The sequence below is a fragment of the Pseudomonas sp. Rh2 genome, assembly GCF_040762985.1.
In the GTDB taxonomy this organism is placed as follows: Bacteria; Pseudomonadota; Gammaproteobacteria; order Pseudomonadales; family Pseudomonadaceae; genus Aquipseudomonas; species Aquipseudomonas taiwanensis.
Genome location: NZ_CP142890.1, coordinates 858,974 through 1,089,659 on the forward strand (window position 1 = coordinate 858,974; position 230,686 = coordinate 1,089,659).

A 230,686-nucleotide genomic window follows, 5' to 3' on the forward strand; every position below is an offset into this window, starting at 1 on the left:
CCGTCACCCGCTCGTTCAGGCCCTTGCCGCCCAGCAGCGAGAACACCGCCGCGGCGTCTGTGGAGCCAACGATGGCGCCGATCAGCAGGCCCTGGATCAGGTTCAGGTCGAACAGCCAGGCAGCGACCATGCCCGTCAGGCCGGTGGTGATCAGCACGCCGACGGTGGCCAGCGACAGGGCCGGCCACAGGGCTACGCGGAAGCTCGCCACCCGTGTACGCAGGCCGCCATCGAGCAGGATCACGGCCAATGCCAGGTTACCCACCAGGTAGGCGGTCGGGTAGTTGTTGAAGATGATGCCGCCACCGTCCACGCCCGCGACCATGCCGACGGCGAGGATGATGACCAGGATGGGGATGCCCAGGCGCGAAGATAGCGAGCTGACCAGAATACTTGCGCCCACCAGCAATGCGCCGATCAGGAACAGGCTGTTGATGGTGCTTGCATCCAAAGGCAGGTACTCCGGGACATCGCGAGAGAAGGGACTTGCGAGAATGAACTAGCAGGTCGCGTGCCAACTGATTCTAACCTGATGAATTAGCAGGCTGTAAAGCGTTTCCGCAGATGAAAAAAAGGCACCGCGCAGGGTGCCTTTTCTGGTGTTGCAGGGGTGGGCTCTTTCGCGGGTTCACCCGCGAAGAGGCCGGGGCAGGTTCATGCCTGCTTCACCTCGCGCATCGGCTTGCCCTTCACCGGTGCACCATTGGCCACGTAGTACTTGGCGGTGCTGCGCGGCAGTGGCTTGCGGCCACGGATCTTGTCCGAGATCTTCTCGGCGATCATGATCGTGGTGGCGTTGAGGTTGCCGGTGATGATGATCGGCATGATCGACGCATCGACCACACGCAGGCCTTGCATGCCATGCACTCGGCCTTCGCCATCGACCACCGCCATGTCGTCGGTGCCCATCTTGCACGAGCAGGACGGGTGGAAGGCGGTTTCGGCGTGCTCGCGGATGAACTTGTCCAGTTCTTCGTCCGTCTGCACGTGCGCGCCCGGGCTGATCTCGCGGCCACGGTACGGGTCGAGTGCCGGCTGGGCCATGATCTCGCGGGTCAGGCGGATACCGTCACGGAATTCCTGCCAGTCCTGCTCGGTGGCCATGTAGTTGAACAGGATGCTTGGGTGCTGGCGTGGGTCTTTGGACTTGAGCTTGATGCGGCCACGGCTAGGCGAACGCATGGAGCCCATGTGTGCCTGGAAGCCGTGCTCCTTGACCCCGTTGGAACCGTTGTAGTTAATCGCGACCGGCAGGAAGTGGTACTGAATGTTCGGCCACTTGAACTCAGGGCGAGTACGGATGAAACCGCCCGCCTCGAACTGGTTGCTGGCGCCGATACCGGTGCCGTTGAACATCCATTCGGCGCCGATGGCCGGCTGGTTCCACCACAGCAGCGACGGGTACAGCGAGACTGGCTGGGTGCAGGCGTACTGCAGGTACAACTCGAGGTGGTCCTGCAGGTTCTCGCCAACGCCAGGCAGGTCGTGCACGACCGGGATGTCGAGGCTTTCCAGCAGGGCGCGCGGGCCCACGCCGGAGCGCTGCAGCAGCTGTGGCGAGGCGATGGCGCCGGAGCTGACGATGACTTCCTTGCGGGCGCGGGCTTCGACGCGCTCTTCGCTGTCGCCGACCAGGTAAGTCACGCCGATGGCGCGCTTGCCGTCGAACAGCACGCGGTCGGTCAGGGCATGGGTGACGATGGTCAGGTTCGGACGCTTCTTGGCCTGGTCCAGGTAGCCTCGGGCGGTGCTCGAACGGCGGCCTTTCTTGGTCACGGTACGGTCCATCGGACCGAAGCCTTCCTGCTGGTAGCCGTTGAGGTCTTCGGTGCGTGGGTAGCCAGCTTGCACACCGGCTTCGACCATGGCGTGGAACAGCGGGTTGTTGCCGGCCTTGGGCGTGGTGACGCTGACCGGGCCTTCGCCGCCGTGGTAGTCGTTCGGGCCGATGTCGCGAGTTTCTGCCTTGCGGAAGTACGGCAGGCAGTCCAGGTAGGTCCAGTCTTCCAGGCCTGGCAGTTCTGCCCAGCCGTCGAAGTCCATGGCGTTACCGCGGATGTAGCACATGCCGTTGATCAGCGAGGAGCCACCCAGGCCCTTGCCACGACCACATTCCATGCGGCGGCCATCCATGTGCGGCTCTGGATCGGTCTCGTAGGCCCAGTTGTAGCGGCGGCCCTGCAGTGGGAAGGCCAAGGCGGCTGGCATCTGGGTGCGGAAGTCGAAGCGGTAGTCGGGGCCACCGGCTTCCAGCAGCAGTACGGTGACGCCGGCGTCTTCGGTCAGGCGGGCGGCCAGGGTGTTACCGGCCGAGCCGGCACCGACGATGATGTAATCGAATTCTTGGGACATGGAAGTACCCTCGTGTTGGCGGTGATCAGGGAGCGGAAACGCCCGTGCTCATTGGCACGGGCGTGGCTAGACAGGGTTCAGAAAACCGAGTTGTAGCCGCCCAGCTCGACCTGGACCGACTTGATGCGAGTGTATTGAGCCAGCGAGCTGACGCCGTTCTCACGGCCGACGCCCGACTGCTTGTAGCCACCGACCGGCATTTCCGCCGGCGATTCACCCCAGGCGTTGATCCAGCAGATACCGGCTTCGAGCTTGTGGATGATGCGGTGGGCGCGGCTGATGTCGTTGGTGCACACGCCAGCGGCCAGGCCGTATTCGGTGTCGTTGGCGCGGCGGATGACTTCTTCTTCGGTCTCGTAGGTGAGGATGCTCATCACCGGGCCGAAGATTTCTTCCTTGACGATGGTCATGTCGTCGGTGCAGTCGGTGAAGACGGTCGGGGCCACGAAGGCGCCCTTGGCGAAGTCGCCTTGGGTCAGACGCTCACCGCCGCACAGAACGCGGGCACCTTCTTCCTTGCCCTTGGCGATGTAGCCCAGGACGCTCTCCATGTGCGGGAAGCTGACCAGCGGACCGAAGTTGGTGTTTTCGTCTTCTGGGTTGCCAGCACGGATACGGGCCACGCGCTCGACGATCTTGGCTTCGAAGGCTGCCTTGAGTTCGGCTGGGATGAACACGCGGGTGCCGTTGGTGCACACCTGGCCCGAGCTGTAGAAGTTGGCCATCATGGCGATGTCGGCGGCCTTGTCCAGGTCGGCGTCGGCGCAGATGATCAGCGGCGACTTGCCGCCCAGTTCCATGGTCACTTCCTTCAGCGAGGAGCTGGAGGCGCTGGCCATGACCTTCTTGCCGGTGGTGGTGCCGCCGGTGAAGGAGACTTTCTCGATGCGTGGGTGCTCGGTCAGCCAGGTGCCGACTTCACGGCCGCTACCGGTCAGGACGTTGAATACGCCATCCGGCAGGCCGGCTTCGGTGTAGATCTCGGCCAGTTTCAGCGTGGTCAGCGAAGTGACTTCCGAAGGCTTGAAGATCATCGCGTTGCCGGCAGCCAGGGCTGGCGCGGATTTCCACAGGGCGATCTGGATCGGGTAGTTCCAGGCGCCGATACCGACGGTTACGCCCAGTGGCTCGCGGCGGGTATAGACGAAGGAGGATTCACGCAGCGGAATCTGCTCGCCTTCGATGGCCGGTACCAGGCCAGCGTAGTACTCCAGGACGTCGGCGCCGGTGACGATATCGACGTAGCGGGTTTCGGAGTACGACTTGCCGGTGTCCAGGGTTTCCAGCATGGCCAGTTCGTCGTTGCGCTCGCGCAGGATGTCGACGGCGCGGCGCAGGATGCGCGAGCGCTGCATGGCGGTCATGGCAGCCCAGACTTTCTGGCCGCGCTCGGCGCTTTCCACGGCTTTTTCGACGTCAGCCTGGGTAGCGCGCTGTACGTAGGCGAGGACTTCGCCAGTGGCCGGGTTGATGGCTTCGAAAGTGGCATCGCTGCCGGCGTCGACATAACCACCATCAATGTAGAGTTTTTGCGTTCCGAAACGGGCCATAGTGTCCTCGCAAGTGCAGTGTGTGGTTGGCTTTCGCGTCACGCTCCTGCCGGGTTGGCAAGTGCCGTGCGCGGTTGTTCAGCGGCCTGGTCGTCAGTGCCCAGGGTGTGCTGTTTAGCCAGTTGTAGATCCATGTATTCGTAAGCAATCCGTATCGCCTGATCGGTGTCGAATGCGTCACCCGACAGTGCTCCACGCAGCCACAAGCCGTCGATCAGGGCCGCCAGGCCGCGGGCTGCCTTGCGCGCATGGTAGAGCGGCAGGGCGCGGCGGAACTGGCAGCACAGGTTGGAGTACAAGCGGTGGTCATTGATCCGCTGCAACCTGTGCAAATCGGGCTGGTGCATGCTGGAAGCCCAAAAGGCCAACCAGGTTTTCATCGCCGGGCCGTTCACCTGGCTGGCATCGAAGTTGCCCTCGATGATCACTTTCAGGTGGGCTCGCGGGCTGTCGTCGGTCAGTGACTGGCGACGCGCCCTCACGCCTTCGTTGAGCATGCTCATGATGTAACCCATCGTCGCTGCGATCAGGCCGTTCTTGTCCCGAAAGTAGTGACTGATGATGCCGTTCGACACCCCGGCCAAACGGGCAATCAGCGCAATGCTGGCGTCCCCCAGGCCGACCTGATCGACCGCCTGTAACGTGGCTTCGATCAACTGCTGGCGGCGGATGGGTTGCATACCGACCTTGGGCATCTTGCTATCTCCTCAGGCCTGCGAGCAGACGACGGGCGGCTGACTCGGCGAAGGCCAGTCTATTTTGTTTTGATTGAACGTTCAATCAATAAAGAATAAGCTCTGCGACAATTTGTGCCATTGACAGTATTTCACACGGTCGAGAAGGCACGAATCGACACCCCAGGAAATCGTGTAACCCCCGGAATACAAGGCGTTGACGGGCTAGAGCGAAGCGAAAGACAGATTCTGGCAGACGGTCGACGACCTGCGGCAGGCCCTTGGAGCGGGCGGTGTGCTCTGTGACCAATGCGCGCACTTTCAGGGTGAGTGCACAGTCGGACACGGACCACCTGTCTGGTTTTTTGCAACGTTTCGATTCGGGATCACGGTTTCCAGGGTGCTTTTATAACACCTGACGCAGTGGGGCTATTGCACCAATTGCGCGGGAAAAGACTGATTAGCCTCCACAGCCGCACTGCCCGGAGCATTCGTGCAATGAGTTCTGCCTCCCTTACCAAACCCCCCGCCGAGAGGGTGCGGGTCAATCGCGTGGTGTTCTACACCTCCGCGCTGTTGGTCCTTGTTCTGACTGCCTTGCTGATCGCTGTACCCGAAACCGCCGGCCAAGTACTGGGCGTAGCCCAGAAATGGCTCACCCGTACCTTCGGTTGGTACTACATGCTGGTGATCTGCGGTTACCTGCTGTTCGTCGTTTACCTGGCTTTCTCCGATTTCGGAAAACTCAAGCTCGGTGGCAAGGACGATCAGCCCGACTTCAGCTACGGCGCCTGGGCCGGCATGCTGTTCTCTTCGGGTATCGGCATTTCGCTGCTGTACTTCGGCGCTTCCGAGCCGCTGGACCACTACTTCAACCCGCCGGAAGGTACGCCAGCCAGTCTCGAAGCCGCGCGCCAGGGCTTGCAGCTGACCTTCCTGCACTGGGGCCTGCATGGCTGGGCGATCTATGCGCTGGTCGGCCTGGCCGTGGGTTACTTCGCCTACCGTCACAACCAGCCGCTGGCATTGCGCTCGGCACTGTTCCCGCTGGTCGGTGAGCGTTGGGTCAAGGGCGCTGCCGGCAATGCCGTGGACATCTTCGGGATGTTCGTCACCCTGCTGGGTCTGGTGACCAACCTGGGTATCGGCGCGATGCAGGTATCGTCGGGCCTGGAGTACCTGTTCGGCATGCAACACAGCCAGACCAACCTGCTGATGGTGATCCTGGTGATGGCCGGCGTTGCTACCGTCGCTGCGGTATCGGGTGTCGAGAACGGTATCCGCCGCCTGTCGAACCTGAACATCATGCTGTTCAGCGGCCTGCTGATCTTCGTTCTGCTGGGTGGCCAGACCCTGCACCTGCTCAATGGCTTCGTGCAAAACATTGGCGACTACCTCAATGGCATCGTGCTGAAGACGTTCGACCTGTACGTCTATGAAGGCGAAGCGGGCAAGTCCGAGCGCTGGTTGGGCCTGTGGACCGTGTTCTACTGGGCCTGGTGGATTTCCTGGGGTCCATTCGTCGGCATGTTCATCGCCCGTATTTCCAAGGGCCGTACCGTGCGTCAGCTGGTCAGCGGTGTACTGTTGATTCCACTGGGCTTCACCCTGGCCTGGCTGTCGATCTTCGGCAACACTGCGCTGGACCTGGTGATCAACCAGGGTGCCGTGGAATTGGGCAAGACCGCGCTGGAACAGCCGTCGATGTCGATCTACCAGCTGCTGGAATACTTCCCTGCGGCCAAGATCGTGATCGGTGTGGCGGTGTTCGTTGGCTTCGTGCTGTTCCTCACCCCAGCCGACTCCGGCGCGGTGATGATGGCCAACCTGTCGTGCAAAGGCGGCAAGGTCGATGAAGACGCCCCGCACTGGATGGTGGTGTTCTGGTCGGTGGTCATCACCCTGGTAACCATCGGTCTGCTGTTCGCGGGTAACTTCGAGGCCATGCAGACCATGGTGGTTCTGGCAGGCCTGCCATTCTCGGTGGTGCTGGTGCTGTTCATGTTCGGCCTGTACAAGGCCATGAAGCAGGACGTTGCGGTTGAAAACGAGCGCGCCGAGCTGGCAGCCCGCGGCCGTCGCGGTTTCAGCGAGCGCTTGACTCAGCTGGATCTGCAGCCGACCCAAGCGGTGGTTCAGCGCTTCATGGACAAGCAGGTCAGCCCGGCGCTGAAAGAGGCGGCCACACAGCTGCAGAGCCTTGGCTTCGACGTGGAAACCCGTGTAGGCCAGTCGCGCAACATGATGGGTCTGCGGGTGATGATGGAAGAGGGCAACCCGTTCGTCTATGAAGTGAGCCTGGATGGCTACCTGGCCGCGCCGAGCGAGGCCCCCGTGGAGGGCGAACCGCAAGTGCGCCAACGCTTCTACCGTGCCGAGGTCTACCTGCACGATGGCAGTCAGGAGTACGACCTGATGGGCTTCGCGCCTGATCAGATCGTGCGTGATGTGCTCGATCAGTTCGAGAGCCATCGGCAATTGCTGGGACGCGTCTACAGCTGATGCGTATGAAAAAGCCCTGCTGCAATAGCAGGGCTTTTTGTCGGTGCTTGCAATAAGTAGCACCGCAGGCGCGACCCTGCGCGCAAGGCTTCCGGTCCACTCACCAGGAGGCCAAGGGCATGCCCAGTTTCGACACCCCGACATTCGACTTTCAACGCGCCGCTGCCCGGCAGTTCGGCGATCGCCCGACGCTGCGCCAGGTCGCGAGCGAACAACTGCTCAAACTGCTGCTTGCCGAGCTGCCGTGGCTGGCATCCGTACAGCCTGCATTGTCGTCCGCCGACCCATTGACGTTGGACAGTCCAGACCCATCGACCCCGTACTGGAACACCCAACCGTTGGTCGAGCGCGTTCTGCAGGCCATGCTCCAGACCCAGTCCATCGACCTGCAACCGCTTGATGGGCGCCATCATAACCTCGGGCTGATCGCACCTTATCGCTTCGCCGGTTCCAGCAGCGCGTACGACACCCGCCAGTTGCCGGACCTAGGCCCGGCGCTCGACGAGCTGATCGAGCGATTGCCGCAACATTTCTGCCAGGCTCAGCTCGACTATTGGAACGGTGTCGGCAGTGGTGCAAGCAGCCGAGACAGCTGGATGCAGTTGCTGTTGAAGACCGCGCTATTGCGTGGGTTGCCATTGCAAGGCCTGGATGCCCAGGAGCAGGCGTGCATACGAGGGCTGATTCGCGGTGGTGGCGATCAGCCTGACGTGAGCTTCGTGCAGGTCGAGTTATCCACAGGCTCGCGTAGCGTGAACGAAACCTTGGGTCATCTGCTGGTCACCGGCGAGTGGGATGAGCGGGAGGTCATCCTATGGTGCGCGCCTTCTGGGCAGGTGAGCAGTTTCGCCTCGATGAAGGCGTTTGCCGTGGCCCTGCGCAATGAACTGGCGCAGCGCTACAGCTTCGATGCCATGAGCTGGCAGCGATACAGGGTGGAGGGCAATGTCGCGGCGCAACAAGTGGTGCAGTTGCTGGAGCAGATGTTCGAACGGGTCCAAAGGGTGCGCTACGGGCGCTTGGCCGATGTGCCGGCGCTGGAACAGCTGTTCGCCCAGCTGAGCGACCCGGCGCAGTGGTTCATCAGCTACCTGGACGACACGCCTGCGGTCAAACCGCCACCGGGGCTGCTGACAAGCGCAGCCAATGACACGTTCCAATACCGCAATGCGTTGCTGCAGCTCGCTGTGGACCACTTGGATGCCGAAGGCGTGGCTGCCCTGGATGGCGTCATGAGCTTGCACGACTACACCCACCAACGACTGAGCGAGCAAATGCTCAAGGAGCATGGCGATGCCATGTCGCCGGATGAACTGCTCCTTGAATTCTACATCGCGTCGGGTATCCCCGGAGGATCGGCCACAGGAGCCGGTGGGGGCGAGCCTCTTGCCTGGGCGGGCGAAAAGACCTTGACCGAATATGCCATCGGCAAGCTTGGCTCGCTCAAGGACGCCTCGGTAATACGTATCCGTCATGCACAGGGGGCCACAGTACCCGCGTGGCTGAACGCCGAAGCGGCCAGGCGACTGGTCGAGCGCGTCGACATCGGCGGCACCTATCCTCGCTATGTAGCGCAAGTGCTGGATGATCCGCTGCAGCGGGACCGGCGTGTCCAACGGTTTGGCCGGGAATGGCGCAATGCCCTGCGGTTCAGCGCCCTGCAAGGCAAGCTGGACGGTAAGATCACCGATACTGGCCTGCAGTGTGTCGTCAACTTCTGCAATGGTCATGACGATCCGGACGCACCACGAATTACCCTGATGCCACTGACCTTCAGGCGCCAGCCCCAGTCCCGCCACGATGACACGGTGCGTGGCATGTACGTGTTGTTCTGCGCCGAGCCCACGCGGGTGCTGCTGTATCGTCCGTTGTACAGGCAGGACACACTGCGTGAGTATGCAAGCTTCGAGAAGTTGCTGGAACACGTGCAAACGTCCGTGCGATTGCAAGCGAGCGTACTCGACTGGTTGCAGCCGCAGGTTCGCCATATCTACGACAACGGCGGTTTCATCGAGCCGCATGTCGCCAGCATCGGCCTGGACCCTTCCAGCTTGCCCGAGCGACCGGCTCCGCCAGTCCTTCAGCCGGTGTTCTGGAATACCAGTCTGGACAACAAGCTTTACGACGCGAACCGTGATTTGCTGGTAGAGCTGGCCGACCAGCAGTCCACCTCCAATGCCGAGCGCCGCTGGGAAACGCTTTCACAAGGCGCTTGGCTGCTGTTCGATGTGGTCACGCTGGTGTTGCGCGGGCCTGTGGCCAGCGTGACGTGGATGGTGCAACTGCTAACGTCCCTCGATCACGATTTGCTTGCCCTTGAACAGGAAGGTGACTTCGACCGGTCTGCCGCCGTGGTCGATTTGTTGCTGAATCTGGGAATGGTCCTGTTGCATGCACGCCAACCCGGCGCTTTGCCTGAAGGTTTTGGGCAAATCCCTGACGCATTGGCTCTTGAAGGGCTGGCCGCGCAGAGCGGTGCGTTTCGCGAGATTTCCCTGGTGCCCTCAGAAGGGCCGGTAGCGATGGTCGGTGCACTGGGGGCGCTGCCCGACCGCCAGCTGGACTTCACCTGGCGGGGCAACCATGGTTTCAACTGGCTGCCACCTACTCAGCGCCAGGCGTTGCGCGCCATGCGCTCGGGCGTGGCGTTCGATTCCTCCAGCCTGCAGGCCAGCGGAGGTGCCGCGGGCCTGCACCTTGTCGACGGGCAGTTCTATGCCGTCATGAGCGCAGACGCCTACCCTGTGGAGGTGACGGCGCAGGGCGTGCGGGTAATCGACGGCAAGGGCGGTTACGGGCCCTGGTTAGTCCATGTGGATGGCGGCTGGCGAGTGGATAGCACGCTGCGCCTTGCCGGAGGCATGAAGAACAGTCGCTTGGGCAAGAACCTTGCCGCTCAATTCGAAGCGCTCAGGCACTCGGTCGAAGCGCTCGATAGTCAAGGCAAGGTCGCGATCAGTGCCTTCAGCCAGATCAGTCTGGACATCACCGAACTGCTGGAGAAGATCGACAAGCTCAAGGCGCTTCGCCAAGGTGCGCAGGCCACGCTCGAGGCTGGAGGCTCAGCCGACCAACGCAAGTCGACCGAGGCTGTCATCGAGCACTACGACGCTCGGATCGCTCAATGGCAAGCGCAACTGCTCAGCAAGCGCCATGAATCGGTTCCTCACCTTGAGGTGGCCGTGCAAAAAGACAAGCAGATCAAGGTCAAGCTCGACGCCATGCTTGAACCGAAGTATTCCAACAGCCGCAGCCAGGCACTCGATAGTGCGATCCAGCAACACAGGGACAATGTCCTGAGCAGCCTCATCTATTACAGCGACTTCATCCTCAACGAACTGTGGAGCCTTGCTGACTACACCGAGTTGTTGGCGCTCAAAGCGGCAGTCGAAGGGCAGCCGCTGGTGCAGGTACAAGAACAGTACCTGGCCTATCTCGACAAGCTCAAGCGTGTCGCGGCAGTCCAGAATCGTATTCTGAGCGCCTATGAGGACCTCGACGTGTTGCTGGTCGAGGCTCCTGCCGATCTGGTCATAAGCATCGGCATGGAAGCCGTCACTCGAACCGCTGGTTCACTCATTCCCAAGCGAAAGTTCAGTACGGTGCAGTTTCGCTTTCACCATGTCCTGAATCTGGCCGACCTGGCGCTGAATCTGGGGTCTGTGAATGATCAGCACATCTTGCGTGGTTACCGGAAAGAATTGGCCGGGCATGAGTTGCGTAATGTGGCCGGTGCCCATGGTGAGCTTGATTTCGCCAATCTGCCGGTCGATGACCGCATAACCATTCTCCAGGATGCCTGGGATGGCTACTCCGAGGCGCTGCTCAACAGCGCGCGCATCGGCAGGGAAGGTGGTGCCTTGGTCAGGGGCGTGATGCTTGACCGCTACCGGACCGAACTGGAAAAACTCAAGGCAGATGCAGGACGACGGCTGGTGGACGCCGTCGAGGAGGCCGAGAAAGGCGTCGTGGCAAGCCAACGTAAAGCTTATCTGGCTACCACCAACTCTCAACGGGTGGTGCGTAACGGGAAGGGGCAGATACTCATCGGCACTGTGATCTCGGAGAACGGACAGGACGTCCTGGAGGTGCGGGAGCCATTCAGCGATACGCTGCTGGCCCGTTTCGACCGGGTGAATGACCGTTGGCAAGAGCGCGACTCAGAGCCAGTCTCTGCCGAGCCGGTGGTGCAAGAGACGGATTCGGCGATGCGCGTGCAGCGCTTGTTGGATGAAAATGCTCAGCTCTCGCGCAAGGCTGATGAATATGTCAAAAGCGACATCAAGGGAACGCGGCTGGCGCAACTGTTCGATGAACAAGTCGATAAGCTAGGCCGTGAGGTGGACTGGTTGACCAGGCAAGGTGCTAGCACCAGTTTGATCAAGGCATTGGAGGCTGCCTCCGACGAGCTGCGCGCGGAAAAGAACCTGAAGCTGATCAAACTCTACACCGAAACGCGTTATCCAACCGCCGAGGCGCTTCGCTTCCTGCATTCTCAGCAGCTGCTGAGAGTGCAGTACATGGGCCCGCGACAGGTCATGCGCAATGACAGTGCATTCGATGAGTACAAGATTATGCGCACCCAGGCGGGCGCTGCGTCTGGCAGGCCGTTGTGGGTGGCGCATTTTCACATGCGATCTGCGGACTCGCCGGCGCGGGATTTCACCCGAGGCCACCTCAAAACCTGGGCTCAGCGGCGCGTGAGTAGCCAGGAGGCCGCGCAGATGGGGCGTCGGGTCCATCGTGGCAGGCTGACCCTCGAGCAAGCCGAGGGCATCATCCCGTTCGATTGAAGCCTCAGCGGTTGCTGTAGCGGCCATGCTTGCCATGGGCAGGCATGGCCTGGTTGCTTCGTACGCTTATCATCTGGCGCAGTCCAATCAGGACAACACCTTCAGACTTCAGGCGAGGCAGCTCGCGCTCGAGCACTTGCAGGGTCTGTGGGTAAGGATGCCCGATCACCACGGCCGAGCCTTGGCGCTGCGCCAAGGCGACAGCCTGGTGCAGCTGTCCCTCGATCGCCTCCACGGTGCGTACGTCATCCAGGAACACATCCCGCGAGACATGCGCGACGTCCTGGGCCTGCGCCTCGGCTGCGGCCACGGTGGCGGCGCTGGTGCGGCTGTCGACGAAGAACAGATGGCGCCGTTGCAGCTCGCCCATCAGCCAGGTCATGGGCTCGCGTTGGGCGGTCATGCGGCTGCCCATGTGGTTGTTGAGACCGGCGGCATAGGGCACTTTGGCCAGGGCTGCATCCAGTCGACTGGCCAGTTCCGGCAACGGGGTGCCGGGGTGCCAGGCATAGGGGCCGGTGGCCGGATCCATGGGCATGTGCAGGATGACGGTCTTGCCTGCCTTATGGGCCTGGCGGGCGAAGTCGGTGGCATGGGGCGTATCGGGCATCACGGCCAGGGTGATCGGGCCGGGCAGGGCGAGGGTGCGGCTGTCGCGCTCGCTGCTCTGGCCTAGGTCGTCAATGATGATGCTGATGTAGGCCTTGCCGGCCGGTGCCGCTTGCGCGACCCCGGCCAACAGCCATAGCAGTGAGAACAACAGGTACCGCATGGGGGGCATCATTTACCCGAGGTGATGTTCAAACCTTTGAGCAGGCTCAGCGCCTGGCTCAGTTGGAAGTCATTGTCCTGCGGGCGCTCCTTGCGCTTGCCGCTACCGGTCGGACGGTCGGCGCCACCGTTACCGTTGCCCAGGTGGCCTTGCAGGTCGGCTTCCTTGAAGTTGTCATTGTCGACCTCTGCGGTGAGCTTGGCCGGGCGCACTTCGATGTCCGGCACGATACCCTGGGCTTGGATCGAGCGGCCATTGGGGGTGAAGTACAGTGCGGTGGTGAGCTTCAAGGCACGGTCGTTGGCCAGCGGCAATACGGTCTGCACCGAGCCCTTGCCGAAACTGTCGGTACCCATCAGCACGGCGCGTTTCTGGTCCTGAAGGGCACCGGCGACGATCTCCGAGGCCGAGGCGCTGCCGCCGTTGATCAGTACCACCAACGGCACGCCTTCGCTGGCGTCGGCCGGGTCGGCGGAGAAGCGCAGCTCGGAGTTGGCGATGCGGCCCTTGGTGTAGACGATCAGGCCCTTGGTCAGGAAGTGGTCGGCCACCTCCACGGCAGACTGCAGCACGCCGCCTGGGTTGTTGCGCAGGTCCAGCACCACGCCGCGCAGTTTCTTGCCGTTGTCCTTGCGCAGCTTGGCCAGGGCCTTGCCCACTTCGTCGCCGGTCTTGACCTGGAACTGGGTGATACGGATGTAGCCGTAATCGTTTTCCAGCAGCTGGCTCTTCACGCTCTTGACCTGGATCACCGCGCGGGTGAGGGTCACATCGAATGGGTTGCCGCCATCGCGAACCAGGGTCAGGGTGATCTTTTCGCCAACCTTACCGCGCATCTTGTCCACGGCTTCGGTCATGGTCTGGCCGCGAGTCGGTGCGCCGTTGATCTTCACGATCAAGTCGCCAGCCTGGACGCCTGCGCGCGAGGCCGGGGTGTCGTCGATGGGCGAGACCACCTTGATGAAACCGTCTTCCTGGCCGACTTCGATGCCCAGGCCGCCGAATTCGCCGCTGGTGCTTTCCTGCAGCTCCTGGAAGTCTTCCGGGCCCAGGTAGGCCGAGTGTGGGTCGAGGTTGCTTAGCATACCCTTGATGGCGTTCTCCAGCAGGGTCTTGTCGTCCACGGGTTCGACGTATGCGGCCTTGATACGGTCCATGACCTCGGCAAAGGTACGCAGCTCCTCCAGCGGCAACGGCGCCTTGGCCGTCACTTCGGTGGCCGGTACCGAGGCTGGCTTGGCCGGCTCGGCAGCGATGGCCAGGGGCGCGCCGACCACCAGGGCGATGGTCAGGGCCAGCTGGGTGAGACGTGGGGAGTGCAGCATGTCGAACGAACTCCTGATCCTGTAGGCGCTCCCTGCGGGAGCATCGGTGCGGTGCCGGGCACCGCGCCGTAAAAAAGTGAACTAGCCTCGGCACCACTGGGCTGGGTCGGTAGGACGACCCTGCTGACGGATGGCGAAGTACAAACCTGCGCTGTCCTGCCCACCGCTGTCACCCACGGTGGAAATGGCCTCGCCGGCCTTGACGATGTCGCCGGCGCTCTTGAGCAGGCTTTGATTGTGGCCGTACAAGCTCAGATAACCATTGCCATGGTCCAGAATGACCAGAAGTCCGGCGCCACGCAACCAGTCGGCGAACACCACGCGCCCGCCATGCACGGCGCGGACCTGGGTGCCGGGGCTGGCGCTGATCATCACGCCGTCCCACTTGGCCCGGGCATCGCTGCCTCGGGCATCGCCGAAGCGTGCAAGCAATCGACCATTGACCGGCCATGGAAGTTTTCCCCGTGCGGCGGAAAATGCACCGCCATAGCTTGCGCCATCGCTGGACACCATCGGGCCCAGGGTGGTGCGGGCCTTTTTCGCAGGCTCGGCATCGTCGCGCTCGCGGGCGGCGGCCAGGGCCTCCTGCTGACGGCGCTTTTCCGCTTCCTGCTGGGCCAGCAGGGCTTTCTTGCGCGCCTCCTCGGCCTCGCGGGCCTGGCGAGCCAAGGTTTCCTCGATGGTCTTGAGCACCTTGGCCAGGTCGGCCTGGTCCTGCTCGCGGGCCTGTAGTTTCTGGTCGCGGTCCTTCATGTCGCTGTTGAGCTTGGCCAGCACTTGCTGACGCTTGCTGCGCTCAGCCTCCAGGGCCTGGCGCTGGGTATCGAGGTCGGCGCGCTGGGTGAGCAATTGTTCCTGCTGGCGAGCGATGTCCTGTTCGACATTGGCCAGTTGGCGCAGGGTTTCGTTGAAGGCGCGCAGTTGCTCCATGCGTGCCTTGCTCAGGTAGTCGTAGTAGGTAAGGGTGCGCGCGAACTTCTCCGGGTTCTGCTGGTTGAGCAGCAGCTTGAGGTACTCCTCGCGACCGTTCTGGTAGGCCGAACGGGCCTGGATGGCAATCAGTCGCTGTTGTTCAGTGCGGGCGCTCTGGAGTTTTTTTTTCTCGGTATCAAGGCGCTCCAGCTCGCCCTCGGTCTTTTTTAGTTCTTGCTGCAGAGCCTCCACCTGCTTTTCGAGGTTGCCGATGTCGGTCTCGGTGCTCTTGAGGTCTTTTTGCACGCCTGATTTTTCTTCCTGGAGCTTGCCCAGCATCTTCTTGAGCTCGGCGATGTCCTGGCGGGTGGCGTCCAGTTGTTGCTGGGTCTGTGCGCGCTCGTCGGCGAAGGCCGGGCTGAGCAGGCAAGACAGGGCGAGGAGGATCAGGGCGCGAAGCATGAGGTTGGGCGTACCAAGGATGGAGACTGGCCTAGTATGCCCGCGCAAGCCTGCAAAAAAAACGCCTCACTGCCGGTGCAGAGAGGCGTTTGTCTGGAATTCATGTGCCAGGGGGCCGCAAAGCAGCCCCTGGGTGTCGATCAGGCATCGACCAGAATCGAGGTGCCGGTCATCTCCACCGGCTTTTCCAGCCCAAGCAGCTTCAGCATGGTCGGCGCCACGTCAGCCAGGACGCCGCCTTCGCGGACCTTGACGTTGCGCTTGCCGACATAGATGAACGGTACCGGCTCGGTGGTGTGGGCGGTGTGCGCCTGGCCTGTGCACTCGTCTTCCATTTGCTCGACGTTGCCGTGGTCGGCGGTGATCAGCGCCTCGCCGCCGACTTTATCCAGAGCCTCGACAATGCGCCCGACACAGCCGTCCAGTGCCTCGACCGCCTTGACCGCTGCTTCGAACACGCCGGTGTGACCGACCATGTCGCCGTTCGCGTAGTTGACCACGATCACGTCATAGCGCTGCTGCTCGATGGCTTCGACGATACGGTCGGTGACCTCGGGGGCGCTCATCTCCGGTTGCAGGTCGTAGGTGGCGACCTTCGGCGAAGGAATCAGGATGCGTTCTTCGCCTTCGAACGGCTCTTCGCGGCCGCCCGAGAAGAAGAAGGTCACATGGGCGTATTTCTCGGTCTCGGCGATGCGCAGCTGGGTCTTGCCCTGTTTCGCCAGATACTCGCCCAGTACGTTGTTCAGGCTGGCCGGGGCGAAGGCGGCGGGTGCCGGGATTTTGGCCGAGTACTGCGTCAGGCCGATGTAGGCGGCCAGTTTCGGCAGGCGGGCGCGAGGGAATTCGTTGAAGTCCGGCTCCACGAACACCCGGGACAGCTCGCGGGCGCGGTCGGCACGGAAGTTCATGAAGATCACGGCATCGCCATCTTCGACCTTGACCGCTTCGCCGATACGCGTGGCCTTGACGAACTCGTCGCTTTCGTCACGGGCGTAGGCGGCTTCCAGGCCAGCAACGGCGCTGTCTGCGGTGTACTCGGCAACGCTGTCGACGATCAGGTTGTAGGCGGCGCTGACGCGGTCCCAGCGGTTGTCACGGTCCATCGCGTAGTAGCGGCCGATCAGGCTGGCGATACGGCCCTTGCCGAGCTTGGCGAAAGTGGCGTCGAGCAGCTCGATGGAGGTCTGCGCGCTACGCGGCGGAGTGTCACGGCCGTCCAGGAAGGCATGCAGGTAGATTTTTTCAGCGCCACGTCGAGCGGCCAGTTCGGCCATGGCGATCAGGTGGTCCTGGTGGCTGTGCACGCCGCCGTCGGAGAGCAGGCCGAGGATGTGCACCGCCTTGCCGGCACCGGCAGCCTTGTCCACGGCGCCAGTGAGTACGGGGTTTTCGAAGAACTCGCCGTCGCGGATGGCTTTGGTGACGCGGGTGAAGTCCTGGTACACGACACGGCCAGCGCCGAGGTTCATGTGACCGACTTCGGAGTTGCCCATCTGCCCGTCCGGCAGGCCGACGTCCATCCCGGAACCGGAAATCAGACCATGCGGCTGACTGGCGCGCAGGCGGTCGTAGACCGGGGTGTTGGCGGCATAGATGGCATTGTATTCGGGGCTTTCGCTATGACCGAAGCCATCCAGGATGATCAGGACCAGGGGTTTGGGCGTGCTCGTCATCAATCAAACTCACGGTTGTTCAAAGATGATAAAGACACGCATTTTAGGGCAAATGCGCCATCAACGGCGAATAATCGTCCCGTTGCCCGACCGGCGCGGCGATGGTGCGGGATGAAAGTGCCTTCGCCGCCGGCCCGTCGGGCTTTGGTGGTCATAAGCGGCTGTGTATACTGGCCGGCATTTTCAATCGCGTGGAACACCCCAGATGGTTGCTAACCTGATTCAATTTGCGACAAACCACTACATCCTGGTGGCGATCTTCGTTGTCTTGCTGGTCGCCCTGTTGGTCAACGAAATCCGTCGTGGCGGGCAGAGCCTGAGCAACGGCCAGTTGACCGCACTGGTCAACGCCGAAAAAGGTCTGGTCATCGACATTCGTCCGGCCAAGGAATACTCCACCGGTCACATCGTCGGCGCGCTGAACATCCCCCAGGACAAACTGGTCAACCGCATGACCGAGCTGGAAAAGCACAAGGCCAAGACCCTGATCGTCGTCGATGCAATGGGCCAACAGTCCGGCACCATCTGCCGCGAGTTGCTCAAAGCTGGTTACACAGCCGCCAAGCTCAGCGGTGGCGTTTCCAGCTGGAAAGCCGATAACCTGCCCCTGGTGAAGTGATATGAAGCCCGTCATCGTCTATTCCAGCGACTACTGCCCCTACTGCATGCGCGCCAAGTACCTGCTCGAGAGCAAAGGCGTGGAGTTCGAGGAAATCAAGGTCGACGGCAAGCCGCAGGTACGCGCCGAGATGAGCCAGAAGGCCGGCCGTACTTCGGTGCCGCAGATCTGGATCGGCAGCACCCACGTCGGTGGATGCGATGACCTCTACGCCCTGGAGCGTGCCGGCAAGCTCGACGCGCTGCTGGCGGCCTGATTTGCATTGCATTCAAAAACATTAGGATAAGGATCTGCCATGACTGACCAACAGACCAACGGCGCAGCAGAAGACAACAGCCCTCAGTTCTCCATGCAGCGCATCTATGTGCGTGACCTGTCGTTCGAGGCCCCGAAAAGCCCGCAGATCTTCCGCCAGCAGTGGGAGCCGAGTGTTGCCCTGGACCTGAACACCAAGCAGAAGGCACTGGAAGGCGACTTCCACGAAGTGGTGCTGACCCTGTCGGTTACCGTGAAGAACGGCGAAGAAGTGGCCTTCATCGCTGAAGTCCAGCAGGCCGGCATCTTCCTGATCAAGAACCTGGATGCGGCGTCCATGAGCCACACCCTGGGCGCTTTCTGCCCGAACATCCTGTTCCCTTATGCCCGTGAGACCCTGGACAGCCTGGTCACCCGCGGTTCGTTCCCGGCGCTGATGCTGTCGCCGGTCAACTTCGACGCCCTGTACGCTCAAGAAATGCAGCGTATGCAGGAAGCCGGTGAAGTGACCGTGCAGTAATCGCTGCCCACGAAAAAGGCGACTTCGGTCGCCTTTTTTTATATTCGCGTGCCGTGCTGATCGCCGGCAAGCCGGCGCCTGCAGGGACTGCGATGGTTCTCCGAACGCCGTAGGTGGTCGATCAACTCCCGGCAAACCCGTTTTGTCGCCACGCCTCGTACACCGTCACCGCCACGGTATTGGACAGGTTCAGGCTGCGGCACCCAGGCCGCATCGGCAGGCGCAGGCGTTGTTCGGCTGGCAGGCTGTCCAGCACCTCGGCCGGTAGCCCACGGCTCTCGGGCCCGAACAGGAACGCATCGCCCGGCTGGTAGGCCACTTCGTGAAAGGGGTGCGAGCCTTTGGTGGTGAAGGCGAACAAGCGGGGATTGCCGAGGCTCTCCAGGCATCCGGCCAGGCTCTCGTGGCGTTTGAGCGTGGCATACTCGTGGTAATCCAGCCCCGCCCGGCGCAGGCGCTTGTCATCGAGCTCGAAGCTGATGGGTTCGATCAGGTGCAGGTCGCAACCGCTGTTGGCACAGAGGCGAATGATGTTGCCGGTATTCGGCGGAATTTCTGGTTGAAAAAGGATGACGTGAAACATGCACGGCTCCAAGCGTGAAGATGGCGAGCATTCTACCCCTGAACCGGACCTGCGTTCGAAAGGCTTCCCACGGGTGATGCTCTCGTTGGCGATCATCGGTCTGATGGTCGGCCTGATGATCGGTAAGTTGACCACCCCTGACCAGCGTGTGCTGGAGCAGGTGGAGGTGGTGCAGGACGGGCTGGACCTGTGGTTCAACGAAGAACCCAAGCTGCATGGCGAGAACGTGGAGGGAACGGTCGCGGTGCTTTTCGAGGCTGAGGGCAAAGCCCAGCGAGGCCAGTTGAGCCTTCAGGGCAAGCCAGTGGGCTGGCGTTTACAGAAGCGTGATGAAGGGCTGCTGCTGACCCTGGTAGCCGCGCGTCCCCTGCACGGCGAGTGGGGCGGTGCAGAGGACGCCGGACGTTGGCGTGTGCAGGTGAGGCTGCACGAATAAAAGAGGGGATTCCCGGCCTGCCTGTACCGAGGTCCCCGAAGGGTGATGCTACGGCATGTAAAAGAGGGGATGTCTCGGCCTGCCTGTACCAAGGTCCCCGAAGGGTGGAGCTACCGCGTGTAAAAGAGGGGATGTCTCGGCCTGCCTGTACCAAGGTCCCCGAAGGGTGGAGCTACCGCGTGTAAAAGAGGGGATGTCTCGGCCTGCCTGTACCAAGGTCCCCGAAGGGTGGAGCTACCGCGTGTAAAAGAGGGGATGTCTCGGCCTGCCTGTACCAAGGTCCCCGAAGGGTGGAGCTACTGCGTGTAAAAGAGGGGATGTCTCGGCCTGCCTGTACCAAGGTCCCCAAAACTGGAGCGACTGCGAATAAAAGAGGGGTTCACCCGGCCTGCCTGTACCGAGGCCCCCGAAACTGTAGGTACAGGTCTTATTGCAGATGGCGTGCCAGTTTTGAAATACCCGGAAACAGGCGGGTTTAGGGTGATTTGGCCGACTTTTGAGGGGGTTTGTGCCTTAGCAAGGTGCAGCGGGCACAGGATCGGTGCAGGAAGCATTACCGAGTTCAGTCAAGGGCGCTTGGGTTTTAGTGTCGATATCGGCATTTGCCATCCATCGAAACGGAGATGAATCATGAGCGAAGACAAGCAGCCCACCACCGTGGAGCAGGCGATGAAGATCCTGGATGATCTGTCCCAGCTGGGGAAAGTCGAAGAGATCGGGAAGGGCGGCCAGCAGTCGCTGGCGCTTCTGGTCGATAAGCTCCTGGGTGTCCGTGGGGCCTTCGACAAGTGGCGGGCCAAAGCCCAAGCAGAGTAATTGATCCAAATGCTGGTCGCCCTACACCACTGGCCTGCCAGATTGGCCGGTGGTGCAGGGCAGCGACGGGTTTGAGGATTGGGACTTAACCTTCCTCGTCTCCATCGTCATCCGAGGCATCGACATTCATGCCCAGTTCCTTGATCTTGCGGGTCAGCGTGTTGCGACCCCAGCCCAGCAACACCGCGGCATCCCGGCGACGGCCAGCAGTGTGCTTGAGCGCTGTCTCGATCATGATCCGCTCGAAACTGGGCACCGCGCTGTCGAGCAAGTTCGACTGCCCGCGTGCCAGTGCCTGGTCGGCCCACTGACGCAGGGCCTGCTCCCAGTTGGTCACCGGGGCGGCGTCCTGAGGCAGGTTGAGCAGTTCAGGGGGCAGGTCGCCAATCAGCACTTCGCGGCTGGATGCCATCACCGTGATCCAGCGGCAGGTATTTTCCAGCTGGCGCACGTTGCCCGGCCACGGCAGGTTACGGATGAACTCCTCGGTCTCAGGCTTCAGCAGCTTCGGCTCGACCGCCAGCTCCTGGGCCGCGCGGCCGAGGAAATGACGAGCCAGGGCCGGAATATCTTCACGACGGTCCGCCAGGCGCGGAATGTGGATACGGATCACATTCAGGCGGTGGAACAGGTCTTCACGGAACTTGCCAGCCTGTACCAGGGATTCGAGGTTCTGGTGCGTCGCGGCGATGATGCGCACATCGACCTTCACCGGAATATGGCCGCCGACCCGATAGAATTCGCCATCGGCCAGGACCCGCAGGAGACGGGTCTGGGTGTCGGCGGGCATGTCGCCGATCTCGTCGAGGAACAGCGTGCCACCGTCGGCTTGCTCGAAGCGGCCACGGCGCAGGTTGGCCGCACCGGTAAATGCGCCTTTCTCGTGGCCGAACAGTTCCGATTCCATCAGATCCTTGGGAATGGCCGCCATGTTCAAAGCGATGAACGGCGATGCCGCTCGCGGACTGTGGCGGTGCAGGGCGTGGGCCACCAACTCCTTGCCGGTACCGGATTCGCCGTTGATCAGTACGGTGATGTTGGAGTGGCTGAGGCGGCCGATGGCGCGGAATACCTCCTGCATGGCCGGCGCTTCGCCGATGATTTCCGGCGTGCGCGCCAGGCTTTGCGGAACATCCAGTCCCTGCTGCTCCTGTGCGTGCTGGTTGGCCCGCTTGACCAGCGAGACTGCCTCGTCCACGTCGAACGGCTTGGGCAGGTACTCGAAGGCGCCGCCCTGGTAGGACGCCACTGCGCTGTCCAGGTCCGAGTGGGCCGTCATGATGATGACCGGCAGGCGTGGGTGCTGTTCGCGGATCTGTGCCAGCAGGTCGAGGCCGCTGGCACCCGGCATGCGGATGTCAGAGATGATCACATCCGGTTGCTGGCGGGCCAGCCGGCTCATCACGCCATCGGCGCTGTCGAAGCTCTGGGTGGCCATGCCTTCCTGTTGTAGGGCTTTTTCCAGGACCCAGCGAATGGAACGATCATCGTCGACGATCCATACGGTTTCACTTCGGCTCATGAGGCAGTGGCTCCTTGTTCCAGGGGCAGGAAGATCGAGAAAGCGGTATGGCCGGCATGGCTTTCGCACTCGATCAGGCCCTGGTGCTGGCTGATGATGTTCTGGGTGATGGCCAGGCCCAGCCCGGTACCGTCCGGGCGTCCACTGACCATGGGATAGAAGAGGGTGTCCTGCAGTTCCGCCGGAATGCCTGGGCCGTTGTCGATGATCTCGACCCGGGCGACCAGGCGGTGGCGCACATGGCCGATGGTGAACTGACGCACCGCACGGCTGCGCAGGGTGATGCGGCCAAGGCGCAGTTCGTTCTGCGAGCTGATCGCCTGCATGGCGTTGCGCACGATGTTGAGCACCGCCTGGATCATCTGCTCGCGGTCGATCAGTACGTCTGGCAGGCTAGGGTCGTAGTCACGCACCAAAGTGATGCAACCCTGGCTTTCGGCCTCCACCAAGCTGCAGACCCGCTCCAGCACCTCATGGATGTTGGTCATGGCCAATGACGGCAGCTTGTTCGAGCCGAGCATCCGGTCGACCAGATTACGCAGGCGATCGGCCTCTTCGATGATTACGTTGGTGTAGTCGCGCAGTCCGTCATCGGGCAGTTCGCGCGATAGCAACTGCGCCGCGCCGCGAATGCCGCCAAGGGGGTTCTTGATTTCATGGGCCAGGCCGCGCACCAGCATCTTGGTGGTTTCCTGCTTGCTCAGCTGGGCTTCTTCCTTGGTGATGCGCAGCAGTCGGTCACGCGGGTGCACCTCCAGCAGCAGCAAGGTATTGCCCAGGTGCAGGATTGGCGTGACGGCATAATCGACGGTGATGGTCTGGCCGGTCAGCGACGTCAGTTGCGCCTCGCGCTTGGTGAACGGGTGTGCCTGTTCCACCGCCTGGCGCAGCGAATTGAGCGCTTCGGTCGATTCGGTGAACAGCTCGCTGATGAACTGCCCGTGGCTGCGCTGACCGCTGACTGCCAGAAGCATTTCGGCAGCCGGGTTCATGTACTCCAGACGCAGCTCCGAATTGAGCAGGAGCGTGGCCGTGGTCAGGTTGTCCAGAAGCAGACGGTGCTGTGCATCGCTGATGGTCATAAGGCGTCGGTGACCTCTTTTTGCGCTGGCGTATCCTTGGCCGTGCCAGGGATGGGGGCGCTATGGATCCGCTGATGCCAGGAAAATGCAAGAAACAAACCAAAGCTCCGAAAAGAAGCGGTATTCCGTGACAAAGTCCCGAAATTGCGCTTATTCGGATCAAAAAGCGGTGGTTTAACGTTTCAAGTGACCTTTTTTGGGCTGCAGCGTGGGGCGTCGATCATTGTTGCGCACCAATATAGAGCATAGCGATGGTCAGGACTTCACGCACAGCTGCGCCGTGGCTCGGACCAGCGCTATGTGCCGTAGCGGATCATTGGTGCGTTGTTGCAGTGCGCTAGCCAGCTTTTTCGGGCAGTCACGCATGTCGAGCAGGTCAAAACGGCGGAGCTCGTCCAGCAAAGTCGCTTGAAGCGTGTCCAGCCGTGGGCGAAGTTCGTGCACGAGGTCGCGGGATGTGCTGGTGGGCTGACTGCCCAGGGCATTCCAACGATCGATCAGCGTGTATTGAACGAGCTTGTTGGCTTCGATCTGGTCGCTGAAGAATGCCGCTGCGCGAGGTGGATCGAGGTCGTAGTCGGGCGCATCCTGGCGGACCTTGGCCAGGACTTGCTGCTCGCGTTCAGGGGCTTGGACCGGTAGCGTGAGTTTCCATTTGTGCGTCGCGACCGAAACAGCAAGGTCCAGGCGGTGTTCGATGGCGGTGAGCAACGGGTCGAATTCGGGCTGGGTGGGCGAGGTTGCGCGGCAGCCGTTAAGGGCCAAGGCCAAGCACATCATGGCGGGGATAAGGCGCATGTTGATCTCCTTTTCGTGGAGACCTGAGTGTGGCCAGTCTGCGGGCTTTCACTTGTAGGAAGCTGCTGATAGGTCTGTGCGTAAACAAAAACGGCCTTCGTATGAAGGCCGTTTCTGGTGATTCAATCAGCGCAGCGCGCCGATGTCATCAAACGCTGTAGTACAGGTCGTATTCCAGCGGGTGAACGAAGGTACGGACCTTGATCTCTTCTTCCGATTTCAGCTCGATGTAGGCATCGATGAAGTCGTCGGAGAACACGCCGCCCTTGGTCAGGAACGCACGGCCCTTGTCCAGCTCTTCCAGAGCTTCCTTCAGGCTGCCGCAAACCTGCGGGATTTCCTTGGCCTCTTCAGGCGGCAGGTCGTACAGGTTCTTGTCGGCTGCATCGCCGGGGTGGATCTTGTTCTGGATACCATCCAGACCAGCCATCAGCAGGGCGGCGAAGCACAGGTACGGGTTGGCAGCTGGGTCCGGGAAGCGCGCTTCGATACGGCGGGCTTTCGGGCTGGAAACGTAAGGGATACGGATCGAGGCCGAACGGTTACGGGCCGAGTAGGCCAGCATGACCGGCGCTTCGAAGCCAGGTACCAGACGCTTGTAGGAGTTGGTCGCCGGGTTGGTGAAGCCGTTCAGGGCCTTACCGTGCTTGATGATACCGCCGATGAAGTACAGGGCGGTGTCGGACAGGCCGGCATAGCCTTCGCCCGAGAAGGTGTTCTTGCCGTCTTTGGAGATCGACATGTGAACGTGCATGCCGGAGCCGTTGTCGCCGTACAGCGGCTTCGGCATGAAGGTAGCGGTCTTGCCGTAGGCATCGGCAACGTTGTGCACGCAGTACTTCAGGGTCTGAACTTCGTCAGCCTTGGTGACCAGGGTGTTGAAGCGCACACCGATTTCGTTCTGGCCGGCAGTGGCCACTTCGTGGTGGTGAACTTCGACGACCAGGCCCATTTCTTCCATGGCGTTGCACATGGCGGTACGGATTTCGTGGTCGTGGTCGCACGGCGGAACCGGGAAGTAGCCGCCTTTCACGGCAGGGCGGTGGCCCTTGTTGCCGCCTTCGACGTCCTGATCGGTCATCCAGGAGCCTTGCTCGGAGTAGATCTTGAACATCGAGCCCGAGATGTCGGACTTGAACTTCACCTGGTCGAAGATGAAGAACTCAGGCTCCGGGCCTACCAGTACGGTGTCACCGATACCGGTCGACTTCAGGAATTCTTCGGCACGCTTGGCGATGGCGCGTGGGTCGCGGTCGTAGCCTTGCATGGTGGACGGCTCGATCACGTCGCAGACCAGGATCAGGGTCGGCTCTTCGGTGAACGGGTCCAGGACGGCGGAGGAGTCGTCCGGCAGCAGGATCATGTCGGAAGCTTCGATGCCTTTCCAGCCTTCGATCGACGAGCCGTCGAACATCTTGCCAGCTTCGAAGAAGTCGTCATCCAGCGCGTCGCGAGCGGGCATGGTGACGTGGTGCTGCTTGCCTTTGGTGTCCGTGAAACGCAGATCAATCCACTTGACGTCATGATCTTTGATGAGTTGAACCGACTTCGACATGTTGTCCTCCGGATGGTCTAGGGCGCTTAGCCGCTGCCCTGGAAAAAGGGTGTCGCCGGGCGCGCATAGTCGGCCAAGCTTACCTGCCTCACAAGAGAGCAAATTGCATGCCAGTGCCCAAAAATGGCGAGGGCGGGATAAAAGGGGGCGTTTACGGGCATCTGGCCGGCGTCTGGCGTACAAAAGTGCATCTTTTGAGGGCGCTTTCTGGTGCTCGCGCACCAAATATGTGCGTGTCGTGGTTTTTGTGGTGCGCCTGAGGTCGCACCGCCCGCGCGGCGCATCGCGAGCAAGGCTCGCTCCTACATTTGTTTCTGGCCTATGAGGTCTGTGGGATCTACGCGCGAACGCCTTGGTGCCCGGCACGATATCGCGGCGTACACACAAGGCGGTCGCGCGCGCCTGTCATTGACGTTAGTGGCCAGGAACAAATGTAGGAGCGAGCCTTGCTCGCGATGCGTCGCGCGGGCGGCATTCGATCTCACAGGCAGCGGAAAACCCGCCCCCGGCATCCCCTCCCAAACGCGCTGACCAAAAGTTGGTCAAAACCTGAGCAATATCCGCTATAATTCGCGCCCCTCATTTTCGGCAGGCCCTGCGCGCGCTGTTAACCAATGAAACTTATCGTCAAAGTCTTCCCAGAGATCACCATCAAGAGCCGGCCGGTGCGCAAGCGTTTCATCCGTCAGCTCGGCAAGAATATCCGTGTCGTGCTCAAGGACCTGGACCCTGAGCTCGCGGTCGATGGTGTCTGGGACAATCTCGAAGTGGTCACCCGCATCGAGGACGAGAAAGTCCAGCGCGAAATGATCGAGCGCCTCACCTGCACGCCGGGTATCACCCATTTCCTGCAGGTCGAAGAATACCCGCTGGGCGACTTCGACGATATCGTCGCCAAGTGCAAGCAGCACTTCGGCCACCTGCTGGCCGGCAAGCGTTTCGCCGTGCGCTGCAAGCGCGGCGGCCATCACGATTTCACCTCGATGGACGTTGACCGCTACGTCGGCAGCCAGTTGCGTCAGCAGTGCGGCGCCGTCGGCATCGACCTGAAGAACCCGGAAGTGCTGGTGCGCATCGAAATCCGCGATCAGCGCCTGTACGTCATTCACAACCAGCACAACGGCATCGGCGGCTACCCGCTGGGTGCCCTTGAGCAGACCCTGGTGCTGATGTCCGGTGGCTTCGACTCCACCGTGGCGGCCTATCAGATGATGCGCCGCGGCCTGATGACCCACTTCTGCTTCTTCAACCTGGGCGGCCGTGCCCACGAGCTGGGCGTGATGGAAGTGGCCCATTACTTGTGGAAGAAGTTCGGCAGCAGCCAGCGCGTGCTGTTCATCAGTGTGCCGTTCGAGGAAGTGGTCGGCGAGATTCTGAACAAGGTCGACAACAGCTACATGGGCGTGACCCTCAAGCGCATGATGCTGCGCGGTGCCGCGCGCATGGCCGAGCGTCTGGAAATCGATGCGCTGGTCACCGGCGAGGCGATTTCCCAGGTTTCCAGCCAGACCCTGCCGAACCTGTCGATCATCGATTCGGCTACCGACAAGCTGGTACTGCGTCCGCTGCTGGCCAGCCACAAGCAGGACATCATCGACACGGCCTCCCAGATCGGCACCGCCGAGTTCGCCAAGCACATGCCCGAGTACTGTGGCGTGATCTCGGTGAACCCTACTACCCATGCCAAGCGTCACCGCATGGAGCATGAAGAGAAGCAGTTCGACATGGCCGTGCTTGAGCGCGCCCTGGAGCGCGCCAAGTTCATCTCCATCGACCATGTGATCGACGAGCTGGGCAAGGACGTCGAAATCGAGGAAGTGGCGCAGGCCTTGCCTGGTCAGATCGTCATCGACATCCGCCACCCCGATGCCCAGGAAGACGAACCTCTGGTCATCGACGGTATCGAAGTCCAGGCCATGCCGTTCTATGCGATCAACAGCAAGTTCAAGCACCTGGATGCCAACCGCCAGTACCTGCTGTATTGCGACAAGGGTGTGATGAGCCGTCTGCACGCACACCATCTGCTCAGTGAGGGACATGCCAATGTGCGTGTTTATCGTCCGACATAAGACGCCAGGGCTGTATGGCGGCAGCATCCGCCATCGCCCTCCCGACAGCCGGCCCCGCTGAGCCTTATGCCTTACATATTGGCCGCCTAGACTGGGCGGCAACCCGAATCCTCTGATCGAGATACAGTTGTGATCGAAAATCTGCGTAACATCGCCATCATCGCCCACGTTGACCATGGTAAAACCACCCTGGTCGACAAACTCCTGCGCCAGTCCGGCACCCTGGAGCGTAACGAGCTCAACGACGAGCGCGTCATGGACTCCAACGACCAGGAAAAAGAGCGCGGTATCACCATCCTGGCGAAAAACACCGCCATCCGTTGGAACGACTACCGCATCAACATCGTCGACACCCCCGGCCACGCCGACTTCGGTGGCGAGGTTGAGCGTGTCATGTCGATGGTCGACTCGGTGCTGCTGCTGGTCGATGCCCAGGACGGCCCGATGCCGCAAACCCGCTTCGTGACCAAGAAGGCCTTCGAAGCTGGCCTCAAGCCGATCGTCGTGATCAACAAGGTCGACCGTCCGGGCGCGCGTCCTGACTGGGTACTGGACCAGATCTTCGACCTGTTCGACAACCTCGGCGCCACCGACGACCAGCTGGACTTCCAGGTTGTCTACGCCTCGGCCCTGAACGGCATCGCCGGTCTGGACCACACCAACATGGCCGAAGACATGACCCCGCTGTACCAGGCCATCGTCGACCACGTTCCGGCTCCGACCGTTGACGTCGACGGCCCGTTCCAGATGCAGATCTCCGCGCTGGACTACAACAGCTTCCTGGGTGTTATCGGCGTAGGCCGTATCGCCCGTGGCCGCGTCAAGCCGAACACTCCGGTCGTCGCCATCGACACCGAAGGCAAGAAGCGCAACGGCCGTATTCTCAAGCTGATGGGCCACCACGGCCTGCACCGTGTCGACGTCGAAGAAGCTACCGCTGGCGACATCGTCTGCATCAGCGGTTTCGACGAGCTGTTCATCTCCGACACCCTGTGCGACATGAACCACGTCGAGGCGATGAAGCCGCTGACTGTCGACGAGCCGACCGTTTCGATGACCTTCCAGGTCAACGACTCGCCGTTCTGCGGCAAGGAAGGCAAGTTCGTCACCAGCCGTAACATCAAAGAACGTCTGGACAAAGAACTGCTGTACAACGTTGCCCTGCGCGTCGAAGAAGGCGACTCGGCTGACAAGTTCAAGGTTTCCGGCCGTGGTGAGCTGCACCTGTCGGTACTGATCGAAACCATGCGCCGTGAAGGCTTCGAGATGGCTGTAGGCCGTCCTGAAGTGATCATCCGTGAGGTGAACGGCGTCAAGCAGGAACCGTACGAGAACGTCACCATCGACATCCCTGAAGAATCCCAGGGCAAGGTCATGGAAGAAATGGGCCTGCGTAAGGGCGACCTGACCAACATGGCGCCGGATGGCAAAGGCCGTGTTCGTCTGGAGTACAACGTCCCAGCTCGCGGTCTGATCGGTTTCCGTAACCAGTTCCTGACCCTGACCAACGGTGCAGGCATCCTGACCTCGATCTTCGATCGCTATGACACCATGAAGCCTGGCCAGATGTCCGGCCGTCTGAACGGTGTTCTGGTTTCGATCGAGACCGGCAAGGCCCTGACCTACTCGCTGGAAACCCTGCAGGCTCGTGGCAAGCTGTTCATCGAGCACGGCCAGGATATCTACAACGGTCAGATCATCGGTCTGAACAGCCGTGACAACGACCTGGGCGTCAACCCGACCAAAGGCAAGAAGCTCGACAACATGCGTGCTTCGGGCAAGGACGAAGTCATCGCCTTGGTTCCGCCGGTTCGCCACACGCTGGAACAGGCCCTGGAATTCATCCAGGACGACGAGCTGTGCGAAGTCACGCCGAAGTCGATCCGTCTGCGCAAGAAGATCCTGGACGAAGGCGAGCGTACCCGCGCTGCCAAGAAAGCCAAGGCTTGATCGTCTAGCTTGAGTTGAAACGAAAACGCCCCCGGTCGAAAGGCCGGGGGCGTTTTTGTTTGCCTGCTGTTCCTGAGAGAACAGGGCAGGCAGGCGATCAGCGGGTTGTGGCCTTGGGCTTGTAGGCGCAGTACCCCGGGCGAGGCCCGACCTTCGGATGGTTCCGGCAGGTATCCGGTCGCTTGTCATAAATGGTGCACAGCCGGCTCTTGCGATCCAGATAGAGGCAATCGTCGTTGCTCATCCGCGTCAGGGTGAAAATGCCTGACTTCTGGTTGAAACGCTCGATGATGCCGTCTTTCTGCAGGCGTTTGGCGATGTTCTTCGGCGGCTCGTCCTTCTCGAACTCGTCTACCACGCCGATGCGGATCAAGTCTTTGATCTTCACTTCAACCGGCAGGGTGCAGCAGGTCGAATGGCAGCCCCCGCACATGTGGCTGGCATAGCGCTGCCAGGTTTCCAGGCGGTCTACTTCGGCCGCGGCAATCAGGGTCGTTTTCATCGTTTTTTAAGAGGTGAATCACGGTCTTGGGGCGCGCGATCATACCGGAGTTGTTCAAATTGTGAACAACCTTTTGCCGGAATCGTAAAGCGGGCATGAAAACTGCGAACAGGTGCTGTCACTCCTTGTCGAAGGGTCTAGTCTCAACACTCTCCCTCCGCTTTCGTCAACTTGCCCGAGGATGCCGCATGTCCCAGGAACCCAAAGCACGTGACGCCGAGGTGGCCGAGTTCCGTGCCGCTGTACTGGCCAAACTGACCTATGCGGTCGGCAAGGACCCAGAGCACGCTTTCGACCATGACTGGTTCGAAGCCATCGCCCTGGCTGCCCGCGACCACATGGTCGAACACTGGATGGATCACACCCGTCGCGCCTATAGACGCAGTCAGAAACGGGTCTATTACCTTTCCCTGGAGTTCCTCATCGGTCGGCTGCTGTATGACAGCCTGAGCAATCTGGGCCTGCTGGACATTGCCCGTGAAGCCTTGGAAGGGCTGGACGTGGACCTTGAGCGGATTCGCCTGCTGGAGCCGGATGCAGCGCTGGGCAACGGTGGCCTGGGCCGGTTGGCGGCGTGCTTCATGGAGAGCATGTCGACCCTGGGCATCGCGGCCCATGGCTATGGCATTCGCTACGAGCATGGCCTGTTCCGTCAGGCGGTGGTCGATGGCTGGCAGCAGGAACAGACCGAGAACTGGCTGGATTTCGGCAACCCCTGGGAGTTCGAGCGGGCAGAGGTCATCTACCCGATCAGCTTCGGTGGCAGCGTCGAGACGGTACACGATGCCAATGGCCAGCAGCGCCAGGTATGGTGGCCGGGCGAAACGGTGCGGGCGGTGGCCTACGATACGCCGGTAGTCGGCTGGCGTGGCGCCAGCGTCAATACCTTGCGGCTATGGCGTGCCCGGGCGCTGGAAGAGCTGCATTTGGAGCGCTTCAATGCGGGCGACCACCTGGGCGCGGTGGCCGAAGTGGCAAGGGCCGAGAGCATTTCGCGGGTACTGTACCCCGCGGACAGCACCGAGGCCGGCCAGGAACTGCGGCTGCGTCAGGAATACTTCTTCGTGTCCGCCTCGCTGCAGGATTTGCTGCGCCGCCACCTGAACATGCACAAGGACTTCCTCAACCTGCCTGATGCGGCCGCCATCCAGCTCAACGATACCCACCCCTCGATTGCCGTGGCCGAGTTGATGCGGCTGTTGGTCGACCAGCATGAAGTGCCTTGGGACAAGGCCTGGGAGCTGACCGTCGGCACGCTGGCCTACACCAATCACACGTTGTTGCCCGAGGCACTGGAAACCTGGCCTGTGGCCCTGATGGAGCGCATGCTGCCACGGCACATGCAGATCATCTATCTGATCAACGCCTACCATATCGACGCCTTGCGCGCCAAAGGCCTGCACGATTTCGACGTGCTGCGCGCGGTCTCGCTGATCGAGGAGGACAATGGCCGCCGTGTGCGCATGGGCAACCTGGCGTTCCTCGGTTCGCACAGCGTCAACGGTGTTTCGGCGCTGCACAGCAAGCTGATGAAAAGCACCGTGTTCGCTGAGCTGCACAAGCTCTACCCGCATCGAATCAACAACAAGACCAATGGCATCACCTTCCGCCGCTGGCTGTATCAGTCCAACCCGCCGCTGACCGCGATGCTGGTCGAGGCGCTGGGGCCAGAGCTGTTGGATGACCCGGAAGGGCGCCTGGCCAATCTGGTGCCTTTCGCGGACAAAGGCAGTTTCCGCAAGCAGTTCGCCGCCCAGCGCCTGCACAGCAAGCGTGCGCTGGCCAGCATCATCCAGGACCGCCTGGGGGTGACGGTCAATCCCGAGGCGCTGTTCGACGTGCAGGTGAAGCGTATCCACGAGTACAAGCGGCAATTGCTCAACCTGCTGCACACCGTGGCGTTGTACCAGGCGATGCGCGCCGAGCCCGGTACCGCGTGGGTGCCACGGGTGAAGATCTTCGCCGGCAAGGCGGCAGCCAGCTATCACCAGGCCAAGCTGATCATAAAGCTGGCCAATGACATCGCCCGTGTGGTCAACAACGACCCGACCGTGCGCGGGCTGCTCAAGGTGGTGTTCCTGCCCAACTACAACGTCAGCCTGGCCGAAAGCATTATCCCGGCGGCAGACCTTTCCGAGCAGATCTCCACAGCCGGGTACGAGGCGTCGGGCACCAGCAACATGAAGTTCGGCCTCAACGGCGCACTGACCATCGGGACCCTGGACGGCGCCAACGTGGAGATGTGCGAGCAGGTCGGTGCCGACAACATGTTCATCTTCGGCCTGACCGCCCAGCAGGTGGAGACGCGGCGCCGTGCCGGGGACTTCGGTGCCGGTGCCGCCATTGCCGCCTCCACGCGCCTGAGCGACGTATTGCAAGCAATCCGCAGCGGGGTGTTCTCGCCAGACGACCCCTCGCGCTATGCTGGGCTGATCGATGGCCTGGTGGCCCATGACCGGTTTCTGGTATGCGCCGACTTCGACGCCTATTGGGATGCCCAGCGACGGGTGGAGGAGTTGTGGCACAAGCCGGAGGAATGGTGGCGCATGGCGGTACTGAATACGGCGCGAATGGGCTGGTTCTCGTCTGACCGGACCATACGCGAGTACGCCACCGAAATCTGGAAGGCGCTGGATTGATGCAAAGGGGCCGCGACGCGGCCCATCGCCGGCTATTCGGCACCTGCCGTAAGCTCGCGCGGGAGACGGCTTGCCGGCGACCGGCCCCGACCATTGGCAGGGCGGTGGCTGAACTCAAGGCAGCAAGATGAGTCTCTTTGCTCGCTAGCATTGAACACTCCCTGTAAACTGCGGGGGTTTTCTCCCCCTATCCTTTCGGAGCCATACATGTCCCGCGTTACCCTGAGTCGCTATCTGATTGAGCAGACCCGCAGCAACAATACCCCTGCCGATCTGCGCTTCCTGATCGAAGTGGTGGCGCGTGCGTGCAAGGAAATCAGCCACAACGTGTCCAAGGGCGCCCTGGGTGGCGTGCTGGGTAGCATGGGCACTGAAAACGTGCAGGGCGAAGTACAGAAGAAACTGGACGTCATCTCCAACGAGATCCTGCTCGAAGCCAACGAGTGGGGCGGTCACCTGGCCGGCATGGCCTCCGAGGAAATGGACAACGCCTACCAGATCCCGGGCAAATACCCCAAGGGTGCTTACCTGCTGGTCTTCGACCCGCTGGATGGCTCGTCCAACATCGACGTCAACGTCTCGGTCGGCACCATCTTCTCGGTACTGCGCTGCCCGAACGAGTACCTGAGCCAGAACGAAACCCTGAACGAAAAAGCCTTCCTGCAGCCAGGTACCCAGCAGGTCGCCGCCGGTTATGCCATCTATGGCCCGCAGACCATGCTGATCCTGACCCTGGGCAATGGCGTCAAGGGCTTCACCCTGGACCGCGAGCTGGGCAGCTTCGTCCTGACCCACGAAAACATTCGCGTACCGGAAAGCACCGCCGAGTTCGCCATCAACATGTCCAACCAGCGTCACTGGGAAGCCCCGGTTCAGCGCTACGTGGGCGAACTGCTGGCTGGCGAGACCGGCCCGCTGAACAAGAACTACAACATGCGCTGGATCGCCTCGATGGTGGCCGACGTACACCGCATCCTGACCCGTGGTGGCCTGTTCATGTACCCGCGCGACGCGCGCGAGCCGAGCAAGCCGGGCAAGCTGCGCCTGATGTACGAAGCCAACCCGATGTCCTTCATCATCGAGCAGGCGGGTGGCGCTTCCACCAACGGTTACGATCGCATCCTCGATATCCAGCCAGAAAGCCTGCACCAGCGCGTGTCGGTCATCCTGGGCTCGAAGGAAGAGGTCGAGCGCGTTACCGCTTACCACAAGGAGTAAGACATGCTCGCACCTTGGCAGCCGTTGCTGGAGTGGTGGTTCGGTTGGGGCACCAGTCCCCAGGCCGTGGCTGACGAGAAGAGCACGTTGTGGTTCGGCAAACACCACGACGGCGAGGCTCAGGCGCTGTTCGGCGAGCTCGTCGAGCAGGCCTTGGCCGGCGGCCTCGATGAATGGCAGCAAAGCCCGCAAGGCTGGCTGGCCCTGCTGATCCTGCTGGACCAGCTGCCGCGCATGATCTACCGCGACACGCCGCGCGCCTTCGACGGCGACCGGCGTGCCCAGGTGGTTGCCATGCAGGGGCTGCAGAAGGACTGGGATTACCAGCTGCTGCCTATTCAGCGGGTGTTCGTGCTGCTGGTGCTGGAGCATGCCGAGGTGCTGGACTGGCAGAACCTGTGCGTCGAGCGTTACCAGATCCTGCTCGATGAACAGCCGGAGGCGAACCGCCGGTTGTTCGAAGGGTTCCTCGACTATGCCGAAAAGCACCAGCGGGTAATTGCCCGGTTCGGGCGTTTCCCGCATCGCAACCTGGTGCTGGGGCGGCCGAGCACCAGTGAAGAGATGGACTTTCTGCTGGAGCCTGGGTCCAGGTTCTAGCGCCGTGCGCCGGCTCCCACAAGACGCGTAGGAGCCGGTTTGCCGGCGATGCGGCCCGCCATCTCAGATCCGGAAACTCCCCACCAGCTGTTTCAACCGCTCCACCTGGTGTTCGAGGTCGGTGCAGGCACGCAAGGTGCTCTGCAGGTTTTGCACGCCTTCCTGATTCAATGCATTGATCTCGGTAATGTCGACGTTGATCGACTCCACCACGGCAGTCTGTTCTTCGGTAGCGGTCGCGACCGACTGGTTCATGCCATCGATTTCCCCAATGCGCTGGGTCACGCTGCTCAACCGTTCACCCGCCTGATTGGCGATGCCAACGCTGTGGTCGCTGTGCTGTCGGCTCTGGTTCATGGTGCTGACCGCCACCTGCGCGCCGGCCTGCAGCTCTTCGATCAGGCGCTGTACCTGCTGTGCCGATTCCTGGGTGCGATGGGCCAGGTTGCGTACCTCATCGGCCACCACGGCAAAACCACGTCCGGCCTCGCCCGCGCGAGCAGCTTCGATCGCGGCGTTGAGCGCCAGCAGGTTGGTCTGCTGGGAAATACCGCTGATCACATCGAGAATCTGGCCGATGTTCGCGGTGTGTGCGTTCAGCGTTTCGATGTTGCCGCAGGAGTCGCTGATGCGCGCCGACAGCTGGTTCATCACCTCTATCGTGCGACCAACCACCTGGTAGCCATCCTCGGCCAGGCCTCGTGCTTCGCTGGAATGCTGCGAGGCCAGCGCCGCGTTCTGGGCGATTTCCTGGGCCGCGGCACCCAGCTGGTTGATGGCCGCGGCCACGCTGCTGGTGCGGCTGGACTGCTGGTCGGCATTGTCGATCGAGGCATTGGAGGCCGACACCACCTGTGCCGCTACCGCATTGACCTGGCCAGTGGCCGAGGCGACTTCGCGGATGGACTCGTGGATTCGCTCGACGAAGCGGTTGAACGATTTGCCGAGGCTGCCGAATTCGTCCTGAGCATGAATGGTCAGGCGGCGGGTCAGGTCACCTTCACCTTCGGCGATGTCATGCATCGCGCGTCCCATCAAGTGCAGTGGCTCCATCAGCACGCGGATCAGCAGGCTCAGCAGGCCGATGATCACCACCACCGCAATCAGGGTCGCGACGATGGCCGAGGTGCGTAGCTCGCCCAGCATGGCGAAGGCCGCGTCTTGGTCGAGGACCAGTGCCACGTACCAATCAGCAGAGGGTACGCCGTCGACATGGGTGAAGCTGATGAACTGCTTGCGCCCGTCCAGCTCGACCTCCTGCAGGCCGCTGGTGGTGCGCGGCGGAGTGCCTGGATAGACGTCGGCCAAGGTCTTGAGCGCAAGTTCGGCCTTGGGGTGGATCAGGATCTTGCCTTCGCCGTTGACGATAAATGCATGCCCGCGGCCATCGAAGTCCAGGGTGTTGATCAGGTTGCTGATGGTCTGCAGGTCGGTGTCTACGCCGCTGACGCCAATCAGCTTGCCAGCCTGTTGCACCGGCGTGGCCAGGGTGATCACCAGCTTACCGGCGGATGCCGAGATGTAGGGTTCGGTGACGATGGTCCGGTTGGCGGCGCTGGCGGCCTTGTACCAGCCTCTTGCACGAGGGTCGTAGTCGGCGGCGCGGTTGCCGACCGGTACCGACTGCATGCTGCCATCCTGGCCGCCGAAGTAGGTGAGTTGGAAGTTGCTGCCATACACCGGCAGCGACAGGCTGCGGTCGAGGCTGGCCTTGCCAGGGCCGTCCAGCGCGACTTGCTGGGCCAGCGAGTCGAGCAGTTGGATGCGGCTGTCGAGCCAGTTGTGGATGTTGCCCGCCGTCAGATTGCCCAGGTCCCTCAGGGTAGCTTGCGTATCGCTGCGCAGCGACTGACGTTGTCGGTAGTCGTTGAACAGGACGAAACAGGTGAAGGCGACCGCTACCACGAGGGCGGCGGCCAGCAGAATCTTGTGGCTGAACTTCAGGTTCTTGGTCATGAATACGGTCTGCGCAAGGCAAGTCGGAGGGAGAGGGTGTGGCAATCCGCCACAGCGCCGCTCGCTGTGTCGACCTGGCGCAAGGAAACCTTAATCGTTTGCGCAGCGCCAGCCGACCGACGGTGCATGTGTAAAGGGTGGCATCCAGGGAACCAGGGAGGGTTTTTCCCGTCGAAGGACACTGCAGGCCACTCGCCTGCACCTACTTGTCCAGGAGTGTCCCTTCATGTCGTTGCGTTCCCTCGCCCTGTTGTCCTTGTGCGTCGTCCTGACTGCGTGCAGCAAGATCAATCAGGAAAACTATTCCAAGCTCAAGGCCGGTATGAACAAGGCCGAGGTCGAGCAACTGCTCGGCACGCCCACCGAGTGCTCTGGCGCACTGGGCATGAGCAGCTGCACCTGGGGGGACGAAAAGAGCTTCATCAGCGTGCAGTACGCAGCTAACAGGGTTCTGATGTACTCAGGGCAGGGTCTCAAATGAAGCGTCTGCACCTGCTGCTGGGTCTGTGCCTGGTGATGCTGCTGGGGGGGTGCGCCACGTCGGCCAACGACCCGCTGGCACCAAAGACCGCAGGCAACGTCGACCTCAAGCGTTACCAAGGCAAGTGGTACGAGCTGGCCCGACTGCCAATGCCTTACCAGAGCGAATGTGCCCAGTCAGAGGCCCATTACAACCTCAAGCAGGATGGCTCGTATGGCGTGCTCAACCGGTGCCGGACAATGGGCGACGAGTGGTTGCGCGCCGAGGGGCATGCCAACATTCAGGAGCCTGGCCATACCGACAAGTTATGGGTGGAATTCGATAACTGGTTCACCCGCCTGGTACCGGGTCTGACCAAGGGCGAGTACTGGATCCTGTACGTGGATGACCGTTACCGCACGGCAATCGTCGGCAGCCCGGACCGCAAGTACCTGTGGATTCTTTCGCGCACGCCGACCTTGCCGGCCTGGGAGCGCGAGAACCTGTTGTCCAAAGCCCGGCAGCAGGGTTATGACACCAGTCGCTTGATCTGGCGCACGGCCGACAAGCAGATCGTGCAGATGCATTGATGCCAGCCTCCTCGCCGGCATCCAGCTCCTCTTAGGAGCCGGCTTGCCGGCGAAAGGGCCATTTCTCGACACGTCATCCCAACAGCTGCCGCAACACCTGTGCGAACGCCCGCGCGCTTTCCTCTTCCTGGGCATGTCGCCCCTGACGCACTACCCACTGACCATTGACCATTACATCCCGTACCTGACGATCTCCACCGGCAAACAGCCAGCGGTTCAGAATGGCGTCGCCATCGGCAGTGGCGATGTACGGGTCCTGCCCGTCGAGCACGAGCCAGTCGGCCCGTTTGCCCCGTTCCAGGGTGCCGATGGTCTGGCCCAGCGCCTGGGCCCCGCCGCTTAGCGCTGCGTCATACAGCGTACGTCCCACCATCGGCTGGCGTTCACCATGCAGACGGTTGCGCCGCTGGTCCCGCAGGCGCTGTCCGTATTCCAGCCAGCGCAGTTCTTCCACTACGCTCAGCGAGACATGGCTGTCCGAGCCGATGCCCAGTCGTCCACCTTCAGCCAGGTAATCCACCGCCGGGAAGATGCCATCACCCAGGTTGGCTTCGGTGGTCAGGCACAGGCCTGCGACGGCACCGCTGCGGGCCATGGCCGCCACTTCATCGGCAATGGCGTGGGTGGCATGTACCAGGCACCAGCGCGGGTCGACGCTTACGTGCTCGTACAGCCACTGCAGTGGGCGCAGGCCGCTCCAGGCCAGGCAGTCATCCACTTCTTTCTGCTGTTCGGCGATGTGGATGTGAACCGGGCACTGCTGATTGGTCGCTGCCAGCACCTGGTCGATCTGCCCAGGGGTAACCGCACGCAAGGAGTGGAAGCACAGGCCGAGCTGCTGCGCGGGTTGGGCCGCCAGGACAGGGGCGAGCTGTGCCTGCAGGGCCAGGTACTGTTCCGTGGTGTTGATGAAGCGGCGCTGGCCTTCATTGGGGGCCTGGCCGCCGAAGCCTGAATGGCTGTAAAGCACGGGCAGCAAGGTCAGGCCGATACCGCTGCTGGTGGCGGCGGCGCTGATGCGCCGGGACAGCTCGGTGGGGTCGGCGTAGGCCTTTCCTGCCTGGTCATGATGGACATAGTGGAACTCGGCCACCGAGGTATAACCGGCCTTGAGCATCTCGATGTAAAGCTGGCGGGCGATGACGTGCAGTTGCTCCGGCGAGATCTTGCCGACCATCCGGTACATCAGCTCGCGCCAGGTCCAGAAGCTGTCGTTGGGATTGCCGGCCACCTCGGCCAGGCCTGCCATGGCGCGCTGGAATGCGTGGGAGTGCAAGTTCGGCATGCCCGGCAACAGCGGCCCGTGCAACCGTTCGGCGCCCTCAGCGCTGGCATTGGCTTGCACGTCTGTCAGGTGGCCATCGACAGCGACCTCCAGACGGACATCGTTAGCCCAACCGTTGGGCAGGAGGGCGCGTTCGGCGAAGTAGGCGGGCATGTGGCGATCCTGTTATTGTTCAGCTTGTATATACATATACAGCCGTTTGCCTGCCGGGTAAACTCCGGCAAGCTACCGCTCAATCAATTCGCACAAGGACCAAACGCCGTGCCGACACCTCCTGTCTCCACGCTGGTCGCCCAGATGGGCGAAGGGCCGGCGCCGCTGTATGCCCGGGTCAAGCAGATGATCGTCCAGCAGATCGAAAACGGCAGCTGGCCGCCACACCACCGGGTTCCCTCGGAAAGCGAGCTGGTCAGCGAACTGGGCTTCAGTCGCATGACCATCAACCGCGCCCTGCGCGAGCTGACCGCAGAGGGCTTGCTGGTCCGCATGCAGGGCGTAGGTACCTTCGTCGCCGAACCCAAGACCCGCTCGGCGCTGTTCGAAGTCCATAACATCGCCGACGAAATTGCCGCCCGGGGCCACCAGCATAGCTGTCAGGTGATCACCCTTGCCGAAGAGGCGGCCGGTTCCGAGCGGGCGCTGGCCCTGGACATGCGCGAAGGCCAGCGGGTGTTCCACTCGCTGATCGTGCACTACGAGAATGGCGTACCGGTGCAAATCGAGGACCGCTATGTCAACGCTGCCATCGCCCCGGACTACCTCAAGCAGGATTTTACCCGGCAGACCCCGTATGCCTACCTGTCCCAGGTTGCGCCACTGACAGAAGGCGAGCATGTGGTCGAGGCCATCCTCGCCGAACCCGATGAGTGCCAATTACTGCAGATCGAGCGTGGCGAGCCTTGCCTGCTGATCCGTCGGCGTACTTGGTCCGGTCGTCTGCCCGTGACCGCCGCTCGGTTGATTCACCCCGGTTCCCGTCATCGCCTGGAAGGACGTTTCAGCAAATGAGCCAGCTGCAGTTGTTACGCGCACGGGACTACCCGCGCATGCCTTGGAAGAACGGTGGCGGTTTCACCGAAGAAATCACGCGCGATGCGGGTGATGGCCTGGACGGTTTCGGCTGGCGCCTTTCCATTGCCGACATTGAAGCATCCGGCGGATTTTCCAGCTTCGCCGGCTACCAGCGGATCATCACCGTGCTGCAGGGTGACGGCATGCGCCTCAGTGTCGATGGCGTCGCGTCACGGCCATTGTTACCGCTCGATGCGTTCGCCTTCGATGGCCAGAGCCAGGTGAGTTGTCACCTGCTGGGTGGGCCGATCCGTGATTTCAACCTCATCTATGCCCCCGAGCGTTACCGTGCGCGCCTGCAATGGTTCAACGGCAGTACCCGGCTGTTCAGTGCTGCCGGCACTGTGTTGGTGTTCAGCGGGCAGGCGCAACTGCAAGTCAGTGTCGGTGGCCAGCCTGTGGATAACCTCGACCGCTATGACTGCCTGCACCTGAGCGGTAATGAGCGCCTGATGGAACTGGCGATCACTGGCTTGTGCTGTGTCATCGAACTGAGCGACGTTTCCCGGTAACGCACTGCGATCGCACAATTTGTTACCGAATGCCCCAGGGTGGCGCAATGCCGCCTTGGCCTGAATCCTCTACCGCAACGCCTCCCCAGATTTTTCTCACATCCCGTAACCCTTGAATGACGTGGCTTTCAAGCAGCCGCGGGGCCGCTGTCGCGCGCTGGGAAAAGTGACTTGGCAATTCAATTGCATATGCTTGTATGTACAAGTAAAGCCAAGTGCGCGAAAGTGGATAGGCCGTCCCTCTCGCGTTTGACCCAACGCACCACTGGCCCGCCGATCACGTCGGGTTTGGATAGATCGCTCAAGGAGCACTTTTCGTGACTGACAACAACTTGAACAAATTCCGTGACGTCGAGATCCGCGCCCCGCGTGGCAACAAGCTGACCGCCAAAAGCTGGCTGACCGAAGCGCCGCTGCGCATGCTGATGAACAACCTCGACCCACAAGTGGCGGAGAACCCCAAGGAGTTGGTGGTATACGGTGGTATTGGCCGCGCCGCGCGCAATTGGGCGTGCTACGACAAGATCGTCGAGAGCCTGACCAACCTGAATGACGACGAAACCCTGCTGGTGCAATCGGGCAAGCCGGTCGGTGTGTTCAAGACCCACGCCAACGCCCCGCGTGTGCTGATCGCTAACTCCAACCTGGTGCCGCACTGGGCCAACTGGGAACACTTCAACGAGCTGGATGCGAAGGGCCTGGCCATGTACGGCCAGATGACCGCTGGCAGCTGGATCTATATCGGCAGCCAGGGCATCGTTCAGGGCACCTATGAAACCTTCGTCGAAGCAGGCCGCCAGCACTACAACGGCAGCCTCAAGGGCAAGTGGGTACTGACCGCCGGCCTTGGCGGCATGGGCGGCGCCCAGCCGCTGGCCGCGACCTTGGCAGGTGCCTGCTCGCTGAACATCGAATGCCAGCAGAGCCGCATCGACTTCCGCCTGCAGACCCGCTACGTGGATGAGCAGGCCACCGATCTGGACGATGCCCTGGCGCGCATCGCCAAGTACACCGCCGAAGGCAAGGCCATCTCCATCGCCCTGCACGGCAACGCCGCCGAGATCCTGCCCGAGCTGGTCAAGCGTGGCGTACGTCCGGACATGGTCACCGACCAGACCAGCGCCCACGACCCGCTCAACGGCTACCTGCCAGCCGGTTGGACCTGGGAGCAGTACCGTGATCGCGCCCAGACCGAGCCCGCCGCTGTGGTCAAGGCCGCCAAGCAGTCCATGGCCGTGCACGTCCAGGCCATGCTCGACTTCCAGAAACAGGGCATCCCGACCTTCGACTATGGCAACAACATCCGCCAGATGGCCAAGGAAGAGGGTGTGAGCAACGCCTTCGACTTCCCAGGCTTCGTGCCGGCCTACATCCGTCCGCTGTTCTGCCGGGGCATCGGCCCGTTCCGCTGGGCGGCGCTGTCCGGCGACGCCGAGGACATCTACAAGACCGACGCCAAGGTCAAGGAACTGATCCCGGACGATGCCCACCTGCATCGCTGGCTGGACATGGCCCGCGAACGCATCAGTTTCCAGGGCCTGCCGGCGCGTATTTGCTGGGTTGGCCTGGGTCTGCGCGCGAAGTTGGGCCTGGCGTTCAACGAAATGGTACGCAGCGGCGAACTGTCGGCACCGATCGTGATTGGCCGTGACCATCTGGACTCGGGTTCTGTATCGAGCCCCAACCGCGAAACCGAAGCCATGCGCGACGGCTCGGATGCGGTGTCCGACTGGCCGCTGCTCAACGCCCTGCTGAACACCGCCAGTGGCGCCACCTGGGTGTCGCTGCACCATGGTGGCGGCGTGGGGATGGGCTTCTCGCAGCATTCGGGCATGGTAATTGTCTGCGATGGTACCGACGAAGCCGCCGAGCGTATCGCCCGCGTACTGACCAACGACCCGGCCACTGGCGTGATGCGCCATGCCGATGCGGGGTATCAGATTGCGATTGATTGCGCCAAAGAGCAGGGGCTGAACCTGCCGATGATCACTGGCTGACGGGCCCTGAGGCTGCTGTGCAGACCATGGCCGGTACGCCGGCTCCTACAGGGACGGTGTTGAGCCCTGAGGGAGCCGATTTGCCGGCAATGGTCCGTCACGTGGCCTCGTCCCCCTTTTTCGAGCCCTGCCGATTTCCACTTTCAAGTTTGGGAGCGTCACGCAATGAAAACCAACAAGACCCTGCTCGCCTCGCTGTTCGCCCTTGGTCTGCTCGGTGCTGCCGGTAGCAGCCAGGCCGCGGGCTGGTGTGAATCCGGCAAGCCGGTGAAGTTCGCCGGGCTGAACTGGGAAAGCGGCATGCTGCTGACCGACGTGATGCAGTTCGTGCTCAAGCACGGCTACGGCTGCGAGACCGACAGCCTGCCCGGCAACTCCATCACCATGGAGAACGCCCTGGGCACCAATGACATCCAGGTGTTCGCCGAGGAGTGGGTAGGCCGCAGCGAGGTCTGGAACAAGGCCGAAGCCGCCGGCAAGGTGGTAGGTGTCGGCGCCCCTGTGGTGGGCGCGCAAGAGGGCTGGTACGTGCCGCGCTACGTGATCGAGGGCGATGCCAAGCGCAAGCTCGAAGCCAAGGCGCCAGACCTGAAGAACGTCGCCGACCTGGCCAACTATTCCAGCGTGTTCAAGGACCAGGAGGAGCCGAGCAAAGGCCGCTTCTACAACTGCCCTGCCGGTTGGACCTGTGAGCTGGACAACACCAAGATGCTCAAGGAGTACGGCCTGGAAAGCAGCTACACCAACTTCCGTCCAGGCACTGGCCCGGCACTGGATGCTGCCGTGCTGTCGAGCTACAAGCGCGGCGAGCCGATTCTTTTCTACTACTGGACCCCAACCCCGCTGATGGGCCAGGTCGACCTGGTCAAGCTGCAAGAGAAGGAAGGCGTGGACAAGTCCGTGACCATCAAGGTCGGTCTGTCGAAAGCGTTCCACGAGCAAGCCCCCGAACTGGTCGCGGTGCTGGAGAAGGTCAATCTGCCGATCGACCTGCTGAACCAGAACCTGGCGCGCATGACCAAGGATCGGATCGAATCGCCAGAACTGGCCAAGACGTTCCTCAAGGAACATCCTGAAGTTTGGCAGTCCTGGGTCAGCACGGATGCCGCCAAGAAGATCAACGCGGCGCTCTGAGCGTCCTCAGCTGATGAGTGGAACCTATGTTTCCTGACAACCTGACATTCTCCATCGCCGACTGGGTCAACGGCTGGGTCGACGCCCTGGTGACCAACTACGGCGATGTGTTCCGGCACATTTCCGACACCCTGCTATGGGCCATCGTCAGTCTCGAAGGCCTGCTGCGTGCCACACCCTGGTGGCTGATGCTGGGGGTGGTGGCGGTCATCGCCTGGCACGCCACCCGGCGTGTACTGCCGACCTTGGTGATCACCGGCTTGTTGTTCCTGGTCGGCGCTGTCGGCCTCTGGGACAAGTTGATGCAGACGTTGGCACTGATGCTGGTCGCCACCGTGATCTCGGTGCTGGTGGGCATTCCGCTGGGCATCCTGTCGGCGCGCAGCAACCGCTTGCGCGCAGTGTTGATGCCATTGCTGGACATCATGCAGACCATGCCAAGCTTCGTGTACTTGATTCCGGTGCTGATGCTGTTCGGCCTGGGCAAGGTGCCGGCGATCTTCGCCACGGTGATCTACGCCGCGCCGCCCCTGATCCGCCTGACCGACCTGGGGATTCGTCAGGTCGACGGTGAAGTGATGGAGGCCATCAACGCCTTCGGCGCCAACCGCTGGCAACAGCTGTTCGGCGTGCAGTTGCCACTGGCATTGCCCAGCATCATGGCCGGCATCAACCAGACCACCATGATGGCGCTGTCGATGGTGGTGATTGCCTCGATGATCGGCGCCCGGGGGCTGGGCGAAGACGTGCTGGTCGGTATCCAGACCCTGAACGTCGGCCGCGGCCTCGAAGCGGGTCTGGCGATCGTCATTCTCGCGGTGGTGATCGACCGCATTACCCAGGCCTATGGCCGGCCACGCCACGAGGTGAGCAAATGAGCACGCAGGCGATCAGCAAGATCGAGGTGAAGAACGTCTTCAAGATCTTCGGCGACCGTGCCGAGGAAGCCTTGCAACTGATCCGCAACAAGCAGGGCAAGGAGCAGGTGCTGGCGCAGACGGGTTGCGTGGTCGGGGTCAACGACCTGTCGCTGTCCATCGGCAGCGGCGAGATCTTCGTAATCATGGGACTGTCCGGTTCCGGCAAGTCGACCCTGGTGCGCCACTTCAACCGGCTGATCGACCCCACCAGTGGGCAGATCCTGGTCGATGGCGAGGACATTCTGAAATACGACATGGAAGCCTTGCGCGAGTTTCGCCGGCGCAAGATCAGCATGGTGTTCCAGAGTTTTGGCCTGTTGCCGCACCGCAACGTGCTGGACAACGTCGCCTATGGCCTGAAGGTGCGGGGCGAGAGCAAGCAACTGTGCGCAGAGCGCGCTCAGCAGTGGATCGAGACCGTCGGTCTGAAGGGCTACGAGAAGAAGTATCCGCACCAGCTGTCGGGCGGCATGCGCCAGCGCGTCGGCCTGGCCCGGGCCTTGGCGGCGGACACCGACATCATCCTCATGGACGAGGCGTTCAGCGCCCTGGACCCGCTGATCCGCGCTGAAATGCAGGACCAATTGCTCGAACTGCAGAAAACGCTGCACAAGACCATCGTGTTCATCACCCATGACCTGGATGAAGCCGTGCGCATTGGCAACCGCATCGCCATTCTCAAGGATGGCCGCCTGATCCAGGTCGGTACGCCGCACCAGATCCTTCACAACCCGGCCGACGAATACGTCGACCGTTTTGTCCAGCGCCGCGCGGTTGCGGTATGAGGAGCGCCATGTCGCAAGCTGAAACCGTCGTCATCACTGGCGCCCCGGTGCGCTGGCAGGACATCGCCGCCGTCGCCCGCCATGGCGCGCGCCTTGAGCTGGCACCTTTGGTGTGGGCGCGTATCGACAACGCCCAGGCCATCGTGCGGCATATCGTCGACAGTGGTGAGCGTGCCTATGGGGTCAACACCGGCCTCGGCGCGCTGTGCAACGTATCGCTGCAAGGCGAGCAACTGAGCGCGCTGTCGCGCAACACCTTGCTCAGTCACGCCTGCGGCGTGGGGCCGGCGCTGCCCGATGAGCAGACCAGGGCGATCATCTGCGCCGCCATCGTCAACTACAGCCATGGCAAGTCCGGCCTGCAGCGTGGCGTGGTCGAAGCGCTGCTTGCACTGCTCAACCACGGCATCACCCCGCAGGTGCCGTCCCAGGGTTCGGTGGGCTACCTGACCCACATGGCCCATGTCGGTGTGTGCCTGCTGGGTATCGGCAGGGTCAGCTATCGCGGGCAGGTCGTGGAAGCCGCCCAGGCCCTGAGTGCCGAAGGGCTGGAGCCTGTCCAGCTGGGTGCCAAGGACGGCCTGTGCCTGGTCAATGGCACGCCGTGCATGACCGGCTTGGCCAGCTTGGCCGTGGACGATGCCAGCCGCTTGCTGCAATGGGCCGATGTGATCGGGGCCATGAGTTTCGAAGCGTTGCGTGGTCAGATCGCCGCCTTCGACCCCGAGATCATCGCCCTCAAACCTCATGCGGGCATGCAGGTGGTGGGTGCGAATCTGCGCGCCTTGCTCGAAGGCAGCGAAGTGATCGCCACCAGCAAGGGTATCCGCACCCAGGATGCGCTGAGCATTCGTTCGATCCCGCAGGTGCATGGCGCTGCCCGTGACCAATTGGCCCACGCGGTGCGGCAGATCGAGGCGGAACTCAACGGTGCCAACGACAACCCGTTGCTGCTGGGCACGCCGGACGATTTCCGCGTGGTCTCTCAGGCCAACCCCCACGGCCAGTCGGTGGCCATGGCGGCGGACCTTCTGGCAATCGCCATGGCCGAGATCGGCTCGATCGCCGAGCGCCGTCTGGACCGTCTGGTGAACCCGCATGTCAGCGGCCTGCCGGCATTCCTGGTCAGCGACCCTGGAGTCAACTCGGGCATGATGATCGCCCAGTACGTCGCGGCCTCGCTGTGCGCACAGAACCGTCAGCTGGCGCAACCGGCGGTGCTCGACAACTTCGTCACCTCGGGCTTGCAGGAAGACCACCTGAGCCTGGGCACCAACGCCGCCTTGAAGCTGCACCAAGTCCTGGAAAACTGCACGCAGATCCTCGCCATCGAGTACCTGCTGGCAGCTCAGGCCTTCGAGTTTCTCAAGGAGCAGCGCTTCGGCGTCGGTACCGACGCTGCCTGGCGCCTGCTGCGCAAACAGGTTCCGGCCTACCTGCAGGATCGTTGGCTGGCACCGGACATCGCCTGTGCCGCAGCCCTGCTCAAAGATCCCCGGTTGCCGCAGCCTGTGCTGTCGGCGCTGAACTGAACAATAACAAGGAGCCAGCACATGGAAGCTTTCAACCTCGTTCCCGGCAGCCTGACTTTGGCCCAATTGCGCCGGATCCACCATGCACCGGTTCGGCTGACGCTGGACCCAAGTGCTGACGCTGGGATCGACGCCAGCGTCGCCTGTGTCGAGCGCATCATCGCCGAAGACCGCACTGCCTACGGCATCAACACCGGTTTCGGTCTGCTCGCCTCGACCCGTATCGCCAGCCACGACCTGGAGAACTTGCAGCGCTCGCTGGTGCTGTCCCATGCAGCCGGCATCGGCGCGCCACTGGACGATGCCATGGTGCGGCTGATCATGGTGCTGAAGATCAACAGCCTGAGCCGCGGTTTCTCGGGCATCCGGCGCAAGGTGATCGATGCGCTGATTGCCTTGGTCAACGCCGAGGTCTACCCGCACATCCCGCTCAAAGGGTCGGTCGGTGCTTCCGGCGACCTCGCACCGCTGGCGCACATGTCGCTGGTCTTGCTGGGCGAAGGTAAGGCGCGCTACCAAGGTGAATGGCTCCCCGCCAACCAAGCCCTGGCTGTGGCGGGCCTCGAGCCGCTGACCCTGGCTGCCAAGGAAGGTCTGGCGCTGCTCAACGGCACCCAGGCCTCCACCGCCTACGCCTTGCGCGGGCTGTTCCAGGCCGAAGACCTGTTCGCCGCGGCCATCGCCTGTGGTGGGTTGACCGTGGAAGCCGCGCTGGGCTCGCGTGCACCGTTCGATGCCCGCATCCATGCGGCGCGCGGCCAGCCTGGACAGATCGACACCGCAGCCTGCTTCCGTGATTTGCTGAGCGACTCGACCGAAGTGTCGCGCTCGCACCAGAACTGCGGCAAGGTCCAGGACCCGTACTCCCTGCGGTGCCAGCCTCAAGTCATGGGGGCTTGCCTGACCCAGTTGCGTCAGGCAGCGCAGGTGCTGGCAGTGGAGTCCAATGCCGTGTCCGACAACCCATTGGTATTCGCCGAGCAGGGCGATGTGATTTCCGGTGGCAACTTCCACGCCGAACCGGTAGCCATGGCCGCGGACAACATCGCCCTGGCGATTGCCGAGATCGGTGCGCTGAGCGAGCGCCGCATCTCGCTGATGATGGACAAGCACATGTCCCAGCTACCGCCGTTCCTGGTGGAAAACGGCGGGGTGAACTCAGGGTTCATGATCGCCCAGGTCACCGCTGCCGCATTGGCCAGCGAAAACAAGGCCCTGTCCCATCCGCACAGTGTCGACAGCCTGCCGACCTCGGCCAACCAGGAAGACCATGTGTCCATGGCGCCGGCCGCTGGCAAGCGTCTGTGGGAAATGGCCGAGAACACCCGGGGCGTGCTGGCCATCGAATGGCTGGGCGCCTGTCAGGGCTTGGACCTGCGCGAGGGGCTGAAAACCTCGGTGAAACTGGAGCAGGCGCGCCAGGTGCTGCGCCGCGAGGTGCCGCACTATGACCGCGACCGCTTCTTCTCGCCGGACATCGAAGTGGCCAGCGCCTTGTTGGCTGAAGGCAAATTGACCGCGCTGTTGCCGGCCGGCGTGCTGCCAAGCCTCTGACAGGAGTACCCATATGAGAACGCTTTGGCAGCACTGCCACGCGGCAACCATGGCCCAAGGCAGCTACTCGATCATCGAGGACGCGGCCATTGTCAGTAGCGCAGGGCTGATCGAATGGATCGGCCCGCGTGGCGAACTGCCGACGCTAGAGATCGACCGCACGGTGGACCTGAACGGCGCCTGGGTCACTCCAGGCTTGATCGACTGCCACACCCACGCCGTGTTTGGCGGCAATCGCAGCGGTGAATTCGAGCAGCGCCTGCAAGGCGTGAGCTACGCCGAGATCGCCGCGCAAGGCGGCGGCATCGCCAGTACCGTGCGGGCCACACGTGCAGCCAGCGAGGACGCGTTGTTCGCCAGTGCCAGGCAGCGAGTCCAGGCGCTGATGCGCGATGGCGTGACGGCGATCGAGATCAAGTCCGGCTACGGCCTGGACCTGGCCAACGAACGCAAGATGCTGCGCGTCGTGCGGCGCTTGGCCGAAGAGCTGCCGGTGGCCGTGCGCGCCACCTGCCTGGCGGCCCACGCCCTGCCGCCGGAGTATGCCGGCAGGGCGGATGACTACATCGCCCACATCTGTGACGAGATGCTGCCTGCGCTGGCCGAGGAAGGGCTGGTGGACGCCGTGGATGCCTTCTGTGAACACCTGGCGTTCTCGCCCGACCAGGTGGAGCGGGTGTTCATAAAGGCGCGCGAACTGGGCCTGCCGGTCAAGCTGCATGCCGAACAGTTGTCGTCACTGCACGGTTCGAGCCTGGCGGCACGCTATCAGGCGTTGTCGGCAGACCATCTGGAGTTCATGACCGAAGACGATGCAATTGCCATGGCCAAGGCCGGCACGGTGGCCGTCTTGCTGCCAGGCGCCTTCTACTTCCTGCGTGAAACCCAACTGCCGCCGATGGATGCCCTGCGCCATCATGGCGTGAGAATCGCCCTGGCCAGCGACCTCAACCCCGGCACCTCGCCTGGGCTGTCGTTACGGCTGATGTTGAACATGGGCTGCACGCTGTTTCGCATGACGCCGGAGGAGGCGCTGGCAGGGGTGACCCTGCATGCCGCCATGGCGTTGGGCCTGGGTGCCAGTCACGGTTCGCTGGAGCCTGGCAAGGCGGCGGACTTCGTCGCCTGGCGGATCGAGCGCCCCGCCGACCTGGCCTACTGGCTCGGGGGGGACTTGCCCAAGCGTATCGTGCGCATGGGTCACGAGATTTCCAATTGAGCGAGACGAGATGGACAAGGTACTGAGTTTCCACCAAGGCACGCTGCCGTTGCTGATCAGCATGCCCCATGCCGGCCTGAAACTGTCTGCCACGGTGCGTGATGGGCTGGTCGATCAGGCCCGCAGCCTGCCGGATACCGACTGGCATATCCCCCGGTTGTACGATTTTGCCCGTGAGCTGGGTGCCAGCGTCGTAGCGGCGGAGTACTCGCGGTTTGTCATCGACCTGAATCGTCCCGACGATGACAAGCCCCTGTACGCTGGTGCTACCACTGGCCTTTATCCGGCCACGCTGTTCGACGGCGAGCCTCTGTTCAAGGACGGCCTGGCGCCCAGTGGCGAAGAGCGCAAGACCTACCTGGAGCGAATTTGGCGTCCCTACCACGACACTGTCCGTCACGAGCTGGCGCGCCTGCGTGAAATCCATGGCTACGCCCTGTTGTGGGATGCCCACTCGATCCGTTCGGTGATTCCGCACTTGTTCGACGGCACGTTGCCCGACTTCAACCTGGGGACCTTCAACGGCAACAGTTGCGACGCTCAGCTGGCCGAGCGGCTGGAGAAGGTTTGCGCCGAGGCCAAGGGTTACACCCACGTTCTGAATGGGCGTTTCAAGGGCGGGCATATCACCCGTCACTACGGTCAGCCGGCCTCGCATGTCCATGCGGTGCAGCTTGAGCTGGCGCAAAGTACCTACATGGAGGAGGTGGAACCCTTCGCCTACCGCGAAGACCTCGCAGCGCCAACCCAGAAGGTGCTGAGGCAATTGCTCACGGCGATGCTCGATTGGGGGCGTGAACGCTACCCTGGCTGATGGCCGGGTACGGCCTGCGCAGTGCCGTGGAGCAGTCTGCGCAGGCTGGCCTGGTGAGGTGGGTGGCGGCTACGCGCTTGTCGAGCGTGGTCGGCGATCAGGGTTTGCAAAAGCGGTGAGTTCACGGATCAGCCGTGATTCGCGAGCTTTCTTGCTGCGATCCAAGGCTTCGAGCGCTTCGGTAAGGGTGCTGAGCGGGCTGTCGGCATGTTGCTCCGACAGTTCGGTTACCTGGGCGCGATAGGTGTTCTCGATATCGGCGAACCGTTCGGCGTGGGTCAGGCGCAGGTGTTGCACCCAGCGCTCGTTCCCTTCGGCGAAGTGCAGGAAGTCCTCGCCCAGTTCGCCACGCTGTACCTGCAACTCCGCATCGGTCAGTTCCTCGATGCTGGCGTTGATCGCATAGCGCAGGCTGTCCACGGGTTGGCCGAGTTCCAGGGGGACGTTCAACTCGCGCAGGTAGGTCAGGCGCACCTCCGCTTCGTCCCTGTCGCCGGTCTCCCGCTTGGCCACTTCGTCCAGCGTGTGCAGGCGATACAGGCGTCGTACCTCCCGGTACAGGTTGGCCTCGGAATCGACCCCGTCGATCTGCAAGCGTTGGTTGGCCATGTAGAACTCGATGTTCTTGAAAGCCAGCAGTGCCCCGTCATGGCAGGTCTGGCTACCGTTCTCCTGGGGCAGGGCTTCCCTGGCCTGGAGGTTGAACAACACCAGGTCGTCCGGGTTGAGCAAGGCCTGGACCAGCACCTTGCGCACCCGCTCGCAGAACGCCAGGCGAGTGCTGCCGTTCTGGTAAGACGCGGTATTTTTCAGGCGACCCACCAGCATCAACAGGTCGTTTGCCGCGCCGGATGCTTCGAGTTGCTGCCAACAATCGCTCATGGCCTGATTTTCGACCTCCGATGCCAGCAGCCAGTCGTCCAGGCGTGGCTCATCACTGAGCGTGTCGAGCACGGGCGAATGGAAATGGCCGAACCAATCGCCGTCGTCCGAAGAGTCTGGAGCATCCATGGCGAAGGTAAAACTGCGCTGACTGTCCGAAGACAGCCGGGCACGGTAGACCGTTTCGTCGGTCAGTGGGTTGTTCAGCAACAGGATCGAGCTGATGGGAAGGTCGCTATCGAGGTTGGCCAGGACATTCGCCGGCAATTCGGTGAGGCGGTTGTCACTCAGGTCCAGCATCTCCAGGGGAAGCAGACTGTCGACCCAGCTGGGCCAATGCCTCAAGCCCATCTCGTTCAGGTCCAGTCGACGCAACGAGCGCAGGGCCGGCGGCGTGGTGGTGATCTGGCCCATCCGGTTACCGCTGAGGTCCAGTGTATCGAGGCTGTGCAGGCGCCCAAGCGTATCGAGTACGGCCTGGTCGATCTCCAGCCCCGAGTTGCGCAGTGCGAGTTCGGTCAGGTTGGGCAGACGCAGCAGTGCCGACGGCAGTGTCTGCTGTGCCTGGAGATAACTGTCGACGGTCAGGCGAGTGACCTGCGCGAAGCGGCCTAGCAGTTCGCTCAACTGGTTGCTGGTGCCTCTGACGCGCTCCAGTGTGAGGCTGCGTACCTGGTCTGTGAAGAACGCGGGCAAACGCCTGGGGAAATGTTCCAGTGAAATGCCCTCCAGGCGCAGTGGCGAGCGCGTCAGGCCGATCTCTTGGTTGTGCCAGAAATCGGACAGGGCCGTTGCGATGCGCATTCGACTGGCCATTACCGCCTGACTGAGGATAGCGGTCGAGCTGGAGGCATTGACGTAGTTATCGATAAGGTCGCGCAACTGCTGCCGCCGCTCCAGCAGCAGCGCGAGGTGGGCCCTGAAATCGGCGGTCTGGTCCATTTCGAAGCGGGCTGCGCGACCATCTTCGCTCAGCAGCACACGTTGCATCTCGTCCTCGAAGATCTGGTTGCCCTGCAAAGAGAGCTGGGCATGCTCGGCGACGCTGACGCGGTTGCTCAGGAGCAGGTTGGGCAACACCCTGATCTGATTGTTGCGCAGGGAAATGTGACGTATGTGGCTGACGGCGTTGTAGCCCAGGCCGCGTGGCCAATGGTCCAGGTTCATATTGTCCAGGCCGAGGTAATCCAGCGTCAGTTCGTCGAAGCTGGGGGGGTATTCCTCCGAGAGCCGATTACCGCTCAGGTCCAGGCGTCGCAGGCTCGTCAGTGTCATCAGGCTGTCGATGTCCGTTGCCGACAGCGACAGGTTCTGATGGGTAAGGCTGAGCGATTCGAGTGAATGAACGTGCTGGGCAATCAGTGGCAGGCTGAACTGGAACGGAGAGGGCGGCGCATCAGGTCGATAGGCGCGGCTGATGTCCAAGGTCCTCAGGTTCGAAAACTGTCGCAGCAGGTTGTTCAGTTGTGGCGCGTGCCGAGTCCAGCCTTCGAAGGCTTCGGGTGATGTGTCGACCAGTTGCAGGTCGGTAACGCCCTCGGTGAAGAACTCCGGCAAATTGAGCGGGAATTCGAGCAAGGACAGGCGTTCGAGCCGCAGCGGCTGACTGGCCGGAGCAAATGCACTGTCGTACCAGTACTGCGAAATGGTGCTTAGCAGTCGCTCCAAGTGATCAGCCGGCTGATGGGGCATGCGTTCGGCCAGTCGCCGCCATTGCCCGAGGCTGCTGTGCAACTGATTGCGCTGGCCCATCAGGTTTTGTAGCAGGTCGTTGATCGAGGTGCGTGTCATGCCTCGGCTTTCCAGGGCGGCCAAGGTCTGTTCGGCAGGCCTGGGGACTGGTGCGTGAAGCCCTATCTGGCGGATGGCGTTGAGCAACGTTTGCCGGGAAATGCTGGTGATGCGAGGGCGAGTGCCACCCAGCGGGTAGCCGATGCGGCCATCCGCCAGGCGCATGGGCGAGCGAAAACCTGGACGCACAGGCTGCATTCCCAGCACCTTGCGCAAGGCCGCACGCGTTAATGGAGTGCCTTGCTGAACCAATCGTTTGAGCGCCTGCCCATGCGTTACGCCCAGCGCCTGGCGCTGCGTGGGTGCAAGCACTTCGAATAGAGCCCCGTACAGTGAGCCGTGAGCGAAAATCGGTTGGTCGAGGCTGTCACTGTCCACCACGACGTAACCGGTGTGCGTGCAGATGATCGTTTTGCGTCCCGACGCATCATGCGGGCCAATGCTGTCGGCCTGGGTCGGTGAATGCAGGCGCTGCTCCAGGGTGATAGCGATATCGGGTGACCAGCCAGGCAGGCCTTCCAGGGTGTGCAGGACCAGCAGGTCGGTATCCCAGTTGCGCACATTCTCCAGGTACAGGCCTTCATAGGCGCGATTGAGCCTTACCTGCTGTTGCAGCAGGCGGGCCTCTTCGGCGAGGCGCCGAGGGATTCTTCCCGTGCGCAGCTCGGCCAGTTCGTCCGGCACGACGTTTTGCAGCAGCTCTTCGATGACCGGCTTCGGGAGGTTCGGGTAGCGCGAGCGGACAGTATCGGCGCCGGGGAAGACGCTGACGGGTTGCTCCAGGTACTGCGCCTGGAATGCGGCATGGATGTGGCCGGGCTCTGTCAGCGCGGGCTGCTGGGTGATCGACTGGTACAACTCGAAGCGGCTCATCGAGTCTTGCAGGGGCCCCGGCAGTCGGTGCTGCTCGATGACTGTCCGTCGCAGGACATCTTCATCGGTACCACTCACACGCAGCAGGCGCACCGCTGTCCGATCATCGAACCTTGTGCTCAGGTGGCTGGCGCGGCGGAACAATGCCAGTTCCTGCCATTGCTCGGGGCGGTCCAGGGGATGCAACCAGGCGCCCGCGCCATTATGACGCAGCGGTGGTTCATAGCTCAAAGGACGGACGGGGTGAACGAGGCGATATTCATTCTGGGGAGGTGACTGTTCGACCCTGTAGGTTTCGCCGTCGATGGGTAGCCAGGTCTTGCCGTCATGGTGGTACAGACCGGCCTCGTCAGGTTCGAGGCCGGCAGGCAGCACAATGTCATGAGCGAACGGCTTGAGGTCTGGCTGCCACAGGCGAGTATCGCCGTCGGGCAGGGTGACAGGTTCGAGCGCTTCGATGAACGAAGGCGTTTCCACCGAAATACGCTCGATGGCGGGCGTGCCATTGGCTCCGCCCGTTGCGCCCAGCACGCCTAGGAGAGCGACGTTTTCCACCACGTCCAGCAAATAGTCGAATGCTTGATCCCGGTCGCCGTCTGCCCAGCTCTCGACGCCTTCGTACACTTCGTAACTCAGTTGGATGGCCGAGAGGCCCAGCATCAGCGCGCCCAGGCCGGGTACGACGAACGCACCGATATTCAGTGCGGTGAATGCCAGTTGCTCGAAATAGGCACGCCGTTTCTGCGCACTTTTCTGGTCCTCGAACGCAGTCGGTACGGCATGGAACAGCGCGTCATCCTTGAACCGAAGCTGTTTCTGACGGGCCAGTTCATCGGCGAGCGGACGGGTGATCGGTTGCAAGGTGACCGGGACCCAGGCGTCGGGGTCGCGTACCCGCTGGGCCTGGCCACCCTGATGCCCCGGCTTCGGGGTGTACGTGGTCCAGTCGATCGGTTGCAGGCAATCGCGCAGCCTGGTGATGAACGTGGCGCTGTCGCGAGCCGCTACGGCCTGCTGCAGGTGGCGCACCTCCATGGCCCACAATTGCTCCCGCAGATGCGCCTGAGCCTGGTGCACGCCAGCATGGGCCTTCAAGGGTATAGGCGCGCCTGGCAGATAGGTGAGCAGAACGTCCTTGTAGGGCAGGGTGGTCGCGTCGTACCACAGGAGCTGCTCTGGGGACGGCACGACACCGATGACCAGCGCGCCAGTAAGCGGTATTTCAAAAAGGTTGAGGAACGCGCATCGCAGGTAGTCACCCTGGTAGTCGCCCTGGCCATGATCGACGAAGGCCAGAAGGGCTTCATGCAAGGTCTGGTCGATCAGCTCGCCGAGATAAGCCCTATGGATCTCGAGGCGGAACGCCGATTGCTCCGCCGCTGCGAGGGCTGTCGAAGCGTCCTGGATCAAGGCCTGGTATTGGCCGCCAATGTCCAGTTCGCGCACCCGCGCAGCGAACGCGTGTGGCGCAAGCCGCACAGGGTTGCCAGTCGGTTGAAGCCCCTGGAAAGCGTTGCTGTCCAGCACGCTGGACACCAGCGTTTCGCCATCGAGCCCCCCAGGCAGCGCTTCGGCTGCTTCAAAATTCTGCAGGGCACAGTGCAGCAAGGACTGCGTCGCAAGCCTGAAGGCCCGCTGGGCGCCAATGAGCGGATCGCCATTGACGGGCGCCTGGTAGGCTTGGGCCTTGCTTGCGTTGAACAGAAAGGTCTGGGTGACATCCAGGTCGAGGTCGAATCGCGTTTTCATTGCCGCCGTCAGCTGTTGCCTGGCGAACTGCTCCAGGTCGGGCAAGGACTCGAAGTGGGACCGTACCTGCGCCTGTGCGGTTCGGTAGACCTCATAGTCGCGGGCCAGGCGGCGTGCGACCGTCGGTTTGCTGGCGCATGCTTGCAGGAAACCGTGTGGCGCGTCTTTGATCGCCGCACGCATTTGCTCGAACGTGTGTGGCGCAGCGCTGAGCATCCAGGTGGGGAGCTTGGCGAGGATAAGGTCGTGGGGATGAAGGTGCTGGTGGTTATCCAGCGGCAAGTCGCTAAAGGTGGTCATTCGGGCGCCTCGTTCGGTAAAGCGCCGATGCTAGGGACCGCTGTTCTGCTCAAGCACATAACATGATCTATCCATAGACACATGCTCAAAGGCCAATTCAGGTTTATGATGCCCAACGGCAGATTAAATCCTCACACGGAGTGCGTAATGCAGACCCTGTACCCGCAGATCAAACCCTACGCCCGGCACGATCTGGCCGTGGAAGCGCCGCATGTGCTGTATGTCGACGAGAGCGGTTCGCCAGAAGGTCTGCCGGTGGTGTTCATCCACGGGGGGCCAGGCGCGGGCTGCGATGCCCAGAGCCGTTGCTACTTCGATCCCAACCTGTATCGCATCATCACCTTCGACCAGCGCGGCTGTGGCCGCTCCACGCCTCATGCGAGCCTGGAGAACAACACCACCTGGCATCTGGTCGAGGACCTGGAGCGCATTCGCAAGCACCTGGGTATCGACAAGTGGGTGCTGTTCGGTGGCTCGTGGGGTTCTACCCTGGCCCTGGCCTATGCCCAGACCCACCCCGAGCGGGTCCACGGCCTGATCCTGCGCGGCATTTTCCTGTGCAGGCCGCAGGAGATCGAATGGTTCTACCAGGAAGGTGCCAGCCGCCTGTTCCCTGACTACTGGCAGGACTACATCGCACCGATTCCGCCGGAGGAGCGAGGTGACTTGGTCAAGGCCTTCCACAAGCGCCTGACCGGCAACGACCAGATCGCCCAGATGCATGCCGCCAAGGCGTGGTCCACCTGGGAGGGTCGCACCGCTACGCTGCGCCCGAATCCGCTGGTGGTCGATCGATTCTCCGAGCCTCAGCGGGCGTTGTCGATCGCCCGCATCGAGTGCCATTACTTCATGAACAACGCCTTCCTCGAACCGGACCAGCTGATCCGTGACATGCCGAAGATCGCCCACTTGCCGGCGGTGATCGTGCATGGTCGCTACGACGTGATCTGCCCGCTGGACAACGCCTGGGCGCTGCATCAGGCCTGGCCGAACAGCGAGCTCAAGGTCATTCGCGATGCCGGTCATGCCGCTTCCGAGCCGGGTATCACCGATGCGCTGGTGCGTGCCGCCGACCAGATGGCCCGCCGTTTGCTTGATCTGCCACTGGAAGAAGCATGAAGGGGTTGTTGCAACGGGTACGCGGCGCAAGGGTAGAGGTAGCGGGCGAGATCGTCGGGGCCGTCGACCAGGGTTTGTTGGTGCTGGTGGCTGTCGAACCTGGGGATACCCGCGAACATGCCGACAAATTGCTGCACAAGCTGCTCAACTATCGGGTGTTCAGCGACGAGCAGGGCAAGATGAACTTGTCCCTCAAGGATGTAGCGGGTGGTTTGCTGCTGGTGTCCCAGTTCACTCTGGCCGCCGACACACGAAGTGGGATGCGTCCGAGCTTCTCGACAGCCGCTTCACCTGCCTTGGGCGCCGAGCTGTTCGACTATCTTTTGCAGCAAGCCAAGGGCCAGCACGCCGATGTGGCCAGCGGGCGCTTCGGTGCCGACATGCAGGTGCATCTGGTCAATGATGGCCCCGTAACATTTATGTTACAAATATGAGGTCGAAAAACCCCTTGTTTGTAGGAAAACAAGGGGTTTTGTACGATAAATAGTTGCTCCAGCCTGATGCGTTGTAACGCGACCTGCTGGATAATCGCGCGCTGCGTGGACCTGCGTTCGCAGGTTCGTTTTACTCTGACTTGAGCATTGTCTGGATCCGTTTGGGGAATCATTGCGCCCTTACGGGGTCCGAACAGTGCTCGCCAACCCGGCATTGGTCGCTGGCCGTTGGTTTCATGATCTGTTTTCGGCGAGGGTTGCTCGTGATTGTTAGTCCCCATAATGCATCAAGAATCCCCGGCAATCGGTTGCGCAAGGCTCTGATGGCCAGCGTGGCGCTGGTTGGCCTGATGAGCGCGGGCCAGCTGTGGGCATTCAATCTTGACGATGTTGCAGCCAAGGCAAAGGATCTGGCCGGCCAGAAGTACGAAGCACCGAAAAGCAACCTGCCTGCGGTTTTCCGCGACATGAAGTTCGCCGACTACCAGAAGATTCGCTTCCTGCAGGAGAAAGCGGAGTGGGCCACGGACAAGACCCCCTTCAAGCTGTCCTTCTATCACCAGGGCATGCACTTCGACACCCCGGTGAAGATCAACGAAGTCACCGCCACCAAGGTCGAGGAAATCAAGTACGACCCGAGCCGCTTCGAGTTCGGTGACGTCCCGCATGACCCGGAAACCACCAAGAACCTGGGCTACGCCGGTTTCCGCGTGCTGTACCCGATCAACAAGGCCGACAAGCAGGACGAGATCATGACCCTGCTTGGTGCCAGCTACTTCCGCGTTGTGGGCAAGGGCCACGTGTACGGCCTGTCGGCCCGTGGCCTTGCCATCGACACCGCGCTGCCGTCGGGCGAGGAGTTCCCGCGCTTCACCGAATTCTGGGTCGAGAAGCCGAAGCCTGCCGACAAGCACCTGGTGATCTACGCCCTGCTCGACTCGCCACGCTCCACTGGCGCCTACAAGCTGACCCTGCGTCCGGGCACCGACACCATCGTCGACGTCAAGTCGCGTGTGTTCCTGCGTGACCAGGTCAGCCGCCTGGGCATCGCGCCGCTGACCAGCATGTTCCTGTTCGGCCCGAACCAGCCGTCGAAGGTCCTGAACTACCGTCCGGCCCTGCACGACTCCGAAGGCCTGGCCATCCATGCCGGCAACGGCGAGTGGCTGTGGCGCCCGCTGAACAACCCGAAACACCTGGCTGTGAGCAACTTCAGCATCGAGAACCCGCGTGGTTTCGGTCTGATGCAGCGTCAGCGCGCGTTCAGCGACTATGAAGACCTCGACGACAACTACCAGAAGCGCCCAAGCGCCTGGATCGAGCCCAAGGGTGACTGGGGCAAGGGTACCGTCGATCTGGTCGAGATCCCGACCGCTGACGAGACCAACGACAATATCGTGGCGTTCTGGAGCCCGGAAAAGCTGCCCGAGCCAGGTAAGCCGTTCGAGTACGACTACCGCCTGCACTGGACCATCGACGATGCCAAGTTCCAGGCCCCTGAGTTGGGCTGGGTCAAGCAGACCCTGCGCTCCACGGGCGATGTCAAGCAGTCCAACCTGATCCGTCAGCCTGACGGCAGCGTGGCCTTCCTGGTCGACTTCGCCGGCCCGGCGCTGGCCAGCTTGCCGGAAGATACCCCGGTGCGTAGCCAGATCAGCGTTGGCGACAACGCCGAGGTGGTCGAAAACAACCTGCGTTACAACCCCGAGACCAAGGGCTGGCGCCTGACCCTGCGCTTGAAGGTCAAGGAAGCCAACAAATCCACCGAAATGCGCGCGGCATTGGTACGCGACGTTCCGGTCGAGCCGGCCAAGGATGCCAAGCAGGACAAGGCTGCCGCCAAGCATGCCAAGGCTGAGAAGGTCGCCAAGACCGAACAGCCAGCCAAGGCCGAACAACCTGCCGCCGATGCGGCGTCCACCAACGGGACACCGGCCACCACCGAAAAAGTGCTGACCGAGACCTGGAGCTATCAGTTGCCTGCCGATGAGTAACTCAAGCGCACGGCCAGAGTCGCTTCGCGAATACCTGGCCCATCTACCACTGAGCGACGAGCAGCGTGCGGAACTCGCCAGCTGCACATCGTTCAGTGAGCTGCACCAACGTCTGGCGGCCAAACCGGCCGCCGACCCAACCGAGGCCGTGCAGGCCTCGGTCGGCCCGCGCCTGACCGTGGGCAGCGCCGCCGAGCTGGAAGACGCCGAGATGCTCAGCGTCGACGGCAGCGGCCGCCTGTGCCTGAAGATCGCCCCGCCGATCAAACGCACCAAGGTAGTGCCCGAGCCGTGGCGTACCAACGTACTGATTCGCATGTGGCGGCGCATGACCGGCCGCACCAACGCGCCGCAGCCGCCCAAGCGCGAGCTGCCGCCTGCGCGCTGGCGCACCGTGGGCTCGATTCGCCGCTACATCCTGCTGGCCTTGATGATCGGCCAGACCATCGTAGCCGGCTGGTACATGAAGGGCATCCTGCCTTACCAGGGCTGGTCGTTCGTCGACTTCGACGAAGTCGTGCAGCAACCGCTCTGGGATACCGTGGTGCAGGTTTGGCCCTATGCGCTGCAGACGTCCATCCTGATCCTCTTCGGCATTCTGTTCTGCTGGGTATCGGCAGGCTTCTGGACCGCGTTGATGGGCTTCCTCGAGTTGCTCACCGGGCGTGACAAGTACAAGATTTCGGGCAGCAGCGCTGGCAACGAGCCGATTGCCCCCGAAGCGCGCACCGCTCTGGTGATGCCAATCTGCAACGAAGACGTGCCGCGGGTGTTCGCCGGTCTGCGCGCCACCTTCGAGTCGGTGGCCGCCAGCGGTAACCTCGACCGCTTCGACTTCTTCGTGCTCAGCGACACCAACGACACCGACATCGCCGTCGCCGAACAGCAGGCCTGGCTGGACGTATGCCGCGAAACCAAGGGTTTCGGCCGCATCTTCTACCGCCGTCGCCGTCGCCGCGTGAAGCGCAAGAGCGGCAACCTCGACGACTTCTGCCGTCGTTGGGGTGGCGACTACAAGTACATGGTCGTGCTCGACGCCGACAGCGTCATGAGCGGCGAGTGCCTGAGCAGCCTGGTGCGCCTGATGGAGGCCAACCCCGACGCCGGCATCATCCAGACCGGGCCGAAAGCCTCGGGCATGGACACCCTGTATGCACGTCTGCAGCAGTTCGCCACCCGTGTATACGGCCCGCTGTTCACCGCCGGCCTGCACTTCTGGCAGCTGGGCGAGTCGCACTATTGGGGCCATAACGCGATCATCCGCATGAAGCCGTTCATCGAGCACTGCGCCCTGGCGCCGTTGCCCGGCAAGGGCGCCTTCGCCGGTGCGATCCTGTCCCATGACTTCGTCGAAGCCGCGTTGATGCGCCGCGCCGGTTGGGGCGTATGGATCGCCTACGATCTGCCGGGTAGCTACGAAGAGCTGCCGCCGAACCTGCTCGACGAGCTCAAGCGTGACCGTCGCTGGTGCCACGGCAACCTGATGAACTTCCGCCTGTTCCTGGTCAAGGGTATGCACCCGGTCCACCGCGCGGTGTTCCTCACCGGCGTGATGTCGTACCTGTCGGCGCCGTTGTGGTTCCTGTTCCTGGTGCTGTCGACGGCATTGTTGGCGACCAACACGCTGATGGAACCGCAGTATTTCATCGAGCCGTACCAACTCTACCCGCTGTGGCCGCAGTGGCACCCGGAGAAGGCTGTTGCGCTGTTCTCCACCACCATCGTGCTGCTGTTCCTGCCCAAGCTGCTCAGCGTCATCCTGATCTGGGCCAAGGGCGCCACCGAGTACGGCGGTCGCATCAAGGTCACCCTGTCGATGCTGATGGAGATGCTGTTCTCGATGCTGCTTGCCCCGGTGCGGATGATCTTCCATACCCGCTTCGTGCTGGCCGCCTTCCTTGGCTGGGCCGCGACCTGGAACTCGCCGCAGCGTGACGACGACTCCACCCCATGGAGCGAGGCGGTGCGCCGCCATGGCCCGCAGACTTTGCTGGGTATCGCCTGGGCGGCGCTGGTTGCTTGGCTGAACCCCAGCTTCCTGTGGTGGCTGGCGCCGATCGTCGGCTCGCTGGTGCTGTCGATTCCGGTTTCGGTGATCTCCAGCCGTACGCGCCTGGGCCTGGCGGCCAAGGACGAGAAGCTGTTCCTCATCCCTGAGGAATACGCGACGCCACAGGAACTGCTGGCGACCGACCAGTACACCCATGAAAACCGCTGGCACGCCCTGCACGATGGCTTCGTGCGCGCGGTGGTCGACCCACGGCAGAACGCCCTGGCTTGCGCCATGGCCACGGCCCGTCACGGGCAGGCTGCGCCGATCGAGGCGTTGCGTGCCGAGCGTGTGGCCAAGGCGATGGAGGTCGGGCCCAAAGGACTGGATCTCACTACCCGCCTGGCCCTGCTGAGCGACCCGGTGGCGCTCACCCGCCTGCACGAGCAGGTGTGGGCCGAGCACAACGCAGCGTGGATCGACGTGTGGCGTGCTTCGATCAAGAACGACCCGCATTCGCCGCTGTTGCCGCTGCACCCGGAGAACGAAGGCCAGCCGGCGCTGGCCGGCGCCTGATCGGGCCTCTTCGCGGGTGAGCCGCTCCCACAGGGTATTCAACGTCCCTGCAGGAGCGGGTTACCCGCGAAGCGTTTCGGGCCCCACCGATTTTGGCCAACAAAGTCCCCCCCGGCTCTAGGTCCCAGAGCCGCCATGCGTTAGCATCCTTCTCCGATATTCCGCATAGGCCTGTAAGGCCGTGCCAACAATAAGATTCGATTATTTTCTTGCTAGGGGACCTGGTGATGATCAAGAAATACCTCTCGCGACTGCTGGTCGGTGTCACCGCCCTGGTCGCCGTGACGGCGGCCCAGGCTGGCGCCATCGATGACGCGGTCAAGCGTGGCACCCTGCGTGTGGGCATGGACCCCACCTACATGCCGTTCCAGATGACCAACAAGCGCGGCGAAATCATTGGTTTCGAAGTCGATATCCTCAAGGCCATGGCCAAGTCCATGGGCGTCAAGCTGGAGACGGTCTCCACCGCCTATGACGGGATCATCCCGGCCCTGCTGACCGACAAGTTCGACATGATCGGCAGCGGTATGACCCTGACCCAGGAACGTAACCTGCGCCTGAACTTCAGCGAACCCTTCATTGTCGTGGGCCAGACCCTGCTGATCCGCAAGGAGTTGGCGGGCGAGATCAAGTCGTACAAAGACCTGAACAACGAGAAGTACCGCATTACCTCCAAGCTTGGCACCACCGGTGAGATGGTCGCCAAGAAGTTGATCAGCAAAGCCAAGTACCACGGCTACGACAACGAGCAGGAAGCGGTGATGGACGTGGTCAACGGCAAGGCCGACGCCTTCGTCTATGACGCGCCTTACAACGTGGTTGCGGTGGAGAAGGCCGGCGCTGGCAAGCTGCTGTTCCTCGACGAGCCCTTCACCTACGAGCCACTGGCTTTCGGCCTGAAGAAAGGCGACTACGACAGCATCAATTTCATCAACAACTTCCTGCACCAGATCAAGCATGACGGGACCTACGATCGTATTCACGACAAGTGGTTCAAGAACAAGGACTGGCTGAAGGAAATGGAATAAGGCCAGGCCACAAGCCCAGGCTTTGACCCCGACGCGCAGGCAAACCCTGCGCGTTCGCATTTACGGAAGTACCCTCGTGATCAAACACAAGAAAGCCCAGTGGCCCTGGCATGCGCTGACCGCGCTGGTCCTGGTGGGCCTGGCGTTCAGCCTGTACCTGGCCACCTCGATGATTTCCTACGAGTGGCGCTGGAACCGCGTGCCGCAATACTTCGCCTACCAGGCCGAAGAAGCCCAGCGCGCCGCCAGCTACGGCACGGTCCAGGACATCGTCGTTTCCGGTGACACCGCGCGTGTCACGCTCAAGGACGAAAACGGCGACCAGCAGGTGCTCGACGTGGCCAAGGACAGCCTGCAACTGAGCCGCGGTGACGATGTCTCCGAAGGCGATCAGATCGGTGTGACCCGTCACTGGGCAGCCGGTCCTCTGGCGTGGGGCTTGTGGACCACGCTGTGGATTTCTGTGGTTTCCGGGGCACTTGGCCTGGTGATCGGCTTGTTTGCCGGATTGTGCCGGCTTTCCAGCAACCCGACCCTGCGCGACCTTTCGACGGTCTATGTCGAGTTGGTGCGCGGTACGCCGCTGTTGGTGCAGATCTTCATCTTCTACTTCTTCATCGGTACGGTGCTCAACCTGTCCCGCGAATTCGCCGGGGTGGCGGCCCTGGCGCTGTTCACCGGCGCCTACGTCGCCGAAATCGTCCGTGCCGGCGTACAGTCGATCGCCAAAGGCCAGAACGAAGCTGCGCGCTCGCTGGGCCTGAACGCCAGCCAGTCGATGCGTCACGTGATCCTGCCTCAGGCATTCAAGCGCGTGCTGCCGCCCTTGGCCGGGCAGTTCATCAGCCTGGTCAAGGACACCTCGCTGGTTTCGGTGATCGCCATCACCGAACTGACCAAGAGTGGCCGCGAGGCCATTACCACCTCGTTCTCGACCTTCGAGATCTGGTTCTGCGTGGCAGGCCTTTACCTGCTGATCAACCTGCCGCTGTCGCACCTGGCCAGCCGGCTCGAGCGGAGGCTTGCGCAAAGTGATTGAAGTTCGTGACCTGTTGAAAGTCTTCGACACGCGTGGCCAAGTGGTGCGCGCGGTGGACAAGGTGACCACGCACGTGGCCAAGGGCGAAGTGGTGGTGGTGCTGGGCCCTTCGGGGTCGGGCAAGTCGACCTTCCTGCGTTGCCTCAACGGCCTGGAGCACTTCGACGACGGCCACGTGGCCATCGACGGCCTGCAGCTGGACGACCCGAAGACCGACATCAACGCCTACCGCCGTGAAGTCGGCATGGTGTTCCAGCATTTCAACCTGTTCCCGCACATGACCGTGCTCGAGAACCTGTGCCTTGCCCAGAAAGTCGTGCGCAAGCGTGGCAAGGCCGAGCGCGAGGCCAAGGCCCGGGCATTGCTGGAGAAGGTCGGGATCGCGCAGAAAGCCAACGAGTATCCGTCCCGGCTCTCGGGCGGCCAGCAGCAGCGGGTGGCGATTGCCCGGGCGTTGGCCATGGAGCCCAAAGTGATGCTGTTCGACGAACCGACCTCGGCGCTTGACCCGGAAATGGTCGGTGAAGTGCTCGATGTCATGAAGACCCTGGCCCAGGAGGGCATGACGATGGTCTGCGTGACCCACGAGATGGGCTTTGCCCGGGAAGTGGCGGATCGGGTGCTGTTCTTCGATCACGGCAAGCTGCTGGAAGATTCGTCGCCAGCGGAGTTCTTCGCATCGCCTAAGGACCCACGGGCACAGGCGTTTCTGCGGCAGGTGCTGTAACTGCGGGGCGCGTGATGCAGGTCATGCGCTTGCCGGGGGTGCTTCAGCGTTTATCCGACCAAGCGCCGCCCTCGCGGCGCATGGCGAGCGAGGCTCCTACGTTCGTTTCTGGCCAATTGACAGAGGCGCGCGCAGATCGCGCAGGGAAAACTGGCCCGAAACAGCCGTAGGAGCGAGCCTCGCTCGCGATGCGCCGCGCGAGCGGCGCTCGATTCACGCAACACCTCAAGACCGGTGCCGCAACCTCTCAAAGGCTGAACCGCCCCACCATCCCCCTCAGCTGTCGTCCCAACTGCTCCAGCTCACCACTGGACGCTGCGGTCTGCTCGCTCGCCGTACTGGTCTGGTCCGACGCATCGCGGACGTTGATCACGCTGCGGTTGATCTGCTCGGCCACCACGCTCTGTTCTTCGCTGGCCGTGGCGATCTGCTGATTCATGCCCTGGATACTCGAGACGGTATCGGTGATTTGACTCAACGCACAACCTGCCTTGCGACTCAACTCGACACTTTGCTCGGTCAGGAGCTTGCTGCTGTCGAGCAGTGTGGTGACCTCATCGGTCCCGCTGTGCAGGTTCTCGATCAGTTGCTCGATTTCTTCGGTCGATTGCTGGGTGCGCTGGGCTAATCCGCGCACTTCGTCGGCGACCACGGCAAAACCGCGACCGGCCTCCCCAGCGCGGGCCGCCTCGATGGCCGCGTTCAGCGCCAGCAGGTTGGTCTGCTCGGAAACCGACTTGATCACATCGAGAATGCTGCCGATCCGCTCGCTTTCTCCGGCAAGGTGCTGCATGGCGGCCAGGCAGCGGTCCATTTGCCCCGCCAGTTGCTCGATGCGACCAATGGCTTGCGCCACCACCTGATCGCCCAGCTGTGCCTGGTGATCGGCGTTGGTGGCCGCCAGCGAGGCCTGTTCGGCATTCTGTGCCACCTCTTGCACGGTCGCGCTCATCTGGTTCATGGCCGTGGCCACCTGGTCGGTTTCCTCGCGTTGCTGATTGATCTGTTGCTTGGTGTCTTCGCTGCTGGCAGCCAGCTGTGTCGCGGCCTGGGACAGGTGGCTGACGCCCTGGTCGATACCGCCGATCAGCTCACGGAGGCTGATGGTCATCTCGCGCATGCTCGCTTGGAGTTGCCCCATTTCGTCGCGCCGTTGTACTGGCTCCAGTTGACTGAGGTCGCCACGGGCGATGCGTGCAGCCAAGGCCAGGGTCTGGCGCAGGGGTTGGGTGATCTGCAAGGTGATCAACCAGCCGGCCACCACGCCCACCACCAAAGCCAGCATGGCGACGCTAGTAAGCAGCGAACGGGCCGCCAGAGCCTCGCTGTCTCGCTGCTCGATCTTTCTCTGGCTCAGTTCCAGACTGGTGGCGCCCAGCTCATCGCCCATTGTTTCCATGCGCTCCTGCAGTTGCTCGACAGCCAGGGCAGCGTTGCGGTATTCGTTCAAGCTGGTCCGGTACTTGGCCAGTTCGACGCCGGGCTGCTCTCTCAATGCGCGGGATAGCCCCAGGGGAGCAAGGCCGACAAGCAACTGGGCGAGGCCTTTGTCGGCCGCATCCAGTGCTGAGTCCCCGACCTTGGCGAAGTCACTGAGCGGCGAGAAGGTGTAGGCCGGCATCTGGCTCTGCTGGTTGGCCCCATCTATGTGCCGGCCAAGCGTGTCCATCAGCCCCAGTACGCTTGCTTGCTGGCTGTCGGCAGGCATTTTCAGCAAGGCCTGGGTCTGTAGCTCGTCGATTACCTCGCTGAGTGTCTGCTCCTGCATCGCCATGGCCTGGCGTAGCGTCTGGCGGCTCTCGACCGTGCGTTGCAGGGTGGCGAAATCCTCGCGCAGACGCTGCAACTGCTGCAGCTTCTGCGTGAGCATCTGGCGTGAGGCATCCACGCCACTGCGCTGATGCAGGGTGGTCAGCATGCTTTCGAGTTGTTCGAGTATCTGCCCGATGCGGGCCTTGCTGGTGTCGTCGCTGAGGACACGGTAGGTAATGCGCTCGGCGCGCAGGTCCTTGACCAGGTCGTTGATCAGGCCGATTTCACTGAGCTGTTCCGAGCGCTCGATGGCGCCGTCCAGGGCGGTCCAGCCGGTGACGGTGGTGGTCAGGGTAAGCAGCAGGACCACGGCGAAGCCCATGGCGAGCTTCGCGGCGACGCTGATGTTGCCGAGCTTGCGATTGAGGTAGCCGAACATGTTGAGTCTCCGTGCGATTGAGAGGGGGATGAGGGCGCATTGCCAGCATCACACCTCTGCCAATCGGCAGCGGAGCTGTAGGACTTGACCTGAAAATCAGGTAGGAAATTTCACCGCAGCATGCAAGAAAATTCTGCCTGTACTGGCCTCCGCACGGGACTACCCCCGAAGAGGCCAGTACAGGCGCCCCCCGGGCAGCCTAGAGCCTGAACCGCCCCACCAACCCTTGCAGGTGCGTACCCAGGCGTGCCAGTTCCACGCTGGAGCTGGCTGTTTCCTCGCTCGCCGCCGAGGTCTGGTCGGAGATGTCCCGCACATTCATCACGCTGCGGTTGATCTCCTCGGCCACGGCGCTTTGCTGCTCGGCAGCCGTGGCGATTTGCTGGTTCATCGCCTGGATCGACGACACGGTGCGGGTGATGGTCTCGAGCGAGCTGCCGGCACGGCGGGTCAGTTCGACACTGCTGTCGGTGAGTCCGCGGCTGCTGTCCATGACGTTGGCCACGCGCTCGGTGCCACTTTGCAGGCCGGCGATCAGCTCTTCGATCTCTTCGGTCGACTGCTGAGTGCGCTGGGCAAGGCTGCGTACCTCGTCAGCGACCACGGCGAATCCGCGCCCGGCTTCGCCTGCGCGGGCCGCTTCGATGGCGGCGTTCAGGGCCAGCAAATTGGTCTGCTGTGCCACCGACTTGATCACGTCCAGCACGCTGCCGATCTTGTCGCTCTCGGCCTTCAACTGGTTCATGGCTTCGCTGGAATTGACCACCTCGTTGGCCAGACGCTCGATCTGGGCAATGGCTTCGCCGACCACCCGATCACCCTCACGGGCCTGCTGGTCGGCCATGACTGCCGCTTCCGACGCCTGCTCGGCGTTACGCGCCACTTCGTGAACAGTGGCCGACATTTCGTTCATGGCCGTCGCAACCTGGTCGGTCTCGACCTTCTGGTTGCTGACCCCGGCGCTGGTCTGTTCCGTGACAGCCGACAACTCCTCGGCGGCACTGGCGATCTGGGTGACGCCGTCGCCTATACCGCCGATCAGCTCTCGCAGGCTCTTGGTCATGCGCTGCATGGTCGCTTGCAGTTGGCCAAGCTCGTCGCGGCGATCGACCGGCAGATCGTGGCGCAGGTCGCCATCGGCCACGCGCTCGGCGGCGGTGAGCGTATTGCGCAGCGGAATGATGATTTGACGGGTGATGACCCAGGCGGCCAGCACGCCCAACAGCAGAGCCAGGCCCGTTGCGGCGGCCAGCATCATCTTGGCCTGGCGAGTGCCGGCATTACGCACGTCAGTCTGCGAAACCGTCATTGCCTGGCTGGCCTGCAGCAACACCGTGCCTTGCTCAGCCATGCGTTGCAGGGCCTGTTCGCTGGCCGCCTGGGCAGTACCGAACTGGCTGACCGCATCGCGGTAGCCCGCCAGCGCGGTGGCTGCGTCGTCGAGGCTGGAGGCGTGTTCGGCGCCCACTTTGGCAGGCAGTGCCTTGAGTTCGGCCATGGCCTGGTCGATAGCTTGCAGAGCGGTCTGCTGGAAGTCGGCATTGCCGCTGTAGGTGTAGCCCCGTACCTGGAAGCGCGCTTGCTGCAGCAGGGCGCTGACTTCAACGGCGTACTGATACTGGTTGATATCGCCGCCTTGCAGCAGGCGCTGCTGGACCTTGCCGATCAGGTCGGCAGCCTTGTCGGCACTGTCACCCAGCACGCTGCGGCTGGCTTCGCGGCGTTGGCTGGACTGCTTGAGCTGGTTGAAAGCCTGCTGGTACTGGCGAACGGCTTCCTGTTGTTGTTCCAGGCGCTGGCGATCGACTGGCTGTTCGATCTGGCCGAGCATCAGTTGCACCTGGCGCTCCAGGTTCGTCAGGGACTTTTCCAGCTCGCCGATGGAGGTCTCATCACGTTTGCGCTCATAGTGCTGGCGCGCGATGCGTAGTTCCTGGGTGTACTGGTAGATCACGGAAATATTGCCTAGCTTGTCGCCACGGTCGATGACGCTGTCCAGGCCTTTCCAACCGGTCAGCGTGATAGCCAGGGTCAGCAGCAGCACCAGCCCGAACCCCAGCCCCAATTTGCGATTGACGCTCATATTTCCCAGCGATTGGGCAAACCAACGGTACATGATCGACTCCCCGGTTAACTCGCAACACGGATTATTGTTGTGTTGTTAAACCATCGGCCTGCGCGGAGGAAACTTGATGGGCAGAAATATCTGACTTAACTGTCAGAATATTCGCGATAACAGTGCAGTGACGGCAGTTTCGACTCGCAGGATGCGGTCACCCAGTTGCACAGGTGTCAGCCCGGCCTTGCCCAAGAGCTCGATTTCATAGGGAATCCAGCCGCCTTCAGGGCCGATGGCCAGTGTCACGGGGCCTTCGACAGCGCGTGGGCACGCCGGGTAAGGGCCAGGATGACCGACCAGGCCAAGGGTGTTTTCGACGATGGCTGGCAGGCGGTCTTCGACGAACGGCTTGAAGCGCTTCTCGATGATGATCTCGGGCAGCACCGTGTCGCGGGCCTGCTCAAGGCCGAGGATGAGGTTTTCGCGGATGCTGTCGGGGTGCAGGAAAGGCGTTTGCCAGAAGCTTTTCTCGACCTTGTAGCTGTTGACCAGGACCAACCGGGGCACGCCAAGGGTGGCAACGGTCTGGAACAGCCGGCGCAGCATCTTCGGCCGTGGCACGGCCAGCACCAGGGTCAATGGCAGCTTGGCCGGTGGCGGCTGGTCGAAGCTGACGTCCAGCTCCGCCTGGTGTTTCTCCAGGCGGACCACTGTCGCTTTGCCCATCAGGCCACCGATACGTCCGACGCGCAGGGTATCCCCCACCGCGACCCGGTGGATCTCCTGCATGTGGGTGAAACGGCGGTCGGCCAGGACGACGCGGTCGGCCGAAACGAAGTCGGCCTCCTCCAGTAACAGCAGGTTCACGATTGCGTCGCTGGCGGTTGGTCGTTGTGGTCGTCTGCGGCTTCGTTCTCGTGGCCGCGTTTACGGATCAGGCTGCCACACAGCACGCCGATCTCGAACAGCAGCCACATGGGGACCGCCAGCAAGGTCTGGGAGAAGATATCCGGTGGCGTCAGGACCATGCCGACCACGAAGCAGCCGATGATCACGTAGGGGCGGATCTTCTTCAGGTACTTCACGTCGACCACGCCGATCCACACCAGCAGCACCACGGCCACTGGGATCTCGAAGGCGACGCCGAAGGCGAAGAACAGCGTCATGACGAAATCCAGGTAACTGGCAATGTCCGTCATCATCGACACGCCTTCCGGCGTGGCGCTGGCGAAGAAACCGAAGATCAGCGGGAACACCAGGAAATAGGCGAAGGCCATGCCGGCATAGAACAGCAGGATGCTCGACACCAGCAATGGGATAGCGATGCGCTTTTCATGGCGGTACAGCCCTGGCGCGATGAAGCCCCAGATCTGCTGGAGGATGAACGGGATCGCCAGGAACAGCGAGACGATCATGGTCAGTTTGAACGGCGTCAGGAACGGCGAAGCCACGTCGGTGGCGATCATCGTCGCATTGGCTGGCAGGTGTTCGCGCAGCGGGGCCGAGACCAGGGTGTAGATCTGCTGGGCGAACGAGAACAGCCCGGCAAAGATCAGGAAGATGACCGCCACGCAGCGCAGCAGGCGGGTACGCAGTTCAGTCAGGTGCGAAACCAGCGGCATCGGCTGGTCGTGTTCCGGATTTTCGCTCATGGGGCTCGCGGCGGTTGGGGCTGTTCGGACGTTTCCGGCGCACCGCCGGAGGTTACAGGCGTTGTCGCGGCTGCGGCGGGCGGTTGGCCAGGCGCGGCGGTCGGCGGCTGAGCGGGCGGCGTCTGTGGGTTGAGGATGCGCCGTGCTTCCTGCTCCATCTGCAGGATGTGCTCGTTGTGCAGCTGGCGGCGGATGTCGTCGGCGCCGATTTCACGCTCGACTTCCATCTTGATGCTGTTGAAGCTGCGCTTGAGGCGGCCGATCCACAGCCCAGCGGTACGGGCGGCGCCGGGCAAGCGCTCGGGTCCGAGCACCAGCAGGGCAACCAGGCCGACGAGCAGCAACTCGCTGAAGCTGATGCCGAACATGGGTCAGTCTTTCCGTTGCGGCTCTTGGACCGGCTGGGCCTGGCCCTCGATGGTCTGGCCCTGGGCTTGTTGCGGCGCGCTTTGCACCGGCGGCACGGGTTGGGCTGGGGGAGGCGTCTGTTCGGCTGGCTTGTTCTCTTCTTCGTTCATGGCCTTGCGAAAGCCCTTGATCGACTCGCCAAGGTCGCTGCCGAAGTTCTTCAGCTTCTTGGTGCCGAAGACCAGGACTACGACGACCAGCAGGACAATCCAGTGTTTCCAGTCAAAAATACCCATTTCGTACTCCTGAAATTTACAGGTACAGCGAAATTGTCTGGCAGCGCGGTCCCTGTGGGAGCGGTTTCACCCGCGAACACCGGCTAAGCCGGGCGATGCACCGCGTTGCACTCTTCGCGGGTAAACCCGCCCCCACGATAGGCGCGCCAAGCGCCCTCGAAAACGTATCAGGCAGAAGGCTGACGCGCGGCCTTCTCGTCATGCCCGGAAAGACCGAAACGACGCTCCAGCTCATCGAGCACGGCTTGCGGATGCTGGCCCAGCGCACTGAGCATCACCAGGCTATGAAACCACAAGTCGGCGGTTTCATAGATGACATCGCTGTAATCCTTGCTGACGGCAGCATCCTTTGCAGCGATGATGGTTTCGACGGACTCTTCGCCAAGTTTCTCAAGGATCTTGTTCAGGCCCTTGTGGTACAGGCTGGCCACGTAAGAGCTGTCGGGGGCCGCTTGCTTGCGTTGCTCAAGCACTTCGGCCAGGCGGTTCAGGGTGTCGCTCATGTCAGTGTCCTGCGCTGTAGATGGCGTGCGGGTCCTTCAGGACCGGGTCGACGGTTTTCCACTGGCCGTCTTCGTAGACGCGGTAGAAGCAGCTTTCGCGTCCGGTATGGCAGGCGATATGGCCCAGTTGCTCGACCATCAGGATGATCACATCGGCATCGCAGTCCAGGCGCATTTCGTGCAGCTTTTGCACATGGCCCGACTCCTCGCCCTTGCGCCACAGCTTGCCACGTGAGCGCGACCAGTAGATAGCGCGTTGTTCGGCGGCGGTCAGGGCCAGCGATTCGCGGTTCATCCAGGCCATCATCAGCACGCGTCCGGTCTTATGGTCCTGGGCGATTGCCGGTACCAGGCCATCGCTGTTCCACTTGATCTCGTCCAGCCAGTCTTTCATCGTCGACTCCAAAACCGGGCCCGCGCCTGTGCCGAGCCCTTTGCGCTAGTGTGCCAGCCAGCCACGCTGCTGGCTATTGGCGCACGATCAGGTAAAGCCCCGCGGCCAGCATCAACCAGGCCGGCCAGGCGACAGGGGCGGCCAGGCTGGCGGTCTCGGCAGCGCCCACCGCCAACACCGCGCCACCGCCGAGCAGTCCCGCACCGAGCAGGCGCAGCGCCCAGCGGTCGCCCTGGCGACGACGCTCCGGCAACTGCGGATCGTGCAGGTGCGGTTGTGACAGGCGTTCGAGCAAGTCGCGGGTCATGTCGGCCAGGTGCGGCAGTTGCTCGACCTGGCTGTGCAGGTTGCCCAGAACCGCCTTGGGGCTCATGCGCTCGCGCATCCAACGCTCCAGGTACGGCTTGGCGGTGCTCCACAGGTCCAGGTCCGGGTACAGCTGACGGCCCAAGCCCTCGATGTTGAGCAAGGTCTTCTGCAGCAGCACCAGTTGCGGTTGCACTTCCATGTTGAAGCGCCGTGCGGTCTGGAACAGGCGCATCAGTACCTGGCCGAAGGAAATGTCCTTGAGTGGCTTCTCGAAGATCGGTTCGCATACGGTGCGGATAGCTGCTTCGAACTCATTGACCTTGGTGTGCGCCGGTACCCACCCAGAGTCGATGTGCAATTGCGCGACACGGCGGTAGTCACGCTTGAAGAAGGCGATCAGGTTGCGCGCCAGGTAGTCCTGGTCCTCGGCGGTGAGGCTGCCGACGATGCCGCAGTCGATGGCAATGTACTGCGGGCTCCACGGCTTGACCGTGCTGACGAAGATGTTGCCTGGGTGCATGTCGGCATGGAAGAAACTGTCGCGGAACACCTGGGTGAAGAACACCTCGACACCCCGTTCGGCCAGCATCTTCATGTCGGTACGCTGGTCGGCCAAGGTCACCATGTCGGTCACCGGTACGCCATAGATGCGCTCCATCACCAGCACCTTCGGGCGGCACAGGTCCCAGTAGACCTGGGGCACGTACATCAGCTCCGAGCCCTCGAAATTACGCCGCAACTGGCTGGCATTGGCCGCCTCGCGGAGCAGGTCGAGCTCGTCGTAGATGGTTTTTTCGTAATCGCTGACCACTTCCACCGGGTGCAGGCGGCGCGCATCGGCCGACACCCGTTCGGCGCCCTTGGCGATCAGGAACAGCCACGCCAGGTCCTGGGCAATCACCGGCTTGAGGCCGGGGCGTACCACTTTGACCACCACCTCTTCGCCGGTTTTCAAGCGCGCGGCGTGCACCTGGGCCACCGATGCCGAGGCCAGGGGCTCGACATCGAAGCGACTGAACACATCGCTGACCCGGGCGCCCAGTTGCTCTTCGATCAGGGCCACGGCCTTTTTCGGGTCGAAGGGCGGGACACGGTCCTGCAGCAGCATCAGCTCGTCGGCGATGTCGGTGGGCAGCAGGTCGCGGCGGGTGGAGAGCAACTGGCCGAACTTGATGAAGATCGGCCCCAGGTCTTGCAAGGCCAGGCGCAGGCGCGCACCACGGCTGAGCTCGGAAGGCTTGCGCGGCAGCCAGCGCCAAGGCATCAGCAGGCGCAGGCTCATCAGCCACCAGGGCAGGGGCAGGTCGAACAGCAGGTCATCGAGGCGGTAGCGGATCACGACGCGCTGGATGCGCAACAGACGGCGGACGGCAAGCAGCTTCATGCTTTATCGCTGGTATCAAGGGATCGGGAAAGGCGCTGGAGGCGCGCCTCGAGGCGTTCGATGTCGACTTTAAGGGCGTCGAGCTCGCTGAAGGCGGCTTCGGCTTCGCGCTTGCCCACGAGGGTGCGCGACTCTTCGGCCAGGTACTCGGACAGGTTCTGGCTGAAGCGGGTCAGGCCTTGGCGGGTCCAGCGCGCGCGCAGACGAAGGTGGCCTGCGAGCAGCGAGGTGGCCACTGGTCCCAGCCAGCGCGACAGCTCGAACTCCCAGTCCAGTTCCAGGTCCTGCAGCACCCCGACCAGGTCGAGCAGCACGGCACTGTCACCATGCAATTCGACCTGTGGGCTGTGCAGCACGGCGTTCTTGTCTTTGGCCAGAGCCAGTTGGGCCAGGCTGCCCGCCGGGGCGCGAAGGCTGCAGTCGACCTCGCCCTCCCAGTGGGCTGCGAGCATCAGGCCTTCCTCGTCCGGCAGGATGAATACCTGCAGGGCGGGTTGGCGACAGTCGATTTCGATGACCTTGCCTTCCAGCGCAGCCAGCCGCGGCAGGGCGGTGCTGTCCATGCGCAGGACGCGGTTCAGGCCATGTTCGACGCTGGCGAGCAGCCCGGCCAGCAACATCAGGGCTTGATTCCCCGGTGCACGGCAACGATACCGCTGGTCATGTTGTGGTAGGTGACGCGGTCGAAACCGGCATCGACCATCATGGCCTTCAGGGTTTCCTGGTCGGGGTGCATGCGGATCGACTCGGCCAGGTAGCGATAGCTCTCCGAGTCGTTGGTGATCAGCTTGCCGGCCAGTGGCATGAAGGCGAACGAGTAGGCGTCGTAGGCCTTGGACATCAGCTTGTTGGTCGGCTTGGAGAACTCCAGTACCAACAGGCGACCACCGGGCTTGAGCACGCGCAGCATCGAACGCAGGGCTTCGTCCTTGTGGGTGACGTTACGCAGACCAAAGGCAATGGTCACGCAGTCGAAGTGGTTGTCGGGGAACGGCAGCTTCTCGGCATCGGCCTGGACGAACTCGATGTTGCCGGCAACACCACGGTCGAGCAGGCGGTCGCGGCCGACCTTGAGCATCGATTCGTTGATGTCGGCGAGCACCACCTGGCCGGTAGGGCCCACGAGACGGGAAAACTTGGCCGCCAGATCGCCGGTCCCGCCAGCGATGTCCAGCACGCGGTTGCCGCTGCGCACGCCCGACAGCTCGATGGTGAAGCGCTTCCACAGGCGGTGCATGCCGCCGGACAGCACATCGTTCATCAAGTCGTACTTGGCCGCCACCGAGTGGAACACCTCGGCGACCTTCTTCGCTTTTTGGCTTTCAGGCACGTCCTGGTAGCCGAAATGGGTGGTGGGTTCGGCGTGTTCGCCTTTGCGCTGGTCGTTCATATCGCTTCACCGGAAAAAATTACCGCCATTCTAGGGCGAACGGGCGGATTTGTCTTGGCGGGGTGTGCCTGGGGGAGGGGACGGGCATAATGGCGAGCATGTCTCATATCCAGGATCGTCCCCATGACCCAGATCAGCGTTGAACGCAAGCACTCCCTCGGCCGCGAAGCCGCCCGCGCCAAGGCCCAAGCGCTGGTGGAAAAGCTGTCCCGCGAATACGACCTCAAGGCCAACTGGAACGGTGACCGCGTCGATGTGACGCGCAGCGGCGCCAATGGCAGCGTCCATATCGGCGAGGACACCATTCGGGTCGAACTGAAGCTGGGCATGATGCTGTCGATCATGGGCAGCACCATCAAAAGCGAGATCGAGCGGGCGCTGGACAAGGCGTTGGCCTGATTCCACGGCCAGGGCGGTGCCCTCGCCAGTACCACCGCCCCACCTTAGGGTGAAGATTCTAATTTCACCCCCTACCTTATGCTCAAGCCCACCCCCCATGGGCTCATCCTCCCTCCACTCATGAGCATGAGGTACAGAGCATGGCCAAAGTGAACGTGAAGAAAAAGGACGAAGTCCTGGGTACCTTGGGCGAGGTACGCGGCTACGCACGCAAGATCTGGCTGGCGGGCATCGGCGCTTACGCCCGTGTCGGCCAGGAAGGCTCCGATTACTTCAAGGAGCTGGTAAAAGCCGGTGAAGGCGTCGAGAAACGTGGCAAGAAGCGCATCGACAAAGAGCTCGATGCCGCCAACAGCCACATCGACGAGGCCACCGAGGAAGTGAGTCGCGTACGTGGCAAAGTCGAAGTTCAACTCGACAAAATCGAAAAGGCCTTCGACGCACGCGTCGGTCGCGCCTTGAATCGCCTCGGCATTCCGTCTAAACATGACGTTGAGGCGCTGTCCATCAAGCTTGAACAGCTTCATGAGCTGCTCGAGCGCGTCGCGCACAAACCATAAGGAGAGCAGGATGGCTGGCAAGAAGAGTACCGACAAAGAAAGCAGCTCCTGGATCGGCGGGATCGAAAAGTACTCCCGCAAGATCTGGCTGGCAGGCCTGGGTATCTATTCGAAGATCGACCAGGATGGCCCCAAGCTGTTCGACTCGCTGGTGAAGGACGGCGAGAAGGCTGAGAAGCAGGCCAAGAAGACCGCTGAAGACGTGGCGGAAAGCGCCAAGTCCACCACCACCTCGCGTGTGTCCGGCGTCAAGGACCGTGCCTTGGGCAAGTGGAGCGAGCTCGAGGAAGCCTTCGACAAGCGCCTGAACAGTGCCATCTCGCGTCTGGGCGTGCCGAGCCGCAACGAGATCAAGGCCCTGCACCAGCAGGTGGACAGTCTGACCAAGCAGATCGAGAAACTGACTGGTGCGTCCGTCACCCCGATCTCCTCCCGTAGCGCGGCCAGCAAGGCTTCCGCAACCAAGACAGCGGCCAAACCGTTGGCCAAGGCTGCTGCCAAGCCTGCGGCGAAAACCGTAGCTGCCAAACCCGCCGCCAAGACCGCTGCAGCCAAACCAGCAGCTGCCAAGCCAGCAGCAGCCAAGCCAGCAGCGAAGCCGGCTACCAAGCCTGCGGCCACCAAGCCTGCTGCCGCGAAGAAACCGGCAGCGAAGAAGGCCCCGGCCAAACCGGCCGCCGCTAAGCCAGCAGCACCCGCTGCGAGCGCTGCTCCGGCCGCTACCGCCGCTCCGGCGCCTGCTGCCACTGCGGCCAGCAGCACGCCGTCGGCGCCGCTGAGCGTGGTCGGCCAGGCCTGATACCGCGCCGTGCCATCGCCGGCAAGCCAGCGCCTACACCTGAACCGTAGGAGCCGGCTTGCCAGCGATCGCGTCAACCCTTGTGCTCGCTTTCATCCTTCCAGATACCGCACCGCCAACTGTTCCGCCGCCACGCGCGCGGGTGGCTGCAGATGCGGCGCCACTAGCATCATCACCTGGTAGACCACGATCCCCACATCGCCTTCCCGGCCTAGTACCCGCTGGTAATCCAGCGAACACATCAAGGTCAGGGTGATCTGTTCCACCAGTTGCCCCAGCGCCTGCGTTTCGCTGACGACCTGCCCCTGGGCCTTGAGGCTGGCCAGCAAGGCAGCGAGCGTGCGCTTGAGGGCATTGATCAGGCTGCGGATGCCACGGGCCAGCTTCGGCAGGCGTCCGATCAGATTCGACAAGTCTTGGAACAGAAACCGGTACTGGGCCATGCGCTCGACGATCAGGTGCAGGAACAGCCAATAGTCCTCGGCGTCCAGACGTACATCCAGCGGAGGATCGAGCAGCGGCAGCAGTTCCTCTTCGAAGCGCTCGAACAACCCAATCACAAGTGGCTCCTTGCCATGGAAGTGGTAGTACAGGTTGCCGGGACTGATGCCCAGTTCGTTGGCGATCTCAAGGGTCGAGACATTGGGTTCGCCCTGCTGGTTGAACAACTGCAGGGCGCATTCGAGGATACGGTCGCGGGTCTTCATCCGGTCAAGGTGCTCAGCGTGCCAGTACGTAGCTGCCTGGCGCGGGGCCCAGCGGTGGATAGGTGCTGTTGCCTAGCTCCAGGCGCGGGGCCTTGAGCGGGCCGGAACGCGGTGTGATCCATTCCAGCCACAGCGGCCACCAGCTGCCATCGCTGCGCTTGGCGTCATGGAACCAGGCGCGAGGGTCGCTGGAGAGCTTTGGGTTGTCCAGGTAGTAGGACTTGGGGTTGCCAGGCGGGTTGATGATGCTCTGGATGTGCCCGCTGTTGGCCAGCACGAAGCGCCGCTCGCCCCCCAGCAGCAACGCCGATCGGTACACCGCGTCCCACGGGGTGATGTGGTCGTTGCTGCCAGCCACGGTAAAACTGTCGAGATCGACCTGCTTGAGGTCGATGGGCGTGCCACACACTTCCAGCCCCGCAGGGTGGGTCAGTGGATTGTGTTTGAAGAAGTCCAGCAGGTCGCCATGCAGCGCGGCGGGTAGGCGCGTGCTGTCGGCGTTCCAGTAGAGGATGTCGAAGGCCGGTGGGGCCTTGCCGAGCAGATAGTTGTTGACCCAGTAGTTCCAGATCAGGTCGTTGGGCCGCATCCAGGCGAAGATCCGCGCTACCTCGGCGCCATCGAGGACGCCACGTTGGTACGAGCGGCGTTTGGCTGCCTCGATGGTCTGCTCGTCTGCGAACAGGCTGGCCGGGCTGTCGAACTTGCTGTCGAGCAGGCTGACCAGGTAAGTCGCGCTGCGTACCCGGCGCAACTGATGCTTGGCTTGCAGGTGGCCCTGCAACGCCGCCATGGTCAGGCCACCCGCGCAGGCGCCCATCAGGTTGGGGTCACGGTTGCCGCTGATACTGCGGCAGGCATTGAGCGCTTCTTCGACGGCCTGGACGTAGGTGGACAGCCCCCATTCGCGGTGGCGTGGGTCGGGGTTGCGCCAGCTGATCATGAATACCTGCAGACCATTCTTGAGCATGTACTGGACGAAGCTGTTGGTCGGCCCCAGGTCGAAGATGTAGAACTTGTTGATCTGCGGCGGCACCACCAGTAGTGGCCGTGCATGCTGCTTCTCGCTCATTGGCTTGTACTGGATCAGCTCCAGCAGCTCATTGCGAAACACCACTGCGCCCGGGGTCGAAGCCAGGTTGCCGCCGACTTCGAAGGCGCGTTCGTCGACCTGGCGTGGCAGACCGTCGTTGTGGCGCAGGTCGTCGAGCAGGTGGGACACGCCCCTTAACAGGCTTTGGCCGCCAGTATTGAGCAGTTCTTTCACCGCCAGCGGGTTGAGCAGCGAGTTGCTTGGCGCCAGGGCATCGTTGATCAAGGTGAACAGAAACTGCGCGCGAGCCCGGTCGTCATCGGACAGTGAACTGTCTTCGATCCAGAGGCGGGTTTGCTTCTGCCAGGCCAGGTAGGCTTGCAGGCCACGACTGTAGAGCGGATTCTGGCTCCAGGTCGGATCGCTGAAGCGGTTATCGCGGGGGTTGGGCTGGTTGGGCGTATCGCCGAGCATCACCCGTCCCAGCTGGCCACCCAAGGCCAGCAGGTGGCGTGCGGTATGCAGCGGGTTGCGCAGGCCATGGCGCCCGACATGGCGCAGGGTGGAAATCAGGTCGCGACCACGCAGGCCGACGATGGCGCTCTGCACGTTCATGCTGCTCACGGGAGCGTGGATCGTCCCTCTTTCCGGTTTCTCTTTCATGTCAACACTCCCTCGTTGAACCGTTCTCACCTTCACGCCGTACAAACAAGAGCGCAGCGCGCTGCTCAGCCACCAGAGGCGGGCCGAGGGTGCATGACTGCCCGTTGGCGTTCTTCGTGGAGGAACTTCATGATGATCGGGGCCACGGCTTCTGCCCGTGTAATCAGGAACAGGTGGCCATCGTCGATTATGTGTAGCTCGGCGTTGGGAATTCGCCAGGCCAGCAAACGCATGTTGATCAGCGGGATCAGTGGGTCGTCGTCGCCTGCCAGTACCAGCGTGGGCTGGCTGATCTTGTGCAGCCAGTGAATGCTGGTCCAGCCAAGCCCCGCGAACAGTTGCCAGTAGTAGCCCATCTTGCCGCCGGAGCGAACCTTGGCGGCATGGTGCATGGCCAGTTCAGGGTCGCGGCGAAAACCGCCGCCGTAGATCAACGGTGCGATGCGGATTACATGGGAAGGCTGCACGTAGCGCCGGGGACTGGCCATCATCCACAACACCTTGGGCTTGCCTGGCACCATCACCGCGCCCGCGGCAGTCGCCGCCAGCACCAGTTTCTTGCAGCGCTCGGGGTAGTCATGAGCGAATTGCTGGGCAAGCGCTCCGCCCCAGGACACTCCGATGACGTTGACTTGGCCATAGTCGAGGTAGTCGAGCATGCGTGCGGTAAGCTTGGCCAAGCCGGGAAAGCGATAGGGGTGGCGTGGGGTCGACGAACCCCCGACGCCGGGCACATCGAAGGCGATGACTTCCAGGTCTGGGTCCAGGGCCTCGATGAACGGAAACACCAGTTCCAGGTTGGCACCGATGCCATTGAATATCAGCAACGGCGTCAAGTGCGGCTTGCCTGGTCGGACGGCGGTGCGGATGGACTGGTTGTCCAGCTCGACAGTCCTGAATATGTAAGGTTGCGGCATGCGCGTGACTCTGTGGTGAAAGTAGCGCCGTGGCTCACCGCTCGGTGGCCACGGCTGTGCAACTTAACGTTCGTGGACGTAGGTGCCTGGCGATGCCTCCCCGGCAGCGTAGGTGCGATTGCCAAGGCGCGTCGGTGCTTTCTTGAGCTCGCCTGCACGCTCGCCCAGCCAGCTTTGCCAGTGCAGCCACCAGGAGTCGGCGTGCTTGGTGGCGTTTTCCTGCCAGGCCAGTGGGTCGCCGGGGCGGTCGGCACCGGTCATGAAGCGCGCCTTGGGGTTGCCCGGCGGGTTGAGAATGCTCTGGATATGGCCGCTGCTGGAAAGCACGAACTCGATCTTGCCACCGAACAGATGCGCCGAGCGGTAGCATGACTGCCATGGCGTGATGTGGTCGGCAGTACCGGCAAGGCTATAGATATCGCATTTGACCTGTTTCAGGTCGATGGCTGTGCCGCACACTTCCAGCGCGTCGGGGCGGGTCAGCGGGTTGTTCTTGAACATCTCGATGAGGTCGCCGTGGAAGGCGGCCGGCAGGCGCGTGGTGTCGTTGTTCCAGAACAGGATGTCGAACACCGGTGGCTCGTTGCCCAGCAGGTAGTTGTTGACCCAGTAGTTCCAGATCAGGTCGTTGGGGCGCATCCAGGCGAAGACCTTGGCCATGTCGCTGCCTTCGAGCACGCCGGCCTGGTAGGAGTGGCGCTTGGCCGACTCGAGGGTCTGCTCGTCGACGAACAGCGCGACCTGGTTGTCCACCGTGGTGTCCAGCACACTGACCAGCAAGGTCAGGGCATTGACCTTCTTCTCACCCAGTGCGGCGTAGTGCCCGACCAGCGCGGTGCAGGTGATGCCGCCGGAGCAGGCGCCGAGCATGTTCAGGTCCTTGCTGCCGGTGATCGACAGCACGGCGTCCACCGCCTCCTTGAGCGCATCGATGTAGGTCGACAGGCCCCATTCGCGCTGGGCCTTGGTCGGGTTGCGCCAGCTGATGATGAATGTCTGCTGCTGGGAGCGCAGGCAGAAGCGTGCCAGGCTCTTTTCCGGGCTCAGGTCGAAGACATAGAACTTGTTGATCTGCGGCGGTACCACCAGCAGCGGGCGACTGTGCACCTGTTCGGTGATCGGGCTGTACTGGATCAGCTCCAGCACGTCGTTGCGGTACACCACCGCGCCCTCGCTGGTGCCGAGGTTCTTGCCCACTTCAAACGCCTTCATGTTCACCTGGCTGGGCATGCCGCCATTGTGCACGAGGTCCTTGGCCAGATTGGACAGGCCATCGAGCAGGCTCTTGCCGCCGGTTTCGAAGAAGCGTTTGACTGCTGCCGGGTTGGACAGGGTATTGGTCGGCGCCATCGCTTCGGTCATCAGGTTGATGACGAACTGGCCGCGACTGATGTCTTGCGGGGACAGGTCGCTTTCACCGATCCAGTCGTGCAGCTCCTTGCGCCAGGCCAGGTAGGTCTGCAGGTAACGACGGTACAGTGGGTTGTTGCTCCAGGCCGGATCGGTGAAGCGACGGTCGTCGTTCTCGGGTTTCAGGGCGGACTTGCCCAGCAACACGTTTTTCAATTCCAGGCCGAAATGCGCCACGTGCTTGGCACTGTGCAGGGGTTGGCGCACGGCCTGGCGCAGTACGGTACGAGCAGAGCTCAGCAGGTCCTTGCGGCGAATGCCGATGACCGGGTTCAACCCCAGGGTGTTTTCCGAGGCTTGCCGCTGCAACTCATCGTTGTTCTTGTTACTCATCTACGACGCTCCGTTGTCCTGAGACGCGTACCGGTTTTCCGTGACAGGTGCACGGACGACAGCCCGGTACTACTACTCGGTTGACCAGTGATAAGGAACAGCGGTACTGCGACCGGGTGCGTGTCGGTGATGAGCTGCGGGGATTCTGCGTGTGAAGACAGCCTGCTTTCGCTCGCGACCTCTACAACAACCAGCCTCTCCCCCGAACGCATGAATAGCGATGCAGGGAACTTGCCAGCTCCATTGGTTACCCGACTTTCATGTAATGCGCAAGACAACCCGTAGCGGGTCGTCACTAAGGCATTCAAGCAGATGAGATTAGAAAATGCGCTCTAATGCGTGCGGCCATTGAGCTAGAGCATCAGCTTGACGACGGATTCCGAGGGATCGCGGGATTTTCCGGCCTTGTGCAGTTCATCCAGGTACTCGGCCCAGAGTTGTTCCTGGCGCAGGCACAGTTGCTCGAGGTACTCCCAAGTGAACAAACCGCTGTCATGCCCGTCGTCGAAGGTCAATTTCAGTGCATATTGACCCGCCGGTTCCAAACCGACCAGACCGACGTTGATCTTGCCAAATTGCAAGATGGGATTGCCGTGGCCCTGGACCTCGGCGGAGGGGGAGTGCACCCGCAGGAATTCGGCAGGCAGGTGGTAGACCTCGTCGGGGCCGTAGGTGAGGCTGAGGGTTTTCGAAGCTTTGTGCAGGTTGATGGCGGTGGGCAGGCGGGCCATGGGGCGAATCTCTCGGACGCGGATATCGCTAGCTTCCAGCTTCCGCTGCAGGGATTCAAGGGCCCATTCGCGGCTAAACCCACCGCCACAGGCTCACGGGTGATCCTATGGCGGCGGGTTTAGCCTTGATGCAGTTGCCAGTCTTACAGGATGTAGCGCGACAGGTCTTCGTTCTGCGCCAGCTCACCCAGGTGGCCATTGACGTAAGCTGCGTCGATCTTGATCGGCGTCTCGTCATGAGCGCTGGCCAGATCGCCAGCACTGAACGACACCTCTTCGAGCAGGCGCTCGAGCAGGGTGTGCAGGCGACGGGCACCGATGTTCTCGGTCTTCTCGTTGACTTGGTAGGCGATCTCGGCCAGGCGCTTGATGCCGTCGGCGGCGAACTCGATGTTCAGGCCTTCGGTTTTCAGCAGCGCGGCGTACTGCTCGGTCAGCGATGCGTGCGGCTCTTGCAGGATGCGCTCGAAGTCTTCCGGGGTCAGCGCCTTGAGCTCCACGCGGATCGGCAGACGGCCTTGCAGCTCGGGCACCAGGTCGCTTGGCTTGCTCAGGTGGAACGCACCTGAGGCAATGAACAGGATGTGGTCGGTCTTGACCATGCCCAGCTTGGTATTGACGGTGCAGCCTTCGATCAGCGGCAGCAGGTCGCGCTGCACGCCTTCACGGGACACATCGGCACCGCCGACGTTGCCACGCTTGGCCACCTTGTCGATTTCGTCGATGAACACGATGCCGTGCTGTTCGACCGCTTCCAGGGCCTTGGCCTTGAGCTCTTCCTCGTTGACCAGGCGGCTCGCCTCTTCGTCGCGCACCATCTTAAGCGCTTCCTTGACCTTGAGCTTGCGCGACTTGCGCTTGCCCTTGCCCATGTTGGCGAACAGGCTTTGCAGCTGGTTGGTCATCTCTTCCATGCCCGGCGGCGCGGCGATTTCGACGCCCATGGAGTCAGCCACTTCGATCTCGATTTCCTTGTCGTCCAGCTGGCCTTCGCGCAGGCGCTTGCGGAACAGCTGGCGGGTGTTGGAGTCGGTGCTGGTCTGTGCGGCCTCTTCGGCGAAGCTGCTGACACGGGCTTGCGGCAGCAGTGCGTCGAGGATGCGATCTTCGGCAGCGTCTTCGGCGCGGTGGCGCACGCGGATGATCTCTTGCTCGCGCAGCATCTTCAGGGCGGCATCGGCCAAGTCGCGGATAATCGATTCGACATCGCGGCCCACATAGCCCACCTCGGTGAACTTGGTAGCTTCGACCTTGAGGAACGGCGCGTTGGCCAGCTTGGCCAGTCGGCGGGCGATTTCGGTCTTGCCGACGCCGGTAGGGCCGATCATCAGGATGTTCTTCGGGGTTACCTCGGCGCGCAGCTCGGCGGGCAGCTGCATGCGCCGCCAGCGGTTGCGCAGGGCGATCGCCACGGCGCGCTTGGCGTCGTCCTGGCCGATGATGTGGCGGTTGAGTTCGTGGACGATCTCGCGGGGGGTCATGGACATGGTCAAAACGGTCCTTGGGCGGAGTGGTTCAGTGTGGAAAAGCCCCATCACCGGGAGGGGGCGCCAGAACAACTGATTACTCGGCCAGGTCCTGCTCCTCGATGGTCAGGTTATGGTTGGTGAACACGCAGATGTCGGCGGCGATGTTCAGGGCGGATTCGGCGATCTCGCGCGCCGAAAGGTCGGTCTTGTCCAGCAGGGCGCGGGCTGCGGCCTGGGCGTAGGCGCCGCCGGAACCCATGGCGATCAGGCCATCTTCGGGTTCGACTACGTCGCCGTTGCCGGTGATGATCAGGGAGGCGTCCTTGTTGGCGACGGCCAGCATGGCTTCCAGGCGGCTCAGGGAGCGGTCGGTACGCCATTCCTTGGCCAGCTCGACGGCGGCGCGGATCAAATGGCCTTGGTGCTTTTCCAGCTGGCCTTCGAAGCGCTCGAACAGGGTGAAGGCGTCGGCAGTGGCGCCAGCGAAGCCCGCGATGACCTGTCCGTGGTACAGGCGGCGCACCTTCTTGGCATTGCCTTTCATCACGGTGTTGCCAAGGGATACCTGGCCGTCGCCGCCCATGACGACTTTGCCGTTACGGCGGACAGAAACGATGGTGGTCAAGGGGAGAGTCTCCACGCAGCGGGGCGAAAGTGCCTGATGCAGACTCATATGGGGGTGTGGGGAAGGATTTCAACCGCGGGGGATGAATGGTCAGGCTTGGCAGGTAGGCCTGTGTCGGATCATTCGCGGGTAAACCCGCTCCTACAGGTCTTGCGCTGCCCTTGAAAACAGCCGTGTCCCAGTAGAAGCGGGTTTGCCCGCGAATGTCTTGACTCAGGCCTCGTGGCAGAGGTGCCCATCGACCAAGGTATAACGCACCGCACCCGGCAGGCAGTGGCCGATGAACGGACAGTTCTCACCCCGGGAGAACCACTGTTCGCCAGCAACCGTCGACGCTTTGGGATCGAACAGCACCAGGTCGGCCGCGCCGCCTGCTTTGAGCTCACCGGCCGGCAGGCGCAGGGCTGCAGCCGGGCCACTGGTCAGGCGAGCCAGCAGGGTCGGCAGATCCAGCAGGCCGTCGTCAACCAGGGTCATGGCCAGTGGCAGCAAAAGCTCGACGCTGCTGATGCCTGGCTCGGTCGCGCCGAAGGGGGCCAGCTTGGCGTCACGTTCGTGGGGTTGGTGGTGGCTGGAGATCGCCTGGATCACCCCCGACTTGACCGCCTCGCGCAGGCCATCGCGGTCAGCGGCGGTGCGCAGCGGCGGTTGTACGTGGTACAGGCTGGAGAAATCTCGCAGCGATTCGTCGGTGAGAATCAACTGGTACAGTGCCACGTCAGCGGTCACCGGCAGCCCCAACTGCTGCGCCTGGGCGATCAGCCGGGCGCCGCGGGCGCTGGTGATCTGGGTGAAGTGCGCACGCACGCCGGTCTGCTCGACCAGCAGCAGGTTGCGCGCCAGGGCAACGGTCTCGGCGGTTTCCGGGATGCCCGGCAAGCCGAGGAAGCTGGCCATGGCGCCTTCGTGAGCCAGGCCGCCTTGGGCCAGGTCGCGGTCCTGGGAGTGGAACACCACTGTCAGGTCGAAGGTGGCGGCGTACTCCAAGGCACGAGCCAGGGTGCGGTTGTTGGGGATTTCCTTGAGGCCGTTGCCGAAGGCTACGCAACCGGTGTCGCGCAGGGCCACCAGCTCGGCCAGTTGCTCGCCTTCCAGGCCTTTGGTCAGGGCGCCGATGGGGTAGACCTTGCTGTTGCCTGCCTCGCGCGCGCGGTCGAGGATCAGTTCGGCCACCGCCGAAGTGTCCAGCACTGGGCGGGTTTGTGGCGGGCAGCACAGGCTGGTCACGCCGCCAGCCACGGCCGCACGGGTTTCACTGGCAATGTTGCCTTTGCGGCTGTAGCCCGGTTCGCGCAGCGAAACACCCAGGTCTACCAGGCCGGGCGCGGCGACCAGGCCGTCGGCCTGGATCGTGCGGCTGGCGCTGAAACCTGCCGGTGCCGCCCCGATGGCAGCGATGCGGCCACCGTCCAGGTGCAGGTCGGTGACCTGGTCCAGGCCAGTCTTGGGATCGATGACCCGGGCGCCGAGAATACTGATGGTCACTGGGCGTTCTCCTGGTCGAGTTGACGTTGCGCGTTCTGCCCGCTCATGGCCATGGACAGCACGGCCATGCGCACGGCGATGCCGTAGGTGACCTGATTGAGGATCACCGAGTGTTTGCCATCGGCCACTGCCGACTCGATTTCCACGCCGCGGTTGATCGGCCCCGGGTGCATGACGATGGCGTCGGGCTTGGCGGTGGCCAGACGAGCGGTGGTCAGGCCGAACAAACGGTAGAACTCGCCTTCGCTGGGCAGCAGGCCACCGGCCATGCGCTCGCGCTGAAGGCGCAGCATGATCACCACGTCGACATCCTTCAGGCCTTCGGCGAGGTCGGTGTAGACCTTCACGCCGTATTGCTCGATGCCGATCGGAATCAGGGTTTTCGGGCCGACCACGCGGATGTCCGGGCAGCCCAGGGCCTTGAGCGCCAGCATGTCGGAGCGGGCGACCCGCGAATGCAGGATATCGCCGACGATGGCCACCGAAAGGTTCTCGAAGCTGCCTTTGTGGCGGCGGATGGTGAGCATGTCGAGCATGCCCTGGGTGGGGTGTGCATGGCGGCCGTCACCGCCGTTGATCACCGCGACATCCGGGCAGACATGCTCGGCGATGAAGTGGGCGGCACCGGAGTCGGAGTGGCGTACGACGAACATGTCGGCGGCCATCGCTTCGAGGTTGCGCAGGGTGTCGAACAGGGTCTCGCCCTTGCTGGTCGAGGAGGTCGATACGTTGAGGCTGATCACGTCAGCCGACAGGCGTTGGGCAGCCAGTTCGAAGGTGGTGCGGGTTCGGGTGGAGTTCTCGAAGAACACGTTGCACACGGTCTTGCCGCGCAGCAAAGGAACTTTCTTGACGGCCCGGGCGCCGACTTCCAGGAAGGAGTCGGCAGTGTCGAGGATCTCGGTCAGCAGTTCGCGGGGCAAACCGTCGAGCGAGAGGAAGTGGCGCAGCTGGCCCTGATCATTGAGCTGCAGCGGGCGCTTGGCGTCGAGTGGCGTCATCGCGGGGGACTCTTAAAGGGCGGAAGCGGTGGCGAGGTCCTGGCGCTCGAGTGCGAGCGGTGCGGGTCCGGTCAATTTTACCCGCTCATTGGGGGCCAGCGACAGGGTGGCACCGAGCACGTTCGGACGGATCGGCAGTTCACCGGCGTCGAGATCGACCAGGCAGACCAGTGTCACGCTGGCCGGGCGGCCGTAGTCGAACAGTTCGTTGAGGGCGGCGCGGATGGTGCGGCCGCTCATCAGCACGTCATCGATCAGCACCAGATGCTGGCCTTCGACCTCGAACGGCAGCTCGGACGGCCGCACCTGCGGATGCAGGCCGTTCTGGCTGAAGTCGTCACGGTAGAACGAGACATCCAGGGTCCCCAATGGGCTGCTATCACCCATTTCCTGCTGCAGGGCCTGGGCTACCCAGACACCGCCCGTGCGGATGCCGATGAAGCGGGGTTCGGTAATGGCGCGGCGGGCCAGATGGGCGCGAAGATCGACAGCCATCTGCCGGATCAGCTCGGCGGGGTTGGGTAGGCTCATTGCGTGCTCCTTGGGAGGGCGCCGGGTTGGCCCGGCGGCAAAGCGGATTTAAGTGTTGGCCTCCAGCCAGCCTTGCAGCAGCAGGGCAGCGGCGATGGCATCGACCGGGTTGTCGCGGTAGCTGCCGTGCCGGCCGCCACGGGCCATCTGCTCGCCTTTGGCTTCAAAGGTAGTCAGGCGTTCATCGTGGGTGTGCACGGGCAGGTTGAAGCGGCCATTGAGGCGGCGGGCAAACTTTTCAGCACGCTCGCTCATGTCGCTGGGCGTGCCGTCCATGTTCAGCGGCAGGCCGACGACGATGGCGTCGGGTTTCCATTCCTTGATCAGCTTCTCCACCTGGTTCCAGTCCGGTACGCCGTTCTGCGCCTTGAGCACACATAGCTCGCGGGCTTGTCCGGTGATCACTTGGCCCACTGCCACGCCAATTTGTTTACTGCCGTAGTCGAAGCCCAGCAGCAGGCGAAGTTCGGCCATCAGGCGTGGCCCGCCTGGCTGGTCAGCAGATTGAGGTTGATCCCCAGGCTGGCGGCGGCGGCATCAAGCCGCAGGTCGCTGGCCAGGCCAAAGATGATCTCGGGGTCGAAGGGGCAGTTGAGCCAGGCGTTGTCGGCCAGTTCGGCCTCCAGCTGGCCAGCTTCCCAGCCCGCGTAGCCCAGGGTGATAAGGCTCTGTTTAGGGCCCACCCCGGCAGCGATGGCCAGCAGCACGTCCTGCGAAGTGGTCAGCGACAGGCCGTCGAGGGCGACGGTGGCCTGGAAGCTGCATTCGTTGGTGTGCAGGACGAACCCTCGGTCGGTCTGCACCGGGCCGCCTTGGTAGATCGGCACCTGCAAGGTGCTGGCCGGTGGCTCCTCGTCCGGGCGCAACTGCTCGAGAATGTCGGCCAGGTTCAGCTCTTGAGGTCGGTTGACCACCAGGCCCATGGCGCCATTGGCGTTATGCTCGACGATGTACGTGAGGGTCTGGGCAAAGTTCGGATCGGTCATGTGTGGCATGGCGATCAGGAACTGGTGCTTGAGGTAGCTCGGAGTGAGGGTTTTCATGGGAGATAGTGTGGCGCCAGGTGGCGAGACTGACAAGGTGCTCTGTATGTCGGGAGGTTTTTGGCGTTTGTGGGATTGAGCGCCGCTTGTGCGGCGCATCGCGAGCAAGGCTCGCTCCTACGAGGGGGGAGCGGTGTCGGGTGCAAGTTATGCTGGCGTGACTGGCCCGGAACAAGCTGGCGTTTGTGGGATTGAGCGCCGCTTGTGCGGCGCATCGCGAGCAAGGCTCGCTCCTACGAGGGGGAGCGGTGTCGGGTGCAAGTTATGCTGGCGTGACTGGCCCGGAACAAGCTGGCGTTTGTGGGATTGAGCGCCGCTTGTGCGGCGCATCGCGAGCAAGGCTCGCTCCTACGGGGAGGGGCGGGTGCTAATTACGCTGGCGTGACCGGCCCGAACAAAGCGTAGGAGCGAGCCTTGCTCGCGATGCGCAGCGCGAGCGACGCTCGATTCACGCCCCACCACAAGCCCCAGACCGTACCCTCTCGATCAATTACTGGACAGCCGGTCCCCACGGGCAAATCGCCAGGTCCGAATGATCTCCAGTCGATCGAACTCCGCCAGATCCCCGGTAAACGGCGCAAACGGCGCAGCCAGCCGCACGATTCGTTGCGCCGCCTGGTCCAATACTGGCTGTCCGGATGACTCCAGCACCAGCACCTCGTACAGCGAACCATCGCGGTTGATCGACACCATCATCCGCAAGTTGCCGTAGATCTGCTGCCGGCGCGCCTCTTCGGGGTAGTTGAGGTTGCCCACCCGTTCGACCTTCTTGCGCCACTCCTCTTTGTACCAGGCGCCCTTGTCGCGCATGGTCGAGGCCGCGTTGAGCCGGTGGATGCGCGGGCGTTTGGCATACAGCTGCTGCTCGTGGGACAACTCGGCCTCGAGGCTGGCGATCTGGCTGGACAATTGCGAGCTGTCGAAGTCCGGTGCGGGCACCGCAGGCTTGGGCTGCGGTTTGCTCTCCTTGGGCTTGGGCTCGACCTTCTGCGGTTTGGGCGCCTTGGTGGCCACTGCGGATTGTTGCGGCGCCGGTGGTGGCTCCACGTCAGGCTTCGCCGCTGGAGGAGGGGTGACCTTGTTGATCTTGCTGTCCTGGAACGGTGCAACCTCGGTGGTCTTCGGGACCGCCTTTTTGTCCAGGGTACCGCTGCCTTGCTGGTCGTTCTGTGCCTGGAAGTCGGCCTTCTCCGGCGGCTTCTCGCTCTTGAAGGTGGCCAGGGTGATGTCCATGGTGTGACGGATCTGCGCCGGTTCGACGGCGCTGAAGCCCACACCAAGGATCAGCGCCAGGTGAACCAGGGCAGCCAGGAACAGGGTGAAGCCAAGCCGGTCCACCGGGCGAACGCGGGGTGGCAGCAGGTCGGCGGGGATGTCGGCAGGCAGCGTCATCAGGTATCCAGCAACCGCGGGGCGGGGCAGCAGGTCAGTTGTAAAGGACCGGCATCATACCCCACTCCGCGTATTTGCCGCGTGTCGGCGGTCAGCGCGTCTTCAACTGGCGATCAATGGCGTCCATCAGCTTGCCGCCGATGTCCGTGTTGTAGGCCGCATCGATCTCGCGGATGCAGGTCGGGCTGGTGACGTTGATTTCGGTCAGGTAGTCGCCGATCACATCCAGGCCGACGAACAGTAGGCCCTTCTCTCGAAGGGTCGGGCCCACCTGGGCGGCGATCCAGCGGTCGCGCTCGGTCAGCGGGCGGGCTTCGCCACGGCCGCCGGCGGCCAGGTTGCCACGGGTTTCGCCACTGGCCGGAATGCGCGCCAGGCAATAGTCGACCGGCTCGCCGTCGATCATCAGGATGCGCTTGTCGCCGTCCTTGATCTGGGGCAGGTAGGCCTGGGCCATGATCTGCTGGCCGCCGTGCTGGGTCAGGGTCTCGAGGATCACCGAGAGATTGGGGTCGCCCGGGCGGTGGCGGAATACCGAAGTGCCGCCCATGCCATCCAGTGGCTTGAGGATCACGTCGCCATGGGTGGCCGCGAATTTGCGCAGGATGTCGGCGCGACGGCTGACCAGGGTCGGGGCCATGCACTGCGGGAATTGCGTGGCAAAGAGCTTTTCGTTGCAGTCGCGCAGGCTTTGCGGGCGGTTGACCACCAGCAGGCCGTCACGCTCGGCCTGCTCCAGCAGGTAGGTGCTGTAGACGAACTCCATGTCGAAGGGTGGGTCCTTGCGCATCAGCACCACGTCCAGATCGGTCAGCGCGCTGTCCTGCTCCTCACCCAGCTCGAACCAGCGGGCCGGGTCGGCGAATACCTTCAGTGGGCGCATCTGCGCACGGGCCTGGCCAGCACCCAGGTACAGGTCACGCTGTTCCATGTAGAACAGGCTCCAGCCACGGGCCTGGGCGGCCAGCAGCATGGCCAGCGAACTGTCCTTCTTGTAGGAGATGGACGCGATGGGGTCCATGACAATGCCGAGGCGAACGCTCATGGGGTGGTTCCTCTTGGCGGCCCGAGGCCGCGATGGATCGAAAGAAAAGTGGCTCAGGGTGGCGCCGGGAACGCGGCTGGTCAAGGGGCGCGGCAGATGGAATGGCCTTGCGGAGTATGCTAAAAGTGCAGCTGCAAGCACTTTGTGGCGTCTGTGTCGCAGCGGGCGCACAGCCCATCGCCGGCAAGCCTGCGCTCACCGTGTAGGCGCCGGCTTGCCGGCGATGGCCGCACCACTTGCAGCTAACTTCCACTGGTAGGCATTTATGGAACAACCCCTGAAGGTGATGGTGATCGACGATTCACGCACGATCCGCCGCACCGCGCAGATGTTGCTCGGCGAAGCGGGCTGCGAGGTGATCACCGCCAGCGACGGCTTCGATGCCCTGGTCAAGATCGTCGACCACCAACCGCAGATCATCTTCGTCGATGTGTTGATGCCGCGTCTGGACGGGTATCAGACCTGCGCCGTGATCAAGCACAACAGCGCCTACAGGGACATCCCGGTCATTCTGCTGTCGTCCCGCGATGGCCTGTTCGACAAGGCTCGCGGCCGGGTGGTCGGCTCGGACCAGTTCCTGACCAAACCCTTCAGCAAGGAAGAGCTGCTCGACGCGATCAGGGCGCATGTCCCTGGTTTCGCCGCGCCCGAACAACACGCACCCTGATCGCGCCCGCCATGGCGCCGTTTTCATTGTCCTGATGGGGAACCAGCATGGCCCGAGTTCTGATTGTCGACGATTCGCCGACAGAGATGTACCGATTGACCGAGTGGCTTGAAAAACGCGGCTACCAGGTGCTCAAGGCCAACAACGGTGCCGATGGTGTCGCCTTGGCCCGCCAGGAAAAGCCCGACGCGGTGCTGATGGACATCGTCATGCCAGGCATGAATGGTTTCCAGGCTACCCGGCAGCTCAGCAAGGACCCGGAAACCAGCGCCATCCCGGTGATCGTGGTCACCACCAAGGACCAGGAAACCGACCGCATCTGGGCCACGCGCCAGGGCGCCCGTGACTTCCTGACCAAGCCCGTGGAAGAAGACGCACTGATCGCCAAGCTCAAAGAGGTGCTGGGCGCTTGACCACCCGTCCGCAAGGCGCGTCGCTCACCGCTTTCGAGCTGTTGCTGGACATAGACCGGCGCTGCCGTTTGCTGGTGGCTGACCAGCCACCGCAGGATACCCGCCTGCAACAGTGGAGCGGCATCGGCTTTCGCATTGCCGGACAATGGTTCGTAGCACCCATGGGCGAAGTCGCCGAAGTGCTGCGTGAGCCGCGCAGCAGTCGGGTGCCGGGCGTGCAGCCGTGGGTATGCGGTGTGGCCAATCTGCGTGGCCGGTTGCTGCCGGTCATGGACCTGAGCAGCTTTTTCGGCCTCGGCCCGGCGGCTCCGGGCAAGCAGCGTCGGGTCCTGGTGCTGGACCACGAAGACCTCTTCGTTGGGCTGTTGGTCGACGAGGTGCTGGGCCTGCAGCACTTCGCCTTGAGCAGCCTTGAACTGTCGCCGCCCCAGCCGTTGCTGCGTGCTGCGACGCGTTTCGTCCAGGGGCATTTCCCCCGCGAGCGCAACTGGGCGATTTTCAGCCCCTTCGCCTTGGCCCAGGCCCCGGGCTTTCTCGATGTGGCGTTATAGGACCTTCGAACGTGAACAAGCCGGCCACCAGTGTCACTCCGCCCCCAGTGACCCAGCGCACGCGCAGCAGCGCGCAGATCACCGTGTTGTTCGTGGTGTTGATTCTGTCGATCATCCTGCTGTTCGCCAATTTCGCCTACCTCAACACCCAGTCCAACCACGACAAGCAGTACATTGGTCATGCTGGCGAGTTGCGCGTGCTGTCCCAACGCATCGCCAAGAACGCCACCGAGGCGGCCGCCGGCAAGGCCCTGGCTTTCAAGCTGCTGTCCGATGCACGCAACGACTTCGAGCGGCGCTGGAGCTACTTGCGCGAAGGTGACAAGTCCACTGGCTTGCCTGCAGCGCCTGTCGCGGTGCGCGACGAGATGGAGGCGGTGCGCCAGGACTGGGAAAACCTGCGCAAGAACACCGATACCATCCTGGCCAGCGAGCAGACCGTGTTGTCGCTGCACCAGGTAGCGGCAACCCTGGCTGAGACCGTGCCGCAGTTGCAGGTCGAGTACGAAAAAGTCGTGGAGATCCTGCTGCAGAGCGGCGCCCCGGCCAACCAGGTGGTTGTCGCCCAGCGCCAGTTGTTGCTGGCCGAACGTATTCTCGGTTCGGTCAACACGGTGTTGGCGGGTGATGACACGGCCGCCCAGGCTGCCGACGCCTTTGGTCGCGATGCCAGCCGGTTCGGGCAGGTGCTCGAAGGCATGCTCGGGGGCAACCCGGCGATTCAGGTCACGCGCGTGGAGGACGCCGATGCGCGGGCGCGGTTGGCCGAAATTGCCGAGCTGTTCCAGTTCGTGGCCGGTTCGGTGGACGAAATTCTTGAAACTTCGCCCGAGCTGTTCCGCGTGCGCGAGGCTGCCAGCAACATCTTCAGCCTCTCGCAAACCTTGCTGGACGAGGCCTCGCACCTGGCCAACAGCTTCGAGAACCTGGCCAGTGGGCGCACCCTCGACACCGTCGGCGGTTACGTGCTGGGTCTGCTTGCACTGGCCTCGATCATCCTCATCGGCCTGGTGATGGTGCGGACAACGCATCGGCAGTTGCAGGAAACAGCAGAAAAGAACGAGCGCAACCAGCAGGCGATCATGCGCCTGCTCGATGAGATCGAAGAACTGGCCGACGGCGACCTGACCGTGACGGTGTCGGTGACCGAGGACTTTACCGGCGCCATCGCCGACTCGATCAACTATTCCGTGGACCAGCTCCGCGATCTGGTCGCGACCATCAACCACAGCGCCGAACAGGTCGCCGCGGCGGTGCAGGATACCCAGAACACCGCGCGCCAGCTGGCCAAGGCTTCGGAGCATCAGGCCGAGCAGATCAGCGAGGCGTCGCTGGCGGTGGGCGACATGGTCGAGTCGATCGACCGGGTATCGGCCCATGCCTACGAGTCGGCCAAGGTAGCCGAACGGTCGGTGGCCATCGCCAACAAAGGCAATGAGGTGGTGCACAACACCATCAACGGCATGGACAACATCCGCGAGCAGATCCAGGACACCGCCAAGCGGATCAAGCGGCTTGGCGAGTCCTCCCAGGAGATCGGTGATATCGTCAGCCTGATCGACGACATTGCCGACCAGACCAACATCCTTGCCCTTAACGCGGCAATCCAGGCATCGCTGGCGGGCGAAGCCGGTCGCGGCTTTGCCGTGGTCGCCGACGAGGTGCAGCGCCTGGCGGAGCGCTCCTCCTCGGCAACGCGGCAGATCGAGGCCTTGGTACGCACCATTCAGGCCGATACCAACGAAGCGGTCATCTCGATGGAACAGACCACCGCCGAAGTGGTGCGCGGCGCGCGCCTGGCGCAGGATGCCGGGGTAGCACTGGCTGAGATCGAAGGCGTGTCGCAGAACCTTGCCGAGCTGATCCACAGCATTTCCGATGCCGCCCAGTTGCAGACGTCGTCGGCTGGTCAGATTTCCCACACCATGGCGGTGATCCAGCAAATTACCGCGCAGACCTCCGCAGGCTCTGGGGCGACCGCCGACAGTATCCGCCACCTGGCTCGCATGGCCAGCGAGATGCGTCGCTCGGTGTCCGGCTTCACCTTGCCGGCACCTGCCGAGCCACGCTGAGGAGTTGTCCATGGCGTCTGCCGCAGTCACCCCCGAACGTCACGATACGGTTGCCCTGGCCTGGACCAAGGCAGCCATCCTCGATTGCCTTGGTCAGGCCCGCCAGGCGCTGGAGCGCTTTGCCGGGGAACCGGGCGACCTGTCGATACTGGCGTTCGTCGTCGATAACCTGCACCAGGTTCATGGTTGCTTGCGCATGCTTGAATTGCGGGGCGCGGCCCACCTGGCTGAAGAATTGGAGCTACTGGCCAGGGCCTTGGCCGAAGGCCAGGTGAGCCCACGAGGAGAGTGCCTGGGCGCGGTGTTCCGGGGCCTGGAGCAGTTGCCCTCCTATCTGGAGCGGTTGCGCGGTGCGCGTCACGACTTGCCCTTGGTGATGTTGCCCTTGCTCAACCAATTGCGCACCTGCCGTGGTGTAGGCCCGCTGGCCCAAGGCAGCCTGATCGGCGGCGCCGCCGAGCGCTTCGCCGGGGCCGACGACCTCGCCAACCTCGACCTGTCGCTGGGCAACTGGCGCGAGCAGATGCAGGCGGGGCCAGGGCGCGATGCCCTGCGCTCGGTGGTGACGGCGTTGTGCGATGACCTGATGCGCATCAAAGAGCGCCTGGACCATTTCGTGCGTGGCGACCGTCAGCACAGCGAGCAACTGGAAGACTTGCTGGCGCCCCTGCGCCATGTCGCGGACACCTTGGCGGTGTTGGGTTTCCAGCAACCACGACGGGTGATCATCGACCAGGTTCTGGCCCTGCAGGCACTGGCGCTCGGCGAGCGTGCAGCGGATGACGCCGTGCTGATGGATGTGGCAGGCGCGTTGCTGTACGTCGAAGCCACCCTCAACGGCATGGTCGGGCCACTGGAGGAAGGCGGCCAGGGCGGGCTGCCTGGCTCGGACCTGGCCGAAATTCGACAGCTGGTGCTGAGCGAGTCGCTGTCAGTGGTGCAGCAGGCCAAGGACCTGATCGGTGACTGCCTGGAATCCGGCTGGCCCCGGCAACGTCTGCAGCCCCTGCCAGGCTTGCTGCAGCAGGTGCGCGGCGCGTTGTCGATGCTCATGCTGCCGGTTGCCGCCGAGGTGTTTGCCGGCTGCGCAAGTTACGTCCAGGGGTGGTTGCAGCACCTGGACGTCGAACCGCCAGCGGACGAGCTCACGCACCTGGCCGAAGCACTGAGCGCTGCTGAGTGCTACTTGCAATGGCGGGTGGCCGATCCATTGGCCGATGGCCAGCCCTTCATCGACATGGCCCGTGCCAGCCTGGCGGCATTGGGGGTGCAATGCACGCTGGTCGAGACTGGCGCCGACTCGTCGGCCGGAAGCGACGGCATCGACGACGAACTGCGCCAGGTGTTCCTTGAGGAAGCCGGCGAATTGCTGCCGGACATCGAACGGCATTGGTTGCGCTGGCGGGCCGACAACCACCTGCGTGAAGCCTTGATCGAAGTGCGCCGCGCCCTGCACACGCTCAAGGGCAGTGGGCGCATGGTGCATGCCGAGGCGGTAGCGGAGCTGGCCTGGGGCGCCGAGCATTTGCTCAACCGCGTGCTGGAAGGGCGCATCGCGCTGGTGCCGGAGGCCGTGGTGACGTTGCAGCGGGTATTCGTTCACCTGCCCGACCTGCTGGCCGACTTTGCGGCAGGGCAGTTGCCACAACTGACCGAAATCGAACAGCTGGCGAGTCACCTGCACGTGCTGGCCGAGAACGATGCACCTGCCAGCACCGAGGTCGAGGGTCTCGACCCGCAACTACTGGACATTTTCCGCAACGAGGCACAGGGGCACCTGGCTTGCCTGGACAGCTTCCTGCAGGAGGCGGCCGGCCACGACACCCCGGTGAGCGATGCCCTGCAGCGTGCCTTGCATACCTTGAAAGGCAGCGCGGCCATGGCGGGTGTCATGCCGATCGCCGAGCTGGCCACCGCATTCGACCGGCTGGTTCGTGAATACAAGGGGCATCAGTTGCCGCTGCAAGTCGCCGAGCTGCAATGGCTGGAAGCAGCGCGCACCTTGTTCCACCTTGGCCTGGCCCAGCTCGGCAGTACGCCGCTGGCGGCCATTGCCGGTGCGGCGCAATTGATAGAGCAGGTCGGGCAAAGGGTGGACGAGCGCCTGGCCACGCTGCACGAAGACCCCCAGCATGGGCGTCGAAGCAAACGGGATCCGCAATTGATCGCCAGTTTCCTGGGGCAAGGCATGGACATCCTGCTCGATGCCGAGTCGCTGCTTTCACGCTGGCAGGAGCACCCCGGCCAGCGGCAGGAACTGGACACCCTGCTGGATGAACTGACCACCCTCGGTCACGGCGCGCACTTGGCGGACCTGTGGCAGATGGATGATGTCTGCGAGGCGCTGCTGGATCTTTACGGGGCAGTGGAAGAGGGCAGCTTGGTTGCGGATGCGCGCTTCTTCGCCCAGGCCCAGCAGGCCCACGAGGCGCTGCTGGACATGCTCGACGAAGTGGCGGCAGGGCAGGAGGTCACGGCCAGGCCGGAGCGGATCGATGCGTTGCGCAGCCTGCTGGCCGAGGCCCTGGCACCGGATGCCACCGGCCTGGTGGGCCGCGATTCGGTCAAGCCTCTGCGGCCCGCCGTGGACCTTGAAGACCCGGCGTTGGCGCAACTGTTCCTCGAAGAGGCGCGGGACATCCTCGACAGTGCCGACCAGGCCTTGGAGCAATGGGGTCAGGAACCGGACAATCTTTCCACGCTCTCGTCCCTGCAACACGACATGCAGACCCTCAAGGGGGCTGCACAAATGGCTGCGGTCGGCGCGGTCGAGCGGCTGGCCCAAGAGCTTGGCCTTTTTTACGAGGCCCTGGTCGACCGCCGTCTTGGCTCAAGTACCGGGTTGATCGCTTTGCTACGGCGGGGCCACGCGGCCCTGGGCGAGATGCTCGACACTTTGCGCCAGGGCCAGCCGCCGTCTTCGGCGGTCGACTTGTTGGGCGAAATGCGCGAGGTGCGCCACGCGCCGCCACCGCCCAGCAGCGAGGCGATTGTGGAAGAGGCGGACAGCCCGGGCGACAAGGAACTGCTGGAAGTCTTCCTGGAAGAGAGCTCGGACATCGTCGAAAGTGCCGCCGAGGCCCTGGCGCGCTGGCAAGCCGACCCGCGCAGCAGCGTCGAGGTGGATAACCTGCTGCGTGACCTGCACACCCTCAAGGGCGGGGCACGCATGGTCGAAATCGCGGCCATCGGCGACCTGGCCCATGAGCTGGAGTTCCTCTACGAACTGCTGGCCGCCGGGCGTCTGCCACCCAGCCCGCCATTGTTCGCCTTGCTGCAAAACTGTCACGACCGCCTGGCGCACATGCTCGATGCCGTGCGCCTGGGCCAGCCGTTGCATGCAGCCACGGCGCTGATCGACTACATCCGTAACTTCAGCAGTGCGGCCCTGACCGACAGCGCTGCCGGCCAGGCCCCGGCCGACGCGACACCGGCCGAAGCGCCCGCCACGACGCCCGAGCGGGCAGCGGGCGATATGGTCAAGGTCGATGCCGAGTTGCTCGATGAGCTGGGTAACCTGGCCGGCGAGCATTCGGTGATTCGCGGGCGTATCGAGCAGCAGGTCAACGACGCGCAGTTCGCGTTGAACGAAATGGAAACCACGCTGGAGCGCATGCGCGATCAACTGCTGCGCCTGGACATCGAGACCCAGGGGCGGATTTCCAGCCGTCAGCAAATCGAGGGCGATGCCTACGACGACTTCGACCCGCTGGAAATGGACCGTCACTCCCAGTTGCAGCAGCTGTCGCGGGCACTGTTCGAGTCGGCCTCCGACTTGCTCGACCTCAAGGAAACCCTGGCTCAGCGCGCCCAGGAGGCCTACAGCCTGCTGCAGCAGCAGGCACGGGTAGCCAGCCAGTTGCAGGAAGGCCTGACCGCGACCCTGATGGTGCCGTTCGAGCGGCTGGTGCCGCGCTTGCAGCGAGTGGTACGGCAGGTGGCGACCGAGCTGGGCAAGCAGGTGGAGCTGGTGGTCGGCAATGCCGAAGGCGAACTGGATCGCAGCGTTCTGGAGCGCATGGTAGCGCCCCTGGAACATATGCTGCGCAATGCCGTGGACCATGGTCTGGAGTCGCGTGAGGCACGCCTGGCCGCTGGCAAGCCGGAGCAGGGCACCATTCACCTGAACCTGCTGCACGAAGGCGCCGACATCGTCATCGAAATGACCGACGATGGTGCCGGTGTGCCGTTGGAGGCGGTGCGGCGCAAAGCGATCAAGCGCGGGTTGCTGGACCCGCAAGCACAATTGAGCGATCACGAAATCCTGCAGTTCATCCTGCGCCCAGGTTTTTCCACGGCCGAGAAGATCACCCAGATTTCAGGGCGCGGACTGGGCATGGATGTGGTCCATGAAGAGGTCAAGCAGCTGGGCGGCTCGATGAGCATCGAGTCGGCCCAAGGCAAGGGCGCGCGTTTCCTGATTCGCTTGCCGTTCACGGTGTCGATCAACCGCGCTCTGATGGTGCACCTGGGGGAAGAGCAGTACGCCATTCCGCTCAATACCATCGAAGGTATCGTCCGCGTGCCGCCAGCGGAACTCGATGCCTGCTACCAACTGAGTTCGCCTCGCTATGTGTACGCCGGCCATGCCTACGAGCTGCGTTATCTTGGCGAGTTGCTGCAGGGCGTGGCGCGGCCCAGCTTGCTGGGCCAGAGCGTGCCCCTGCCGGTCTTGCTGGTTCATTCCCAGGAGCAATCGTTCGCCATCCAGGTCGACAGCCTGTCACCCAGCCGTGAGATCGTGGTGAAGAGTCTGGGCCCGCAGTTCGCCGCAGTGGCGGGGCTGTCCGGTGCGACCCTGCTCGGTGACGGCCGCGTGGTGCTGATTCTTGACCTGCTGGGCCAGCTGCGGGGTCAGCAACGGCGTCTGGCACGCCTGCCGGGAGGCAGCGATGCGCAGCGCCAGGCATTTGGCCCCGCGCCACGACGGGCGCTGCTGGTGATGGTGGTGGACGACTCGGTTACCGTGCGAAAGGTCACCAGCCGCCTGCTGGAGCGTCACGGCATGAGCGTGTTGACGGCCAAGGACGGTGTAGATGCCATGACCCAGCTCGAAGAGCATCGGCCCGATGTGCTGCTGCTGGATATCGAAATGCCGCGCATGGACGGTTTCGAGGTGGCCACCCGCATTCGCCGCGACGAGCGCCTCAAGGACCTGCCGATCATCATGATCACCTCGCGTACTGGGCAGAAGCACCGTGATCGGGCGATGGCCATCGGCGTCAACGAATACCTCGGCAAGCCTTATCAGGAGTCGGTCCTGTTGCAGAGCATCGCCCACTGGAGCCAGACCCATGCTTGAACTGATCGCAGGTCAGCGCAGCAGCCTGACCGGGTTGCTGCTGCCCCTGGGGGACCGCACCTTGGTATTGCCCAACGTTGCCGTGGCCGAGTTGCTTGGCCGACGTTCGCTGCCGTGCGAGCGCAACGCGCTGGCCTGGCACCTGGGCTGGATCGACTGGCGCCAGCAGCACTTGCCGTTGATCGGTTTCGAAGCGGCCTGCGGCGGCGAAACCCCCTGTGGCGAACGCGCGCGCATCGTCGTGCTCAATGCCTTGGGCGACACCGGGCTGCGTTACCTGGCGTTGTTGCTGCAGGACATTCCCCGTTCGTGCAAGCTCGACAGCCAGCTCAACTATGTGGATGTGGCGCTGGGCAGCCTGGAGCTGGCAGCGGTGCAGGTGGGCGAGCAGGTGGCGCGGGTGCCGGACCTGGTGGCGCTGGAGCGGTTGGTGCGTGACGCGCAACTGCAACCTGTCGCCAGTTAGCATGTGCTTTGGCTGGCCCCTACACACAGCGAGTTGTAGAAGCCGGCTTGCCGACGATAGAGTCGGAATCGACCAAGACAGGAACCCTGCCCACCTCAGGAGGTCTGTGTTTGCATGTATTACGGTGAACGCTTCAACGCCTGGACGCATCTGGTCGGTGCTGTGCTGGCCTGCATCGGCGCCATCTGGCTGATCGTGGTAGCGGGCCTGCAGGGCGACCCCTGGAAAATCGTCAGTTTCTCCATCTATGGCAGCACATTGCTGCTGCTTTACAGCATTTCCACTCTCTACCACAGCACTCGTGGACGGGCGAAAGTGATCATGCGCAAGCTCGATCATCTTTCGATCTACCTGCTGATCGCCGGCAGCTACACGCCATTCTGCCTGGTCAGCTTGCGGGGGCCTTGGGGCTGGAGCCTGTTTGGCGTGGTCTGGGGCCTGGCGGTGATTGGGATGCTGCAGGAAATCAAGCCGCGTTCCGAAGCTCGGATCCTGTCGATCGTCATCTACGCGGTGATGGGCTGGATCGTCCTGGTCGCGGTCGAACCGTTGTTGCGCAGCCTGGGTGGCGCCGGCTTCGCCTGGTTGGCGGCCGGCGGGGTGTTCTACACCGTGGGCATCATCTTCTTCGCCTTCGACAGTCGCTTCCGCCACTGGCATGGCATCTGGCACCTGTTCGTGATCGCCGGCAGCCTGATGCACTTCATCGCCGTGTCGTTCTACGTGCGTTAGAAGTCGCCCCACAACTGCTGTGCCACCGACAGCGCCACCACCGGTGCAGTTTCGGTGCGCAGCACCCGTGGGCCGAGCCGGGCGGCGTGGTAGCCGGCGGCTTTTGCCTGGTCGACTTCCGCTTCGCTCAGGCCGCCTTCCGGGCCAATCAGGAAGGCCAGGCGCGTCGGTTTGGCGTGGCGGGTCAGAGGCTCTGCTACCGGGTGCAATACCAGCTTGAGGTCGGCTTCGGTGCTTTTGAGCCACTCGGCGAGGGTGACGGGAGGGTGAATGATCGGCAGGGTGGATCGGCCACATTGCTCGCAGGCGCTGATCGCCACCTGGCGCCAATGGGCCAGGCGCTTGTCGGCGCGCTCGTCCTTCAGGCGCACTTCACAGCGTTCGCTGACGATTGGGGTAATCTCGTTCGCCCCAAGCTCGGTGGCTTTCTGAATCGCCCAGTCCATGCGTTCGCCTCGGGACAAGCCCTGGCCGAGATGAATGTGCAGTGGCGATTCGGCCTGCCCAGGCAGAGCCTGGTCAAGGCTGACGCGTACGCTTTTCTTGCCCACCTCCAATAGTTGGCCGAGGTACTCCTGGCCGCTGCCGTCGAACAGTTGCACGGCATCGCCAGCCGCCATGCGCAGCACGCGGCCAATGTAGTGGGCCTGCGCTTCGGGCAGGTCGTGCTCGCCTGGGCTCAGGGGGGCGTCTATGAAGAAGCGGGACAGTCTCATGGTTCTGCTCGGAGTATTGAGGGTACGAATCTCCCGGTGGGAGCGGCGAAATGCGAGGTCAGCCCGGATCACGGAAGCCAGGGTGGAAATCAGCCGGCACCGCGACACTCACACTGTCGCGCGTGGCGATGTCGATACCTTCGCTGGCCACGTCGGCAAGGAAGTCGATCTGCTCAGGGGTGATCACGTACGGCGGCAGGAAGTACACCACGCTGCCCAGCGGGCGCAGCAGTGCGCCGCGTGTCAGGGCATGCTCGAACACTTTCAGGCCGCGACGCTCTTGCCAGGGGTAGGCGACCTTGCCGGCTTTGTCCTGGACCATCTCGATGGCCAAGGCCATGCCGGTCTGACGGATTTCCGCGACATGCGCGTGATCGGCCAGGTGCGCAGTGGCACTGGCCATGCGCTTGGCCAGGGCCTTGTTGGCTTCGATGACGTTGTCTTGCTCGAAGATGTCCAGGGTCGCAAGTGCCGCTGCGCAGGCCAACGGGTTACCGGTGTAGCTGTGCGAATGGAGGAAGGCCCGCAGGGTCGGGTAATCGTCGTAGAACGCCTGGTACACGGTGTCTGTGGTCAGGCACGCGGCCAACGGCAGGTAGCCGCCGGTAAGGGCCTTGGACAAACACAGGAAGTCCGGACGTATGCCAGCCTGTTCGCACGCGAACATCGTCCCGGTGCGGCCGAAGCCGACGGCGATCTCGTCGTGGATCAGGTGCACGCCATAGCGGTCGCAGGCTTCGCGCAGCAGTTTGAGGTAGACCGGGTGGTACATGCGCATGCCGCCGGCACCCTGGATCAGCGGTTCGATGATGACGGCCGAGAGGGTCTGGTGGTGCTCGGCCAGGGTTTGCTCCATGGCCGCGAACATGTTGCGCGAGTGCTCTTCCCAGCTCATGCCTTCCGGGCGCAGGTAGCAATCCGGGCTAGGCACCTTGATGGTATCGAGCAGCAGCGCCTTGTAGGTTTCGGTGAACAGCGGCACGTCGCCCACCGACATCGCGGCGATGGTCTCGCCGTGGTAGCTGTTGGTCAGAGTGACGAAGCGCTTTTTCGCCGGCTTGCCGATGTTCTGCCAGTAATGGAAGCTCATCTTCAACGCCACTTCGATGCACGATGAGCCGTTGTCGGCGTAGAACACCCGGTCGAGCCCGGCCGGTGTCATGGCGACCAAGCGCTCGGACAGCTCGATGACCGGCTGGTGGCTGAAACCGGCCAGGATGACGTGCTCCAGCTGGTCGACCTGGTCCTTGATGCGCTGGTTGATGCGTGGGTTGGCGTGACCGAATACGTTGACCCACCAACTGCTGACGGCGTCCAGGTAGCGCTTGCCTTCGAAGTCCTCGAGCCACACACCTTCGCCGCGCTTGATCGGGATCAGCGGCAGCTGCTCGTGGTCTTTCATCTGGGTGCAGGGGTGCCACAGGACCTTCAGGTCACGTTGCATCCACTGATCGTTGAGGCCCATCGGCGCTTCTCCTGGCATTGCAGCTTGGTTTGACCGCGTAAGCCTAAGCAATGCCGCCGGGCACGACAACCGCTGCCGTCAGATGGCGACAGGTGCGCGTCCAGGCCCGCTTGGGCAAGGTGCTGAAAATCGTGTGCTGGCGAGACGCAAAAACAAAAATGTCAGTTGGCAAAGGCACTTGATATCACTGAGCTGGCAGGGTCTGCAGACCTGACGTATTCTTAACGCATCTCCCTCGGGGCATCCCTGCCTCTCCCTATTCTGTTGCTTTTAACTCGGAGTTCGCCGATATGGCCGCTGCTTGGGTGCGCCTGTGCGCGTTGGTATTGATTGGTGTGTCCAGCGGTGCCGCGCTGGCAAAGGACAAGACACCCTCGGCAATCGTGGTGGGTGGCGGCCTGGCAGGCCTGACCGCCGCTTACGAGCTGCAGAACAAGGGCTGGCAGGTGACTCTGCTGGAAGCCAAGTCGGGCATGGGTGGTCGCTCGGGGCTGGCCACCAGCGAGTGGATCGGCAACAGCAAGGCCCAGCCGGTGCTGAACCAGTACCTGGACCGTTTCAAGCTTGAAACACTGCCCGCGCCAGAGTTCGTTCGTACCCCTGGCTACCTGATCGACGGCGAGTATTTCAGTGCCACGGACCTGGCCGCCAAGCAGCCGGCCACCGCCGAAGCCATCAAGCGCTACGAGAAGACGCTCGATGATCTGGCCCGCTCGATCGAGGACCCGCTGAACCCGCAGGCAACCAGCACCCTGTTCGCTCTGGACCAGATCAACGTCTCCACCTGGCTCGACAAGTTGCAGTTGCCGACCACTGCACGACAGTTGATCAACCAGCAGATCCGTACCCGCTATGACGAGCCGTCGCGTCTGTCGCTGCTCTACTTCGCACAGCAGAACCGTGTCTATCGTGGGGTCAGTGACCGCGATCTGCGCGCCGCCCGTCTGCCCGGGGGTAGCCCGGTCGCTGGCGCAGGCTTTCGTCAAGCAGCTCAAGACCATCAAAACCAGCTCGCCGGTGACCTCCATCGTGCAGGACAAGGACGGCGTGACGGTCAAGGTCGGTAGCGTCGGCTATCAGGCGGACTACCTGGTGATGGCCGTGCCGCTGCGTGCCCTGGCCAAGATCCAGATGACCCCAGGCCTGGACAGCCAGCACCTGGCGGCCCTCAAGGGCACCAACTATGGCTGGCGCGACCAGCTGATGCTCAAGTTCAAGCAGCCTGTGTGGGAAAGCAAGGCCCGGATGTCGGGTGAAATCTTCAGCAACGCTGGCCTTGGCATGCTGTGGATCGAACCAGCGCTCAAGGGCGGTGCCAACGTCGTTATCAACTTGTCCGGCGACAATGCCCGCCTGTTGCAGGCATTTGGCGACAAGCAGATGGTCGACCAGGTACTGATCCGGTTGCACGCGTTCTATCCAAAGGCCCGTGGCTCGTTCTCTGGGTATGAACTCAAGCGCTACAGCACCGACGCCAACACTGGCGGCGCTTACTTGGCCTATGGCCCAGGCCAGATCAGCAAGTACTGGCGCCTGTGGGAGCGTCCGGTGCAACGCATTAGCTTCGCCGGCGAGCACACCGATGCATTGTACCCAGGCACTCTCGAAGGCGCCCTGCGCAGTGGTCAGCGTGCTGCCAGCCAGGTTCAGGACCTGCTGGCAGGCAAGTCGTTCGACCCGGCTAAAGCGGCGCCGGTGGCTGCAGCTGCGGCAACCGGTGCTGTAGCGGCCAAGAAGGAGGGTGGGTTCTTCTCGCGTCTGTTTGGCGGCGGCGACAAACCCGAAACCAAACCAGCAGCCGTCGTGAAAACAGATGCGGTGGCTCCGGCCCCGGCCCCGGCCCCTGTCGCCACCCCTGCGCCGACCCCTGTAGCAGCGCCTGCGGTCGTGGCCAAGGAAGAGCCGGCCAAGCCTGCCGCTACCAAGGCCACCCCGGCCAAGCACGCCCCGGCGCACAAGCCGGCAGTCAAGCAGGCGCACAAACCTGTCGAGGCGAAGAAGGCTACGGTCAAATCGGAGCCGGTCAAGAAAGCGGTAAACAACACCCAAGCGAAAGCTGACTGAAGCCCGCGTACCGGCTCCTGCACGACCTGCAGGAGCCGGCCTGTCGGCGCTGAGTCCGGCACTGACAAGCGATTCCTCCCCGACTATTGTTAATGTTTCCTTAATAGGAAACGTTCACAATCGGCATCGGAATTTTCGATTAATCGAAGCAACTTTTTGTGCTTTTCTTCGATACGTTACGCGTTAGTCTGTGCACAGCTTTCACGGGGGAACACGTCGACATGCAACTGCGCAACTCACCCGCTCGTTACGGCGCGGTCAGCATCTTTTTGCACTGGGGCGTGGCCCTGGCGGTCTTCGGGCTTTTTGGCCTGGGCCTGTGGATGGTCGGCCTCGACTACTACAGCCCATGGCGCAAATCCGGCCCTGATCTGCACAAGAGTATCGGTCTGGTGCTACTGGTGGTGATGGTATTGCGTGTGGTTTGGCGCTTCATCAGCCCACCGCCTCCAGCGCCGGCCAACCATGGGCCGCTGACGCGTGTAGCTGCCAAACTGGGCCATCTGGCACTGTACCTGGGGCTGTTCGCGGTGATGATCGCCGGTTACCTGATCTCCACCGCCGATGGCGTCGGTATTCCGGTGTTCGGCTTGTTCGAAGTGCCGGCTCTGGTCAGTGATTTGCCCGACCAGGCCGATCTGGCTGGCGAGATTCATCTCTACCTGGCTTGGGCGCTGGTGATTTTCGCCGCCTTGCATGGCCTGGCAGCGCTGAAGCACCACTTCATCGACCGTGACGCGACCCTGACCCGCATGCTGGGCCGCAAAGCTTGATTCTCAACCTCAATTGCAAAGGAAAGAAAGGATGTTGAAAAAGACTTTTGCCGCTCTGGCGCTCGGTACCGCTCTGATCTCTGCTGGCCAGGCCATGGCCGCCGAGTACAAGATCGACAAGGAAGGCCAGCACGCGTTCGTCGACTGGAAGATCAGCCATCTGGGCTATAGCTTCATCCACGGCACCTTCAAGGACTTCGACGGTAACTTCACCTGGGACAGCGCCAAGCCTGAAGCCAGCAAGATCAATGTCGACCTGAAGACCGCCAGCCTGTGGTCCAACCATGCCGAGCGTGACAAGCACATCGCCAGTGCCGACTTCCTGGATGTGAAGAAGTATCCGCAAGCCAAGTTCGTCTCCACCAGCGTCAAGTCCACCGGTGCCAAGACTGCTGACGTGACTGGCGACCTGACCCTGCACGGCGTCACCAAGCCGGTCACCTTCAAGGCTGTGTTCAACGGCGAAGGCAAAGACCCATGGGGCGGTGAGCGTGCTGGTTTCAACGCCACCACCACGCTGAACCTGAATGACTTCGGAATCAAAGGCCCAGGCCCTACCTCGCAGACCCTTGACCTGGATATCAGCGTCGAAGGTGTGAAGCAGAAGTAATTCGCGCTAGCAATGAAAACGCCGCCCAATGGGCGGCGTTTTCATTTGTAGCCGAACGATCAGCGATTGCGGGTCAGCAGCGCAGGGCGCTCACCACGCGGCCGGCTCGGCAGCTCTTCCAGTTGTTCCGGCGTTGGGTAGCGGTCGAGCTTGGATTCCTTGCGGATGATCACCGGCTGATGCTGCGGTTCGCGCGGACTACGCACTGCCGGTTCCTGCCGTGTGTTGTCGCTGCGACCGGCCGAGCGGTTACGACCACCCGCGTTACCATCACGGCGCGCACCGCCACCTCCACCGCCATTGTTGTTGCGGGGCGGGCGTTTCTCGCCGCTGGCGCCGCGTTGCTGGCCGCCATTTCGGCCTTGGCCCTGGCTGCCGCCGTTGCTGCGCTGTCCCTGACCTTGCTGTTGACCCTGGCCTGCGGCGCCTGGGCGACGGTTGCGGCCCTGGTTCTTGGCGTTTTGGTAGGGGCTGACGTAGTCGGCACGGTTACCGAAGTTGTCGATCTCGTCATCCAGGAACTCTTCTGGATCACGGTCGGCAGGTACTTTCGGCACAGCGTTGGTGCTGGCCTGCTGCTGGCGAGGCTTCTTGTCGCGTTGCTTGCGCTGCTGTTGCTGGCGCTCGCCGGACTTCTCCTTGTCAGCGGGTTTGTCGGCGGCCTGTTGCTTGGCGTTGCCTTTGTCCTTTCCCTTGTCCTTGCGTCCGCCACTGCCTTCCTGGCCTGCTTCGCCACGGGCCTGCTGGTTGCGACCACCACGGCCATTGTGCTGCTGACGCTCACGGGTTTCTGGCTTCTCGGCTTCGACCTTGCTGGCATCGAAGCCCATCAGGTCGCCGTCCGGGATCTTCTGCTTGGTGACGCGCTCAATGCTCTTGAGCAGCTTCTCTTCATCAGGAGCGACCATCGAGATCGCTTCGCCCGAACGTCCGGCGCGGCCGGTGCGGCCGATACGGTGGACGTAGTCTTCCTCGACATTGGGCAGCTCGAAGTTGACCACATGGGGCAACTGGTCGATGTCCAGGCCGCGGGCGGCGATGTCGGTGGCGACCAGTACGCGAACACTGTTGGCCTTGAAGTCAGCCAATGCCTTGGTGCGGGCGTTCTGGCTCTTGTTGCCATGGATCGCCGCGGCGGTGAGGCCGTGCTTTTCCAGGTATTCGGCCAGGCGGTTGGCGCCATGCTTGGTACGGGTGAAGACCAGCACTTGTTCCCAGGCGCCGAGGGTGATCAGGTGAGCCAGCAGTGCGCGCTTGTGGCTGGCGGGCAGACGGTAGACGCGCTGTTCGATTCGCTCGACCGTGGTATTCGGTGGTGTGACCTCGATACGCTCCGGGTTGTGCAGGAGCTTATCGGCCAGGTCGGTGATGTCCTTGGAGAAGGTAGCCGAGAACAGCAGGTTCTGGCGCTTGGCCGGCAGGCGGGCAAGGACTTTCTTCACGTCATGGATGAAGCCCATGTCGAGCATGCGGTCGGCTTCGTCGAGCACCAGGATTTCCACATGGGATAGATCGACACTGCCTTGGCCTGCCAAGTCCAGCAAGCGACCCGGGCAGGCGACCAGGACATCGACGCCCTTGGCCATGGCCTGAATCTGCGGGTTCATGCCGACGCCACCGAAGATGCAGGCGCTGACCAGGGAAAGGTCACGGGCATAGACCTTGAAGCTGTCATGGACCTGGGCCGCCAATTCGCGGGTTGGCGTCAGAACCAGCACGCGAGGCTGGCGTGGGCCATGGCGTTGCGATTTGTCGGGGTGGCCACCCGGGAACAGGCGCTCGAGGATCGGCAGGGCAAAACCGCCAGTTTTGCCAGTACCTGTCTGGGCGGCGACCATCAGGTCGCGACCTTGCAACACGGCGGGAATGGCCCGCTGTTGCACCGGAGTCGGCTGGGTGTAGCCCGCTGCCTCGATAGCGCGGACAAGAGCCTCGGAGAGACCGAGGGAAGCAAAGGACATGGGCAATCCTGTTCTCGTGGGGGCTGGGCCCGTTGGGATATTCTGCCTGGCGCGACGGGCATCGGCGGGATGCGATCGCGTCCGGTCCAGCTGGGCTTTCACTGCGCATCCGGGCAGCGGAGGGCGAGCGCGAAGGGGCGTCGTTACCGATCAGGATGCCTGTTGCGAGGCCGAGCGTCCGGGCGTGAGCCGGGCGGGAAGGCCCGAGTATAACAGAGCTATCGCTGCGTGCTGCGTTCCTGCTGCTCAACGGCGCCAGGAATATTGCCGAAGTCGTCGGAGTAGCGGTTGTTGATCGCCGCGTAGGCCGGTTCCTGCTTGAAGCGTTGCAGCTCTTCGGAGAAATGCCTGGCCAGGTCCTCGCGCCCAGGTTTGCGGGCCAAACCCAGGTATTGCGCCTGGCGACTGATCATCAGTGGCAGCTCCTCGACCTGCCGTTCGAGCCCCAATTGCTTGCGGAGATAACGACCGACCCGGCGGTCGGTCACCAGCAAGTCGATGCGGCCGAGCATCAATTTGCCGAAGTTGGCCTCATGGGTAGGGGCTGCCTCCCGGCGAAAGTAAGGCGATTCGCTGAACGAGGCGCCGTAGGAGTAGCCGGGCGAAGTGCCCACCGTCAGCCCGGTCAGGTCTTCCAGGCGGGTGACGGGGTGGCGGCGCACGCTGGCTTGGAACAGGACGAACTCGACGTCCGACATAGGCTCGTCGGGGTAGACCATGTACGGTTTGCGCGATTCGGTCTCGAAAATATCCATCACCCCGTCGGCCAGCCCTTGCTCGACCATGGCCAAGCACCGTTTCCAGGGTAGGAACTGCCATTCGACATCGAAGCCCAGGCGCTTGAACACTTCGGTGGTGACTTCGTAGTCGATGCCTTTGGGCTGGCCGTCGTGCTGGTACACGTACGGTGCCCAGTCGTCGGTGACCAGGCGCAAACGTTCACCCAAGGCCAGAGGGCTCAGGCAGGCGAACAACAGGAGGCACAGCAGGCGGGCGACGTCACGCATGGCCGCAGATTACGCGCTCGCTTAGGCCAAGGCCAGATATCGGCGCGCCAGTTCAGGTCTGCGGGACGTCGAGCAGGTGGCCCTCGATTTCCTTACGCCGGCCACCGAGTGACAGGCGCATGCCCGGATGGCGCAGGCAGCGGCGCAATTGCTCGGGCTCCATGCGGCCCTCGCGCGCCACATAGTTCTCCAGGGCTTTGTCCCACCAGGCCGGGGCGCAGGCCCGGTCGAACTCGTTGCCATACGGGTAGCAGCCGTACAGCAGTTCTCGGGCGAACTGGCGTTCCTGGCTCGGCAAGGTCAGCGTCAGTGCCTTGTAGCCCAACCGGTGCAGGGCTGGCGGGCGCGGCAGTCGGTCATTGACCTGCAGCACGTCGGCCCGGGCCGCCTCACTGAGTGGTTCATCGGCGTGCTTGCGCAGCCAGGCCTGGATCTTGGCGCGGAACTGCTGCTTGCGGCTCCAGTAGTGGTGGATCACATCGGTGCACTCGGCCAGCGCGAGGGTGCGGTGGGCGGCCACTGCAAGGCAGAACTCTTCGAGTGTGTAGGCGGTGGGTGCCAAGGTATAGAACTCGTCCATCATGGCAATGGAGCGGTCCAGTATCTGAGCATCAGCCTGGGTCAGGCCGATGACTCCGGAGTTGACCATGCGCGTCTGATCGTCAGCCAGTCCGCGTTGGCGAAGTATGGCGTGAAGGCTTTCGTACAGCACGGCCTTGCGGTTCGCGCCGTAGGGCGCGCCAATGAAGTTGCACAGCAACTGGCCTGGCTTGACGCGTTCGAACAGGCGCAGCGGCGAGGTGCGGAAGAACGTATCGGTGTCGATCAGTACCGCCAGCGGATGCTGTTCGAGCACTTGGCGCAATAGCACGTGCTTGCTGCGAAAGTGATAACCATGGGGAAGATTCCAGGCCGTGCGCGTCGCAGCGTCCAGCACGTGGACGTTGACGGGCAGTTTGCCGTAGGGCGCCGGGTTGTCGGTGTAGACATGGATGTCAACGGCGGCGCCAGGCGTTTCACCCAGGTGAGTGAGGGCGCTGACGATGCTGAAACAGGCCTCTTGGTGATAAGTCACCGGGCCGAACGCGAGGTAGATGAGCTGCGAGCGTGCAGGCGACGGTGTCTGCATATCGGGCAAACCTGGCTGTCCACAGGGATAATAAGGCTTTAGTGTAAGACTAAAGCCTTAATTGTTCCTTAAACAGATGTTTCCAAGTTGTTTCAGCGAGGCAGCTTCAGGTTGTTCCAGATAGCCAGACTTGGCTCGGCCTGGTTCAGGGTGTAGAAGTGCAGGCCCGGTGCGCCGCCTTGCAGCAGTTGTTCGCACATGCGGCTGATCACGTCTTCGCCGAAGGCCTGGATGCTGGCGGTGTCATCGCCATAGGCTTCCAGCTGCTTGCGGATCCAACGTGGAATCTCGGCGCCGCAGGCGTCGGAGAAACGGGCTAGCTTGCTGTAGTTGGTGATGGGCATGATGCCCGGCACTACAGGGATGTCCACGCCCATCTTCTGTGCGCGCTCGACGAAATAGAAGTAGCTGTCGGCGTTGAAGAAGTATTGGGTGATGGCGCTGTCGGCACCGGCCTTGACCTTGTGCACGAAATTGGCCAGGTCGTGTTCGAAGTTGCGTGCCTGCGGATGCATTTCCGGATAAGCGGCAACTTCCAGGTGGAAGTGATCGCCGGTTTCCTGGCGGATGAACTCGACCAGATCGCTGGCGTAGCGCAGCTCGCCGCTGGCCATGCCCATGCCCGATGGCAGGTCACCACGCAGGGCGACGATGCGCTTGATGCCGGCGGCCTGGTACTGGTTAAGCAGGGCGCGCAACTCGTCCTTGCTATCGCCGACGCAGGACAGGTGGGGGGCGGCCGGTACCTTAACTTCGCTTTCCAGCTGCAGCACGGTATTGAGCGTGCGGTCGCGGGTCGAGCCACCGGCACCGTAGGTGCAGGAGAAGAAGTCGGGGTTGTAGCTGGCCAGCTGGCGGGCAACGCCCATCAGTTTTTCGTGGCCGGCATCGGTCTTGGTGGGGAAGAACTCGAAACTGTAGCGGCGTTCTTGTGACATCTCTCGTTCCTTCAGCTGCCAGCGCCAGGCGGGCAACTGCAAATAAAAGCCAGGGCGGTTTGGGCCGGCCTGGCTCGGGCATCGTTGCGAAGCGTTGCCTGCAAGGGCCAGGCAAGGTGCCTGGCCCTTGGGCCGCTGATCAGTAGCGGTAGGCGTGCGGCTTGAACGGGCCTTCGACAGTCACACCGATGTACTCTGCCTGCTGCGGGGTCAGCTGGGTGACCACGCCGCCGAAGCCGCGGACCATTTCCAGGGCCACTTCTTCGTCGAGTTTCTTCGGCAGCACTTCAACGGTCAGGCGCTCGGCTTTCTTGGCGGCTGGCAGGTCGGCGAACTTCTGCTCGAACAGGAAGATCTGGGCCAGTACCTGGTTGGCGAACGAACCATCCATGATGCGGCTTGGGTGGCCAGTGGCGTTACCCAGGTTAACCAGGCGGCCTTCGGCCAGCAGGATCAGGTAGTCGTCGTTGTGCGGGTCGAAGGTACCAGCGCCGGTGCGGTGGATCTTGTGGACCTGTGGCTTGACCTCTTCCCATGCCCAGTTCTTGCGCATGAAGGCGGTGTCGATTTCGTTGTCGAAGTGGCCGATGTTGCAGACCACGGCACGCTTCTTCAGGGCCTTGAGCATGTTGGCGTCGCAGACGTTGACGTTACCGGTGGTGGTGACGATCAGGTCGATGCGGCCCAGCAGGTCGGCGTTGATGCCAGCTTCGGTACCGGTGTTGATACCGTCCTTGAACGGCGAGACGACTTCGAAGCCGTCCATGCAAGCCTGCATGGCGCAGATCGGGTCGATTTCGGTGACCTTGACGATCATGCCTTCCTGGCGCAGGGACTGGGCCGAGCCCTTGCCCACGTCACCGTAGCCGATCACCAGGGCTTGCTTGCCCGACAGCAGGTGGTCGGTGCCGCGCTTGATGGCGTCGTTCAGGCTGTGACGGCAGCCGTACTTGTTGTCGTTCTTGCTTTTGGTGACCGAGTCGTTGACGTTGATCGCCGGGACTTTCAGCTCGCCCTTGGCCAGCATGTCCAGCAGGCGGTGCACGCCAGTGGTGGTCTCTTCGGTCACGCCGTGGATTTTCTCCAGCATGGCCGGGTATTTCTTGTGCAGGATTTCGGTCAGGTCACCGCCGTCGTCCAGGACCATGTTGGCATCCCATGGCTGGCCGTCCTTGAGGATGGTCTGCTCGATGCACCATTCGTATTCCTGCTCGGTTTCGCCTTTCCAGGCGAACACAGGGATACCGGCGGCGGCGATGGCCGCGGCAGCCTGGTCCTGGGTGGAGAAGATGTTGCAGGACGACCAGCGAACTTCGGCACCCAGGGCAACCAGGGTTTCGATCAGCACGGCGGTCTGAATGGTCATGTGGATGCAGCCGATGATCTTAGCGCCCTTGAGCGGTTGCTCAGCCTGGTACTTGCGGCGCAGGCCCATCAGCGCTGGCATTTCCGATTCGGCGATGATGACTTCCTTGCGGCCCCAGTCGGCCAGGGAGATGTCGGCGACCTTGAAGTCGGAAAAACCTGCAGGCGTGTTTACAGCGCTCATTGAGAGCCTCCATTCGTAGTGTGCGAATGGGCGCCGTTGTGCGTTGAGCGTCCGCGTCGCGGACAACGCCCCAACCGAGCCTGACAGGCCGAGCCTGCTGCAGCGCCCCTCGGATGGGTGGCGGGCATGGCGCCACAGTGGGCGACCATGTTAAACGGCAGGGATTATAGCCTTGGCTGTGTGACACACCCAAGGCTTTCTGTCGATTAATCGCGACGATAGTCGATGTTCAATGGAGCGCCGGCGGCCGCTCTGCCATCATTACTCCACGTTAGCCAAGCAGGTCAGGAGTACCGATGAACTTTCACACCCGCAAATGGGTAAAGCCCGAAGACCTCAACCCCAATGGCACCCTGTTCGGCGGCAGTCTGCTGCGCTGGATCGACGAGGAGGCGGCGATCTACGCCATCGTGCAGCTGGGTAACCAGCGCGTGGTGACCAAGTACATGTCGGAGATCAACTTCGTCAGCGCCTCGCGTCAGGGCGACATCATCGAGCTGGGCATCACCGCCACCGAATTCGGCCGCACATCCATCACTCTCAAGTGTGAAGTACGCAACAAGATTACCCGCAAGATGATCCTCACCGTCGACAAGATGGTCTTCGTCAACCTGGGTGAGGACGGGCTGCCGGCGCCGCACGGGCGGACCGAAATCAAGTACATCCAGGACCAGTTCCCGGATACCGCTGTCGAGTAAGCGTCGCCCAAAGGTAGGAGCCAGCCTTGCTGGCGAACCAAGCACCACGGTGCATGGCGCCGGCTGTGCTGGTGTTCGCCGGCAAGGCCGGCTCCTACGCCGCGTGTCATTCGGCCGGTTGGCTCACCTTGCGCACCATCTTGCCGACCGTCAGACCCTGCATCAGGATCGACGACAGCACCACGATGTAGGTGATCGACAGCAACAGGTCACGCTCGTCGCCCACCGGCAGCGACAGTGCCAGTGCCACCGACACCCCTCCACGCAGGCCGCCCCAGGTCAGCACGCGCACGGTCCCCTTGGGCACGCTTCTCCAGCGGCGCAGCAGGACGATGGCCGGTGCCACAGTCAGCAGCCGTGACAGCAGTACCGCAACCGCCAGCACGCCGCCTGCCGCCAAGTGCAGCCAGTTGAATGGCAGCAGCAACAGTTCCAGGCCGATCAGGGCGAACAGCAGGGCGTTGAGCATGTCGTCGATCAGTTCCCAGAAACCGTCCATGTAGCGACGGGTCATGTCGTTCATCGCCAGGTTGCGCCCCAGGTTCCCGATGATCAGGCCTGCCACCACCATGGCGATGGGGGCCGAGACATGCAGTTCGTAGCACATCGCCGAGCCACCAATCACCAGCGCCAGGGTCAGCATCACCTCGACCTGGTATTGCTCGACGCTTTTGATCATCCGGTAGGTGGCATAGCCGATCAGTCCGCCAAACAACACGCCACCCACGGCTTCGTGAACGAACAGCATGGCGGTTTCAGCGACGCTCGGCGTCTCGCCCATCTGGATGATGCCCAGCAGCACGGTGAACACCACGACCGCGGTGCCGTCATTGAACAGCGACTCGCCAACGATGGTGGTCTTCAGCGGTTTGGAGGCGTTCGCAGTACGTAGTGCACCGAGTACGGCAATGGGGTCGGTCGGTGAAATCAGTGCGCCGAACAGCAGGCAGTAGATCAGCGGCACGTTCCAGCCGAACAGGGCGAACACCCAGTGGGCGAGATAGCCGATGACGAAGGTGGCGATCAACACGCCAAGGGTGGCCAGCAGGCCGATCGGCCAACGGTAGCTGCGCAGGTCGGTGAGGTTGACGTGCAGTGCGCCGGCGAACAGCAGGAACGACAGCATCCAGTGCATCAGCAGGTCGTTGAAGTCGATCTGGTTCATCAGCCCTTCGACGCGCTCTTCCAGGCCAGGAAAGCCAATCAGGCTCAGGCCCTGCAGCATCAGGGAAAACAGCAGAGCAGTCACCATCACGCCGATGGCGGGGGGGAGACCGATGAACCGGTAATTGACGTAAGTGAGGAGGGTGGTAAGGCAGATAAACGCTGCAACTAATTCAAGCATCCCAAATCCTGTGACGGTGGCTTTCAAGTCGTAACCCGAATGGCTCGGGCAGTTCTTTGATGGCCTGGCGCGGGGTTCGGGACACAGACTTTGACCGGATTCTTTCGAATCGTTCCCGATATGGACTGTTGCACTGCCTAGATTCCATAGCAGCCGGTCTGCCGGCGATGCGGCGCACAGGGCGCCTCAATCGCTATATATTCACAGGCTTGAAACGTCACAAGGATACAAGGCGTGTTGGCAACATCCCTGGTGCTGGTCGCCGCCCTGCTGCATGCGACCTGGAACACCCTGATCAAATTTAGTGGCGAGCGACTGCTGGTCATTGCCAGCATGGATGCGGTGGCATTGGTCTTTGCGGTGTTGGCGGTAGCCTTCGTCGCGTTTCCTCCGGCTGAAATCTGGCCATGGCTGCTGGCGTCGGCCCTGGCCGAGCAGTTGTACCGTGTCCTGCTGATCAAGGCCTACCGGGTTGGCGACCTGGGGCTGGTCTATCCTCTGATGCGTGGCTTGTCGCCGCTGGTGGTGCTGGGGCTAACGCTGGCATTCGCGGGCGAGTCACTGAGCCAGCAGCAGATCATCGGTATCTTGCTGATCCCCTGCGGCATGGCGTGTCTGCTCTGGCAGGGCGGCGGCGGTGAGCGGCTGCCGTGGTCGATGCTGCCAGTGGTTGCACTGATCGGCTTGTGTATCGGTTGTTACACCTGGTTCGACGGGCAGGCCGTAAGGCTCTGGGGCAAGCCCTGGGACTACCTGGTCTGGCTGACGTTGCTGAGCGCCTGGCCCTTCCCGGTCCTGGCGTGTGTGGCCCGGCGGCCGCAGTTTGCGCTGTTTTGGCAAACCCAGTGGCGGCTGGGGTTGGCGGTGGGTTTGTGCGTGCTGTTCAGCTATGCATTGGTGTTGTGGGCCATGCACCTGGGGTCGGTGGCCGAAGCTGCCGCGCTGCGCGAACTGAGCGTGATTCTGGTGGTGCTGCTTGGCATGCGCTATCTCAAAGAACCTTTTGGCGGCCCGAGACTCCTAGCTTGCGGGCTGGTCCTGGCTGGCATGCTGGTGATGAAGCTCTAACCCCGAACTCGAACAAGGAGTCCTGAACATGACCGTTGCCCTGTGGTGCATCCTGATCGCGCTCGTGCTGCCACCGCTTTGTGCCTTGATCGCCAAGACGAGTGGTCGTTTCGGCCTGAAGGATAATCACGACCCGCGCGGCTTCCTCGACACATTGTCGGGTTTGCCACGTCGTGCCCATGCTGCGCAGCAGAACGGGTACGAGGCATTCCCAGCGTTTGCGGCGGCGGTGCTGGTGGCCGATATCGTCGGCAATGCGGAGCAGGTGACCCAGGATGTGCTGGCGGTGCTCTACATCACCAGCCGGCTGCTGTACATCATCTGCTACCTGGCAGACTGGGCTGCCCTGCGTTCGCTGGTGTGGTTTGCCGGGTTGGGCCTGATCGTTTCGTTCTTCGTGGTATCGATCTGAGTTGAAGTGGCGCTCATCGCCGGCTTGGCGGCGATGAGCCTGTGCAACCTCAAGGCACTTTAGGCACCTCAGGCAGCGGCTTGTCCTTGGGCCAGAGCATCCAGATCTGTCCCTGCTGCTTCATGTTACCGGCCAGTTCACCCGCTTCGGGCCCAGTGCCCCAGAACAGGTCCGCGCGCACCTCGCCGGTGATCGCGCCACCGGTGTCCTGAGCGCCCACCGGGCGTACCACGGGGGAGCCATCAGGGCGAGTGGTAGACAACCACAGCAAGCTGCCCAGCGGGATCACCTTGCGGTCGATCGCCACGCTGTAGCCAGCGGTCAGCGGCACGTTGAGCGAACCACGCGGCCCTTCGTTGCTGTCTGGGCGGGTGCTGAAGAAGACATAGCTGGGGTTGCTGGCCAGCAGCTCTGGCACTCGTTGTGGGTTCGCTTGTGCCCAGGCGTGGATGCTGCCCATGGTGACATCTTCTTTCTTCAATTGGCCTTGTTCGACCAGCCAGCGCCCAATGGGGCGATAGGGGTGGCCATTCTGGTCGGCGTAACCCAGGCGCACCTGTCGGCCATCTTCCAGCTGGATACGGCCCGAACCCTGGATCTGCAGGAACTGCAAGTCCATCGGGTCGGTCAGCCAAGCCAGCACTGGCGCTTTCACGCCATCGCGGTTAATCACTTCGGCCGTGTCATAGGGCTTGAGCACGCGACCGTCGAGCCGCCCGCGCAGGCGCTTGCCCTTGAGCTCCGGATAAACGCTGGCCAGGTCGACCACGATCATGTCCTCGGGAACGCCGTACACCGCGACCCGTGCTGCGTCGGTGCGCTCCAGGCTGCCGGGGTAGACCGGCTCGTAGTAGCCAGTGATCAGGCCGGTGGCGTTGTTCTCGGCCGAGCGCAGCCCCAGTACTTGCAACTGCTGTTGCAGGAAGGCGCGGATCTGCATCGCGTTGTCAGGCACTTTGGCCGCTGCTTCGCAGGTTGCAGCCCAGACAGGGTCGCGCTTGAGCTTTTCGCAGCCGTTGCGCCAAGCCTGGAAACCGGCCCGCAGGTCACTGTCGCTGACGCTGGGTAAGTCGTTCCAGGTGGCGGGGGCGTAGGTGGCAATGGCGTGGGGTTCGGGTTTGGCGTTCTCACCGCCGTTGCAGCCGGCCAGCAGGGCCAGGGCAGGCAGCGCCCAGGCGAGGTGGCGCAGAGCAGATTTCATGGCTGAATCCTTGAGGGGAGGCCTTGGAGCTTCCCTTGTTTTTCGTAAGGGTATTGGTCTTTGTCGAGCAGGCGAGGATACTGTCGGCCCTTTCCTTCTGCCAATGTGACCGTGATGTTCAAATGTTTCACAGCCCTGCTGCTGATCAGCCTGGCCCTGGTGGGCTGCGACCGTGTCGATCCTAACTCACCTTTGGGGCAGCGCAAGGCGATCTTCAAGCAGATGCTCAAGACCAGTGAGGATATGGGCGGCATGTTGCGCGGACGTTTGCCGTTCGATGGTGTGAAGTTCGCCGACGGGGCGGTGAAGCTCGATGGCCTGGCTCATGCGCCGTGGCAGCATTTTCCCCAGGTCAAGGATGAAGGTGACAGCAGTGCCCGGCCTGAAGTCTGGGAACGACAGGCGCGCTTTCACGACCTGGCGATGCAGTTGGAAGGGGTGACGGGCGAGTTGGTCGATGTTACCCGTAAGCAACCGCTGGATGCGGCAAGTCTGAAAGCGCCGATGGACAGGGTCGAAGCGGCTTGCAAAGCCTGTCATACGGAATTTCGTAACCATTGAGGGAGGGCGCCTCTCCCGAAGGTTCAGGGGAGGCGATGGGCGGGTCAGCGGTCCAGTTGGTCCACGGCTTCCTGCAGTTCCTTGCGGGACTCGGCAAGCTTGTCCTTGCGCTTGTTGATTTTTTCCGCGTCGCCTTTGGCTTTGGCCTTCTTCAGGTCCTTCTCGCGTTGCGCCACTTCATGGCGCGCATCGAGCACCTTCTGTTCGCGCTCTTTGCGCAGGCTGGCATCATTGCAGTTCTCAACCCCGCGCAGGGCTTCCTCCAGGCCCGCGACCTGAGCATCGTTACCGTGATCGCGGGCAATTTTCAGCTGATTCTCGATGGCGCTGCGCTTGGCGGCGCAGCCGGTCAGGCCTTCGTCCGGTTGAGCGGCCTGTACGGCGGTGGCCGCAAGGCCAAGTGTTGCCAGCAGGACGAGGGTGTGAACGCGTTTCATGAGGGCCTCCTTGACGGGGCGGGGCAGCAAAAGTTGGGGGAAATCCTGCCTTGGTTTTGCGGATTTATAAACCCTTGTTGGTTTTTCTAGCCCAGACAAAGATTTTTCCTACATGTTTTTAGGGGGTTCTTTGTTGAGCGGACCCGTCACCGATCATGAAACCGCGAATACCCGCCGCGCTCAGTCGAGCGGCTATGGTTTGCAGTTCATCGTCCACGAAAAAGGCGGCGAGCTGCTTCGATCGGGTGTCACCGATGCCTGGCAAGGCTTGCCAGTCCCTGGCGGACCTACCCGCCAGCGTTTCCCAATCGCCATCAAGTGCCAGGTTGCCCGGTGCGGGTATGCCGAGGCCGCGCAGCCAATGGGCAAAGGGGCGTGATCGGCCAGCTTCGAAGCTGTGCTTGAGCTGGCGGGCGCTGGCATGGCTGATGCCCGGAACTTCGGTCAATTGCTCCGAATCCAGCGTCAGCCAATCCGTCAAAGTGCGTACCTTGCCGCCCTGGACCAGGCGGCGCCAGGTGCCGGGGCCTACACCAGGCATGGCCAGCCCATGCTTGCCACTGAGCCAGGTGAGCCTGGCGATGAATTGCTCTTCGCAATCGTGGCTTGCTTGCCAGCAGCTTCTGGTGTGATACCGATCGGGCGTGGGGGATGCCACGGGTTGCCGCGCCAGGGCGCGGTGCACCACCTGCTCGAAGCGTGGAATGGTCAGCCCTGCCAGGCTGATCGCTACCTGGTCTCCCGGGCGTACGTCGAGTGCCTGCCAGCGAGCCAGTGAGCCCAGACTTACCTGGCTGATCATCCGGTCATCCAGGCGTATGGGCTGCAGTTGCAGCACAGGAGTGACCTTGCCCGTGCGCCCGACACGAAAGCGTACTTCGCGAACCGAGGCCAGCGCTTGCGAGTAGGGGTACTTCCATGCGGCGATCCAGTATGGCGCCTTGGCTTGCCAGCGCTCGGCGGGCGGTCGGTTGTCCTGGCGCAGAATGATGCCGTCGGTAGCGAAGGGCAGAGGGGTGCGGTACCAGTGTTGCCTCCAGTGGACGGCATCGCTCGCTTGAACGATGGCCTTGCTGAAGCGTTGGCTGTCCGGAAACCCCAGCGCAGCCAACTGCGCCATGCGTTCGACCTGGGTGGACGGCCCATGAGGCCAGTCCCACACGAACAATCCGATGCTGGCGCCTTGTTCGGGTGAAAGCTGCTGACGCGCCAGCAGCCCTGCGACGGTCCCTCGGGCATTCATGCCACCGGCCTTGGCCTGAACGTGCTCTTCGAGGCGGTGGTACAGCTCTCCCTGCAGCACCAGGTCGATGGTTTGGGGTAGCTGCCGGGTGATCGACCCCAGATGAGGGATGTGGCGGCTCCAGTCATGGCCGTGGATGCCATCGCCCCGGCTCAGCAGACGGACCAGTCGACCTTGCCGGTAGACCAGCGAGACGGCGACCCCGTCGACCTTGGGTTGTACCCAAACGTCCGTCTTCCCAGTCAGCCAGCGTTCGGCCTCGGTGTTGTCGCTCAACTTGTCGACGCCGGTGTGGGGGACCGGGTGCGGGATCGGCCCTCGTGCACTTGCCAGGGGATTTGCGTGACCGGCGAGGCCGAAGCAGGTTTCCAGGTGTTTCAGGCGCAGGCGGCTCTGGTCGTAGATGTCGTCGGCGACTTCGGCCTTGCCCAGGCGATGGTAATGGTCATCCCAGCCGGCCAGGGTGGCGCGTAGCTGGGCGATTTCGGCCTTGGCTTGTGAGAGTGGCCAGTCATGGCATGGCGCGGCGAAGGCCCCGCAGGCTTGGAACAGCAACAGCGAGAGCAGCAAGCGTTTGAGTGGCATGGCCAGCATCCTTGCATGGCGGGTGGAGCCCTCAGCCTAGGCAAGTACGGGGTCCGCTGCGGTGAACAGTTGTCAGTGCATATGTCATGAAAAAGCCCCTGCCGATCACTCGGCAGGGGCTTTCATTCACCGCTGTAGGAAAATTACAGCCCGGCAGCGTCACGCAGCGACTGGGCGCGGTCGGTACGCTCCCAGGTGAAGGTGGTGAAGGTGTCGTCGCCGACAGTCTTCTGCTGCGGGGTACGGCCGAAGTGACCGTAGGCGGCGGTTTCCTGGTACATCGGGTGCAGCAGGTCGAGCATCTTGGTGATCGCGTATGGACGCAGGTCGAAGCACTCGCGCACCAGCTGGATGATCTTGTCGTCGGAGACCTTGCCGGTACCGAAGGTGTTGATCGAGATGGAGGTTGGCTGGGCTACGCCGATGGCATAGGACACCTGGATCTCGCAGCGCTCGGCCAGGCCGGCGGCAACGATGTTCTTGGCCACGTAGCGGCCAGCATAGGCGGCGGAGCGGTCGACCTTGGACGGGTCCTTGCCGGAGAACGCGCCACCACCGTGACGGGCCATGCCGCCGTAGGAGTCGACGATGATCTTGCGACCGGTCAGGCCGCAGTCGCCCACCGGGCCACCGATGATGAAGTTACCGGTCGGGTTGATGTGGTACTGGGTGCCTTTGTGCAGCAGCTCGGCCGGCAGGGTGTGCTTGACGATCAGCTCCATCACCGCTTCCTGCAGGTCTTTCTGCGAAACCTCAGGGTTGTGTTGGGTCGACAGCACCACGGCGTCGATGCCGACTACCTTGCCGTTCTCGTAGCGGCAGGTGACCTGCGACTTGGCGTCCGGGCGGAGCCATGGCAGCAGGCCGGACTTGCGCGCTTCAGCCTGGCGCTCGACCAGGCGGTGCGAGAAGCAGATCGGTGCCGGCATCAGTACTTCGGTTTCGTTGCTGGCATAGCCGAACATCAGGCCCTGGTCGCCAGCGCCCTGGTCTTCAGGCTTGGAGCGGTCAACGCCTTGGGCGATGTCCACCGACTGCTTGCCGATGATGTTCATCACGGCGCAGGTGGCGCCGTCGAAGCCGACGTCGGAGCTGTTGTAGCCGATGTCGATGATGACTTTGCGCACCAGGTCTTCCAGGTCGACCCAGGCAGACGTGGTGACTTCGCCGGCGATGATGGCGACACCGGTCTTGACCAGGGTTTCACAGGCTACGCGAGCGTACTTGTCCTGGGCGATGATGGCGTCCAGGACCGCGTCGGAAATCTGGTCGGCGATCTTGTCCGGATGCCCTTCGGACACGGACTCGGAGGTGAAAAGGGAATATTCGCTCATCTCGACGGGTTCCTAAAATTTACCGATGGTGAGTGTCGCCAGCCGTCCGCTGGAAATGTCGGACCTGAATCTGGAAACCGTTACGCAAGCCTACATAGAGGCTGTCCCCGGGTGTCAGCCCGGCAGCATGGGCCCAGCGGGCCAGGTCGTCCTGCTCGAAACCTAGCCAGAGGTCGCCGCAGGCTTCCCGCGCCCAACTCTGGTCATGGCTGCACAGCTCGGTGACCAGCAGGCTGCCGCCGGCCTTCACCCGTTTGGCCAACTGGCACAAGGCCTGGGCCGGGTCGCTGAAATGGTGCAGGACCATGTTCAGCACAACGCAGTCGGCTTCCACATCCGTTGCACCCAGTGCATCGGCCAACTGCAGATTTACATTACCCAGGCCTTGGCGTTCGCAGACCTGGCGGGCCAGCTCGAGCATGGTCGGGCTGTTGTCCATGGCGGTGACCTGAGTGAAGCGCTGGGCCAGGTCTGGCAGGAAACCGCCGTCCCCTGGGCCGACTTCCAGGGCCGTGGCCGTGGGCGTGAAACTGAGATTGTCCAGCAGTGCCAACAGGCTTTCGCGGTACTGGGGCAGCCCCGCGATCAGGTCTTGCTGGGCGCGGAATTTTTCTTCCACCCGCAGGAAGAAGTCCTGGCTGGTGGCGGCGCGGCGTTGTTGCACCTGCGCGATTCGGGCCAGCACGTCTTCTGGCAGGGCCAGGTCGTCGACTTCTTCGAGCAGCGCCGCATGCAGTCGGCCGCCTGGGCGAAGGCCGTCGGGCAAGGCGCGGCGGTAGAAAATGGCATTGCCTTCGCGACGGGTGGCCACCAGTTCAGCCTGGGCCAGCACTTTCAGGTGATGGCTCATGCCCGACTGGCCGATGTCGAAAATCTGTGCCAGCTCCAGCACCCCGAACGAGTCGCTGGCCAGTGCGCGCAGGACATTCAGGCGCAGCGCGTCGCCACTGGCCTTGCACAGGGCGGCCAGGGTGTCGCTTCGCTGAATGGAAATGGGCTGCGCACGTAGGTTCATGACGCGGCAGTCTAGACAGGCAGGGCTACCCCCGCAATAGCAATATCAAAAAGTTTTGATATTGGGTGATGAGCGGAGCACGCACCCAGCACCACGTGAGCCTGCGCAAGCGGGTTTACCCGTGATCAATCCACCGCCGCTCCCTGTGTTTCCCCCGAATTGGAGGCCAATCACAGGAAAAATGCCCGACTGCGACCATCCGTCATTGCCCCCGAGCCCGCCTGTGGGCGAAAATGGCCGCCTTTTTTCGTTTCACTACCTATTCAAGCCCCAGGAGATTAGCGATGCCCAGCCGTCGTGAGCGTGCCAACGCCATTCGTGCCCTCAGCATGGATGCCGTGCAAAAGGCCAACAGCGGCCACCCAGGTGCCCCCATGGGCATGGCGGATATCGCCGAAGTGCTTTGGCGCGATTACCTGAAGCACAACCCGAGCAACCCGAAATTCGCCGACCGCGACCGCTTCGTGCTGTCCAACGGCCACGGCTCGATGCTGATCTACTCGCTGCTGCACCTGACCGGCTACGACGTCACCATCGATGACCTCAAAGGCTTCCGCCAGTTGCACAGCCGCACCCCGGGCCACCCCGAATATGGCTACACCCCAGGCGTCGAGACCACCACTGGCCCACTCGGCCAAGGTATCGCCAACGCCGTGGGCTTCGCCCTGGCCGAAAAGGTCCTGGCAGCCCAGTTCAACCGTGAAGGCCACAACATCGTAGACCACCACACCTACGTGTTCCTGGGCGATGGCTGCATGATGGAAGGTATTTCCCATGAAGTCGCCTCGCTGGCCGGCACCCTGGGCCTGAACAAGCTGATCGCCTTCTATGACGACAACGGCATTTCCATCGACGGCGAAGTGCACGGCTGGTTCACCGACAATACCCCGGCACGTTTCGAAGCGTACAACTGGCAGGTGATCCGCAACGTCGACGGCCATGACGCCGACGAAATCAAGACGGCCATCGAGACCGCTCGCAAGAGCGACCGTCCGACCCTGATCTGCTGCAAGACCATCATCGGCTTCGGCTCGCCGAACAAGCAGGGTAAAGAGGATTGCCACGGTGCCCCGCTGGGCAACGATGAGATCGCCCTTGCCCGCAAGGAACTGAATTGGAACCACGGCCCCTTCGAAATCCCTGCCGACATCTATGCCGAGTGGGATGCCAAGGCCGCTGGCGCCAAGGCAGAAGCCGACTGGAACCAGCGTTTCGACGCCTACGCCAAGGCCTACCCGGAACTGGCGGCCGAGTTCAAGCGCCGCGAGAGCGGTGAGCTGCCGGCTGACTTCTCCGAGAAAGCCCAGGCCTACATCAACGAAGTGGCTGCCAAGGGCGAAACCATCGCCAGCCGTAAAGCCAGCCAGAATGCCCTGAACGCATTCGGCCCGCTGCTGCCGGAGTTCCTGGGCGGTTCGGCCGACCTGGCCGGCTCCAACCTGACCCTGTGGAAAGGTTGCAAGGGCGTCGAAGCCAACGATGCCAGCGGCAACTACGTGTTCTACGGTGTGCGCGAATTCGGCATGACCGCCATCATGAACGGCGTTGCCCTGCACGGCGGCCTGGTACCTTACGGCGCGACCTTCCTGATGTTCATGGAATACGCCCGCAACGCCGTGCGCATGTCGGCACTGATGAAGCAGCGCGTCATCCACGTCTATACCCACGACTCCATCGGTCTGGGCGAAGACGGCCCGACCCACCAGCCGATCGAACAACTGACCAGCCTGCGCAGCACCCCGAACCTCGACACCTGGCGCCCGGCCGACGCGGTCGAATCCGCCGTGTCCTGGAAAGCTGCCCTGGAGCGCAAGGATGGCCCATCGGCGCTGATCTTCTCGCGTCAGAACCTGCAGCATCAGGACCGCGACGCCGACCAGATCGCCAACATCGCCCGTGGCGGCTACGTGCTGAAGGACTGCGCCGGCGAGCCTGAACTGATCCTGATCGCTACCGGTTCGGAAGTCGGCCTGGCCACCCAGGCACACGCCAAGCTCACCGAGCAAGGCCGCAAGGTTCGCGTCGTCTCGATGCCGTGCACCAGCGTGTTCGATGCCCAGGACGCGGCTTACAAGCAGTCCGTGCTGCCGGTCGAAGTCGGTGCGCGTATCGCCATCGAAGCCGCCCATGCTGACTTCTGGTACAAGTACGTCGGCCTGGAAGGTCGTATCATCGGCATGACCACCTACGGCGAGTCGGCTCCGGCCAGCGCGCTGTTCGAAGAGTTCGGCTTCACCCTGGACAACATCCTGGGTACCGCCGAAGAGCTGCTGGAAGACTGATACAGGCGTAAGGCGAGGGCATAGCCCTCGTTTCGCGACACAAGGCCGCTCCCACAAGGTTACTGCACGTGCGGTCCCTGTGGGAGCGGCCTTGCGTCGCGATGGGCCGCAACGCGGCCCCAACCGCCATCATGCGTTAGCGAGCCAACGAATGTCCCACCTGCGTCCCTACAAAGTTGCACTCAACGGTTACGGCCGCATCGGCCGCTGTGTCCTGCGCGCACTGTTCGAACGTGGGGCAACGGCCGGTTTCGAGATCGTTGCGCTCAATGACCTGGCCGACCAGGCCAGCGTCGAATACCTGACTCGTTTCGACTCCACCCACGGGCGCTTCCCCGGCGAGGTGAAGGTCGATGGCGACTGTCTGCATATCAATGGCGACTGCGTGAAGGTAATGCGCAGCGCCACGCCGGAAGGCGTCGACTGGGCGGCACTGGGCATCGACCTGGTGCTGGAGTGCTCCGGCGCCTACCACACCCGTGCCGATGGCCAGCGTTTCCTGGATGCCGGCGCGCCACGGGTATTGTTCTCTCAACCGATGGCCAGCGAGGCGGACGTGGATGCCACGGTGGTCTATGGCATCAACCAAGACTGCCTGAGCGGCAATGAACGCCTGGTGTCCAACGCCTCCTGCACCACCAACTGCGGCGTGCCTCTGCTGCGGGTGCTGGACCAGGCTTTCGGCATCGAGTACGTGCAGATCACCACCATTCACTCGGCGATGAACGACCAGCCAGTGATCGACGCCTATCACCACGAAGACCTGCGCCGCACGCGCTCTGCCTTCCAGTCGGTGATACCGGTGTCCACCGGTCTTGCTCGTGGTATCGAACGCCTGCTTCCGGAACTTGCCGGACGAATTCAGGCCAAAGCGGTACGCGTGCCGACCGTGAACGTGTCGTGCCTGGACATCACCCTGCAGACCGCCCGCGACACCAGCGCGGCCGAGGTCAACCGGGTGCTGCGAGAGGCGGCGCTGGATGGCCCGCTGAAAGGCTTGCTGGCCTATACCGAGCTGCCGCACGCCAGCTGTGACTTTAACCATGACCCGCATTCGGCCATCGTCGATGCCAGCCAGACCCGTGTTTCAGGCCCACGCCTGGTCAACCTGCTGGCATGGTTCGACAACGAATGGGGGTTCGCCAACCGTATGCTCGACGTAGCCGAACATTTTCTGCACGTCGTACACCCAACCCGCACCAAACAGCCCTGAAGGACTGCATTCATGACCGTGTTGAAGATGACCGACCTCGACCTGCAAGGTAAGCGCGTTTTGATCCGCGAAGACCTCAACGTCCCTGTGAAGGACGGTGTGGTAGCCAGCGACGCGCGTATCCTGGCAGCGCTGCCGACCATCAAGCTGGCCCTGGAAAAGGGCGCGGCGGTAATGGTTTGCTCGCACCTGGGCCGCCCGACCGAGGGTGAGTTCTCTGCCGAGAACAGCCTCAAGCCAGTTGCCGACTACCTGAGCAAGGCGCTGGGCCGCGAAGTGCCGCTGGTGGCCGACTACCTGGACGGCGTCGAGGTCAAGGCGGGTGATCTGGTGCTGTTCGAGAACGTACGCTTCAACAAGGGCGAGAAGAAGAACGCCGACGAGCTGGCGCAGAAGTACGCCGCCCTGTGCGATGTGTTTGTCATGGACGCCTTCGGGACTGCCCACCGCGCCGAAGGCTCGACCCACGGTGTCGCCAAGTTCGCCAAGGTCGCCGCTGCCGGCCCGCTGCTGGCTGCCGAGCTGGATGCCCTGGGCAAGGCCCTGAAGGCCCCGGCCAAACCGATGGCGGCCATCGTTGCCGGCTCCAAGGTGTCCACCAAGCTGGACGTGCTGAACAGCCTCAGCGCGGTCTGCGACCAACTGATCGTCGGTGGTGGCATCGCCAACACCTTCCTCGCTGCCGCAGGTCACCCGGTTGGCAAGTCGCTTTACGAGCCGGACCTGGTCGATACCGCCAAGGCCATCGCCGCCAAGGTCAGCGTTCCGCTGCCCGTGGACGTGGTGGTTGCCAAGGCGTTCGCCGAGAGCGCTGAAGCCACCGTCAAGGCCATCGCCGACGTGGCTGCCGACGACATGATCCTGGATATCGGCCCACAGACCGCTGCCAACTTCGCCGAGCTACTGAAGTCGTCCAAGACCATCCTGTGGAACGGCCCGGTTGGCGTGTTCGAGTTCGACCAGTTCGGTAACGGCACCAAGGTACTGGCCAAGGCCATCGCCGACAGCGCCGCCTTCTCCATCGCAGGTGGCGGTGACACCCTGGCGGCCATCGACAAATATGGCGTTGGCGCCGATATCTCCTACATTTCTACCGGTGGCGGTGCGTTCCTCGAATTCGTCGAGGGCAAGGTCCTGCCTGCCGTGGCAATCCTGGAAGAACGGGCCAAGGCCTGATAGAGAAGGCGCCTGGCAAAGGGAGCGACCGGATGGTCAAGCAATTGCCTGTGATGATCCTTGCCGGACTGCTGGGCGCATGCTCCAGCAGCCCGTCCTCGGATGCCGAAGGCCCGCAACCGCCCAAAGGCGGTTGCTACCAGTCTGAATGGCAGGCCGAGACCGTGCCGGTGATCAACAAGCGCCTGGGGCCGACCGGCCTGGAAAAGTACGACGACGAGCATCAGCGCAAAGCGCCCGGCTGCCCTTGATCGGGTGGCAGGCAACCTGACGGGTATTTCGTGGTCTGCGTGATGAGGAGCCGGCTTGCCGGCGATGGGCTGCAATGCAGCTTCAAGCGGAGTAATTTGATGAAAGCGCTGCTGGCCTCGATGGCCCTGGCGACACTGGCAGGATGCTCACTGCTGCAACCGGCGCAGCCCGCGCCGACGGACAACTGGACCCGTTGGGTCTGCGACACCCAGACCGAAGTCCTGTGGCGTTTCGCTGATGCGAAACGGGATGAAGTCGACGTACGCCTTGGCGGCGGTGACCAGGTCTACCGGCTCAAGTCCGAACCGGGTGCTTCCGGCGCGCTGTACAGCGATGGCGTGCTGGCCTTCCACACCAAGGGCGAAGAAGGCCTGGTGTACTGGGTGGCGACGAACGATCTGATTGGGCGGGGCTGCAAGGCACCGTGACTGGCCGGGCCGCGCTGGCGGCCCACACTACTTGAACAGCAACCGCCCCTGCGGCAGGCTTGCACGAAACAAACGACGCTTGTCGGGAGAGAGATACACAATGGCACTCATTAGCATGCGCCAGATGCTGGACCACGCCGCCGAGTTCGGTTACGGCGTTCCGGCTTTCAACGTCAACAACCTCGAGCAGATGCGCGCCATCATGGAAGCGGCCGACAAGACCGACTCCCCGGTGATCGTCCAGGCCTCGGCCGGCGCCCGCAAATATGCCGGTGCCCCTTTCCTGCGCCACCTGATCCTGGCGGCCATCGAAGAATTCCCGCACATTCCGGTGTGCATGCACCAGGACCACGGCACCAGCCCTGACGTCTGCCAGCGCTCCATCCAGCTGGGCTTCAGCTCGGTCATGATGGACGGTTCGCTCAAGGAAGACGGCAAGACTCCGTCCGACTACGAGTACAACGTTCGCGTCACCCAGCAGACCGTGGCATTCGCCCACGCCTGCGGTGTATCGGTAGAAGGCGAGCTGGGTTGCCTGGGCAGCCTGGAAACCGGCCAGGCCGGTGAAGAGGACGGTGTGGGCGCCGAAGGCATCCTGGACCACAGCCAGATGCTGACCGACCCGGAAGAAGCCGCTGACTTCGTCAAGAAGACCCAGGTCGATGCCCTGGCCATCGCCATCGGTACCAGCCACGGTGCCTACAAGTTCACCAAGCCGCCAACCGGCGACATCCTGGCCATCGACCGCATCAAGGAAATCCACAAGCGCATCCCGAACACCCACCTGGTGATGCACGGCTCCTCCTCGGTACCTCAGGAGTGGCTGAAAGTGATCAACGAGTACGGCGGTGACATCAAGGAAACCTACGGCGTGCCGGTCGAAGAAATCGTCGAAGGCATCAAGTACGGTGTACGCAAGGTCAACATCGACACCGACCTGCGCCTGGCTTCCACGGGTGCCATCCGTCGCTACATGGCTCAGCACCCGAGCGAGTTCGACCCACGCAAGTTCTTCGCCGAAACCGTGAAGGCCATGCGTGACGTGTGCATCGCCCGTTACGAAGCCTTCGGCACTGCGGGCAATGCCTCGAAGATCAAACCGATCTCCCTGGAAGGCATGTTCCAACGTTATGCCAAGGGTGAGCTGGCCGCCAAGGTCAACTGATTCGGCTGCTGCGTAACCCGAAAAGCCCGCATTCGATATGCGGGCTTTTTGTTTGTGCAAGGCTTGACCGGCTTCCCAGGCCTTGCTCGACTTTTTGCTGGTGGCGGGTTGACCGTTAGTCGGCTACCGTCCTAGTTGATGGCGCTTAGCCATTCCTTGCATTGCGCGTTTGGTCATCAAGGCTAGAGTTCATAATCGGATCCAATTGGATTCGAAGGCAGTCTTACAAGAGAAGCAGCATGGATGGCGCTCATACTCAATTGCCGGATGGCAACTCGGTTTTACTGGTTGTAGACGACTACCCGGAAAACCTCATCAGCATGCGGGCGCTCTTGGCCCGCAAGGATTGGCAGGTGTTGACGGCGAGCTCGGGGATGGAAGCCCTTAGCGCGTTGCTCGAGCACGATGTCGATTTGGTGCTGCTGGACGTTCAGATGCCGGAAATGGACGGCTTCGAAGTCGCCCGCCTGATGCGCGGCAGTCAGCGCACGCGGCTGACGCCGATCATTTTCCTGACGGCCAACGAGCAGTCCGACGAAGCCGTGCTCAAGGGGTACGCCAGCGGCGCCGTGGACTACATGTTCAAGCCGTTCGACCCGCAGATACTCAAGCCCAAGGTCCAGGCTTTGCTCGACCAGCAGAGTAACCGGCGCATGCTCCAGCGCCTGACCCGGGAGCTGGAGGCTGCCAGGGCGTTCAATGCCTCGATTCTGGAGAATGCCGCCGAGGGCATTCTAGTGGTGGATGCTACAGGCATCATCAGTTTCGCCAACCCGGCTATCTCGAGGCTGTTGCAGGCGCCGGTCGAGCAATTGCAGGGCGTGTCCGTACTGGACTTGGTGCAACTGCCCAATGTCAGCCTGTGGGTCGATTCAGAGTTCTACCAGGCCTACCTGGCACGGCGGATTTTTCGTGTGCATGACGCCCAGCTGCGTACCCAGGCCGGTCAGTTGGTACCGGTGGCGCTGTCGTGCGCGCCACTGCCCGCCGAGCAGCAGGCCATGGTAGTGACGGTGCTGGACATGTCGGTGGTGCGCAACCTGCATCAGCAGCTCGAATATCAAGCCGTGACCGACCCCCTCACGGGCCTGCTCAATCGTCGCGGCTTCTATCAGGCGGCCGACGCGGTGCTGATGCGTAACGAACACTCGGACAAGTGCCAGGCGCTCATGTACATGGATCTGGACGGGTTCAAGCGCATCAATGACTCCCTGGGTCACGACGCCGGTGATCGTGTGCTGCGTTGGGTCGGCGAGCAGCTCAAGGACTGCTTGGGTAATGAAGCCCTGCTGGCACGCATGGGGGGCGATGAATTCACCGCGCTGTTCGACGGGCTACCGTATCCGGAACAGGCCGGGCGTTTTGCCGAGCGACTGCTCGAGCGGATGTCCAGCTGCCAGCATATAGATGATCTGGACCTGAACCTGGGGGTCAGCATCGGGATCGCCACGTACCCGGACTGCGGTGCCAGCGTCGAAGGCCTGCTGCGGGCCGCCGATGTGGCGATGTATGCAGCCAAGCGAGCCGGACGTCAGCAATACCGCTTCTATGATCAGGAGCTCAACGGCCGAGCACGTTCGAGGCTGATGCTCGAAGACGGTGTCCGCGCTGCCATCGAGGAACGCGCCTTCACCCTGGTGTATCAGCCCCAGGTCAGTTTCGCCGACGGTCACCTGCGTGGTTTCGAGGCATTGTTGCGCTGGCAGCACCCTAGTGTCGGCGATGTGCCGCCGGGGCTGTTCATTCCATTGCTGGAAGAGGCCCGGTTGATCAACCGCCTGGCCAGTTGGATCTATCGTCAGGGCGTGTCCCAGCGCCGGGCCTGGCGTGAACACTTCGCGCCGGACGTGGTACTGGGTATCAGCCTCAGTCGCGCACAGTTTTCCATGCCCAGCCTGGTGGACGAACTGCAGCGGGTAATCAACGAACAAGGGCTGAGCCCGTCGCAGTTGGAGGTCGAGGTCGCGGAGACTTCGCTGATGTACAACATCGACGAGGCGGTCAAGCAGGTCAATCGTTTGCGTGAGCTGGGTGTTCGGGTAGCCCTGGACGACTTTGGCGCAGGCGATTGTTCGCTGCGCATGCTGCGCGACCTGCCAATAGATACCTTGAAGATCGACCGTCATCTGGTTGCACGACTGCCGGACTCCGCGGTTGATGCAGCCCTGGTGCGCAGCGTGATCGCCTTGTGCGCGGACTACGCCATCACGGTCATCGCCGAAGGCGTTGAAACCCCGGCCCAGGCAGCTTGGCTCAAAGCCAACGGTTGTGCGTACGTGCAGGGTTTCATCGTCGCCCACCCGATGACGGCAGCGGATGCCGGGCGCTTCCCGACAATTTTCCCCTGGCCGAGGCTATGATTGGCTAAACTCGCCCTTCGTTCCGCCATACCCTGTGCCATGACCGCATTACGCTACTTGCAAGCCTACCCGCCGCACCTGCAGGCGCAGGTGCGCCAGATGATCGACAGCAACCGCCTGGGCGATTACCTGCAACGCCGTTACCCTGAACGTCACGACATTCAGAGCGACAAGGCGTTGTACGGTTATGCCCAGGATTTGCGTCAGCAGTACCTGCGCAGTGCGCCGAGCCTGGACAAGGTGTTGTTCGATAATCGTCTGGACCTCACCCACCGTGCGTTGGGGCTGAACACGGCGGTGTCGAGGATCCAGGGCGGCAAGCTCAAGGCAAAGAAGGAAATCCGCATTGCCTCGCTGTTCAAGGAGGCTGCGCCACAGTTCCTGCGCATGATCGTGGTGCATGAGCTGGCCCATCTGCGGGAGCGGGAGCACAACAAGGCGTTCTACCAGCTCTGTCAGCACATGGAGCCGGACTATCACCAACTGGAATTCGACCTGCGCGTCTACCTGACCTATCGGGAGCTGCAGGGCAATTGTTAAGGACCAAGCGGCATGGATGTGAGCAAGACCAAGAGCAGTTTCTATCGTCGTCTGTATGTGGCCTGGCTGATCGATAGTCAGACAGCCACCAGCGTACCGGCGCTGATGGAGGCCACCGGTATGCCACGGCGCACGGCGCAAGACACCATTGCCGCGCTGGCCGACCTGGATATCGTCTGCGAGTTCGAGCAACAGGAAGGTGCGCGCAACCATGCCGGGCATTACCGCATCCATGACTGGGGGGCCATCGACAAGCAGTGGATCATCCAGCACCTGCGGCAGATCCGTGAAGTCTTGGGGTACCCTTGACCGCTGTGGCGCGAGCCCCCTTGAACAGCGCAAGGCCGTCCTCCAGATCGCATCCATACGCCAGGAATTTGCAGATGTCCGCTAATCGGCAGGCTCTATCCCCTCGTTTCAGTAATTACGCCGCCATGGCCGATGGCGTTGCTACCCTGCTGTTCCCCCATGCCGAAGTCGTGGTTCACGACCTGCGCAGCCAGACCGTGGTGCATATCGCCAACAACATCTCCAAGCGCCAGCTGGGGGATGATTCGGCGCTGGATGACCTGCCCGCCGAACTGGACCCCTCGGCGCCCCTGGGGCCCTACGAAAAGCTCAATTGGAATGGCCAGAAGATCCGCTCCATCAGCAGCGTGATGGTCGATGAGTCCGGTCAGCCGGAAGCGCTGCTGTGCATCAATTTCAACATCTCGGTGCTCGAGCAGGCCAAGCAGGCGCTGGACCTGTTCTTCCAGGCCAGCCGCTTGCTGCCACAGCCAGAAGCACTGTTCCGCGACGATTGGCAGGAGCGGATCAATACCTTCCTGCACGCCTGGCTCGCGGACAAGGGGTTGAGCCTCGGCAGCCTCGACCGTGACCACAAGCGTGAGCTGGTGCAGGCCCTGCATGGACAAGGGGCTTTTCGTGGCAAGAGTGCCTATGACTACGTGGCCAATGTCCTGGGCATGGGGCGGGCGACGGTCTACAAGTATGTGAAGCTCATGCGGGAAGCGTGAAGGCAGGTCTCCAGCGACAGGCGATGCTTGCTGTTTGTAGATAAATATTCTACGGTGGACGAATATTCTATTCGTGGCGGCACTGTGGCCGCCTTTCACCCCGGAGAACCCGTCCATGGAAATCAACGATGCCGAGCTCGACGCGCTGTTTCTGTCGATCTTCCAGGCTCATCAGGCGCTACGCCCGCAGGTACCCGTCACCCCGTTGCTCCCCAGTGCTGGGTTGTCCGCGCTGACCGGCTGTAACGTTCTTCTGAAGTGCGAGCACTTGCAGTGCACGGGGTCGTTCAAATTCAGGGGGGCCAGTAACAAGCTGCGGCTGTTGGATGCTCAGCAGCGTCACCTCGGGGTAATCGCCGCGTCCTCGGGCAACCATGGCCAAGGCCTGGCGCTGGCTGGCCAATTGCTGGGGGTGCCCGTCACGGTCTACGCCAGCAGCGAGGCATCGCCGGTGAAGATCGACGCCATGCGCGCGCTGGGTGCCAATGTCCAATTGCTGGATTGCGACCCGCTTGAGGTCGAGCTCGAGGCAGGACGCCGGGCAAGGCAGCAAGGCAAGCCGTTCGTCTCGCCGTACAACGATCTGGAGGTCATCGCCGGGCAGGGCACCATCGGCATGGAATTGCTGGAGCAGCATTTCGACCTGGATGCAGTGTTCGTTGCCGTCGGTGGCGGGGGGATGATTTCCGGCATCGCTGCCGCGCTGCATAAACTCAAGCCGTCGGTGGAGGTGATCGGTTGCTGGCCGGTCAATGCGCCGACGCTGCAGCGCTCGCTGGTAGCGGGACGGATCATCGAGGTCGAAGAAACCGACACGCTCTCGGACGGCACCGCAGGCGGAGTCGAACCCGACAGCATCACTTTCGGCCTATGCCAGCGGCTGCTGGACAGGACCGTGCTGGTCAGCGAGCGTGAAATCAAGGACGCAATGCGCGATGTCGCCTCCCATGAACGCTGGATCATCGAAGGCGCGGCAGCGGTCGCTCTGGCGGGCATGAAGCAATTGGCCAAAGACTATCAAGGCAAGAATGTCGCGGTGGTGCTGTGCGGGCGCAACATCCAACTGGAGCAATACCTGGAGGCGATCGCATGAACGTCTTCGACAGGCACCGCATCGAACAACATCTTGACCTGGGCGTGGCCGAGCGTTGGCTCGAAGAGGGTTTCATCGCCTATTCCCAGGGAAAGGTCCAGGCACCCCCGGTCCAGACCTTCGTTTTTGCCCAGTCCAATGGTGACTGTTGCATCAAGTCGGCCTACGTGGAAGGCAGCGAGACCTTTACCGTCAAAGTGTCCACCGGCTTCTACGACAACCCTGCACGAGGATTGGAGAGCAATGACGGCTTGATGCTGGTGCTCTGTGCCCGAACCGGTCAGCCGCTGGCGTTGCTGGCGGACCAAGGTTGGCTGACCGGCATGCGTACAGCATTGGCCGGGCGGATCGTCGCGCGGCGGATGGCACCCGCGAAGGTCGAGGCGATCGGGATTCTTGGGACTGGAACCCAGGCGCGAATGCAACTGGCGCAACTCATGCCCGTTACCACGTGCCGCGAGGTGAGTGTGTGGGGGCGCAGCGATGCGGGGCTGGCTGCCTACCGGGATTACGCCCAGGCACTGGGGTTCGACGTGCGGGTGGAACGTGAGCCCAAGGCGGTCGCCGAAGCGGCCAACCTGATCGTCTGCACCACCCCGTCTCGTGAGGCCTTGCTGCAACGTGAATGGATACGGCCCGGTACGCACATCACTGCGTTGGGCGCCGACACGTCCGGCAAGCAAGAACTCGACCCAAGGCTGGTAGCCAGTGCCGACCGCATCGTGGTCGACTCGATCCGCCAGTGCAGTCAATATGGCGAGGTGTCCCACGCCTTGCAGGCTGGCTTGATGAGCCCGGCCAGGCTAGTGGAAATCGGGACTGTGCTCGCCGGTGACGCCATCGCTCGCGAAGATGAGGGGCAATTGACCGTGGCGGACCTGACCGGTGTCGCGGTTCAGGATGCGCAGATCGCGCGCTGTGCCTTCGAGTCGCTGCGTGGCTGAGAATCAGGCCTCGCAATGAGGCCTGAACATTACGCCCAGTCATGGCGGCATATCGTAGACCAAAATAGAGGCTATTTGACATCATTGCCCGCTATCGCTTACCTCTCCCGATGTGTAACCTGCAAGTCCTGTAGTTGCGAAGACCGCCTTCAATAGCGTGAGCCCTCTACTACAAAAGGACTTGAGCATGCGGCCACTGCTGTGCGTTCTGGGGTTACTGGGAGTGTTGCTGGCCATGCCTGCCGTGGGCCAGGAGAAGTTGCGGCTGGTAGCCGACAACTGGCCTCCGTTCACCGACAGTGGCATGCCAGGGGGGGGATCAGCCACCCGCATCGTCACCACGGCGTTCGCCCGCGCAGGCTACGACAGCGAAGTGGAAGAGGTGCCTTGGGCGCGGGCACTGATGGGGGTCGGGGAGGGGCGCTATGACGTCCTGATCGACGCGTGGTACACCGACTCACGGACGCAGATTGGCCACTTTTCCAAAGCCTACCTGACCAACCGCATTCGTCTGCTCCAGCGTAAGGGAAGCAACGTGCGCTACCAGCGTCAGTCGGATCTGTATCCCTACAGCATTGCCGTGGTACGCGATTATGCCTATTCGCCGCAATTCGATGGCGACAGCCGTCTGAACAAGGTGACTGTACGAAACTTTTCCACTGCCTTGCGCATGCTGGCCGCAGGACGGGTTCAGCTGGCGGTGGAGGATGAGTACGTTGCCCGCTACAACCTGCAGCGTGAATCTTCGAAAGTGCGCGATGAAGTCGAGTTGGTCGAGCCACCACTGGGGGAGAACAGCCTGCACATTCTGGTCAGCCTAAAAAGGCCCGACCATCTGCAGATCGTCGATCGTTTCGAGCACGCCATCGCAGCGATGAAAGCCGATGGCAGCTATGCCCGCCTCATGCACCAGTACGGCTTCTGATCCCACCCTCTGAAACCGGCGTGCCGGCGATAGGGTGTACAGGTCAATCAGCCCGGTGCACCCTCCTTGATCAGATGCGCCGCCAGCGTTCGCAGCGGCCCCAGTTGCCGGCAGATCAATGCCAATTGGGTCTGTACCAACCGCTGTTGTTCATCCAGCTCTTCCGGCATCTGCTCCAGCGTGTTGGCCAAGGCCTCTTCGGTATCGCTATGGATCGGCACCGGCAGTCGCGCCGCCAGTCCGTTGGCGATTTCGTCCAGGCTGCTGGCCAGGCTCTGGCCGGCACCTTCGATCAACTGCTCCTGAACTTCGGTCGGCAGCGTCGTATCGCGGTGGGCACCCAGCCCGGAGAGGTAGCTGAGCAAGGTATGCGACAGCACCAGGAAACGGAAACCGACATCGGCCTCTTTGCGAAAGTGCCCAGGCTCCATCAGCATGTTGGCCAGGGTAGTGGACAGCGCCGCATCGGCGTTGTGAGCATTGCGCCGCGCCAGGCGATAGGCCAGGTCATCGCGCTTGCCATGGGCATACTGCTGCATGATCTGGCGCAGGTACGCGCTGGCGCAGGTCAGGGTGTTGGCCAGCGCCTTGTTCAGGTTACGGCCCTGCCAGTCAGGAAGGAACAGGAATACCGCGAGAATGGCGATCAGGCTACCCACCAGGGTATCGAACAGACGCGGCAGGAACAGCCCGTAACCGTCGCCGATCTGGTTGAAGCAGAACAGCACCATCAGGGTGATCGCAGCGGTGGCCAAAGTGTAGCGGGTCGTGCGGTTGACGAAGAACACCACGCCGGCGACCACGGCGAACATTGACTGGATGATCGGGCTGGGGAACAGGTCGAACAACGCCCAACCCACCGTGAGGCCGATGGCTGTGCCGATGACCCGCTGCACCAGTTTGCGCCGCGTGGCGCCGTAGTTGGGCTGGCAGACGAACAGCGTGGTAAGGATGATCCAGTAGCCCTGGGTCGGGTGAATCAGGTGCACCATGCCGTAGCCGACCGACAGTGCCAACGGCAGGCGCAGGGCATGGCGGAACAGCAACGAGGTGGGCGTAAGCTGCGTCCGCAGGCGGTTCCATACGTCCTTGAGGTTGCGTGGCGAACGGTCGAGCAGGCTGCTGTCGCTGGCGTCGGCAAGGCTGTCCGGGTTGCTTGCCGCCCCTAGAAGCCGGTCAAGGGTGGCAAGGTTGGCCGCCAGCGCACGCAATGAGCGCAGCAGCCCACGCCAGGCCGGGTTGCTCTGGATGCGCAAGTGCTCCAGTGAGGCGTTGAGGTCTTCCAGTGCTTCGGCAAAGCCAGTGTCCAGGACGAAGGGCTGGCGCAGGCGGATCGAGCGCGACAGCTCCTGGCACGCCGAACCCTGCTGGCGCAGCAGGCGCTGGCAGCGGAACATGACGTCACTGTGGAAGAACGCCTCGGCCAGGGCATTGTAGGGGTAGTGCGAGGCGCTGACCCGCTCGTGAATGTCTTGTGCCAGGAAGTACAGCTTCAGGTAGCGGCTGAGCTTGGAGTTCGGCTGGCTGTTGCCTACCCGGTGCAGAATGATTTCCTTGGCTGCGTTCAAGGCCGCTACGACCTTGCCGTTCTGCTGGGCCAGTTCCAGTCGCCGGGCCTCCACGTCGAGGTTGCGGATGGGCTCGAACAGATTGGCCTTGAGCTTAAGGTAGTGCCCCAGTTCACGGAATAACTTGGCCAGACTCTGTTGCACCGGCTGGTTGGAAAACAGTGCCTGCCACAAAACCGACAGCAGACCATACCAGGCGGCGCCTGCCACCAGCAGCAGTGGTTCGTGCCAGAAATCGGTTACCTGGCCGCCGCGCTGGTCCACGCCAATCATGGTGTAGACCGAAAGAATCAACGTTGCCGAGGCGATCGCGCCGTAGCGCTCGCCCAAGGCGCCGAGCATGGTCAGGCTGAAGGCTGCCAGGGCCAGGGCTGCGGCGAAGATCCAGGGATAGGGGAACAGCAACTCGACCGACAGGGCGGCGATGGCGAAGCACGCCAGGGTAACCGCCAGTGCGCTGAGACGGCCCTGCCAACTGTCATCGGTTTCGGCCAGGGCGCTGGCGATGATACCGAGGAACAGCGGGATCAGCAGTGCCATCTCGTCTTGATACCAGCACAGGGCCATGCTGCCGGTCAGGGCGATCGTTACCCGAATGCTGTAGCTGAACTTGTCTTGGCCCCACAAACGACGCAATGAATGGCGGAACGAGCTCGATGACATGATGGCCTTGGGCAGTGATCGAATGAATACCTTTCGAGGCCGGGCAATCGGGGCCGTTCACATCAGCCCCGGAAAACCGGCACTCCGCGCACAGACCAGCAAGAAGCGTTCCGTGCTGCTGAATGGATTCTACTCTACACGAACTGCGCCGCGGCGTTAGCAGATGCCCAAGCCCATTGGAAATTGAAGCCGCCCAGGTGCCCGGTCACGTCCAGCACTTCTCCGATGAAGTAAAGACCTGGGCTCTTGAGCGACTCCATGGTCTTGGACGACACCTCTCGGGTGTCCACGCCGCCCAGGGTTACCTCGGCGGTGCGATAACCCTCGGTGCCGGCGGGCACCAGTTGCCAGGCCGACAACTTGTCGGCGATCTGGCCAAGCTCCGCCGGGGTGTACTGCTTCATGGGCTTGGACTCGAACCACTGCTCGGCCAACAGGTTGGCCAGCTTGCGGGTGAAAACTTCACCAAGCACGGTCTTCAGTTCGGCGTTGGCGCGCTCGGTCTGCTGTTGCTGCAACCATTCCAGCGCGTCGCGATCCGGCAGCAGGTTGATCTCGACCGTGTCGCCGGCTTCCCAGAACGACGAAATCTGCAGAATTGCCGGCCCGCTCAGGCCGCGGTGAGTGAACAGCAGGTTCTCGCGGAAACGGGTGCCGTTGCAGCTGGCGGTGCAGTCCAGCGAGGTGCCCGAAAGCTCGCTGCACAATGCCTTGAGTTGGGGCTCGGTGATGGTGAATGGCACCAAGCCGGCGCGGGTCGGCAGTAGGGTATGGCCGAACTGGCGGGCCACCTGGTAACCAAAGCCGGTGGCGCCCAGTGTCGGGATCGACAGCCCGCCCGTGGCGATCACCAGCGACTGGCAGGCGAACGGGCCGGCGCTGGTCTGCAGCAGGTAACCCTGCTCGGTCTTTTCGATGTGCTCGATGCGCGTTTCCATGCGCAGTTCGGCACCCGCTTCATCGCACTCGGCCAGCAGCATGTTGAGGATGTCGCTGGACTTGTTGTCGCAGAACAGTTGGCCGAGCTTCTTCTCGTGGTAGGGCACGCCATGCTTGGCCACCAGTTCGATGAAGTCCCACTGGGTGTAGCGGGCCAGGGCCGACTTGCAGAAGTGCGGGTTCTGCGACAGGAAGTTGGACGGCTCGGTGTACATGTTGGTGAAGTTGCAGCGCCCGCCGCCGGACATGAGGATTTTCTTGCCTGGCTTGTTGGCGTGGTCGAGCAGCAACACACGGCGGCCTCGGCGGGCACTGAGCTGGGCGCACATCAGGCCGGCGGCGCCGGCGCCGAGGATGATCACATCGGTGGAATGCACGGTGTAAACCTGTCGGTATGAAACACGGAACCCTATGGCAGCGGGTTGACCCGCGAATACGGGGGTGCATTCGCTGGCGCATTCGCGGGTCAACCCGCTCCCACAGGATAGGCGTTTGGCTTTAGAGGATGCGAACCTTCAGTGAGCGTCCCTTGATCTTGCCGCTATTGAGCCGCTGCATGGCCTGCTTGGCCAGAGGACGCTCCACCGCCACGAACGCCTGGAAGTCGAAGATGGCGATCTTGCCCACCTGCTTACCCGGAATTCCGGCGTCACCCGTCAGCGCACCCAGGATATCGCCCGGGCGCAGCTTGTCCTTGCGGCCAGCCGCGATGCACAGCGTGGTCATTGGCGGAAGCAACGGCTCGCCGCCCTTGTGCTTCAGGCTGTCCAACTGGTCCCAGCGCAGCGGGCTCTTCTGCAGGGTCTCGATGGCCTGGGCGCGGTGACCTTCAGCCGGGGCCACCAGGCTGATGGCGATGCCTTTCTCGCCAGCACGGCCAGTCCGGCCGACACGGTGCACGTGGATTTCCGCGTCGCGGGCCAGTTCAACGTTGATGACCATGTCCAGGCCGTCGATATCCAGGCCTCGGGCGGCCACGTCGGTCGCCACCAGTACCGAGCTGCTGCGGTTGGCGAACATGGTTAGCACCTGATCGCGATCACGTTGCTCCAGGTCACCATGCAACGCCTGGGCGACGATGCCTTTGGCGGTGAGGTGGGCGACCACGTCTTCGCATTGTTGCTTGGTGAAGCAGAACGCCACGCAGGACTGCGGGCGATAGTGGCCCAGTACACGGGTGACCGCCTCCAGGCGCTGCTGTGGGTCGATCTCGATGAAGCGCTGCTCGATCTGGTTGTCGGCGTGCAGGCTCTCGACCTTCACTTGCTGTGGCTTGCGCATGAAATCGGCAGCCAACTGCTCGATGCCTGCCGGGTAGGTGGCGGAGAACAGCAGGGTCTGACGGCGCGACGGGGTCTTGCCGATGATGCTGGCGATGGCGTCGAAGAAGCCCATGTCGAGCATGCGGTCGGCTTCGTCCAGCACCAGGGTGTTAAGGCCGTCGAGCACCAGGGTGCCCTTGTCCAGGTGCTGCTGCACCCGGCCTGGCGTGCCGACGATGATGTGCGCACCATGCTCCAGCGAAGCGATCTGCGGGCCGAGCGAAACACCGCCACACAGGGTGAGGATCTTGATGTTGTCCTCGGCACGGGCCAGACGACGCAACTCCTTGGCCACCTGGTCGGCGAGCTCGCGGGTCGGGCATAGCACCAGGGCCTGGCAGCCGAAGTAGCGCGGGTTGATCGGGTTGAGCAGGCCAATGCCGAAGGCGGCAGTCTTGCCGCTGCCGGTCTTGGCCTGGGCGATCAGGTCCTGGCCCTTGAGAATGACCGGCAGGCTCTGGGCCTGGATCGGCGTCATCGAGGCGTAGCCGAGGGCGTCCAGGTTGGCCAGCATGGCAGCGGACAACGGCAAAGTGGCAAAGGCGGTGGTTTCGGTGGTCACGAGGCGGGCCTGCGGTGCGAAGCGAAAAATGCCGCACAGTCTACCAGCCTCGTGGCCATTCGCCCTACGAATCCATGTGGGCTTCCTGACGACGGGCACGCCTTCCGTCAGTCGGGGCCAGTTGCAGGAAGATCGCAGCGGCCAGCATGGCCATGATGCCAACCGTCAAGAACGTGAGCTGGAAGGCGCCAAGTGTCGTTTCCACGCCTTCGGCGCTGCCCGCCGCGGTGAAGCCGCCAAGCAGGGCGCCAGCGCAGGCTACGCCCAGGCTCAGCGACAATTGCGCGACCACCGACAACAAGCTGTTGCCGCTGCTGGCGCTGGCGTCGTCCAGGTCGATCAGGGTCACCGTGTTCATGGCGGTGAACTGCAACGAGTTCACCGCGCCGAGCAAGGCCAGTTGCACCAGCAGCAGGGCATAGGGCGTCTGCTCATCGACCAGGCCCAGGCTGGCCAGGAGCATGCCCAGCAGCAGCGTATTGCCGGTCAGCACGATGCGATAGCCCAGGCGCTCGATCATCGGTCTGGCGACCGACTTGGCCACCATCGCTGCGGCGGCCAACGGAATCATGCTCATGCCGGCCTGGGACGGCGAGTAGCCTAGAGCGACCTGCAGCAGCAACGGCACCAGGAAGGGCAGGGCGCCGCTACCCAGGCGTGCGAATAGGTTGCCAAGGATGCCGATGGCGAATGTACGCACGCGGAATAGGCTGGGCGAAAACAGCGGCTGTGGGTCGCGCCCGGCGCGCAGCCAGTAGGCGGCCAGGCAGGCCATGCCGGCGAACAGCAACAGCATCACCCGCAGGTGCGGCAAATGCAGCTCGCCCAGGCCCTCCATGGCGATGGTGATCAGCACCATCGCTGCGCCGAACAGGATGAAGCCGGGCGTGTCGAAGGAGGTACGCTCGGCGCCGCGCAGGTCGGGGATGAACTTCCACACCGCCAGGCAACCGATTGCCCCTACCGGCAGGTTGAGCAGGAAGATCCAGTGCCAGCTCAGGATTTCTACCAGCCAGCCGCCCAGGGTTGGGCCCAGCAGCGGGCCGAGCAGGCCGGGGATGGTGATGAAGCTCATGATCCGCACCAGCTCTGAGCGCGGATAGGCACGCAGCACCACCAACCTGCCGACCGGCAGCATCAGCGCGCCCCCCAGGCCTTGCACGACGCGGGCGAAAATCAGGAAACCCAGGCTGTTGGCGGCGGCGCACAGCAGCGAGCCGAAGCTGAACAGCAAGATGGCGCTGAAGAAAATGTGCTTGGTACCGAAACGGTCGGCGATCCAGCCCGAGGCTGGAATCAGCAAGGCCACGGTCAGCATGTAGGAGATGATCACGCCCTGCATGCGCAACGGGTCCTCCTGCAGCGAGCGGGCCATGGCCGGCAGGGCGGTGTTGAGGATGGTGCCGTCCAGGGACTGCATGAAAAAGGCGATGGCCACCACCCAGGGGATCCAGCGGGCGGTGACGGGGTCCATCGGTGCACGATCAGGCATGACGTCCTCTTTTGTCTGTGCCGGCCGCTTCGCGGGCATACCGGTAATGCACCGGATGCTGTGCACTACCCTCAGGTACGGGCTTGCCCACGAAGAGGCCGCTAATGCCTATCACAATGTCAGGGTCAGGCTTTTGACCAGCGCCCCTGGTAAATGACTCGACCCGGTACTGCGCTGTCCATAGGTGCTGGTCGACAGGATCATTTCGCGCTCGCGGGTCAGATCCTGCAGTTGGCTACCCAGCAGGTTGAACAGGCTGTCATCGAAACGCATGGTGCTCACCGGTCCCTGGATCTTGCCGTCTTCCACCCAGAACGTGGCGAAGCGGGTCAGCCCGGTCATGCGTGCTGCCGGCAAGTCCGAGTAATTCAGGTACCAGAGGTTGCTGATGTACAGACCAGTGCCAAGCCGTTGGAGAACCTCCGAGCGGGACAGGTTTCCTGCAGCCATGCTCAGCGCGCATGGCGATTCATGGCTGTCGGCCCCATTGGCCACCCCTTCGAACTCGGCTGCACTGCGCGCACTGATCAGCCGCTGCAACGCCTCGCCTTGCTGGATCAATGGCACGTCCATGCGCGGCGAGCCCTCATCGGAAAATGCCGGGCTCAGTGAACCGCTGACTTGCTCCGTGAAGCTGACCAGCGGACTCAGCCTGGCATCCCCGTTGTAAAGGCGCTGCAAGGGGCTGTTACCGGTAGCCAGGGCCTGGGCCGAAAAGCCTCCCCAGCACAGCATGCTGGCGATTTCGTCCATGGCGGCGGGCGCCAGGTAGGCACGGTAGCTGCCAGGTTCGAGGTTAATCGCTGGGCGACCGAGGAAGCCCAACTGCTCGCGTGCCTGGCGCAGGCGGGCGGTGAAGTCATCGGCGCTCCAGACCTGTCCTGCATAGTTGGACTTCACGGCCTGGCCGTTTGCGTGGAACAGGCTCCAGTCGAAGTTGAAACTGTTGGCCTGGTGCCAGCCGAAAGCCCCGAACGAGCTGGCAAAACCTCGGTAGATCGGCCCGGCGGCGTAGATGCCGACCAGATCCAGGTCGCCGGCCTCCCGGTCGAGCAGGGCCAGTACTTCGCTCAGTTCCGGAAGTGACTGCTCCTGCAGGCTGTGGCTGTTCCAGGCGTTTTCGTCCAGGCGCAGGTAGGGGTCGACTGCCAACAGTGGCAAGGTCTGGCGCAGTTGTGCGAGAGCGTCGAACAGGCGCTGTTGGTCAAGCTGGGCGTCACCACTCAACGTCACGTGCTGTTCCGCCTGGCGTCCGTCGCGAATCAGCCGCATCTGCGCGCTGGCCTGGCTGACTTCGCCGGCCTGGCGCACCCTGGCGTGGTTGAAACGCACGAATTGCGACTGCTCGGCGCCATAGCCGAGCGTGAACTGCTCGCCCGGTTGCAGGGCGCTGCGCACCGCGCCGACCAGGGCTTCGAAAGTGCGTTTCATCAGGCGTCTCCCCCGAATACGTCGATCTGGCGGAATACGCAGGCTGGCGAAGCATGGCCGACCCGTACCACTTGGTTGGGTTCGCCCTTGCCGCAGTTGGGCGTACCGAGAACCTGGAAAGTACTACGGTCGCCGACCGCCGAGAGGTTACGCCAGAACTGCGCGGAGATGCCGCGGTAATTGGGGTTCTTGACGATGCCCTTGAGCTCGCCGTTCTCGATCAACTGGCCCCATTCGCAGCCGAACTGGAACTTGTTGCGTGCGTCGTCAATGGACCATGAGCGATTGGTGCGCATCAGGATGCCATGCTCGATGCCCTGGATCAGTTGTTCGAGCGACTGGTCGCCTGGCTCGATGTTGAGGTTGGCCATGCGGTCGATGGGTGCGCGGTTCCAGCCGCATGCCCGGCTGTTGGCCACGCCATCGAGGCCGGAGCGGAACTGCGACAGGGCGCCGCCCAGCGGGCGCAGCAACAGGCCGTCGCGAATCAGGAATTGCTTGCTGGCCTCGGTGCCGTCGTCATCGAAGCTGTAGCTGGCCAGTTCTTCGCCGATGGTGGGATCGAAGGTCACGTTCAGCAGCGTCGAGCCGTATTGCAGGTGACCGAAATCAGTGGTCTTGACGAAGCTGGTGCCGGCGTAGTTGCGTTCGTCACCCAGGATTCGGTCCATTTCCAGCGGATGGCCGATGGACTCGTGAATCTGCAGCATCATCTGGTCAGGCATCAGCAGCAGGTCACGTGGCCCGCTGGGGGTATTGGGCGCCAGCAGCAATTGCAGCGCTTCATCGGCAACACGGCGGGCCGCGCCAACCAGGCCGCAGCGCTCGATGATTTCGAAGCCCCCTTGCTGGCCAAAGTTCTCGCGGCCCAGGCTCCGGCTTTGGCTGTCCTGGCCATCGCTGGCGGTCACGCTCAGCCCAGGGAACAGGAAGCGTTGGGCATGGCGCAGCTCGGCACCGGCAGAGTTCAGGAAGGTTTGCTCGACCAGGCTAAGGCCAAGGCTCGCCTGCCAGTCCACCAGGCGGCTGTCCTTGGGTACGCTGGCCGACTCGTCGGCGAGCAGATCCAGGCAGTCGGCAAGGCTCGGCAGCGACTGGTCGTAGTTGGGCGAGATGTGATCGTGGCGTGCGCAGGCGACTGGTTGTTCGCGCAGGTCGAGCAGGCTGTGCGCAGCAATTTGCCGGGCCAGTGCCTCGGCCTGCTCCAACGCCCGCTGCAGGCCCACCTGAGACAGGTCGGCGGTGGCCGCGTAGGCCTCGACGCCATTGAGCCGGACGCTGAGCATGGCACCTTCGTCCTGGCTGAAGAGCGGCGGCTCGGCCACGTTGCGACGTACGGAAAGTGACTGGTGCGACTGCTTTACATGACGCAGGGAAAACAACTCGGCCGTACTGCGCAGCGCGGCGAAGCGCTGACGCAGCAGGGCGCCGGAATCGAACATGCGGAAACCTCCGTTGGCACGGTGGCTCCCCCTAGAACCACCCGTCTTGCATGGCGAGGCAGGTGTCGTCGCGTGCCTCGAGCAATGCCAGGTCATTATGGCAGGGCGGCAGTTCCCAGGTCAGGAAATAACGAGCGGCTTGCAGCTTGCTGAGCCGGCTCACGCCGCTACAGCGCAGAGAAAAGAGAAAAGCCCTACGCGCTATCAGGAATTGGCTGGCTAACCTTTTTTGTGGAGTGGGAGCTTGATGGATTTTTGATCAGTTGGTGTCCACATGATACTTCTGATTCCTCGCTCGAAAGCGGACGTTCACTGTTCATTTCGCTTCGAAACGCCTTTCTTTGCCGTTTATCGTGTGTCCGAATCCTTGTTAAGGCCGGACGATTTGCCGGGGCTGCATGAGCTAATCCAAGAGTGCGGATTTTCACCCCATGAGTGCTTATTTGAGTACGCCAAAAATATCACTCTAAAAAAAGTCGGTGATGGTGATTGGTTGCTAGCGTGTTCAGAGCCAATCAGTCCATTCAAGCCTAAAAGGGCTGAGTTTTGGCCCCTGCACAGCTCTCATGGCCAAGATTATTTGGAGTCAGTGACAGACAGTGCACGGGCAGAGGTTTTTTCAGCAGGATCGAACCCAACGGAAACCAGCGGGCCAGGAAAGTGGTTGTTAAAAGTGATCGATAATGATGCGTTGTGGAACATATTGGCAATAGCCTCGAATAGAACCGGCACGATTGCCAATGAAGGAAGTATGATTTTTTCGGATGGTAAGGACTGGGCAAATACTAGCCGTACACTCACACATGAATGGACTAGACTGGCGGATGACGAGCAGCACTTCGAGTCGGGCTCTGCGGTTTACCGTTATGGCACTCTGAAAAAAACGGTTCAGAAGTATGTGGAGTCGGATGACAATTGGGCGGTGAAAGGCCTGTCATGGTATTGGGTGCCGGTGACGCCCAATATTATTTTCGAACGGAAGCATTAAATGGATGAGAGGGTAGCGAGGAAGTACGTGTGGTGGGGATGGGGCGCCTTGGATGCACTGTATATGTTGAACTATGTGGCGAAGAGTGTGCTGCAAGATCGGCTCCCCTTTTTCTCAGACGCGCTGAGTGCGTTGAGGATCATTGATGATCACGGCAGCTATGCCGCTGTATTCATAACGCTGGGGTGGTGTTTGCAGTTGTCCATTGCTGCAAGTGGTATCTTGCTCTTGCGCAGGAGTCGGTGGGGTGAACGCTTGGTTTGGCTGCAGTTGCCATTTAGGTTATTGCTGTTCGTACCTTCTACATCGGTGCTGTTTTATTATATGGCTCCTCATTTTTCGCAGGGCTCAGTTGTAGGGATTGCACTTGTGGTTGCTAGCGAGCTCGCAAAGGTCTGGAGCCTGTGGTTTTTCAAAGAATCTGCACCCTCCACAGGAAGCATCACATAACGGGGAGTCGAGTTGGTATGAGCCACCGTGTTCTCGGTGGCTCCCCCTTTAGAACCACCCGTCTTGCATGGCGAGGCAGGTGTCGTCGCGTACCTCGAGCAATGCCAGGTCATTATGGCAGGGCGGCAGTTCCCAGGTCAGGAAATAACGAGCGGCTTGCAGCTTGCCGAGGTAGAAGTCGCGGTCCGCTTCGGTGCCCTTGATCAAGCCCAGCTCGGCATGAATTGCCTGCTCCAGCCAGCGCCAGCCAATGACGCAGTGGCCGAAGGCCTTGAGGTACAGCGCCGAGTTGGCCAAGGCTCCTGCGACCTTGCCCTGGGCCAAATCGCCGAGCAAGGCAAGGGTCACGGCTTGCAGCCGATTGACCAGCTGCTCGAGAGGTTGGCGCAGCGCGTCGAGGCTCGGGTGGTGGCTGGCGCGCTCGGCAGTGGCGGCGATCAGACGGACCAGCTGCTTGAGCCCGGAGCCACCGTTTTGCGCGAGCTTGCGGCCCAGCAAATCGAGTGACTGGATGCCGTGGGTGCCTTCGTGGATCGGATTCAGGCGGTTGTCGCGGTAGTACTGCTCGACCGGGTATTCGCGGGTGTAGCCGTGGCCGCCGAGAATCTGGATGGCCAGTTCGTTGGCCTTGAGGCAGAACTGCGAAGGCCATGACTTGACGATGGGCGTCAGCAGGTCGAGCAGTTCGTGGGCCTGGCGGCGTGCTGCGTCGTCGCTGGCGGTTTGAGTGTCATCGAACAGCCGCGCGGCATACAGGCCGAGGTCGAAGGCACCCTCGACATAAGCTTTCTGTGCCAGCAGCATGCGCCTGACATCAGTGTGAGCGATGATCGGCACTGCCGGGCTCTGAGGATCTTTGTTGTCCGGCAGTCGTCCTTGTGGCCGCTGGCGGGCGTATTCCAGTGAGTACAGGTAGCCTGCATAACCCAACATCACCGCACCCATGCCCACGCCGATGCGAGCTTCATTCATCATCTGGAACATGCACGCCAGGCCTTGGTGTGGCTGGCCGATCAGGTAGCCGACGCACGCGCCGTTGTCACCGAAGTTCAGTGCAGTGGACGTGGTGCCGCGCCAGCCCATCTTGTGGAACAGCCCGGCCAGCAGTACATCGTTGCGCGCGCCGCGGCTGCCATCTTCGTTGACCCGGTACTTGGGCACGATGAACAGCGAGATGCCCTTCACTCCGGGGGGCGCATCCGGCAGTTTGGCCAGGACCATGTGCACGATGTTTTCCGACAGTTCGTGATCGCCGCCGGAAATGAAAATCTTGTTGCCCTTGATGCGGTAGCTGCCGTCGCCAGCAGGTTCGGCGCGGGTGCGGATGTCGGCCAGCGACGAGCCCGCGTGGGGTTCGGTCAGGGCCATGGTGCCGAAGTAGCGGCCCTCGATCATCGGCTGGAGGAACAGGCGTTTCTGTTCCTCGGTGCCGAAGCTTTCGATCAGGTTGGCCGCACCCATGGTCAGGAACGGGTAGGCCGTGGTGCCAGCGTTGGCGGCCTGGAAATGGGCGAAGCAGGCCTGCGAGAGCAGGCTTGGCAGCTGCATGCCGCCCACTTCGAAGTCACGGTTGGCGTTGAGGAAGCCGGCTTCCAGAAACGCATCGACGGCCGGTTTCACGTCCGGGATCAATTCCGCGCGGCCATCCACGTAGCGCGGCTCGTGCTCGTCGCCTTTGCGGTTGTGTGGGGCGAAGAACTTTTCGGCGATGGTACGGGCGGTGGTGAGCGCCGCGTCGAAAGTCTCGCGGCTGTGCTCGGCGAAGCGCGGGCGCTGGGTCAGGGCCTCGGCGTCGAGGACTTCGTAGAGTTCGAAGGCAAGGTTGCGTGGGCTGAGCAGGGTCTCGGGCATGGTGGCGGTCCTTGGACGGGCTTGGGGCGAGTCTAGGGCTGCTGTTTTGGTAGGGACAGGGTTATTGGTGTTGGTGATATGGGAGAAGAAGGCGGAGCGGCAGCTGGATGGAAGGCGTGATGGCGGGCAGGTGCTTGTCGTTGGTTTGGCTGGGGTCTTGAGATCGAGCGCCGCCCGCGCGGCGCATCGCGAGCAAGGCTCGCTCCTACGTCTGTTTCGGGCCAGTAACGCCAGTGGCAGACGCGCGCGACCGTCTTGTTTGGACGACTCGATATCGCGCCGTTCACCAAATCGGTCGCGCGCCAATATCACAGGAATAATTGGCCCGAAACAAACGTAGGAGCGAGCCTTGCTCGCGATGCGCCGCGCGGGCGGCGCTCGATCTCACGGCCACTGCAACGCCTACGTCGACCCCCCCTGAAGCATCGCCATATGCATTACCTGAACGCCAGCCAAAAAAAGGAGAGCCTAAGCTCTCCTTCCTTTTCGCATCAGCCCAATCAGCCAATGGTCATCAAGCTGGCGTTACCGCCCGCCGCTGCGGTGTTCACACTTACCGCGCGCTCGATCACCAATCGCTCCAGCGCAATCTGATGGTCGCCGCTGGACAGCCCGTGAACGCCGACGATCGCACCGGCACGCTTGGCCACCTGTTGGCAAATGCCGCGCAGCTGGTCCGAGTCGCCATGATGGAGGACTGCATCGAAGGCCACTTCGTCCTTGTTCCAGTCAGCCACCAGCTTGACCTTGGCCTGCAGCTCTTTCGGCAGGCGGGCGCGCAGGCTCTTGGCCGGTTCGCCATCCTGGAACACCGCCGAGCTGCCGACCGCCAGCACTGCAGCCAACTGAGCCAGCAGGTCCGCTTCGTTGTCCGCCAGGCACAGCACGTGCTCGCGTGGCAGGATGGTGTAGCTGTTGCGCTCGCCAGTCGGTCCTGGCAGGACGCGGGAGATACCGCTTTGCGACTGCGCGGCGAACTGCTCGCAGAGGGCGGCCAGATCGCTCAGCTGGTTGCTGTCTGCCCAGGCCTTGAGGCTGTGCAGCGGCTTGGTCAGCTGTTCGTGCAAGGTGCGGTCCGGCTTGCCTTCGCCATCCTGATGCTGGAAGTGACGGGCAATGGCATCGGCCGGACGGGTCGACAGCAGGCGATACAGGTACAGCGGGCCGCCCGCTTTCGGGCCGGTGCCGGACAGGCCTTCGCCACCGAATGGCTGTACACCCACCACCGCGCCGACGATGTTGCGGTTGACGTACATGTTGCCAGCGTTAGCGGTCTCGACCACCTTGGCGATGGTCTCGTCGATACGGGTATGCACGCCGAGGGTCAGGCCATAGCCGGAAGCATTGATCTGCTCGATCAGCTGGTCGAGGTTGCGGCGGTTGTAGCGCACGACGTGCAGCACAGGACCAAAGATCTCGCGCTTGAGCTCGTCGAAGCTCTCCAGTTCGATCAGGGTCGGCATGACGAAGGTGCCGCGCTTGCATTCCTCGGCGTTGGCGATGGCGACCTGGTAGACCGAGCGACCTTTCTCGCGCATACCCTGGATGTGCTTCTCGATGCCAGCCTTGGCCTCGGCGTCGATCACCGGGCCGATGTCCACGGCCAAGCGGTCCGGGTTGCCCAGGCGGCTTTCGGCCATGGCGCCCTTGAGCATCTCGATCACGCGGTCAGCGGAGTCTTCCTGCAGGCACAGGACCCGCAGGGCCGAGCAACGCTGGCCAGCACTGTCGAAGGCCGAGGACACCACGTCGATTACCACCTGTTCGGTCAGGGCCGAAGAGTCGACGATCATTGCGTTCTGGCCACCGGTTTCGGCGATCAGCGGAATTGGGCGGCCCTGGTTGTCCAGGCGACCGGCGACGTTGCGTTGCAGCAGGCGAGCAACTTCGGTGGAGCCGGTGAACATGACACCCTTGACGCGCTCGTCACCGACCAGGCCGGCGCCGACGGTTTCACCGCGGCCTGGCAGCAGTTGCAGCACGCCTTCCGGAATGCCGGCTTCCAGCAGCAGACGCACGGCCTGGGCTGCGATCAGCGGGGTTTGCTCGGCCGGCTTGGCCAGCACCGGGTTACCGGCAGCCAGCGCCGCGGCCACTTGGCCGGTGAAGATCGCCAGCGGGAAGTTCCACGGGCTGATGCACACCACCGGGCCCAGTGGGCGGTGGGCGTCGTTGCTGAAGTCGTTGCGTGCCTGTACTGCGTAGTAGCGCAGGAAGTCCACCGCCTCGCGCACTTCGGCGATGGCGTTGGCGAAGGTCTTGCCGGCTTCGCGGATGAGCAGGCCCATCAGCGGCTGGATCTCGGCTTCCATCAGGTCGGCGGTGCGTTCGAGGATCGCCGCGCGTTCGGCCGGTGGAGTGGCCTGCCAGATCGGCCCGGCATTGAGCGCGCACTGGATGGCGTTGTCTACGTCGGCAACCGTGGCTTCCTGAACGTGACCGACCACGTCACGATGGTCGGCTGGGTTCAGTACCGGCGCGGCAGTGCTTTCGCTGGCGGCGCAGGCCAGCAGCGGGGCGGCTTTCCAGTCGTTGTGAGCGGTGGCCAGCATGGCGCAGGACAGCGACGCCAGGCGATGTTCGTTGGCCATGTCGATACCAGCGGAGTTGGCTCGCTCGGTGCCGTACAGATCACGCGGCAGCGGGATGCGCGGGTGTGGCAGGCCGATGCTGCCTTCCTGAGTGGCCATGCGCTCGATGCTGGCGACTGGGTCGGCGACCAGTTCCTGGATCGAGATCGAGTGGTCGGCAATGCGGTTGACGAACGAGGTGTTGGCGCCGTTTTCCAGCAGACGACGTACCAGGTAGGCCAGCAGCGTTTCGTGCGTACCGACCGGTGCATAGACGCGGCACGGGCGGTTGAGCTTGCCTTCGGAGATCTTGCCGACAACCTGCTCGTACAGCGGCTCGCCCATGCCGTGCAGGCACTGGAACTCATACTGGCCCGGATAGTAGTTCTGGCCGGCGATGTGGTAGATGGCCGACAGGGTGTGGGCGTTGTGGGTGGCGAACTGCGGGTAGATGGCTTCTGGCACCGACAGCAGCTTGCGGGCACAGGCGATGTAGGAAACGTCGGTGTACACCTTGCGGGTATAGACCGGGTAGCCTTCCAGGCCTTCCACTTGGGCGCGCTTGATCTCGCTGTCCCAGTAGGCGCCTTTCACCAGTCGGATCATCAGGCGGTGACGGCTGCGCTTGGCCAGGTCGATGACGTAGTCGATCACGTACGGGCAGCGCTTCTGATAGGCCTGGATAACGAAACCGATACCGTTCCAGCCTGCCAGCGACGGCTCGAAGCACAGGCGCTCGAGCAGGTCGAGGGACAGTTCGAGGCGGTCGGCTTCTTCGGCGTCGATGTTCAGGCCGATGTCGTACTGCTTGGCCAGCAGGGTCAGTGACAGCAGGCGCGGGTACAGCTCTTCCATCACGCGCTCGTACTGGGCGCGGCTGTAGCGTGGGTGCAGGGCCGACAGCTTGATGGAGATGCCCGGGCCTTCATAGATGCCGCGGCCATGGGAGGCCTTGCCGATCGAGTGAATGGCTTGTTCGTAGGACGCCAGGTATTTCTGCGCATCGTGCTCGGTCAGTGCGGCTTCGCCGAGCATGTCGTAGGAATAGCGGAAACCTTTGGACTCGAAACGGCTGGCGTTGGCCAGGGCTTCGGCGATGGTTTCACCGGTGACGAACTGCTCACCCATCAGGCGCATGGCCATGTCGACGCCCTTGCGGATCATCGGTTCGCCGCTCTTGCCGATGATGCGGGTGAGCGAGGAGGTCAGGCCGGATTCGTTGTGGGTGCTGACCAGCTTGCCGGTCAGCAGCAGGCCCCAGGTGGCGGCGTTGACGAACAGCGACGGGCTGTTGCCCAGGTGCGGCTGCCAGTTGCCAGTACTGATCTTGTCGCGGATCAGGGCGTCGCGAGTGCCTTTGTCAGGGATGCGCAGCAGGGCTTCGGCCAGGCACATCAGGGCTACGCCCTCCTGGGACGACAGCGAAAACTCCTGCAGCAGGCCCTGGACGATACCGGCACGGCCTCCAGCGCTCTTCTGGTTACGCAATTTTTCAGCGATGCCGGCGGCCATCTTGTTGGTGGCTTCGGCTTGCGCTGCGCTCAGGCGAGCCTGCTCCAGCAGCATCGGAATGACTTCCTGCTCCGGACGGCGATAGGCGGCAGTGATGGCCGAGCGCAGTACCGATTGCGGCAGGATGCTCTCGGCGAACTCGAGGAAGCACTGGTGGACGTGGTCGGGCTGGACTTCGCCAGCTTCGTCCGCCAGGTTGCTGGCATGACCGTTGAGTTCGGTCAGGGTGGCGCCACCCTCTAGCTTCTCCAGATAGTTGAAGATCGCTTGCTTGATCAACCAATGCGGCGTGCGGTCGATGGACTGCGCAGCTGCTTTGAGTCGCTCACGGGTCGGGTCGTCGAGTTTGACCCCAAGGGTGGTCGTCGCCATTTCTTATCCTCGTTATTGCCACGGCTGTGGCCTAAGCTGTGCCAAGAGTATCCGTAGGTGTTTCCGGGTGCAACCAGGTGCAACCCGAATTTTTTCGGGAAAAGGTGCAACTCGTCCGGTCGGGTGCTTGGCATCCGAAAATGAGGCGTTCCTGGTGCAATTTCTTCTGAAAAACGGGGTTTTTGCTCCAAAAGGGAGCAAGAAATCGGCTTTCTCTGAAAACGCTCGGGCAGGTGCAACTTGCAAGTGAAAAATGGTTGCACCCACTTTGCGTTGTTGCATAGGATTCGCCGCCTGGGTGCAACCGTCTCGCTACGGTTGCGCATGAGATAAAAACAAACGCCAGGGCACACGCATGGGCAATCCACTAACGATCACCTTCGTGATCTACATCGCGGCAATGGTGCTGATCGGCTTCGCCGCCTATCGCTCCACCAAGAACCTTTCCGACTACATCCTTGGCGGTCGTAGCCTGGGCAGCGTGGTTACCGCGCTTTCCGCCGGCGCTTCCGACATGAGCGGCTGGCTGCTGATGGGCCTGCCGGGCGCCATCTACTTCGCAGGTCTTTCCGAAGCCTGGATCGCCATTGGCCTGACCATCGGTGCCTACCTCAACTGGCTGTTCGTCGCCGGTCGTCTGCGTGTGCAGACCGAGTACAACGGCGATGCGCTGACCCTGCCGGACTATTTCTCGAGCCGGTTCGAGGACAACAGCGGTCTGCTGCGAGTCATCTCGGCCATCGTGATCCTGGTGTTCTTCACCATCTATTGCGCCTCCGGCATCGTTGCGGGCGCCCGTCTGTTCGAAAGCACCTTCGGCATGTCCTACGAGACTGCACTGTGGGCCGGTGCTGCCGCGACCATCGCCTACACCTTCGTCGGCGGCTTCCTGGCAGTGAGCTGGACCGACACCGTGCAGGCTTCGCTGATGATCTTCGCGCTGATCCTCACCCCGATCATCGTGCTGATCTCCACTGGCGGCTTCGATACCACCTTCCTGGCCATCGAGGCGCAGAACCCGGCGAACTTCGACATGTTCCGCGGTGCGACCTTCATCGGTGTCATCTCGCTGATGGGTTGGGGCCTGGGCTACTTCGGCCAGCCGCACATCCTGGCACGCTTCATGGCAGCCGATTCGGTCAAGTCCATCGCCAACGCCCGTCGCATTTCGATGACCTGGATGATCCTGTGCCTGGCCGGTACCTGCGCCGTCGGCTTCTTCGGCATCGCCTACTTCTCGGCTCACCCTGAGCTGGCAGGCCCGGTCACCGAAAACCACGAGCGCGTATTCATCGAGCTGGCCAAGATCCTGTTCAACCCTTGGATCGCCGGTGTGCTGCTGTCGGCCATTTTGGCGGCGGTGATGAGCACCCTGAGCTGCCAGCTGCTGGTGTGCTCCAGTGCGCTGACCGAAGACTTCTACAAATCGTTCCTGCGCAAGAATGCGTCCCAGAAGGAACTGGTCTGGGTCGGTCGCCTGATGGTGCTGGCCGTTGCCCTGATCGCCATCGCCATGGCGTCCAATCCGGAAAACCGCGTGCTGGGCCTGGTGGCATACGCCTGGGCAGGCTTCGGCGCCGCGTTCGGTCCGGTCGTTCTGATCTCGGTGCTGTGGAAAGGCATGACCCGTAACGGCGCGCTGGCTGGCATCGTGGTCGGTGCACTCACCGTGATCCTGTGGAAGAACTATGTAGGTCTGGGTCTGTACGAAATCATTCCAGGCTTCCTGTTCGCCACCCTCGCCATCCTGTTGGTGAGCAAGCTGGGCAGCCCGTCGAAGAGCATGGTCACTTGCTTCGAGAAGGCTGATGCCGCGTATCACGCTGGCAAGTAATGCCTGCTGACTCGGTGTAGTCCTGCGCCGCCAAGCCGGCTCCTGCGTCCCCTGCAGGAGTCGGCCTGCCGGCGAAGGCTGGCCACCGATCGGCTGCCGGGCCTGACTCCGCCCGCAAGGCAAGGTAAACTTGCCGCCCCCGCAGGAGTTGCCATGAACTATCGTCACGCCTTCCACGCCGGCAACCACGCCGACGTCCTCAAGCACATCGTGCTGACTCGCCTCATCGCCCTGATGTCGCGCAAGGAACAGCCGTTCGCCTATATCGACACCCACGCCGGCCTTGGGCTGTATGACCTGCAAGGCGACCAGGCTACCCGCACCGGCGAGTATCTCGAAGGCGTCGCCCGGCTGTGGAATCGCGATGACCTGCCGGCAGCGACCGCCGATTACCTGCGCATCATCAAACGCCTGAATGCCGATGGCGAGCTGCGTTACTACCCCGGTTCGCCTGAGCTGGCCCGGCGCCTGATGCGCCAGCAGGACCGTGCGCTGCTCAACGAGAAGCACCCTGAAGACGGTCCGCTGCTCAAGGAAAACATGAAGAAAGACCCGCGTGTGGTCGTGCACCTGGGTGAGGGTTGGCATGTGCCGCGGGCATTGCTGCCGGTACAGGAAAAGCGCGCGATCATGCTGATCGATCCGCCATTCGAGCAGGCTGACGAGCTCAAGCGTTGTACCGTGGCGATGAAAGAGGCCATCGGCCGCATGCGCCAGACCGTCGCGGCCATCTGGTACCCGATCAAGGACCAGCGCTCGCTGACCCGCTTCTATCAGGACCTGACCAGCACCGGCGCGCCGAAGCTGCTGCGGATCGAGCTGTACGTGCATCACCAGGACAGCCCGCAGGGGCTCAACGGCTCCGGCCTGGCCATCGCCAACCCGCCATGGGGCCTGGAGGAAGAGCTCAAGGAGCTGCTGCCATGGCTGGCCAAGGAGCTGGCCCAAACCGCGGGCAGCTATCGTATGGACTGGCTGATCGCTGAATAACCGATCGGCATGTTTCACTGTGGGGGCGGCCTTGTGTCGCGAAAGGCTTGCACGACACCCCCGCCAATCCCGCAGTGAGCTCGGCGCGCGTCGGCGGCCCTTTCGCGACACAAGGCCGCCCCTACAACGACCGTGCAGGCCATGCTGTTTGCGTTATAATCCCGCCTTTTAGCCGCCACCCGCCTATGAGGCCGCTGGCGCATCTCTACCGAATGAAGAGGCTAGTCCCTTGGCATTGACGATTCTTGGCCTGTCCGGCGCCCTTAGCCATGACCCTTCCGCGGCCCTGTACATCGACGGCAAACTGATTGCCGCCGCCGAAGAAGAGCGCTTCGTGCGTGACAAGCATGCGAAGAACCGCATGCCCTACGAGTCGGCGAAGTTCTGCCTGGAGCAGGCTGGCATCAAACCGTCCGATGTGGACGTGGTGGCCATTCCGTTCGCCCCGATCAGCCTGTTCGGCAAGGCCCGCTGGCACTATGCCAAGCGCTATTGGTACGCCCCGGACCGCGCGCTCGACGCCATCCTGATGGGCAACCGTCGCTACAAGCGCTACCGCAAGAAGATCGTCTGGTGCCTGGAACAACTCGGCTTCGACCCGAAAAAGGTCAAGATCGAACCCGTCGAACACCACCTGGCGCACGCTTCCAGTGCCTACCACTGCTCGGGCTTCAAGGAAAAAACCGCGATCCTCGGCATCGACGGCAAGGGCGAGTACGCCACCACCTTCTTTGGCTACGGCGAAAACGGCAAGATCCACAAGATCAAGGAGTTCTTCGATCCGGACTCGCTGGGCGGCCTGTATGGCGCGATCACCGAGTTCCTCGGTTTCGAAATGCTCGACGGCGAGTTCAAGGTCATGGGCATGGCGCCGTACGGCGATGCCAGCAAGTACGACTTCTCCCGCCTGGCCAGCTTCGAGAATGGCGAACTGGTGATCAACACCGAGTACGCCAACGTCATCGGCCTGCGCCGCTATAAAGAGAAGGGCAAAGGCTTCTACTTCTCGCCGAAGCTCATCGAGTGGCTGGGGCCGAAGCGTGAAGGCGATATCGCCGACGAGCCGTACATTCACTACGCGGCCAGCATGCAGGCGCTGTTCGAGAAAATCGCCCTGCAGATGATCGACTACTACCTGGGCGACACCCTCAAGCAGACCGGCAAGCTCGCTTTCGCCGGCGGCTGCGCGCTGAACGTCAAGCTCAACCAGAAAATCATCGCTCGCCCCGACGTCAAGGAGCTGTTCGTCCAGCCGGCTTCCGGCGACGCCGGTACCGCCGTGGGTGCCGCAGCCTATGTTTCCCATGCCCGGGGCGTGCCGGTCGAGAAGATGGAACACGTCTACCTCGGCCCGTCCTACTCCAACGAGGACGTGATCGCCGCCTGTGCCCGTCACCCGAGCGCGCCGAAGTGGCGCAAGATCGACGACATGCCGCAGCGCATCGCCAAGATCATGGTCGACGGCAACCCGGTGGCCTGGTTCCAGGGCCGGATGGAGTTCGGTCCGCGTGCCCTGGGCGGCCGTTCCATCATCGGCTGCCCGAGCGTGCCGGGCGTGGCCGACCGCATCAACGAGCAGATCAAGTTCCGCGAACGCTGGAGACCTTTCTGCCCGTCGATGCTCGACACCGTGGCACCGCAGATGATCAAGGTCGATCACCCTGCGCCGTTCATGACCTTCACCTTCGAAGTGGCCGAAGAGTGGAAGACCCGTGTGCCGGAAGTGGTCCACGAGGACGGCACCTCCCGTGCCCAGGTGCTCAAGCGCGAGTACAACCCGCGTTACTACGACATGATGAAGGCCCTGGAAGACCTGACTGGCAACGGTGTGTCGCTGAACACCTCGTTGAACCGTCGTGGCGAACCCATGATCTGCTCGCCGACCGATGCCTTGAACATGTTCTTCGGCTCGGACCTGCAGTACCTGATCATGGAAGACATCCTGGTCGTCAAGGACGGTGCGGCCCCGTATGACCAGCCGCTCTGACCTGCGCGTCCTGCAGTTCTGCCATGGCTATGACGGGCCGTTCCTCGACTGTGCCCGTCAGTACGCCAGCCTGTTCCAGGGCACCGGCTACAAAGTCACCACGGTGTTCCTCACCGGCGCCGCCGACCCGCAGGTTGCCGCTGGCTGTGCGTCGGACGAGGTGCTGTTCCTGGAGTTCAGCTCCAAGGCCGTGCGTGGCCTGAAGCTCGGGGCTATCCGCGCATTGCGCCGGATTGCCGCCGAGCGCGAATTCAGTTTCTGCATCGCCCACCGCTTCAAGCCGATCTATATTGCGTTGCTGGGCACAGGGTTGCCGGTGATCGGCGTGCACCATGCCTTCGGTGACTATGAGCGCAAAGGTCGTCGGCTGTTCGCCAACCTGTTCAGCAAGCGCTTGAGCCTGCTCGGTGTGTCCGATGCCGTGCGTGACGACATGCGCCGTTGCTTGCCACAGTGGCCGGCTGAGCGTATCCAGACGCTCTACAACCGAATCGACATCCAAGCCTTGCAGGCCTCGCTCGTGCCCCGAGCCAAAGCCCGCGAGGCCTTGGGCCTGGATGCGCAGGCCTGGGTCGTCGGCAACGTTGGCCGGCTGCATCCAGACAAGGACCAGGCGACCTTGCTGCGAGGCTTTGCCCAGGCACTGCCAGGGCTGCCCGCCGGATCGCGGCTGGCCATACTGGGGCAAGGGCGTCTGGAGGGTAAGCTCAAGGCGCTGGCCGGCGAGTTGGGTATCGCCGGCCAGGTGGATTTCCTGGGCCAGGTGCCGAACGCTCGCTGTTATTTCCAGGCGTTCGATGTTTTTGCCCTGAGCTCTGACCACGAACCTTTCGGCATGGTCCTGCTCGAAGCCATGGTTGCCGGGGTGCCGGTGCTGGCCACGGCCTGCGGCGGTGCCCGCGAAGTGGTCGAGGGCGTGGGCGTGCTGTTCACGCTGGGCGATGCTGCGCAGCTGGCGCAGGGCCTGCAGCACATGGCGCAGCTGGATGCGCAGCAACGCCAGGCCTGCGCCGGACACATGCTTGAGCGCCTGCACGAGCGTTTCTCCGACGCGGCCGTGCGTGAGGCCTTCTGGCAGTTGCCGCAGGTGCGTGCGATGGTGGCGCAGGCGTGATGCTCAATCATATTCAAGCGTTTCGCGAGCGTGGCTGGCAGGCCATCGACGCTGCAACCTATGCCGAAGTCTGGGGGCGGTACGGGGGAAGCGTCGCGACGCATCCGCTGGTGGTCGAGCAGTTGGCCCAACTGGCGCGAATTCCCGTGCGTTACCTGGGCTGGCAGCAGGGCGGCGAGCTCAAGGCCGCGATTCCCACCTGGGGGCGACACCTGGCGCTGTCCAAGGACGTGCTCAAACGTGCCGGCAAGAAAGGCCTTTTCGACCTGGGCAATGCCGAGATCATCCTGCCTGCCGCCGCGCAGGCAGGAGCCCCGTTGCGTCATGCCGGGCGTTATTTGTCCGAGCTCAACCAGGGGCGGTTCATCGGCCTCAAGGCGCAACCAGAGCAACTGGCTATGGCGCGGGCACACGAAGACCTGTCGAAGAAATTTCGCTACAACCAGCGCCGCGAGCTGCGCCTGTTGGAAGAGGCGGGCGGTGTGGTACGCCCGATCGGCGACTTCAGCGCCAGCGACATCGCCGCCATGTACTGCGACCTGTTCCAGCGGCGCTGGGGCTTCCCGGCCACCGGTGCGGCGCACATGGCCGAGGTGCTGGAGCGTCTTCGCGAGCTGCTGATCGGCTCGGTGCTGATGCTGGATGGCAATGCTATTGCGATCCAGTTGGTGTATCGGGTCGAGGCGCCGGAGTGGGTCAGCGTCGAGTACATCAACGGCGGCGTCGATCCCGAAACCAAGGCCTTCAGCCCCGGTAGTGTGTTGAGCTTCCTCAATACCCAGGCGGCCTGGGACGACGCACAGGCGCGCAACAAGCCACTGCGTTTCTCGTTCGGGCGCGCCGACCGCGAGTACAAGGACCGCTGGTGCAACCCCGTGCCGGTGTTCCAGGTATGAGCCGCAAGCAGCAGTTGCTCAAGCGTCACCGGCGCAACAAACGCCTTGGCCTGCTGGCCAGCCTCGGGCTCTTGCTGGCCTTGGGCTGGCTGACCTGGTGGTGGCTGGCGCTGCTGCTGTTGCCTGTCCTGTGGGCGGCCCATGAGGCTTGGTTCGCCGACCACCTGTTCTATACCCCGGGGGAAGACTACGTCTATCGCTTCGGTGACCAGACCCGCGAGGCAAAGGCCAGCCTGCAAGGTGGCACGCTGCGCACCGACGCCGCACTGAATGGCGATGAAACCTTGGTGCTGCAAGTGCGCGTCAAGAGCCGCTGGCTCGGGCGCTTCCTCGACCCGCGTGTCGAACTGTTCAGCGACGGAGGGCAGGACAGCCAGGCATTCGAGCGTGGCGTCGATGGCGTGCGTTTTCTCAACCTTACCGGCCTTGCTGCCCCGCTACAGGCAGGGAAATTGCGGTTGCGCGGACGTTGCTGCCGGCTGCAGGGCGAGCCACGGCTGTGGATAACCCCCAGCGTCGAGCTGCAGCGTCGCCGGGTGATGGTCATCGCTCCCCACGCCGATGACGCCGAGCTGGCGGCCTATGGACTCTACAGCCAGGCTGACGAAACCTGGGTGGTGACGCTGACTGCAGGCGAGATCGAAGCCGAGCATTACCAGCGGATGGGAATGAGCGGTGCCGAGGCGGCGCGGTTGAAGGGTCGCCTGCGCGCCTGGGACAGCATTGCCGTACCGCGTTGGGCCGGCGTTCCGGAGTCTCGCTGCGTCCAGCTGGGTTATTTCTGCCTGCAATTGCCCGCCATGCAGGCCGCGCCCGACCAGCCAGCTGTTTCCCGTGAAGCCGAGATGGTCGATATTCGCCCGTTTCGCCAGTTCAACCCGTTCCCGTTGCCGGCCGACAGCGATGGCCGGCCGACCTGGAACAACCTGCTGGCCGACCTGCGTGCCCTGTTGGAGCTGGCCAGGCCCGAGGTGCTGGTGATGCCGCATCCGCAACTCGACCCTCATCCAGACCATATCTGTGCCCAGGCTGCTGTGCTGGAGGCCCTGCAGGGCCTGGCGTGGCAACCGCAGACCCTGCTGTGCTACGCCAACCATCTGCACGACAACGACCGCTGGCCGATGGGGGACAGTGGCGATGGCGTAGCCTTGCCGCCGCAGCTGAGCGCCGACCAAGCCTGGGCGCCTTGCAGCCTGGTGCTGGACGTGGCAACTCAGCGCGACAAGGCGATGGCCCTGGGCATGATGCACGACCTGCAACCGCCCGCGCCGTTCAAGCGACGTGTGCGTCGGCTGCTGCAGCGCTGGCTGGCCGGGCGCCGTCCATCGCCCTACGGGGAGAACGAATTCTTCCGTAAGGCCGTGCGCCGGCATGAACTGTTCTGGCGGCGTGAGCTGTAACACGCCTCCGGTTGACCGAGTTGGCGCCGAGCGCCCAAGGAATGCAATGAAAGTCCTATTTCTGGTGCAGAAGGAACAACGGGCGATTCTCGACCGCCTGTACGATGGCGTCGCGGCCAACTGCGAGTGCGACCTGCGCTGGCTGAGCAGCGAGGACCAACGCAACCTGCGCCGTTACTTCAAGCGTGAAGTGGATGTCGAGCGCTACGACCGGATTCTGTTCTTCCTGCGTTTCAAGCAGGAGATCCGCCAGGTGGCATTCATCCGCAGCGTACCGAACCTGGTCATCCTCGAACACGATGCCTACCAGAACTACATCCCCTGCAAGTACACCGGCAAGTTCAGCGCGCACTACCGCAAGCTGCCGTGGGCGCGGGTGATCAGTTCGGGCTACATGGTCAGCGAACGCCTGCGCCAGGAGGGTTTCGACGCGGTGTTCGTGCCCAAGGGCTATGATGAGCAACTGCTGGCCGACCAGGGGCGCGAGCGCGATATCGAACTCGCGTTCGTCGGCAGCACCAAAAGCGTGGCCTACAGTGGCCGCAAGGCCCTGCTGGACGAACTGGGACGGGTCGAAAACCTGGTGGTGACCCGCACCAAGTCGGGTGAGGACTACTGCAACACGCTCAATCGCATCCGCTTCTTCGTCAGCGCCGATGTCGGCATGGGCGAGTACATGATCAAGAATTTCGAGGCCATGGCCTGCGGCTGCGTGCTGCTGGCCTATGATCAGGGCGAGGCGGAGAACCGCGCCCTGGGACTTGAGGACATGCACAACGTAGTCCTTTACGACAGCATTCCAATGCTGCAGGAAAAACTTCGTATACTGCGTGCAGACCCTTCGCTGGCTCAGCGGATTGCAGAAAATGGACGACGTTTGTCCGTATCCCGTTTCAGCTTCGCGGAAGTAGGTCGTAGCATCGTCGAACACATGCGCCCTGCACTGAGGCCTCATCCCCCGCTGACGTTCTTGCAGCGGCTTCGTCTCAAGCTCGGCATCTGACCAGCAGGCGTTTCGCTCGCCAGGGACGGTGAGCAGCGGTTGAAAGCATTGCGGAGGGAATCCGGTGCGCTTTTCCGTTGATAGTGACATCACGCTCGTCGTGACCAGTTGTGGACGGTTCGATCTGCTCAGGCAGACCCTGGACAGTTTCGACCGTTGCAACACAGCACCCATTCGCGAGGTCTTCATCACCGAGGACTCAGGCGACGACGCCGTGCACGCCTGCGTGCCCGAGCACTGGAAGCCCCACTGCCAGGTGTTCGTCAATCGGCCCAAGCTCGGTCAGTTGGCCTCGATCGACCTGGCCTACCGTCACGTCAAGACACCCTACATCTTCCACTGCGAGGATGACTGGAAGTTCTACCGGCAAGGTTTCGTCGAGGACTCCCATGCCATTCTGGAGGCCAGTCCGAGCCTTTTGCAGGTCTGGCTTCGCAGTTACGCGCACGATCTGGCGATTCACAGCCCCTACATTCACCTGGGTGAGCGCCAGGTGATTGCCGGCGTGCCCTGTTATCCGTTGCTTTCCGACAAGGCCGACTGGCAGGCGTTTTCCCTCAATCCCGGCCTGCGACGGCTGAGCGATTATCAGCGGCTTGCACCACTTGCCGCCTATGCTGGGGAGAAGGCGCTTTCCCGACGTTACGCCGAGTTGAACCTGGCCGCCGTGACTCTTGAGGGCGATGCGGTCTTGCACACCGGCTTCGGCATGCATGTGACCTTGCCCGGAGAAGACCGGCGCAAGGCCAGGCGGCGCAAGCGTGATCGGGTGAAGCTGGCATTGACGCTGCTGATAGGCGCGCTGCTTGGTATGGGAATTACCCTGTTCGTTCACTGAGATCGCAGTCCCACCTGGTTCGAGCGGGAGGGGAGCGTTATGCCATGAACATCGTCAACATGATGTGGTCGGGTGGTTCGCGGTACATCTCCATCCACAAGGTGCATTGTCAGGTGCTTGCCTGCATTGGCACCGATGCGCGCATCAGCAACTGGTTGTTGCTGGGCAGCGGCGTGTGCCATGCACTCGGACCGACCCAGGAGTGGCATCTGCCACCGAGGGCCCTGAAGGGCCGCCACCTCTGGCGCCTGCTGCGCCCGTGGCTGCGCAGGCGCCTGCGCAAGGCGCTGGTCGAGGCCCGGGCCGAAGTGCTGCTGCTCGACGGCGTGGGTGTTGCCCGTCTGGTCCTGCCGCTATTGCGACAGGTGCCAGAACTACGGGCCAATGTGTTGTTCCATGGCGGAACCCGGCTAAGCGCCGCCGACATTCGCCTGCTGCGTGAACAGCCCTCCGACCGCCTGAATCTTGCGGCGGTTTCGCAAACCCTTGCCCAATCCCTGTCGCACGACCTGGGCAAGCCGGTCAGGACGCTGCGTATCGCGCTCGACCCGAAGGCTGTTGCCGAGTCGTCGCTCAACGCGGCGCAAGCCCGACATACCCTGAAGCTGCTGCCGCCGCCAAACCTGGTCTTTGGGGCCGTGGGCCGCCTGGTGGAGGGGAAGGGGTTCGAGATGCTGATCGAGGCCTTCGCCAAGGCCGCCTCCCGGCAAGCGCACCTACACTTGGCGATCCTCGGCGATGGGCCGCTGCACGCCACCCTGCAGGCGCGAATCGAGGCGTTGGGCTTGGCCGAGCGCATACACTTGCGCGGTCATCGAGAGGACGTGCAGCAGCTGTACCGCGCATTCGACTGGGTGTTGATCCCTTCGCGCTCGGAAGGTTTGGGGCTGGTGGTGCAGGAAGCGGTGCTGGCCGGTGTGCCTGTGATTTGCAGCGACCTGCCGGTATTTCGCGAGCAGTTGCAGGACGCCGGCTGCTATTTACCTGTGGGCGACGCTTGCGAGTGGGCGGTGGCGATAGAGCGCTGCATCACGCTTGACCCTGCCTCCATGGCTGCTCGGCAGCGCCAGGTGCTGGCGCCGGAACAGGCATGGCAGATGTTTCAGGAAAGCTCGGCGAGCCTTCTGCGTGGCTGACCCTCAGCGGGCCAGCAGACTGGCTTCGAATTCGGCGAGCGGGAAGCGATCGCCCAGTTTCTCTCGTTCGATATAGCGCACCATGTGCTGGACGTTGCGTCGGATCATCCGCGCCGACAGCGGTGGGCGCAGGAAGCGCATGTCCGCCACGTCGATCAGCCCCAGGCGCTGGTCGGGGGTAACGACCACGTTGCCCAGGTGCAGCGAGCGGAAGTAGATGCCAGAGCGGTGCAAGTGGCGAATCAGCGTGATCAGTTCTGGCAGGTAGGTGTCCCAGCTGAAGCCTTCGTCGCGCGACATCTGCAACAATGTCCGGCCTGGCAGCGGGCGGTACAGCACCGCCGTCCTGCCCGGCAGGTCGAGCTTGTGCTGACTGATGACCTCCAGTGTCGGAATACCCAACTGCGCCAGGCGTGCGGCGTTGTCGACGAAGCGCTGGGAGTAGGGGCGCAGCAGCGCAGATGAAATCAGACGCTTGCGGCGGAAAACCTTGAGGAAATTGCCATCCTTGAGCAGATAGACTTTGGCTCCATGGCTGTCTGCCTCGAGCACCTGGGCGCCGAGTGTCAGCTGATCGAATTCGACCTGGGTGAGCCGGGAGCTATGCATGAGTAGGGCCTTGCCGTCTGGCGAACAAAATGACCGGCAATAATGCCGAAAATAACGCGTGAGCACCATGTCGGTGTCGGTGATTCACAGGGAGCGCAGATGTTGCATCAGAAAAGCTGGGCGCAGGTCTGGTTGGGTTTCGGTCTGGTCTGGTTCATGGCGGCAATCGCACTGGCACCCAGCAACAAGGTCTACCAGCAGGGTTTGATCCTGTTCCTTTGGTTGCCGACCCTGATCATGGCATGGCCTGCCCGACAGGTGCTGGCCGAGGCCTTTCGGCGTCAGCCCGTATTGTGGTGCAGCGTGCTGTTGCTGCTGGCCTGGAGCGCCATCAGCCTGGCCTGGTCAGCGAACCCTCAAGTGCTGCGGGAAAGCAAGCGCCTGCTGTATATCCTGGTGTTCCTGCTGGCGTTCCCCTTGCTGGCGCAGGCTGGCGAGCCCAGGCTGCGGCGCTTGCTGCAGGCCGGTGGGCTGTTGCTGGCGGTCGCGGCGCTGGTATCGATGATCAACTTCTACGGGGTGCATGGGCTCGCGCTGCGGTCCAGGCTGCAAGGCATCGGCGAGATTTCGCACCCCATTCTGGGTGCCTATGTCATTGGCGCTGGATTGCTGGTGTTGTTGTACGAGGTTCCGCTTCATCGTGGCCTGCAGTTGGCCTGGCTGCTGGCTTTGCTACTGCTGGGGGCATTCGTCGCGTTCAGTCAGAGCCGTGGGGCGATCCTGTCGCTGGTCTTTACCGTGGTGGTTGCGCCGCTGTGGTTCCGTGACCGGTACAGCCGCCTGGTGGCGGCTTTGGCACTGCTGGCCAGTGGCATGGCGTTGTTCTTCATGTACGACCTGCTCACCCTGCGCGGTGCGTCCTATCGGCCCGAGATCTTCCAGGTGGCGTTGCAGATGATCGCCCAGCATCCATGGACCGGCGTGGGGCTGGGGGGTGATTACAACGTGTTTGCAGCGGGCAGGCGCTTCGACCACACCCATAACATGTTCACCCATGTGGCCCTTGAACTGGGGGTACCGGGGATGTTGCTGTGGATTGCCGTGTGGCTGTCGGCCCTGCGGGAAATCCTGCGTGCCCGGAGCAGCCTGTTCGGCAAGGTGTTGCTCGGCCTTTGGCTATTCTCCACGCTGGCCATGCAATTCGATGCCGCCAGTCTTACCGCTACGCCCCGTGCAGAGTGGTTCATCAGCTGGCTGCCCGTGGGTTTGGCCATGTTGTTACCCTGGGGAGTGCCGAAAATGACGCCTGTGGTAAAATTCGCTGTTCAACCTCAACAGCGAGCTCAATGATGGCCGAAACACCGCGACCTGCGGAGCATACCTCCAGCCTGAAGATCTATTTCCGGCTGCTGAGCTACGTGAAACCTTACGTCGGCATTTTCCTGCTGAGTATCGTGGGTTTCGTCATATTCGCCTCGACCCAGCCAATGTTGGCCGGGATCCTCAAGTATTTCGTCGACGGCCTGAGCAACCCGGAAGCGGTGTTGTTGCCCAATGTACCTTACCTGCGCGACCTGCAATTGCTGCAGGCAGTCCCCTTGCTGATCATTTTGATCGCCGCGTGGCAGGGGCTGGGGTCCTTCCTCGGCAACTACTTCCTGGCCAAGGTTTCCCTGTGCCTGGTGCACGATCTGCGCGTCGAGCTGTTCAACAAGTTGCTGGTGTTGCCTAACCGTTACTTCGACAACCACAACTCGGGGCACCTGATTTCGCGCATCACCTTCAACGTGACCATGGTCACCGGCGCGGCAACCGATGCGATCAAGGTGGTCATCCGTGAAGGCCTTACCGTGGTGTTCCTGTTCGCCTACCTGCTGTGGATGAACTGGCACCTGACCCTGGTGATGGTCGCCATCCTGCCAGTGATCGCGGTCATGGTGAGCGTGGCCAGCAAGAAATTCCGCAAGCAGAGCAAGAAGATCCAGGTGGCCATGGGCGATGTGACCCATGTTGCCTCCGAGACCATCCAGGGCTACCGCGTGGTGCGCAGCTTCGGCGGCGAGGCCTACGAAGAGCGCCGCTTCGGTCGTGCCAGCCAGAGCAACACCGACAAGCAGCTGCGCATGACCAAGACTGGCGCGTTGTACACGCCCATGTTGCAGCTGGTGATCTACACCGCCATGGCTGCCCTGATGTTCCTGGTCCTGTTCCTGCGTGGCGAGTCCACCGCCGGTGACCTGGTGGCTTACATCACCGCGGCAGGCCTGCTGCCCAAGCCGATCCGTCAGCTTTCCGAAGTCAGCTCGACCATCCAGAAAGGCCTCGCAGGTGCGGAAAGCATCTTCGAGCAGCTCGACGAAGAGCCGGAAGTCGACACGGGCACGGTCGAGAAGGCGCGTGTGGACGGCCGTCTTGAAGTTCGGAACCTGAGCTTCACCTATCCAGGGACCGACCGCGAAGTGCTCAGCGACATCAGCTTTGTCGCAGAACCTGGGCAGATGATCGCTCTGGTAGGGCGTTCGGGTAGCGGCAAGTCGACCCTGGCGGCGCTGATTCCGCGCTTCTATCACCATGACAAGGGGCAGATCCTGCTCGATGGCGTGGAGATCGAGAACTACCGCTTGCGCAATCTGCGTCGCCATGTGTCTCAGGTGAACCAGCACGTGACCCTGTTCAACGACACCGTGGCCAACAACATTGCCTACGGCGACCTGGCCGGGGCTCCGCGCGCGGATATCGAAGCCGCAGCCGCCGATGCCTATGCCAAGGAGTTCATCGACCAGCTGCCCAAGGGCTTCGACACCGAGGTCGGCGAGAACGGCGTGCTGTTGTCCGGCGGCCAGCGCCAGCGCCTGGCCATTGCTCGTGCGCTGCTCAAGAACGCGCCATTGCTCATTCTCGATGAGGCGACTTCGGCGCTGGATACCGAGTCCGAACGGCATATCCAGGCGGCACTGGACCATGTGATGCAAGGTCGTACCACGCTGGTGATCGCCCACCGATTGTCTACCATCGAAAAGGCAGACCAGATTCTGGTGATGGACCAGGGGCGTTTGGTGGAGCGCGGCACCCATGCCGAGCTGCTCGCAGCCAATGGCTATTATGCCCGCTTGCACGCCATGGGCCTGGACGAGCCCGAAAAGGCCGACATCACCTGAAACACCCTGTGTCGGGGCCCTTGTGGCCCCGATTGTCACCGGAATTTTCCAGGGCCTGATCTGGCCGTAAAGCCGTCGTCCACCCTGTGCTAATATCCTGCCCCTGTTCATTTTTTCATTTTGGGTTGCCCATGAAGTTGTCCATGCCGCGTTTCGATCAAGCCCCGGTACTGGTGGTCGGCGATGTCATGCTTGACCGCTACTGGCATGGCGGTACTTCGCGTATCTCGCCGGAAGCGCCAGTGCCGGTGGTCAAGGTCGATCAGATCGAGGATCGTCCCGGCGGCGCGGCCAACGTTGCCTTGAACATCGCGGCGCTCGGCGCGCCTGCGTTGCTGGTCGGTGTCACCGGCCAGGACGAGGCCGCCGACAGCCTGGCCAACAGCCTGCATGCCGCTGGCGTGCGTTCGGTGTTCCAGCGCATTGCGCACCAGCCGACCATCGTCAAGCTTCGGGTCATGAGCCGTCACCAGCAGCTGCTGCGTATCGACTTCGAAGAACCCTTCGCCACCGACCCGCTGTCGCTGGGCGCTGAGGTCGACAACCTGCTCGAAGGCGTCAAGGTGTTGGTGCTATCCGACTACGGCAAAGGCGCTTTGCGCAATCACCAAAGCCTGATCCAGGCGGCGCGGGCCAAAGGCATTCCGGTGCTGGCCGACCCCAAGGGCAAGGACTTTTCCATCTACCGTGGCGCGAGCCTGATTACCCCGAACCTCAGCGAGTTCGAAACCATCGTCGGCCGCTGCGCCGATGAGACCGAACTGGTCGCCAAAGGGCTGCAACTGTTGCAGGACCTGGACCTGGGAGCACTGCTGGTGACCCGTGGCGAGCACGGCATGACCTTGCTGCGTGCGGGTCAGCCAGCCCTTCACCTGCCCGCGCGTGCCCGTGAAGTGTTCGATGTCACCGGTGCCGGCGACACCGTGATTTCCACCCTGGCGGCCGCCATCGCTGCTGGCGAGGACCTGCCCCACGCGGTGGCGCTGGCCAACCTGGCGGCCGGTATCGTGGTCGGCAAGCTGGGTACTGCGGCCATCAGCGCGCCTGAATTGCGCCGGGCGATTCAGCGTGAGGAGGGCTCCGAGCGCGGTGTGCTGGGCCTGGAGCAGTTGTTGCTGGCTATCGACGATGCCCGCGCGCACAAAGAGAAGATCGTCTTCACCAACGGTTGCTTCGACATCCTGCATGCCGGCCATGTCACCTACCTGGAGCAGGCAAGGGCCCAGGGCGATCGCCTGATCGTCGCGGTCAATGACGATGCTTCGGTCAGCCGTCTGAAAGGCCCTGGGCGGCCGATCAATAGCGTCGACCGGCGCATGGCCGTGCTGGCAGGCCTGGGTGCGGTGGACTGGGTGATCAGCTTCCCTGAGAGTACGCCGGAGAACCTGCTGAGCCAGGTCAAGCCGGATGTGCTGGTCAAAGGCGGTGACTACGGCATCGACCAGGTAGTGGGCGCTGATATCGTCAAGGCTTACGGCGGTACCGTGAAGGTGCTGGGGCTGGTCGAGAACAGCTCGACCACGGCGATCGTCGAGAAAATCCGCAAGCACTGAAATAGGTTAGAGGGGCCGCTTCGCGGCCCCACGCGTTACTTGTGCAACGAGGTTCGCGCCCGCGCCAGCAACGCCCGTGCCTTTTCACCGAACCGGCGCAAGTGCGAGCCGGTATTGCTATCGGCCAACCCCTGCTGTTTCAGCCAATCCTTCCAGCGTATCCGCTCTTCCTTGACGACCCATCCTGTCTGGTTGGCGAAACTCTCCGCCAGGTAAAGCCCTCGTCTGCTGGCCGGCACCAGTTCGTCTTTCTTCAGGGTGTACAGCTCGGCCAGCGGTTGGCCGTCTTTCAGGGGCATCAGGTACAGGTCAGGCCGTTTGCGGTTGAGTCGCGCCACCAGCTGGTCACCCTCCAGCCGCTCATCGACGTGAAACAGGCTGAGTTTCTTGGCGTCCCGGGGTACCTGCAGGCGCATGTCGTAGATCAACTGCAACGAGGCGGTGGGCAAATGCACATAGGCCCTGGGCCGCTCCAGTAGCATCAGGTTGCCGCAATGCACAGGGCGAGCGGCGCCGGATTCCGGTGTGAGGATGAAGGGCAAGGTTTCACGATAATGCAAGGCAGCGGCATAGGGCGCGGGTAGCCAGGTGTCGTTGAAGCGTCCCCCCAGCCAGCCTTCCGGGGTTTCCAGCAAGCATTCCTCGGCCACCTCCTGCACTGCCGTGTGCAGGGGCAGGTTGAGCTCTTGTGCGGGGACATATCCGGATATCAGTTTCAGCACCACATCGCCCCGGTCCTGGCGGCGCTGGCGCACCAGCACCCAGTAGTCGCGGTGCTGCCAGTGTAGGGTCAGGCGTACCGAGACGCCCAGGTTGGCTAGCTCGACCACGAAACGCTGGTCGTCCGGCAGCTCGATGGCCTTGCGCCGCTGCTGGGTCTGAGCGAAGTTCAGCGGCATGCCGATGCTCTGGTAGATCAGGCCTTCGGGCGTCGCTTCGACATGCAGGGGCAGTGTCTTGAAGTTGCTTGGGTTCTTGCGAATCAGCGTACGCGGCACGAGGCTCCTCCTTGCGTCGGATCAGTCTCCAGACCTTGGGCCCAGACGGCTCAGTGCTGGCTCAGGATGCGGGCGACAGTGGCCACGTTGTGGGCCAGATGCAACGGATTGATGGTGCCGACGATAGCACTGCTCACACCAGGGTGGGAGAACAGCAGCTCGAAGCTGGCTTGCACCGGGTCGACACCAGGGGCCAGGCAGATGTGCCCGCTGGCTAGGGCCTTCTTCACCAGAATGGCTTTGCCATGTTCGGCAGCGTAGTCCAGGACCGGGCGCTCTGCCTGCTCGTTGAGGTTGTAGGTGACCATGGCGCAATCGCCGGTTTCCAGCGCCTTCAGGCCGCCGGCGACCGTCTTGCCGGAAAAGCCGAAGCCCAGGATCTTGCCCTCTTGCTTGAGCTCGGCAAGGGTCTGATAGACCTCCTGCTGCTCGAGAATGGCCAGGTCATTGCCGTCCGAGTGCACCAGCACCAGTTCGATGCGGTCGGTTTCCAGGCGGCGCAGGCTGCGCTCAACCGAGCGGCGGGTATGGGCGGCGCTGAAATCGAAGTGCGACTGGCCGTTCTCGAATTCCTCGCCGACCTTGCTGACGATCACCCATTGCTCGCGCTGGCCGCGCAGCAGTGGGCCCAGACGTTCTTCGCTGCGGCCATAGGCCGGTGCGGTGTCGATCAGGTTGATACCCAGCTCGCGGGCCTGGGCCAGCAGCAGGCGTGCTTCGTCATCGTCTGGAATGGTGAAGCCGTTCGGGTATTTGACGCCCTGGTCGCGGCCGAGCTTGACCGTTCCCAGGCCCAAGGGCGACACCTTGAAGCCGGTGCTGCCCAGCGGGCGGTGAATGTCGTGCAGGGTAGGCAGGGTCATGGCAGCAGTTGCTCCCAGGCCGGTACGCCCAGCGCCGGGCGCGGAAGGTTATCGAGGGCGGGTTGAGCGCTTGGGCGAATGCCATCGCGATCGAGACTTGCCAGTACCCGATCACTGAAGTCGGGGGCCAATGCCAGTTTGGTCGGCCAGCCGACCAGCAGACGCTGCTGGTCGGCCAGGAAGGCATTGTCCGGGCGTACCAGGCCAGATTGCGCGGGTTCGGCGCGATCCACACGCAAGGTCGCCCATTTCAGTAGCGTCTGGTCTACCCATGGCAGCAGGTGAGCGATTTCCTTTTGCGCCGCGGCGATCTGCGCGGCTGGGTCGCGGGCTACGCCATCGGCTTCGGCCAGGTCGCCACCCATGTACCACACCCACTGGCCATCGGCTGCCGGGTGAGTGGTGATCGTCACCCGTGGCTTCGGGCCGCCGCCCAGGCAGTGGGCGTAGAGGGGTTTGAGGTTCGGCCCTTTGGCCATGACCATGTGCAGCGGCCGCAACTGCATCGCTGGCTGGTTGAGGCCGAGGGCCTGCAACAGCGCCTCGGTACCGCCACCTGCACTGAGGACGATGCGCTGGGCGCGGATTTCACGGCCATCGACGCGCAAGCCGACCAGCGCTTGGCCTTCACGCAAGGGTTCGATCTGCTCGCCCGCCAGCAGACTGTCACCGGCCAGCTCGGCCAGGTTGGCAAGCAGGCTGGGGACGTCGATCACCAGTTCGGCCAGGCGATAGACCTTGCCCTTGAACGCGCGGTCTTGAAGGGCAGGCGGCAGTTGCTCGCCCTTGACCTGGTCTACCCGGCCACGCACTGCCTTGCTGGCGAAAAAGCTGGTGAGGTTGCCGGCCAGGGTGCCGGGGGACCACAGGTAGTGCGCATCGGACAGCAGGCGGGTCTTGTCCAGCGCCAGCTCGCCGGTGCCGGCCAAGGCTTCGCGCCAACGTCGCGGCATGTCGGCGATGGCTTCCGAGGCGCCGGTCAGGGCGCCGTGCAGGGCGTACTTGGTGCCGCCATGGATGATGCCTTGCGATTTGATGGTCTGCTCACCGCCCAGGCTGGCACGCTCCACCAGCACTGTCGAATAGCCCAGTCTGCGCAGACGAGCATTGAGCCAGAGGCCTGCGACCCCGGCGCCGACGATCAATACGTCAGTGGAAATGGCAGATGGCATGGCGGTACCTCGGAGACTGGGACAGCTGGCAAGTATACAGGCTTACCTTGTCATGACCCTATCGCTGCGCTATCCGCCTCCTTCAACGACCGCGGCCGGCTTGCCGGGGAGGCCGAACACCCAGGCGACTCAGTGTCCGGCAGTCTTCGAAAACAGCTGGATCACTACCACGCCCCCGACGATCATCGCCATCCCCAGCATTGCCGGTACATCCAGCTTCTGCCCGTAGATCACCAGCGCTGCCACGCTGATCAGCACGATGCCCAGCCCAGACCAGATCGCGTAGGCAATGCCCACCGGTATGCTGCGCACCACCAGGGTCAGCATCCAGAAGGCGATGGCGTAGCCACACACCATCAGCAACAGCGGCAGCGGCGTGCTCAAGCCCTTGACCGCTTTCATGGAGGCGGTGGCGATGACTTCGGCGCAGATGGCGATGGCCAGGTAGGTGTAGGCATTCATGGTGGTTTCCTCCGGTTTCTGCCGGGCATTTTAGGCATGTGCTGGATGGGGTAAAGTCATTACCTATCAGTATTGGAGATAGGTTGATGGCAGAGCAGTGGAATCTCGAGCAACTGCGCGTGTTCGTGCGTGTCGCCGAACTGCGGTCCTTTTCCGCGGTGGCCCGGGAGCAGCGCCGGGCGCAGTCGGCGGTCAGCAGTGCCATCGCAATGCTCGAAACGGACTTGGGTGTGACCTTGTTCGAGCGCAGCAGCGGTCGTCAGCCCAAGTTGACGGAAAACGGCGTGGCCTTGCTGGAGGATGCCCGCGAGCTGTTGCGCCAGTGCGAGCGCCTGGACGGCCGTGCGCTGGCGTTGATGCGTGGGCAGGAGGCGCTGTTGCGGGTTGCTCAGGACGAGGCCATGCCCTATCAGCCGGTGATCGACAGCCTTGACGAGTTGGCCAGCCGTTTTCCCTTCCTGGAAGTGCAGTTGGCCAGCGGCGCCCAAGGGGATGTGGCACGCAAGCTGGTGGAACGGCGCGCCGACCTGGGGTTGTTCTTCCATCACGAAAGCATCCCCAGTTCGCTGGAGCGGCGCGCCCTGGGCAGCGTGGAAATGGTCACTGTCTGCGCGGTCGGGCATCCGCTCGCCAAGGAGCTACGGGTCACCCGCCAGCAATTGGCGCGGCATCGACAGTTGTTGATCACCCCCCAGCAGAGCGGCTACCCGGGTGGCGAAGCGATCAGTCCGCAGATCTGGCGTGCGGACAGCTTCTATGCCATGGCCGAACTGCTGATGCGCGGCCTCGGCTGGGCCTGGTTGCCACGGCATGTGGTGCAGTATCCGACCTATCAGACACAGATGGTCGAGTTGGACAGCGAATGGCGGCCACCTGCTTTGGTGGCGGAGCTTGCCTGGCGGCGCGACGAGCCCTTGGGACCGGCGGCGCAATGGCTGGCCGAGCGCTTCGCGGTGCACCTGCGCGCGATCGGCTAGCCATTTTCCAGATGGTTCCTAGTACACTTCGCCACCATGAACAGAACCCTTTATTCCTTGTTGTTTCACCTGGGCCTGCCGCTGGTCGCGCTACGCCTGTTCCTGCGTGCCCGCAAGGCGCCGGCCTACGGCCAGCGCATCGCTGAGCGCTTTGCCCTGAACCTTCCGGCCATGCGCCAAGGGGGGATCTGGGTGCATGCGGTGTCGGTAGGCGAGAGTATTGCCGCCGCACCCTTGGTTCGCGCCCTGCTCAAGGCCTACCCGGACCTGCCGATCACCCTCACCTGCATGACCCCGACTGGATCGGAGCGCATCCGCGCGATGTTCGGCGACGAGCCGCGCATCCAGCATTGCTACCTGCCCTATGACCTGCCGTGGGCGGCGGGGCGCTTTCTGGACCATGTGCGTCCACGTCTGGGCATCATCATGGAAACCGAACTTTGGCCCAATCACATTCACCAGTGCGCCAAGCGCGGCATTCCCGTGGCCTTGGCCAATGCACGGCTATCCGAACGGTCGGCCCGTGGCTACGCACGGTTTGCTGGCCTGACCCGGCCGATGCTCACCGAGATGAACCTCATCGCGGTGCAAACCGAAACCGAAGCCCAGCGATTCCGTGACCTGGGCGCACGGCCTGAATGCGTGAAGGTGACCGGCTCGATCAAGTTCGACTTGAAGATCGACGAGCAACTGCAGCCTCGGGCGCAGGCATTGCGCGGGCAGTGGGGGGCCGACCAGCGCCCGGTGTGGATCGCCGCCAGTACCCACGAAGGCGAAGACGCCCTGATCTTGCAGGCGCACCGCCAGTTGCTGCAGGTACATGGCGACGCGCTGCTGATTCTGGTGCCTCGCCACCCTGAGCGCTTCAATGCCGTGCATGCCCTGTGCCGTGAGCAGTTCACTACTGTGCGCCGCTCCTCGGGTGGTGCCGTCGACAGCCAGACCCAGGTGCTGCTGGGCGACACCATGGGTGAGTTGCTGTTCCTCTATGCGCTGGCCGATATCGCCTTCGTCGGCGGCAGTCTTGTCGCCACCGGCGGTCATAACCCGTTAGAGCCAGCGGCGCTGTCGTTGCCGGTGATCATGGGCCCGCATGTGTTCAACTTCCTCGAGATCAGCGCAATGTTGCGAGACGCAGGGGCGTTGCAGCAGGTGGATGATGTCGAAGGGCTGGCGGCGGCAGTACGTCGGCTGGTCGAGCTGCCTCAGGATGCCCAGCGCATGGGGGCGGCGGGCAAGCAGGTGATGTTGGCGAACCAGGGGGCGTTGCAGCGGTTGCTGGATGGGCTTGGGGCGTTGATTGGCTGAAATCCGAGCAGGCATCATCGCCGGCACGCCGGCGATGATGCAGCACCGACCTACGGCCTGCGCTCGAAATTCTTCGCCGCCGCCGCTGCCAAATCCGGTGGCAGGAAGTCCTTGTCCGGGTTGTAGTCTGGCTTCAGATACCGCTTGAGGTCCTGCAGGTCCTGCGGGCTCAAGGTTCCGGCAGCCTGTTTCAGGCTCAGGTTGTCGAGAATGTAGTCATACCGGCTGTTGTTGTAGTCGCGCACCGAGGTATACAGCTGGCGCTGGGCGTCGAGCACGTCGACGATGTTGCGGGTACCGACCTGGTAGCCGATCTCGGTGGCTTCGAGCGCGCTCTGGTTGGAAATGATCGACTGCTTGCGCGCCTGGACCTGTTCCACGTCGGTGTTGACCGCGCGGTGCAGGTTACGGGTGTTTTCCACCACTTGGCGGCGCAGGCTTTCGCGCTGCTGCTCGCTCTGGCTCAGGCGCTGGTAGGCCTCGCGTACCTGTGAGCTGGTCAGTCCGCCGCTGTAGATCGGGATGTTCAGTTGCAGGCCGATGCTGGTTTGCTCAACGTCGCCGGCATAGCGCACGTTTGGCTGCGGGTTGCTGAATCCGAGGCTGTCGTTATCGCCCTTCTGGTAGCGAGCTACCGCATCGACCGTGGGCGCATGGCCGGCCTTGCGCTGGCGCAAGGTCTCTTCAGCGGCGGTGACGGCATAGTTGGTGGCCAGAAGGTTGAGGTTCTGGCGAGCAGCGGTTTCGACCCAGGCCTTGGCATCATTGGGCGTGGGCACCTGCACCGGCAGGGTGTGGACCACGCCCTGGATCGAGGCGTATTCGCGATTGGTCAGGGTCACCAGGGCCTCGAAGGCATCCTGGACCTGGCGTTCGGCAATGATCCGGTTGGCCCGGGCAGTGTCGTAGCTGGCTTGCGATTGCAGGACGTCGGTCTTGTCGGAGAGGCCCACGTCGAAACGTTCGTTGGACTGATCCAGCTGGCGCTTGAACGCCGCCTCCTCGGCCTTGGTGGCAGCCAGGTTGTCTTGGGCGCGGAGTACGGCGAAATAGTTCTGCGCGGTTTGCAGGATCAGGTTCTGCTCGGTGGCCGACAGCTCAAGCGCCGCCTGTTCATTGACAGACTCGGCTGCCTTCAACTGGAACCAGCGGTCGGCGCGGAAAATCGGTTGCGAGAGGGTCGCGCTCCACGAATTGCCGCTGCGGTTGGAGGTGATCGATGGCTCATCGAACTTGGTGCGGGTGTTCATCATTTCGGCACCTGCCGACAGGTTCGGCAGCAACCCGGCCCTGGCCTGGGGCACCACCTCGCGACGGGCGCCGTAGTCGGCGCGGGCCGCAGCCAGGTCGGCGTTGTTATCGACCGCTTCCTGGTAGACGCTGACCAGATCGGTCTTTACCGTTGCGGGCACATCCGCTGCCCAGACCACTCCGTTGGACGCACAAGACACGGCTATCGCCAGTGAGAGTTTGCGCAGCATAGAGGCAATCCTTGTACGAAATTTAATTACTGAACTGTTGAGTATCGAAAGACCGGCCAGTGTAGTGCCATGTGCAGCTGGCAACAATCGTCGACGGTGCCTTTCATCATCCGTGCGTTTTAGTCGCTTGGCTTTGCCGACCACTCCAGTCTAGACTGCGCATGTTCTTGTCGGGGTGCCTTGAAGCAAAGGCTGAGATCGGAAAGTTCCGGATCCCGTTGAACCTGATCAGGTTAGCGCCTGCGTAGGGAACAAGATTGCTCGCCTTCCCGGGGAGCCTCTTGTGCCAGGTCCGGGAATGTCACAGCTCGCGTAGCTCAAGGCACCTCCATGTACCGGCACTGCACACCCGTCCAGGGGGTGCGTCCGCGTCTTTCAGGTTCACCCCGACATTCCGTCCGCAAGGAAGACGTCTGGAGAGCCTGTGATGAGTAAACAAGAAAAAACGATCAACCTCAGCGAGTCGGCACAAGTCGACCAGCAGTCCGTGCAACCCTTCCCGCGTTCGCGCAAGGTGTACGTCGAAGGTTCGCGCCCTGACATCCGCGTGCCCATGCGCGAGATCAGCCTGCACGACACCCCCACCGATTTTGGCGGCGAGACCAACGCACCGGTGCTGGTCTATGACACCTCCGGCCCCTACACCGACCCCAATGTCGTCATTGACGTGCGCAAAGGCTTGGCCGATGTTCGTTCGTCCTGGATCGATGCCCGTGGCGACACCCTGCGCCTGGACGGGCTGAGCTCTGATTTCGGCCAGCAGCGCCTGAACGATGCCGAGCTGGCCAAGCTGCGCTTCGCCCATGTGCGCAATCCGCGTCGCGCCAAGCCTGGTGCCAACGTCACGCAGATGCACTACGCCCGCCAGGGCATCATCACCGCCGAGATGGAATACGTTGCCATCCGCGAAAACATGAAGCTGCAGGAAGCCCGCGCCGCCGGCCTGCTGAACCAGCAGCACGCTGGCCACAGCTTCGGTGCCAGCATCCCGAAGGAAATCACACCCGAGTTCGTTCGCGAGGAAATCGCTCGCGGCCGCGCGATCATCCCGGCCAACATCAACCACCCGGAACTGGAGCCGATGATCATCGGCCGCAACTTCCTGGTGAAGATCAATGGCAACATCGGCAACAGTGCCCTGGGTTCCTCCATCGAGGAAGAAGTGGCCAAGCTGACCTGGGGTATCCGCTGGGGCTCGGATACCGTCATGGACCTGTCCACCGGCAAGCACATCCATGAAACCCGCGAGTGGATCATCCGCAACTCGCCGGTGCCGATCGGCACGGTGCCGATCTACCAGGCCCTGGAAAAGGTCAATGGTATCGCTGAGGACCTGACCTGGGAGTTGTTCCGCGACACCCTGATCGAACAGGCCGAGCAGGGCGTTGACTACTTCACCATCCATGCTGGCGTACTGCTGCGCTACGTGCCGCTGACCGCCAAGCGGGTTACCGGCATCGTCAGCCGTGGCGGCTCGATCATGGCCAAGTGGTGCCTGGCGCATCACAAGGAAAACTTCCTGTACACGCACTTCGACGAGATCTGCGAAATCATGAAGGCCTACGACGTCAGCTTCTCGCTGGGCGATGGTCTGCGCCCAGGCTCGATCGCCGACGCCAATGACGCCGCCCAGTTCGGTGAACTGGAAACCCTCGGCGAGCTGACCAAGATCGCCTGGAAACACGACGTGCAGTGCATGATCGAAGGTCCTGGCCATGTGCCGATGCAGTTGATCAAAGAGAACATGGACAAGCAGCTGGAGTGCTGTGACGAGGCGCCGTTCTACACCCTCGGTCCGCTGACGACCGACATCGCCCCAGGCTACGACCACATCACCTCTGGCATTGGTGCGGCGATGATCGGTTGGTTCGGTTGCGCCATGCTTTGCTATGTAACCCCCAAGGAGCACCTGGGCCTGCCGAACAAGGATGACGTCAAGACCGGCATCATCACCTACAAGATCGCCGCCCATGCGGCCGACCTTGCCAAAGGCCACCCTGGCGCGCAAATTCGTGACAACGCTTTGTCCAAGGCACGCTTCGAATTCCGTTGGGAAGACCAGTTCAACCTCGGTCTGGACCCGGACACTGCCCGCGCGTTCCACGACGAGACCCTGCCGAAGGAGTCGGCCAAGGTCGCCCACTTCTGCTCAATGTGCGGGCCGAAGTTCTGTTCGATGAAGATCACCCAGGAAGTACGTGAATATGCCGCCAACCAGCGTATCGACTCGGTCGATGTGTCGGTTGAGGAGGGCATGCGCGAGCAGGCCGAGCGGTTCCGCCAGGAAGGTAGCCAGCTCTACAAAAAGGTGTAAGTAGACCTTGGGGCCGCTTTGCAGCCCTTTCGCGACACAAGGCCGCTCCCCCTGAGATCGCGTGATCTTTGTGGGAGCGGCCTTGTGCCGCGCCAACCCCAACAACAAATCCGGCGAGCTACAAGCATGACCACCCCCAGCCACTTCTCCGCGGACCACCCGGTCCCCTCCAGCCACCGCCTGTTCGGTGCCCGCGACCTGTTCGCACTCTGGTTCTCCCTCGGCATCGGCCTGATGGTCCTGCAGGTCGGTGCCATGCTTGCCCCCGGCCTGGGGCTGGCGGGAGCCGTTCTGGCCATCGCCCTCGGCACAGGCGTGGGCGTGCTGTTGCTCGGGGCCGCTGGCGTCATCGGCAGCGACACCGGCCTGCCCGCCATGGGCACCCTGCGCTTGAGCCTGGGCCGCCATGGCGCCCGACTGCCGGCAGTGCTCAACCTGCTGCAACTGGTTGGTTGGGGCGCGTTCGAGATCATCGTCATGCGCGATGCCGCCAGCCTGCTCGGCGCACGCGCCTTCGGCGAGGACAGCCTGTGGAACAGCCCGATGCTGTGGACGGTGTGTTTCGGTGCCATGGCGACCTTGCTTGCGGTCAGCGGGCCGCTGGCTTTCGTACGCAAGATTCTGCGCAAATGGGGTATCTGGGTGTTGATGGCCGCCTGCCTGTGGCTGACCTGGAACCTGTTCGCCAAGGCCGACCTGGCCGAGCTGTGGGCACGTGCCGGTGACGGTTCGATGTCGCTGGCCGTAGGCTTTGACATCGTCATCGCCATGCCGCTGTCCTGGTTGCCGCTGATTGCCGACTACTCGCGTTTCGCCAGCAGTGCCAAGCGCGTCTTCGGCGGTACCGTGCTGGGTTACTTCATCGGCAACACCTGGCTGATGAGCCTGGGCGTGGCCTACACCCTGGCCTTTGCGTCGAGTGGCGAGGCCAATGCCCTGCTGTTGGCCCTGGCTGGCGCGGGTATCGGTATCCCGCTGTTGCTGATCCTGCTGGACGAGTCGGAGAAGGCGTTCGCCGATATCCACTCCGCTGCAGTCTCGACCAGCGTGCTGGTGCGCTTCAAAGTCGAGCACTTGGCCCTGGCCATCGGCGTGGTGTGCACCCTCATCGCGCTGCTGGCGCCGCTGGCCCAGTACGAGAACTTCCTGCTGCTGATCGGTTCTGTGTTCGCGCCGCTGTTCGGCGTGGTGCTGATGGACCACTTCGTGATCCGCCGCCGCCGCGCGCCAGCGTTGGTCGAAGGGCTGCACTGGCAAGCGCTGGTGGCCTGGGTGGTGGGTGTTGCCGCTTATCACACGATTGCCGCGCAGGCCCCTGAGTTTGGCGCGACCCTGCCAGCACTGGTACTGGCAGGTGGGCTGCATGCGCTACTGAGCGTCAGCCGCGGCCGGGAAACAGTTCGGGCTTGAGCACGCCATTGAGGCGTGGGTACGGGATCTTCAGCTCGACGTGGCCCATGGAATAGGGCGCGATGGAATAGACTTCGTACTTCACCACTACCGCGCCGTACGTCAGGGCGATGTGCGGCGACTTCTTGAACGGCCAGGTCTTCACGAACTCGGCATCCTTGTCCATGCCAACGCTGATCAGCCAAGCGCGGTGGGACTCTTCGACGGTCTTCCAGAAGGTGTCTTCCTGGCCGGGCACCAGCATGTCCTGCAAGGTCAGCACTTTGTCCAGCTTGCGCGAGTAGTTGATGAAGCCGCGTCCTGGCATGCCATGTGCACCGCCGCTGTCCAGGTAGCTGGACAGTTCGATGATCACCAGTCCGTCATGCTGCTCGCGTACCTTGGCCTGCAGGTAGCTGCTATTGCGCTTGTCGGCGCTGGCCAGGTAGTGCTGTTCGTAGGCCTGCAGCGAGGCAGGCGCGGTGCCACGCTGGTTATCTTCGGTCAGTTGCAGCAGGCGTTGCTCGACGATGCCGTCGAGATTGGGCAGCGCCGGGAAGTGGATGGTGTCGATGTTCACCAGCGGGCAGTCGCTTTCGGTGCAACCAGGTTTTACATGCTCCCAGGCGTCGCGCTTGACCTCCAGCGGAGCCCGGTAGTTGGGTGCGAACACGCTTTGGCAGGCACCAAGCGCCAGTGCCAGCACGGCCACGGAAGTCAGTTTGACCAGTGTCATGATGATCCTTGCAGAACAGGAAAAGTCGCCCTTTGACCGTCGGCGCGGCCTTCAGTTCGCCACTAAGCTAACAGAGAGAAGGCCTGCTGTCCCGAGTGGGCGAACGGTTGCCAGAAAGGGATGAAACAGGCTGGCGTGCAGAGTAGGATGGCGCGATGCGGTAAATGAGGTCATGAGGATTTCCATGTCAGACACGTTCAATTCGGTGCCCAAGGCGGTCGAGATCGTCAAGCGGGTCAATTGCTTCCAGGGTTTCTACAAGCTCGACAAGGTGCACCTGCGCCACGAGCTGTTCGCTGGAGGCATGGGCCGCGAGATCAGTCGCGAACTGTTCGTGCGGCATGACGCGGTCTGTGTGCTGCCCTACGACCCGTTGCGCGATGAGGTGGTGCTGATCGAGCAGTTTCGCGTGGGCGCCATGGACAAGGTCGCCAACCCGTGGCTGATCGAGATGGTGGCGGGGCTGATCGACAAGGACGAGCAGCCAGAAGAAGTCGCCCATCGCGAGGCTGAAGAGGAAGCAGGGCTTACCTTCAGCGCGCTGTGGCCAATGACCCGCTACTTCCCGTCTCCGGGCGGTAGCGATGAGTACGTTCATCTGTTCCTCGGTCGTTGCAGCAGCGAAGGCGCCGGTGGCCTGCATGGCCTGGAAGAAGAGGGCGAGGACATTCGTGTTCGCGTGTGGTCATTCGAAGATGCCCTGCAAGCGGTACGTGACGGGCGTATCTGCAATGCCGCGACCATAATCGGGTTGCAGTGGCTGGCGTTGAATCGAGACGAAGTACGAGGTATGTGGAAGTGAACCTGTTGCGTGAGCGTTATCGGGTAGATCTGGCCGGGCTGCAGGCAGCCTGTGAGGCCAACTATGCCCGGCTCATGCGCTTGCTGCCAGACATGCGCACCACCCAGAGTTCGCGCCGCATCGGCATGACCCAGGGCGACCAGATGCTTGGCGTACTGGTGCTCGACGTGGTGCTGGCATGCCCCTATACCACCACCTTGCGCGTACGCCAGGAGCACAGCCTGCCCTGGCTGCCGGTGCCGCACCTGGAGGTGCAGGTGTATCACGATGCGCGCATGGCCGAGGTGGTCAGTGCCGAGCACGCCCGACGCCTGCGCAGCATCTACCCGTACCCCAATGCCGCCATGCACCAGCCGGACGAAAAAGCCCAGCTCAATCTGTTCCTGGGCGAATGGCTGAGTCACTGCCTGGCCTGTGGTCACGAACTGGCAAGTGTGCGCTGAAATGTGACGCGGGTTGGTTTCGAGTATTTGCTCGAAAGCCTTCCGCCGCCATAATCCGTGCAATATCCGTTCGAGGAGACGGCCGTTGCCGCACCCAGACTCCCTACCGGCACCCATTCATGTGGTGCAACTGACCGACGCCCACCTGTTCGCCGACCCGGCTGGTTCGCTGCTGGGCTTGAGGACTCGGGACAGCCTGCGCCACGTGATTGCCCAGGTGCGCCGTGAGCAGCCGCGCATCGACTTGCTGCTGTGCACAGGTGACCTATCCCAGGACGCCAGCGTGGCTTCCTACCAGGCTTTTCGAGCGCTCACCGCTGAGTTCGGTGCGCCGTCCCGCTGGTTGCCAGGCAATCATGACGAAGCCCGGGTGATGGCCGAGGTAGCGCCGGAGCAGACGCAGGCCGTGACCGATATCGGCGCCTGGCGCATCGTGATGCTCGATTCGGCAGTCGTCGGCGCAACCCACGGCTTGCTGGCAGATCAGCAACTGGCCACGCTGGACGCAGCGCTGGCAGGTGCCGGCGAGCGCCACTGCCTGGTGTGCTGCCACCATCAGCCGGTGGACATCGGTTGCGCCTGGATCGCCCCGATCGGCCTGCGTAACGCCGATGTACTGCTGCAGCGCCTGCTACGTTATCCACAGGTGAAGGCGTTGCTGTGGGGGCATGTTCACCAAGAGTGGGATGAAGTGCGCGATGGGCTGCGTTTGCTGGCCACACCCTCGACCTGCATCCAATTCGCAGCGCGCAGCGAAGAGTTCAAGGTGAGTGAGGAACAGCCAGGGTATCGCTGGTTGCGTCTGCATGCCGACGGACGGTTGGAGACCGGCGTGGAGCGGGCGCTGGATTTCGAAGTGAAGCTCGACTTCGACAGCCCCGGCTACTGAGGTGAACGCCCGTCGACGCGGCCTGGTGTCGCCAGCGGGCCACATCGCGGCCGATGCTTGATTGAAGATTGTGTTGCGAAATTCCCGATCCAGCGCCAAAACCCGGCGAACACGCTACACTGCGCGTCCCTGCGCCCACTCCGATCGGGCGCGAAGCCACAGATTCCGGGGGCAGCATGTCGGGTTCCATCCTCTATATCCATGGCTTCAACAGCTCGCCGCTTTCAACCAAGGCGCGGCAGCTGGAGGCCGTCATGCAGCAGTTGGGGCTGTCCGACCACGTGCGCATACCCGCTTTGCACCATCATCCGCGCCAGGCCATCGCCCAGCTCGAAGCGGCCATCGCCGAACTGGGCAAGCCCCTGCTGGTAGGCAGTTCGCTCGGCGGCTACTATGCCACCCATCTGGCCGAGCGCCATGGCCTCAAGGCCTTGCTGGTCAACCCAGCGGTTACCCCGCACAAGCTGTTCGACGGCTACCTGGGTACCCAGCGCAACTTCTACACCGATGAAACCTGGGAGCTGACCCTGGATCATGTGCAGGCCCTGGCCGAACTGGAAGTGCCGGCGCCCACGGACCCAAGCCGCTATCAAGTGTGGCTGCAGACCGCCGATGAAACCCTGGACTACCGCCACGCCGAGCGCTATTACCGCGCGTGCGCCCTGCGTATCCAGGCCGGAGGCGATCACGGCTTCCAAGGCTTTGCCCAGCGGTTGCCGGCTTTGCTGGCGTTTGCCGGTATTGCCCGAGGGCAGTACGCAGCGCTCGATTTTTCTGTATTTTGATCTTTTTGCATTCACCAGACTGACGACGAGAACCCATGGCCAATCCCAGCGCTAGCGCCTATAACGCAGACGCCATCGAAGTCCTCTCGGGCCTTGACCCGGTCCGTAAGCGGCCGGGCATGTACACCGATACCAGCCGGCCGAACCACCTGGCTCAGGAAGTCATCGACAACAGTGTCGACGAAGCCTTGGCCGGCCACGCCCGTTCGGTGCAGGTGATCCTCCACGCCGACCACTCGCTGGAAGTCAGCGACGATGGCCGCGGCATGCCGGTGGACATCCACCCTGAAGAAGGCGTGTCGGGGGTCGAGCTGATCCTGACCAAGCTGCACGCAGGCGGCAAGTTCTCCAACAAGAACTACCAGTTCTCCGGCGGCCTGCATGGTGTCGGTATTTCCGTGGTCAACGCCCTGTCGACCCAGGTGCGTGTGCGCGTCAAGCGCGACGGCAACGAATACCAGATGACCTTCGCCGACGGCTTCAAGGCCAGCGAGCTGGAAGTGGTCGGTACGGTGGGCAAGCGCAACACCGGTACCAGCGTGTACTTCAGCCCCGACCCGAAGTATTTCGATTCGCCGAAGTTTTCCATCAGCCGCCTCAAGCATGTGCTCAAGGCCAAGGCCGTGTTGTGCCCGGGCCTGCTGGTCAGCTTCGAGGACAAGTCCACGGGCGAGAAAGTCGAGTGGCATTACGAGGACGGCCTGCGTTCTTACCTGGTCGACTCGGTCAGCGAGTTCCAGCGCCTGCCCGATGAGCCGTTTTGTGGCAGCCTGGCGGGCAACAAGGAAGCCGTCGACTGGGCACTGTTGTGGTTGCCTGAGGGCGGTGACAGTGTTCAGGAAAGCTACGTCAACCTGATTCCCACCGCCCAGGGCGGTACCCACGTCAATGGCCTGCGCCAGGGCCTGCTCGACGCCATGCGCGAGTTCTGCGAGTTCCGTAACCTGCTGCCACGGGGTGTGAAGCTGGCGCCGGAAGATGTCTGGGAGCGCATCACCTTCGTCCTGTCGATGAAGATGCAGGAACCCCAGTTTTCCGGTCAGACCAAGGAGCGCTTGTCCTCCCGCGAGGCGGCGGCGTTCGTCTCGGGCGTGGTCAAGGACGCGTTCAGCCTGTGGCTCAACGCCCACCCCGAGATGGGTATGCAACTGGCGGAGCTTGCCATCAGTAACGCCGGCCGCCGCCTCAAAGCCAGCAAGAAGGTCGAGCGCAAGCGCGTGACCCAGGGCCCGGCGCTGCCTGGCAAACTGGCGGACTGCGCAGGTCAGGACCCGATGCGGGCCGAGCTTTTCCTGGTCGAGGGTGATTCGGCCGGTGGCTCGGCCAAGCAGGCGCGCGACAAGGAGTTCCAGGCGATCCTGCCGCTGCGCGGCAAGATCCTCAACACCTGGGAAGTGGACGGTGGCGAAGTCCTGGCCAGCCAGGAAGTGCACAACATCGCCGTTGCCATCGGCGTCGATCCGGGTGCCGCGGACCTGTCGCAGCTGCGTTACGGCAAGATCTGCATCCTCGCCGACGCCGACTCCGACGGCCTGCACATCGCAACCTTGTTGTGTGCCCTGTTTGTGCAGCACTTCCGGCCGCTGGTCGAGGCCGGCCACGTCTATGTGGCGATGCCGCCGCTGTACCGCATCGACCTGGGCAAGGAAATCTACTACGCCCTCGACGAGGCTGAGCGCGACGGTATTCTCGACCGCCTGGTGGCCGAGAAGAAGCGTGGCAAGCCGCAGGTCACCCGATTCAAGGGCCTGGGTGAAATGAACCCGCCGCAGCTGCGCGAGACCACTATGGATCCGAACACCCGGCGCCTGGTCCAACTGACCCTGGATGATCTGCAGGGCACCACCGAAATCATGGACATGCTGTTGGCCAAGAAGCGTGCCGGTGACCGCAAGAGCTGGCTGGAAACCAAAGGTAACCTGGCCGAGGTCCTGGTTTGATTCGTCTGCTGTTCGCGGCCTGCCTTGCGTTGGTTGCCCTGCCGAGCCTGGCGGGCAACTGGCCGGAGCTCAAGCTCACCGCAGAGCACCCGATCGAGGGCATGCGTGGTGGCAACCTGTCCGGTCTGGCCTTTTGCCGCGGCGGCTTATGGGGCGTGTCCGACCGGGATGACGACCGCATCTACCGCTTCGACCAGCAAGGTGCAGTCTGGCGTGCCCAGCCGCTGACCTTCACGCCGCCGCCCGTGCCGGAAAGCGGCTTGCCCTGGGGGCTGAAGTCGCGCAACTGGGCGGCTTCGTACATTCGCGGTGGCGAATTGGACTACGAAGGCATTACCTGCGATCAGGCAGGCAATATCTTCCTGGTCAGCGAGGCCCACGCGGCGGTGCTGCAGTTGCCCGTCGACGGGGAGCCAGTCTGGTTGAAGATCGACCCTGCGATGATTCGCCAGGCCCGTGCCAGTGGCATGCTGCTGAACTTCAATGCCTTGTTCGAAGGACTGGCGATCAACCCGGTGGGCGACCGCCTGTGGTTGGCAGCAGAGCGTGAGCGCCGGGGCCTGGTGGCGGTGCAGCGCCAGCAGTCGGTCTGGACCTGCGAGCGCAGTTGCGTGCTGCTCAGCGAGGCCGGTGTCGAGATGCAGCCCGCACAGATGCCTAACCCGCAAGCGTTATCGCGAGACTTTTCCGATCTGGCCTGGTTCGACGGCAAGCTATTCACGCTCCAGCGCAACGCCTACCGCATCTGCCGTCGCGATGCCGGTACGGGCACGGTCGAGCGTTGCTGGTCGTTCGCCGCCGATGCCCTGGTGGAGGGGCGCCGGTATGATCAGCCGTTCGGTCTGGCCGAGGCCTTGGTAATCGATGCGAAAGGGGCCTGGGTCGGCCTGGACAACAACAACGGCGACCGTGCCGACGGTGAAACGCGCCCGATCGTCTGGCGCTTCGCTGCGCCCGAAGGTGGTTGGAGTGCCAAGCCATGAGCCAGCCACCGGGAAAGCGCGCGGGCAAGGTCCTGATGTTCGTCGCCTGGGTGGCGGCGCTGTTTCTGGCCACGCGTTTTTTTGGTGATTGGGAAGCCCGTGAACACAATCCGAACGTGCACGTGCAGTCCGAGCATGGCGAAGGTTTCATCGAGGTGCGCTTGCTGAGCAATGGCCAGGGCCATTTCGTCGCGGACGGCGCGATCAATGGCCAGGGGGTGCATTTCATGCTCGACACTGGCGCTACGGATGTGGCGATACCCGAAACGCTGGCCCGCGACCTGGACCTGGAGCGGGGCAGCCCGGTGACCCTGAGCACCGCCAACGGTCGCACCGAGGGCTATCGGACTCGCCTGGACAGCCTGCAGTTGGGCGATATCCGCCTGCAAGGCGTGCGCGCACTGGTGGTGCCCGGTCTGGATGGCCAGACGGTACTGCTGGGCATGAGCGCGCTGAAACAACTTGAATTTACCCAGCGCGGCGGCACCATGCTGCTGCGCCAGAACCTGAAATGACGAGGCCCGCATGAGCGACTCACTGGAACTCAGCCTCGACGGCGTCGAACGCCGCTCGCTGGCTGACTTCACCGAACAGGCCTACCTCAACTATTCCATGTACGTGATCATGGACCGGGCCCTGCCGCATATCGGCGACGGCCTGAAGCCGGTGCAGCGACGCATCGTCTACGCCATGAGCGAGTTGGGGCTCGATGCCGACGCCAAGCACAAGAAATCCGCCCGTACCGTCGGTGACGTGCTCGGCAAGTTCCACCCCCACGGCGACTCGGCCTGCTACGAAGCGATGGTGTTGATGGCGCAGCCGTTCAGCTACCGCTACACCCTGGTCGATGGCCAGGGTAACTGGGGTGCGCCGGATGATCCGAAGTCGTTCGCCGCGATGCGTTACACCGAGGCGCGCCTGTCGCGTTACTCCGAAGTGCTGCTCAGCGAGCTGGGCCAAGGTACGGTGGACTGGGTGCCGAACTTCGACGGTACCTTGCAGGAGCCGGCGGTGCTGCCGGCGCGCCTGCCGAACATCCTGCTCAACGGCACCACGGGTATCGCCGTGGGCATGGCGACCGACGTGCCGCCGCACAACCTGCGCGAGGTGGCCAGCGCCTGTGTGCGCCTGCTCGACGAGCCCAAGGCCACCATCGAGCAACTGTGCGAGCATATCCAGGGCCCGGATTACCCGACCGAAGCCGAAATCGTCACGCCGCGTGCCGAGATCCTCAAGATCTACGAAAGTGGCCGCGGCTCGATCCGCATGCGTGCGGTCTATCGCGTCGAAGACGGCGATATCGTGGTCACCGCGCTGCCGCATCAGGTCTCCGGTGCCAAGGTGCTGGAGCAGATCGCCGCGCAGATGCAGGCAAAGAAGCTGCCGATGGTTGCCGACCTGCGCGATGAGTCGGACCACGAGAACCCTTGCCGTATCGTCATCATCCCGCGTTCCAACCGTGTGGATGCCGCCGAACTGATGCAGCACCTGTTCGCTACCACTGATCTGGAAAGCAGTTATCGGGTCAACGTCAACATCATTGGTCTGGATGGCCGTCCGCAGCTCAAGAATCTGCGTGCGCTGTTGCTGGAGTGGCTGGAATACCGCATCGGTACTGTCCGCCGCCGCCTGCAGCACCGTCTGGAAAAGGTCGAGAAGCGCCTGCACCTGTTGGAGGGTTTGCTCACCGCGTTCCTCAACCTGGACGAAGTGATCCACATCATCCGCACCGAGGACCAGCCCAAGCAGGCCCTGATCGCGCGTTTCGACCTGACTGAAATCCAGGCCGAGTACATCCTTGAAACCCGCTTGCGCCAGCTGGCTCGCCTGGAAGAAATGAAAATCCGTGGCGAGCAGGACGAGTTGCTCAAGGAACAGGCCAAGCTGCTCGCGCTGCTTGGCAGCGATGCGAAACTGCGCAAGCTGGTGCGCAGCGAGCTGATCAAGGACGCTGAAACCTACGGCGACGACCGCCGTTCGCCGATCGTCGAGCGCGCAGAGGCCAAGGCGCTGTCGGAAAATGAGCTGATGCCGACTGAGCCTGTGACCGTGGTGTTGTCGGAAAAGGGCTGGGTACGCTGCGCCAAAGGCCACGATATCGATGCCACCGGGCTTTCGTACAAGGCGGGCGACGGCTTCAAGGCGGCGGCTGCTGGTCGCTCCAACCAGTTTGCCGTGCTCATCGACTCGACCGGCCGCAGCTATTCGCTGGCTGCGCACACCCTGCCTTCGGCACGGGGCCAGGGTGAGCCACTGACCGGTCGTCTGACACCGCCGCCAGGTGCCACCTTCGAGTGCGTGCTATTGCCGGACGACGATGCGCTCTACGTGGTGGCTTCGGACGCCGGTTACGGCTTCGTGGTCAAGGGCGAGGACCTGCAGGCGAAGAACAAGGCCGGCAAGGGCCTGCTGAGCCTGCCAAACGGTGCCAAGGTGATGACTCCGCGCCCGGTGGCCAACCGTGAGCAGGACTGGCTGGCCGCGGTGACGAGCGAAGGGCGCCTGCTGGTGTTCAAGGTTGCCGACCTGCCGCAGTTGGCCAAGGGCAAGGGCAACAAGATCATTGGCGTGCCCGGTGATCGAGTGGCCAGCCGTGAAGAATTTGTCACAGATTTGGCCGTCATCGCCGAGGGAGCGACTCTTGTGTTGCAAGCTGGCAAGCGTACCCTATCCCTGAAACCAGATGACCTTGAGCACTACAAGGGTGAGCGGGGCCGACGCGGTAGTAAGCTGCCACGCGGGTTCCAGCGGGTAGACGGGTTGCAGGTGGAAGTCCCGGCATAAGCGAGTAGTCTGTCTGGAACGGCAATTTCAGCGTCGTTCCAGGCAGAAATGCTGGAGTCGGGCCAATATTTCGCGGATGATAGTGCCCTTGTGGTGCCGGCGTGGCCGAGTACCCGATTGAATCTACATGAGTATCACTGCGGTTTGCCTGGTGGCGACCGCCTGGATGGGATGAATGAAATTCCTGCGCCTTCCATTTGCGCTGCTGATGACGGGTTTGCTGGGACTGGGCGGATGCAGCATGCATCAGCCCATGGCCCTGTACCAACTCGATAGTGGTGATCCCGGCCAGCCTTCGCAGAGTGCGGGCATGGCCGTGGTGCTCGGCCCGGTATCGATCGCCGATTACCTGCAGCGCGAAACCTTCCTGCAGCGTCAGCCTGACGGCAGCTTGAGTTCGGCCACCGATGGCCGTTGGGCGGGCAGCCTGTCGGCGGATATCGATCAATTGCTGGTACGTCAGCTGGCCTGGCGCCTGGACAGCCAGCGCGTCGTCCTGGCCCCGGCGAGCACGGGCTTCACGCCGGACGTGCAGGTGCTGCTGTCGATTACCCGCCTGGATTCGGGCAAGAACCAACCGGCGATCCTCGACGCCCAGTGGCGTCTGCTCGACCGTCGTGGCCACGTCCGTGACAACCGCATCGTCCACCTCGAGCAGCCGCACGAGGGTAGCGAAGCTTCGCAAGTGCAAGCCCAGGGGCAGTTGCTGCAGAAGCTGGCTGAACAGTTGAGCACCGCGGTCAAGCCGTTGGCCAATCAACCGGCCATCGCCGAAGAGGCGCCGAAGAAACCCGCTGCACCGGTGCAGGTGAAGAAAGGGCCAGAGAAATCCAAGATTCCGATGGCGTCACCGATTCGTACCGATATGGAAGTCTATCGGTTCTGATCGAACCGCCAGGCAAAAAAAGGCCCGCATCGCTGCGGGCTTTTTTGTGTCTGGCATTCTGGCCATGCAGCCTCTGCAGGGCGCCGGCTCCAGGAACGCTTGGCCGGCGATCAGGCTCGGCGCTCGTGCATGCGCGCCAGTTGCCGCTCCAGCATCGACGGATAAGGCTCCATCAAGCGTTCTACGCAGCACGCGCCTTCAGGGCTGGCGATCGGCCGGATACGAGCCCGCTGGCGAATCAGGTTGTCATCGCTGATCTGGCGCTCGACCAGCAGCAGGTTGCGGCTGTGCTGGGACAGGGCCAGGGCGTCCTGGGCCTTTTCGGTCATCAGCAGGTCGACCTGCTCCATACCTTGCAGATCATCGCCCGATACGAGGCCCAACTGCAGTTGCAGGGTAATACCGCTGTCCGCCACTTCGATCTGCAGTGCATGGCCCAAGGCGCGCAGCAACTCGCCACAGCAGATGGCATTGGTCAGGTAGTCCTCGCCACTGTCGCCACTGTGGAAGAGCACCAGGGTGCTGCCGTCATTGAGCGTGTAGGTTTCGCCTTCGTACAGCGACGCCGCTTGTTCCAGGCAGTCGCGGTAACGCTCCAGCAGCTCGGTCAGGCGTGTGCGTGGCAAACGGCGCAGCTGCTCCTGGGAGCCCAGCTGGACCGCTAGCACTGCGGTGTTCTGCGGCTCGCTGGAGGAGACAGCGCTGGCCTTGGGGGGGCTGTCTTCGTCCAACAGCCCGGCAAACGCCTCATCGTCTTCGTCGTCCGCCTGCGCCACGGCGTGCGCTCGTGGTGCTGGCTTGGCGGTGGTGGCGACGTCGTGCAGGTCGTCGAAGCTGTCCTCGTCGTCTTCCTCTTCCTCCGGCTCCGGGGGCGGAGGAGGGGCCAGGCGTGCGTGCAGTTGGCGAGCCAGGTCGCCGATTTCATCCTGACGGTCGGTAGCCGGGGTATAGGGGTGCGGATCACGCAGCCATACGCGCAGTTGCAGCAGCGGCGTGGTGATGTAACGGCCCTGGCGCAGGCTCAGGCTCAAAGCCAGTGCCAGTAGGATCGCAGCCAGGATGCCCATGCTTTGCAGGCTGATCAGCATCGGTTGCTGGAACTGGCTCATGTCCAGGCTGATGCGCAGTTGCCCGGCGGTCACGTCCTGGAAGGTGATTTTGGTCTGATACAGGCCCTCGGCCTCGCCCAGCAGGCTGTTGCGCGGGCGCTGGCCGGCTTCGGCCAGTATGCGGTTATCCACGCTGTAGATGGCGGCATGGGCTACCAGCGGGTTCTTCACCAGGTTGCCCAGCAGCACGTTGAGGCTGAGGATGTCGTTGGACACCAGCAACTCGGTCGCCGAGGTGGCGGTCTGGGTGGTCAGGCTCTGGCCAAGGGCGTCGGCCTGTTCGTGCATGGCCTGCTTGAATTGCAGGCCCATCACGCAGGCGTAGATCACTAACGCTAGCGCCACCAGGAAAATGTTGGTGATGGCGATGCGCAGTGCCAGGGGAATGCGACGTTGGCGCAGGGCACGGAAGATCATCAGGAAGAAGTTGTCTGGTTTGACGGGCGTAGGCCGGTTCACAGAGCGCGGCTCTTTATGGCGGAAAAGTGTTGCGCAGTATAGCGAGCCGTGTTTTGTCGGCAAAGTATCGTTGGCGCCCGATGGTCACGGAAAATCGGTAGAATGCGCATTTTTCATCGAAGTCGGAGCCAGGTTGTGCGCGAAATCGTCCTGATCAACATCACCGGTGAGGACCGTCCCGGTCTCACTGCGGCCATTACCGGCGTCCTGCTCCAGGGCGGAGTGAACATCCTCGACATAGGTCTTGCGGTCATGCATGGCACGTTGTCGTTCGGCATCCTGGTCGATATCCCGGACAACGAAGTGTCCACCCGCCTGCTGCAAGCCGTCCAGGCCAAGGCCCATGAGCTGAACCTGCAGGCGCGCTACACGCCCATTTCCGAGGCTGACTACCAGCACTGGGCTGACGGTCACGGTGAGGCACGCCACATCGTTACGCTGCTCAGCCGTAAGATCACCCCCGAGCAATTGCAACGGGTGAGTGCGGTCATCAGTAAGTACGAGCTGACCATCGAGCGCATCGAGCGCCTGTCGGCCCGGGTGGTGCTGGATGCCCAGCAGGAAAAAGGCAAGGCCGCCCTGGAGATCTCCGTCCGTGGCGAACCGAGCGATGCCCAGGCCCTGCGCGCGGACTTCTTCGCCCTGTCGGACGAGTTGAAGATCGACATCGCCTTCCAGAAGGACGACCTGTATCGCCGCAATCGCCGTCTGGCGGTGTTCGACATGGACTCGACGCTGATTGAGGCCGAGGTCATCGACGAGTTGGCCAAGGCCGCGGGTGTGGGCGAACAGGTCTCGGCGATCACCGAGCGGGCGATGCGCGGCGAGCTGGATTTTCGCGCCAGCTTCAAGGAGCGCATGGCGCTGCTCAAGGGCCTGGATGTGGGCGTACTGGACGAGATCGGCGCTTCCCTGCGTCTGACCGAGGGTGCCGAGAACCTGTTCGCCGAGCTCAAGCGCCTGGGTTACAAGACCGCGATCCTCTCGGGCGGCTTCTCCTACTTCGCCAAGCAGGTCCAGGCGCGCCTGGGCATCGACTATGTGTTCGCCAACGAACTGGAAGTGGTCGATGGCAAAGTGACCGGCGTGGCCGTGGAGCCGATCGTCGACGCCCAGCGCAAGGCCGACCTGCTGCAGCAACTGGCGAGCGAAGAGGGCCTGCAACTGGACCAGACCATCGCCGTGGGCGACGGTGCCAACGACTTGCCGATGCTCTCGCTGGCCGGCCTGGGCGTGGCCTTCCGGGCCAAACCACTGGTGCGTCAGTCGGCCAAACAGGCGATTTCCACCTTGGGCCTCGACGGCGTGCTGTATTTGCTGGGCATGCGCGACCGCGACGCGCGGGGTTGATCCCAGCCTCTGGTGCCCTGCACGGCACCGTGGGAGCGGCCTCGAGTCGCCAGAGGGCCGCCTGGCGGCCCTTTCCCGGCACAAGGCGGCGTCTGCGGGGCTGAGGGGCGTGGCAACTGGCCGCTACATCGCTGATTGCGAACTGTTCTAAGTCATCCTTTGATCACCATCTAGGCTTGGATCCGTACGGTTCACCCATCGACCGTGCTGGCCCGGGGGGAGTCCTCGTGGCTATCAACTTCAAGGAGATGAAGTTCATGTTCAAGTACGCAGTGGAGAATCAGTGGGGCGGTAACTCGGCACCTTGGCACCCGGGCGGAATCTGGGTAATCGGTGGCCGCGACAATCAGAAGGTGGTGTCGGTGGACGTCAAGTCGACCGATGGAGGTCAGACTCTGCAAGGTGTCATGACCTATGCCGGCGAGGGACCGATCGGCTTCCAGGGCAAGCGCATCGCGCAGAACCGCTACCAGGTGCAGAACCAGTGGGGTGGCAGCAGTGCCCCTTGGCATCCGGGCGGGGAGTGGGTGATCGGTGGGCGCGACAACCAGAGCGTCGTCGCCTTGAGCGTCAGGTCCGAGGATGGCGGGCTTACTCTCAACGGTACCAACACTTACAACAACGAGGGCCCGATCGGCTTCCGCAGCCTGCTCGGTTAGCCATTGCTGCCAAGAAGACGCCCCCGGCCTTGCGCCGGGGGCGTTGAAGCGATCAACCTTGTTGCGGCTGAGCCAGCAGCTGGCCCATGCGCACCGCCGAGCCAGCGCCCAGCGACTCGGCCCACTTCACTTGCTCTGGACCGAACAGCACGATGGCGGTCGAGCCCAGCTTGAAGCGACCCAGTTCGGCGCCTTTTTCCAGATGAATCGGCGCACGGCTGCCTTCGTCATAGCGGAACGTCTTGAGCTCACGCTTGGGGGGCGTGACCAGGCCTGCCCAAACGGTTTCGATCGAGGCGACGATCATCGCACCGACCAGCACCACGGCCATCGGGCCCCGCTCGGTATCGAACAGGCAGACCACACGCTCGTTGCGAGCGAACAGTTCGGGGACGTTCTCCGCGGTGGTCTGGTTGACCGAGAACAGGCGGCCCGGCACATAGACCATTTCGCGCAGGGTGCCGGCAAGCGGCATGTGCACGCGGTGGTAGTCCTTGGGCGACAGGTAGATGGTGGCGAATTCACCGCCCATGAAGGGCGCCGCCAGGGCAGGGTCGCCGCCCAGCAGCTCCAGCGCGCTGAAGCTGTGGCCCTTGGCCTGGAAGATCCGGCCGTGCTCGATCGGGCCCAGTTGGCTCACCGCACCGTCGGCCGGGCAAAGGATCGCGCCGGGGGTTTCGTCCAGCGGGCGCGCGCCTGGCTTGAGGGCGCGGGTGAAGAAGGCGTTGAAGTGCTCGTAGGCGGTGAGGTCTTCGACCAGTGCTTCGTTCATGTTCACCTGGTAGCGCTTGGCGAACCAGGCGGTAAAGGCATTCTTGAACCAGCGCGCGCGGCACTCGGCGATGCAGCCCGCCAGCCGCGACAGCAGATGATGCGGCAGCAGGTACTGGCTGATGATGAACAAACGGGATTTCATGCAGGTTCCTTAGACTTCTACAGGCGTGTCCGGGTGGTTGCCCCATTCGCTCCACGAACCGGCGTAAGCCTTGATGCGCGGGTAGCCAAGGGCTTTGGCCACCAGGTAGGTGAAACCGGAGCGGCGGTGGGTCTGGCAGTGGGTGATCACTTCCTTGTCCGGCGTGATGCCCAGGCTCTGGAGGACTTCGGCGATGTCCTTGCGGATGCGCAGGTGGTCGTTGAGGTCCATGCCTGCGGTCCACTCGAAGTTGATGGCCCCTGGAATGTGTCCGCCCTTGGCCGCCAGCACCTTCTCGCCAGAAAACTCTTGTGGGCCGCGGGCATCCCAGATCACCAGGTCGTCGGCACCCAGGCGGCTTTGCAGGTATTCGCGGGTGGCGGTGGGCTCCTGGTGCAGGTGCAGTCTCACCGATGTGCTGGCCGCGGCAGGCACGTCGGTGGACAGCTTGTCGGCCGGCCACGACTGGATACCGCCATTGAGGTAGTGGTAGGCCTTGTGACCAATCACATCCAGCAGCCAGATGAAGCGGCCGGCCCAGCCGCCCCCTTCATCGTCGTAGACCACATAGACGGCATCGTCGCGATGGCCGAGTTCGCCGAACAGCTTCTCCAGGTCAGTCAGGGCTGGCAGCAGGCCTGGCGCTGGCGGCTGGCCGAGCTGGGTGCGCTTGCCCTCGACGAAGCGTGCCCCGGGGATATGCCCGCTGACATAGCGGTTGGCGCTGCTCAGGTCGACCAGGATCAGTTGCGGCGAATTCAGGCGTGGCAACAGGTCCTCGGGTTCGATCACCAGGGGCAATCCGGAAAAGTCAGTCATCCACGTTCTCCAGTGTGGAAAGAGGGGCGATTGTAGCGCAAGGCTCAGGCGTTGCGGGTGGCAAACACCGCCAGAGCACGCTCGATGCATTGCGCGGTCTTGCCGAAAGCTTGCACGCTGACATCGGCCAGTGGCTTGCCGCCCTGGTCGGCCACGGCCAGCATCAGCACCTGGTCGTTGACCGCCAGCGAACGCAGCAACACATGCTCGCTGCGAAAGAACGCGCGTAGGGGGGAGGCAGCAGTGCTGAGAACTGGGCATGGTTTTCGGGTGTCAGGCGCAGCTGGCCGGCCTTGCTGACCAGCTTCTGCAACAGCCTGTTCTGAGCAACCGGCAAGGCGATCGCCGCCGCCTCCTTGGGCAGCCCGGCGGCTTGCTGGACGCGCAGCAGGTCGCTGGCCTTGTCCAGGGTCAACAGCAGGATGCGCTGCATGCCGCATGCCTGCAAGGCTTGGCGCGCCTGGTTGGACAAGTGCACGGCGTTGGTGAATGGGCTGGGTTGCGCGAGCATCTGCTCGCACAGCTTGCGCCAGGCGCTCAGGTCCTCGCGGGTAGGGGGCGGTGGTGCCAGCATGTCAGGGTGCGGGCGGCGCTGATGCCATGGCCAGATAAGGGCTTCGGCAGGGTGGAACAGGGCATGCCTGGCGTGGCGGCGGGCGCTGGCGGCCGCCTGTTGGTGAACCTGTTGCTGCACGTCTTCCAGCGAAGTCTGCAGGTAGAGCGCGGTCAGTAACTGCCAGCGCAGTAGGTGCGGATTGTCCCAGCCGACCTGGGCCGCCAGCGCGAGGTTGTTGGCCAGCAGCACGGTGTTGGCCGGTTGATTGAACCAGCGGCTCAGGGCGGGCGCTTCGTCCAGGCGATGCTGCTGGCTCAGCAGGTCCTGATCGCGGGCGATGCTCAGGATCTGGCTCAGTTGCTCACGTTCTTCCAGCAGCAGGCGATAGCCTTGTGTCACCCATTGCGACAGGCGCCAGTGCTCGGCCACGGCTTGGCACAGCGCCAGGATGCGCACGCCAAACAGTTCGGACTCGACCTCTGCGGCCTCTTCGCCTTTGTGGATAACACGCAGCTCCCAGGCATCGAGCAGCTTCGGGTAGGCCAAGGCCATGGGCCACAAGGGCGACAGGAACAGCAGGCTGCCCCAGTGGATCTCTTGCCACAGCCGCGCCAGGCGGCTGGCGAACAGGCCGTTGGCCTGCTGCGAGGCGTGCTGGCTGATCAGCAGGAATTGGCGCAGCACGGGCGGGATATCGTCATCGGGCAGCGCGGGCAGGCGCATCAGCAGTTCCCGGGTACGCCCCAGGCCCAGGCGATTGAGGGCGATTTCCAGGCTTTCGGCCGGTTCCGCCAGGCTGGCGTTGGCCGGGTGATTGGCCTCGCGCATCACTGACAGCACCAGGGCCGGGCTGTCCTGCATCAGTTCGGCAATGTCGCGCAGGGAGCGGCGGCTGTCGTTGATCGCCGACAATACTGTGTCATGGCTCTGCTTCGGCACCGGCAATCGGACACTGTCCAGCAGTTTGATCCACGCGTCTAATGTACGCGGAGCCTGAGTAGGTACCTTAGTTTCAATTGGCATTTTGACATCAGTCCGAACTGGCTTTTCGCATTGAGTGGCTATAGTCTGGCGCAGTTCTGCCGATAAGTAGAAGAAGAGTTTTAAGGCTCCCGTCCCTCATCCTGACCACGACTGCAAGTGCTTTGAACCTATGGCTAAAATTATCGGCATCATCGTCGTATTCGCGAGCGTGCTCGGCGGGTACGTGCTTTCCCACGGCAAGATCGCGGCACTGATCCAGCCGTTCGAAGTGCTGATCATCGGTGGGGCGGCCTTTGGCGCCTTCATGCAGGCCAACCCTGGTTACATGACCATGCATGTAATCAAGAAGTCGCTGAAGATGTTTGGCTCGCGTTTTACCCATACCTTCTACTTGGAGGTGCTGGGCCTGGTGTACGAAATCCTCAACAAGAGCCGTCGCGAAGGCATGATGGCCATCGAGAGCGATATCGAGGATGCAGCGGCCAGCCCGATCTTCGCAAAATACCCCGCAGTGCTTGGCGATGAGCGCATGACCGCGTTCATCTGCGACTACTTGCGCATCATGTCCACCGGCAACATGGCGCCCCACGAGCTGGAAGGGCTGTTCGACATGGAGCTGCTGAGCATGAAGGAAGAGCTCGAGCACCCATCCCATGCGGTCAACGGCATCGCCGACGGCATGCCCGGTTTCGGTATCGTCGCGGCGGTACTGGGTATCGTGGTGACCATGGCTTCGCTGGGTGATGGCGACCAGAAGTCGATCGGTCTGCACGTGGGTGCGGCGCTGGTCGGTACCTTCTTCGGTATTCTGGCGGCCTATGGTTTCTTCGGCCCACTGGCCAAGTGCCTGGAGCACGATGCCAAGGAAGAACTCAACCTCTACGAGGCGATCAAGGCCTCGCTGGTGGCCTCGGCCTCTGGTATGCCGCCTTCGCTGGCCGTCGAGTTCGGTCGCAAGGTGCTGTATCCGAAGCATCGTCCGAGCTTTGCCGAATTGGAACAAGCGGTTCGCGGTCGCTGAGTCATGGAAAACAACCAGCCGATAATCATCAAGCGCGTCAAGCGCTACGGCGGCGGTCACCATGGCGGCGCCTGGAAGATCGCCTTCGCCGACTTCGCCACGGCGATGATGGCGTTCTTCCTGGTGTTGTGGTTGCTGTCTACCGCCACGCCCGAGCAGAAACTCGCCATCGCCGGTTATTTCAAGGACCCGATCGGATTCACCGAAAGCGGCACACCCTTCATCATCGACTTGGGTGGTTCGCCGCAGTTGGCTCCGGAAAAGACCATCAACCCGGAGCAAAAATCCGAGCCTACACCTGATACCAGCATTCAGCTGAACGAAGACCAGGTGCAAACCATGGCCGAGCAGGTGGAGCGCGAGCGCCTCGAACTGCTGCTGCAGGAGTTGCAGAACAAAGTCGAGGAGAACCCGCAGCTGCAGAAGTTCAAGGACCAGATTCTCTTCGAGATCACCCAGGACGGCTTGCGTATCCAGATCATGGACGCCGAGAACCGCCCGATGTTCGACCTGGGCAGCGCACGCCTGCAGCCGTACTTCGAAGATATCCTGCTGGCCATGGCTGACACCATCAAGGCGGTGCCTAACAAGATCAGCATCAGCGGTCACACCGATGCCAAGCCTTATGCCGGTACCGGCGAGTTCGGCAACTGGGAGCTTTCGGCCAACCGAGCCAATGCGGCGCGCCGTGCACTTGTCGCAGGCGGCTACCCGGATGAGCAGGTGGCGCGGGTAGTAGGCTATGCCTCATCGTCGCTGTTCGATCGCAAGAACCCGTTCAACCCGGTCAACCGGCGTATCGACATCATCGTGCTGACGAAAAAGGCCCAACGCACCATCGAGGGTGAGCAAGGTACACCGGAGACGCCGCCTGCCGAGACGCCCGCGCCCGCAGCGCCTGGAGCACCCGGAGCATCGGCGGCGCCGGCGCCGACCGAGGCACCGATGCAGCCGCGTGAGCTACGGCAGAAGCTGAACATCTTCGAAGACGGTGTGTTGAAGATGGACGAGGCCAAGGACCAGTAGCCGGTCAGGGCCGCTTTGCGGCCCATTGCCGAGGCTCAGTAACTGTCTTCGGGCAAACTGGCGATGATCGAGCGGTAGCTGTTCATCCGCTGCTGCTTGATGCGCCCATCCTCCAGCGCCTTGAGCAGTGCGCAACCCGGCTCGCGATCATGCTTGCAGTCGCGGAAGCGGCACGTCCCGAACAGGTCGCGAAACTCGATGAATCCATCCTCGACATCGTTGCGGCTGACGTGACCCAGGCCGAACTCACGGATCCCCGGTGAGTCGATCAGGTCGCCGCCGTTGGGGAAGTGGTACAGCCGTGCGGTAGTGGTGGTGTGGGTGCCTTGGCCCGACCACTCCGACAGATCGCCGACGCGGGTGCTGGCCTCGGGCAGCAGGCTGTTGACCAGCGAAGACTTGCCAACCCCGGATTGACCGACGAACACGCTGATGTGCTCGTTCAGCATCTGCTGCAGGCGTTGCATGCCATCGCCGTGATGCGCCGAAACCTCAAGCAGCGGGTAGCCCAGGTCGCGGTAGACCTCGAGCAGCGCATGCAGCGCCGGGCCGTTCTCTTCGTTGATGAGGTCGGCCTTGTTCAGCAGCAGCAGCGGGCGAATACCGGCGTGCTCGGCGGCCACCAGGTAGCGGTCGATCAGGTTGGGGTGCGGTTCGGGCGCCGGGGCGAAGACGATCACGATCAAGTCGACGTTGGCCGCCACCGGTTTGAGCTGGCCATGGTTGTTCGGTCGGCACAGCTCGGTACTGCGGGGCATCTGCGCGACGATCACGCCGATGCCTTGGTTGCCTGCACGCCAGACTACGCGGTCGCCGGTCACCAGCGCTGGCAGGTTGGCCCGCAGGTGGCAGCGAAACACCTGGCCGGCAACCTCGCCGTCCTGGGCCTCGACCTCGACTTGTACGCCGAAGTGGGCGATCACCAGGCCCAATTGCTCCGGCCCCAGGTCGCCGCCCTCCAGCTCCTGCAGGACATGCTGCTCGCGTTTGGCGGCGCGAGCGGCGCGCTCGTTCTGGATTTTTTCGATGCGCCAGTTCTGGCGGCGGTTGAGCTGGCGTTTGGCCATGAAGGTTCCGTGTTGGCGGTGCACAAAAGAAAACGGCACGCAGTTTAGCATGCCGGGCGACGGACCATTCTCGTTACCTTTGCGCTTCGAATGCATCGGTCAGCCCCGCTAGGCTACTATGACGGCCTATACGAGGAGCCCCTTTCATGCAGAACCCACAGAACCTGATCTGGATCGATCTGGAAATGACCGGCCTGGATCCGGACAACGACGTCATCATCGAGATGGCCACCATCGTTACCGACAGCGACCTGAACACCTTGGCCGAAGGCCCGGTGATCGCCATCCACCACAGTGACGAAGTGCTGGCGCGCATGGACGAATGGAACACTCGCACCCACGGTGCCTCGGGGCTGACCCAGCGCGTGCGCGAGAGCAGTATCAGCATGGCCGAGGCCGAGGCGCAGACCATCGCTTTCCTCGAACAGTGGGTGCCCAAAGGCAAGTCGCCGATCTGCGGCAACAGCATCTGTCAGGACCGCCGTTTCCTTTACCGGCACATGCGCGAGCTGGAAAACTACTTCCACTACCGCAACCTTGACGTCTCGACCCTCAAGGAGTTGGCCGCACGCTGGGCGCCTAACGTGCGCGACAGCTTCAAGAAGGGCGGAACCCATCTGGCGCTGGACGATATCCGCGAATCGATCGCCGAATTGCGCCACTATCGCGAGCACTTCATCAAGGTTTGAGCCGTGAGGGTGCAGATATTGTCTGCACGCCCTCTTTTGGTGCCCTTGGCAACTGGTTAGACTGCGCGCCTTTTTCGCAGGGACCTGCACCATGTTGTTGATGCTCTATCTCATTGCCATCACCGCAGAAGCCATGACCGGCGCCTTGTCCGCCGGTCGACGTGGCATGGACTGGTTTGGCGTGGTGCTGATCGCCTGCGTCACGGCCCTTGGGGGCGGCTCGGTGCGTGATGTCTTGCTTGGCCATTATCCGTTGACCTGGGTGAAGCACCCGGAGTACCTGGTGCTGACCAGCTGCGCTGCGCTGCTGACGATTTTCATCGCGCCGATGATGCGTCGCCTGCGCTCGTTGTTCCTGGTGCTCGATGCGCTGGGGCTGGTGGCCTTTACCCTGATTGGCTGCATGACGGCGCTGGAGATGGGGCAGGGGATGCTGGTGGCCTCGATCAGCGGAGTGATCACCGGGGTGTTTGGCGGGATCTTGCGGGATATCTTCTGCAACGATATTCCGCTGGTGTTCCGTCGGGAGCTGTATGCCAGTGTGTCGTTCGCGGCGGCTTGGTTCTACCTGGGGTGCGTGCATTTCCAGGTGCCAGCGGAGCAGGCCATGCTACTGACCTTGTTCGGTGGGTTCCTGTTGCGCTTGCTGGCAATCAGGTTCCATTGGGAAATGCCCAAGTTTCACTATAACGACCAGCAGTAAGAGCGGGCTGCGACGGGCAGTAATGCCAGTGGTTCGAATGGGCCTGAGATCGCGGTAGGCGCGAGCGTTGCTCGCGATACGCCCGCGCGGGCGGCGCTCGATCTCCCACGCACTGAACGCTGCGAGACGACCCCGCCAGCTTCGACCTCCTCTACAGCGCTCCATGCCGCCCCAGCGCCCATTCCACGTGCTCGCGCACCAGCGCCGAAGGGTCGTCCCGGCGCGCCTTCAACGCTTCCAGCACCGGAATCGTCGTCGGCGCATTGCCCAACCCCACCGCCAGGTTGCGCAGCCAGCGCTCGTACCCGGCGCGGCGCAATGGCCCTCCTTCGGTCTTGTGCAGGAAGGTCCTCTCGTCCCACAGGAACATCTCGGCCAGTTCGCTGTTCTCCAGCCCGTGTCGAGGCATGAAGTCGTCCTCGCGGGTGTGGCTGGCGAATCGGTTCCACGGGCAGACGATCTGGCAGTCGTCGCAACCGAATACCCGGTTGCCGATCATCGCGCGCAGTTCCACCGGAATGGCACCCTTGAGCTCGATGGTCAGGTAGGAGATACAGCGCCTGGCATCCAGCACGTAGGGCCCCACGAACGCCTGGGTCGGACAGATGTCCAGGCATGCCTGGCAGCGTCCGCAGTGCTCGCTGGTGTGGGCTTCGTCCACCGGTAACGGCAGGTCGACGAACAGTTCGGCGAGGAAGAAGTAGCTTCCGGCCTTGCGGTTGAGCAGCAGGGTGTTCTTGCCAATCCAGCCAAGCCCGGCCTGTTCGGCAATGGCCTTTTCCAGCACCGGGGCACTGTCGACGAAGGCGCGATAGCCGAAGGGGCCGATCACCTCCTGGATGCGGTCGGCCAGATGCTGCACGCGCTTGCGCACCAGCTTGTGGTAGTCGCGGCCCAGGGCGTAGCGCGAGACGTAGGCTTTTTCCGGCTGGGCCAGGCGCTGGGCCATCTGGGTATCGCCGGGCAGGTAGTCCATGCGCAGCGACACCACCCGAAGGGTGCCAGGAATCAGCTGGTCGGGGTGCGAGCGCTTGCTGCCGTGGGTCGCCAGGTAGTCCATCTCGCCCTGGTAGCCTGCATCCAGCCAGCGCTGCAGGTGCTGTTCGTGCTCGCCAAGGTCGACGCCGGCGATGCCAACGTGGGCAAAACCGAGTTCGCGGCCGAAATCCTTGATCGATTGGGCCAGTGCGGCGAGGTCAGGTTTGGAGACAGGCATGGATGGGTAAGGCAATACAGGCTCAGGTGCGTATAATTCTGCCAGACATTGGAGCCTTTGACCCCATGCCCCAGACCAAACAACCCGGCAATGCCCCGCTGCGACTCGACCGCGAGACCGTCGCGGGCCTGCCTGCACGTTCTGCACAGGCTCACAAAGGCGATTTTGGCCACGTGCTGGTGGTGGGCGGCGACCTCGGCACCGGGGGCGCCGTGTTGCTCAGTGCCGAGGCGGCATTGCGCTGTGGTGCCGGGCTGGTCAGTGTGGCCACCCGTCCCGAGCACGTTGCAGCGGGCCTGGCTCGGCTGCCCGAGGTGATGTGCCTTGGGGTGAGTTCGGCGAACCAACTGGTGAGCGTGCTGGAGCGGGCGTCGGTGCTGGTTGTCGGCCCAGGCCTCGGGCAGGCTGCCTGGGGACGCAGCCTGCTGTCTGCGGTAGCCAATGCCGATCAACCTCAGGTGTGGGATGCCGATGCCCTGAATCTGCTGGCACGCACGCCTTTGGCCTTGCCCAGCGGGAGCATCCTTACCCCACACCCTGGTGAGGCTGCGCGTCTGCTGGGTATTTCCACCGAGGCGGTGCAGGCGGATCGACCTGGGGCGGCGCGTAAGCTGGCTCGCCGCTATGCCAGTGTGTGCGTGCTCAAGGGGGCGGGCTCACTGGTAGCCGACCCATCAGGGCGGTTGGCATTGTGTGAGCGTGGTCATCCGGCGATGGCCGGAGCAGGCCTCGGCGATGTGTTGACCGGCGTGCTGGGGGCATTGCTGGCCCAGGGGCAGGATGCTTGGCGTGCAGCCTGCCTCGGCGTATGGCTGCATGCTTGCGCGGGTGAGCGTCTGGGCGTCGAAGGTAGAGGCTTGGCGGCCAGTGATCTGGCGCCGGTCATTCGTGAGTTGTTGGAGGAGCATTCTGCGTGTCAGGCATAACCCTTTTTCTGGCCGATGAAGAGGCCATGGTCGCCTTTGGTGCGAAGCTGGCTGGAGTGACCGGCGGTCACGGCGTGATCTTTCTCGAAGGCGACCTGGGCGCGGGCAAGACCACGCTGTCGCGGGGCCTGATTCGCGGCCTGGGCCATACGGGGGCAGTGAAAAGCCCCACGTTCACCGTGGTCGAGCCCTACGAAATCGGTGATGTGCGCGCCTTCCATTTCGACCTGTACCGCCTGGTCGATCCTGAAGAGCTCGAGTTCATGGGGATTCGTGACTATTTCGAAGGTGACCCGTTGTGTCTGTTCGAGTGGCCACAAAAGGGTGCGGGCGTTTTGCCAAAGCCTGACCTGACCATTACCATAAGCCCCCAAGCGGGCGGACGCTCGCTGAACCTGTCGCCGCAGGGGGCTCGCGGCGAGGCATGGTGCCTGGCACTGGCCAAAGACTATAAACAGTAAGTGGGGTAGGTATGCGCATACGCGCACTGGTCGCCGTGGTAGGGCTGCTGCTGACAGCGGTGACCGTTGACGCTCTGGCCGTCACACAAGTCAAGAGCATGCGCCTGTGGCGCGCGCCGGACAACACGCGGCTGGTCTTCGACCTGTCTGGCCCCGTGCAGCACAGCGTCTTCACCTTGAGCGCTCCGGATCGCCTGGTCATCGACATCAACGGTGCGACCTTGGCCGCGCCGCTGAACGTCTCCACGTCCAATACGCCGATCAGCAGCGTGCGTTCCGCCCAGCGGACCCCCACCGACCTGCGCGTGGTGGTCGACCTGAAGAAGTCGGTCACGCCAAAGAGCTTCACCCTGGCGCCCAATGCCCAGTATGGCAACCGCCTGGTGGTCGACCTGTACGACCAGGAAGCCGATGCCGTTGCTGCCAGCACGCCAGCCGCGCCGCCAGCACAGGCGCCTGCGACCACCCCTGCGGTCCCAGTAACCCCAGCCCAGCCGGCCATCAAGTTGCCGCCGGTGCCCAGTGGCAAGCGCGATATCGTGGTTGCCATCGACGCCGGCCACGGTGGCGAAGACCCGGGGGCTTCGGGTTCGCGTGGTCAGCACGAGAAAGACATCGTGCTGCAGATCGCCAAGGAGCTGCAGCGCCAGATCAATACCGAGAAGGGCTACCGCGCCGAGCTGACCCGCACCGGCGACTACTTCATTCCGCTGCGTAAACGCACCGAGATTGCCCGTAAGAAAGGCGCAGACCTGTTCATTTCTATCCACGCCGATGCCGCGCCGTCCCGTGCCGCCTTCGGTGCCTCGGTGTTCGCGTTGTCCGATCGAGGTGCCACTTCCGAGACTGCCCGCTGGCTGGCGGACACGGAAAACCGCTCCGACCTGATCGGTGGTGCGGGCAACGTCAGTCTGGACGACAAGGACCGCATGCTGGCCGGAGTGCTGCTCGACCTGTCGATGACCGCCACGCTCAGCTCGAGTCTCAATGTCGGCCAGAAGGTGCTGGGCAACATGGGACGGGTCACTTCCCTGCACAAACAGCGGGTCGAGCAGGCCGGGTTCATGGTGTTGAAGTCACCTGATATCCCGTCGATCCTCGTGGAAACCGGGTTCATCTCCAACAACAACGAAGCTGCCAAACTGGCCACCGCCAGCCACCAGCAAGCCCTGGCGCGCTCGATCCATACCGGCGTACGCCAGTACTTCCAGCAGAACCCGCCACCTGGCACCTACATCGCCTGGCTGCGCGACAGTGGCAAGATCGCCCAGGGCCCGCGTGAACATACCGTGCGTCCCGGCGAAACATTGGCGATGATCGCCGTGCGCTACCAGGTCAGCGTGGCCAGCCTGCGCAGCAGCAACAGCCTCAAGAGCGATGAGCTGAAGGTCGGCCAGCACCTCGATATCCCCGCCACCACCCTGGCCTCTCAGCAATGAGTGGGGGCTCGCGCATTCAGCTGCTCAGCCCGCGGCTGGCCAACCAGATCGCTGCGGGCGAGGTGGTCGAGCGCCCTGCTTCGGTGGCCAAGGAACTGCTGGAAAACAGCCTTGACTCGGGCGCACGTCGCATCGATGTCGAAGTGGAGCAGGGCGGGGTCAAGTTGCTGCGGGTCCGCGACGACGGTGGCGGTATCTCCGCCGACGACCTGCCGCTGGCCCTGGCTCGACACGCCACCAGCAAGATCCGCGAACTGGAAGACCTTGAAGGTGTATTGAGCCTCGGTTTCCGTGGCGAGGCACTGGCGTCGATCAGTTCGGTGGCGCGGCTGACCCTCACCTCGCGCACTGCCGATGCCACCGAAGCCTGGCAGGTCGAAACCGAGGGGCGGGACATGACCCCGCGCGTACAGCCTGCCGCGCACCCGGTCGGCACTTCGGTAGAGGTGCGCGACCTGTTCTTCAATACCCCGGCCCGACGTAAGTTCCTCAAGGCCGAGAAAACCGAATTCGATCATCTGCAGGAAGTCATCCGACGCCTTGCGCTGGCGCGATTTGACGTGGGTTTCCACCTGCGCCACAACGGCAAGAGCATCCTCAGCCTGCACGAGGCCCACGACGAGGTTGCGCGGGCGCGACGGGTCGGCGCCATTTGTGGGCCGGGGTTCCTGGAGCAGGCACTGCCGATCGACGTCGAGCGCAACGGTTTGCGTCTGTGGGGTTGGGTCGGACTGCCCACGTTCTCGCGCAGCCAGGCCGACTTGCAGTACTTCTTCGTCAATGGCCGCGCGGTGCGCGACAAGCTGGTCGCCCACGCGGTGCGCCAAGCCTACCGCGACGTGCTGTTCAATGGCCGGCACCCGACCTTCGTGCTGTTCCTGGAGCTGGAGCCCAACGGCGTCGACGTCAACGTGCACCCGACCAAGCACGAAGTGCGGTTCCGCGAAGGGCGCATGGTGCACGACTTCCTGTACGGCACCTTGCACCGGGCCTTGGCCGATGTGCGTCCGGAAGACCAGCTGGCGGCACCGGCCCCTGCGGCGGAAATCGTCCGTCCCAGTGGTCTGCAGGCGGGAGAGTTCGGCCCGCAGGGCGAAATGCGCCTGGCCTCGCCAGTGCTCGAGCAGCCCCAGGCCGAGCCGCGTTCCTATTCCAGTACTGGCAGTGGCGGTAACGGTGCCGGTTACCAGTACTCGTATACGCCGCGCCCGTCCCAGCCGGTACCGGCTGCCGAGGCGCAAGCGGTCTATCGCGAGTTCTACGCGCCGTTGGGCGGCACCACCGGCGCGCCAGTATCGCTGCCTGAGGGCAAGGGTGACATTCCGCCCCTCGGTTACGCCCTGGCGCAGTTGAAGGGCATTTACATCCTCGCCGAGAACGCGGTCGGCCTAGTGTTGGTGGACATGCACGCCGCCCATGAGCGGATCATGTATGAACGCCTCAAGGTGGCCATGGCCAGCGAGGGGCTCAGTGGCCAGCCGTTGCTCGTGCCTGAGACGCTGGCCTTGAGCCAGCGAGAAGCCGACTGCGCCGAAGAGCACGCCCAATGGTTCCAGCGACTGGGTTTCGAATTGCAGCGCCTGGGCCCCGAGACCCTGGCGATCAGGCAGATTCCGGCACTGCTCAAGCAGGCCGAGGCCAACCGTCTGGTGCAGGACGTGCTCGCTGACCTGATGGAGTATGGCACCAGTGACCGTATCCAGGCGCACCTGAACGAACTGCTGGGCACCATGGCCTGCCACGGCGCGGTGCGCGCCAACCGGCGCCTGGCCATCCCAGAGATGAACGCCCTGCTGCGCGACATGGAAAACACCGAGCGCAGCGGGCAGTGCAACCATGGCCGACCCACCTGGACCCAGATGGGCCTGGACGACCTGGACAAACTTTTCCTGCGCGGTCGATGACATGAGCGGCAAGCCTCCAGCGATTTTTCTCATGGGCCCGACAGCGGCCGGCAAGACCGACCTCGCCATCGAGCTGACCAAGGTGCTGCCGTGCGAACTGATCAGCGTCGATTCGGCGCTGGTCTATCGCGGCATGGACATTGGTACCGCCAAGCCTTCCAAAGAGGTGTTGGCCGCCCATCCGCACCGGCTTATCGATATTCTCGATCCGGCTGAAAGCTATTCGGCGGCGCATTTCTGTCGTGATGCCCTGGAGGCCATGGCCGAGATTACCGCGCGCGGCAAGATCCCACTGCTGGTCGGTGGCACCATGCTCTACTACAAGGCCTTGGTCGAAGGGTTGGCTGATATGCCCGCCTCGGACACCGCGGTACGCGCAGAACTCGAAGCCTTGGCCAACGAACAGGGCCTCGGCCAATTGCACCGCCAATTGGCCGAGGTCGACCCGGAATCGGCAGCGCGTATTCACCCCAATGACCCTCAGCGGCTGATTCGCGCCCTGGAGGTTTACCGAGTCAGTGGCGAGACAATGACGGCACATCGCCAGCGTCAATACGCGGAAAGTCGCGCCGCAGACGCAGGCGCGGGCGGGCATTTGCCCTATACTGTCGCGAGTTTGGCGATAGCTCCTACAGATCGTCACATTTTGCATCGGCGAATTGCGCTACGATTTTCGCAGATGCTGGAACAGGGCTTCGTCGACGAGGTCCGATCGCTGCGAGCCAGAAGTGACTTGCACGCCGGACTGCCGTCTATACGGGCAGTGGGGTATCGGCAGGTCTGGGATTACCTCGATGGCCAGCTGACTGAGAATGAGATGCGCGAACGCGGTATCATTGCCACCAGGCAGCTGGCCAAGCGGCAGTTCACCTGGTTGCGAGGCTGGAACGATGTCCATTGGCTCGACAGCCTGGCCTGCGACAATCTGTCCCGCACCTTGAAATACCTGGGGACCGTCTCCATATTGAGCTGAGTCCCTGCTCATTGCCGTCTATTCTTGCGATGGGGCGGCAGAATTTATTGATTTTTCTGATTTTCTACTATTGATCCTTACAGGAGTGCGGCATATGTCAAAAGGGCATTCGCTACAAGACCCTTACTTGAACACCTTGAGAAAAGAAAAGGTCCCGGTTTCCATCTACCTGGTAAACGGTATCAAGCTGCAGGGCTCGATCGAATCTTTCGACCAGTTCGTGGTACTGCTGAAGAACACCGTCAGCCAGATGGTCTACAAGCACGCCATTTCGACCGTGGTTCCAGCCCGTCCGGTTCGCCTGCCAAGCCCGTCCGATTCCGAACACGGCGACAGCGAGCCAGGCAACGCCTGATAGGAGCCTGCATTGTTCTTTGAGCGCCACGGTGGTGGTGAGCGGGCACTGCTCGTTCACTTGGAAGGTCAGAACCCTGAGGCGCGCGAAGACCCGCAGGAGTTTCAGGAGCTGGCGCTGTCGGCCGGAGCGGATATCGTTTCGCTGGTTACAGTGGCAAGGCACCAGCCCACAGCCAAATACCTGATTGGCAGCGGCAAGGTCGAGGAATTGCGCGACCTGGTCAAAGCCGAGCAGGTAGACCTGGTGATTTTCAATCACACCCTCACGCCCAGTCAGGAGCGCAACCTCGAGCGAGTCTTCGAGTGTCGCGTGCTTGACCGTACCGGGCTGATCCTCGATATCTTCGCCCAACGGGCGCGTACCCATGAAGGGAAGCTGCAGGTCGAACTGGCCCAGCTCGAGCACATGAGCACGCGACTGGTGCGCGGCTGGACCCACCTCGAACGACAGAAAGGGGGTATCGGCCTTCGCGGTCCGGGTGAAACCCAGCTGGAAACCGACCGCCGCCTGTTGCGGGTTCGCCTGCGTCAGATCAAGGCGCGGCTGGAGAAGGTGCGCAGCCAGCGCGAGCAGGCCCGCCGTGGCCGCAAGCGCGCGGAAATCCCGTCGGTGTCGCTGGTGGGTTACACCAACGCCGGCAAATCCACCTTGTTCAACGCCCTGACCGCTTCCGAGGTCTATGCTGCCGACCAACTGTTCGCCACCCTCGACCCGACCTTGCGCCGTCTTGAACTGGACGACCTTGGGCCGATCGTGCTGGCCGATACCGTGGGCTTCATTCGTCATTTGCCGCACAAGCTGGTCGAGGCATTTCGGGCTACGCTCGAAGAGTCGAGCAACTCCGACCTGCTGTTGCATGTAATCGATGCCCATGAGCCAGAGCGCATGGAGCAGATCGAGCAGGTGCTGGCGGTTCTGGGCGAGATCGGTGCCGAAGGCTTGCCGATCCTCGAGGTCTATAACAAACTCGACCTGCTCGAAGATGTCGAGCCGCAGATCCAGCGCGATGCCGATGGCAAGCCGCAGCGGGTCTGGGTGTCGGCTCGTGATGGGCGTGGTCTGGAGCTGGTTGGCCAGGCGATTGCCGAGTTGCTGGGGGATGATCTGTTTGTCGGTACCCTTTGCCTGGAGCAACGTTTTGCCCGCTTGCGTGCGCAATTCTTCGCCCTGGGTGCCGTGCAAAGTGAAGAGCATGACGAAGAAGGGCGCAGCCTGCTGAGTATCCGGCTGTCCAAGGTCGAGTTGAATCGCCTGGTCAGCCGCGAAGGCATGGAGCCGCAAGTGTTTGTCGAGCAACACACTTTGCAATAAATGCCCGGTGAGGTCGTCGGGCAGCAGTGGCAGGCATTCTGTAGCATTGGACGGCGCGCCGTGGGCGCGTCTTTGCTTTATCAGATGGAGAGCGCTATGGCTTGGAACGAGCCGGGTGGCAACTCGAACAATCAGGATCCCTGGGGCGGCCGTCGCGGTGGCGGCGGTGGTGGCGACAAGAAAGGTCCGCCGGATCTGGACGAGGCCTTCCGCAAGCTGCAGGACAGCCTGAACGGCATGTTCGGCAGTGGCAAGAAACGCGGTGGTGACCGCAACGTCGGCAAAGGTGGAGGCCTGGGCCTGCTGGGCATAGGCCTGGCAGTACTGGCGGCCATCTGGCTGTACAGCGCCGTGTACGTGGTCGACGAGCAGGAGCAGGCCGTCGTGCTGCGCTTCGGCAAGTACTATGAAACGGTCGGTCCCGGCCTGAACATCTACTTCCCGCCCATCGATCGCAAGTTCATGGAAAACGTCACGCGTGAGCGTGCCTATACCAAGCAGGGCCAGATGCTGACCGAAGACGAGAACATCGTCGAGGTGCCGCTGACCGTCCAGTACAAGATCAGCAACCTGCAGGACTTCGTGCTCAACGTCGACCAGCCTGAGGTGAGCCTGCAGCACGCGACCGAAAGTGCCCTGCGCCATGTGGTGGGCTCCACCTCCATGGACCAGGTGCTGACCGAAGGTCGTGAGCAGATGGCCGTGGATATCCGCGAACGCCTGCAACGCTTCCTCGACACCTACCGTACCGGTATCACCGTTACCCAGGTCAACGTACAGAGCGCGGCAGCCCCGCGTGAAGTGCAGGAAGCCTTCGACGACGTGATCCGTGCCCGCGAGGACGAGCAACGTGCCCGCAACCAGGCTGAGTCCTACGCCAACGGCGTGGTGCCGGAAGCCCGTGGTCAGGCTCAGCGCATCATCGAGGATGCCAACGGCTATCGCGACGAAGTGATCGCCCGCGCCAAGGGTGAAGCCGACCGCTTCACCAAGCTGGTCGCCGAGTACCGCAAGGCACCTGACGTCACCCGTCAACGTCTGTACCTGGAAACCATGCAAGAGGTGTACAGCAACTCGAGCAAGGTCATGGTGGCAACCAAGGATGGGCAGAACAACCTGCTCTACCTGCCGTTGGACAAGATGGTCGAGGGCAGCCGCAATGCTGCCGCACCGGTCGGCAGCGTGCCTGCCTCGGTCAACGATGCCGCGTCGCGTGCGGTGCAGGACATGCAACAGCAACAGCCGCCGCGCACTAGGGAGAGCCGCTGATGAGCAATAAATCGCTGATCGCCCTGATCGCCGCTGTGGTGCTGGCCATCGTGGCCTGGAACAGCTTCTACATCGTGTCTCAGACCGAACGTGCGGTACTGCTGCGCTTCGGTAAGGTGGTCCAGGCGGATGTCCAGCCTGGTCTGCACGTGAAGATTCCGTATGTGAACCAGGTGCGCAAGTTCGACGCCCGCCTGATGACCCTCGACGCTCCGACCCAGCGGTTCCTGACCCTGGAGAAGAAGGCGGTGATGGTCGACGCCTACGCCAAGTGGCGCGTCAAGGATGCCGAGCGCTTCTACACGGCCACGTCCGGCATGAAGCAGATCGCCGACGAGCGTCTGTCGCGTCGTCTGGAGAGCGGCCTGCGTGACCAGTTCGGTAAGCGCACTCTGCACGAAGTGGTCTCCGGTGAGCGCGATGCGTTGATGGCTGACATCACCGCCTCGCTGAACCGCATGGCCAGCAAGGAGCTGGGTATCGAAGTCATCGACGTCCGCGTCAAGGCCATCGACCTGCCGAAGGAAGTCAACCGCAGCGTGTTCGACCGCATGAGCACCGAGCGTGAGCGTGAAGCCCGTGAACACCGCGCCAAAGGTAACGAATTGGCCGAAGGTATTCGCGCCGATGCCGACCGTCAGCGCCGTGTACTGCTGGCTGAAGCCTATCGCGAAGCTGAAGAGACCCGAGGTGATGGCGATGCCCAGGCGGCAGCCATCTACGCCAAGGCCTACACCCAGGACGCCGATTTCTATGCGTTCTACCGTAGCCTGCAGGCGTACCGCGAGAGCTTCTCCAGCAAGAGCGACGTGCTGGTCCTGGATCCGAAGAACGAGTTCTTCCGCTTCCTGGACAAGAGCAAGCCATGATGATCTGACCCCTTATCGGACCAGAAACCACCCCGCCTGGCAGCTAAAACACCAGTCGGGGTGCATCCTGAATGAAAAGGGGTGTATGATGCGGCAGCCGGGAAATTTCCCGGCTTTTTTGCGTCTGCAAGGTTGATTGGTCGAAGGCCAGTTGACGGTTTGGTCAGGACGCAAGGCAATTCGAGGGTATTGGCTACGGTGGTTGCGCTGGGATCGGTGCTGCCCGCTACTGTGCGCCAATACCTGCTTCACTGACGGCTAGCCACAGGCAGGCCGCCCGGACCAGAGGGGAAATGGCGTAATGGCAACGGTAGACCGCTGGCTGCTGCCAGATGGCATCGAGGAAGTACTGCCACCTGAGGCTGCGCGCATCGAGATCGCGCGTCGCCAGGTGTTGGACCTGTTCCAGAGTTGGGGCTACGAACTGGTCGTCACCCCACATATCGAGTACCTGGAGTCGCTGTTGACCGGCGCCGGCCAGGACCTGGATCAGCGCACCTTCAAAGTGGTCGACCCGCAGTCTGGCCGCCTGATGGGCTTCCGCGCCGACTTCACCCCGCAGGTAGCGCGCATCGACGCCCACACCCTGCGCCGTGAGGGCCCGAGCCGCCTGTGCTACGCCGGCAGCGTGCTGCATGCCCAGCCGCGTGCCCTGTCCACTTCGCGCAGCCCGATCCAGCTGGGCGCCGAGCTGTACGGTGATGCCAGCCCCACCAGTGATGTCGAGGTCATCAGCCTGATGCTCGCCACGCTGCAACTGGCCGATGTGCCGGATGTACACATGGACCTTGGCCACGTCGGTATTTACCGAGGTCTGGCCCGAGCCGCCGGCCTGTCCGGTGCGGTCGAGCAGCAGCTGTTCGATGCGCTGCAGCGCAAGGCGGTCGATGAAGTGCAGGCGCTCACCGCCGACTTGCCGAAAGACCTGGGCAACATGCTGCGTGCCCTGGTCGAGCTGTGCGGTGGTCGCGAAGTACTGGCCGAAGCCCGCGTGCGCCTGGGCCGTGCCCCGGCCAGCGTGCTGGCGGCGCTGGATGATCTGCTGGCGATCGCCGATCGCCTGGCGTCGCGCTACCCGGACTTGCCGCTGTACTTCGACCTTGGCGAGTTGCGCGGTTACCACTATCACACTGGCGTGGTGTTCGCGGTGTTCGTGCCTGGCGAGGGTCAATCGATCGCCCAGGGCGGCCGTTACGACGACATCGGCGCCGATTTTGGCCGGGCACGCCCTGCCACCGGTTTCTCCACGGATTTGAAGACCCTGGTCACACTGGGGCGAGCGGAGGTCGTATTGCCAACTGGCGGCATCTGGATGCCCGACAGTGGCGACGCGGCCCTCTGGCAGCAGGTCTGCCAGTTGCGCAACGAGGGCCAGCGTGTGGTCCAGGCCCTGCCTGGCCAGCCGTTGAGTGCTGCTCTCGAGGCGGATTGTGATCGGCAATTGATTCAGCAAGACGGGCGCTGGCAGGTACTGCCGCTGACCCAGTGAGATTCTTCGTCGGCGATGGCCGGCAACCAAGTTTGCGTGAATGAGGACAAGTGTTATGGGTAAGAATGTCGTCGTCCTGGGCACCCAGTGGGGTGATGAGGGCAAAGGCAAGATCGTCGATCTGCTGACCGAACATGCTGCCGCCGTAGTGCGCTACCAGGGCGGTCACAACGCGGGCCACACCCTGGTGATCAACGGTGAGAAAACCGTTTTGCACCTGATCCCTTCCGGTATCCTGCGTGAAGGCGTTCAGTGCCTGATCGGCAACGGCGTCGTCGTTGCTCCGGATGCCCTGATGCGTGAGATCACCAAGCTGGAAGAGAAGGGCGTGCCAGTGCGCGAGCGCCTGCGTATCAGCCCGGCTGCCCCGCTGATCCTGTCGTACCACGTGGCCCTGGACCAGGCTCGCGAAAAAGCCCGTGGCGAAGCCAAGATCGGCACTACCGGTCGTGGTATCGGCCCAGCGTACGAAGACAAAGTCGCCCGTCGCGGCCTGCGCGTCGGTGACCTGTTCCACCGTGAGCGTTTCGCCGCCAAGCTCGGTGAGCTGCTGGACTACCACAACTTCCAGCTGGTGAACTACTACAAAGAGCCGGCCATCGACTTCCAGCAGACCCTGGACGAGTGCATGGCCTACGCCGAGCAGCTCAAGCCGATGATGCTCGACGTGACCGCCGAACTGCACAACCTGCGTCGCGCCGGCAAGGACATCATGTTCGAAGGTGCCCAAGGTTCGCTGCTGGACATCGACCACGGCACTTACCCGTACGTCACCAGCTCCAACACCACCGCTGGCGGTATCTCCACCGGTTCCGGCGTTGGCCCGATGTACCTGGACTACATCCTGGGTATCACCAAGGCCTACACCACCCGTGTCGGTTCCGGTCCGTTCCCGACCGAGCTGTTCGACGAAACCGGCGCCACCCTGGCCAAGCGTGGCCATGAGTTCGGTTCCACCACCGGCCGTGCCCGTCGTTGCGGCTGGTTCGATGCCGTCATCCTGCGTCGCGCCATCGACGTCAACAGCATTTCGGGCATCTGCCTGACCAAGCTGGACGTACTGGATGGCCTGGAAACCATCAACATCTGCGTTGGCTACAAGAACGAGAATGGCGCCGTCATCGACGCACCGTCCGATGCCGACAGCTACATCGGCCTGGAGCCGGTGTACGAAGAGATGCCAGGCTGGAGCGAATCGACCTTGGGCGTGAAGACCCTGGAAGAGCTGCCACAAGCGGCGCGCAACTACATCAAGCGCATCGAGGAGCTGATTGGCGCGCCGATCGATATCATCTCCACTGGCCCGGACCGCAACGAGACCATCGTGCTGCGTCACCCGTTCGCCTGATCTGCCTTCCTGGCTGATCGAACGCCGCGGTCCTGAGAGGGACCGCGGCGTTTTCGTTCAGGGGGGCTGCGCAGGCCCTGGCGCGGGCGAACCCGCTCTTACTGAATCTCCATGGTTCCAGAAACCCGCGAAAGTGTCGGCCTGGACAATCCCTTGCTGGACCTTGGCGTATATCCCTGCTGCCCCCGGCACAACCCTTGCTGTAAGAAGCTTCTGTAGATGCCATCAGAATAATGGCGCCAGAAAACACGAGGGTTACACCGTGTCTGCCATCCTCTCACTGTTACGAAGCCGCCTCTTGCGGCCTGTGTTTGTTGCCCTTGGTATCGCTCTTTTGGTGCAGGTGCTGGTTGCCGTTGCGCTGACCCGGAGCACCGTTACAGCCTTGGAAGCCGATCTTGGGGAACGGCTGGGGGCTGACAGCAGGAAACTGGGTGCCGAACTGGAGCAAGCCGGCCAGGACGTTCGTTCCGGCCTTGAAAGCCTTTCGAGCAGCACCCGTCAGCGTCTGAGCGCTGGATTGTCCGAGCGGTTGCAAAGCGAGCAGCAACAACTGCGCGCCACTCTGGAAAAGAACCTCAAGGACTCCGCCAACGACATGGCCGAACTGCTGGCCTCGGTGGCACCGCGCGCCATCTGGGACAACGATGTGCCGATGCTTTCGGACTTCGCCCGACGGGCCCAGCGCAATCCCAACGTATTGTTCGTGATCTACGACGACGCCCAGGGCCAGCACCTGACGCGTTACCTCAATCGACAAAACCCCATCAACCAGGCCCTGATGGAGAAAGGGCAGGGTGAGCGAGCCTTGGACAAGGTGCTCGATGCTGCCCGTCGCGACCCGTCGGTGTATTTCGTCCAGGCATCGATCAACCCCAACGGCGCGGAAATCGGCAAAGTGCTGATGGGCGTCTCCACCGCTGGGGTCGACCAGGAGCTGAAGGCCCTCGACCAGCGCTTTGCAGCCCTGATTGCCAGTGGCGAGCAACTGGTGGGCGACAGCCTCGGTGCTGCGGCCGCCGACAGCGGAAAGACCCTGCGCGAGCGGCTGGAAACCGCCCAGAACAGCGCCACGGCCATGCAGGCCAACACGGCGCATACCGTGCGCGAGGCGGCGGCCGAGTTGCGTTGGCGCATTGGCCTGGGCCTGGTGCTCGTTGGTCTGGGGGTTCTGCTGGTGGTGGCGCTGGTGTTGGGTCGCCGGGTACTCAGCAAGCTGCGCCTGCTGATCGCAGCGCTCAATGACCTGGCGGCCGGTGAAGGCGACCTGACCAAGCGCGTCCCTCTCGACAGCCGTGATGAGATCGGCGACATGGCCTCGGCGGTGAACCGCTTCGTCGACAAATTGCAGCCCATCGTTCGCGAGGCCGGGGAGGTCGCGCAGCGTACCGGTGTGGAGATCGGCGCCATGGCCCAACGCAACGCGGGTGCCGATGCCGCCGCAGCCTTGCAGCGTGACGAGGTTGCGGCCAGCCTGCGCGACCTTTCCAGCATGGCAGACGAAGCCCAGGCGGAAAGCCACGCAATGCAGGCAGCGCTGCAACAGGTGGTGGACATTCGCCAGGCCACGGATGAGAACAGTCGCACCTCCTCGCAACTGGCGGGGCTGATCGAAAACCTTGCCGGCCAGGTCGATACCGGCTCCCAGGTGATCGAGCGGTTGGCCAAGCAGAGCGAGCAGATCGAAGTGGTGTTGACGGTCATTCATGGCATTGCCGAGCAGACCAATCTGCTTGCGCTCAATGCTGCCATCGAGGCCGCGCGGGCCGGTGAAACTGGGCGTGGCTTCGCCGTGGTGGCCGATGAGGTGAGGGCATTGGCGAGCAAGACACAAAGCTCCACCGGCGATATCCAGGCGCATATCGCTGCCTTGCAGAAAGGTGCCAAGGAGGCGGTGGCAACCATTGGCCAGGCAGGTGTGAAGGCCAGCGAAGGGCTGCTCGTGCTGCGTGACAGCGAGCGTCGCCAACAGTCGGTGCAAGCTGCGGTGGAGCAGGTGCACGCTGCGATTGGCCTGGCGACGCGTGCGGCTGAGCAGCAGGCCCATGGCGCGCAGGCAGTGCGGGGCCGGGTGGAGAACATTCATGCCCAAGCCGAACGCTCCGCTGAGGTGGTGATGCAGACCACTGCCAGCAGCAAGGTGCTGGACGAGCTGGCGGCGCAGTTGCGGGCGAGTTTGGGCCAGTTCAGGGCCTGATAACGGGCCGTTCGATCAGCGGCATTCGGGGCTTGGGAGGATAAATGCAGGGACGCGCCATCCGTTAGAAGATATCGAATTGATATTGCTCAATGCCGATGTCGACCAGATGGTCTAGACTCGCGCGCCACGTGAGCAGCAGGGCATGGACATGCTCTGGATTCAGGGAGGGAGAGCGATGATGCAATGGATGGGCGATGTGTTATCGGCGGCCTACGACGCGCAGGACGCGCAAGGGCTGCTGGACAGGATTCAGGCAGCGGCGCGGACCCTGGGGTTCGAGTACTGTGCTTACGGTCTGCGCGCTCCGCTGCCGGTGACCAAGCCCCGCGTGACGCTGCTCAGCACCTACAGCCGGACGTGGTGCGACCATTATCGACGATCGGGTTATCTGGCATTGGACCCTACCGTCCTGCACTGCCAGCAATCGGTTCAGCCGGTGGTCTGGGGGGATCGGGTTTTCCAGGATGCCCCGCAGCTCTGGGATGATGCCCGCAATGCCGGTTTGCGCCATGGCTGGGCTCAATCCTGCCTGGAGGGCCGCAACGCCGGCGGCATGCTGACCTTGGCCCGCTCCGCCGAAGCGTTGGGAGACTGTGAGCTGAGGTGTAACGAGGCGAAGATGCGCTGGCTGGCCAATGTCGCCCACCAGGGCTTCTCACGCTTGCTGTCGCCCACCTGGCAGCCCAACCCCGCCTCGCCATTGTCCAGCCGTGAGCGCGAAGTGCTGCGCTGGGCGGCCGATGGCAAGACGCTCAACGAAGTTGCCGACATCCTGGCCTTGTCGATCGAGACCGTGAAATTCCACACCCGCAATGCGGCGGTGAAGCTCGGCGCAGTCAACCGTACCGCTGCCGTGGCCCGGGCGGCCTTGCTGGGGTTGTTGGCCTGAGGGCAGGCCTGGACCTGCCAAATAGTGGAGTTTTCCGCCGTCAGCGCTTGAAGTCGAATACGCGTCCTTTCTCCCCAGGCAACAGGACGCGACATGGACATCGTCATTGGCACACGGCAGCAACTCGGGAGCGCCCGACTTGCGCAAATGGAGCGTTACCGCTATCGCGTCTTCGTCGACGAACTGGGTTGGGACCTGACCTGTGAGCCGCAGTGCGAACGCGATCAGTTCGACCACGACAACACGCTCTACCTGCTGGCCTGCAACGGGCGGGACGACATCGTCGGCACGGCGCGCCTGTTGCCGACCCATCGCCCCTATCTGCTCGACGAGGTGTTTCCACAACTGATGGCTGGCCAGGCGCTGCCGCACAGTGCCCAGGTCTGGGAGCTTTCCAGGTTCGCGGCGATGGATTTCGCCGGGCCAGGCCTGCGCGGGCGCGGGCAGTTCTCGTCCACGATTGCGGTGCAGCTGCTCGATGCGGTGTTGCGCTGCGCTGCCGGCCATGGGGCGCAACGATTGATCACCGTGTCACCCCTGGGCATCGAACGGCTGTTGCGACGGGCCGGTTATCGCTACCAGCGAGCGGCGGCCCCGGTACGTGTCGGCGCGCATTGGCTGTTCGCCTGCTGGCTCGACGTAGCCGCGCAGCCCTACACAATTGGTGAGGTTACAAAGGCCCCGGCCTGTCGTTCAATGCACCGCGCTGCCTGACTGGCCCCCTGCCTGTTGGCATCAACCCTAAAAGGATTTCGAACATGGAAAACGTTCTGGTCGTCATCGGTCATCCGGACCTGAGCACCTCGCGCGCCAACGCAGCGATCGTCGAGGCGCTGCGCGACAGCAAGGTCACCCTGCATCCGCTCAGCGCCGCCCTTGGCAGCGATGGCTTCGACATTGCCGCCGAACAGAAGCTGCTGTGCCAGCACCAGCGCATCGTGTTGCTGTTCCCGCTGTACTGGTATTCGTGCCCGGCATTGATGAAGCGCTGGATCGATGACGTCTTCACCCCAGGCTTTGCCTACGCGCGGGGTGGCGACAAGCTGCAGGACAAGGAATTCATGATCGTCACCAGCGTCGGTGCACCGGCTTCCGGCTACCGTGCAGGTGGTTTCAACCGGTTCACCCTGGATGAATTGCTGCGCCCGCTGCAGCAGACGGTCGCGTATGTCAAAGGTCGCTACCTGCCGCCGATTCCGCTGTACGAGTCGGTGTTCATCGCCGACGACGCGCTGGACCAGGCAGCGCGCGAAATAGCCGGCCTGATCACCAGCAACCAGGAGTCGCCTGACGAGGCCTATGAAAAGCTGCTGCTCAAGGCTGAGCTGGCGGCCATCGCCTTGCTCCAGCAATGACACGGAGCCTGTCCCATGTCTCGAACCCTGGCCTTGGCGCCTGAGTGCGTGCAGTTGGTAGCGCCTGTCGAGCGCCTGGACTTTTTGCACTGCGACGCCGCACAGCTCGCCGCGCCGGTCACTGCGCTGGGCGTTTACCACGCGATGACATCGGACATTCCGGCATGGCTGGCCGCGGCGTTTCGCCTTCGCGATTTCATCTCGCGCCGGTTCAATGTCGCCGACATCCGGGGTTTTTCTGCACGCCCCCCGGAACGGGCGCCTGTGGTGGGCGAGCGCTTGGACTTCTTCACGGTGGAGGCGCTGAGCGACAGCCAGTTGGTGCTGACTTCGCGAGATACGCACCTCGCCGTGATGGTGTGCATGGATCTGCAGCACACCAGACCAGGCACGCAGCATCTGAGCGTGACCACGTCGGTGCAGTGCTTCAATGCGTTCGGGCGCCTGTACATGTTGCCGGTGGGCCCCGCCCATGGGCCGATCGTCAGGCGCATGCTGCGCAATGCCGTGGCGGCTTTTCCCGTCCAAACCCGTTAGGTGATCAACATGGATCGTCAATTACCGTTGAGTCCGCAGGTCCTGCACAAGGGCACGGCGGAGGATGTACTGCTTTCAGAATTCCAGGACTTGTTGCCCGCCCGACTCACCTGTCGGGAGGTCGAGCGGTTGCAAGGCGAGCTGGACCCGGCGGGTCTGACAGCCCTGCACCATGCATACCGCGAGGATGCCCGGCAGGGTTGGGTACTCGCCAGCTTGCCTGCCTCGATCAGCGAGACTGACTTTGCCGTGCTCGGCGGTTTCGAGATGAACGTGCAAGGTTTCTACGCGCTGCGCGACGGCGTCTACCATCTCGCTGCACCCTGGTTGCCACGCCAGGTAGAGCTATACCTGCAGCGCCACTTCGGGCTGCCCGCAGTGGACCAGGCGCAGGTGGCCCTGCTGGCGGACAGGCTGCATGTTCTGCCCGGTTGGGAGCGGGCCAACCTGTCGTCCTACACCGTGCTGAATGACACCAACAATTACTTCTTCTACAACAAGCCTCACGAGCATGTGCCTGGGCTGATGCTCATCGAGGTCGCGCGTCAGGCCATGTACCACTACTTCTACAGCCACTCCGGCTACCGTCGTGGCGATGTGTCCATCTCGATCGAGGACCTCGCGGTCTCGTTCAACAATTACACCGAGTCGACCTATGCGGTCGAAGTGGTGGTGCAACACAGTGCTGGTCAGAAACGGCATCAGCCGCGCACGGTGGACAAGACGGCGATGTTCTACCAGAACGGCAGCCTGGTCACGACCCTCCGGCTGCGTGGCAGCGCCATGAAGATGCCGCTGTTCAAGCGCATGCGCACGGTCAACTTCCCTGAGCACCATTGGTTCGCGCCCTCCAACCGGGTGCTACCGCAGGTGTTGCTGGGCATGAGCGATGGCAGCAGCGTGGAAGGCCGACTGGAGCATGTGTCTCTGCGGGGCGTGCGCTTCACGGCGCAACTGCCCCACGCAGCGTCGAGCGTGCGGCAGTTGTCGATCTACGTCAGAGATAGCGGGTTTCTCAGCTTTGCGATCGCCGCGGTTCACCCCTCGCGGCAGGAGGGCGTGCAACTGGCGATGTTCGCCAAGCTCGACCGCGCCACGCTGTCGACCCTCAAGGAGGTCATCAAGTGCCACTGCTTCCATGAGCCTCTGCTGGAGTATGCCGCGGTGGCCGATGCGAGTAACGATCCTTTGGCCAGTCCGTGTGTCCGGCAGAGCGTGTGAGCATGACTTCGGGTTATCCGCTGACACGCCAACCCATCGACCTGGGGCGGCACCTTCAGTTGAAGAACCGGGTGTACTTTGCGCCGATGGGCATCGATCTCGGGCGTGACGGCTGCCTTACCGAGGAGATGTTTGGGTTCTACCGAGGCATCATCGACGGCGGTTGCGCCATGGTCGTGCTGGCCAACTCGGCGGTGGATGCCTCCACGCGCCTGCATTCAGGCGGCCTGTGCCTGTATGACGAGCAGCATGCCGAGTGTCTGGCGCCGTTGATTGATTATGGCCGGCAGCACGCTTGTCCGGTGGTCGTGCAATTGCAGCATTACGGTGCGCAGGGCAATCGAGCCCTTGGCGGTGGGGTGTTGCTGGCGCCCAGCCGGAGCGCGCCCGGCAAGCGCCAGCCTGGTGTCCGGGTGATGACCCACGCCGATATCCGAGCGGTCTGCAGCCAGTTCGCCCATGCCGCTCGGCTGGCTCGGCAGGCGGGCTCGCGTGCGGTCCAGTTGCAGGCGTCCAATGGATATCTGTTGAGCAGTTTTCTCTCACCTCACACCAACCGCCGAACCGACCGTTATGGCGGTTCGCCCCTGCGGCGAGCGCGTCTGCTGTTGGAGGTGATCGAAGCCATTGCCGAGGCGACGCAGGGTGAAGTCGATATCTCCGTCCGCCTTGGCATCGATGATTGTCTTGGTGAGAAAGGCCAGCAGCCCGCGCTGCTCGAGCACGTGGTGCCAGCCTTGCAACAGGCTGGCGTGAGCGCGCTGATGTGTTCGGCAGCCGTTCGTGAAACCTTCCACTACATGTTGCGTGCCGACCCCAGGGTGCATGCCCTGCTCGTGCAGGGTGTGCGGCACATACGCGAGTTGACCTCGCTGCCGGTCGGTTTCGCCGGTTTCACCGGTTCGCTCGCCCAGGCCGAGGCGTTGCTCGATCTGGGCGTAACCGACCTGGTGGGCATGAGCCGGGCGCTGTTTGCCGACAACGACCTGGTCAACAAGTCCCTGGCCGGCAAGCCGGGCAGCGTCAATGCCTGCCGCTTCGACGGCAATTGTTTCCGTGACAAGAGCAACCCGAGGCTGGACCGGGTGTATTGCTGCGTGAACGACAAGTACAAGCGGCCCGATTCGATTCGATATGACTAAGGAGAGTCCAATGCAATTCGAGGAAAAGACCGTTGCTGTCACCGGCGGCACGAATGGGATCGGTCTGGAGGTGGCTCAACGCCTGGTCGCGCAGGGCGCACGGGTGGTGGTGCTGGGCCGCAGCCTGGAAAAGGGGCGTGCGGCCATGGCACTGCTGGGTGAACGGGCATCGTTCATTGCCTGCGATGTGGCCGAGGCGGGCGCCGTGCGAGACGCCTTCTGTGAAATCGAAACGCGCTTCGGTGGCCTTGATCATGCGGTGAACGCGGCGGGGGTGACTGCCCCCTACGCGCCAGTAGCCGACTTGCAGCCGCAGGACTGGGATCGGGTCATGCGTATCAATCTGCATGGTCCGCTTTACTGCCTGCAGCAAGAGCTGCGTCTGATCGGCCAACGGGCAGGTGGTGCGATCGTCAATGTCTCGTCCTGCGCCGGCGTGATGGCCATGCCCAACCAGGCTGCCTACGTTGCCAGCAAGGCCGCACTCAATGCCCTGACCCAGGTGGTGGCGATGGAAAGCGCCACCGATCGCGATGGCCGTCACGCCGTTCGAGTCAATGCCGTCGCGCCAGGCCCGATCCTCGGCGGCATGAATTCGCCGGAGCGACTGGCGGCCAGCCCCGCGAACACGCAGCGCAAGATCAATGCGACGGCCATGAAGCGCTTCGGTGAGGCCGGCGAGGTCGCCGATGCGGTGTTGTTCCTGCTGAGCGCAACCGCCTCCTACATCACCGGTAGCGTATTGAGCGTCGATGGTGGCTATCACATCGGCAAGTTCGAGTGAGGACCTCATGAACCACGTTTTCATCAGTGGCGTCAGTTCGGGCATCGGCCATGCGCTGGCCGCCTTGCACCTGGCGCGGGGCGACGAGGTATGGGGTGTCTCGCGGCGTGCGCCCGAAGATCTGCTGCGTCACGCGGGCTTCCATTTTCGCGGCCTGGACCTGTGCGCGCCTTCGGGCTCGGAGGCTGCGCTCCAGGTGTTTCTCGGCGAGACCTGCTTCGACACCGCCTACCTCAATGCCGGGACTTTCGGTTCTGCCCCGGACCTGGCCTGCAACACCTCGGCCGAGGCCTTTCGCGAGGTCATGGAGCTGAACGTGGTGGCGGTCAAATGGGTGCTCGATCTGCTGCTCAAGCGTGATGCGCTGCCACGTCAGGTCGTGTTCTCGGCTTCCGTCTCGGGCATTCGTCAGCGCGCTGGGATGCTGTCCTACAGCGTGTCCAAGGCGGCGTTGAATGCGCTGGCCAAGGTCTATCACCTGGAGAACCCGGAGGTGTTCTTCGCCGTGCTCGGTCTTTGCAATGTCGACACCACGGTGGCCCATACCATCCTGCAGGCCGATGAACGCTTTCCCGAACTGGTCGCCTTGCGCGAGCGCGCCGCACAGCCTGGCTACGTTGCCAGCCCGCAGGAGCGCGCACGCGATATCGTCACGCTGTTGGCACGGCGACAGGCCATTGCCCTGCAGTCAGGGCAATTCTACGAAGTCAGGCAACTTCTCGAACGTTTGAACATGGAGGTTTGAGCCGCATGAATCAGTCCCGCTACGCCACTATCGTCCGCGTCGGTGCGGTATACGACGTGATCGCCACCCTGCCATTCGCCATTCCATTCGTCGCTGGCTGGGCCTTGCAAGTGTTTGCCGGCCTGGATGCCTGGCTGGGCCTGGGCACGCCATTCGCCAGGCTCGATGCGACGTCGCTGTTCTTCATCAACCTGGGTGCTTTGGCTTACGTGGTCTGGGGCATTGCCCGTTGGCGCCAGCCCACGGTGAGCAACGGTCGGCTGGATGCGGCGCTGCGCCTGGCGGTCATCGGCTTGCAGCTGTATGCCCTGAGCCAGGGAGCCACGCCAATCCTGTGGGGGCTGGCGGCAGTGTTGTTATTGCTGGCGGTGCTGCAGCTGCGCACGCCTGCGTCAGTCGGGCAGGTAGATGAGGGGCGTGCGCTGTTCACGCGTTGAGTCGGTGGCCGTGAAGCCCCCTGCTCCAGTTGGAGCAGGAGGTGCAGGTTCATGCCTTGTTCAGGTACATCCGCGTGGTCAGCAGGTACACCGGCAACCCCGACACCACGATCAGCAACGCCGCATAAGGCGCCGCCGCCGCGAACTCGACGTTGGCGGTATGAGCCCACACCTCGGTGGCCAGGGTTGTCATCCCGGTCGGGCTGAGCAGCAGGGTGGCGGTCAGCTCCTTCATCGCATCCAGGAACACCAGGGCAAAGGCCGCTGCCATCGCCGGGAAGATGATCGGCAAGGTCACCCGGCAGAACGCCGCGAAGCTGCTGGCGCCCAAGGTCCGTGCCGCTTCTTCCAGCGTTGGCGAGGCTTTGTTCAATGCGGTGCGTACCGGTGATTGGGCCAGCGGCAGGAACAATAGTGCATACGCCAGTAGCAACAGCGCTGTGGTCTGGTATAGCGCCGGCACATAGTGCAGGGCGAAGAACACCAGCGTCAGTGCGATGACCAGCCCGGGCAGGGCATGCAGCAAGTAAGGCAGACGCTCGGCCCAGATCGCCAGGCGGCCTTTGAAGCGCACCACCAGGAAGCTGATCGGCAGGGCCAGCAACACGCAGAAGCCGGCGCCACCCAGCGACACCGACAGCGAAGTCAGCAACGCCTTGCTGATCGCCGCTACAGGGAAGGCCGCCGATGAACCCACGCTCAACCAATAGCCAAGCATGGCCAAGGGTATGCCGCTGCCCAGGATCGCCAGGCCCAGGCAGAACAGCTGCGCCACGGGCATCCAGGCACGTAGGCGAACCGGCTGCGCCCGACGGGCAACGCCCTGGCCAATCCTTACATGGCGTGCCTTGCCGCGTACCCGCAGCTCCAACCAGAGCATGATCAGGCACAGCACCAGCAGCACGGCCGATAGCATGGCCGCGTTGGCATTGCTGAATTCGAGCTCGAACTGTTGGTAGATCGCGGTGGTGAAGGTCTGCAGCCCAAGGATCGACAACGCGCCGAATTCCACCAGCATGTGCAGCGCAATCAGCAGCGCGCCGCCCAGCATCGAGGGCCAAAGCAGCGGCAAGGTGACTTTGATGAACACGCCCCAACGGCTGCAGCCCAAGGTGCGCGCAGACTCTTCCAGCGAGGTGTCGAGGTTGCGCAGGGTTGCTGCCACCGGCAGGAATACCAGCGGATACTTGGACAAGGCCATGACCATGATCGCCCCGCCCAGGCCCTCAAAGTCCGAACTCAGCGACACCCAGGTGAAGCTGCTGACGAACGAAGGCACAGCGAAGGGCAGGCACAACACCACGCCCCACAGGCGCCGACCAGGCAAGTTGCTGCGTTCGAGCAGCCAGGCCAGGGCCAGACCGACGATCATGCACGTCAGGGTCACGCCCACCATGAGCATCATGGTGTTGCGCATCAGCCCCCAGACGAAGGGACGCCACAACAGGTGCAGCGCCTCGCGCCAGCCGGCGTCCCAGGTCTTGATGGCGACGTACAGCAACGGCAACACGCTCATTGCCACCAGGAACAGGACAGGCAGCACCACCCAGATCGACGGGCGTTTGCGGCGCGGCACGAAACGTACCGGCACAGGTTCGGACAGGGCGGCGGTCATCAGAGCAAGCCGACCTCGCGCTCGAGCTCGATGGCTTCCTCGGCATTGCCCAGGTCAGCTGGCGAGATCTTCGGCGGACGCAGGTCTTCGAACGGCTTCAGGCCGCGATCGGAGACCATGCCTTTATGCAGTGGGTACTCAGCGGTGGTCTGGGTGATCACGCGCTGGCCTTCTTCACTGGCCATCCAGTTGAGCAGGGCCTGGGCTTCTTTAGGGTGTTTGCTGGCTTTGACCACGGCGGCGCCAGAGATGGTCACCAGGTTGCCGGCATCGCCATCGGCCAGGTAGTACAGCTTCGACTCCAGTTTGCCGCGTTCGCGCTCGAGTGCGTACCAGTAGTAGTTGTTCACCAGCACGGCGGCGACTTCACCTTTTTCCACCGCCTTCAGGGCGACCATGTTGTTGGTGTAGGTCTTGCCGAAGGCCTTCAGGCCGGTCAGCCACTCTTCGGTGGCGTCGCGACCATGCATCTTGAGGATGGCCACGGCTTGTTCCTGGAAGGCGCCGCTGGTGGGTACGTAACCGACCCGACCTTCCCACTCAGGGTTGGCGAAGTCCATGACCGTGGTCGGCAGGTCTTTCTCGTCGACCTTCTTGGGGTTGTACACCACGATCCGCGTGCGGGCAGTGATACCCATCCAGGTGCCGTTGGCGCCCACGTATTCCTTGGGCATCATGCTCTGCGTGGCATCGTCGATCTTCGCCAGCAGGCCCAATTCACCCAGGTTGTTCAGGGGAGGAGACTCTTCGGTGTAGATGATGTCGGCTGGCGAACGGTCGCCTTCTTCGATGATCTGGCTGGCCAGCTGATTGCTGCTGCCCTTGCGGATGTTGATATGGATACCGGTCTTGGCCTCGTAGGCCTTGGCGATGGCCTCGCCGATTTCCTTGTGTTGACCGTTGTACAGGGTCAGTGTCACCGGGTCGTCTGCCATGGCGGCCGGAGCGCCAATCACCAGGCTCAGGACTGCGGCGGCCAGGGTGCGCATCAGCGGTTGCGGACGGATCGTCATGCGGGTACTTCCTCGCTTGCGGCTACATATTTGGAAACAATGGTAAACGAAATCGTTTCTCAAGTGGCCGTGTGACGAGAAATTCATGGGCAGACCATGGTTCAACGTCTGGGGTGCGCGGGACAGCTTGCGGGGGAGGGGGATAAAAATCGCAGGCAAGAAAAAAACCCACTAGCAAGCTAGTGGGTTTTTGTATGGTGCCCAGGAGAAGACTCGAACTTCCACGACCGTTAAGTCACTGATACCTGAAACCAGCGCGTCTACCAATTCCGCCACCTGGGCAAAGCTTTGCATCATCTGTAGAAGGCGACTATCGTTCGCTTTCACACAGTAGTAACAGATCCTTGGTCATCTATTACTTGAAATTTTTGGTGCCCAGGAGAAGACTCGAACTTCCACGGCCGTTAAGCCACTGATACCTGAAACCAGCGCGTCTACCAATTCCGCCACCTGGGCACACATTCGAGATTACATGATGCTTTACAGCGCCGTTCATCTCTACTACAACTTCGGGGTTGTCCGTCGTTGTGGTGCGCACTATACGGACGCTCCGGAGGGCTGTAAAGCCCCTGATCGAAAAAAAATTCAAAAAATTCAACTTGTTGATTCCGCAGGCCTATTGCTTCGCTCCGGACATGCCGCTGGGGCTGTCCAAGGCTGACATTTCCGGTTTCAATACGCCTATGCCAGAATTCCTATCTATATACCCCAAGGTGAACCCCTTCTGATGGCCGATTGGCAATCCCTCGATCCCGAGGCCGCTCGCGAAGCGGAAAAATACGAAAACCCTATTCCCAGCCGTGAGCTGATCCTGCAGCGTCTTGCCGACCGTGGTGAACCGGCGGCACGCGAAGAACTGGCGGCCGAGTTCGGCCTCTACGATGAAGACCAGATCGAAGCCCTGCGCCGCCGCTTGCGTGCCATGGAGCGTGACGGTCAGCTTATCTATACCCGGCGCGGCACCTATGCCCCGGTGGATAAGCTGGACCTGATCTGCGGCCGTGTCTCTGGCCACCGCGACGGTTTCGGTTTCCTTATTCCCGACGATGGCAGCGACGACCTGTTCCTCAGCCCATCGCAGATGCGCCTGGTGTTCGATGGCGACCGTGGCCTGGCCCGGGTTTCCGGTGTCGACCGCCGTGGCCGCCGCGAAGGCGTGCTGGTGGAAGTCATTTCCCGCGCCCATGAAACCGTGGTCGGTCGCTACTTCGAAGAAGGCGGCATCGGTTACGTGACGCCCGACAACCCGAAGATCCAACAGGAAGTGCTGGTTACCGCCGGTCGCAACGGCGGTGCCAAGATCGGCCAGTTCGTCGAGATCAAGATCACCCACTGGCCGACCCCGCGCTTCCAGCCGCAGGGCGATGTGATCGAAGTGATCGGCAACTATATGGCGCCGGGCATGGAAATCGATGTCGCCCTGCGCAGCTATGACATTCCGCATGTCTGGCCCCAGGAAGTGATCAAGGAAGCGCGCAAGTTCCGCTCCGAAGTCGAAGAAAAGGACAAGGAAAAACGCGTCGACCTGCGCCACTTGCCGTTCGTCACCATCGACGGCGAAGACGCTCGCGACTTCGACGACGCCGTCTACTGCGAACCGCTGGGCAAGCTGCGCCTGTTCTCCGGTGGCTGGCGCTTGTACGTCGCGATCGCCGACGTCTCCAGCTATGTTCGCCTGGGCTCGGCCCTGGACGTCGAGGCCCAGCAGCGCGGCAACTCGGTGTACTTCCCCGAGCGTGTGGTGCCGATGCTCCCCGAGGAGCTGTCCAACGGCCTGTGCTCGCTGAACCCGCACGTCGATCGCCTGGCCATGGTCTGCGAAATGACCATCAACAAGACCGGTCAGATGGTCGATTACCAGTTCTACGAAGGCGTGATCCACTCCCATGCGCGTCTGACCTACAACAAGGTCAGCAGCATGCTCGAGCATGCCCGCACCCGCGAAGGCAAGGCGCTTCGCGAGGAGTACAAGGAGGTCCTGCCGGATCTGAAGAACCTGTACAACCTCTACAAAGTGCTGGTGGCGGCCCGTCACACTCGTGGGGCCATCGACTTCGAGACCCAGGAAACCCGCATCATCTTCGGCGACCAGCGCAAGATCG

191 protein-coding genes, 2 tRNA genes, 3 pseudogenes and 2 riboswitches (2 of these 198 cut by a window edge) are annotated in these 230,686 nt (G+C 62.8%); of the genes and pseudogenes, 116 read left to right on the forward strand and 80 right to left on the reverse strand.

Going from position 1 to position 230,686, the window contains the following annotated elements:
- From VXM67_RS03915 to betI, 4 genes are all read right to left on the reverse strand, one after another.
- Nucleotides 1-451: the 5' portion of a potassium/proton antiporter gene (locus VXM67_RS03915; RefSeq protein WP_027907923.1), read on the reverse strand. Its footprint begins 1,292 nt before the window's first position; the window shows 451 of its 1,743 coding nt (coding positions 1-451); its start codon is at nucleotides 449-451; its stop codon lies beyond the left edge, outside the window.
- Nucleotides 452-654: 203 nt separating this feature from the next.
- Nucleotides 655-2,352, reverse strand: a complete 1,698-nt coding sequence (gene betA / locus VXM67_RS03920) for a choline dehydrogenase (protein ID WP_023378260.1) — start codon at nucleotides 2,350-2,352, stop codon at nucleotides 655-657.
- A 77-nt stretch (nucleotides 2,353-2,429) separates the two neighbouring features.
- Entirely contained in the window at nucleotides 2,430-3,902 is a 1,473-nt protein-coding gene (gene betB / locus VXM67_RS03925) for a betaine-aldehyde dehydrogenase (protein WP_023378261.1), read from the reverse strand.
- A gap of 38 nt (nucleotides 3,903-3,940) precedes the next feature.
- On the reverse strand, nucleotides 3,941-4,597 hold the full coding sequence (betI, locus tag VXM67_RS03930; RefSeq protein WP_023378262.1) for a transcriptional regulator BetI: 657 nt from the start codon (nucleotides 4,595-4,597) through the stop codon (nucleotides 3,941-3,943).
- 534 nt (nucleotides 4,598-5,131) lie between these two features.
- Between betI and VXM67_RS03935 the strand changes: the two genes are divergently transcribed.
- Both VXM67_RS03935 and VXM67_RS03940 read left to right on the forward strand, forming a co-directional pair.
- On the forward strand, nucleotides 5,132-7,078 hold the full coding sequence (locus VXM67_RS03935) for a BCCT family transporter (RefSeq protein WP_244880978.1): 1,947 nt from the start codon (nucleotides 5,132-5,134) through the stop codon (nucleotides 7,076-7,078).
- Nucleotides 7,079-7,197: 119 nt separating this feature from the next.
- The gene (locus VXM67_RS03940) at nucleotides 7,198-11,871 is read left to right on the forward strand and encodes a hypothetical protein (RefSeq protein ID WP_367237507.1); all 4,674 of its coding nucleotides are present in this window, start codon (nucleotides 7,198-7,200) and stop codon (nucleotides 11,869-11,871) included.
- A 4-nt stretch (nucleotides 11,872-11,875) separates the two neighbouring features.
- On the opposite strand, the gene VXM67_RS03945 is transcribed toward VXM67_RS03940, so the two are convergent.
- From VXM67_RS03945 to gpmI, 4 genes are all read right to left on the reverse strand, one after another.
- On the reverse strand, nucleotides 11,876-12,643 hold the full coding sequence (locus tag VXM67_RS03945) for a divergent polysaccharide deacetylase family protein (RefSeq protein WP_023378265.1): 768 nt from the start codon (nucleotides 12,641-12,643) through the stop codon (nucleotides 11,876-11,878).
- A gap of 8 nt (nucleotides 12,644-12,651) precedes the next feature.
- The gene (locus VXM67_RS03950) at nucleotides 12,652-13,968 is read right to left on the reverse strand and encodes a S41 family peptidase (RefSeq protein WP_023378266.1); all 1,317 of its coding nucleotides are present in this window, start codon (nucleotides 13,966-13,968) and stop codon (nucleotides 12,652-12,654) included.
- A gap of 81 nt (nucleotides 13,969-14,049) precedes the next feature.
- Nucleotides 14,050-15,342, reverse strand: coding sequence for a murein hydrolase activator EnvC (locus tag VXM67_RS03955; protein WP_027907925.1), 1,293 nt, complete (start codon nucleotides 15,340-15,342; stop codon nucleotides 14,050-14,052).
- Nucleotides 15,343-15,482: 140 nt separating this feature from the next.
- Nucleotides 15,483-17,018, reverse strand: a complete 1,536-nt coding sequence (gpmI, locus tag VXM67_RS03960) for a 2,3-bisphosphoglycerate-independent phosphoglycerate mutase (RefSeq protein ID WP_023378269.1) — start codon at nucleotides 17,016-17,018, stop codon at nucleotides 15,483-15,485.
- Nucleotides 17,019-17,223: 205 nt separating this feature from the next.
- Between gpmI and VXM67_RS03965 the strand changes: the two genes are divergently transcribed.
- Genes VXM67_RS03965 through secB form a run of 3 tightly spaced genes read left to right on the forward strand, consistent with a single transcriptional unit; the run spans nucleotide 17,224 to nucleotide 18,412 of the window.
- Nucleotides 17,224-17,637, forward strand: a complete 414-nt coding sequence (locus VXM67_RS03965; RefSeq protein WP_023378270.1) for a rhodanese-like domain-containing protein — start codon at nucleotides 17,224-17,226, stop codon at nucleotides 17,635-17,637.
- A gap of 1 nt (nucleotide 17,638) precedes the next feature.
- Nucleotides 17,639-17,893 carry a glutaredoxin 3 gene (gene grxC, locus VXM67_RS03970; protein WP_023378271.1) on the forward strand — a complete coding sequence of 85 codons (255 nt, stop codon included), beginning with the start codon at nucleotides 17,639-17,641 and terminating at the stop codon, nucleotides 17,891-17,893.
- A gap of 39 nt (nucleotides 17,894-17,932) precedes the next feature.
- Nucleotides 17,933-18,412, forward strand: coding sequence for a protein-export chaperone SecB (gene secB / locus VXM67_RS03975; protein ID WP_027907926.1), 480 nt, complete (start codon nucleotides 17,933-17,935; stop codon nucleotides 18,410-18,412).
- Between the two features lie 121 nt (nucleotides 18,413-18,533).
- Here the strand turns inward: secB and trmL are convergent, their stop codons facing one another.
- Nucleotides 18,534-18,995 (reverse strand): tRNA (uridine(34)/cytosine(34)/5-carboxymethylaminomethyluridine(34)-2'-O)-methyltransferase TrmL, encoded by a 462-nt coding sequence (trmL, locus tag VXM67_RS03980; RefSeq protein ID WP_013974580.1) that lies wholly within the window; start codon nucleotides 18,993-18,995, stop codon nucleotides 18,534-18,536.
- Here trmL and VXM67_RS03985 point away from each other — a divergent pair.
- Nucleotides 18,994-19,431: a hypothetical protein gene (locus VXM67_RS03985; RefSeq protein WP_023378273.1), complete on the forward strand. Its 438-nt coding sequence runs from the start codon at nucleotides 18,994-18,996 to the stop codon at nucleotides 19,429-19,431. The two genes, trmL and VXM67_RS03985, sit on opposite strands and share 2 nt — an antisense overlap.
- 630 nt (nucleotides 19,432-20,061) lie before the next feature.
- Nucleotides 20,062-20,247: a hypothetical protein gene (locus VXM67_RS03990; protein WP_023378274.1), complete on the forward strand. Its 186-nt coding sequence runs from the start codon at nucleotides 20,062-20,064 to the stop codon at nucleotides 20,245-20,247.
- A gap of 85 nt (nucleotides 20,248-20,332) precedes the next feature.
- Here the strand turns inward: VXM67_RS03990 and ntrC are convergent, their stop codons facing one another.
- The 4 genes from ntrC to glnA all read right to left on the reverse strand — a co-directional run bounded on the left by ntrC (nucleotide 20,333) and on the right by glnA (nucleotide 25,204).
- A complete protein-coding gene (gene ntrC / locus VXM67_RS03995) occupies nucleotides 20,333-21,769 on the reverse strand; it encodes a nitrogen regulation protein NR(I) (RefSeq protein WP_186598241.1) in 1,437 nt (478 codons plus the stop codon).
- Nucleotides 21,766-22,851, reverse strand: coding sequence for a nitrogen regulation protein NR(II) (glnL, locus tag VXM67_RS04000; RefSeq protein WP_023378276.1), 1,086 nt, complete (start codon nucleotides 22,849-22,851; stop codon nucleotides 21,766-21,768). The genes ntrC and glnL overlap by 4 nt, the downstream gene beginning before the upstream one ends.
- 255 nt (nucleotides 22,852-23,106) lie before the next feature.
- On the reverse strand, nucleotides 23,107-23,649 hold the full coding sequence (locus VXM67_RS04005; RefSeq protein WP_027907928.1) for a chorismate mutase: 543 nt from the start codon (nucleotides 23,647-23,649) through the stop codon (nucleotides 23,107-23,109).
- Nucleotides 23,650-23,797: 148 nt separating this feature from the next.
- The gene (gene glnA / locus VXM67_RS04010; protein ID WP_023378279.1) at nucleotides 23,798-25,204 is read right to left on the reverse strand and encodes a glutamate--ammonia ligase; all 1,407 of its coding nucleotides are present in this window, start codon (nucleotides 25,202-25,204) and stop codon (nucleotides 23,798-23,800) included.
- A gap of 614 nt (nucleotides 25,205-25,818) precedes the next feature.
- Between glnA and thiI the strand changes: the two genes are divergently transcribed.
- Complete coding sequence (gene thiI, locus VXM67_RS04015) at nucleotides 25,819-27,273, forward strand: tRNA uracil 4-sulfurtransferase ThiI (RefSeq protein ID WP_023378280.1); 1,455 nt, start codon at nucleotides 25,819-25,821, stop codon at nucleotides 27,271-27,273.
- 129 nt (nucleotides 27,274-27,402) lie between these two features.
- Nucleotides 27,403-29,223, forward strand: a complete 1,821-nt coding sequence (typA, locus tag VXM67_RS04020; protein WP_023378281.1) for a translational GTPase TypA — start codon at nucleotides 27,403-27,405, stop codon at nucleotides 29,221-29,223.
- Nucleotides 29,224-29,320: 97 nt separating this feature from the next.
- Here typA and VXM67_RS04025 read toward each other — a convergent pair whose 3' ends face one another.
- Nucleotides 29,321-29,725 (reverse strand): YkgJ family cysteine cluster protein, encoded by a 405-nt coding sequence (locus VXM67_RS04025; protein ID WP_023378282.1) that lies wholly within the window; start codon nucleotides 29,723-29,725, stop codon nucleotides 29,321-29,323.
- Nucleotides 29,726-29,913: 188 nt separating this feature from the next.
- On the opposite strand from VXM67_RS04025, the gene VXM67_RS04030 reads away from it, so the two are divergent.
- The 3 genes from VXM67_RS04030 to VXM67_RS04040 all read left to right on the forward strand — a co-directional run bounded on the left by VXM67_RS04030 (nucleotide 29,914) and on the right by VXM67_RS04040 (nucleotide 34,182).
- Nucleotides 29,914-32,364, forward strand: coding sequence for a glycogen/starch/alpha-glucan phosphorylase (locus tag VXM67_RS04030; protein WP_027907930.1), 2,451 nt, complete (start codon nucleotides 29,914-29,916; stop codon nucleotides 32,362-32,364).
- Between the two features lie 207 nt (nucleotides 32,365-32,571).
- Nucleotides 32,572-33,582, forward strand: coding sequence for a class 1 fructose-bisphosphatase (locus VXM67_RS04035; RefSeq protein WP_023378284.1), 1,011 nt, complete (start codon nucleotides 32,572-32,574; stop codon nucleotides 33,580-33,582).
- A gap of 3 nt (nucleotides 33,583-33,585) precedes the next feature.
- Entirely contained in the window at nucleotides 33,586-34,182 is a 597-nt protein-coding gene (locus VXM67_RS04040) for a DUF924 family protein (RefSeq protein ID WP_023378285.1), read from the forward strand.
- A 63-nt stretch (nucleotides 34,183-34,245) separates the two neighbouring features.
- Here VXM67_RS04040 and VXM67_RS04045 read toward each other — a convergent pair whose 3' ends face one another.
- Nucleotides 34,246-36,138, reverse strand: coding sequence for a methyl-accepting chemotaxis protein (locus VXM67_RS04045; RefSeq protein ID WP_367237508.1), 1,893 nt, complete (start codon nucleotides 36,136-36,138; stop codon nucleotides 34,246-34,248).
- A gap of 226 nt (nucleotides 36,139-36,364) precedes the next feature.
- On the opposite strand from VXM67_RS04045, the gene bamE reads away from it, so the two are divergent.
- Together bamE and VXM67_RS04055 are read left to right on the forward strand one after the other, a co-directional pair.
- The gene (bamE, locus tag VXM67_RS04050; protein WP_367237509.1) at nucleotides 36,365-36,619 is read left to right on the forward strand and encodes an outer membrane protein assembly factor BamE; all 255 of its coding nucleotides are present in this window, start codon (nucleotides 36,365-36,367) and stop codon (nucleotides 36,617-36,619) included.
- A complete protein-coding gene (locus VXM67_RS04055) occupies nucleotides 36,616-37,188 on the forward strand; it encodes a lipocalin family protein (protein WP_023378288.1) in 573 nt (190 codons plus the stop codon). The genes bamE and VXM67_RS04055 overlap by 4 nt, the downstream gene beginning before the upstream one ends.
- 73 nt (nucleotides 37,189-37,261) lie before the next feature.
- Here the strand turns inward: VXM67_RS04055 and VXM67_RS04060 are convergent, their stop codons facing one another.
- On the reverse strand, nucleotides 37,262-38,626 hold the full coding sequence (locus tag VXM67_RS04060) for a formimidoylglutamate deiminase (protein ID WP_023378289.1): 1,365 nt from the start codon (nucleotides 38,624-38,626) through the stop codon (nucleotides 37,262-37,264).
- Between the two features lie 144 nt (nucleotides 38,627-38,770).
- Between VXM67_RS04060 and hutC the strand changes: the two genes are divergently transcribed.
- The 10 genes from hutC to hutG all read left to right on the forward strand — a co-directional run bounded on the left by hutC (nucleotide 38,771) and on the right by hutG (nucleotide 50,011).
- Nucleotides 38,771-39,481, forward strand: coding sequence for a histidine utilization repressor (gene hutC / locus VXM67_RS04065; protein ID WP_177325254.1), 711 nt, complete (start codon nucleotides 38,771-38,773; stop codon nucleotides 39,479-39,481).
- Nucleotides 39,478-40,056: a HutD family protein gene (locus VXM67_RS04070; protein WP_023378291.1), complete on the forward strand. Its 579-nt coding sequence runs from the start codon at nucleotides 39,478-39,480 to the stop codon at nucleotides 40,054-40,056. Before hutC ends, VXM67_RS04070 begins: the two co-directional genes overlap by 4 nt.
- Nucleotides 40,057-40,373: 317 nt before the next feature.
- Nucleotides 40,374-42,053, forward strand: coding sequence for a urocanate hydratase (gene hutU, locus VXM67_RS04075; protein WP_023378292.1), 1,680 nt, complete (start codon nucleotides 40,374-40,376; stop codon nucleotides 42,051-42,053).
- A gap of 165 nt (nucleotides 42,054-42,218) precedes the next feature.
- Complete coding sequence (locus tag VXM67_RS04080; protein ID WP_367237510.1) at nucleotides 42,219-43,187, forward strand: ABC transporter substrate-binding protein; 969 nt, start codon at nucleotides 42,219-42,221, stop codon at nucleotides 43,185-43,187.
- 26 nt (nucleotides 43,188-43,213) lie between these two features.
- Entirely contained in the window at nucleotides 43,214-44,065 is an 852-nt protein-coding gene (locus tag VXM67_RS04085) for a proline/glycine betaine ABC transporter permease (protein WP_023378294.1), read from the forward strand.
- Nucleotides 44,062-44,892 (forward strand): glycine betaine/L-proline ABC transporter ATP-binding protein, encoded by an 831-nt coding sequence (locus VXM67_RS04090; protein ID WP_023378295.1) that lies wholly within the window; start codon nucleotides 44,062-44,064, stop codon nucleotides 44,890-44,892. Before VXM67_RS04085 ends, VXM67_RS04090 begins: the two co-directional genes overlap by 4 nt.
- An 8-nt stretch (nucleotides 44,893-44,900) precedes the next feature.
- A complete protein-coding gene (gene hutH, locus VXM67_RS04095) occupies nucleotides 44,901-46,424 on the forward strand; it encodes a histidine ammonia-lyase (protein WP_023378296.1) in 1,524 nt (507 codons plus the stop codon).
- A gap of 21 nt (nucleotides 46,425-46,445) precedes the next feature.
- The gene (gene hutH, locus VXM67_RS04100; protein WP_023378297.1) at nucleotides 46,446-47,978 is read left to right on the forward strand and encodes a histidine ammonia-lyase; all 1,533 of its coding nucleotides are present in this window, start codon (nucleotides 46,446-46,448) and stop codon (nucleotides 47,976-47,978) included.
- Between the two features lie 13 nt (nucleotides 47,979-47,991).
- Nucleotides 47,992-49,197 (forward strand): imidazolonepropionase, encoded by a 1,206-nt coding sequence (gene hutI / locus VXM67_RS04105; protein WP_367237511.1) that lies wholly within the window; start codon nucleotides 47,992-47,994, stop codon nucleotides 49,195-49,197.
- A 10-nt stretch (nucleotides 49,198-49,207) separates the two neighbouring features.
- Nucleotides 49,208-50,011 (forward strand): N-formylglutamate deformylase, encoded by an 804-nt coding sequence (hutG, locus tag VXM67_RS04110; RefSeq protein WP_023378299.1) that lies wholly within the window; start codon nucleotides 49,208-49,210, stop codon nucleotides 50,009-50,011.
- A gap of 69 nt (nucleotides 50,012-50,080) precedes the next feature.
- Here the strand turns inward: hutG and VXM67_RS04115 are convergent, their stop codons facing one another.
- On the reverse strand, nucleotides 50,081-55,606 hold the full coding sequence (locus tag VXM67_RS04115) for a DUF6543 domain-containing protein (RefSeq protein WP_367237512.1): 5,526 nt from the start codon (nucleotides 55,604-55,606) through the stop codon (nucleotides 50,081-50,083).
- Between the two features lie 147 nt (nucleotides 55,607-55,753).
- Between VXM67_RS04115 and pip the strand changes: the two genes are divergently transcribed.
- The 7 genes from pip (at nucleotide 55,754) to VXM67_RS04150 (ending at nucleotide 64,513) form a co-directional block, all read left to right on the forward strand.
- The gene (gene pip, locus VXM67_RS04120; RefSeq protein ID WP_023378301.1) at nucleotides 55,754-56,725 is read left to right on the forward strand and encodes a prolyl aminopeptidase; all 972 of its coding nucleotides are present in this window, start codon (nucleotides 55,754-55,756) and stop codon (nucleotides 56,723-56,725) included.
- Nucleotides 56,722-57,159, forward strand: coding sequence for a D-aminoacyl-tRNA deacylase (gene dtd, locus VXM67_RS04125; RefSeq protein ID WP_023378302.1), 438 nt, complete (start codon nucleotides 56,722-56,724; stop codon nucleotides 57,157-57,159). Before pip ends, dtd begins: the two co-directional genes overlap by 4 nt.
- A 263-nt stretch (nucleotides 57,160-57,422) precedes the next feature.
- Complete coding sequence (locus tag VXM67_RS04130; RefSeq protein WP_202962683.1) at nucleotides 57,423-59,153, forward strand: glucan biosynthesis protein G; 1,731 nt, start codon at nucleotides 57,423-57,425, stop codon at nucleotides 59,151-59,153.
- Nucleotides 59,146-61,719 carry a glucans biosynthesis glucosyltransferase MdoH gene (gene mdoH, locus VXM67_RS04135; RefSeq protein ID WP_367237513.1) on the forward strand — a complete coding sequence of 858 codons (2,574 nt, stop codon included), beginning with the start codon at nucleotides 59,146-59,148 and terminating at the stop codon, nucleotides 61,717-61,719. Before VXM67_RS04130 ends, mdoH begins: the two co-directional genes overlap by 8 nt.
- Nucleotides 61,720-61,949: 230 nt before the next feature.
- Nucleotides 61,950-62,747, forward strand: coding sequence for a transporter substrate-binding domain-containing protein (locus tag VXM67_RS04140; RefSeq protein WP_027907935.1), 798 nt, complete (start codon nucleotides 61,950-61,952; stop codon nucleotides 62,745-62,747).
- 76 nt (nucleotides 62,748-62,823) lie between these two features.
- Entirely contained in the window at nucleotides 62,824-63,786 is a 963-nt protein-coding gene (locus tag VXM67_RS04145) for an amino acid ABC transporter permease (protein ID WP_027907936.1), read from the forward strand.
- Complete coding sequence (locus VXM67_RS04150; RefSeq protein ID WP_023378307.1) at nucleotides 63,779-64,513, forward strand: amino acid ABC transporter ATP-binding protein; 735 nt, start codon at nucleotides 63,779-63,781, stop codon at nucleotides 64,511-64,513. The genes VXM67_RS04145 and VXM67_RS04150 overlap by 8 nt, the downstream gene beginning before the upstream one ends.
- Before the next feature lie 247 nt (nucleotides 64,514-64,760).
- Here the strand turns inward: VXM67_RS04150 and VXM67_RS04155 are convergent, their stop codons facing one another.
- The 11 genes from VXM67_RS04155 to ubiE form a co-directional block, all read right to left on the reverse strand.
- Entirely contained in the window at nucleotides 64,761-66,704 is a 1,944-nt protein-coding gene (locus VXM67_RS04155; protein ID WP_367237514.1) for a methyl-accepting chemotaxis protein, read from the reverse strand.
- Between the two features lie 199 nt (nucleotides 66,705-66,903).
- Complete coding sequence (locus VXM67_RS04160; protein WP_023378309.1) at nucleotides 66,904-68,820, reverse strand: methyl-accepting chemotaxis protein; 1,917 nt, start codon at nucleotides 68,818-68,820, stop codon at nucleotides 66,904-66,906.
- 102 nt (nucleotides 68,821-68,922) lie between these two features.
- Nucleotides 68,923-69,630 (reverse strand): 16S rRNA (uracil(1498)-N(3))-methyltransferase, encoded by a 708-nt coding sequence (locus VXM67_RS04165; protein ID WP_023378310.1) that lies wholly within the window; start codon nucleotides 69,628-69,630, stop codon nucleotides 68,923-68,925.
- Entirely contained in the window at nucleotides 69,627-70,415 is a 789-nt protein-coding gene (tatC, locus tag VXM67_RS04170; RefSeq protein WP_023378311.1) for a twin-arginine translocase subunit TatC, read from the reverse strand. Before tatC ends, VXM67_RS04165 begins: the two co-directional genes overlap by 4 nt.
- On the reverse strand, nucleotides 70,412-70,783 hold the full coding sequence (gene tatB, locus VXM67_RS04175) for a Sec-independent protein translocase protein TatB (RefSeq protein WP_023378312.1): 372 nt from the start codon (nucleotides 70,781-70,783) through the stop codon (nucleotides 70,412-70,414). Before tatB ends, tatC begins: the two co-directional genes overlap by 4 nt.
- Nucleotides 70,784-70,786: 3 nt before the next feature.
- Entirely contained in the window at nucleotides 70,787-71,059 is a 273-nt protein-coding gene (locus VXM67_RS04180) for a twin-arginine translocase TatA/TatE family subunit (protein ID WP_023378313.1), read from the reverse strand.
- Nucleotides 71,060-71,226: 167 nt separating this feature from the next.
- Nucleotides 71,227-71,562 (reverse strand): phosphoribosyl-ATP diphosphatase, encoded by a 336-nt coding sequence (locus tag VXM67_RS04185; RefSeq protein ID WP_023378314.1) that lies wholly within the window; start codon nucleotides 71,560-71,562, stop codon nucleotides 71,227-71,229.
- A gap of 1 nt (nucleotide 71,563) precedes the next feature.
- Nucleotides 71,564-71,956, reverse strand: a complete 393-nt coding sequence (gene hisI / locus VXM67_RS04190; protein ID WP_023378315.1) for a phosphoribosyl-AMP cyclohydrolase — start codon at nucleotides 71,954-71,956, stop codon at nucleotides 71,564-71,566.
- A gap of 73 nt (nucleotides 71,957-72,029) precedes the next feature.
- Complete coding sequence (gene ubiB, locus VXM67_RS04195; protein WP_023378316.1) at nucleotides 72,030-73,649, reverse strand: ubiquinone biosynthesis regulatory protein kinase UbiB; 1,620 nt, start codon at nucleotides 73,647-73,649, stop codon at nucleotides 72,030-72,032.
- A complete protein-coding gene (locus tag VXM67_RS04200; RefSeq protein ID WP_023378317.1) occupies nucleotides 73,646-74,269 on the reverse strand; it encodes an SCP2 sterol-binding domain-containing protein in 624 nt (207 codons plus the stop codon). Before VXM67_RS04200 ends, ubiB begins: the two co-directional genes overlap by 4 nt.
- Nucleotides 74,269-75,039: a bifunctional demethylmenaquinone methyltransferase/2-methoxy-6-polyprenyl-1,4-benzoquinol methylase UbiE gene (gene ubiE / locus VXM67_RS04205; RefSeq protein ID WP_023378318.1), complete on the reverse strand. Its 771-nt coding sequence runs from the start codon at nucleotides 75,037-75,039 to the stop codon at nucleotides 74,269-74,271. Before ubiE ends, VXM67_RS04200 begins: the two co-directional genes overlap by 1 nt.
- Nucleotides 75,040-75,162: 123 nt before the next feature.
- Between ubiE and VXM67_RS04210 the strand changes: the two genes are divergently transcribed.
- The 3 genes from VXM67_RS04210 to VXM67_RS04220 all read left to right on the forward strand — a co-directional run bounded on the left by VXM67_RS04210 (nucleotide 75,163) and on the right by VXM67_RS04220 (nucleotide 76,797).
- A complete protein-coding gene (locus VXM67_RS04210) occupies nucleotides 75,163-75,438 on the forward strand; it encodes a polyhydroxyalkanoic acid system family protein (protein WP_023378319.1) in 276 nt (91 codons plus the stop codon).
- Between the two features lie 140 nt (nucleotides 75,439-75,578).
- The gene (locus tag VXM67_RS04215; RefSeq protein WP_023378320.1) at nucleotides 75,579-75,998 is read left to right on the forward strand and encodes a phasin family protein; all 420 of its coding nucleotides are present in this window, start codon (nucleotides 75,579-75,581) and stop codon (nucleotides 75,996-75,998) included.
- A gap of 10 nt (nucleotides 75,999-76,008) precedes the next feature.
- On the forward strand, nucleotides 76,009-76,797 hold the full coding sequence (locus tag VXM67_RS04220) for a phasin family protein (protein ID WP_023378321.1): 789 nt from the start codon (nucleotides 76,009-76,011) through the stop codon (nucleotides 76,795-76,797).
- Between the two features lie 92 nt (nucleotides 76,798-76,889).
- Here VXM67_RS04220 and VXM67_RS04225 read toward each other — a convergent pair whose 3' ends face one another.
- From VXM67_RS04225 to gshB, 14 genes are all read right to left on the reverse strand, one after another.
- Nucleotides 76,890-77,504, reverse strand: a complete 615-nt coding sequence (locus tag VXM67_RS04225) for a TetR/AcrR family transcriptional regulator (RefSeq protein WP_023378322.1) — start codon at nucleotides 77,502-77,504, stop codon at nucleotides 76,890-76,892.
- Between the two features lie 13 nt (nucleotides 77,505-77,517).
- Complete coding sequence (gene phaC, locus VXM67_RS04230) at nucleotides 77,518-79,200, reverse strand: class II poly(R)-hydroxyalkanoic acid synthase (protein WP_023378323.1); 1,683 nt, start codon at nucleotides 79,198-79,200, stop codon at nucleotides 77,518-77,520.
- Nucleotides 79,201-79,265: 65 nt separating this feature from the next.
- A complete protein-coding gene (gene phaZ, locus VXM67_RS04235) occupies nucleotides 79,266-80,117 on the reverse strand; it encodes a poly(3-hydroxyalkanoate) depolymerase (RefSeq protein WP_023378324.1) in 852 nt (283 codons plus the stop codon).
- 63 nt (nucleotides 80,118-80,180) lie between these two features.
- Nucleotides 80,181-81,860 (reverse strand): class II poly(R)-hydroxyalkanoic acid synthase, encoded by a 1,680-nt coding sequence (gene phaC / locus VXM67_RS04240; RefSeq protein WP_023378325.1) that lies wholly within the window; start codon nucleotides 81,858-81,860, stop codon nucleotides 80,181-80,183.
- A gap of 353 nt (nucleotides 81,861-82,213) precedes the next feature.
- Nucleotides 82,214-82,591, reverse strand: a complete 378-nt coding sequence (locus VXM67_RS04245; RefSeq protein WP_023378326.1) for a gamma-butyrobetaine hydroxylase-like domain-containing protein — start codon at nucleotides 82,589-82,591, stop codon at nucleotides 82,214-82,216.
- Nucleotides 82,592-82,734: 143 nt separating this feature from the next.
- Nucleotides 82,735-84,078 (reverse strand): ATP-dependent protease ATPase subunit HslU, encoded by a 1,344-nt coding sequence (gene hslU / locus VXM67_RS04250; protein WP_023378327.1) that lies wholly within the window; start codon nucleotides 84,076-84,078, stop codon nucleotides 82,735-82,737.
- 76 nt (nucleotides 84,079-84,154) lie between these two features.
- Nucleotides 84,155-84,685, reverse strand: a complete 531-nt coding sequence (hslV, locus tag VXM67_RS04255; RefSeq protein ID WP_023378328.1) for an ATP-dependent protease subunit HslV — start codon at nucleotides 84,683-84,685, stop codon at nucleotides 84,155-84,157.
- Between the two features lie 213 nt (nucleotides 84,686-84,898).
- A complete protein-coding gene (locus tag VXM67_RS04260) occupies nucleotides 84,899-86,170 on the reverse strand; it encodes a dihydroorotase (RefSeq protein ID WP_023378329.1) in 1,272 nt (423 codons plus the stop codon).
- Nucleotides 86,167-87,171: an aspartate carbamoyltransferase catalytic subunit gene (locus VXM67_RS04265; protein WP_027907939.1), complete on the reverse strand. Its 1,005-nt coding sequence runs from the start codon at nucleotides 87,169-87,171 to the stop codon at nucleotides 86,167-86,169. Before VXM67_RS04265 ends, VXM67_RS04260 begins: the two co-directional genes overlap by 4 nt.
- Nucleotides 87,172-87,183: 12 nt before the next feature.
- On the reverse strand, nucleotides 87,184-87,702 hold the full coding sequence (pyrR, locus tag VXM67_RS04270; protein ID WP_023378331.1) for a bifunctional pyr operon transcriptional regulator/uracil phosphoribosyltransferase PyrR: 519 nt from the start codon (nucleotides 87,700-87,702) through the stop codon (nucleotides 87,184-87,186).
- Nucleotides 87,703-87,750: 48 nt separating this feature from the next.
- On the reverse strand, nucleotides 87,751-88,176 hold the full coding sequence (gene ruvX, locus VXM67_RS04275; protein ID WP_023378332.1) for a Holliday junction resolvase RuvX: 426 nt from the start codon (nucleotides 88,174-88,176) through the stop codon (nucleotides 87,751-87,753).
- Nucleotides 88,176-88,745 (reverse strand): YqgE/AlgH family protein, encoded by a 570-nt coding sequence (locus tag VXM67_RS04280; protein ID WP_023378333.1) that lies wholly within the window; start codon nucleotides 88,743-88,745, stop codon nucleotides 88,176-88,178. Before VXM67_RS04280 ends, ruvX begins: the two co-directional genes overlap by 1 nt.
- 486 nt (nucleotides 88,746-89,231) lie before the next feature.
- A complete protein-coding gene (locus tag VXM67_RS04285) occupies nucleotides 89,232-90,137 on the reverse strand; it encodes an energy transducer TonB (RefSeq protein WP_027907940.1) in 906 nt (301 codons plus the stop codon).
- A gap of 91 nt (nucleotides 90,138-90,228) precedes the next feature.
- Nucleotides 90,229-91,182 (reverse strand): glutathione synthase, encoded by a 954-nt coding sequence (gene gshB / locus VXM67_RS04290; protein WP_023378335.1) that lies wholly within the window; start codon nucleotides 91,180-91,182, stop codon nucleotides 90,229-90,231.
- A gap of 265 nt (nucleotides 91,183-91,447) precedes the next feature.
- On the opposite strand from gshB, the gene VXM67_RS04295 reads away from it, so the two are divergent.
- The 7 genes from VXM67_RS04295 to VXM67_RS04325 all read left to right on the forward strand — a co-directional run bounded on the left by VXM67_RS04295 (nucleotide 91,448) and on the right by VXM67_RS04325 (nucleotide 101,385).
- Nucleotides 91,448-91,849 carry a response regulator gene (locus tag VXM67_RS04295; protein WP_023378336.1) on the forward strand — a complete coding sequence of 134 codons (402 nt, stop codon included), beginning with the start codon at nucleotides 91,448-91,450 and terminating at the stop codon, nucleotides 91,847-91,849.
- A gap of 47 nt (nucleotides 91,850-91,896) precedes the next feature.
- On the forward strand, nucleotides 91,897-92,262 hold the full coding sequence (gene pilH, locus VXM67_RS04300) for a twitching motility response regulator PilH (protein WP_023378337.1): 366 nt from the start codon (nucleotides 91,897-91,899) through the stop codon (nucleotides 92,260-92,262).
- Nucleotides 92,259-92,813 (forward strand): chemotaxis protein CheW, encoded by a 555-nt coding sequence (locus VXM67_RS04305; protein WP_023378338.1) that lies wholly within the window; start codon nucleotides 92,259-92,261, stop codon nucleotides 92,811-92,813. Before pilH ends, VXM67_RS04305 begins: the two co-directional genes overlap by 4 nt.
- A gap of 11 nt (nucleotides 92,814-92,824) precedes the next feature.
- Entirely contained in the window at nucleotides 92,825-94,885 is a 2,061-nt protein-coding gene (locus VXM67_RS04310) for a methyl-accepting chemotaxis protein (RefSeq protein ID WP_023378339.1), read from the forward strand.
- Between the two features lie 10 nt (nucleotides 94,886-94,895).
- Nucleotides 94,896-100,187, forward strand: coding sequence for an Hpt domain-containing protein (locus VXM67_RS04315; RefSeq protein ID WP_367237515.1), 5,292 nt, complete (start codon nucleotides 94,896-94,898; stop codon nucleotides 100,185-100,187).
- Entirely contained in the window at nucleotides 100,180-100,653 is a 474-nt protein-coding gene (locus VXM67_RS04320; protein WP_023378341.1) for a chemotaxis protein CheW, read from the forward strand. The genes VXM67_RS04315 and VXM67_RS04320 overlap by 8 nt, the downstream gene beginning before the upstream one ends.
- A gap of 114 nt (nucleotides 100,654-100,767) precedes the next feature.
- Complete coding sequence (locus VXM67_RS04325) at nucleotides 100,768-101,385, forward strand: hemolysin III family protein (protein ID WP_023378343.1); 618 nt, start codon at nucleotides 100,768-100,770, stop codon at nucleotides 101,383-101,385.
- Here VXM67_RS04325 and VXM67_RS04330 read toward each other — a convergent pair.
- A complete protein-coding gene (locus VXM67_RS04330) occupies nucleotides 101,382-102,101 on the reverse strand; it encodes a 16S rRNA (uracil(1498)-N(3))-methyltransferase (protein ID WP_023378344.1) in 720 nt (239 codons plus the stop codon). The two genes, VXM67_RS04325 and VXM67_RS04330, sit on opposite strands and share 4 nt — an antisense overlap.
- Before the next feature lie 58 nt (nucleotides 102,102-102,159).
- Nucleotides 102,160-103,566, reverse strand: a complete 1,407-nt coding sequence (locus VXM67_RS04335; RefSeq protein ID WP_027907943.1) for an adenosylmethionine--8-amino-7-oxononanoate transaminase — start codon at nucleotides 103,564-103,566, stop codon at nucleotides 102,160-102,162.
- A 290-nt stretch (nucleotides 103,567-103,856) separates the two neighbouring features.
- Here VXM67_RS04335 and VXM67_RS04340 point away from each other — a divergent pair.
- The 3 genes and pseudogenes from VXM67_RS04340 (at nucleotide 103,857) to VXM67_RS04350 (ending at nucleotide 107,013) form a co-directional block, all read left to right on the forward strand.
- Nucleotides 103,857-105,630: pseudogene (locus VXM67_RS04340) on the forward strand (FAD-dependent oxidoreductase).
- A 221-nt stretch (nucleotides 105,631-105,851) separates the two neighbouring features.
- Entirely contained in the window at nucleotides 105,852-106,403 is a 552-nt protein-coding gene (locus tag VXM67_RS04345) for a cytochrome b (RefSeq protein WP_023378355.1), read from the forward strand.
- A 31-nt stretch (nucleotides 106,404-106,434) separates the two neighbouring features.
- Entirely contained in the window at nucleotides 106,435-107,013 is a 579-nt protein-coding gene (locus VXM67_RS04350) for a YceI family protein (RefSeq protein WP_027907944.1), read from the forward strand.
- Between the two features lie 59 nt (nucleotides 107,014-107,072).
- On the opposite strand, the gene VXM67_RS04355 is transcribed toward VXM67_RS04350, so the two are convergent.
- The 5 genes from VXM67_RS04355 to ahcY form a co-directional block, all read right to left on the reverse strand.
- Nucleotides 107,073-108,974 (reverse strand): DEAD/DEAH box helicase, encoded by a 1,902-nt coding sequence (locus VXM67_RS04355; RefSeq protein ID WP_367237516.1) that lies wholly within the window; start codon nucleotides 108,972-108,974, stop codon nucleotides 107,073-107,075.
- 218 nt (nucleotides 108,975-109,192) lie between these two features.
- A complete protein-coding gene (locus VXM67_RS04360) occupies nucleotides 109,193-109,981 on the reverse strand; it encodes a transporter substrate-binding domain-containing protein (protein ID WP_315696368.1) in 789 nt (262 codons plus the stop codon).
- A gap of 52 nt (nucleotides 109,982-110,033) precedes the next feature.
- Nucleotides 110,034-111,110: a hypothetical protein gene (locus VXM67_RS04365; RefSeq protein WP_023378360.1), complete on the reverse strand. Its 1,077-nt coding sequence runs from the start codon at nucleotides 111,108-111,110 to the stop codon at nucleotides 110,034-110,036.
- 92 nt (nucleotides 111,111-111,202) lie between these two features.
- Nucleotides 111,203-112,048, reverse strand: coding sequence for a methylenetetrahydrofolate reductase [NAD(P)H] (gene metF, locus VXM67_RS04370; protein WP_023378361.1), 846 nt, complete (start codon nucleotides 112,046-112,048; stop codon nucleotides 111,203-111,205).
- Between the two features lie 139 nt (nucleotides 112,049-112,187).
- Nucleotides 112,188-113,597, reverse strand: coding sequence for an adenosylhomocysteinase (gene ahcY, locus VXM67_RS04375; protein WP_023378362.1), 1,410 nt, complete (start codon nucleotides 113,595-113,597; stop codon nucleotides 112,188-112,190).
- 21 nt (nucleotides 113,598-113,618) lie between these two features.
- Nucleotides 113,619-113,714, reverse strand: a riboswitch (S-adenosyl-L-homocysteine riboswitch).
- A 179-nt stretch (nucleotides 113,715-113,893) separates the two neighbouring features.
- On the opposite strand from ahcY, the gene VXM67_RS04380 reads away from it, so the two are divergent.
- Nucleotides 113,894-114,295 (forward strand): hotdog domain-containing protein, encoded by a 402-nt coding sequence (locus VXM67_RS04380; RefSeq protein WP_023378363.1) that lies wholly within the window; start codon nucleotides 113,894-113,896, stop codon nucleotides 114,293-114,295.
- Nucleotides 114,296-114,401: 106 nt separating this feature from the next.
- Here the strand turns inward: VXM67_RS04380 and VXM67_RS04385 are convergent, their stop codons facing one another.
- Nucleotides 114,402-115,640 carry a cation:proton antiporter gene (locus VXM67_RS04385; protein ID WP_367237517.1) on the reverse strand — a complete coding sequence of 413 codons (1,239 nt, stop codon included), beginning with the start codon at nucleotides 115,638-115,640 and terminating at the stop codon, nucleotides 114,402-114,404.
- Between the two features lie 234 nt (nucleotides 115,641-115,874).
- Between VXM67_RS04385 and VXM67_RS04390 the strand changes: the two genes are divergently transcribed.
- Both VXM67_RS04390 and VXM67_RS04395 read left to right on the forward strand, forming a co-directional pair.
- The gene (locus tag VXM67_RS04390) at nucleotides 115,875-116,708 is read left to right on the forward strand and encodes a DMT family transporter (protein ID WP_023378366.1); all 834 of its coding nucleotides are present in this window, start codon (nucleotides 115,875-115,877) and stop codon (nucleotides 116,706-116,708) included.
- 28 nt (nucleotides 116,709-116,736) lie between these two features.
- Nucleotides 116,737-117,120, forward strand: coding sequence for an MAPEG family protein (locus tag VXM67_RS04395; RefSeq protein ID WP_023378368.1), 384 nt, complete (start codon nucleotides 116,737-116,739; stop codon nucleotides 117,118-117,120).
- A 49-nt stretch (nucleotides 117,121-117,169) separates the two neighbouring features.
- On the opposite strand, the gene VXM67_RS04400 is transcribed toward VXM67_RS04395, so the two are convergent.
- Entirely contained in the window at nucleotides 117,170-118,321 is a 1,152-nt protein-coding gene (locus tag VXM67_RS04400) for an MltA domain-containing protein (RefSeq protein ID WP_023378369.1), read from the reverse strand.
- A 114-nt stretch (nucleotides 118,322-118,435) separates the two neighbouring features.
- Between VXM67_RS04400 and VXM67_RS04405 the strand changes: the two genes are divergently transcribed.
- On the forward strand, nucleotides 118,436-118,882 hold the full coding sequence (locus VXM67_RS04405; RefSeq protein WP_023378370.1) for a cytochrome c: 447 nt from the start codon (nucleotides 118,436-118,438) through the stop codon (nucleotides 118,880-118,882).
- A 44-nt stretch (nucleotides 118,883-118,926) separates the two neighbouring features.
- On the opposite strand, the gene VXM67_RS04410 is transcribed toward VXM67_RS04405, so the two are convergent.
- From VXM67_RS04410 to VXM67_RS04425, 4 genes are all read right to left on the reverse strand, one after another.
- Nucleotides 118,927-119,319: a DUF1090 domain-containing protein gene (locus VXM67_RS04410; protein WP_367237518.1), complete on the reverse strand. Its 393-nt coding sequence runs from the start codon at nucleotides 119,317-119,319 to the stop codon at nucleotides 118,927-118,929.
- Between the two features lie 118 nt (nucleotides 119,320-119,437).
- Complete coding sequence (gene ligB, locus VXM67_RS04415; RefSeq protein ID WP_287167196.1) at nucleotides 119,438-121,147, reverse strand: NAD-dependent DNA ligase LigB; 1,710 nt, start codon at nucleotides 121,145-121,147, stop codon at nucleotides 119,438-119,440.
- 143 nt (nucleotides 121,148-121,290) lie between these two features.
- Complete coding sequence (gene metK, locus VXM67_RS04420; RefSeq protein ID WP_023378373.1) at nucleotides 121,291-122,481, reverse strand: methionine adenosyltransferase; 1,191 nt, start codon at nucleotides 122,479-122,481, stop codon at nucleotides 121,291-121,293.
- A gap of 19 nt (nucleotides 122,482-122,500) precedes the next feature.
- Nucleotides 122,501-123,496: a metalloregulator ArsR/SmtB family transcription factor gene (locus VXM67_RS04425; protein WP_023378374.1), complete on the reverse strand. Its 996-nt coding sequence runs from the start codon at nucleotides 123,494-123,496 to the stop codon at nucleotides 122,501-122,503.
- Nucleotides 123,497-123,780: 284 nt separating this feature from the next.
- Here VXM67_RS04425 and tkt point away from each other — a divergent pair, with 284 nt between their 5' ends.
- From tkt to VXM67_RS04490, 13 genes are all read left to right on the forward strand, one after another.
- The gene (gene tkt, locus VXM67_RS04430; protein WP_023378375.1) at nucleotides 123,781-125,778 is read left to right on the forward strand and encodes a transketolase; all 1,998 of its coding nucleotides are present in this window, start codon (nucleotides 123,781-123,783) and stop codon (nucleotides 125,776-125,778) included.
- Nucleotides 125,779-125,929: 151 nt separating this feature from the next.
- Nucleotides 125,930-126,991 (forward strand): erythrose-4-phosphate dehydrogenase, encoded by a 1,062-nt coding sequence (gene epd, locus VXM67_RS04435; RefSeq protein WP_027907946.1) that lies wholly within the window; start codon nucleotides 125,930-125,932, stop codon nucleotides 126,989-126,991.
- Between the two features lie 12 nt (nucleotides 126,992-127,003).
- A complete protein-coding gene (locus VXM67_RS04440; RefSeq protein WP_023378377.1) occupies nucleotides 127,004-128,167 on the forward strand; it encodes a phosphoglycerate kinase in 1,164 nt (387 codons plus the stop codon).
- A 32-nt stretch (nucleotides 128,168-128,199) separates the two neighbouring features.
- Nucleotides 128,200-128,418, forward strand: coding sequence for a hypothetical protein (locus VXM67_RS04445; RefSeq protein WP_023378379.1), 219 nt, complete (start codon nucleotides 128,200-128,202; stop codon nucleotides 128,416-128,418).
- A 99-nt stretch (nucleotides 128,419-128,517) separates the two neighbouring features.
- Nucleotides 128,518-128,847: an MliC family protein gene (locus VXM67_RS04450; RefSeq protein WP_023378381.1), complete on the forward strand. Its 330-nt coding sequence runs from the start codon at nucleotides 128,518-128,520 to the stop codon at nucleotides 128,845-128,847.
- 100 nt (nucleotides 128,848-128,947) lie between these two features.
- Complete coding sequence (gene fba, locus VXM67_RS04455) at nucleotides 128,948-130,012, forward strand: class II fructose-bisphosphate aldolase (protein ID WP_023378382.1); 1,065 nt, start codon at nucleotides 128,948-128,950, stop codon at nucleotides 130,010-130,012.
- 239 nt (nucleotides 130,013-130,251) lie between these two features.
- Nucleotides 130,252-132,372 (forward strand): putative bifunctional diguanylate cyclase/phosphodiesterase, encoded by a 2,121-nt coding sequence (locus tag VXM67_RS04460; protein ID WP_367237519.1) that lies wholly within the window; start codon nucleotides 130,252-130,254, stop codon nucleotides 132,370-132,372.
- Nucleotides 132,373-132,411: 39 nt separating this feature from the next.
- On the forward strand, nucleotides 132,412-132,912 hold the full coding sequence (locus VXM67_RS04465; protein ID WP_023378386.1) for a M48 family metallopeptidase: 501 nt from the start codon (nucleotides 132,412-132,414) through the stop codon (nucleotides 132,910-132,912).
- A gap of 12 nt (nucleotides 132,913-132,924) precedes the next feature.
- Nucleotides 132,925-133,221, forward strand: a complete 297-nt coding sequence (locus VXM67_RS04470; protein WP_023378388.1) for a helix-turn-helix domain-containing protein — start codon at nucleotides 132,925-132,927, stop codon at nucleotides 133,219-133,221.
- 74 nt (nucleotides 133,222-133,295) lie between these two features.
- Nucleotides 133,296-133,931 (forward strand): PAS domain-containing protein, encoded by a 636-nt coding sequence (locus tag VXM67_RS04475; RefSeq protein ID WP_027907947.1) that lies wholly within the window; start codon nucleotides 133,296-133,298, stop codon nucleotides 133,929-133,931.
- Between the two features lie 115 nt (nucleotides 133,932-134,046).
- Nucleotides 134,047-135,024: a threonine/serine dehydratase gene (locus VXM67_RS04480; protein WP_104882252.1), complete on the forward strand. Its 978-nt coding sequence runs from the start codon at nucleotides 134,047-134,049 to the stop codon at nucleotides 135,022-135,024.
- Complete coding sequence (locus VXM67_RS04485) at nucleotides 135,021-135,968, forward strand: ornithine cyclodeaminase family protein (protein ID WP_023378393.1); 948 nt, start codon at nucleotides 135,021-135,023, stop codon at nucleotides 135,966-135,968. The genes VXM67_RS04480 and VXM67_RS04485 overlap by 4 nt, the downstream gene beginning before the upstream one ends.
- A gap of 187 nt (nucleotides 135,969-136,155) precedes the next feature.
- The gene (locus VXM67_RS04490) at nucleotides 136,156-136,893 is read left to right on the forward strand and encodes a substrate-binding periplasmic protein (protein ID WP_367237520.1); all 738 of its coding nucleotides are present in this window, start codon (nucleotides 136,156-136,158) and stop codon (nucleotides 136,891-136,893) included.
- A gap of 47 nt (nucleotides 136,894-136,940) precedes the next feature.
- Here VXM67_RS04490 and yccS read toward each other — a convergent pair whose 3' ends face one another.
- The 6 genes from yccS to VXM67_RS04520 all read right to left on the reverse strand — a co-directional run bounded on the left by yccS (nucleotide 136,941) and on the right by VXM67_RS04520 (nucleotide 146,312).
- Nucleotides 136,941-139,124 (reverse strand): YccS family putative transporter, encoded by a 2,184-nt coding sequence (gene yccS / locus VXM67_RS04495; RefSeq protein WP_023378396.1) that lies wholly within the window; start codon nucleotides 139,122-139,124, stop codon nucleotides 136,941-136,943.
- 134 nt (nucleotides 139,125-139,258) lie between these two features.
- Nucleotides 139,259-140,440, reverse strand: a complete 1,182-nt coding sequence (locus VXM67_RS04500; RefSeq protein ID WP_023378398.1) for an NAD(P)/FAD-dependent oxidoreductase — start codon at nucleotides 140,438-140,440, stop codon at nucleotides 139,259-139,261.
- 121 nt (nucleotides 140,441-140,561) lie between these two features.
- The gene (gene dbpA, locus VXM67_RS04505; RefSeq protein ID WP_238346403.1) at nucleotides 140,562-141,899 is read right to left on the reverse strand and encodes an ATP-dependent RNA helicase DbpA; all 1,338 of its coding nucleotides are present in this window, start codon (nucleotides 141,897-141,899) and stop codon (nucleotides 140,562-140,564) included.
- A gap of 112 nt (nucleotides 141,900-142,011) precedes the next feature.
- Nucleotides 142,012-143,439: a multidrug transporter subunit MdtD gene (gene mdtD, locus VXM67_RS04510; protein ID WP_023378401.1), complete on the reverse strand. Its 1,428-nt coding sequence runs from the start codon at nucleotides 143,437-143,439 to the stop codon at nucleotides 142,012-142,014.
- A gap of 111 nt (nucleotides 143,440-143,550) precedes the next feature.
- Nucleotides 143,551-144,870: a TldD/PmbA family protein gene (locus VXM67_RS04515; protein ID WP_023378402.1), complete on the reverse strand. Its 1,320-nt coding sequence runs from the start codon at nucleotides 144,868-144,870 to the stop codon at nucleotides 143,551-143,553.
- Complete coding sequence (locus tag VXM67_RS04520) at nucleotides 144,870-146,312, reverse strand: TldD/PmbA family protein (protein WP_027907948.1); 1,443 nt, start codon at nucleotides 146,310-146,312, stop codon at nucleotides 144,870-144,872. The genes VXM67_RS04515 and VXM67_RS04520 overlap by 1 nt, the downstream gene beginning before the upstream one ends.
- A 274-nt stretch (nucleotides 146,313-146,586) precedes the next feature.
- On the opposite strand from VXM67_RS04520, the gene VXM67_RS04525 reads away from it, so the two are divergent.
- Together VXM67_RS04525 and VXM67_RS04530 are read left to right on the forward strand one after the other, a co-directional pair.
- Entirely contained in the window at nucleotides 146,587-147,300 is a 714-nt protein-coding gene (locus VXM67_RS04525) for a hypothetical protein (protein WP_287167181.1), read from the forward strand.
- Entirely contained in the window at nucleotides 147,301-147,750 is a 450-nt protein-coding gene (locus VXM67_RS04530) for a hypothetical protein (RefSeq protein WP_202675834.1), read from the forward strand.
- Nucleotides 147,751-147,798: 48 nt separating this feature from the next.
- Here the strand turns inward: VXM67_RS04530 and VXM67_RS04535 are convergent, their stop codons facing one another.
- Nucleotides 147,799-149,601 carry an acyl-CoA dehydrogenase gene (locus tag VXM67_RS04535; protein WP_023378409.1) on the reverse strand — a complete coding sequence of 601 codons (1,803 nt, stop codon included), beginning with the start codon at nucleotides 149,599-149,601 and terminating at the stop codon, nucleotides 147,799-147,801.
- A 500-nt stretch (nucleotides 149,602-150,101) separates the two neighbouring features.
- Entirely contained in the window at nucleotides 150,102-154,055 is a 3,954-nt protein-coding gene (gene putA / locus VXM67_RS04540) for a trifunctional transcriptional regulator/proline dehydrogenase/L-glutamate gamma-semialdehyde dehydrogenase (protein ID WP_023378410.1), read from the reverse strand.
- Between the two features lie 355 nt (nucleotides 154,056-154,410).
- Between putA and putP the strand changes: the two genes are divergently transcribed.
- The 9 genes from putP to VXM67_RS04585 all read left to right on the forward strand — a co-directional run bounded on the left by putP (nucleotide 154,411) and on the right by VXM67_RS04585 (nucleotide 165,253).
- Complete coding sequence (putP, locus tag VXM67_RS04545) at nucleotides 154,411-155,889, forward strand: sodium/proline symporter PutP (protein WP_023378411.1); 1,479 nt, start codon at nucleotides 154,411-154,413, stop codon at nucleotides 155,887-155,889.
- Between the two features lie 153 nt (nucleotides 155,890-156,042).
- Nucleotides 156,043-156,879: a 23S rRNA (adenine(2030)-N(6))-methyltransferase RlmJ gene (locus tag VXM67_RS04550; RefSeq protein ID WP_287167176.1), complete on the forward strand. Its 837-nt coding sequence runs from the start codon at nucleotides 156,043-156,045 to the stop codon at nucleotides 156,877-156,879.
- Nucleotides 156,880-157,108: 229 nt separating this feature from the next.
- Nucleotides 157,109-158,866 carry a carbamoyltransferase gene (locus VXM67_RS04555; RefSeq protein WP_023378413.1) on the forward strand — a complete coding sequence of 586 codons (1,758 nt, stop codon included), beginning with the start codon at nucleotides 157,109-157,111 and terminating at the stop codon, nucleotides 158,864-158,866.
- A complete protein-coding gene (locus VXM67_RS04560; protein ID WP_367237521.1) occupies nucleotides 158,850-159,980 on the forward strand; it encodes a glycosyltransferase in 1,131 nt (376 codons plus the stop codon). The genes VXM67_RS04555 and VXM67_RS04560 overlap by 17 nt, the downstream gene beginning before the upstream one ends.
- Nucleotides 159,980-160,876: an antimicrobial resistance protein Mig-14 gene (locus tag VXM67_RS04565; protein ID WP_023378415.1), complete on the forward strand. Its 897-nt coding sequence runs from the start codon at nucleotides 159,980-159,982 to the stop codon at nucleotides 160,874-160,876. The genes VXM67_RS04560 and VXM67_RS04565 overlap by 1 nt, the downstream gene beginning before the upstream one ends.
- Entirely contained in the window at nucleotides 160,873-162,276 is a 1,404-nt protein-coding gene (locus tag VXM67_RS04570) for a PIG-L deacetylase family protein (RefSeq protein WP_023378416.1), read from the forward strand. Before VXM67_RS04565 ends, VXM67_RS04570 begins: the two co-directional genes overlap by 4 nt.
- Nucleotides 162,277-162,322: 46 nt before the next feature.
- Entirely contained in the window at nucleotides 162,323-163,279 is a 957-nt protein-coding gene (locus VXM67_RS04575; RefSeq protein WP_023378417.1) for a glycosyltransferase, read from the forward strand.
- A gap of 64 nt (nucleotides 163,280-163,343) precedes the next feature.
- Nucleotides 163,344-164,117, forward strand: a complete 774-nt coding sequence (locus VXM67_RS04580) for a glycosyltransferase family 2 protein (protein ID WP_367237522.1) — start codon at nucleotides 163,344-163,346, stop codon at nucleotides 164,115-164,117.
- A gap of 44 nt (nucleotides 164,118-164,161) precedes the next feature.
- Nucleotides 164,162-165,253 carry a glycosyltransferase gene (locus VXM67_RS04585; RefSeq protein WP_023378419.1) on the forward strand — a complete coding sequence of 364 codons (1,092 nt, stop codon included), beginning with the start codon at nucleotides 164,162-164,164 and terminating at the stop codon, nucleotides 165,251-165,253.
- 3 nt (nucleotides 165,254-165,256) lie between these two features.
- On the opposite strand, the gene VXM67_RS04590 is transcribed toward VXM67_RS04585, so the two are convergent.
- Nucleotides 165,257-165,862, reverse strand: a complete 606-nt coding sequence (locus tag VXM67_RS04590) for a toluene tolerance protein (protein WP_023378420.1) — start codon at nucleotides 165,860-165,862, stop codon at nucleotides 165,257-165,259.
- A gap of 99 nt (nucleotides 165,863-165,961) precedes the next feature.
- Here VXM67_RS04590 and VXM67_RS04595 point away from each other — a divergent pair.
- The 3 genes and pseudogenes from VXM67_RS04595 to hldE all read left to right on the forward strand — a co-directional run.
- Nucleotides 165,962-167,133: pseudogene (locus tag VXM67_RS04595) on the forward strand (O-antigen ligase family protein); the annotation flags it as partial.
- A gap of 18 nt (nucleotides 167,134-167,151) precedes the next feature.
- Complete coding sequence (msbA, locus tag VXM67_RS04600) at nucleotides 167,152-168,960, forward strand: lipid A export permease/ATP-binding protein MsbA (RefSeq protein WP_367237702.1); 1,809 nt, start codon at nucleotides 167,152-167,154, stop codon at nucleotides 168,958-168,960.
- 131 nt (nucleotides 168,961-169,091) lie between these two features.
- Entirely contained in the window at nucleotides 169,092-170,513 is a 1,422-nt protein-coding gene (gene hldE, locus VXM67_RS04605; protein ID WP_023378423.1) for a bifunctional D-glycero-beta-D-manno-heptose-7-phosphate kinase/D-glycero-beta-D-manno-heptose 1-phosphate adenylyltransferase HldE, read from the forward strand.
- Between the two features lie 35 nt (nucleotides 170,514-170,548).
- Here hldE and VXM67_RS04610 read toward each other — a convergent pair whose 3' ends face one another.
- From VXM67_RS04610 to VXM67_RS04625, 4 genes are all read right to left on the reverse strand, one after another.
- On the reverse strand, nucleotides 170,549-171,511 hold the full coding sequence (locus VXM67_RS04610) for a metal ABC transporter ATPase (RefSeq protein ID WP_367237523.1): 963 nt from the start codon (nucleotides 171,509-171,511) through the stop codon (nucleotides 170,549-170,551).
- Nucleotides 171,512-171,561: 50 nt separating this feature from the next.
- A complete protein-coding gene (locus VXM67_RS04615) occupies nucleotides 171,562-172,374 on the reverse strand; it encodes an aldo/keto reductase (RefSeq protein WP_023378425.1) in 813 nt (270 codons plus the stop codon).
- Entirely contained in the window at nucleotides 172,371-173,546 is a 1,176-nt protein-coding gene (locus tag VXM67_RS04620; RefSeq protein WP_027907953.1) for an FAD-binding oxidoreductase, read from the reverse strand. The genes VXM67_RS04615 and VXM67_RS04620 overlap by 4 nt, the downstream gene beginning before the upstream one ends.
- A 129-nt stretch (nucleotides 173,547-173,675) precedes the next feature.
- Nucleotides 173,676-174,008, reverse strand: coding sequence for a multidrug efflux SMR transporter (locus tag VXM67_RS04625; RefSeq protein WP_023378427.1), 333 nt, complete (start codon nucleotides 174,006-174,008; stop codon nucleotides 173,676-173,678).
- Nucleotides 174,009-174,094: 86 nt separating this feature from the next.
- Between VXM67_RS04625 and VXM67_RS04630 the strand changes: the two genes are divergently transcribed.
- On the forward strand, nucleotides 174,095-174,985 hold the full coding sequence (locus VXM67_RS04630; RefSeq protein ID WP_023378428.1) for a LysR family transcriptional regulator: 891 nt from the start codon (nucleotides 174,095-174,097) through the stop codon (nucleotides 174,983-174,985).
- A 36-nt stretch (nucleotides 174,986-175,021) separates the two neighbouring features.
- Nucleotides 175,022-176,293: a lipid IV(A) 3-deoxy-D-manno-octulosonic acid transferase gene (gene waaA, locus VXM67_RS04635; RefSeq protein ID WP_367237524.1), complete on the forward strand. Its 1,272-nt coding sequence runs from the start codon at nucleotides 175,022-175,024 to the stop codon at nucleotides 176,291-176,293.
- Between the two features lie 50 nt (nucleotides 176,294-176,343).
- Here the strand turns inward: waaA and VXM67_RS04640 are convergent, their stop codons facing one another.
- The gene (locus VXM67_RS04640; RefSeq protein ID WP_027907956.1) at nucleotides 176,344-177,774 is read right to left on the reverse strand and encodes a TolC family outer membrane protein; all 1,431 of its coding nucleotides are present in this window, start codon (nucleotides 177,772-177,774) and stop codon (nucleotides 176,344-176,346) included.
- Nucleotides 177,775-177,935: 161 nt separating this feature from the next.
- Nucleotides 177,936-178,042: riboswitch (TPP riboswitch) on the forward strand.
- 159 nt (nucleotides 178,043-178,201) lie between these two features.
- Between VXM67_RS04640 and thiC the strand changes: the two genes are divergently transcribed.
- Nucleotides 178,202-180,088, forward strand: a complete 1,887-nt coding sequence (gene thiC, locus VXM67_RS04645; RefSeq protein ID WP_023378431.1) for a phosphomethylpyrimidine synthase ThiC — start codon at nucleotides 178,202-178,204, stop codon at nucleotides 180,086-180,088.
- A 126-nt stretch (nucleotides 180,089-180,214) separates the two neighbouring features.
- Nucleotides 180,215-181,498: a putative hydroxymethylpyrimidine transporter CytX gene (gene cytX, locus VXM67_RS04650; RefSeq protein ID WP_027907957.1), complete on the forward strand. Its 1,284-nt coding sequence runs from the start codon at nucleotides 180,215-180,217 to the stop codon at nucleotides 181,496-181,498.
- On the opposite strand, the gene VXM67_RS04655 is transcribed toward cytX, so the two are convergent.
- Complete coding sequence (locus tag VXM67_RS04655) at nucleotides 181,467-182,213, reverse strand: RsiV family protein (protein ID WP_367237525.1); 747 nt, start codon at nucleotides 182,211-182,213, stop codon at nucleotides 181,467-181,469. The genes cytX and VXM67_RS04655 overlap by 32 nt on opposite strands.
- Nucleotides 182,214-182,397: 184 nt before the next feature.
- Here VXM67_RS04655 and VXM67_RS04660 point away from each other — a divergent pair, with 184 nt between their 5' ends.
- The 9 genes from VXM67_RS04660 (at nucleotide 182,398) to VXM67_RS04700 (ending at nucleotide 191,725) form a co-directional block, all read left to right on the forward strand.
- The gene (locus VXM67_RS04660) at nucleotides 182,398-183,015 is read left to right on the forward strand and encodes an NUDIX domain-containing protein (RefSeq protein ID WP_023378437.1); all 618 of its coding nucleotides are present in this window, start codon (nucleotides 182,398-182,400) and stop codon (nucleotides 183,013-183,015) included.
- Nucleotides 183,006-183,458 carry a DUF1249 domain-containing protein gene (locus VXM67_RS04665; protein ID WP_027907958.1) on the forward strand — a complete coding sequence of 151 codons (453 nt, stop codon included), beginning with the start codon at nucleotides 183,006-183,008 and terminating at the stop codon, nucleotides 183,456-183,458. Before VXM67_RS04660 ends, VXM67_RS04665 begins: the two co-directional genes overlap by 10 nt.
- Before the next feature lie 85 nt (nucleotides 183,459-183,543).
- Nucleotides 183,544-184,347, forward strand: a complete 804-nt coding sequence (gene cpdA / locus VXM67_RS04670; RefSeq protein ID WP_023378440.1) for a 3',5'-cyclic-AMP phosphodiesterase — start codon at nucleotides 183,544-183,546, stop codon at nucleotides 184,345-184,347.
- A gap of 176 nt (nucleotides 184,348-184,523) precedes the next feature.
- A complete protein-coding gene (locus VXM67_RS04675; protein ID WP_023378442.1) occupies nucleotides 184,524-185,132 on the forward strand; it encodes a YqiA/YcfP family alpha/beta fold hydrolase in 609 nt (202 codons plus the stop codon).
- A gap of 35 nt (nucleotides 185,133-185,167) precedes the next feature.
- A complete protein-coding gene (gene parE, locus VXM67_RS04680) occupies nucleotides 185,168-187,072 on the forward strand; it encodes a DNA topoisomerase IV subunit B (protein ID WP_027907959.1) in 1,905 nt (634 codons plus the stop codon).
- Nucleotides 187,069-188,055 (forward strand): esterase-like activity of phytase family protein, encoded by a 987-nt coding sequence (locus VXM67_RS04685; protein WP_367237526.1) that lies wholly within the window; start codon nucleotides 187,069-187,071, stop codon nucleotides 188,053-188,055. The genes parE and VXM67_RS04685 overlap by 4 nt, the downstream gene beginning before the upstream one ends.
- Nucleotides 188,052-188,570 carry a TIGR02281 family clan AA aspartic protease gene (locus tag VXM67_RS04690; RefSeq protein WP_023378447.1) on the forward strand — a complete coding sequence of 173 codons (519 nt, stop codon included), beginning with the start codon at nucleotides 188,052-188,054 and terminating at the stop codon, nucleotides 188,568-188,570. The genes VXM67_RS04685 and VXM67_RS04690 overlap by 4 nt, the downstream gene beginning before the upstream one ends.
- A 10-nt stretch (nucleotides 188,571-188,580) precedes the next feature.
- Nucleotides 188,581-190,839, forward strand: coding sequence for a DNA topoisomerase IV subunit A (gene parC / locus VXM67_RS04695; protein ID WP_023378448.1), 2,259 nt, complete (start codon nucleotides 188,581-188,583; stop codon nucleotides 190,837-190,839).
- 175 nt (nucleotides 190,840-191,014) lie between these two features.
- Complete coding sequence (locus VXM67_RS04700; protein ID WP_027907960.1) at nucleotides 191,015-191,725, forward strand: membrane integrity-associated transporter subunit PqiC; 711 nt, start codon at nucleotides 191,015-191,017, stop codon at nucleotides 191,723-191,725.
- A 110-nt stretch (nucleotides 191,726-191,835) separates the two neighbouring features.
- Here VXM67_RS04700 and VXM67_RS04705 read toward each other — a convergent pair whose 3' ends face one another.
- The gene (locus VXM67_RS04705; protein WP_027907961.1) at nucleotides 191,836-193,293 is read right to left on the reverse strand and encodes an AhpA/YtjB family protein; all 1,458 of its coding nucleotides are present in this window, start codon (nucleotides 193,291-193,293) and stop codon (nucleotides 191,836-191,838) included.
- A gap of 135 nt (nucleotides 193,294-193,428) precedes the next feature.
- Here VXM67_RS04705 and serB point away from each other — a divergent pair, with 135 nt between their 5' ends.
- Together serB and VXM67_RS04715 are read left to right on the forward strand one after the other, a co-directional pair.
- Nucleotides 193,429-194,643, forward strand: coding sequence for a phosphoserine phosphatase SerB (gene serB, locus VXM67_RS04710; RefSeq protein WP_023378452.1), 1,215 nt, complete (start codon nucleotides 193,429-193,431; stop codon nucleotides 194,641-194,643).
- A 257-nt stretch (nucleotides 194,644-194,900) separates the two neighbouring features.
- Complete coding sequence (locus VXM67_RS04715; RefSeq protein ID WP_027907962.1) at nucleotides 194,901-195,302, forward strand: hypothetical protein; 402 nt, start codon at nucleotides 194,901-194,903, stop codon at nucleotides 195,300-195,302.
- 52 nt (nucleotides 195,303-195,354) lie between these two features.
- On the opposite strand, the gene asd is transcribed toward VXM67_RS04715, so the two are convergent.
- The 3 genes and pseudogenes from asd to VXM67_RS04730 form a co-directional block, all read right to left on the reverse strand.
- On the reverse strand, nucleotides 195,355-196,218 hold the full coding sequence (gene asd / locus VXM67_RS04720; RefSeq protein WP_023378454.1) for an archaetidylserine decarboxylase: 864 nt from the start codon (nucleotides 196,216-196,218) through the stop codon (nucleotides 195,355-195,357).
- 9 nt (nucleotides 196,219-196,227) lie between these two features.
- A complete protein-coding gene (locus VXM67_RS04725; protein ID WP_023378455.1) occupies nucleotides 196,228-197,037 on the reverse strand; it encodes a rhodanese-like domain-containing protein in 810 nt (269 codons plus the stop codon).
- 44 nt (nucleotides 197,038-197,081) lie between these two features.
- Nucleotides 197,082-198,616 (reverse strand): annotated as a pseudogene (locus tag VXM67_RS04730) (HDOD domain-containing protein).
- 130 nt (nucleotides 198,617-198,746) lie between these two features.
- On the opposite strand from VXM67_RS04730, the gene motA reads away from it, so the two are divergent.
- Entirely contained in the window at nucleotides 198,747-199,598 is an 852-nt protein-coding gene (motA, locus tag VXM67_RS04735) for a flagellar motor stator protein MotA (RefSeq protein ID WP_023378457.1), read from the forward strand.
- Between the two features lie 3 nt (nucleotides 199,599-199,601).
- Nucleotides 199,602-200,624: a flagellar motor protein MotB gene (motB, locus tag VXM67_RS04740; protein WP_023378458.1), complete on the forward strand. Its 1,023-nt coding sequence runs from the start codon at nucleotides 199,602-199,604 to the stop codon at nucleotides 200,622-200,624.
- 35 nt (nucleotides 200,625-200,659) lie between these two features.
- Here the strand turns inward: motB and rsgA are convergent, their stop codons facing one another.
- Entirely contained in the window at nucleotides 200,660-201,691 is a 1,032-nt protein-coding gene (gene rsgA, locus VXM67_RS04745) for a small ribosomal subunit biogenesis GTPase RsgA (protein ID WP_023378459.1), read from the reverse strand.
- A gap of 146 nt (nucleotides 201,692-201,837) precedes the next feature.
- Between rsgA and orn the strand changes: the two genes are divergently transcribed.
- Nucleotides 201,838-202,380: an oligoribonuclease gene (orn, locus tag VXM67_RS04750; protein WP_023378460.1), complete on the forward strand. Its 543-nt coding sequence runs from the start codon at nucleotides 201,838-201,840 to the stop codon at nucleotides 202,378-202,380.
- A gap of 91 nt (nucleotides 202,381-202,471) precedes the next feature.
- Nucleotides 202,472-203,083, forward strand: a complete 612-nt coding sequence (locus VXM67_RS04755) for a trimeric intracellular cation channel family protein (protein ID WP_023378461.1) — start codon at nucleotides 202,472-202,474, stop codon at nucleotides 203,081-203,083.
- A gap of 151 nt (nucleotides 203,084-203,234) precedes the next feature.
- On the opposite strand, the gene queG is transcribed toward VXM67_RS04755, so the two are convergent.
- Complete coding sequence (gene queG / locus VXM67_RS04760; protein ID WP_023378462.1) at nucleotides 203,235-204,299, reverse strand: tRNA epoxyqueuosine(34) reductase QueG; 1,065 nt, start codon at nucleotides 204,297-204,299, stop codon at nucleotides 203,235-203,237.
- 65 nt (nucleotides 204,300-204,364) lie between these two features.
- On the opposite strand from queG, the gene VXM67_RS04765 reads away from it, so the two are divergent.
- From VXM67_RS04765 to VXM67_RS04865, 21 genes are all read left to right on the forward strand, one after another.
- Nucleotides 204,365-205,225: an NAD(P)H-hydrate dehydratase gene (locus VXM67_RS04765; protein WP_023378463.1), complete on the forward strand. Its 861-nt coding sequence runs from the start codon at nucleotides 204,365-204,367 to the stop codon at nucleotides 205,223-205,225.
- Nucleotides 205,213-205,686, forward strand: coding sequence for a tRNA (adenosine(37)-N6)-threonylcarbamoyltransferase complex ATPase subunit type 1 TsaE (tsaE, locus tag VXM67_RS04770; RefSeq protein ID WP_023378464.1), 474 nt, complete (start codon nucleotides 205,213-205,215; stop codon nucleotides 205,684-205,686). The genes VXM67_RS04765 and tsaE overlap by 13 nt, the downstream gene beginning before the upstream one ends.
- Before the next feature lie 11 nt (nucleotides 205,687-205,697).
- Nucleotides 205,698-207,125, forward strand: coding sequence for an N-acetylmuramoyl-L-alanine amidase (locus VXM67_RS04775; protein ID WP_023378465.1), 1,428 nt, complete (start codon nucleotides 205,698-205,700; stop codon nucleotides 207,123-207,125).
- Nucleotides 207,122-209,029, forward strand: coding sequence for a DNA mismatch repair endonuclease MutL (gene mutL, locus VXM67_RS04780; protein ID WP_367237527.1), 1,908 nt, complete (start codon nucleotides 207,122-207,124; stop codon nucleotides 209,027-209,029). Before VXM67_RS04775 ends, mutL begins: the two co-directional genes overlap by 4 nt.
- 1 nt (nucleotide 209,030) lies before the next feature.
- Nucleotides 209,031-210,002 carry a tRNA (adenosine(37)-N6)-dimethylallyltransferase MiaA gene (miaA, locus tag VXM67_RS04785; protein ID WP_023378467.1) on the forward strand — a complete coding sequence of 324 codons (972 nt, stop codon included), beginning with the start codon at nucleotides 209,031-209,033 and terminating at the stop codon, nucleotides 210,000-210,002.
- Nucleotides 210,003-210,096: 94 nt separating this feature from the next.
- Complete coding sequence (gene hfq, locus VXM67_RS04790; RefSeq protein WP_003258160.1) at nucleotides 210,097-210,357, forward strand: RNA chaperone Hfq; 261 nt, start codon at nucleotides 210,097-210,099, stop codon at nucleotides 210,355-210,357.
- Nucleotides 210,358-210,369: 12 nt separating this feature from the next.
- The gene (gene hflX, locus VXM67_RS04795) at nucleotides 210,370-211,671 is read left to right on the forward strand and encodes a ribosome rescue GTPase HflX (RefSeq protein WP_023378468.1); all 1,302 of its coding nucleotides are present in this window, start codon (nucleotides 210,370-210,372) and stop codon (nucleotides 211,669-211,671) included.
- A 96-nt stretch (nucleotides 211,672-211,767) separates the two neighbouring features.
- Nucleotides 211,768-212,940 (forward strand): FtsH protease activity modulator HflK, encoded by a 1,173-nt coding sequence (gene hflK, locus VXM67_RS04800; protein ID WP_023378469.1) that lies wholly within the window; start codon nucleotides 211,768-211,770, stop codon nucleotides 212,938-212,940.
- Nucleotides 212,940-213,809: a protease modulator HflC gene (hflC, locus tag VXM67_RS04805; RefSeq protein WP_023378470.1), complete on the forward strand. Its 870-nt coding sequence runs from the start codon at nucleotides 212,940-212,942 to the stop codon at nucleotides 213,807-213,809. Before hflK ends, hflC begins: the two co-directional genes overlap by 1 nt.
- Nucleotides 213,810-214,110: 301 nt before the next feature.
- On the forward strand, nucleotides 214,111-215,298 hold the full coding sequence (locus VXM67_RS04810; protein WP_023378471.1) for an ATP phosphoribosyltransferase regulatory subunit: 1,188 nt from the start codon (nucleotides 214,111-214,113) through the stop codon (nucleotides 215,296-215,298).
- A gap of 55 nt (nucleotides 215,299-215,353) precedes the next feature.
- Nucleotides 215,354-216,646 (forward strand): adenylosuccinate synthase, encoded by a 1,293-nt coding sequence (locus VXM67_RS04815; protein ID WP_023378472.1) that lies wholly within the window; start codon nucleotides 215,354-215,356, stop codon nucleotides 216,644-216,646.
- Between the two features lie 262 nt (nucleotides 216,647-216,908).
- Nucleotides 216,909-218,843 carry a methyl-accepting chemotaxis protein gene (locus VXM67_RS04820; RefSeq protein ID WP_023378473.1) on the forward strand — a complete coding sequence of 645 codons (1,935 nt, stop codon included), beginning with the start codon at nucleotides 216,909-216,911 and terminating at the stop codon, nucleotides 218,841-218,843.
- 178 nt (nucleotides 218,844-219,021) lie between these two features.
- Complete coding sequence (locus VXM67_RS04825; RefSeq protein WP_023378474.1) at nucleotides 219,022-219,735, forward strand: autoinducer binding domain-containing protein; 714 nt, start codon at nucleotides 219,022-219,024, stop codon at nucleotides 219,733-219,735.
- A 93-nt stretch (nucleotides 219,736-219,828) separates the two neighbouring features.
- Nucleotides 219,829-220,449 carry an acyl-homoserine-lactone synthase gene (locus VXM67_RS04830; protein ID WP_049818839.1) on the forward strand — a complete coding sequence of 207 codons (621 nt, stop codon included), beginning with the start codon at nucleotides 219,829-219,831 and terminating at the stop codon, nucleotides 220,447-220,449.
- Nucleotides 220,450-220,493: 44 nt separating this feature from the next.
- On the forward strand, nucleotides 220,494-221,090 hold the full coding sequence (locus VXM67_RS04835; protein WP_023378476.1) for an NAD(P)H-dependent oxidoreductase: 597 nt from the start codon (nucleotides 220,494-220,496) through the stop codon (nucleotides 221,088-221,090).
- Nucleotides 221,091-221,105: 15 nt separating this feature from the next.
- The gene (locus VXM67_RS04840; RefSeq protein WP_023378477.1) at nucleotides 221,106-221,627 is read left to right on the forward strand and encodes a DUF2867 domain-containing protein; all 522 of its coding nucleotides are present in this window, start codon (nucleotides 221,106-221,108) and stop codon (nucleotides 221,625-221,627) included.
- 9 nt (nucleotides 221,628-221,636) lie between these two features.
- The gene (locus tag VXM67_RS04845) at nucleotides 221,637-222,848 is read left to right on the forward strand and encodes an AfsA-related hotdog domain-containing protein (RefSeq protein ID WP_049818840.1); all 1,212 of its coding nucleotides are present in this window, start codon (nucleotides 221,637-221,639) and stop codon (nucleotides 222,846-222,848) included.
- A 2-nt stretch (nucleotides 222,849-222,850) separates the two neighbouring features.
- Nucleotides 222,851-223,990 (forward strand): NADH:flavin oxidoreductase, encoded by a 1,140-nt coding sequence (locus VXM67_RS04850; RefSeq protein WP_023378479.1) that lies wholly within the window; start codon nucleotides 222,851-222,853, stop codon nucleotides 223,988-223,990.
- 10 nt (nucleotides 223,991-224,000) lie between these two features.
- The gene (locus VXM67_RS04855; RefSeq protein ID WP_023378480.1) at nucleotides 224,001-224,774 is read left to right on the forward strand and encodes an SDR family NAD(P)-dependent oxidoreductase; all 774 of its coding nucleotides are present in this window, start codon (nucleotides 224,001-224,003) and stop codon (nucleotides 224,772-224,774) included.
- A 7-nt stretch (nucleotides 224,775-224,781) separates the two neighbouring features.
- Nucleotides 224,782-225,519 (forward strand): SDR family oxidoreductase, encoded by a 738-nt coding sequence (locus VXM67_RS04860; RefSeq protein ID WP_023378481.1) that lies wholly within the window; start codon nucleotides 224,782-224,784, stop codon nucleotides 225,517-225,519.
- A 5-nt stretch (nucleotides 225,520-225,524) separates the two neighbouring features.
- Complete coding sequence (locus tag VXM67_RS04865; RefSeq protein ID WP_023378482.1) at nucleotides 225,525-225,956, forward strand: hypothetical protein; 432 nt, start codon at nucleotides 225,525-225,527, stop codon at nucleotides 225,954-225,956.
- Between the two features lie 49 nt (nucleotides 225,957-226,005).
- Here the strand turns inward: VXM67_RS04865 and VXM67_RS04870 are convergent, their stop codons facing one another.
- The 4 genes from VXM67_RS04870 to VXM67_RS04885 all read right to left on the reverse strand — a co-directional run bounded on the left by VXM67_RS04870 (nucleotide 226,006) and on the right by VXM67_RS04885 (nucleotide 229,040).
- Nucleotides 226,006-227,571, reverse strand: a complete 1,566-nt coding sequence (locus VXM67_RS04870; protein ID WP_023378483.1) for an iron ABC transporter permease — start codon at nucleotides 227,569-227,571, stop codon at nucleotides 226,006-226,008.
- Entirely contained in the window at nucleotides 227,571-228,584 is a 1,014-nt protein-coding gene (locus VXM67_RS04875; protein WP_023378484.1) for an extracellular solute-binding protein, read from the reverse strand. The genes VXM67_RS04870 and VXM67_RS04875 overlap by 1 nt, the downstream gene beginning before the upstream one ends.
- Nucleotides 228,585-228,779: 195 nt before the next feature.
- Nucleotides 228,780-228,866 (reverse strand) — tRNA-Leu (locus VXM67_RS04880).
- A gap of 87 nt (nucleotides 228,867-228,953) precedes the next feature.
- Nucleotides 228,954-229,040: transfer RNA gene (locus tag VXM67_RS04885), tRNA-Leu, on the reverse strand.
- Nucleotides 229,041-229,311: 271 nt separating this feature from the next.
- On the opposite strand from VXM67_RS04885, the gene rnr reads away from it, so the two are divergent.
- On the forward strand, nucleotides 229,312-230,686 hold the 5' portion of the coding sequence (rnr, locus tag VXM67_RS04890; protein WP_023378485.1) for a ribonuclease R. It continues 1,202 nt past the right edge of the window; 1,375 of the gene's 2,577 nt are visible here — the first part of the coding sequence; it begins with the start codon at nucleotides 229,312-229,314; the stop codon falls past the right edge of the window.

Coding starts and splice junctions, on each gene's coding strand:
- putP (WP_023378411.1), top strand. CDS start 154,411: ATGGGCAATCCACTAACGATCACCTTCGTGATCTACATCGCGGCAATG.
- tkt (WP_023378375.1), top strand. CDS start 123,781: ATGCCCAGCCGTCGTGAGCGTGCCAACGCCATTCGTGCCCTCAGCATG.
- VXM67_RS04640 (WP_027907956.1), bottom strand. CDS start 177,774: ATGCTGCGCAAACTCTCACTGGCGATAGCCGTGTCTTGTGCGTCCAAC.
- VXM67_RS04350 (WP_027907944.1), top strand. CDS start 106,435: ATGTTGAAAAAGACTTTTGCCGCTCTGGCGCTCGGTACCGCTCTGATC.
- VXM67_RS04520 (WP_027907948.1), bottom strand. CDS start 146,312: ATGTTCGATTCCGGCGCCCTGCTGCGTCAGCGCTTCGCCGCGCTGCGC.
- ligB (WP_287167196.1), bottom strand. CDS start 121,147: ATGCCACTCAAACGCTTGCTGCTCTCGCTGTTGCTGTTCCAAGCCTGC.
- VXM67_RS04575 (WP_023378417.1), top strand. CDS start 162,323: ATGAAAGTCCTATTTCTGGTGCAGAAGGAACAACGGGCGATTCTCGAC.
- VXM67_RS04465 (WP_023378386.1), top strand. CDS start 132,412: ATGACCGCATTACGCTACTTGCAAGCCTACCCGCCGCACCTGCAGGCG.
- VXM67_RS04285 (WP_027907940.1), bottom strand. CDS start 90,137: ATGACGCTGCCTGCCGACATCCCCGCCGACCTGCTGCCACCCCGCGTT.
- VXM67_RS04070 (WP_023378291.1), top strand. CDS start 39,478: ATGAGCCAGCTGCAGTTGTTACGCGCACGGGACTACCCGCGCATGCCT.
- rsgA (WP_023378459.1), bottom strand. CDS start 201,691: ATGGCCAAACGCCAGCTCAACCGCCGCCAGAACTGGCGCATCGAAAAA.
- VXM67_RS04830 (WP_049818839.1), top strand. CDS start 219,829: ATGGACATCGTCATTGGCACACGGCAGCAACTCGGGAGCGCCCGACTT.
- gpmI (WP_023378269.1), bottom strand. CDS start 17,018: ATGACGAGCACGCCCAAACCCCTGGTCCTGATCATCCTGGATGGCTTC.
- VXM67_RS04315 (WP_367237515.1), top strand. CDS start 94,896: ATGGCGTCTGCCGCAGTCACCCCCGAACGTCACGATACGGTTGCCCTG.
- parE (WP_027907959.1), top strand. CDS start 185,168: ATGGCCAATCCCAGCGCTAGCGCCTATAACGCAGACGCCATCGAAGTC.
- betI (WP_023378262.1), bottom strand. CDS start 4,597: ATGCCCAAGGTCGGTATGCAACCCATCCGCCGCCAGCAGTTGATCGAA.
- VXM67_RS04675 (WP_023378442.1), top strand. CDS start 184,524: ATGTCGGGTTCCATCCTCTATATCCATGGCTTCAACAGCTCGCCGCTT.
- VXM67_RS04085 (WP_023378294.1), top strand. CDS start 43,214: ATGTTTCCTGACAACCTGACATTCTCCATCGCCGACTGGGTCAACGGC.
- glnL (WP_023378276.1), bottom strand. CDS start 22,851: ATGACCATCAGCGATGCACAGCACCGTCTGCTTCTGGACAACCTGACC.
- VXM67_RS04035 (WP_023378284.1), top strand. CDS start 32,572: ATGTCCCGCGTTACCCTGAGTCGCTATCTGATTGAGCAGACCCGCAGC.
- VXM67_RS04365 (WP_023378360.1), bottom strand. CDS start 111,110: ATGCAGACACCGTCGCCTGCACGCTCGCAGCTCATCTACCTCGCGTTC.
- VXM67_RS04475 (WP_027907947.1), top strand. CDS start 133,296: ATGTCCGCTAATCGGCAGGCTCTATCCCCTCGTTTCAGTAATTACGCC.
- trmL (WP_013974580.1), bottom strand. CDS start 18,995: ATGTTTCACGTCATCCTTTTTCAACCAGAAATTCCGCCGAATACCGGC.
- cytX (WP_027907957.1), top strand. CDS start 180,215: ATGACCACCCCCAGCCACTTCTCCGCGGACCACCCGGTCCCCTCCAGC.
- VXM67_RS03940 (WP_367237507.1), top strand. CDS start 7,198: ATGCCCAGTTTCGACACCCCGACATTCGACTTTCAACGCGCCGCTGCC.
- dtd (WP_023378302.1), top strand. CDS start 56,722: ATGAAGGGGTTGTTGCAACGGGTACGCGGCGCAAGGGTAGAGGTAGCG.
- tatB (WP_023378312.1), bottom strand. CDS start 70,783: ATGTTCGGCATCAGCTTCAGCGAGTTGCTGCTCGTCGGCCTGGTTGCC.
- dbpA (WP_238346403.1), bottom strand. CDS start 141,899: ATGCTGGCCAACCTGGACGCCCTCGGCTACGCCTCGATGACGCCGATC.
- yccS (WP_023378396.1), bottom strand. CDS start 139,124: ATGTCATCGAGCTCGTTCCGCCATTCATTGCGTCGTTTGTGGGGCCAA.
- VXM67_RS04220 (WP_023378321.1), top strand. CDS start 76,009: ATGGCTGGCAAGAAGAGTACCGACAAAGAAAGCAGCTCCTGGATCGGC.
- pyrR (WP_023378331.1), bottom strand. CDS start 87,702: ATGAGCCTACCCAACCCCGCCGAGCTGATCCGGCAGATGGCTGTCGAT.
- VXM67_RS04515 (WP_023378402.1), bottom strand. CDS start 144,870: ATGAAACGCACTTTCGAAGCCCTGGTCGGCGCGGTGCGCAGCGCCCTG.
- VXM67_RS04450 (WP_023378381.1), top strand. CDS start 128,518: ATGAAAGCGCTGCTGGCCTCGATGGCCCTGGCGACACTGGCAGGATGC.
- waaA (WP_367237524.1), top strand. CDS start 175,022: ATGAACAGAACCCTTTATTCCTTGTTGTTTCACCTGGGCCTGCCGCTG.
- VXM67_RS04725 (WP_023378455.1), bottom strand. CDS start 197,037: ATGACTGACTTTTCCGGATTGCCCCTGGTGATCGAACCCGAGGACCTG.
- putA (WP_023378410.1), bottom strand. CDS start 154,055: ATGGCGACGACCACCCTTGGGGTCAAACTCGACGACCCGACCCGTGAG.
- hutC (WP_177325254.1), top strand. CDS start 38,771: ATGGGCGAAGGGCCGGCGCCGCTGTATGCCCGGGTCAAGCAGATGATC.
- VXM67_RS04440 (WP_023378377.1), top strand. CDS start 127,004: ATGACCGTGTTGAAGATGACCGACCTCGACCTGCAAGGTAAGCGCGTT.
- VXM67_RS04325 (WP_023378343.1), top strand. CDS start 100,768: ATGTATTACGGTGAACGCTTCAACGCCTGGACGCATCTGGTCGGTGCT.
- VXM67_RS04225 (WP_023378322.1), bottom strand. CDS start 77,504: ATGAAGACCCGCGACCGTATCCTCGAATGCGCCCTGCAGTTGTTCAAC.
- VXM67_RS04755 (WP_023378461.1), top strand. CDS start 202,472: ATGTTGTTGATGCTCTATCTCATTGCCATCACCGCAGAAGCCATGACC.
- hfq (WP_003258160.1), top strand. CDS start 210,097: ATGTCAAAAGGGCATTCGCTACAAGACCCTTACTTGAACACCTTGAGA.
- VXM67_RS04025 (WP_023378282.1), bottom strand. CDS start 29,725: ATGAAAACGACCCTGATTGCCGCGGCCGAAGTAGACCGCCTGGAAACC.
- VXM67_RS04060 (WP_023378289.1), bottom strand. CDS start 38,626: ATGCCCGCCTACTTCGCCGAACGCGCCCTCCTGCCCAACGGTTGGGCT.
- VXM67_RS04535 (WP_023378409.1), bottom strand. CDS start 149,601: ATGCCCGAGACCCTGCTCAGCCCACGCAACCTTGCCTTCGAACTCTAC.
- VXM67_RS04625 (WP_023378427.1), bottom strand. CDS start 174,008: ATGAATGCCTACACCTACCTGGCCATCGCCATCTGCGCCGAAGTCATC.
- miaA (WP_023378467.1), top strand. CDS start 209,031: ATGAGCGGCAAGCCTCCAGCGATTTTTCTCATGGGCCCGACAGCGGCC.
- VXM67_RS04630 (WP_023378428.1), top strand. CDS start 174,095: ATGGCAGAGCAGTGGAATCTCGAGCAACTGCGCGTGTTCGTGCGTGTC.
- grxC (WP_023378271.1), top strand. CDS start 17,639: ATGAAGCCCGTCATCGTCTATTCCAGCGACTACTGCCCCTACTGCATG.
- VXM67_RS04590 (WP_023378420.1), bottom strand. CDS start 165,862: ATGCATAGCTCCCGGCTCACCCAGGTCGAATTCGATCAGCTGACACTC.
- VXM67_RS04155 (WP_367237514.1), bottom strand. CDS start 66,704: ATGTTCGGCTACCTCAATCGCAAGCTCGGCAACATCAGCGTCGCCGCG.
- VXM67_RS04525 (WP_287167181.1), top strand. CDS start 146,587: ATGATACTTCTGATTCCTCGCTCGAAAGCGGACGTTCACTGTTCATTT.
- VXM67_RS04715 (WP_027907962.1), top strand. CDS start 194,901: ATGTTCAAGTACGCAGTGGAGAATCAGTGGGGCGGTAACTCGGCACCT.
- motB (WP_023378458.1), top strand. CDS start 199,602: ATGGAAAACAACCAGCCGATAATCATCAAGCGCGTCAAGCGCTACGGC.
- VXM67_RS04620 (WP_027907953.1), bottom strand. CDS start 173,546: ATGCCATCTGCCATTTCCACTGACGTATTGATCGTCGGCGCCGGGGTC.
- VXM67_RS04655 (WP_367237525.1), bottom strand. CDS start 182,213: ATGACACTGGTCAAACTGACTTCCGTGGCCGTGCTGGCACTGGCGCTT.
- phaC (WP_023378323.1), bottom strand. CDS start 79,200: ATGAAAGAGAAACCGGAAAGAGGGACGATCCACGCTCCCGTGAGCAGC.
- VXM67_RS04185 (WP_023378314.1), bottom strand. CDS start 71,562: ATGAGCGACACCCTGAACCGCCTGGCCGAAGTGCTTGAGCAACGCAAG.
- VXM67_RS04530 (WP_202675834.1), top strand. CDS start 147,301: ATGGATGAGAGGGTAGCGAGGAAGTACGTGTGGTGGGGATGGGGCGCC.
- VXM67_RS04030 (WP_027907930.1), top strand. CDS start 29,914: ATGTCCCAGGAACCCAAAGCACGTGACGCCGAGGTGGCCGAGTTCCGT.
- VXM67_RS04810 (WP_023378471.1), top strand. CDS start 214,111: ATGGCAACGGTAGACCGCTGGCTGCTGCCAGATGGCATCGAGGAAGTA.
- VXM67_RS04040 (WP_023378285.1), top strand. CDS start 33,586: ATGCTCGCACCTTGGCAGCCGTTGCTGGAGTGGTGGTTCGGTTGGGGC.
- VXM67_RS04005 (WP_027907928.1), bottom strand. CDS start 23,649: ATGCGCCTTATCCCCGCCATGATGTGCTTGGCCTTGGCCCTTAACGGC.
- mutL (WP_367237527.1), top strand. CDS start 207,122: ATGAGTGGGGGCTCGCGCATTCAGCTGCTCAGCCCGCGGCTGGCCAAC.
- queG (WP_023378462.1), bottom strand. CDS start 204,299: ATGCCTGTCTCCAAACCTGACCTCGCCGCACTGGCCCAATCGATCAAG.
- VXM67_RS04335 (WP_027907943.1), bottom strand. CDS start 103,566: ATGGGCCTCAACGATCAGTGGATGCAACGTGACCTGAAGGTCCTGTGG.
- betA (WP_023378260.1), bottom strand. CDS start 2,352: ATGTCCCAAGAATTCGATTACATCATCGTCGGTGCCGGCTCGGCCGGT.
- VXM67_RS04870 (WP_023378483.1), bottom strand. CDS start 227,571: ATGACCGCCGCCCTGTCCGAACCTGTGCCGGTACGTTTCGTGCCGCGC.
- VXM67_RS04865 (WP_023378482.1), top strand. CDS start 225,525: ATGAATCAGTCCCGCTACGCCACTATCGTCCGCGTCGGTGCGGTATAC.
- pilH (WP_023378337.1), top strand. CDS start 91,897: ATGGCCCGAGTTCTGATTGTCGACGATTCGCCGACAGAGATGTACCGA.
- VXM67_RS04355 (WP_367237516.1), bottom strand. CDS start 108,974: ATGTCCTTTGCTTCCCTCGGTCTCTCCGAGGCTCTTGTCCGCGCTATC.
- hutG (WP_023378299.1), top strand. CDS start 49,208: ATGGACAAGGTACTGAGTTTCCACCAAGGCACGCTGCCGTTGCTGATC.
- hldE (WP_023378423.1), top strand. CDS start 169,092: ATGAAGTTGTCCATGCCGCGTTTCGATCAAGCCCCGGTACTGGTGGTC.
- epd (WP_027907946.1), top strand. CDS start 125,930: ATGTCCCACCTGCGTCCCTACAAAGTTGCACTCAACGGTTACGGCCGC.
- ruvX (WP_023378332.1), bottom strand. CDS start 88,176: ATGGCCGAACTTCGCCTGCTGCTGGGCTTCGACTACGGCAGTAAACAA.
- ubiE (WP_023378318.1), bottom strand. CDS start 75,039: ATGAACGACCAGCGCAAAGGCGAACACGCCGAACCCACCACCCATTTC.
- hflC (WP_023378470.1), top strand. CDS start 212,940: ATGAGCAATAAATCGCTGATCGCCCTGATCGCCGCTGTGGTGCTGGCC.
- hutH (WP_023378296.1), top strand. CDS start 44,901: ATGTCGCAAGCTGAAACCGTCGTCATCACTGGCGCCCCGGTGCGCTGG.
- parC (WP_023378448.1), top strand. CDS start 188,581: ATGAGCGACTCACTGGAACTCAGCCTCGACGGCGTCGAACGCCGCTCG.
- hslU (WP_023378327.1), bottom strand. CDS start 84,078: ATGTCCATGACCCCCCGCGAGATCGTCCACGAACTCAACCGCCACATC.
- VXM67_RS04550 (WP_287167176.1), top strand. CDS start 156,043: ATGAACTATCGTCACGCCTTCCACGCCGGCAACCACGCCGACGTCCTC.
- phaZ (WP_023378324.1), bottom strand. CDS start 80,117: ATGCCGCAACCTTACATATTCAGGACTGTCGAGCTGGACAACCAGTCC.
- asd (WP_023378454.1), bottom strand. CDS start 196,218: ATGAAATCCCGTTTGTTCATCATCAGCCAGTACCTGCTGCCGCATCAT.
- VXM67_RS04295 (WP_023378336.1), top strand. CDS start 91,448: ATGGAACAACCCCTGAAGGTGATGGTGATCGACGATTCACGCACGATC.
- VXM67_RS04160 (WP_023378309.1), bottom strand. CDS start 68,820: ATGTACCGTTGGTTTGCCCAATCGCTGGGAAATATGAGCGTCAATCGC.
- VXM67_RS03945 (WP_023378265.1), bottom strand. CDS start 12,643: ATGCGGTACCTGTTGTTCTCACTGCTATGGCTGTTGGCCGGGGTCGCG.
- motA (WP_023378457.1), top strand. CDS start 198,747: ATGGCTAAAATTATCGGCATCATCGTCGTATTCGCGAGCGTGCTCGGC.
- VXM67_RS04470 (WP_023378388.1), top strand. CDS start 132,925: ATGGATGTGAGCAAGACCAAGAGCAGTTTCTATCGTCGTCTGTATGTG.
- VXM67_RS04345 (WP_023378355.1), top strand. CDS start 105,852: ATGCAACTGCGCAACTCACCCGCTCGTTACGGCGCGGTCAGCATCTTT.
- phaC (WP_023378325.1), bottom strand. CDS start 81,860: ATGAGTAACAAGAACAACGATGAGTTGCAGCGGCAAGCCTCGGAAAAC.
- thiI (WP_023378280.1), top strand. CDS start 25,819: ATGAAACTTATCGTCAAAGTCTTCCCAGAGATCACCATCAAGAGCCGG.
- VXM67_RS04615 (WP_023378425.1), bottom strand. CDS start 172,374: ATGACCCTGCCTACCCTGCACGACATTCACCGCCCGCTGGGCAGCACC.
- VXM67_RS04425 (WP_023378374.1), bottom strand. CDS start 123,496: ATGAACCTACGTGCGCAGCCCATTTCCATTCAGCGAAGCGACACCCTG.
- VXM67_RS04585 (WP_023378419.1), top strand. CDS start 164,162: ATGAACATCGTCAACATGATGTGGTCGGGTGGTTCGCGGTACATCTCC.
- VXM67_RS04385 (WP_367237517.1), bottom strand. CDS start 115,640: ATGCTTGAATTAGTTGCAGCGTTTATCTGCCTTACCACCCTCCTCACT.
- VXM67_RS04765 (WP_023378463.1), top strand. CDS start 204,365: ATGCCCCAGACCAAACAACCCGGCAATGCCCCGCTGCGACTCGACCGC.
- VXM67_RS04115 (WP_367237512.1), bottom strand. CDS start 55,606: ATGACCACCTTTAGCGACTTGCCGCTGGATAACCACCAGCACCTTCAT.
- VXM67_RS04560 (WP_367237521.1), top strand. CDS start 158,850: ATGACCAGCCGCTCTGACCTGCGCGTCCTGCAGTTCTGCCATGGCTAT.
- secB (WP_027907926.1), top strand. CDS start 17,933: ATGACTGACCAACAGACCAACGGCGCAGCAGAAGACAACAGCCCTCAG.
- hutI (WP_367237511.1), top strand. CDS start 47,992: ATGAGAACGCTTTGGCAGCACTGCCACGCGGCAACCATGGCCCAAGGC.
- VXM67_RS04490 (WP_367237520.1), top strand. CDS start 136,156: ATGCGGCCACTGCTGTGCGTTCTGGGGTTACTGGGAGTGTTGCTGGCC.
- bamE (WP_367237509.1), top strand. CDS start 36,365: ATGTCGTTGCGTTCCCTCGCCCTGTTGTCCTTGTGCGTCGTCCTGACT.
- hflK (WP_023378469.1), top strand. CDS start 211,768: ATGGCTTGGAACGAGCCGGGTGGCAACTCGAACAATCAGGATCCCTGG.
- VXM67_RS03955 (WP_027907925.1), bottom strand. CDS start 15,342: ATGCTTCGCGCCCTGATCCTCCTCGCCCTGTCTTGCCTGCTCAGCCCG.
- VXM67_RS04835 (WP_023378476.1), top strand. CDS start 220,494: ATGGAAAACGTTCTGGTCGTCATCGGTCATCCGGACCTGAGCACCTCG.
- VXM67_RS04775 (WP_023378465.1), top strand. CDS start 205,698: ATGCGCATACGCGCACTGGTCGCCGTGGTAGGGCTGCTGCTGACAGCG.
- VXM67_RS04360 (WP_315696368.1), bottom strand. CDS start 109,981: ATGCGTGACGTCGCCCGCCTGCTGTGCCTCCTGTTGTTCGCCTGCCTG.
- glnA (WP_023378279.1), bottom strand. CDS start 25,204: ATGTCGAAGTCGGTTCAACTCATCAAAGATCATGACGTCAAGTGGATT.
- VXM67_RS04080 (WP_367237510.1), top strand. CDS start 42,219: ATGAAAACCAACAAGACCCTGCTCGCCTCGCTGTTCGCCCTTGGTCTG.
- VXM67_RS04280 (WP_023378333.1), bottom strand. CDS start 88,745: ATGAAAACCCTCACTCCGAGCTACCTCAAGCACCAGTTCCTGATCGCC.
- betB (WP_023378261.1), bottom strand. CDS start 3,902: ATGGCCCGTTTCGGAACGCAAAAACTCTACATTGATGGTGGTTATGTC.
- VXM67_RS04860 (WP_023378481.1), top strand. CDS start 224,782: ATGAACCACGTTTTCATCAGTGGCGTCAGTTCGGGCATCGGCCATGCG.
- VXM67_RS04845 (WP_049818840.1), top strand. CDS start 221,637: ATGGATCGTCAATTACCGTTGAGTCCGCAGGTCCTGCACAAGGGCACG.
- gshB (WP_023378335.1), bottom strand. CDS start 91,182: ATGAGCGTTCGCCTCGGCATTGTCATGGACCCCATCGCGTCCATCTCC.
- VXM67_RS04660 (WP_023378437.1), top strand. CDS start 182,398: ATGTCAGACACGTTCAATTCGGTGCCCAAGGCGGTCGAGATCGTCAAG.
- orn (WP_023378460.1), top strand. CDS start 201,838: ATGCAGAACCCACAGAACCTGATCTGGATCGATCTGGAAATGACCGGC.
- VXM67_RS04565 (WP_023378415.1), top strand. CDS start 159,980: ATGCTCAATCATATTCAAGCGTTTCGCGAGCGTGGCTGGCAGGCCATC.
- VXM67_RS04265 (WP_027907939.1), bottom strand. CDS start 87,171: ATGACGCCACTCGACGCCAAGCGCCCGCTGCAGCTCAATGATCAGGGC.
- VXM67_RS04210 (WP_023378319.1), top strand. CDS start 75,163: ATGACCCAGATCAGCGTTGAACGCAAGCACTCCCTCGGCCGCGAAGCC.
- fba (WP_023378382.1), top strand. CDS start 128,948: ATGGCACTCATTAGCATGCGCCAGATGCTGGACCACGCCGCCGAGTTC.
- VXM67_RS04180 (WP_023378313.1), bottom strand. CDS start 71,059: ATGGGTATTTTTGACTGGAAACACTGGATTGTCCTGCTGGTCGTCGTA.
- VXM67_RS03985 (WP_023378273.1), top strand. CDS start 18,994: ATGCACGGCTCCAAGCGTGAAGATGGCGAGCATTCTACCCCTGAACCG.
- VXM67_RS04395 (WP_023378368.1), top strand. CDS start 116,737: ATGACCGTTGCCCTGTGGTGCATCCTGATCGCGCTCGTGCTGCCACCG.
- VXM67_RS04090 (WP_023378295.1), top strand. CDS start 44,062: ATGAGCACGCAGGCGATCAGCAAGATCGAGGTGAAGAACGTCTTCAAG.
- VXM67_RS04405 (WP_023378370.1), top strand. CDS start 118,436: ATGTTCAAATGTTTCACAGCCCTGCTGCTGATCAGCCTGGCCCTGGTG.
- mdoH (WP_367237513.1), top strand. CDS start 59,146: ATGAGTAACTCAAGCGCACGGCCAGAGTCGCTTCGCGAATACCTGGCC.
- VXM67_RS04480 (WP_104882252.1), top strand. CDS start 134,047: ATGGAAATCAACGATGCCGAGCTCGACGCGCTGTTTCTGTCGATCTTC.
- msbA (WP_367237702.1), top strand. CDS start 167,152: ATGGCCGAAACACCGCGACCTGCGGAGCATACCTCCAGCCTGAAGATC.
- pip (WP_023378301.1), top strand. CDS start 55,754: ATGCAGACCCTGTACCCGCAGATCAAACCCTACGCCCGGCACGATCTG.
- VXM67_RS04875 (WP_023378484.1), bottom strand. CDS start 228,584: ATGACGATCCGTCCGCAACCGCTGATGCGCACCCTGGCCGCCGCAGTC.
- tatC (WP_023378311.1), bottom strand. CDS start 70,415: ATGAGCGAAAATCCGGAACACGACCAGCCGATGCCGCTGGTTTCGCAC.
- VXM67_RS03990 (WP_023378274.1), top strand. CDS start 20,062: ATGAGCGAAGACAAGCAGCCCACCACCGTGGAGCAGGCGATGAAGATC.
- ubiB (WP_023378316.1), bottom strand. CDS start 73,649: ATGAAGCTGCTTGCCGTCCGCCGTCTGTTGCGCATCCAGCGCGTCGTG.
- VXM67_RS04700 (WP_027907960.1), top strand. CDS start 191,015: ATGAAATTCCTGCGCCTTCCATTTGCGCTGCTGATGACGGGTTTGCTG.
- VXM67_RS04690 (WP_023378447.1), top strand. CDS start 188,052: ATGAGCCAGCCACCGGGAAAGCGCGCGGGCAAGGTCCTGATGTTCGTC.
- ahcY (WP_023378362.1), bottom strand. CDS start 113,597: ATGAGCGCTGTAAACACGCCTGCAGGTTTTTCCGACTTCAAGGTCGCC.
- VXM67_RS03965 (WP_023378270.1), top strand. CDS start 17,224: ATGGTTGCTAACCTGATTCAATTTGCGACAAACCACTACATCCTGGTG.
- metF (WP_023378361.1), bottom strand. CDS start 112,048: ATGTCACAAGAACGCCGCTACAGTTTCGAGTTCTTCCCCACCAAGACC.
- VXM67_RS04380 (WP_023378363.1), top strand. CDS start 113,894: ATGAACTTTCACACCCGCAAATGGGTAAAGCCCGAAGACCTCAACCCC.
- VXM67_RS04215 (WP_023378320.1), top strand. CDS start 75,579: ATGGCCAAAGTGAACGTGAAGAAAAAGGACGAAGTCCTGGGTACCTTG.
- VXM67_RS04330 (WP_023378344.1), bottom strand. CDS start 102,101: ATGAGACTGTCCCGCTTCTTCATAGACGCCCCCCTGAGCCCAGGCGAG.
- VXM67_RS04840 (WP_023378477.1), top strand. CDS start 221,106: ATGTCTCGAACCCTGGCCTTGGCGCCTGAGTGCGTGCAGTTGGTAGCG.
- hisI (WP_023378315.1), bottom strand. CDS start 71,956: ATGAAAGACTGGCTGGACGAGATCAAGTGGAACAGCGATGGCCTGGTA.
- VXM67_RS04570 (WP_023378416.1), top strand. CDS start 160,873: ATGAGCCGCAAGCAGCAGTTGCTCAAGCGTCACCGGCGCAACAAACGC.
- VXM67_RS04815 (WP_023378472.1), top strand. CDS start 215,354: ATGGGTAAGAATGTCGTCGTCCTGGGCACCCAGTGGGGTGATGAGGGC.
- VXM67_RS04825 (WP_023378474.1), top strand. CDS start 219,022: ATGATGCAATGGATGGGCGATGTGTTATCGGCGGCCTACGACGCGCAG.
- metK (WP_023378373.1), bottom strand. CDS start 122,481: ATGAGCGAATATTCCCTTTTCACCTCCGAGTCCGTGTCCGAAGGGCAT.
- VXM67_RS04045 (WP_367237508.1), bottom strand. CDS start 36,138: ATGACCAAGAACCTGAAGTTCAGCCACAAGATTCTGCTGGCCGCCGCC.
- VXM67_RS04200 (WP_023378317.1), bottom strand. CDS start 74,269: ATGTTGCTGGCCGGGCTGCTCGCCAGCGTCGAACATGGCCTGAACCGC.
- VXM67_RS04400 (WP_023378369.1), bottom strand. CDS start 118,321: ATGAAATCTGCTCTGCGCCACCTCGCCTGGGCGCTGCCTGCCCTGGCC.
- thiC (WP_023378431.1), top strand. CDS start 178,202: ATGAGTAAACAAGAAAAAACGATCAACCTCAGCGAGTCGGCACAAGTC.
- ntrC (WP_186598241.1), bottom strand. CDS start 21,769: ATGAGCCGAAGTGAAACCGTATGGATCGTCGACGATGATCGTTCCATT.
- VXM67_RS04055 (WP_023378288.1), top strand. CDS start 36,616: ATGAAGCGTCTGCACCTGCTGCTGGGTCTGTGCCTGGTGATGCTGCTG.
- VXM67_RS04320 (WP_023378341.1), top strand. CDS start 100,180: ATGCTTGAACTGATCGCAGGTCAGCGCAGCAGCCTGACCGGGTTGCTG.
- VXM67_RS04410 (WP_367237518.1), bottom strand. CDS start 119,319: ATGAAACGCGTTCACACCCTCGTCCTGCTGGCAACACTTGGCCTTGCG.
- hutH (WP_023378297.1), top strand. CDS start 46,446: ATGGAAGCTTTCAACCTCGTTCCCGGCAGCCTGACTTTGGCCCAATTG.
- VXM67_RS04850 (WP_023378479.1), top strand. CDS start 222,851: ATGACTTCGGGTTATCCGCTGACACGCCAACCCATCGACCTGGGGCGG.
- mdtD (WP_023378401.1), bottom strand. CDS start 143,439: ATGCCTGATCGTGCACCGATGGACCCCGTCACCGCCCGCTGGATCCCC.
- VXM67_RS04485 (WP_023378393.1), top strand. CDS start 135,021: ATGAACGTCTTCGACAGGCACCGCATCGAACAACATCTTGACCTGGGC.
- VXM67_RS04245 (WP_023378326.1), bottom strand. CDS start 82,591: ATGGCCCGCCTGCCCACCGCCATCAACCTGCACAAAGCTTCGAAAACC.
- VXM67_RS04445 (WP_023378379.1), top strand. CDS start 128,200: ATGGTCAAGCAATTGCCTGTGATGATCCTTGCCGGACTGCTGGGCGCA.
- VXM67_RS04460 (WP_367237519.1), top strand. CDS start 130,252: ATGGATGGCGCTCATACTCAATTGCCGGATGGCAACTCGGTTTTACTG.
- VXM67_RS04855 (WP_023378480.1), top strand. CDS start 224,001: ATGCAATTCGAGGAAAAGACCGTTGCTGTCACCGGCGGCACGAATGGG.
- VXM67_RS03950 (WP_023378266.1), bottom strand. CDS start 13,968: ATGCTGCACTCCCCACGTCTCACCCAGCTGGCCCTGACCATCGCCCTG.